Genomic DNA, 230686 nt, shown 5'->3' with positions numbered 1-230686 from the left:
CGTTGATAACCGGGACGGTCGCATATTCGGCCATATCCAGCAGCGTCTGCTCTTCAAAGGTCCGGATCATGATCAGATCGACATAGCGCGACAAGACGCGCGCTGTATCTGCAATCGTCTCACCATGGCCCAGCTGCATGTCCGCCCCTGACAACACCATCGTCTGGCCCCCCATCTGCCGGACGCCCACGTCAAACGACACACGCGTCCGGGTCGAGGGTTTCTCAAAAATCAGCGCGACCATATGGCTAAACCAAGGGCTGGTCTGCATCCGGCGCGCCTTTGGGCTGTCCGGCGCGTGCGGTTTTCATTGCCCGCGCATTGTCGACGATGTCTCGCAGAGCGTCTGTGGGCGTCGTATGAATATCAAGAAAATGGGTCATGCGTTTCGCTTTTTGTTGGGCCGTTGAGGGCCAGTCAATTCAGAAGTGTGTCATTACTTGAACAAGGCGCCCTTCGCTGGTGCTTGCCAAGCGGCGGTTCATGAAACCGGCTTGCCGGTAGATGCTGATCGTTCGGGTATCGGTGGTGCCGGGACCGACCGCAACCATGGGGTTTTTGACCCGCAAGTTGCGTGTGTGGGCTTGGATATACCCAACAGAGTGCCCCTGCCCCATAAAGTCATTCTCGCCCACGAAGGTCGCCATCACCCGCGCCCCATGTGGTAAATCCGCGTATTGCGGCATGCCAAAGGCGCGCGCATCATGGTCGTGGATATAGGCAAAAGGGTGGTTGATCAGGCTGACCACCTGCATGTTGATGTTGGGGTTATTCATGTCTTTTTCTATCAGCGCGATCTGCTTGTCTGCGTCCGGCCACCACACTTTGACATGCGCCGTGTCCAACCAGCGGCGCATCAAAGGCAAGTCATCCTCGTTCAGGGGGCGGAACGTGTAGTTACGCATTGGCCTCCTTTACATGGGACGCCGCAGCATCAAGTTTGTCAGCCGCAAGCCCGATGTCCTCATCAGGGATGTTCAATGCCGGAAGCAATCGCACGACGTTGTCGGCGGCCGGGACGGTCAAAAGACCTTGGGCAAAGCCCGCGCTCACGACATCGGTGTTTGCAGCCTTGCATTTCAGGCCCAGCATCAGGCCCGAGCCGCGCACAGCCTCAAACACTTCAGGATAGGCTGCGACCAAACCTTCCAGCTTTTGCCGCATCAAGCCTGCCTTGCGGTTCACCTCGGCAAGGAACGTATCGTCACCGACAATGTCCATCACCTTGGCCCCCACGGCGCAGGCCAGTGGATTGCCACCATAGGTCGACCCATGCGTGCCAGCGGTCATGCCGGACGCCGCGTTCTCGGTCGCAAGAACTGCACCCAGAGGGAAACCACCGCCAATGCCTTTGGCAACCATCATGATATCGGGCGTTACACCGGCCCATTCGTGGGCAAAGAGCTTGCCTGTCCGCCCCATGCCGCATTGCACCTCGTCAAGGATCATCAGTATGCCGTGTTCATCGCACAGGTCGCGCAAACCCTTCAGGCAGGCATCGGGCAATGGGCGAATGCCACCCTCGCCTTGCACGGGTTCGACCATGATGGCCGCTGTTTTGTCAGATACTGCTGCCCGCAAAGCGTCATGCTCACCAAAGTCGAGATGCGTGAACCCGGGCAAAAGCGGGCCAAACCCCTTGGTCATCTTCTCGGACCCCGCCGCAGCAATACCTGCGCTAGAGCGACCGTGGAACGAGCCTGAGAAAGTGATAATCTCAACCCGTTCAGGCTGATCCTTGTCATACCAGTATTTGCGCGCCATTTTCACAGCCAGTTCGCAGGCTTCTGTGCCGGAGTTGGTAAAGAAAACCGTATCGGCAAAGGTCTTTTCGACCAAAGCATCCGCCAACCGTTGTTGTGCAGGGATGTTATAGAGATTGGATACATGCCAAAGCGCATTTGCCTGCCCCGACAATGCTTCAACCAATGCCGGATGGGCATGGCCCAGCGCATTCACCGCGATCCCGGCACCCAGGTCGAGAAAGCGTCGCCCATCGGTTTCCGTCAACCATGACCCTTCGCCCGATACGAAGGTCAGAGGGGCCCGTGAATAGGTCGGCAGAATAGATGCAATCATAGCGATCTTCCTTAAACGTAAGCTCGATTGGTGCAGGACCAAAAGAGAGGTGTCAATAATGTAGGGGTTTACGATGGGCGTGGCAAAAGGACGGCGCTTATTGGCGTCGGCGTCGGTTTTCGAATGTTGCGCGTGTCATCATGCGAGACCTCTAGCGCAGTTATTGGCTTATGGAAAGACCCGCGCGATCACCATGAAGCGGCTTGTGGCTATTTTTGCGTAGTCGATTAACAAACCGGCGTTGTCGCTTCCGACTGGGGATAAGAAACGCCGTTGTGGCCGCCTCGTCAAACAGATCAGGAAACAGTGCGACAAGTTCTTCCAACGCATCACCCGACAAGGCGCGCAATGCTTCCTGCCCGGTGTGCAAGCTTTCACTGGGGGCATCATTGGCGAAAACGACCTGGTGGTCGTCAAAGAGCAGGTGGAAGTAAGTCAGTTCGTCTACATCTTCATCAATAAAGATGCCGGGCAGTTCCGTCAGGCGGATGGCAGATACCAGAACGTTTGCAGCACCAAACATGCGTTTTGCGACCGGAGAGTCTATCATCATCCGATGCTGACGAGAGACGAGCAGGTCAGCCGATGGCAAATCCCGCCCGAGCGCACCGGCCGTTATACGAACCGGCCGGAATCTATCGTTTTTGGCCAGATCAGATTGCACAAGGCGGCGGCGACCAATCCACCTCAAACGTTTTGGCCCCCGAAGCGTCTGAACCATGTCACCAACACGGAGATCTTGAACAAGGACGGGACCATCTGGCGTTTCGATCCGTGTGTCCTGGGCAAAACAAACGAGAATCTCGATGTTGTCAACGATCGCACCAAGGCTGTCGTCCGGCCCGACTTCCGTAAACCGCAAGGTATAGTCGCCCGCCGCAGGGAAACTTACAGGCAGCGAAAAGGGTTGAAACGAATTGGCAGTCGGCAAAATGGTCAATGATGCGATAGCCGTTCCGCTGCTATCCAGAACTTCGACAATGAAACCTTCGACGCCTGCATTCCCCAGCGATGCATTGCGCAAGGCGACATCTAGGGTCAGGCTGGTTGTGAGCGCATTGTCGATTGTGAAAGTCTGTTCCATGACCGTTGTGGCATTTCGATTGCCATCGGTTTCGGCCACACGATTGGAAGAACCATTGCCCAGATAAGCGCTTTCAGGAAAACTGGTCTCAAGGTCAGTACCGGACCAGTTAGCGCTCCCTGCATCAAATGTGCCATTGAGAATGATATTGATGGGTGGCATCCTGAAACCTGTCGAAGCACTGACTCTGCGTCACCGTGGTTACAGACTAGACACTGTTGTGTAAACAAGCAGTGAGCCAAAGCGCCTTTTCTCAGGCTAGGACCCTTGTACTAAAGGTACGTCCAGTCCAGAGATGGCCCATGACCTTACGTGCCGCAAATCCACCCGTTGCCGTAGCATTCATGCTGACCGCGACCGCATTTATTGCGGGGACAATGGTGATGGCAAAGTCGCTGGGTACGGACACGCTTGGTCCTCCGCTGCACCCGCTGCAGATCAGTCATGGGCGGTTTTTGTTTGCGTTCATTGCAATCGCCTCGGTCGCTGTGCTCATGCGGCCAAAGATCGCCCAACCGCACTTTGGTTTGCATATCGGACGCACGTTCTTTGGGTGGGGCGGTGTGACGTTGATGTTCGCCGCAGTGGCCTTCATCCCGCTATCGGATGCCACGGCGATCAGTTTTCTCAATCCCGTCTTTGGCATGTTGCTGGCGATCCCACTTCTGGGTGAACGCGTCGGGCGTTGGCGCTGGTTTGCCGCATTCATGGCCTTGCTTGGCGCACTGATCCTACTACGACCGGGGCCCGAAAGCTTCCAACTGGCGGGCCTGCTGGCATTGGGCGCGGCAGTAATCATGGGAATGGAATTGATCTTCATCAAGAAACTGGCCAACCGAGAACCATCGTTCCAGATCCTGCTGATTAACAACGCTCTGGGCTTATGCATTGCCACACTTGCAGTCTTGCCCGTGTGGGCGATGCCAACTGCGGCGCAATGGGGTGCTCTGGCAACTCTGGGTATGCTCATGGCTTCGGCGCAGGCCTGCTTTGTCAATGCCATGGCGCGGGCCGACGCCAGCTTTGTGACCCCGTTCAGCTACGTTACCCTGATCTTCGCAACAGTTTATGACCTGCTCATCTTTGACGTCTGGCCTGATTGGGTCAGCATTCTTGGCGCGATCACTATTCTAAGTGGTGCATCACTTCTTGCTTGGCGCGAAAGCCGCACAAGACCCGGCGCAAAGCAAGTAATTTCATGACTTATATGGTCAAATTGCAGCCACGTTTCTACTCTAGATAGAACGCATGAGTGACGTTTACGAGTACCGCCGCGCGCCTAACAAAGGCCCTGTATGGCTGGCCCTGATAGGTGCGATTATGCTGCTTGTCGGTGTGGTGCACTATGGTGCGACCCAATTTGAATGGCTGGCATGGGCGGCGGCGGCTGTAACCATCGCCTGGATGCTGTTGCCCCGGCCCGTCGCTGGCATTCGTATTGATAGCACTCACCTGGTGTTGGCGGCATGGCGCAATCCGCGTCCCGTTCCGCTGGATGATATTGCTCATTTACAAATCAGGGATACCGCGCTCGAGAACGAAGTCACAATCATTTATCGCAATGGCAGCGAAGAAGTCATTCTCTCCAATGATCTGCCGGACGCGGACACGTTGATTGCCGTTCTGGCAGAGCGGGGCATTCCCGTACGGGATGCCACTTAGGATTTCATCCGATACCCCGTATGCATCCAGCGCAAACAAATTCCAACTACAACGACGCAAGCGACACTGACAACCAAAAGACCGATCCACGGGCTACTGTCGCTTACACCGATCATCCCATAGCGCACGCCGTCAATGATGTAAAAGAACGGGTTAGCATGGCTCAGCGCCTGCATGAACGGCGGGAGCGCCTCAATTGAATAGAATGTGCCAGACAGAAACGCCAAGGGCGTGACCAGAAAATTCGAAATCGCAGAAAGCTGATCGAATTTATTGGCGTAGATGCCTGCAATCACCCCCAATCCGCCCATCAACACAGAGCCCAGAACAACAAAGGTGATCACCCAAATCGGTGCTTGCATGCCAATGCCCAGAAACAACGCGCTGCCAACTGCAATCACGACTGCAACCAAACCACCGCGCGCTACAGCACCCCCTATATAACCCGTCACAAGTTCGCTTAGCTGACAAGGGCGGCATCAGGGTATCCACGATGTTGCCCTGCACCTTAGCAGAAGCAAGACTGGATGACGTATTCGCAAAGGCATTCTGGATCACCGTCATGGTCAGAATGCCCGGGGCCAGAAACACCATGAATGGCACGCCCATCACCTCGCCGCGTTGCGATCCAATGGCAATTGTAAAGATCAGCAACAACAACCCAGCGTTGATCAATGGGGCCAACACAGTTTGCGACCAGACGTTCATGAACCGCGCAACCTCACGCCGTACAAGGGTCCAGGTCCCTAACCAGTTGACCCGGCCAAAGCGGCGCACACCCATTTCATTTGTCTCGGTCATTGCAGCCTTCCAATCAGTGCATCGGACATAGCGGATTGTACCAAAATGGCCAGCCCTCTGGATGGGGCGATGCTGGATTGGTAGGCTGGGACAAAACATGTTTTGGAGAGGACTATGCGCCTATGTGTAACGTTCGCTTTGTGCGTGCTGGCCAGCTTTGCATGGGCTGATGCGCCCGACCCACCCTTGCCTGCCCTTTACGCAGTCACCGGGGTTGCGGCAGACGACACACTCAATATCAGGGCGCAGCCAGATGGCAGTGCAGATATTCTGGGGACATTCGGCCATGATGCCCAAAAGATCGAAGTAACAGCGCTCAGCCTTGAAGGCCGATGGGCCCAGGTGAATGTTGTTGAACGAACGGGCTGGGTTGCGATGCGTTTTCTGCGTCCTGAAACCTTGGCCAGCAACGCACTTGGCCTGCCCAAGGGGTTACAGTGCTTCGGAACCGAGCCCTTTTGGGCCATCACTTTCGAAGACGGCCCCGAAATAACACTACGCACGCCAGAGAAGGAGGTACGCCATGATATCCTCGCAGCCTCTCAAGGCCCGCTCTCGGTGAACCTATCTGAGGGCATGTACCGCTTTTCTTGGCAAGACAACGGTATCACCGTCATAGCCCATATCCTGTCTGGGATATGCTTTGATGGTATGAGCGACCGCACCTACGGGCTGCACTACATCGACGATCATGGGCCGCGCATCGGCTGCTGCAGCCTAAATTGACGTGTTCGCGTTGCGACAGATCACCGGAAGATGCGTAAAACCCGCTTGTCTGCCTTCACATCACCGGTGGCAGTGATTAGTATGATGGAGACTTGAACAAGGTGACCCGATCTTTCACAAGCATGGATCCGGTCCGACAAACCAAAGGAATTCATATGTCCTGGACAGACGAGCGCGTTGAGACGCTCAAAAAGATGTGGGGCGAAGGCCAATCCGCAAGCCAGATCGCCAAGGAATTGGGCGGTGTGACCCGCAATGCGGTCATTGGTAAGGTACACCGTTTGGGACTGTCGAACCGTGCAGGCTCTGGCGGATCTGCAGCCAAACCGGCACCCAAGGAAAAAGCAGCGGCTCCGGCCAAGCCCGTCGTAAAGCCAGCGCCAAAGCCCAAAGCAGCTCCTGCCTCGACCCCACCGAAGGAAGAGCCAGAACTAGACGAGAACGGCATTCCGATTTCAGCCGCCCGCCGCGCGATCATTCCGGCAGGCCAGCCTTTGCCACCGCAGCCCTCGGCCAATGAGATCAGCCCGGAGGCTCTGGCCAAGGTCAGTGAGGTGGAAAAAACCGCGAAGCGGATCAGCCTGATGGAATTGACTGAGAAGACCTGCAAATGGCCTGTGGGTGATCCCGCGACAGATGATTTCTGGTTTTGCGGTCTGGCTGTGCAGCAAGGCAAACCCTATTGCGAGGCCCATGTCGGGGTGGCTTTCCAGCCAATGTCCTCGCGCCGTGACCGGCGGCGGTAACAGACAGTCCTGCGGGTAAGGTGGATCTTGATCCACCCCACGCTGTACAAAGGCCGCACGCCGTTGCGGCCTTTTTCTATTTGTCACGCGTTCAGTTTCCCTCAGGCAACGATGGCGACTTTTTATGTGCCGTCCTTATGTAACTGATGGACTTTCAAAGTGACCCCCAGAGCCTTTGCGCGCGCCTTTAACTTGGGCGTTACCTCAGCTTCGGTCAATAACACAGCGCTCACCTTTGCTGGCACCGGATACTCCTGCGCCCTGAGGATTGCCATGTATTTCAAACATTGATAGATTCCCCTCTGCCAGTCATCGGGACCAGAACGGCACGATTTCACCTCAATAGCCACGAAATCCTTTCCATCGGAAAACAGCACATCCACACGATCACCCGACAGCAACTTCGCTTCGGGTTGGGCCAGCATTGATGCAGCGATGCCCAGAACCGCCGGGTTTGCTGAGGCCCAAATCTTGAGGGCCTTGTGTTCGTCACTCTCGCCACCGCCCCGTCCCCCACCGGTTTCGGGCGTTTTGCCGTCTAGCTCGGCAAAGGACTTTAAGGGTTTCAGTTCAGACAGTGGCACTCCATATGCTTTTCGGAAAACATCGTCCCAATCAGGGTAGCGACGCACCGACGCTCTGATCTCCGCCAAGACACTGAGCCGCTCTTTGCGTGCCAATTGTTCCCATGTTCGATCCGTCACCTTTGTCCGGGCGGGGTTATAGAAACTACCAAAACCTTTGTCCGGCAACCCATCAGCGCGGGTTACAAGCGCATTGATCAGCGGTGCCTGCGGGTCGATGGCGTGTACATCAGACATCAGCTGTCCCGCGACAGCGCCAATGTGAATGGGAAAGATGATCGGTATCTTCAAAGGTGATTGAAGAAGGTCAACAATTTCCTTGTATGTCACAAAGGGCTCATCCCCTTCTGTGACCCGTTGAAGCAGCAAGCCAAGAGCGTATCGCGCTCCGTCCGAAGCCAGCTGATCAACAGAATAATCGTTCACCCAAATAGCCCTTGTTGCAAAATAACCCTGCGAGACGATGCAGACATCCGTATGACTTGTGTCGGCATGTTTTATCTTCGGCCAATGATGTCTCATAACATAGATGGGAATTGACCACGCACAACCCATTCCCTCCACACCCACACCACGCTATACGCCGCCTATGACCCAGAACCCACCATCCCTGCGCCCCGACCTCGCCCCTGCGGCGAAAATCACGGACACCGCCCGCGATGGCCAGCCCACCATTGGCATGGTCAGCCTTGGTTGCCCCAAAGCGCTGGTCGACAGCGAACGCATCCTGACCCGCCTGCGCGCCGAAGGTTACGCTATTAGCCCCGATTACGCGGGCGCCGAGGCGGTGATCGTCAACACCTGTGGCTTCCTCGATTCAGCGAAAGCCGAAAGCCTTGATGCTATCGGCGAAGCGTTGCAGGAAAACGGCAAGGTGATTGTCACGGGATGTCTGGGGGCCGAGCCTGATTACATCCGTGAACACCACCCGCAAATCCTCGCCGTGACGGGTCCGCACCAATACGAGCAAGTGCTGGATGCCGTACACGCCAACGTGCCCCCGGCCCCGGACCCGTTCATCGACCTGCTGCCCGCCAGCGGTGTCAGCCTGACACCCCGCCACTATAGCTATCTGAAAATCTCCGAGGGCTGTAACCACAAATGCAAGTTCTGTATCATCCCAGATATGCGCGGGCGGCTGGCATCGCGCCCGGCCCCTGCGGTGCTGCGCGAAGCCGAGAAGCTCGTGGACGCGGGCGTGAAGGAACTCTTGGTCATCAGCCAGGACACATCCGCCTACGGCCTTGACCGCAAATACGATCTGAACCCGTGGAAAGATGGTGAGGTGCGCAGCCACATCACCGATCTGACGCGCGAACTGGGGCAGTTGGGCGCGTGGGTGCGCCTGCATTACGTCTACCCCTACCCCCATGTGCGCGACCTGATCCCCATCATGGCGGACCCGGCGAACGGCGTGCTGCCCTACCTCGACATCCCATTCCAACACAGCCACCCCGACGTCCTGCGCCGCATGGCGCGCCCCGCCGCCGGGGCAAAAACGCTGGACGAAATCGCCGCATGGCGCGCCCAGTGCCCCGATATCACCCTGCGCTCGACCTTCATCGTCGGCTACCCGGGCGAGACCGAAGCCGAGTTCCAGCACCTGCTGGACTGGCTGGACAAAGCCCAATTGGACCGGGTCGGCTGCTTTCAATACGAGAACGTGGCCGGGGCACGCAGCAACGCCCTGCCCGATCACGTGCCGTCCAAGGTGAAACAAGACCGCTGGGACCGGTTCATGGCGAAAGCGCAGGCGATTTCCGAGGCAAAGCTGGCGGCCAAGGTGGGCCGAACGCTGGAAGTGATCGTGGACGATATTGATGAAGACGGGATCGCCACCTGCCGCACGTGGGCGGACGCGCCCGAGATCGACGGGAACCTGTTTATTGATGAAGGCGTTGAGGATTTGGCCGTGGGGGATGTTGTGACGGTCGTCGTTGACGAGGCTGGAGAGTATGATTTGTGGGGAAGCCAAATTGAGCAATAGCAGCTACGAGCTTTGCGATGTGCTAGGAGACGGTCTTTCCACCAAAATTGATGAGTTATCAGCCCATGAGTTAATGGAATCATACAAATTCTTGGTCTCAATGAACGAGATAGAAGAATTGTTCGCTCTGGTTTCAGCCTGTTATGCGGACTTTGAAAGCAACCTCTTTACCGTAGCACTAGAGCACCACGTTCACGGTGAGAACGCTTCATCAGAGCCCATCGAGTTATCTATCGGAAAGAAGAAAGACCGAATTCGGCAAACGGTCCTGTCATTGCTGACTGCCTACCGTGCGCTTTGTGATCAAGCGCCACAAAGACTGGACGGAATAACTGCGGGTAATTCGGCTCTAGATACTGAGTTCAAAAGACAGATAAGCGTGGCTTTCGATGCCAGTTTTGAATTCCGGCTTTTTGATGCTCTAAGAAACATAATGACCCACAAGGTCCTTCCGTTCAGTAACGCTGGCATTACTAGCAAGTTCCTTGTCGCCGATTGGGAAGATATCGAGAACTCCGAAGTAGTCAGTATATCAGTCCAAGAACTTCCGGTCCCCAAAGAGGTCTGGGTCGACTCGAATATCCGCAAAAAAACACGTACAGAAGTCGCAGCGCTCGATAGCGATCTAGTCGACATGAAAGCTGTTGTTAGGGGTTTCGTGTCGGCACTTTTCAAGATGCGAAAAGAGTTTCACGAAACTACTGAGGGACAGATGGCGCAATCAAAAGCTGCGTTTGAAAGCGCGTACGATGTCTTTCGAGAAAGGCACGGTGTTGCGGCAAGGTTTCTCGAGCTTTGGGGTGGATCCGAGGGCACATACAGTAAGATGTGCCCGATCAAGCGAACATTTGCAGAACTAGTTGATGAGCAGCGCCGCTACTCCTCAGGTCTACCAAATGTGGGTATGAGTTATCCAACGGTCGAGATCACAAAACGCCAAAACACTTATCAGGGAAACTTCGGTAAACTCTGGAAGCGTTAACGCTCGGCCAACGCTAGGCAGCGGTCGACCTCCCCCGGAGGCCGCTTTTGCAACGTCCCCCACATAAGCAGCGTTGGATGTGTGGCGCAGGCCCTGCCCAACAGGACCCATACCGCAGCGTCCTCGAGGTCGGCTTAGCGCCCCACCGTTGTGCTTTATCGCTATTGCGCACAAAAGGTTTAGTATTGCTAGACGCCCGCGCTCCGCACTTACCGCACGAACTTCTTGTGCTTCATCCGTTTTGGCTCCAATGCATCAGCCCCCAGCCTTGCCTTCTTGTCCTCTTCGTAATCCGTAAACGCGCCCTGGAACCATTCCACATGGGCATCCCCTTCAAAGGCGAGTATGTGCGTGCAGATACGATCGAGGAAAAAACGGTCGTGGCTGATCACGACGGCACAACCCGCAAAGCTGACCAATGCGTCTTCGAGCGCGCGTAGCGTTTCGACGTCCAAATCGTTGGTCGGTTCGTCCAGCAGCAGGACATTGCCGCCGGACTTCAGCAATTTCGCCATATGCACGCGGTTGCGTTCACCACCCGACAGCAGCCCTACTTTCTTTTGCTGATCGCCACCCTTGAAGTTGAAGGCAGAACAGTAGGCGCGCGAGTTCATGGAGGCGTCACCCAACTCGATGATTTCCGCGCCACCACTGATCTCTTCCCAGACGGTGGTGTCGGGGTTCAGCGCGTCACGAGATTGGTCGACGTAGGAAAGTTTCACAGTGTCGCCGTAAGTGACGGATCCTTCGTCAGGTTCGGCTTGCCCTGTCAGCATGGAAAACAGCGTTGATTTACCCGCGCCGTTTGGCCCGATCACGCCAACGATGCCGCCGGGGGCAAATCGAAGGACAGGTCCTCGATCAGGAGCTTATCGCCCATGGCCTTCTTCAGACCGTCCACTTCGATGACCTTGGAGCCCAAACGGGGGCCGTTTGGAATAATGATCTGAGCGCGGCCCATTTTTTCACGCTCGGACTGGTTGGCCATTTCGTTGTAGGCCGCGATCCGTGCCTTGGATTTGGCTTGCCGTGCCTTGGCCCCTTGCCGCATCCATTCGAGTTCGCGTGCCAATGTGCGCTGCTTGGATTTGTCGTCTTTGGCTTCGCGTTCCAGACGCTTTGCCTTGGCCTCCAGCCAGCTGGAATAGTTGCCCTCGTGCGGGATACCAGACCCACGATCCAGTTCCAAAATCCAACCGGTGATCGCATCCAGGAAGTAGCGGTCGTGGGTAACGATCAGGATTGTGCCTTTGTAATCAATCAGGTGCTGTTGCAGCCAAGCAATGGTTTCGGCGTCAAGGTGGTTGGTCGGTTCGTCCAAGAGCAGCATGTCAGGGGCATCCAGCAGCAGCTGGCATAGGGCCACACGGCGTTTTTCACCTCCGGATAAGGTCGTGACATCGGCATCGTCTGGTGGACATCGGAGCGCCTCCATCGAGATGTCGATCTGTGCGTCCAGGTCCCAGAGGTTCTGGCTGTCGATCTGGTCTTGCAGGGCCGCCATTTCATCTGCGGTTTCTTCGGAATAGTTCATCGCCACTTCGTTGTAGCGGTCCAAAATCGCCTTTTTGTCGGCCACGCCGAGCATGACATTTTCACGCACGGTCAGGTTTGGGTCGAGTTCCGGTTCTTGCGGCAGATAGCCGACGCGCGCCCCTTCGGCCGCCCATGCTTCGCCCGCGAAGTCCTTGTCTTGCCCGGCCATAATCCGCATCAGCGTCGATTTACCAGTGCCGTTCACGCCAACCACACCGATTTTCACGCCGGGCAGAAAGTTCAGCCGGATGTTTTCAAACACCTTTTTCCCGCCGGGATAGGTTTTGGACACGCCGTCCATGAAGTAGACGAATTGATTGGCAGCCATTGGGGGACGCTCCGCGCTGGAATTGAGTTTGGCCCTTGATAGCCGGGGTATCGGGCAGGGGCAATGCGTGCCGGATTGGTACGTCGGCCCTATGGTGGCGGCATCTCTTGCCAGAGTTCTATGGGATTGCCTTCTGGGTCCTCCAGCCGCGCAAATCGCCCGTTGGGGTAGCGTTCGGGCGCGACCTTGACGGCGATGCCCGCCACGTCCAGCGCAGCAACCGCGGCGTCCAGATCATCGACCCGGAAGTTAATCATCCATTGTTGCTTGGGGCGTCCGAAATAGGTGGTGTCCTTTTTGAACGGCGCGAAGACGGTTGTCCCGCCTTCTTGCGTCCAGACCGGGTCGTCGTAGCTGTCGGTGACCTTGGCGATGCCGAATGTCGTTTCGTACCAAAGGCTAAGTGCCTCGGGGTCCTTCGCCCGAAAAAAGATGCCGCCGATACCCAGAACGTTAACTATTGCTGCCTCCGCTGAAGCTGAACTGTATGTCGCTGTTAGAACGCGATCTTCATACCATCCTTACCAAAATGAAAGGGACCGGTCCAATGCCTGCGCACCTCGGTTTCCCAATGGTGATCGGTGAAGTCAGGGTCACCGTCGGGCACCATGTGGTTGAGCGCCAGTTGTCTTACATTTGCATCCTTCGCGATGCGGCCAACATCGACGGCATCGGTATGACTGCGCAAGATGTGGATGCGCAAGCGCTCATCACCGTTTGTCATAAGGGCGCAGAGCGCCTCGACCCCGTCGCGCAGCATGGCTTCATGGACCAACAGGTCGGCACCTTTGGCGAATGGGGCCATGTCATCCATGTAGGCGGTGTCGCCGGAGAGGACGACGGCTTTGCCGCCTGCCTCAAAGCGCAGTGCAAATGTGTCGATGATCGGTGGATGGAGGTTGCGCATTGTGCGCAGCGTGATGTCGCCAAAGGTCATCGTGTCCTGAATGATCTGGATGTCGGCAAGGCCATCGAAATCGCAGCGCCCTTCGTCGCGTATGCGCAGGTCAATGTCGAAACGCATGCTGTCTTGGAAGCCTGTCCAATAGGTATCCAGACCCTTTGGACCGATCACAGTGATTGTGCGATTAAGCCCGGCTGTCCACGCCGTGTGAAAGAAGGGCCCGAGTTCGAGGTAGTGATCAGAGTGCAGGTGTGTGATCACGATCAGGTCGATTTCGGTTAGTGCGACGCCTTGGTCGCAAATGCCACGTGTGACGCCCAGCCCGGCATCGACAAGAATGGTTTTCCCGGCAAGTTTCAACAGCATGGCCGTCGGCATGTTGGAACCCGGACGAATGGCCGGGCCGCCTTTGACACCCAAAAGAGCGAGACTATCAGACATAGAGGTGATCCTTTGCGGCATGTTTGGCGGGGCTTTGGTGTTTTAAGAAGAAGACGCGGGGTACCGTCAACCTGTGATATGGCGACCCAACACCGCAAAGTGCCGTGATTTCGGGTGCGGGCGATGACTTGATCTAGCGCAAGGTTTTTGTTTTTCCGGGCTGTTATGACAACGCCATCCGCAACCGGAGGCTTGGAAATGCAAACCCTAGGGGATATACGCGATCACTTTTGGCGGGTCATTAAGATGGCCAAGGCGTGTGATGTCGATCTGTCGACCGCATTGGATGAGGATAAAATCAACATCGCCGAATATGCCGATATGATTACCGGCTGTCGGGGATGCGAACAGGTGGAAAAATGCGATCGCTTGCTGGCTGAAACGGCACATGTTGATCAGGCGCCAGCCTACTGCGTGAACCGTGAGACTTTCGCTGAGCTGCGCCAAGCCTGATCTGCTAACCATCTTGCGCATCATCATTGATGTTGCGTGACGTCAGATAAAGCAACCCGGCGCCAAGGATCACAGCGCCCATCGCGCCGAAGGCCGTCCGGTATTGATCTGGCGTCGCAAAGCCCCATTTGGCCGTCACATCCAGAATGGCACCAAAGGCCAGTTGCATTGCCGGGATCGCTGCGACGGATATGAGCGACAGTAGCGTCGATGCCCGCCCCAGCAGATTGTCTTCGACACTCTTGCGCATGTGGGCGCTGAGGGGGATGTAGAATTGCTGGCTGAACACCATGATCACCAGCAATAAGATCGACAGTGCGACCGGTGGCTTGGCGAACGCCGCCAAGGCGAAGAGGCTGCCGCATGAGGCGGCGAATGCGGCGCAGATCAGCGCCCTTCGCGAGGCGACATACCGGTCCAGCGATCCAAAGACGTATCCCGCCGCGATGGTTGCCGCGAAAAGGAGCAGCAGCACAGCCCCCGATTGTCCGGCAGAGAGATTGGCCACGTCTTGCAGAAAGGGCCCGCCCCAAAGACCCGTGATCGTTGTGATTGGCGCATAGGTGACCGCGCCGAGGGTCAGAATTTTTAGAAATTCAGGTTGGCGCAGCAGTGTGAGATAGCCACCATGCACGCCCCCGGTCGGGTCTTGATGATCATCGGCGGCGGCAGGGCCGGGCCGTACAAGGTGAAAAACAGGCCACGCCAGCGCCAGCGTGATACAGGCCACACCGCCAAAGACCGTCGCCCAAGGCAGATACTCTAACGCGACAGCCAATGGATATGTACCCAAAAGCCCACCAACGCCGCCCAAGGTGACGACAAGGCCGCCGATATATCCAAAATCCTTGGCTGTGAAGTTTCGCGCAATGATCACATGGGTGGCGGCCCCCATTGCAGCCAACCCGATGCCGATCATGATCCGTGACAGCAGGGCCAGATCAAAGCTGGGCGCAATCGCGAATACACCAGTGCCAAGGGCAATGATCAGGACACATGTGCCCAGCACGACACGCGGCCCGATACGGTCCAAAGCCAGGCCAAAGGGCAGTTGCGCCGCAATCGTCGCAAAGAACATGGCCGAAACCAAGCCGCCAACCGTCGCCGTCGAAAGCGCGAAACGGTCCATCAGGATCGGCGTAAACACCCCGCCGGATGCACGATGAAACTGTCCAAGCGCAAAGATCGCTACACAGATGAAAAGGACGAAAACCTGCTGTCGTGTGAAAGACTGCCGTATGGCCATGCCCCGGTTTAAAGCTAAGTGGTATCAGGCCGCAAGCGGGGCAGCGCCTTTATACCTTCACCCGTCGCGTTTCAGGATGCAGTGCTGTGCCCAGAATGTGATCGGCCCGATGGATGACCTTCTTTGCGCTGCCTACAATCTCGGGCTGCGGCGGTTGGGCGATGGCGTAGTCCTTGCCGGGATAATCCAGCGTCGACAGGAAATGACGCATGCAGTTAAGCCGCGCGCGTTTCTTGTCATTGGATTTCACCACGGTCCAGGGGGCGTCAGCCGTATCGGTGTAAAAGAACATCGCCTCTTTGGCTTCGGTGTAGTCTTCCCATTTATCAAGGCTGGCCTTGTCAATCGGTGACAGCTTCCACTGTTTCAGAGGGTCAGTGGCGCGGGATTCAAAGCGGCGTTTCTGCTCATCCTGCGTCACCGAGAACCAGTATTTATAAAGGCGGATACCCGACCGCGTCAGCATCCGCTCGACCTCTGGTGTCTGGCGCATGAATTCGAGGTATTCCTCAGGCTCACAAAACCCCATGACGCGCTCAACACCGGCGCGGTTGTACCAGCTGCGGTCATAGAGAACCATTTCGCCCGATGTCGGCAGATGGTTGACATAGCGTTGGAAATACCATTGGCCGCGTTCTTCATCCGTTGGTTTGTTCAGGGCAACGACGCGGGCCGCACGGGGGTTAAGGTGCTCTGTGAAGCGCTTGATTGTACCGCCCTTGCTTAAGCCGCATCACGGCCTTCAAAGAGCAGGACAAAGCGCTGACCTGTCTCTTGCGCCCAAAGCTGCACCTTCAAAAGCTCGGCCTGCAACTCGGCTTTTTCAGCCTCATAGGGGCGTCGGGCGATCTTAGGCAGGCGCGCAGGTCGGCTGCGTTTGCGTGGCTTTGGTTTGGTCTCAACAGCGGTATCTTTCATGTCCCTCTCCTTCTTTTTGCATCGCGCGGCCATAGCAAAAATGCGGTTTGATTACCTTGATGTGGGTCAAGCAATGCAAAGATGCACAGGTTGAAAAATCGTGCGATTGGGCTACCGTTATTTAATTAGCTAACCGTAGGAGGACATGATGCGTCTCACAGTACTTGCCCTGGCCCTATTGCCAATGGCCGCATACGCCCAAGACACGACACTGCTTAGCCCCGACCGAACCGGTCGCCCAATCCCAAAGCTGCCCTGTGGGGATGGCGTGGGATGATACGGCAAGCGCCTGCGCCGCAGTGGCCGACGCCACATCACCCATGAAAGGCCTTAGCGGCCACAGCGGCTGCAACTATGGCGCTGCCCGCGAGGTCACATCCTGATCCGAGGGCGGTTCCCTGAAGGTTATCGAAAATGTCCTGAGCGACCGCGGTTCAAAATATGCGGTCGCAGGAGGGCCTGTGGGGTCAGCGGATGAGGCCAAGGCTTTTGTCAAATCGCTGTGCCGCCGCAAGAAGTTCGCCAAAGCGACGCATAACACATGGGCGGTTCTGCTGCCGGATGGGCCGTTGAAGAACGACGACGGCGAAAGCGGCGCAGGCATGGTGATCCTGCGGATGCTGGAACGCGAAGGGCTGGAAGGCCACATCATTGTGGTGACCCGGTGGTTCGGTGGGACGAAGCTGGGTGGAGACCGGTTCCGGCGGGTGCAGGATGCGGTGCGGGTTTACTTGGATGGAGTGTCGGGAGGGTGAAACCTATGCGGCGACCTGTCCAACACAAGGTCCAGATGGGCAGATCGCGCGTGTTGAGCCTGCTCCCCGACGCCTCACAGCAAGCCTCGCGTCTATACCCGGCGCGAGCTGGGCGGGATTATCTTCGTCAATCGCAATAGCTTATGCTGGCACGACGCGGCTGCGCCCATGGGCCACACAAAACCGCTCTAAAAACCGCAGGAATTGGCAAAGTGAAACAGCGTCGTTGCCCAGATGCGAGTAGGTCGGGCCACCGCGTACGGTGAGGAAAAGATCACAACGATTGATGCAACCTATGTGAACATCAACCAGTACCGCGGCAGGGGCGTGAACCTTTTAGCCCCCGCCCCCGCCGTCATCTATGTGGCTATGAGGCCTGAGCTCAACAACACAACACTGGTTAGCAGCTACTGATTTTTCTTTGGACCAAGCCCACCGCCCATCTTTTCGTCGCCACCATCATCGTCATCGTCATCGTCGCTGCTGGCCACAACACCGATCACAAGTGCCAAAATCGCCACAGGAATGACCCACCCAGGAACGCTGCTAGCAGGTGCTGCTGCAACAGGGTCTTCGACCGCGACGGGTGCTTCAACAATTTCATCAGCCAGACCGCCAGCAGATACGGCTGTGCCTGTCAAAGCAAGCGCAGCAATAGCTGAGACACCAGTTTTAATTCGTTTGATCATCGATAACTCCATCTTCCAACCAATCAAAAGTTGCGCCAAAACTAAGCCTAGGCTTAACTTCACACAACAAAAAGTTAACTTTGAACTGCTTTGGCCACGCTACGCCTAAGCGCTAAAGCAACGGCGCTTGCTAAGCGCTCAAATCGCAGACAAACTGATGCCCCCAAGGATGCCTAATACGTTGAAATAAATCATGTTTAACCTACCCAAAACAATGCAGATAACTTGCGTCAGATCTGGGCGGCATCGTGACAAAGACGCATTTCTAGATGCTATTGAAGCGCGCGCAGCCGCAATTCGAGATTGTCTAGCGGGCAAATCTTCTCGCGCGGTAATTGCGACGTCGGACCCCATCGATTGCCTTGTGAGTCTCTTTGCGGTCTGGAAATGCGGCGCCTGTGCGGTCATGGTAAACCCTGCCATCAAAGCAGGTGAGCGGCAAAACGTCATTGCCACGACTGGGGCTGCGCTCTGGTTGGACGATAACTCGATGAAAGAATTGCCGCCGCAAGCAGAGCACCTTTATGACATAGACGGTGCTGCGCTCATCTTGATGACATCTGGCACGACCGGCACGCCCAAAGGTGTCACGCATAGCATTGATGGTCTTCGCCAACGGCTTGCAGCCAACCTGACTGCAATCGGGCCGACCGTGATGAAAAACACACTCTGCACTTTGCCTCTTTTCTTCGGGCACGGTCTTATCGGGAATGCTTTGACCGCACTTTACGCCGGACAGCACCTTTGGCTTTTGCCTAAAATCGAAATCCCTCAGATGTCCAACTTTGGAGCGACGCTCGACCAGCATGAGATCACGTTCTTCAGTTCGGTGCCGTCGTTTTGGAAGATGATCCTTGCGACGTCTCCGCCTCCTCAGGGCGCGATGCAGCGGGTTCATGTCGGGTCGGCCCCCCTTTCCCTCGCTCTATGGGAAAGCATAGCGAACTGGTGTGGCACTAAGGCTGTTTTCAACTCCTATGGCATGACAGAAACCGCCAATTGGATTTCCGGCGGAGCATTCTCAGACGTTGGCCGTTCCGACGGCTACGTGGGCCAACCCTGGGGTGGCGAATTTCGGGTGTTGCGTGACAACGGCTTACATAGCCACGGCGAAGGGCAGGTAGCGGTCAAAAGCCCAGGGCAGATGCTGGGGTTCTGGCGCAATCCTGAAAAGACACGCGAAGTTATGCTGGGCGACTATATGTTGACCGGTGACCTCGGACACCTTGCCAAAGACCAGTCACTGACCCTGGTCGGACGAACCAAGAATGAAATCAACGTCGCTGGCATTAAAGTTCTGGCAGAGGAAGTGGACATGCTGCTTGAGGGACACGCTCACGTCGCAGAGGCCTGCAGCTTCGGCATTCCAGATCCAATCTCGGGTCAGAGAGTGGCGGCACTCGTGCGCCCCACGTCAAACACTCTCGACACAATGGAACTGATCGCATGGTGCCGTGAAAACGCGCGCACGGATGCGGTACCTTCCAAGATTGAGTTTGTGACTGAAATACCCAAGAATGATCGGGGTAAGATTGCACGGATTGAGGCCCAAAAACAGATGGTAGAGAAATGGTTCTGAGCAAATTGCGGCGCAAGCCACCTGATCCCTATTTGTCTCAACCGGTCATCACAGAGCGCTTCAATCTGGTGAATTGCAATCGAGCGGAGGCGATCAAGGTGACGGCACCTTGGCGGAATGATCCCGAGATATTGCAGAATCTCATGATGCCACGCACTGATTATTCGCCGTACAAGTGGGCGAAATTGATGGGGCGCGCTGATGGGCATTCGCGTTTTACTCATGCAATTGTCGCCAAAGAGATCAAAGGCACAATTGGTGTTCATAAGCTGAAAATTGATGACTCGGGCACAGCAAGCCTGACGATTGTCATCCATGCACGCAGTTGGTGGGGCAAAGATGTCTTCGAGGAAGTGCGTACAGCGATCCTTGATCATTTTTCCAGATCGGATCGCGTTGTGCGTTTTTATGGCCGCGTGTTAAGTAGGAATGTTAGCTCAATCTATAACTATAACAAGATGGGCTTTCGCATGATCGGCTATGATCGCAAGGTGTGGCTATCACCAGGCACAGGGGAACATCATGATAGCATCCACTACGAGATGTTGTCCGAGGATTGGTTGAAAAAACGCCAGATTGAGGCAGAAGCAAATGCAGAGTGAAACGTTCGCGTTAGTGGCGGAAGCGCTCAACTTATCCCCGGACGATGTGACACCAGACACCAGTCTGATGAACACCGCTGCATGGGACAGTCTGGCGCATTTTCGCATGGTTCTGGCAGTGGAAGAGCGTTTAGGCCGCCCCCTCGATCCTATTGAGATCACGACATTGGTCGATGTCACATCGGTTGCACGTATCATAGACGTTCACACGCCTGAAACACCGTAGATCTAAATCTGACTCAGACTGCGAGACCAACCAACACGCAGACCCAAGCAACCCCCACACCAACCGCCGTCACCGCTACGGCCGCTGATCCGCAGTCTTTCGCATGTTTTGCCGCCTCCCGCTGTTCAGTCCCGATATCGTCAACCACCCGCTCAATCGCCGTGTTCATGCATTCGGTGGCCAGTACGATGATACCGCCCATCAAAAGCATCCCACGCTCGCCAGAACTCAAGGGCAAAACAAGGGCAAGTGTCCCAAAAACTGCATTTGCAACCAGCCATTGCATTAAGGACCCTTCGGTTTTGCAGACATGGACAAACCCATGCCAAGACCAGATTGCCCGTTGCCGTACCCGCAGAATTTGTTGCCACATAGTTGTTAACCTTTCACGCTTTAAGATGAGTGTGGGCGATCAGGCCGCGGCTGCCAAGGACCCGCTTTGACCTAACGAAACGTTTGACGGTCTTTGTGATCCCGCTACCGTTTGGACAAACAACACAAGGACCGCGCCATGTATCCGATCTATGCCCGCTCAGAACGCATTGCCGATGGGACCATGCACGCTGTGGGAGTACTGGGTGCAATCACCGGGGCCGTTGTTTTGATTGTCTGGGCATCTGGTCATGCTACGGCAGCGCAAATCGCCGCGATTGCTGTCTATGGTGCAACCCTGATCGCAACCTTTGTGGCCTCGGCTTTTTATCATATGACGCCGTGGGAAGGGATCAGACCCATCTTGCGCCGCTTTGATCACGCTGCAATCTATCTGAAAATCGCCGGGACTTATACGCCACTTGTCGTGATGATCGGCAGTTGGTTTGCCTATACCGTTCTGGCCGTTGTCTGGGGCCTGGCGGTGGTTGGTATGGTGCTCAAACTGTTTTTCTGGCGCACGCCAGGACGGTTTGGCCCCGCGCTCTATCTGATCATGGGCTGGCTCAGCTTGGCATTGATCTGGTCACTTTGGCCGATCGTGCCGGTCTCATCAATGGTGCTGATTGCGATCGGCGGGCTGCTCTACACCGCTGGCGTCCCCTTCTATGCCAGTGAGACTCTGAAATTCTCTACCGCGATCTGGCATGGATTTGTTGTCGCCGCGTCAGCCTGCTTCTTTGCTGCCATCGCGATAGCGACTACGACGATGGTCTAGTCCAGAAACGTCCAAGTCTCTGCGCCATCAAAGTGGCGCACAGGGATTGCCGCAGCGACATCAGGATCGGCGAGCCGCAGATTGACGGCCATATAGGCGTCTGGTTCGGTCGGGTTAAGGTTCTCCCAATGGGTCGTACATCCGCAGATCCTGCAACTATGAAACGCTAGTGATTTTTCGCCCCGCGCGTGGCCAAAGGTTGGCCCATTGACCGTGATCAGCGGCAGCTTGGCATAAATCCACAAGGCCCCCAGCCGTCGGCATACCGAACAATTGCAGGAAGTTGCCCGCTTTGGCGTGTCGTCGAATACATAGCTGACCGCACCGCAATGGCAGGTTCCCGTGATCATCGATGCCCTCCTTTGCTGGTATGGAATGCCTGACCTGACAGGTTGGACAGCGTTCCCTAGGGTCAGCATATGGTGTCATTTCGCACCCTGTGAGGCAATTTCTGCCTGCGTTTGCAGATTTTTAGTGAGTTTTTAGCGTGATCAGTATTCTCAATTTCTATGGCCCAACGTTTTTCGATGCTATTGGTATCGCCGGTTTCGGGCTTTACGTGCTGAACTATACGATGCTGACGTTTCAGCGGGTAAAGTCCGAAAGCATTGCTTATTTTGCAATCAATGGATCGGCGGCCACGATGGTGCTGATCGGTCTGACCAATGCATTCAACCTCGCCGCAGCGATGATTCAGGTTTTCTTTATTTGCATCTCCGGCGTGGCGATTTTCATCCGCTTGCGCACACGGCACATGGCAAGGTCACAGCTGCAATACTAGAGCCCTGCTGCAACCCTTTGGACTGTGCGCAGTCGATCCGCATTCGGCGGATGTGTCCCCAAGAAGCGATCGCCCGGATCAGGAATCCGAAAAAAGAACTCTGCCCCCCGCAATGGATCAAACCCCGCAGCCGCCGCGATCTGCGTGCCCAACGCATCTGCCTCAAGTTCAAAATCCTTTGAGTAGGTCCTCGCCCCGACAGAGGCGCCAATCCGTTGCGCGCCTTCGATATCTGCGGCCCCCAAAGCCTGAGCCAGACTGCCAATCAATAGCCCACCCAGGGCCGCATTTTGCTGCTGCTGAGCAATATGTCCGCGAATGTGATGGGCGGCTTCGTGAGCCATCACGAATGCCAGCTCGTCACGGTTGCGTGCCTCGGAAATCAACCCAACTGTGAATCCAATCACAGGTCTGCCATTGCGATCCAGCGTCTGATAGGCGTTCACACCCTGATCTGGGCGGCTGTCGACCACAATCCGGAAGTCACAGTTTTCCTGCTGTGACCGCGTGCTGCATATCTGTTCAGCAACGGGTTCGACCCGGCGCACAACAAATTCAAAGTTGTTAACGGCCTCACGCTGTGACAACCGCGGCGGTATATCCTGCGGTGACTGCATGGTGGCGCTCGGTGCCGATCCTGATTGCTCAATAGCGACAGGTGTACAGGCTCCCAGACCAAGCATGAAAACAATCGCCAAAAGACGCATAGCTACCCCCACTTCGAAAGATATCAGGGGCAAACCTATCATTTTCACCCACCGCTTCCAGCCTTGATTGCGTGATTGGCAAACCATGGCTAGGGTCAGCCCATGTTTACAATCGAACACGACTATGATGCTACCGTTGTGACCTTGGTCGACGAAGGCAAAGCCCCGCTAAAAGAAGATGTGATCATTAACGCCTTTGATGATTGTGTCACCATTGCCCAGGTCGATCCACGCAGCGACGAAGTGGTGCGCATTACGCTATCCCTGACACAGTTGCGCGATCTGGAGGCCGCTCTGGATTTGCCCGAAGGCATATATCAATTGCGCAAAACCTGAGCAGGTTGGTGGGGAAGGAGCCTCCGGCGGGGGTATTTCAGAACATGAGAAGATGGGTGGAGCGCATGACGACGGGGTTTTTCTGGGATGAGCGGTGTTTTTGGCACGGCGGCGGCAATTATGCGGGCATGCTGCCAGTCGGCGGGCTCGTCCAGCCATTGGACGGCGGTTTACCGGAGAGCCCCGAGACAAAGCGTCGCCTCAAGAACCTTATCGAAGTGACCGGGCTGGCGCGCGCGCTTGCGATGCGTGGTGCAGACCCCGCCACACGCGAGGATTTGCTGCGCGTCCATCCTGCACACTATCTTGATGCGTTCAAAGCCCTGTCAGATGCTGGCGGCGGCGAGTTGGGTCGCCGCACTCCCTTTGGCCCCGGCGGATATGAGTTGGCTGCTCTTTCGGCGGGCTTGGCCAAGACCGCCCTTGCCGCAGTGTTGAACGGTGAGGTCACCAATGCGTATTCGCTGTCGCGCCCACCCGGACATCACTGCTTGCCGGATTATCCCAACGGGTTTTGCCTTTTCAACAATATCGGCATCGCAATTGAGGCAGCCAAAGCGGCGGGCCTTGCCCAGCGCTTTGCCGTGCTGGATTGGGACGTGCATCACGGCAACGGGACCGAGGCCGTATTCTATGACCGCGCGGATGTGCTGACCATCTCTTTGCATCAAGAGCGGAACTATCCCATGGATACTGGTGATTTTGCCGACCGTGGCGATGGTGGCGGTTTTGGTTTCAACCTCAACATCCCTCTGCCGCCGGGAACCGGCCACACAGGATATCTGGCCGCAATGGAACGGCTGGCGCTGCCCGCCATCCGGGACTTCGCACCAGATGTACTGATTGTCGCCTGTGGCTTTGATGCCGCGGCCAATGACCCCTTGGGCCGCATGCTGGCCACGGCCGAGACGTTCACCATGATGACCCGGCAAGTGATGGCCGTCGCGCAGCAGGTTTGCGCGGGCAAGCTCGTGATGGTGCATGAAGGCGGCTATTCGAAAACCTATGTCCCATTCTGCGGTCACAATGTGCTGCAGGAAATGGCGGGAAGTACGATCACAGCACCCGATCCCTTTGCCGAGGTGTTCCCCTTACGCCAACCCGACGCCCGTTTTGATGCCTTTGTGGATAGCTGGCTGGCCGAGATGACCGCTGCACTTTAGGCTCGGTTGTCTTTGGCCCAACCTGATCATATCTGCGAAGAAACCATAACAGGATCGCCAATGCCCAAACCCAACTCTGCTGCACTCGACTTTCTGATGACCCGCCGCTCGCGCCCAGCCAAGACGCTGACAACACCTGTGCCGGATCGCGAAATGCTCAAAAAACTGCTCACCGCCGCAGCCCGCACGCCCGATCACGGCAAGTTGGAGCCATGGCGCTTTATCGTCCTGAGCAAACCCGCATTGCAGCGTCTGGCAGATTTGGTGCCAAGACATGGTACAGCGCTGGGTATCGACCCGGACAAGATCACCAAAGCGCAAGACCAGTTCGGCAAGGCTGATCTAGCCGTTGCGGTGATTTGCAGCCCCAAACCGTCTGAAAAGATACCACAGATCGAACAGATCTATTCGGCGGGTGCGGTCTGTCTGGCCCTCGTCAATGCAGCACTTGCCGCGGGCTGGGGTGCAAACTGGCTGTCCGGCTGGGCCAGCCATGACCGCGCTTTCATCACCGAGGGCCTTGGCTTGGCAGCGCACGAAACCGTTGCAGGTTTCATCCATCTCGGGACCGAGACAAGCGCACCACCCGAGCGCCCGCGCCCCGACTTGGACACCATCACAACTTGGGTTGACGCATGATCATTGCGTCCTTTGCCAAAGCGGTCGCACAACTGCCGGACCACAGGTTTCGGAGTGTCTTGTGGCGTGGAATTGGCCTGACAATCGCACTCTTGGTGGGCATCTATGCCGCACTGCTCTGGTTAATCGAATGGTTGACGCAAGAACCCATCACCCTGCCCGGTGTGGGCGAGGTCACATGGGTGGGCGATCTGTTGGGTTGGGGGTCGCTCGGCCTCGTGATTGTGATGTCGATCTTTCTGATGGTGCCTGTGGCGTCTGCAATCACATCGCTGTTTCTGGACGAAGTTGCCCAGGCTGTTGAGGACAAGCATTTCCCCAGCCTGCCAGACGTGCCCCGCCTGACGTTCTGGGATGGGTTGCGTGATACGGTCAATTTCCTTGGGGTTCTGATCGCCGCAAACATCTTTGCCTTCATTCTCTACGCTATCTTCCCCTTCGCGGCGATCTTCATATTCTATGCGCTGAACGGGTATTTATTGGGACGGGAATACTTTCAACTGGCCGCCATGCGCCGGATTGGACGGGCTGCAGCAAAAGACCTGCGCAAACAGCATAGCTCGAAGGTCTGGCTTGCAGGCTGCCTGATGGCCGTCCCGCTGACGTTTCCATTGGTCAACCTGATCATACCGATCCTGGGTGCAGCGACCTTCACCCACCTTTATCACGCGATCAGTCGCGGCTGACCTCGGGTGTGGACATCCGCTCAAACCAATCGATGTCACGGACCGAGACGGCGCCAGTCAGCAGGACAACAGCGATCACTGCCCAGATTGGCACCGCGAAATAGGTGGTGATTTTGGCTTTGCGTTTGAAGCTGAAGTTCGCAGGCGATGACGCATGTGTACCCGGTACGATCTCACCTGCTTCACCCTGCGTTTCCAAGCGCAAAGGTAGCACGATAAAAAATACGACCGTCCAGATGACGGCAAGAAGGACGAGACCAGAAACAGGACCCAAAGCGATGTTCCTTATGTAAAGTGGCTGATCATCAGATACGCCGATTGTACGTCACGGCAAGGGGTTAGACCTGCTCCAATTCCACCAGACAGCCATTGAAATCTTTGGGATGCAAAAACAGCACCGGTTTGCCATGCGCCCCGATCTTTGGCTCACCACCACCCAATACGCGCGCGCCTTCGGCCAACAGATGATCACGGGCGGCGAGGATATCATCAACCTCATAGCAGACATGATGAATGCCCCCTGACGGGTTCTTATCAAGAAAGCCCTGGATCGGGGATCCCTCACCCAGCGGGTACAACAGCTCAATCTTGGTATTGGGCAGATTGATGAACACAACCGTGACGCCGTGATCAGGTTCATCCTGCGGCGCCCCGACATCAGCACCCAGCATGGTGCGGTACTGGTTGCTGGCCGCCTCCAGATCGGGAACGGCGATTGCGACGTGGTTGAGGCGGCCAATCATAAGCATTTCTCCTGTTTTGAACCTTATGCCGTCAGCACAGTGCAGGTGCAACGGATGATGCTGTTAACCTCCTCTTCACCTTGCGGTGCTTTCAATAGGGTTCGCTGCCATAAAGGGAAGAATCACGATGGAAACACTTGATGACCTGATGTTCACCCGTGCACCAACTGCACGCCGCCCGCTTTTGGGGGTTACTGTGCTGGTTGTCGAAGACAGCCGCTTTGCCAGTGAAGCGGTACGCCTGATGTGCCTGCGATCCGGCGCCCGGATCAGACGAGCCGACAGTTTGGAAAACGCACGGCGGCACCTTGCGATTTACCGGCCCACCGTTCTGTTGGTCGATGTGGGGCTACCTGACGGCTCTGGCCTGTCGCTGATCCGGTCAGTGTCAGAGGCTGCGACGCGTCTTGACGTCGTTCTTGGGATGAGCGGAGAAGATCATAGTGCCGATGTGCTGGCCGCGGGTGCGGATGGTTTTATCGCCAAACCAGTGCAAAGCCTGTTGAACTTTCAATCCGCAATTCTTGAGCATCTGCCAAAGGATAGGCAGCCCCCTGCGCCGCGCGGCGTAAACGATGAAACAATTTGCCCCGATCCAATCGCCTATCGCGATGACCTCAATCATATAGCGCAAGTCCTGGATGACACTGATGATGACGGTGCGTTGGACTATGTCACACAATTTCTCAGCGGCGTCGCACGCAGTGCACATGATCACGATCTTGATGCCGCGGTAGAAAACCTGAGCAAGCTAAGACGTTCAGGCAACAACCCCGATGCTGGTGTTGTCGCCCTGACGCAACTGGTGCAAACGCAGATCGCTGCAGGCGGGCCGCTTTAGCTTTCAGGCGGCAAGACGCGCAGGCGCAACTCACGTAGCTGTTCGTTTTGCGGCTCGCTGGGTGCGTCCATCATCAGATCTTCGGCGCGCTGGTTCATCGGGAACATGATAACCTCGCGGATGTTAGAGGCATCTGCCAGCAACATCACGATCCTGTCGATGCCTGCCGCACACCCGCCATGGGGCGGCGCGCCGTATTGGAACGCGTTGACCATCCCGCCAAAGCGCTTTTCGACCTCGTCCTTGCCGTAGCCAGCCAGTTCAAACGCCTTGAACATAATTTCAGGACGATGGTTCCGGATCGCGCCAGAGACCAATTCATACCCGTTACAGGCCAGATCATATTGGTAACCTAAAACCTTGAGCGGATCACCTTCCAGCGCGTCCATCCCACCCTGCGGCATGGAGAACGGGTTGTGTTCGAAATCAATCTTGCCGGTCTCGTCATCCTTTTCGTAGATCGGGAAATCCACAATCCAGGCAAAGGCAAAGCGGTTCTGATCAGTCAGCCCCAGTTCGTCGCCAATCACATTGCGCGCCTTGCCAGCGACACTTTCAAACGCTTTCGGTTTGCCGCCAAGGAAGAACGCGGCGTCACCCAGGCCAAGGCCCAACTGCTGGCGAATTGCCTCGGTGCGCTCCGGCCCAATGTTCTTGGCTAGAGGGCCCGCGGCTTCCATACCCCCTTCAACTTCACCGGACTTCAGCTTGGCTTGCGCCTCTTTCACCGAAATCCCCAGCTCTTGCGCCACGGCATCAGCCGTCTTTTCACGCCAGAAGATATAGCCCATCCCGGGCAAGCCTTCCTTCTGGGCAAAGACGTTCATGCGGTCACAGAACTTGCGGCTGCCACCGGTTGGTGCCGGTATGGCGCGCACCTCGGTGCCCTCCTGCTCCAACAGCTTTGCAAAGATCGCAAAACCAGAGCCCGCAAAATGCTCAGACACAACCTGCATCTTGATCGGGTTGCGCAGGTCGGGCTTGTCGCTGCCATACCAGAGAGCGGCATCTCGATAAGAAATCTGTTCCCACGTCTGGTCAACTTTGCGTCCACCGCCAAACTCTTCAAAAATCCCGGTGATGACGGGTTGGATCGTGTCGAACACGTCCTGCTGCTCAACAAAGGACATCTCCATATCCAACTGGTAGAAATCCGTTGGCGACCGATCCGCGCGTGGGTCTTCGTCGCGGAAACAGGGCGCGATCTGGAAATACTTGTCATAGCCCGACACCATGATCAGCTGCTTGAATTGCTGCGGAGCCTGCGGCAGGGCATAGAATTTGCCTGGGTGCAAGCGCGACGGCACCAGAAAATCGCGCGCGCCTTCCGGGGAGGAGGCCGTGATGATCGGCGTCTGATATTCGCGGAACCCAGTGTCCCACATCCGGCGGCGCATGGAGGCGACAACATCTGAGCGCAGCTTCATGTTTTCCTGCATCGCTTCGCGACGCAGGTCGAGATAGCGGTACTTCAGGCGCGTTTCTTCAGGGTATTCCTGATCGCCAAAGACCATCAGGGGAGTTCCTTGGCCGCACCCAGCACCTCAATCGCGCGGATAAATACCTCAACCTCACCAGTCGGCAGCTTGGGGTTCACCAACTCGGGATCACGCGCCTTCACCTCACCATCAATACGGATGCACCATTCCGAGCGCACTTTCTCTACATCCGCAAAGGCCGCCGAGTCCGGATCACACAGTACCTGCGTGATGCCGTAGTGATCGCGCAGGTCGATAAACAGGATACCACCGTGATCGCGCACCCGGTTCACCCAGCCCGACAGGCGGACGGTTTCGCCCACGTTGGCGGCGGTCAGATCGGCACAGGTGTGGCTGCGGTAAGCGTGCATCGGGCAATTCCTCAAGGCGATTGGTCGGCCCGATACACATCTTTGCAGGTGCGAAGTCAACCGCTCCCTTCATCTTGGCTGGAAAACACCCGCCAGAGATATAAAAACCTCAGCTCCTCTTGGTCCGTCGCAGCACAAACCGGCAGGCTGGCGCACCCATCGCGCAACAGGTTTCCTCGGTGCAACGCAGGTGTGGATCAACCAAAGTGCGAAACAAGGTCTCGAACACCGCGCAATGCCAATGACAAAGCGGCACATCACTGACCTCACCACGCACAATGGGATTATCCGCGATTTCAAACGTTAGCGGCCCTGCGATACGAAAGGTGCCAGAACCGGCAAAGGTCCATGCATGTTTCGCAATTGCTCTTGACAACAATGGCCCGGCCAAGGCCGCGGGCAATGACTTCAGCACGACTTGCGCCATTTGCGGAATACGGTAGGCCAAGATGTACTGCGCCGTCCGTTCCCCCGCCGCCCAAGCCAGCGATGGCGCCATTTCCGGCTCAATTGCTCGCAACGCCTGATGCATTCGCGCCGCTGGCGCCTCGGGCATCATGCCATCGTCACCGGGTGCCTCAAACACACCGGCTGCCGCCATCACCTGATCGCGGAAACGGACGCCACCGGCCCGTTCCAACACCGGCAGCAACTGCAAAACCGCATTGGGCCCGATCAGGCCTGTGGTGTGGTTTGCATCCCTAAGCATCCTCCATTTGCTCAGAACCGCCCCCACAGGCCTTGATCTCGGCCCCATTGGGCATCTTGAAATCCGCATTCCGCTCTACCGCACGCGCCTTGCCCTGCGCGCGGATCGCCTCCCGCCGTTCGGCCGCTTTGGCCGCCCGATCAGCGCTTGCCTCCCAATCATCCATCTGCGCTTCAGCGATGGTGCGCGTTTCGTCAAACTGGAAATCGAGGTTGTTCTTCGACTGCGGCCCAGTGTAGCCCACCTTGCCCAAGTCATAGAACGTGCGGGCAAACCCCGCTTTCATAAAGGCCTTCAAACAGCCCAAAAGATACCTTCGTCGAAATCCGGTCCCGCGCCACGGGTAGTGGAACAAAGCTTTTTCATATAGAAACGCCGATAGTTGTTCATCACACCATCCAGCAGTTCGCCCCGCTCCATCGCCTTGGGCTTCATGATGGGCGTCACAAAGTTGTAACGGCTAAAGTCGAACACCTCGACCTTGTCCTTGAGTTCCTGAAACAGTGGCGTGAACGGCCAAGGCGTATACATCGCCCAATTCGCCAGATCGGGCTGCCAGTCCCACGCCATCTTGTAAGTCTCGTTCAGGGTCTCGGGCGTCTCATTGTCCAGGCCCACGATAAACTGCGCCTCCACCAGAATATCCGCCTCGCGCAGCAGACGAATGGCCGTCTTGTTTTCTTCAACCTTCGTCTCTTTGTTAAACTGATCCAGCTTCATCTGCGCGGCAGCCTCGGTCCCAAGGCTCACATGCACCAATCCAGCCTCGCGATAGAACTTCAGCAATTCGCGGTCGCGGTAGATGTCCGTCACCCGCGTATTGATCCCCCACTTCACACGGTCCGGTAAACCGCGCGCTATTAGCTCCTCACAGAATTGAATGAACTTCTTGCGGTTAATCGTCGGCTCCTCGTCCGCCAGGATGAAGAACCCCACGCCTTGCTCTTTTACCAGCCGCTCGATTTCATCGACCACCTTCTTGGGGTCGCGCACCCGGTAGTCGCGCCAGAACTTCCATTGGCTGCAGAAAGAACAGGTAAAGGGGCAACCCCGCGCCATATTCGGAATCGCAACGCGCGTATTGAGCGGAATGTAGATGTACTTCTCCCACTCCAGAATGGTCCAATCAGGGTCAATCCCGTCCAGATCCTTGACCGTACTCGCCGCCGGGTTCGCCACGATCTCACCTTCATCAATGAACGCGAGGCCCTTGATCTGGCGCTTGTTTCCAGGCCAACCACCATCGCGGACCGCGCACATCAACTCGGTCAATATCTCTTCGCCTTCACCGCGCACGATGACGTCGACCCAAGGGGCCTCTGACAAAACCTGCTTGTACATAAAGGTCGCATGGACCCCCCAGCATACGCAGCGCTTGCGGGGCTTGTTCCTGCGCGATCCGCAAAACCTCTTCCGCCTTGTAGATCGACGGCGTAATCGCCGTCGTCCCAACAACATCTGGCTGCAAATCAGCAATCTTCTCTGCCAAAACCTCATCCGACAGATCATTCGTCATCGCATCAATGAAATGGATGTCTTCAAACCCAACCCGGCGCAGCGACCCTGTCAAATAGGCAACCCAAGCCGGGGGCCAACTGCCTGCAATCTCGGCCCCGCCGGAGCGGTAATTGGGATGAACAAAAAGAATGCGCATGGCTGACTCTCCTATGTGTCTAATTTACTTTACATATCAGGTGTCCATTTTTGTTGACATAGATCAAACCAGCCATATCTGGGGAATTCCCGCACAACGCATATCCCCCCTTGCACATGGCCGCGCCATCCCTATAACCCACGACAATTTGCATAATCTGGGGGCACTGCCATGCCAAAGCGTACCGACATCCAGTCGATCATGATCATCGGCGCGGGCCCCATTATTATCGGTCAGGCTTGCGAGTTCGACTATTCCGGCGCGCAGGCGTGTAAGGCACTGCGTGAGGAGGGTTACCGGGTCATCCTTGTCAACTCCAACCCCGCGACCATCATGACCGATCCGGGGCTGGCCGACGCGACCTATATTGAGCCGATCACCCCAGAAGTCGTCGCCAAGATCATCGAAAAGGAACGCCCCGACGCCCTGCTGCCCACCATGGGCGGACAGACGGGCCTGAACACCTCGCTGGCCCTTGCGGACATGGGTGTGTTGGAAAAATTCAACGTCGAAATGATTGGGGCCAAGCGCGAAGCCATTGAAATGGCCGAAGATCGCAAATTGTTCCGCGAGGCGATGGACCGGCTAGGTATCGAAAACCCCAAGGCAACCATCGTCACAGCCCCCGAAAAAGACGGCAAACAAGACCTGACTGCAGGCGTGGCCCTCGCGCTGGAAGCGCTCGAAGACATTGGCCTGCCTGCGATCATCCGCCCAGCCTTCACGCTTGGCGGCACCGGCGGTGGCGTGGCCTACAACCGCGAAGAATACGAACACTTCTGCCGGACGGGCATGGATGCCTCCCCCGTTGGCCAAATCCTCGTGGACGAGTCCCTACTGGGTTGGAAAGAGTTCGAGATGGAGGTCGTGCGCGACAAGGCCGACAACGCCATCATCGTCTGCGCCATCGAAAACGTGGACCCGATGGGCGTACACACCGGCGATTCCATAACCGTCGCCCCCGCCCTGACGCTTACGGACAAAGAATATCAGATCATGCGGACGCACAGCATCAACGTGCTGCGCGAAATCGGGGTTGAGACCGGCGGCTCCAACGTGCAATGGGCGGTGAACCCCGTCGACGGGCGCATGGTTGTTATCGAAATGAACCCACGCGTGTCCCGTTCCTCTGCACTGGCCTCAAAAGCGACGGGTTTCCCGATTGCCAAAATCGCCGCAAAACTCGCGGTAGGGTACACTTTGGACGAGCTCGACAACGACATCACAGGCGTGACACCGGCCTCGTTCGAGCCCACAATCGACTACGTCGTCACCAAAATCCCGCGCTTCGCGTTTGAAAAATTCGCGGGCTCCGAACCCTACCTGACCACAGCCATGAAATCCGTGGGTGAAGCCATGGCGATTGGTCGCACCTTCCACGAGTCGATGCAAAAGGCGCTGGCCTCGATGGAAACCGGCCTGACCGGCTTCGACGACATCGACATCCCGGGCGCACCAGAGGCCGCCGCGATCACCAAAGCGCTCGCCAAGCAAACGCCCGACCGCCTGCGGGTCATCGCACAAGCCATGCGTCACGGGCTGTCCGACGACGACATTTTCGCTGTCACCAAATTCGACCCTTGGTTCCTCGCCCGTATCCGCGAGATCATTGAGGCCGAGACCGACATCATCAAAAACGGCCTGCCTGTCACTGAAGACGGGTTGCGCGCCATCAAGATGCTCGGCTTCACCGACGCGCGCCTCGCCAAGCTCACTGGCCGCACCGAAGATCAAGTACGTCGCGCCCGCCACAACCTTGGTGTCACCGCCGTCTTCAAACGGATCGACACCTGCGGTGCCGAGTTCGAAGCGCAAACGCCCTACATGTACTCCACTTACGAAACCCCCGTGATGGGCGACGCGGAATGCGAGGCCCGGCCTTCAGACCGCAAAAAGGTTGTTATCCTCGGCGGCGGACCCAACCGCATCGGGCAGGGGATCGAGTTCGATTACTGCTGCTGTCACGCCTGTTTTGCCCTGACCGACCAAGGGTACGAGACGATCATGATCAACTGCAACCCCGAGACGGTCAGCACCGACTACGACACCTCCGACCGCCTTTATTTCGAACCGCTGACCTTTGAGCACGTCATGGAAATCCTGCGGGTTGAGCAGAACAATGGCACCCTGCACGGCGTCATCGTGCAATTCGGCGGGCAGACCCCGCTGAAACTCGCCAACGCGCTGAATGACGCGGGTATCCCGATCCTTGGCACCACGCCCGACAGTATCGACCTTGCCGAAGACCGCGAGCGTTTCCAGCAGCTTGTGCAGAAACTCGACCTCAAGCAGCCCCACAACGGCATCGCATCGACCGATGAAGAGGCGCTGAACATCGCCGAAGGCATCGGCTTCCCCCTCGTCATCCGCCCCTCCTTCGTCTTGGGCGGGCGCGCGATGGAAATCGTGCGTGATATGGACCAGCTGCGCCGCTATATCTCGGACGCCGTCGTCGTCTCGGGCGACAGCCCTGTCCTGCTCGACAGCTACCTCTCGGGCGCGGTCGAAGTTGACGTCGACTGCCTGTCCGACGGCAAAACCACCCACGTCGCCGGCATTATGCAGCACATCGAAGAAGCAGGCGTGCACTCCGGCGACAGCGCCTGTTCGCTGCCGCCATATTCGCTCTCTGACGCGATGATCGCGGAAATCCGCAGCCAGACCGAGAAACTGGCCAAGGCACTCAACGTCGTCGGCCTGATGAACATCCAGTTCGCGGTGAAGGACGAGGTCGTCTACCTGATCGAGGTGAACCCCCGTGCCTCCCGCACCGTGCCTTTCGTCGCGAAGGCCACCGACTCCGCTATCGCATCTATCGCCGCCCGGCTGATGGCGGGCGAGCCACTGTCAAACTTCCCCCTGCGCGATCCCTACCCAGCAGCCGCTGACCCGATGGAGGTTTTGCCGATGGGTGACGCCTTTACGCTGGCCGACCCAACGACCCCGTGGTTCAGCGTGAAAGAGGCCGTTCTGCCCTTCGCCCGCTTCCCCGGCGTCGATACGATCCTCGGCCCCGAAATGCGCTCGACCGGCGAGGTCATGGGGTGGGACCGGTCCTTCCCCCGCGCGTTCCTCAAGGCGCAAATGGGTGCAGGCGCCGAACTGCCAGAGGCGGGCACGGTCTTCATCTCAATCAAGGACGACGACAAGACGCCCATGATGCTGGAAGCAGGCCAAATGCTTTTGAAGCTCGGCTTTGATATCGTAGCCACACGCGGCACCGCCGCCTGGCTGACTGAAAACCAAATTGATTGCGAAGTGGTGAACAAAGTCTACGAAGGCGGGCTGACCATCGTCGACCGGTTGAAAGACGGGCACATCGCATTGGTCTTCAACACCACCGAAGGCGCGCAAGCCGTCGAAGACAGCCGCGACATCCGCGCCGTCGCCCTCTACGACAAAATCCCCTACTTCACGACAGCCGCAGCCGCACACGCCGCCGTGCTGGCCATGCAGGCACGGGTTGAGGGAGATGTTGGGGTGAGGTCTTTACAGGGGTAGACGTGATTGGCTGCCAAAAAATGACTTAGAAAGTTAAAGCCACTTCTTTCGTATGTTCCTTTCCGGAAGTATCCATCCAAACCAATGTAATCTCGGCCTTACGTTTTGACTGCAAATGAATCGCTGCGAGTAGGTCAACTGAGTGACCGCTTTCCAATGATCTTAGAGGTAATTTGTCATTCTTCTCGCTGTCAATAATGTAGCCCGTATTATCGGAAGCGATAGAAACATTTAGCGCGTTACCCGGCCCTCGGTTGTAAGTTCTTACCCGCCATTTATGACTTCCTAAACTGTATAGTCGAGCGGATACATCAGCGGAAACAACGCTCTTCTTTTTCTCGTGTTCATTCGCAATTTGTATCCGAACAAGTTCTATCTCGCGCAAGGTTAGTTCAGTTTGAACTTTAGAACTGCGAACTGAATGCACAAATGCTGCAATGGATACTAGCAAAGCCGCAGCAGAAACAATGACGGTAAGCATCTGGTCTATTTGAAACCCCTAAATGCCTTACTCAGCTGCTTCTTAAAATCTTTGACCACTTCATTCTTTATTTCGTCGGATGCGATTTGGACACGCTCACTATTCTCAGCGACAAGTACAGTATGTGCAGTAACCCTTCCGCAATCAACGCACTGATAATTCCGAGCATCTGGCTCAATATCTTCATCAAACTCAAATTGATCGCCTGCACAGGTAGGACATGCCAGAGCTACATTTCGCGAATAATCTTGCTTCATGATGTATCAATACCACAGCTGGAACATAAAGTGAACAATAAGCTTTGGCGATTTAGTAAGCAATCAAACGTTTTGCGAATTCCTTGGGCATTCTTGAAGTCGCAAGAGACTTGGTTGTCGTGTTGAAGTCTAATTCTGCGGCCCCTCACCTCCCCTTCTCCAACCGCGCCCGCCTCTCCTCAATCTCCGCCTCCATCTGCTGCACCCCGCCAAATGACGGCCGCGGCTCCCATCCGGTCTCCAACCGTTCCGGCGCCAGCACGTAATCTGTCGTGTCCGGCCCCTCCACAATCCCCGCCAGCCGGTAGTGCATGAACGTCCGCAACACCCGGTTCATCCGGGGTTGATACCCTTCCCCCATCGCCTTGAAGAATTTCACCACATCCGCATCCAGCCGGATTGTCACCCGCATCTTCTTGAGGTCGCGGCGGTCAAGGTCTTCCCAGATCTCGTCCCATTCGCGGGGCAGGCAGCGCAGTTTCATCGCGACGGAGTGCAGGTCGTATTCAATCATCCGCAGCGCATCGGTGGCATAGCTCCAGCGGATGAGCTGGGTCTTGGTCATATCTTTGGTGTCGGTCACGGAAGCCTCCTTGCCGATCGGACTGCCCCCAAAGTATAAACAGGCGGATGACGTTACGTACGCGCCGGGTGTGTACGGGTTGTGTACGCCATGTGTACGCCGTGTTCCGGTGGACAATCCTGCCCCTCTCGCCCTAGGGTAGCTGGATCAGCTTGAGGGGCCTTCATGCACAACGTTGCCATCACAGGAACCGGGGTTTTCACCCCGACCGAGACCATCACAAATGACGAATTGGTCGCCGCGTTCAACGCCTATGCCGATCTATGGAACGCCGAAAACGCCGCCGCAATTGCGGCCGGGACGGTTGAGGCCAAGACCCATTCGTCCAGTGATTTCATTGTGGCGGCGTCGGGTATTGAGCGGCGCTATGTACTTGACAAGGAAGGCGTTCTTGACCCGTCCCGCATGTTCCCGCGGTTTACCCCGCGCGCTGACGACCAGCCCGGTTTCATGGCCGAGATCGGGGTGGACGCCGCGCAAAAGGCGCTGGCGGCTGCGGGTATTGACGCGGCGGACGTCGATCTGGTGATTTGTGCCGCCTCTAACATGGAGCGGGCCTATCCTGCCATTGCCGTTGAAATTCAACAACTTCTGGGCGCGGTTGGCTTTGCTTTCGACATGAACGTCGCCTGTTCCAGTGCAACCTTCGGCATCCAGACGGCGGCGGATATGATCCGTTCCGGCTCGATCCGCCGGGCGCTGGTGATCAACCCCGAGATTTGCTCTGCCCATCTGGAATGGCGCGACCGCGACTGTCATTTCATCTTTGGCGATGTGGCAACGGCAACCCTGCTCGAGCGCGACGAAGACCTGAGCGCGCCGCATTTCAAAGTGCTCTCCACCCGCTGCGCGACCCAGTTCAGCAATAATATTCGGAACAATAACGGCTACTTACGCCGCACCACCGATGCCATGGAAGATCGCCGCGACATGCAATTCATGCAAAACGGGCGCAAGGTCTTCAAAGAGGTCCTCCCGCTGGTTAGCAAACACATCGCCAATCACATGTCCGAAGAAAACATCGAAGCTGCCGACTTGCGCCGCCTGTGGCTGCATCAGGCCAACAAAACCATGAACGACTACATCGGTAAAAAGGTCCTTGGCCGCACACCGGAAGAGGGCGAACAGCCCAATATTCTGCAGGACTATGCAAACACATCCTCGGCTGGGTCCATCATTGCTTTCTCCAAACATTCCAATGATATGGCGCCGGGTGACAAAGGTCTAATCTGCTCTTTCGGCGCCGGATATTCAGTGGGTTCTGTCATCGTCGAACGGGCCTAGCGGATCATGAAAATCATCGCGACCATCGCACTGCTTATGACACTTACCGCCTGCGGCGTCCCTTTCGTGCCGATAATCTAACCGCTGACCCGCTGGTGCACGTCTTCCAACGTCTCGACCCGTTCCGAGTAACGGTTGGTCAGCATCGCGCTGCGCGCCCGCGTCATGATCGTAAAGCGCGCCAATTCTTCCATGACATCCACGATCCGATTGTAGAGAGACGAGGGCTTCATCCGCCCGTTTTCAAACTCTTTCCAGGCCATCGGCACCGAGGATTGGTTGGGGATTGTGATCAACCGCATCCAGCGGCCCAGAATGCGTAACTGATTGACTGTGTTGAAGGATTGCGACCCACCGCTCACCTGCATCACAGCCAGTGTCTTCCCTTGCGTCGGCCGGATGCCCCCAATCGGCGACAGCGGCAGCCAGTCAATCTGCGTCTTCATAATACCGGTCATCGCGCCATGTCGTTCCGGGCTCGACCAGACCATGCCTTCCGACCAAAGCGTCAATTCGCGCAGCTCGGCCACTTTGGGGTGGTCTACATCTGCATCGTCGGGCAGCGGCAGGCCGGATGGGTCGAAGAACTTTGTCTCACACCCCAGCGCGCGCAGGATCCGCGCACCTTCCTCGGCACAAAGGCGCGAGTAGCTGGTTTCTCTTAGAGAGCCGTAAAGCAACAAGATGCGGGGTGGGTGCTGTGGGGCGTCCGGCCCCGCCAATGCGGTGATGTCGAGTGGCTGCAAGGCTTCGGCCACCAGATTGGGCATGTCGGACATCTCAATTTCCATTAGGCGGTTTCTTCGAGGTGCAGTTTCATATCAATCAGCACCTGTTGCAGAGAGGTCGTCTCACGCAGCATGCGCTTGGCTTCGTTGATCGTGATGACCCCATCGGCGATCGACTGATTGTACTCAGCCATCAGCATGGCGAAGCGCTGGCTAAGCTTAATCACATCGGTATTGATTTCACCGTCACTGTTTGCGCGGTCCGTGTCGTGGGACATGGTTACGCCTTTCAGCTCAGCCAAAGCAGAGGTGACATGCGGATAGGAAGCCGCTGCCTCTAACAGCGCCACGGCGTCCACCGGCATGAAACGGTCCGTATGCTCATCGCTGTCTGAGTAGTAACGCCCAAGCGTCGCCTTCGATTTACCCGTCAACGCACAAGCCGCTTCAATGCCGACGTCCTTGACCAAAGCCTCGGTGTGTTTCTTAAGATAACTACCTGGTCCCGCCATACGTGTGCTCCATCTTCGTGCTGCTGCCCCTACGGCAGGGGAAATTCGCGTCGTGTTTCCCATTTTATGCAAATGCACTGTATGGCAAAAATAATCCAGTCTCGTGTTCCTGAGACTGCGTTAACGAGTTGTCGTGCTGAGTGGTGCGATATGTTTCGGATCGCGATCCACCCCTTTGTTTCAGGGGCTCCCTTTGACGTCGCGGCGATGCCGATTTGTATCGCGCGACGGGCTTGCCAAATTGGTCATGCCAACGCTAATCACCCATTATGGCAAAACTCTATTTCAACTATTCCACGATGAACGCGGGCAAATCGACCGTGCTCTTGCAGGCGTCGCACAATTACATTGAGCGCGGGATGCAGACTTATCTGATGATCGCACGCTTTGATGACCGGGCTGGGGTCGGACGTATCGGCAGCCGGATTGGCATTGGTGCCGACGCAGATACATTTGGCGCCGAAGATAACCTTTTCGAGATGATTTCCGCGCGCCTGAATGAAGGACCCTGTGCCTGTGTGTTTCTGGATGAGGCGCATTTCATGACGCCTCAGCATGTCTGGCAGCTGGCTCGCGTGGTTGATGATCTGGGCGTTCCGGTCATGACCTATGGGTTGCGTGTCGATTTCCGCGGGCGGCTGTTTCCGGCCTCTGCATCGCTTCTGGCGCTGGCCGATGAAATGCGCGAGGTCCGAACCATATGCCATTGCGGCAAGAAGGCCACCATGGTTGTGCGCAAGGATGAAGATGGCAATGTCCTTGCCACGGGCGATCAGATTGTCGTCGGCGGCAACGAACGCTACGTGTCCCTTTGCCGACGCCATTGGCGCGAAGAAATGGGTGCCTACGGCGACCCCAATCTCGACTAAATCTTTATAATCTTCCCCATAAAACGCCAGTCAGAGGCTCCGCCGCGTCAGTAAAAACTCTGCGGATCAATATCGATTGCCATGCGCAGGTTCGTGGGCAAACGGAATTGCCCGGCCCATTTGGCCAAAGCCTGTTGCAGTGGGGCGGTCTTCTCTGCCTTCACCAGCAATCTGACCCGATGCCGCCCCCGGACCCGCGCAATCGGGGCCGGTGCGGGCCCAAAAACCTGCGCTCCGATCTGTCGCAAAGGCATATCCTTGCGCGCCATCTCTGCGCCCAGATCAAAGACGTCCTGCACATTCGGGCTGCTGAGGATGATCCCGGCCATACGGCCATAGGGCGGAACACCTGCGGCTTTGCGTTCTTCAGCCTCCGCCTTCCAGAAACTTTCCTCGTCCCCCGCCAGAATAGCCCGGATGACGGCATGTTCCGGCTGATACGTCTGTAACAGCGCCTCACCCGGGGTTTCCGCGCGCCCGGCCCGCCCGGCAACCTGCCGCATAAGTTGGAACGTACGCTCTGCAGCCCGCAGGTCAGACCCCTGCAAACCAAGATCAGCATCTATCACGCCCACAAGCGTCAGCAGAGGAAAGTTATGCCCCTTCGCGACCAACTGCGTGCCAATGATGATGTCGGTGCCACCCTCAGCGATCTCCTCAATATGCGCCTTCATTGCGCGGGCAGAGCCGTAGAGATCAGACGACAGCACCGCAATCCGCGCGTCCGGGAACAGCGCGGCCACTTCCTCGCCCATCCGTTCCACACCAGGGCCAACCGCACTCAGCCTGTCTTCCGCCCCGCAAGACGGACATTGGGTTGGCATCGGCTTGGTCTCACCGCATTGATGACACATCAGGCGTTTGAGGAAACGGTGTTCAACCATGCGCGCATCACAGTGATCGCAGCCAATCTGATGCCCGCAGGCACGACACAGGGTGATCGGCGCATAGCCGCGACGGTTCAGGAAGATCAGCGACTGCTCACCTTTCTCCAACCGCTTCTGAATCGCGCCCCGTAGGGTGGGTGACACCCACCGCCCGCCAGGCAAATCCGCGACCCGCATATCAATCGCAGCCATCTTTGGCATCACAGCCGCACCAAACCGAGACGTCAGTTCAAGCCGCTGATACTTGCCGGATTCCAAATTCGCCCAGCTTTCAAGGCTCGGCGTGGCCGAAGCCAGCACGACTTGCGCGCCGTTGATCGCGGCCCGCAGCACGGCCATGTCACGCGCGTTGTATAAAACGCCGTCCTCTTGCTTGTAGGAGGTATCATGCTCTTCATCGACAACGATCAGACCAAGGTTTTGATAAGGAAGAAACAGAGCCGACCGCGCACCCACCACAAGCTGTGCATCCCCCTGCCCGACCATCCGCCAGCAGCGGCGGCGCTCGGTCATCGTCACGCCGGAATGCCATTCGGCGGGTTTCATGCCAAAGCGCGCCTCAACCCGATTAAGGAACTCGCCAGAGAGCGCGATTTCAGGCAACAAGACCAAAGCCTGTCGCCCCATGCGCAGGCATTCGGCCACTGCTTCCAAGTAAACCTCGGTCTTGCCTGATCCGGTCACACCTTTCAGCAAAGTGGTTCCGTAGCCATCACTGCGCAACGCCGCGCGCAAGGCCTCAGCGCCTGCCGCCTGATCAGCACTCAGTTCCTTGCCACCATAGTCGGGATCAAGCCGCGGATAGGGCGTGTCACGGGGCGCTTCTTCTTCGGACACCGCCCCCAATTTGACGAGGCCTTTCACGACAGAGGTCCCAACGCCTGCCATCTCAGCAACTTCGCCCAAAGTGAAAGATAAGCCGCCATAGTCCCGCAACACGCCCAGCACTTTTTCGCGGGCGCCCGTCATGCGGTCCGGCGTGACGTCACCCAGCCGGTACACCTTGCGCATGGACTGCGCATCGCCCAACCCGGGCGCGCGTGTGCCAAGGCGCAGCATCGAGGGCATCGGGGTCAGCGTGTATTCGGCCGCACGTGTCAGAAAGCTGCGCATCTCTTCGCGCATCGGGGCCACATCGAGGACGCGGATGACCGAGCGTATCTTGGCGATATCATAGTCGCCCTTCCCCGGCCCCCACACAACACCCAACACCTTGCGCGGACCAAGCGGCACCTCGACAAAGGCCCCCAGATGACAACCGCCTTCGGGTGCTTTGTAATCCAACAGCCGATCAAGCGGTTGGGTCGTCAAAACCCCCACCAAATCGCCTTCATGGAAATAGCTGTCTGTCATATCCGCCTTAAAGGGTTTCCGCCGTGTTGCGGATCAGGTAAACGCTGAGCCAACAAACACCAACCCATGCGCGGAGTGAAGAGATGAAGTTTTTCGTAGACACAGCCGAAATTGACCAGATCAAAGAACTCAACGACCTTGGCATGGTTGATGGGGTTACAACGAACCCGTCGCTGATCGCCAAATCCGGGCGTGATATTCTGGAAGTGACGAAAGAGATTTGCTCAATTGTCTCCGGCCCCGTATCTGCCGAAGTCGTCGCACTCGAAGCTGACGACATGCTGGCCGAAGGCCGCAAGCTGGCCAAGATCGCCGACAACATCGCCGTGAAAGTGCCACTGACATGGGCGGGTCTCAAAACCTGCAAGACGCTGACGGATGAAGGTATAATGGTGAACGTGACCCTATGCTTCTCGGCCAACCAAGCGCTGCTGGCGGCCAAGGCAGGCGCAACCTTCATCAGCCCCTTCATCGGGCGCTTGGATGATCTGAATATGGATGGCCTGGAGCTGATCGAAGATATCCGCACGATCTATGACAACTACGGGTTCGAAACCAACATCCTCGCCGCCTCGATCCGGTCGGCCAATCACATGAGCGAATGCGCCAAGATCGGTGCGGATGTGGCCACGGCTCCACCCGGCGTGATCAAGGCAATGGCGAACCATGTACTGACGGACAAGGGTCTGGCCGCGTTTATGGCGGATGCTGAGAAGGCAGGCATCAAGATCGTTTAAACTTTTGGGTGCTCCACATGTTATGTGGGGCACCCTTTTTTATTTGGCATGTCCTAAAACGTGATCGCGAACTTCAAGCAAGTGGTCAAGGACGGCGATCTGCGGCTGCATCCGATTGTGACGAAACTGGTGGATGCGGAGACGTTGGAGAAGATGGGGGCATCCCGTGTGTCACCTAAAGAGCACGAGGATTGGTAGTATGCCTGTAGACCCAAATGCTGATGCCTATTACGTCAATATGGACATCCTGAGCAGTCCAGAGTTTGAATTTGAGAATTATGAGGGCTTCATGCCCTTTTACAGATTTGGCTGCAGCGCGAAATATTCTGATGTAAAGTATGCGCCCAAATCCGCGATCCAAATGGATAGGCGTAAAACATATAATGACATCATGGCTGTAAGCGGTGCCTTTGTCGTGAGCGACCGGTTTCGCGCAATCATCGAAGACACCGAACCGGGTGTGCATGATTTCTTTCCGATCGAGATGAAGAAGAAAGATGGATCGCCACTTGGAAAGAACTATTACTTGGTCAGCATCAGACAGTATTGCATTTGCATTTTGCCGCAATTGTCGGCCTGTAGCAAAGTAAAAAGAACAAGCTTTAGTAACCAACCCTATCAAACCTGTTCAGAACGAAAGCTGGTGTTAAGTCGTCCTGCTATCAAGGACATGCAGATATTCATCACTTCGGTGATTGCCGGTGGCTACCTAATCGTCAGTCAAGCGGTTGGTAGGCGATTGATTGAGGAAAAAATCAAGCGCCTAGATCTTTATCCGGTGACCTTGAGTGATGAGGTTTGGGATTTCGATACCCATGCCCCAGAAGCGGCTGAATGGTACCGTGAGAATCCGGAAGAATGGGAAAATCAACAGGCTAGGAATGTACCTCAGCCTTTATAAGCAACAGTTTTCTCGGCGATTTCCACAGTATTTCAGAAGCGATATAAACCATGGCATTCAGCACTGCGGCCCCATCTGGGTATCAAAATCAACACGTCCTTCCCATTCAAATTATGAGCAATCCCGCGCCGAACGCGCTACGCAATGCTGGGCTGTTCGCGCGCGATGATGAGGCCAATCGCATTGCGTTGCCCACCAAACTTGTGGCAAGGGAAGCCATAGCAAGCGTAGGATGGGTGCTCGCACCCATTACCTCACCAGCCCCTGCGCCAAATCTGCCACGCCTCACAGCCCCTCCCAAAAAATCATGAGACACGCCCCCTAACCCTCTGCTACCTTGCAAAAAAACGAAAAGTTGAGCAGGCAAATGAACCAAACAGTTATGGCCGATGACCTTCGTGAGAAGATCATCGCAAATCCGGACGTCCTTTTGGAAGATGCAGATGTCATGCGCGCCCTTGTGGGTGCGGATGCAGATCAGACGACGGGCAATATCGTCGATCTGCGCTCTGTCGCGATGGAGCGGTTAGAAGCGCGTTTTGATCGCCTTGAAGATACCCACCGCAATGTGATTGCCGCCGCCTATGACAATCTGGCTGGCACCAACCAAATCCACCGCGCGATCCTGCGGATGTTGGATGCCAGCACGTTCGAGCGTTTCCTGGCCGATCTCTCTGGCGAAGTCGCTGATATCCTGCGCGTCGATGCCGTGCGTCTGGTGCTGGAAAGCAATTTACAAGACTCGCACAAAGCCGCAGGCGAAGCCGTGGCCATCATGCCGGAAGGCTTTGTTGAGGGCTACATCACCCTTGGTCGCAACATGTCGCCCGTCAGATCACCTTGCGCGAAATGCAGAAGGTCGGTGGCAGTCTTTATGGTGCCCGCGCCGAATACATCAAATCCGAGGCTTGCCTGAAGGTCGACCTTGGTCCGGACCGCCTGCCCGCCATGTTGGTGATGGGCAGCGAAGACCCCCATCAGTTCACAGCGCAACAAGGCACCGATCTGCTGACATTCTTTGTTGGCGTGTTTGAGCGGGTCGTGCGCCGCTGGTTGGCGTAAAATGATTGCCCCTGCCCTGTCAGACGCCTTAGGCGCTTGGCTGGCAGGCCAACGCGCGCTTGCCGGTGCGGCTGAGAATACGCTGAAAGCCTATCAAACCGACGTTCTGGGTTTCTTAGCGTTCATGACCCAACATAACGGTGGCAGTCAGGGGTTGGTGCCCATTGCCCGTGTGACCGTGCGCGATATGCGCGCATGGATGGCGCATGAACGGGGGCGTGGTGTTGGTGCACGATCGCTGGCGCGATCGTTGTCGGCCGTAAAGTCATTTTATCGGTGGCTGGCCGAACGCGAAGGCTTTGAACCAACCGCCGTACTTTCAACCCGCGCACCCAAGTTTCAACGCAAACTGCCGCGTCCGCTGGAAGTCGGCGCAGCCTCTGCCATGATCGAAACGGTTGAGATGCAGGCAAGCGAACCATGGGTAGCGGCACGAGACGCCGCAGTCGTCACCTTGCTTTATGGTTGCGGCTTGCGCATATCGGAAGCGTTGGGACTAACCGGTGCTGATGTCCCACTACCCCAAGTGCTGCGCATTATTGGCAAGGGGAACAAGGAACGGATCGTGCCCGTTATCGACACGGCCCGCGATGCTGTCGATGCCTACATCCGTCTTTGCCCGTATCCGACCCAACAGAACGCGCCGGTTTTTCGCGCAATCCGGGGGGTGTTCTGTCGCCACGGGCCATTCAAAAAGTGATGGAACAGGCTCGTATGCAACTGGGCCTGCCGACGACCGCGACGCCCCACGCGATGCGCCATTCCTTTGCAACGCATCTTTTGGCCGCGGGTGGTGATTTGCGCGCAATCCAAGAACTCTTGGGCCATGCGTCGCTTTCAACCACTCAGGCTTACACGGCCGTCGATGCGGCACAGCTGATGTCTGTCTACGAAAAGGCACATCCAAAAGCCTGACAATCGGTTGCCCATTGCCCATTTTTCAACCATGACAGTCCAATGACACTTCGCGCCAAAGCCCTTCTTGTTCATTTGTTAACCGCCACAGGTGCTGTTTTTGCCATGCTGGCCATGCTGGCCGCCGTGCAAGAACAATGGAGCCTGATGTTTCTTTGGCTGGTTGTCGCGTTTTTCGTGGACGGGATTGATGGGCCGCTTGCTCGGAAATACGATGTAAAGACGAATGCGCCAGCGTTCGACGGCGTCTTGCTGGACCTGATCATCGACTATCTGACCTATGTCTTTGTGCCTGCTTACGCCCTTTTCAAATCGGGCCTTTTGCCAGGTTGGACGGGGTGGTTTGCGATTATCATTATCACCTTCACGTCCGCGATGTATTTTGCCGATACGCGCATGAAAACAAAAGATAACTCTTTTTCCGGCTTTCCGGGGTGCTGGAACATGCTGGTGCTTGTGATCTTCGCGCTACAGCCAAATTTTTGGGTATCTTTGATACTGGTCGGCAGCCTTGCGATCACCATGTTTGTGCCCCTGAAATTCGTACACCCGGTCCGAACCGAACGCTGGCGCACGGTCACGTTGCCAATGGCCCTGGGCTGGACCTTCTTTGCGGGCTGGGCTGCTTGGGTTGATTTCTATCCCAACAGTTGGGCGCATTGGGGGTTGGTTGTGACGTCGGTTTACCTGCTCTTTGCGGGGGTTGCACAGCAAGTCATACCCGAACGCAAACCCGCCTAGATCAGCAACCCGGCGGCACCTTCCAGGCGCAGCAGCGCGACCTTGGCCTCTACCCCGCCTGCCCCAGAGTATCCTCCCAACCCGTCTGCCGCCAAAACCCTGTGACAAGGGATAAGGATCGCAATGGGATTAGCCCCACAAGCCTGCCCAATCGCTTGCGCCGAGACATCCAGGTCTTTCGCCAAATCACCGTAGGTACGTGTCTGCCCATAAGGAATGGCGCAGAGCGCTGCGTAGAAGCGCTGCTGAAATGCGCTTCCGCGCGGGGCAAGCGGGATCTCAAACTGCTGCAACTCCCCCGCAAAGTAGGCGGCAAGCTCATTGGCGGTCTGATCGTATAAAGCCCCGGAGGTAAGTGTTCCATCACGTCCCCAATACAGGGCGGTAACAGCGCCATCGACCGCATCAACGCCCAGCCCACCAACCGGTGAGTTCTGGCACATCATGTTTTGAGCCCACGCACCGCCATCATTGTCGCCGTGATCGTGGCGATGACCGTCTCTTGAGGACCGTCCAGCGCAATCGCGCGGCCTTCGGTAAAGGTCAATGTACGACCGGATTTAAGAACGTCACCCTCAAAACGAAACGACTGACCACGCGCAGGCGCTAGAAAGCTGCATTTGAATTCCACGGTCAGCACTTCGCTTTCCGCATCCATCAATGTCAGTGCCGCAAATCCGCAGGCACTGTCCATGCCGGACGTGATTGTTCCGGCGTGGATGAAGCCATGATGTTGTGAGAAGGCCGGATTGAAGGGCATTTCCAAGATAACGCGCCCCGGCGTGATGTCTGAAACGGTGATCCCCATTGTTGACATCGCACCTTGGCGGTCAAAATCCGCCCGCATACGTTCAACAGATTGGGGATCACCATAGTCCATCAGCCCAGCGCCTCATTGCAACGACCACAAACACCCGCGTGCGCGTGCGTACCGACGTCAGGCAGGATCTTCCAGCAACGTTGGCATTTCGCGCCCTCGGCCTTGGCAAAGATCACCGCAACGTCAGCGACATCATCCAAACAGAACGCGCCGTCGGGGGCAGCATCAGTTGACACAACGATACTGGAAGTGATGCAGAGGTCATCAAAGCTGACGGTTTCCAACAACTTGGCGGTCTCTGCGCTGACATAGACGATTGGAGCCGCCTCTAACGACGCGCCGATCACCTTGGCGGTCCGTTCGACCTCCAGCGCGCCTGTCACAACACGACGCACCCTGCGTACTTCAGCCCATTTCGTGGCCAGCGCATCGTCGCGCCAGTCGGCTGGGGTTTCTGCGAAGTCTTCGAGGTGGATTGAGCTATCGTCCGCTCCGAACCGTTCCAACCAGACCTCTTCCATCGTGAAGGTCAGCATTGGCGCGAGCCATTTCGTCAGGCGGTGGAACAGGATGTCGAGTACCGTCCGCGCTGCGCGTCTGCGTGTCGTATCGCCGTCGCAATAGAGCGCGTCTTTGCGGATATCGAAGTAGAACGCAGACAGCTCGACGGTGGCAAAAGTAAAGACTGCCTGGAACACGCCTTGGAAGTCGTATTTGGCGTAACCAGCGCGCACCTGCTCATCCAACTCAGTCAGACGATGCAGGACCCAGCGTTCCAATTCGGGCATCTCGCTTCGCGCGATGCGGTCGGCTTCGGTGAAATCCGAAAGCGAGCCCAGCATGAATCGCACCGTATTGCGCAAGCGGCGATAACTGTCGGCCACGCCTTTGAGGATCTCATCCCCGATCCGGTGGTCGTGCTTATAGTCGGTCGTCGCCACCCAAAGCCGCAGGATGTCAGCGCCATATTGCTTGACCACCTGTTCGGGCACGATGGTATTGCCCAGTGACTTGGACATCTTTTCACCCTTCGCATCCAAGGTGAAAGCGTGCGTCACGACGGCACGGTAAGGGGCATGGCCCATTGTGCCACAGGCCTGCAACATCGACGAATGGAACCACCCGCGGTGCTGGTCGGTGCCCTCCAGATAGACGTCAGCCGTCCCATCCTCGGACCCATCTTCGCGGTCTCGCAAAACGAAGGCATGGGTTGATCCTGAATCGAACCAAACATCCAAGATATCAAACACCTGGTCATAAGCGTCATGATCGACGTCATTGCCCAGGAACCGCTCTTTCGCGCCTTCCTTGTACCACGCATCTGCGCCTTCTTCCTCGAAGGCTTGCAAGATACGCGCATTCACAGCCTCATTGCGCAGCAGATAATCCGGGTCGGTGGGCTGTGCGTCTTTCTTGACAAAACAGGTCAGTGGCACACCCCAAGCGCGCTGACGTGACAGCACCCAATCGGGACGCGCCTCGATCATGGAATAGAGACGGTTGCGGCCCGTTTGCGGTGTCCATGTCACCAACTCATCAATCGACCGCAGTGCACGCTCGCGGATCGTCGTGCCATAGTCGTCCTGCCCGTCGCCAACTGTTTTGTCGATGGCGGCAAACCATTGGGGACGGTTCAGACGAATAACCGGCGCTTTCGACCGCCAGCTATGCGCGTCAGAGATCGTGATGCGCTTGCGGCCCAGCAACGCGCCAACTTCGACCAGTTTGTCGATCACAACCCTGTTCGCCCCACCCGGTTTGCCGTTGGGTTTCAGGATACTTTCGCCTGCAAAAAACGGCAGATCGGCACGGTAAGAGCTGTCATCAAGAATGTTGTAGGTCATCGGCAAGCCATGCTTGACCCCGATGGCATAGTCATCGTCACCGTGGCTAGGCGCAGTATGCACAAAGCCTGTACCGGCATCATCGGTGACGTGATCGCCGGGCAGCATGGGGACACGAAAGTCCCACTCGCCATCCGCGCCCTCGGCCCCGCGTAACGGGTGCGCGAGAGTTAGCACCGACAACTCATCCGTTGCGACGTCGCGGATACGACGGATCATCTCGTCACCCACCAGGCGACCGGCGGCAAAGACCTCTTCGGCCAGCGCATCAGCGACGACTATCTTCTCACCGATAGTGGCCCAGCATTCTTCAGGACGCCCAATGATTTCGTAGAGGCCGTAATTGATATTCGGGCCAAAGCAGACCGCTCGGTTCTGTGGAATAGTCCAGGGGTTGTGGTCCAGATCAGCACCTGCGCGGTTTGCAGATCTGTGGCGATGTCAAACAACGCGTCAGAGAAATCAGTGACCTCATCCAAAAGCGCCAGTTCTTCGCTTGCCGGGACAACCGGGAACCGCACCCAGATCGCATCCGTCTGACGGTCGTGATACTCTACCTCAGCCTCAGCCAGCGCCGTTTTCTCTACCGGCGACCACATCACGGGTTTCGACCCTTGATAAAGCGTGCCGTTCATCAGGAATTTCTGGAATTCCTCAGCAATCACGCGCTCGGCGTGGAAGTTCATCGTCAGATACGGATCATCCCAATTGCCGGTGATGCCCAGACGCTTGAACTCGTCGCGCTGGATGTCGACCCAGCCTTCAGCGAACTTGCGGCATTCCTGGCGGAAATCCACGACATTCACATCGTCCTTGTCACGGCCCTTGGCGCGATACTTTTCCTCGATCTTCCATTCGATGGGTAGGCCGTGACAGTCCCAACCGGGGATGTAGCGCGCGTCGCGGCCCATCATCTGCTGGCTGCGCACAACCATGTCCTTGAGGATTTTGTTCAGTGCATGACCGATGTGCAGATGCCCGTTTGCATAGGGCGGGCCATCGTGCAGCGTAAAGGGCTTGCGCCCCTCAGCCTTGTCGCGCAGGCGTTCATAGACCCCGATCTTTTCCCAACGCGCCAGCCATCCAGGCTCGCGCTTAGGCAATCCGGCCCGCATCGGGAAATCGGTACGCGGCAGGTTCAGGGTCTGTTTATAGTCAGGTGTTTCGGCGCACATGGGTGGCGTCCTTCAAGCAGTCATTTGTAGGTATATCGTGAGAGATCGGTGCGCGCACGCAGACACCTTTTCCCGGCAGGCTTGATGGGTTTCAAACCGCCGGGCAAATAATGCTTATGATCATCTGCCGCAACATGGGTTGGCTTATAGGCTTAGCCCGCAGAAGGGTAAAGCCCGCAAAGGTCAGCCGGTACCGCGGACGTGTTCCCAGACTTTTGAGATCGTCACCGAGCCTTCGCCAACGGCGGATGCGACACGTTTGACTGACCCGGCGCGCACATCACCGACGGCAAAGATGCCCGGGTGCGATGTTTCATACGGCGTCGTTTTATCGACGTCAGCGCCGGTCAGTACAAACCCCTTGTCGTCGAGTTCCACCAGCCCTGACAGCCATCCAGTATTGGGCGCCGCGCCCACCATGATAAAGGCCGCTCTTGCCGGGATCTCCTGATCGCGTTTTTCCGCTTTGTTGTGAACCGTTACGCATTCCAGGTGTCTTTCACCCTGCAGGGCCGTGATTTCGGTCTGATAGTGGATGGTGATGGCCGGGTCAGCCTCAAGCCGCGACAGCAGATAATCTGACATCGACGCAGCAAGGCTCGGGCCCCGCACCAGCACATGCACATGGCTGGCCGTCCGCGACAGATACATCGCCGCCTGCCCGGCAGAGTTGCCGCCGCCCACAACAATCGCTTCTGTCTCACGGCAATAACGCGCCTCCACGTCCGTGGCGGCATAATAGATGCCAATCCCTTCGAAATCCTCCAGCCGTGGGATCGGGAGGCGGCGGTACTGCACGCCAGTGGCAACGACGACAGCCTTGGCGCAAACTTCTGTGCCGTCATCCATCACGGCGCAAAAGATGCCATCCTCATCCTGGCTGAGCGCCGACACCCGGCGCGGCACGGCGAATTGCGTGCCAAACTTCATTGCTTGGACCTCACCGCGCCAGACAAGATCTGCGCCGGAGATACCAGTTGGAAAGCCCATGTAGTTTTCGATCCGCGATGACGTTCCCGCCTGTCCGCCAATGGTCAGGTCTTCAACAACCAGCGCCTTTAGCCCTTCGGCGCCCGCATAAACACCTGCGGCCACGCCTGCAGGGCCTCCGCCAACGATCAACACATCAAAGACACGGTCTTCATGAACCGCCATGTCCAGACCGAGGATTGCGGCGATTTTGGCGGGCGTCGGATCATCGACGACAAGATGTTTGCCAAAAATCACCGCAGGTTTCGCCGCCCCGATGTTGCAGGAATGCGCGACGGCTTCAGCTTCATGTTCACCAAGCGTCAGGCTGCGAAATGGGATACGGTTACGTCCGGCAAAGGCCGCAATCTGGCGAATGGTGCGGTCTTCTTCGGCACCAATGAGGGTCAGGCTGGCTTCGCCGCTTTCCAAAAGACGCCGACGTCGCGCTGCAAAGACCGTGATAATGATATCCGACATCTCAGGAATGCGGCTCATCAAGGCAAGCATGTCGGCGCGATCAACCGACAGAATGGTGGACGCCTCCAAGCACCGTGCGCCCAGCATTGCCCTACCGCCGGACAGAAAACTGATTTCGCCGAAAAACTGGGTCGGACCCAAGTGACCGACGCCGTATTGCTTGCCCGTTCGGGGATCGATCGCCACAACTGCGCCGTCAATGACATAGTGAAACGCATTCAGATCGCTGCTTAGCTTTCAACGAGGGTGTCGCCTGCGTCAAAGGTCTTGATGGTCCCGATTTTGCGCATCTCATCCACGTGGCTGTCATGCAAGGGGGTGCGCACCATAGTGGCAAGGTCTTGGGCGAGCATTTCCATCGGTTTCTCCTGTTCTTTCGGTGTGATCTAGTGCTTTGGACGCTTTTGTTAAGCGACACCCTCACATGGCACCATTTCTGATCGGATTACTGCATTGCACACACAGGATATCACCTGCACAACGTGGCGATGACAAAGCGTATCTCCATCGGCATTGCGGGAGCCGGGATTGGTGGTCTGACGGCTGCCGCCCTGCTGGCTGACCGCGGCCATTCTGTTGAAGTTTTTGACCAGTTTGACACACCACAACCCGTTGGATCGGGTCTGGTGATTCAACCGGTTGGGCAGGCTGTTCTGGACCATATTGGCGCAGGAGATAGCGCACGCGCCTTCGGAAACCCGATTCAACGCATGCTGGGGCACGAGGCTGACAACAACCGCAAGGTTTTGAACGTCTGGTATGACAAGATCGCTGATGGCCAGTACGGCCTCGCCATTCATCGTGCCAGCCTCTTTGAGGCCATCTATCGTGCGGTTCAGGCCCGCGACGTGGTGGTCCATACGCAAAGCCGCATTGCAGCCGCAAGCGCCGCATGGTTCACCTCGACGATGGGGCGGCGCATGGCCCCTATGACCTGATTGTCGACGCAACCGGGGCGGGTTCGCCCATTTCTCCGTTGAAGTCGGTGCCGCTGCCCTACGGTGCCATCTGGGGCACGGTCGATTGGCCCCAGACGGACCTGCCCGCGCACCATCTGAGCCAATGCTACCGCCGTGCGGACCGGATGATTGGCGTTTTGCCGATAGGCAAAGTGCCGGGCGACCCGAAACCGAAAGCGGCGATCTTCTGGTCAATGCCCCGTGACAGTCACGCCGCATGGGTAAGCGGAGGTGTTCAAGCGTGGAAAGATGAGGCCATCGGTCTTTGGCCCGCCTTTGCGCCTTTTGCCGCTCAGATCCATGCGTCCGAGCAAATGACCATGGCGCGCTACGCCCACGGGACTCTGCGCCAGCCGTGGTCAACCGGGATTGTGCAGATCGGCGACGCCGCCCACAGGGCCAGCCCGCAATTGGGCCAAGGTGCGAACATGGCACTGCTTGACGCACTGGCGCTGGCACGTGCGCTTGATGCTGAAACCGGCGACGCCGCATTGGCGCTCTATGCCAAAGCGCGGCGCTGGCATGTGATGACCTATCAGGCGATGAGCGCGGCCTTTACCCCGCAATACCAATCGGACAGCCGCTGGCTACCGGTTTTGCGGGACAGGCTGCTTTACCCGTTGTCACAATTGCCACCCGGGCCGCGCATTCTGACAGCGATTGTTTGCGGCACAATGCTGCCACCATTGCGCGGATTGGGACGGGTCTAGCGGCAGAACGATCCACTGCGATACCGTGCCGTATCAAAATGGAAGTGATCGCGGTGAAAGCGGTTCGCCTCGGGGCCCAACACCGTTCCAAACGGCCCACAGGCGGCCCGCCACATCTGGCGCAGCTGTGGCCCGTCATCAGCCGAGTTCCAATCGGTCAGCAAGGTCATTTCCGTCCCATCACGCAGCCGAATACCCGCGATATCGATGGCACGACCAAAGGCGTGCTCGGACAGCCGACCACCAGGTTGGTTGTTACGGGTGCGGCAGGCATAATGTGAGACCACACGCAGAGACGACGCGCCGCCGCCCTCACTGCCCACAGCGGGCAGCACGCCGCGTTCCACCCAGGTTTTCAGGGCCCGCGCCGTGGGGCAATCAATGGTCGCGCGCGGGCTCAGCGTCACACCCGCAACAGATCGCAGTTTAACGGCATCATCGATACCACAAGCGCCTGCTCCATTGACGCGTCCAATCACACTCCCTTGAAGCAAGGGGTCGCCGCAGACCTGTCCCCGCAACCGCGCAGCCCGCCGCTCTTCTGCTGCGGCCTCAATTGATGCGGGTCGGATATTGGGCCGCAATGAACGCGCTATCGCATTTGGACTGAAGGCAAAGAGGTTCTGTTCGGCCCGAAACTGAGGCCGGGTTTGCGCGCCAAACGCCATGTCAGGTCGCTCAAACGGGCGCATCCGGGGTCTGATGTCTGCGGCCGACAACTCGACAGTCACAGAGCCGCGTGCAATAGGGCGCACACTGTCCGCCGAGGGCGTTTGCGGGACAACCGCTGCTGGTTCCGGCACAGCCGCTATCGGTCTGGGGATGGGCCGCACATCTTGCGCGCACAGTGGCCCCGCCAATACAAGAGCGACCAGAAGCGCCGCCCATCGCATCAAGTCTGGCGCGCTTTCATGCGGCCAAAGTCCGGCGCGTCAGTGTCCTGCCCGGCTTCGATGATCCCACGCCGGATCGACCTTGTGCGCGTGAAATAGTCGTGCAGATGATCACCGTCGCCCTGACGAATGGCCCGCTGCAGGGCAAAAAGCTCTTCGGTGAAACGACCCAGAATTTCGAGCGTTGCTTCTTTGTTGTTCAAAAACACATCGCGCCACATCACCGGATCCGAGGCCGCAATCCGTGTAAAATCCCGAAAACCGGCGGCAGAGTATTTAATGACTTCGCTATCTGTCACCCGGCGCAAATCATCCGCCACACCCACCATCGTGTAGGCTATCAGGTGCGGCGTATGGCTGGTAACGGCCAGCACAAGATCGTGGTGGTCGGGGTCCATCGTTTCCGTTAGTGCACCAAGACCTCTCCAAAAATGAGTAAGCCGTGCAACGGCCTGCGCATCGCTCCCCTCAACCGGGACAAGGATAGTGTAGCGGTTGTCAAACAATTCCGCAAAACCGGACCTTGGGCCCGAATGCTCTGTACCCGCCAATGGATGGGCGGGGATGAAATGCACACCTTCGGGCACGTATGGTCCCACAGCATCTATGACTGTACGCTTCACCGACCCAACATCGCTGATCGTTGCACCCGGTTTCAAAACCGGCCCAATCTCTTGCGCGACGCTTTCCATGGCCCCGACTGGTACGCAAAGGACAATCAGGTCCGCATCTTTCACAGCTTCGGCGGCGCTGTCACAAATCCGGTCACATAGCCCGATCTCACGCGCGATATCGCGCGTTTCGGCAGAACGGGCATAGCCCACGATCTCATTTGCGACTCTGGAGCGGCGCATCGCATGACACATCGAAGACGCAATCAGACCAAGGCCGATCAGGGCAACGCGATCATAAAACTGCGTCATTGTGCGGCCCCTTTAAACTGCGCGATCGCATGCGCCACCCTGCGACAAGCGCTTTCATCACCCACCGTGATCCGCAAGCAATGCGGCAGGCCATAACCCGCGACCCGCCGCACTATAATACCCTCGCTACGCAGGTGGTCGTCGCAGGCGTTGGCTTCGGTTTCATCTACAAAGCGGGCGAGGATGAAGTTCGCAGTCGATGTGTCCGATGGCACACCAAGCTCGGCCAAAGCATTCGCCAGCCAGTCGCGCCATTTGGCATTTTCAACACGGCATTTGTCGGTGTGTTCCGTATCGCGCACGGCAGCCTCGGCCGCGGCTAGTGCAGCAGCGGACAGGTTGAATGGCCCCCTGATGCGGTTGAGCACATCAATCACGGCCTGTGGGCCATATCCCCAGCCAACACGCATGCCGCCAAGCCCATAAATCTTAGAGAACGTCCGCGACATAAAGACATTGTTGCGTGCTTCCACCAAGGCCTTGCCCGCGTCAAACCCATCCACGAACTCGGCATATGCACCGTCCAGCACCAACATCGCCTGACGCGGCAAGCCGTCGGCCAGTCTGGCGACTTCTGCGTTGCCAATCATCGTACCGGTTGGATTGGCGGGGTTTGCAATGAACACCAGCCTAGTTTTGTCGGTGCAGGCCGCAAGGATCGCATCCACATCAACCACACGCTCGTTCTCGGGCACGACCACAGGGGTGGCACCGCAAGCATTGGCGTAGATCGGGTACATTGAGAACCCATGTTCGGTGAATACGACCTCATCACCGGGGCCTGCGTAAGCTTCTGCCAGCAATTTCAAAACATCGCCGGACCCCACACCGCAAAATACGCGCGCGGCGTCCACATCCCAAATCTCGGCAATTGCGGCACGCAAGTTAGCATGATCTGTCGATGGATAGCGGTGCAAATCATGCGTGGCGCGCACCACGGCCTCTTTCGCAGCATCACTGGGGCCAAGGGGATTCTCATTCGAGGATAGCTTGAGCACATTGCTTTGCCCGGCAAGTGTGGATGCACCGCCCTGATAAAGCGCGATGTCCAGAATACCCGGTTGTGGTTGAATGCCGTCAGCCATAAAACTGCGTTCCCCTCTCGTTTGGCCCGTTCTAGCGCCCTGCCCCTTGCAAGACCAGCGCGAAGAAACAACAAAGGCCGCCCCAATTTGGAGCGGCCTTTAAAATCATGCTCCGGCGTTGCGCCGGATAACAGCGAAGATTAGTTCTTCGCGTAGAATTCGACGACGAGGTTTGGTTCCATGGTCACTGGATATGGGACATCGCCCAGACCAGGTGTCCGTGTGAACGTGGCTGTCATCTTGTTGTGGTCGACTTCCATGTAGTCAGGCACGTCACGCTCTGGCAACTGGGATGCGACCAGAACCAGCTCAAGCTGCTTGGATTTCTGGCGGACCTCAACAACGTCGCCTTCTTTGACGCGGTAAGACGGGATGTTCACTTTCTTGCCGTTCACGGTGACGTGGCCGTGGTTTACGAACTGGCGCGCAGCGAACACGGTTGGAACGAATTTGGCGCGGTACACAACAGCGTCCAGACGACGCTCCAGCAGACCGATCAGGTTTTCACCGGTATCGCCCTTAACACGCTCGGCTTCGCCGTAGATGCGACGGAACTGCTTTTCTGTCAGATCACCATAGTATCCCTTCAGTTTTTGCTTTGCGCGCAACTGAGTACCGAAGTCGGACAGTTTGCCCTTACGGCGCTGACCGTGCTGGCCGGGGCCATATTCACGACGGTTGACGGGGGATTTCGGACGACCCCAGATGTTTTCGCCCATCCGGCGGTCAATTTTGTACTTGGCAGCGGTACGCTTTGTCATACGCTGATCTCCTTCTTTGTTTGCGAAGGGCGTTGTCCTTTCCCCGGATTTGGCCGGGGCGACAGGGTTCCGCTTGCGCGGTCCACCAACACCAATGAATGCGCGGCTTATAAAGGGGATTCGTGAGGTGTCAACGGCGAAGGACGCAAGGGACGGACAGCCAAGCAAAGCGTCTTACGAATGCGCCATTTACAACCAATTATCGTCAAATACATACGTTACAACGTAAAATGGGGCGGTAAAGAGGATTGAATGTGCCGGTTTTTGTGGTTTTCTTGTTAATCAGTTCGGCAATATTGTGGCTCATTGGTCATCTGATGGTGAAGCAACGCTTCGTATCATTGAATACCAACTTGTCCAAAATTTACGGATCCGTATCTGCCGCTCCACCCTCGCCAGAGACACAACCACAACTCATGGCTCTTTGTGTTGACCTGATGCGCAAACAGCATTGCAACGTTCCCTTTGATGACCTGACGCCCCAAGAACAGCGAATGGTTCTACACGCCCATGCGGTTGAGGTACTTCCAAAATGGATGTCGCGATATGCCGCGCTTTGGCTTTCTAAGGAAAACCGTAAGCTGATTAATCAGTTGCACCACATCAAGTCATCTCGTCCGGATCAGCAAAAACAGTATTTCGGTGCGATCCGCCGCCAACAGCAATTGCGTTCTGCCTCAAAAGGTTAGACACCTGCGGCTATGTCGCAACTCTCGCAACTCTCGCAACCCAGGCAACTTATCTATTTTGCCGCAGCCTTTGGTGCTGGCGGGCTTTTATCGCTTATGGTGCTGTTCAACGGGACTTTGGCGGCCTATGGCTCTTTGCTGTTTGCATCATGGGTGCCGCATTTGACCGGCACTGTTGCCGCGTTGCTGATCCTGATTTTTCTACGACCTAAGCGTGCCGAGACGGTGCGCCCGCCGCTTTGGGTGTATCTTGGCGGGGTTTCCGGAGCTGTGACGGTGATGCTGACGTCCGCAACGCTGAATAGCGCCTTGGCTTTGTCCGGAACCATTGCCCTTGGCCTTGCCGGACAAATGGTTTTCAGCCTTTTTGCCGATATGCGCGGCCTTTTCGGACTGCCGCAGCGCACGCCGGTCCGGCGGGATTATGCCGCCCTCACTCTGATAACTGCTGGCAGTCTGATCCTGATCTTCTTTGGGAGCGGATCATGATCTGGTTCGCAACCCTTGCTATCCTTGCCGGTGTCCTGGTGTCGCTCAGCCGCCAGATCAACGGGCGGTTGGCATTGTCGACATCCGCTTTGGAATCTTCGTTCTGGAACCACATCGTTGGGTTGGTTTTTATCTCGGCTGTTGCGCTGCTGGTTGGCGGGCTTTTCGCCGGAGAGCCAACCGCCTCACCTTGGTGGGCCTATCTGGGTGGCCCGGTCGGCGTGATTTTTATTGCCGCAGGCAGTTGGCTGATCGCACGTATTGGTGCGGCACAGACCGCGCTTCTGATCATCGCGGGCCAGATGATTTCCGGTGTCGTCCTCGATGTGACAATGGGCGCGCCCGGTGATTTATGGGCGCGCACCTTGGGGGTCGGTCTGATCCTGGCGGGCATGTGGGTCGCGCAAGGCAAGGGGAAAGCCTAGTCGTCTTCGCCCGCGTTCATTCTGGTGATACCGGCAACTCCCGAGTTACCCAGTTCGACCGTCGCAAATGGACCACCTATGCAAAGGTTTGCGAGATCTGAATTGTCCAACGGCGGTGTTTTGGCGAAGACCTCGTTTGCAAAGATTTCGGCATTATCCTTAGGCCGGTACCCAAGATGGCCTGCCTTGGCATTGTCCACCACAGCGCGGTCATTGTTAGAGATGCCGTATACAATCGAGAACCCAACGACAGGGCTGTCGATGGAGCGTTCCACCAGATGAATCAGATCGTCGTAGGACAGCCATGTACCAATGCTACGGGCATTGGTCGCAGGAGCGCAGGAGAAGATACGCAAACACACGGCCTCTATGCCACGTTTGTCCCAGTAGAGGCTGGCAAGATCTTCACTGAAGCATTTGGCAAGGCCATAGTAGGTGTCTGGGCGGTGCGGCACATCAAGACCTATCGTATCCGTTTTCTTGTGCATCCCAACAGCATGCACCGAACTGGCATAAACCACACGCTTTACACCATGCCGGTAGGCCGCTTCCCAGACATTGTAGGCCCCGATTATATTGGATTGCAGGATATCGTCCCAAGGGGCTTCATCGGCAATCGCCCCAAAATGCACGACCATATCGGCGCCCTCAATAACATCAAGCGCGGCGTCAAGACTGGACAGGTCCGCCTGCTTATAGACCTCTCCCTCCATTAACGTGCCGATATCACCCGCAATGTCAGTCGACACCAGCGTGTCGCACATCTTGGCCAGTGGTGCGCGCAGACGGGACCCAAGGGAGCCCGCAGCCCCAGTCAGAACGAGTTTTTTCATACGTTTTCCTTTCCAGTTGCTTTGCGCATCTGCGCCAGCAGGGCATCGGCCCCTTTGGCTAGCAAATTTGTATCGGTACCACAGGCCACGAAGGTGAAGCCTTCTGCAAGGAGTCTTGATGCGAAAGCCGGGTCCGTCACAAGCGTGCCGACAGGGATGCCTGCATCCATAAGCTTGCCTGCGGCGTGCAAGATCAAATCCCATACTTCGTCTGACATATGTGCGCCCAAAAGCCCCATATCCGCGGCTATGTCAGCGGGGCCAAAGAAGACGCCATCAACGCCGTCCACCTGCCCGATCTCCAGCGCTTGCGCGACAGCCGCCTGTGTCTCGACCTGCAAAATAACGGCCGTTTGCTTATCAGCGTTGGCATAATAGTCTACGACCCGCCCGAAGCTATTGGCACGGATCGACCCGGCAACCCCGCGCACGCCCTTGGGTGGATAGCGGCAGGCAGCAACGGCGGCCTGCGCCTCCTCGACAGATTGCACCATGGGAAACAACAAACCCGGCGCGCCTATATCCAATAGACGTTTGACCATCACGGTATCGTTCCATGGCGGACGCACAATGGCCGTCGATCCGTGCGGTGCTATTGCCTGCAACTGGCCCAGGACTGTGCTCATATCGCTCGGAGCGTGTTCCATATCGACCAATAGCCAGTCGTATCCCGCGCTCGCGACCACTTCGGCCGCATAGTTATTGGAAAGGCTGACCCACAACCCGATCTGCTGACGCCCCCCCGTATCGCAGCAAGGAAAGCGTTTGGCGGCATTTTCATATCACCGCCTTCTCAACGAACTTCTCGCCCTTCTCAATCCGGTCATAGTTGAACGGGGTCAGGTCAAGCGCACGGTATTCGCCATAGGTGATCAATTCGGCAGTTCCGCGGCCCATAGCCGGGGATTGTTGGAACCCATGCCCCGAGAACCCATTTACAAAGATGAAGTTTTCCACCTCCGTATGCGGCCCCAAGATCGCATTTTGATCGAAGGTGTTATAGGCGTAGTGCCCGGCCCAGGAATTGCGCAGCTTGATCGCTTCAAACTGTGGGATTCGAGTGGCGAGGATTGGCCAGACCTTGTTTTCCCAGATGCTGTGATCTTGGGTGAAGTCATCATAGTCCACGGCCGGGTCTTCGTCCGGGGGCAGCCCGCCAGATAATAGGTGCCGTCGGTACGCATGTGAACGCCCGAAGGGTCAATGGTCAGCGGCAGATCGCGGTCCAGCGGCTGTTCAGCCTCAAAAATGAAAGTGTAACGCTTGCGCGGCTCTACGGGAATTTCGATGCCAGCCATGCGGGCCGTCAGTACGGCACGCGGACCGGATGCGTTCACGACCGTACCACATTGGATCACTTCGCCAGATTTCAGGATCACGCTTTCCACCTTGGTGCCCGCCGCATTGCGATTCATCGCAATGACCTCATTGGTCAGGTACTCTACGCCACGTTCCTTGGCAGAGCGTTTCCACCAATCAAACAGCGTATTGCCATCGAAGTACCCTTCATCGACCAAGTTATGGTTCGCTGCGATAATGTCATCAAGGTTGTAGAATGGATAGGCCGCCGCGATCTCATCGCGCGTCATGTGTTTGGTGCCAGCCCCGTTGGCCGCTTGCACCATCTGGCTTTCGCGCAGTGTCGTGGCGAACTCTTCGTTATCGGCTAAATACATGTAGCCATAGCTTTGCAGTACCACGTCAGGCACGCGGGGATCCCCGCCCATGTAGTTGCGGAAATTCTTTACAAAATCGGCAGCGAACTGAGATACCTTCACGTTGATTGCTGCGCTGAACTGCTGCCGCATGCAGGAATTGGTGTGCGAGGTAGAGGTGAATTCATAGGTCGGGTCGCGTTCCACGACGAGGACCGAGCCGTTGAAATCAGGGTTGTCCGTCAGAAACCACGCGACCGACGATCCATACATCGCCCCGCCCACGATCACGACATCATAGCTGGTCTTGGCTGGCGTTTGCGTCATGCAGTTTCTCCCCTTGCGACCGCGGCAAGAACGGCCTCCACCGCCTCTGTGCGCATGCCATATTCCTCTCGCGCAGCTTCTGCAGAAATGTAACCGCGTGCAAGATCGCGTTTGACAAGTTCGGGGTCGCGCCGCGACGCGTTGCCGTAACCTGCGCCACCGGGGAAGGCGAGCATGACGCGCCTTCCCTCCGGCACATATTGCTTGCCTTTGCCTTGCATCGCTGTGCCATCATCCTGGGCAATGGTCGTGGGCGCACCGCCCTGCCCGCCTTGCCGCCCGCGCGCAGGATGATCGACCCGGTCGAACATGGCTGAAAAGTCGAATTCATGACCCTCTGTTGCGCCGACCTCCATGTATTGCCCCAAACCACCGCGATGTTCGCCAGCACCACCGCTGTCGGGGCGCAATTCCTTGCGCCAGATGATCACCGGGCCGGTGTGTTCCGTGGCCTCGATCGGCATGGTCATCACGCCCGAAGGAAAGGCGGTTGCATTCAATCCATCAACCGTCGGCCGCGCGCCTGCACCACCAGAGTTAAAGGTCAGCACTTCGGACCGCTGTCCTTGTTTCCCCGAAACCGGACGCAGTGAGACTTGAAAGTTGCACAAGCAGCCTGCCCCTTCGGCAGGTACGGCCGCAGGCAAGATTTTGTCCAGCGCGTCATAGACCGTGTCGGGGATCATATGACCAATCACATGGCGCAGTGCGACGGGTGCTGGGTGGACTGCGTTGACGATACTGTTGACCGGGGCTGACACCTCAAACGGTGCGAGCGAAGCCGCATTGTTGGGGATTTCGGGAGCAATTGCGCATTTGAGCGCGTAGCAGGCGTAGGCTTTCGTATAAACCAGAGGCACATTGATGCCCTTTTTATCAAGGCCCGATGTGCCTGTGAAATCGCAGTGGATGCGATCTTCTTCGATGCTCAGCTTCACTTTTAGATCGATCGGCGTCGCAAACCCGTCAATGCGCATTTCGCCGGTTGCAGTCTTTCGCGGCAAGGCCGCGATCCGTTCCAGCGTCGCACGACGTGCGTTCTCAAGGATGAAATCTCCGATGCCTTCCAGATCGGTGAGCGAAAATTCTTCCATCATCTCGACCAAGCGGCGGTGACCGATCTCGTTACAGGTCGCCAAGGCATACATGTCGCCGACCAGCTGGTCCGGTTCGCGGACATTGCCGCGCACGATGCGGATCAGGGTTTCGTCGACGGTGCCACCATCCACGAACTTCATGATCGGAATGTAGAGTCCCTCTTCATAGACACTCGCCGCATCCGCACCAAAGCCGCGCCCACCGATATCAACGACATGGGCGGTGCAGGCGAAGAAACCCACGTGCTGACCTTGATGAAATGACGGACTGACAACGGTGATGTCGTGCAGGTGACCTGTGCCTTCCCAAGGGTCGTTGGTAATGTAGACGTCGCCTTCGTTGATGTTCTCGTGTCCAATGCGGCGGATGAAATGGGCCACTGCATCTGCCATCGCATTGACATGGCCGGGTGTACCGGTGACCGCTTGGGCCAACATCAGGCCTTGGGCATTATACACCCCGGCAGAGAGATCGCCCGCTTCGCGCACAGAGGTCGAAAAAGCGGTGCGCATCAGCGCCTGCGCCTGTTCTTCGACGACCGAGATCAGGCGGTTCCACATGACCTGACAGGCAACGTTGCTCATGCCCGTTTCTCCGTGATGTCAATGGTGCCGTCCGGGCGCGCGATGGCGGTGCGGCTGTTGGGCACGACGATGGTGGTTTCGTCTTCGGTGATCAATGCGGGGCCCGCGACCGTATCGCCCGGGTTCAGTGCGCCGCGCAAAACGACTGATGCCTCGCTGGCCACACCTTGAACAGGATCAAAGAGCGCGCGCGTGGTTTCGACCGTACCCGGTGCATCGGCTAAGCGTTTCACCCAAAGCGTCTGCCTTGGCTGCCTCGGTTGTCGCATTGACGGCCCAGACCGTGATTTCGATGTCCATGCCCGCAACCGTGCGACCAAACAGTGTAGTGTAGTCTGCCTCAAACAGCGTTTGGAAAGTGTCGGCATCAGGGTTGGCTGCTTGCGCGGCAGTGAGCGCGATGGGGATTTCCCAGCCTTGGCCGGTATAGCGCATATAGACCTTGTACTCGGCAATGATCGGCGCCTTGGCGTCGCAGGTACGTACGAATCCGGTCGCCTCCGCCTCCAATTCGCCAAGCAGGGTTTTTACGGTGTCGGGCGCGAAATCGGACAGCTTCATATACACACTGCGTGTCGCTTCAAAGCTGAACGGCGCGCGCAGGAAACCAATCGCGGACCCCACACCCGCACCAGTCGGCACCAGCAACCGATCAACGCCCAGTTTCTCGCACAACCGTCCAGCATGCAGCGGGGCAGCACCGCCGAAGGCGATCATGGTGTAGTCGGCAAGGTCTTCGCCATTCTCAACCGCATGCACACGGGCGGCGTTGGCCATGTTTTCGTCCACCACTTCGGCCAAACCAAAGGCAGCTGTTTGCGCATCCATATCCAAAGGGTCGCCAAGGGCCGTGAGGGCTTTGGCAGATGCATCGCTGTGCAGTTGGATGAAGCCACCGGCAAAGCTGTCAGGGTCCAACTTACCCAAAATCAGGTCCGCATCGGTGACTGCCGGGCGGTCACCACCGCGCCCATAGCAGGCCGGGCCGGGTTCCGACCCGGCACTCTCTGGTCCGACGCGAATTTGGCGCATCGTGTCGACATGCGCGAGGCTGCCGCCCCCTGCCCCAATCTCGACCATATCGATGACAGGGATTGAGATTGGCATGCCAGATCCCTTTTTGAAACGGTAGGTGCGGGCCACCTCAAAGACACGCGCGGTTTTCGGAGTTTGGTTCTTGATCAGACAAATCTTGGCCGTTGTCCCACCCATATCGAACGACAGGACTTTGTTCAGACCGTAACGTGCCGCAATGTTAGCGGCGAAGACGGCCCCGCCAGCAGGACCGGATTCGACCAAACGCACAGGGAAGTCAGCGGCACTCTCCAGGCTGATGATCCCACCACCGGAGTGCATCAGGAAGATCGGGCATGCGGCTCCTTCATCTGCCAAACGTCCCTTAAGACGACCAAGATATGACTTCATCAACGGCTTGATATAGGCATTCGCCACGGTCGTATTGAACCGCTCATATTCACGCATCTGTGGCGAGACTTCGGACGAAAGCGAGATCATCACATCCGGTAATTTCTTGGCAAATACGTCGCGGATCATCTGTTCGTGACTGTCGTTCAGATAGGCGTGGATCAGGCCGACCGCGATGCTCTCAAACCCGTAAGAGGCCATCTGATCAGCCAGTGCTTCAATGTCGGCGCGCTGTAACGGAATCAGCACACTACCCTGTGCATCCATCCGTTCTTTCAGCGTGAACCGATGTTGACGTGGCAAAAGTGGTTCTGGCAATTGCAGGTTTAGATCGTACTGCTCAAACCGGCTTTCGGTACGCATCTCGATCACATCACGAAAGCCCTCTGTGGTGATCAGCGCCGTCTTCGCGCCGCGTCGCTCGATCAGGGCATTGGTGGCAAGCGTGGTGCCGTGAATGATTTGCTGGATCTGTGCTGGTGTGATCCCAGCCTTGGCACAGACTTGGTGCATTCCGTCAATGATAGCGTTTTCCGGAGCGGCATAAGTTGTCAGAACCTTGGTTGAGTATTGGCCCTGACCAACCTCGAGAACGACGTCCGTGAACGTACCCCCGATATCAACCCCCAACCGCGTATGGTTTTGCATCATCATCACCTTCTGCATCTACATGACGGTAACGCGCGCAATTGATCACTTCCAATTGTTTAATTTTATATAAACGATTGATTTTTGTGATCCTGTGCGATCTGCACAGCGGTGTTGGCTGCATCCGCAACGACGCGCGGCGCGCGTTCTGCATCAAACCGGGCAAAGAAATGAAGAGGTTCTGGCACCCAGTCATACTCAAGCTGCATCAGTGCACCAGATTTAAGCTCACTTTCTACCATCGCCAAAGGCAATGCGGCGACGCCCATGCCATCGATGGTCATGGTCTGGCAGGCGGCCAAATTTGTCGATGGAACAAGACAGGGCGCAAGGTCACGGCGTGACCCGAAGTGCGCTGCGATCTCTTCATAGAGGCGCGTGTCGCGGGCGTGAGTCAAAATTGGTTGCGCGGCGAGCGTTTCAATCGTCTGCGATGACGGCAAACCCAGATCAGGTGCAGCCACCCAGGCCATCTCATAAGCTCCGATTTCGATCTGACCGGTCGCAAGTCGGCTGAACGGCTCATTCTGCAGCGCAAGGTCAAGGCTGCGCTCGGCAAGACCCTTTTCCAGGTTAACCGAAAAGTCGACTGTCAGCTCCACAGAAAGCCGTGGATACACGTCTTTCAGGCGACGCAGGTAAGCACGCAGCCATGTGTGCACGATCATTTCGGTCACACCAAGACGTAAGGTGCCTTCAATCAACGCCTTCTGATCAGCTGCCACAATCAGTGCATCTGTAGCGTCCAAGACGCGCCGGGCGTGGGCGAGTAGGTCCTGCCCTTTGCCGGTAAGCCGTACTGACCCCGCATCCCGCGTCATCAACGTCGTGCCCAGCGCCTGTTCTAGCCCGGCAATCCGAGCCGAGATATTCGGTTGGGTGGTGTTCAGACGTTCTGCCGCACGCCGGAAACTTTGCAGGTCGGCGACCCAGACGAATGCTTCGAGTTGTTTGAGGTTCAGCCGCATAGAGGACTTTCCGAACAGTTCATAAAAGCGATAGGCCTACATCGCACTGGCCCGGGTTGCGTGTCCACGATTGTCTTTCTGGGCCAGCCCCCTGATCTAAAGACATCAAAGCTGACAGTGATAGGCTATCCGTTGGGAAAAATGCCTCGGCTTACGGTTTTGTCAGGCCCTATCTCCAAGCACGATTTTCGTGGCATTTTCCGTCTGTTCGACCTTAGCAATAGCGGCACCAAATAGGGGTGATCAAACTGAGCCCAAATGCCCAAATCAGCCGACAAATCGAACCGGGTGAGATCGATGAGGTCGATGCCCGAAACCGCGCTATTCGCTTCCATGCTCACGACGGCGTAACGGGTTTCGGCTAACAAAAAATGACCAGATTGCCATCGACAGTTTCGCTGCAATCCATGAGTGACGTTTCCCAACGAACATGTGCAAGAAAAGGGCCAGACTTGCCCAAGTTGAGCCGGTTTCGGGAACACGCCCGCCTTTTTGCCGCAAATCACCGACGTGCCGTTTACCTTGAATTTTTTTCGATCTAGGGATTCGTTGTAGGCAAATACATTTCAAAGGACCGTCGTGATGCAGGAATGGTGGCGCAGCGCAGTAATCTATCAGGTCTATCCCCGGTCCTATCAAGATACCACGGGTAACGGTGTCGGTGATCTTGCGGGCATCACGCGGCGGCTTGACCACATTGCGGCCCTTGGGGTGGATTGCATTTGGTTATCCCCGTTTTTTGCCTCGCCACAGGCGGATATGGGGTATGATATTTCAGACTACCTGTCGGTTGATCCGTTGTTTGGGGACATGGCGGATTTTGACGCTCTTATTGCAGGTGCCCATGAACACGGATTGAAAGTAATCGTTGATCAGGTCTTGTCACATACCTCTGATCAGCACGCATGGTTCAAGCAATCCCGCAGCAGCCGCACCAACGACAAGGCCGATTGGTATGTTTGGGCTGATCCGCAGCCTGATGGTTCACCACCAAACAACTGGCCCAGCAACTTTGGCGGTCCCGCTTGGGAATTTGATCCGCAACGCGGGCAATACTACCTGCAAAACTTCCTGGCCGCGCAGCCGGACTTGAATTTTCATAATCCGGACGTGGCGGATGCAATCCTTGAAACCTGCAAATTCTGGCTGGATCGCGGTCTTGATGGGTTCCGTCTTGATACGGTGAACTATTACTTCCACGACCAGCAGCTACGCTCGAACCCACCGTCGCAAACAAAACAAAAGGAAATACTGACCGAAGTCTACGGCATGCAGGAGCACGTTTATAATAAGACACGACCAGAAAATCTTGGTTTCCTTGCCCGTTTGCGTGCGCTCACCGATCAATATGACGACATCATGATGGTCGGGGAAGTCGGCGAGGAGGGCCGCCGTTCTATTGAGATCATGGGTGAGTATACAGCCGGGAGCGCGCGCCTGCATATGGCCTACAGCTTTGCGATGTTGAGCGATGACTTCAGCGCCGCTCATTTGCGCGATTGCATTGAGGGCTTTCAGACCGGCGCACCTGATGGCCATCCCTATTGGTCTTTCAGCAATCATGACGTTGTGCGCCACGTATCACGCTGGGGCGCGCATGCTGTATCTGAAGAGAGCATGGCCCGGTTGACCTGCGCGATGCTTATGTCATTTGAGGGAACAATCGGGATCTATCAGGGCGAGGAACTAGGGCAGACCGAAACCGAGCTGGTCTATGAAGAACTGACCGACCCGCCAGCGATCCGCTTTTGGCCTGGTGTCAAAGGTCGCGATGGATGCCGCACGCCGATGGTTTGGGAAAAACATGCGCCCAACGCCGGGTTCTCGACCAGTAAACCATGGTTGCCTGTCAAGGCACCCCAAGCAACCAGAGCTGTTGATCAGCAAGGGGCCGATGGCATCATGGCGCACTACAAAGAGATGATCGCCTATCGCAAAAGCAACCCCGCACTATCACGCGGCAAAACCACATTTATCACGCTGCCCGAGCCCCTGCTGGCCTTTACGCGGACCGCTGAGGAACAAACGCTCACCTGCATCTTCAATTTGTCAGCGGATCAACACATAGTGTCATTGAAAACAAAGGCCAAAGTTGCACTGGGAGAGGCCGTGTCGCTTGAGGATGACAAGCTGACACTGGCCGGGAACGGCTATGCTTACTTGTCACACGGTGCCGAGGTCCCGCTCTAGCTCAGGTTATCACATCAGGTGCTGTCCGGCCTATAATGGCTTCCAGATCAGAGAGGGTCAGTGCAGCGTCACGCACATTGGCCAGAACTTTCTGCGGGTCCTCTTGCAGGCGGCTATGATCGGTTTCCAACTGCTCAAGATAAAGCCGGATCGTCGCCCCTTGCGTTCCGGTGCCAGACAAGCGGAAGACAGCGCGCGCGCCATTCTCAAAGACCAACCGAATGCCTTGACCGTCAGATCGGGATCGGTCAACGGGATCAACGTAAGAAAACTCATCTGCCATCTGCACTTGAAGCCCACCAATGCGGGCCCCCGCCAGCATTGGAAGTTTTGGGCGTAAGCCGTCGATCACCTCAGTTGCCTTTGCACTGTCCACATCTTCGTAGTCAAAACGCGCGTAGTAGCAGCGCCCATGAGTTGCCCAAAGATCCATCATCAACTCTGCCACGGATCTTTGCGTTTCGGCCAGGATGTTTAGCCACAGCAAAACCGCCCAAAGCCCATCCTTTTCGCGCACATGATCCGATCCTGTACCCGCACTTTCCTCACCACACAGTGTGACCTTGCCTGCATCCAAAAGATTGCCAAAGAATTTCCAGCCCGTCGGCGTTTCGAAACATCCGATCCCAAGGCGCTCGGCCACCCGATCAACCGCCCGCGATGTTGGCATCGACCGTGCAACGCCCGCCACCCCGTCTTGGTAGCCGGGGGCTAGATTTGCATGTGCCGTCAGTAGAGCAAGGCTATCAGATGGTGTCACATAGACACCGCGCCCCAAGATCATATTGCGGTCGCCATCCCCATCAGAGGCAGCACCGAAATCTGGGGCATCGGTACTATGCATTATGTTCATCAACACCTTGGCCCAAGCCGGGTTCGGATCAGGGTGCCCCTTACCGAAATCCGTGCTGGGGATGCCGTTTATTACTGTTCCCTTCGGCGCGCCAAGCATGCCCTCCAAAATGGTATGGGCGTATGGGCCAGTGACCGCATGCATCGCGTCAAAACACATGGTGAAACCACCAGCGAACAAGGCGCGTATCTTGTCGAAATCGACGATCTTTTGCATCAGGGCGGCGTAATCTTCTACCGGGTCGATGATCTCTACGGTCATGTTGCCAAGCGTCTGCATGCCAACGATCGCCAGATCGATATCATCCGCAGCACAGGTCTTGTAGTGATCAATGACCTTGGTGCGTTCGTAAATCTTGTTTGTTACCGCCTCTGGCGCCGGTCCACCATTTGGGCCGTTGTATTTCAGCCCAAAGTCGGCGTCCGGCCCGCCGGGATTGTGGCTAGCGGACAGGATCAGCCCACCGCCATCCGCCTGTCGCAACCGAACAAGATGAGAGGCTGCTGGTGTCGACAAAAGACCATTCTGCCCCACAATGCATTTTGCTGCACCATTCGCTGCCGCCATCCGCAGGATGATCTGGATCGCAATATCATTGAAAAAGCGACCATCGCCGCCAACAACAAGAGTCTTTCCCAGAACACCTTCAATCCCATCGAAAATTGACTGAACATAGTTCTCCAAAAAGTGGCTGGCGCGAAAGACAGCGGTCTTCTTGCGAAGACCGCTGGTCCCTGGTTTTTGATCTGCAATGGGCGTTGTTTGCACAGTTTGCATCAGCATGAGTGGTCCTTTCTGACGCCGTGATCATCGACCGCTGCGTGACAGCTTTCCAGACCCTATTGCACTTCCAAAGGCTAAAGGCAGAAAGAGGCCGAAAATATGCGCGACCTAGTCATAAGCTGCATCAACAATGAACTCTACCTTCAACTCAGGCCTTGCCAGCTTGGCCTCGCCGCAGGCGCGCGCAGGCGCATGCCCCGCAGGAACCCAAGCATTCCAAACCTCGTTCAGACCGGCAAAATCCTTCATATCGGCCAGCCAGATCGTCACGCGTAGCATGTTTTTGCGTGAAGAGCCTGCCCGTTCCAGCAGCGCGTCAATCTTGTCCAAACAGAGGCGCACCTGTTCTTGAATGGTGTCACCTTCGGCTACTTGCCCAGTTAGATAAGCCACGCCATTATGTTTGACGATTTTCGATGATCTTTCGCCAGTTTCAATACGTTCGATCATGGATGTGCCCTTTCATTTTTCCCGGTGCTATCGCACTTGGAAACGTAATGGTCTTTCCACGCCCCCAGAGGCAACCCCAGATCAAACTTCTTTTTCTAAGCAGCTTGACAAAGTACTCCGACCCTTAGTGATGCAAAGCCGCGATGGTCTTGAGGGTCGAAAAGCCATAGAGCGCTTCGAACCCTTTCTCGCGTCCATGCCCGGACAGACCTGTGCCACCAAAGGGCAGTTCCACGCCGCCCCCGGCACCGTAATTGTTGATAAACACTTGCCCGGCGCGCAGCGCGCGTGCCATGCGCATTTGCCGCGCGCCGTTCGCGGACCAGCAAGACGCAACTAGTCCAAAGTCGGTACCGTTTGCGACTGCAATTGCTTCGGCCTCGTCCTGAAAAGGAATGATCGTCTGAACAGGGCCAAAGATTTCATCTTGAGCCAATGTGTGATCCGGCGGGACATCTGCAAAGAGTGTCGGCGCGACATATGCACCACCCGCGGGCGCATCTTGCGCGATCTGCCCTTGGGCGACGGTGTTCAGATCTCTGCCTTTTTCAAGAAACCCTTCAACAATGCCTTTCTGCCGGTGTGAGACCAAAGGCCCGACATCAAGATCAGACATCGCCGGACCGGTGCGGAGCTGACGGTAACCTATGGCCATCGCCTCGACCACCTGATCGTAGACCCCGCGTTGCACCAAGATCTGCGAAGACGCCGAACAGGTTTGGCTAAGCGTTCTGGATACCTGCGTTAACCAGAAATGGCAGGGCGGCGTCGATATTGGCATCGTCAAAAACAACCTGCGGGGACTTTCCCCCCAGTTCCAACGTCACCGGCACAACATTGGCACCCGCCGTTTGCTGGATCACTTTGCCTACACCGACAGAACCCGTGAAAGAGATGTGATGCACGCCTCGGTGAGCAGACAACGCGGCACCCGCCTCTGCCCCCAACCCAGGCACAACGTTCAGCGCACCGTCCGGCAGCCCGGCGTTTCTTGCAATCTCGGCAAATGCCAGCGCTGTCAGACACGCTTCCTCGGCCGGTTTCAGCACGCAGGCATTGCCCATTGCCAACGCGGCACCCACAGAGCGTCCGATAATCTGCATCGGATAGTTCCAAGGGATGATATGCCCGGTCACCCCATGCGGTTCGCGCAGGGTGTAAACGGTGTAGCCGTCAAGATAGGGGATGGTTTCGCCATGCACCTTATCTGCGGCACCGCCATAGAACTCCAGATAGCGGGCCAAAGCGAAGACATCGGCGCGCGCTTGTTTCAAAGGCTTACCAACGTCCATCGCTTCAAGCTTGGCCAATTCATCGACATGAGTCAGCACTTCGCGGCCAATCTTGGCCAGCACACGCCCTCGCTCGGCCGCTGTTGCCTTGCCCCAATTGCCGGAAAGCGCGGTTTCTGCCGCAGACACCGCCACATCAATATCATCGGCTCCACCACGTGCGATCTCACACAGGGTGGTGCCATCAGATGGATTGATCAGCGGAAGCGTGTCGCCCGTAACAGGCGCAACCCAAGCACCTGCAATGAAGCATTTGCTTGGGTCGATATTCAGCGGTCGTATCGCCATCTCTTTCGTCAGTTTCCGTAGGCCACCGAGGGCAGCCAGGTAACGAGCCATGGGAACTCAAACACGATGAAGAGACCCAGAAGTTGCAGCAGCACGAATGGAATGACCCCCTTGTAGATATCCCCAATCGTGACACCAGGCGGGCAAACGCCCTTCAGATAAAAGAGCGCAAAGCCCACCGGCGGGGTTAAAAACGAGGTTTGTAGCGTCACCGCCACAAGGATCGCAAACCAGGTGATCACCGGTGCCGCAACCTGACCGTAGTCCGGAATGTCACCTTCAATCCCGAGGCCCTGAATGATTGGCAACATCAAAGGCATGATGATGATCGTGATCTCGATCCAATCAAGCAGGAAGCCCAAGAGGAAGACGATGAACAGGATGAAGAGGATGATCATGTAAGGGTCATCAAAGACGGACAACACCAGTCCTTCAATAATCTCATCGCCACCGTAGCGCCGCAAGATGAAGGCAAAGAAGTTCGCCGCCAGGAAGATACCGACGATATAGCCTGACGTGTTCAGCGTGGATCGGCTGACTTCCCGCAGAACCTTCATGTTCAATCGACCATTCATAAAGGCCAGCATCGTAGCGCCCAACGCGCCCAGACCTGAGGCCTCGGTCGGCGTAGCGACACCTGCAAAGATTGACCCGAGCACCAGCAGAATCAGAATCATTGGTGGGATGACAGCCAACAAGACTTCCTTGATCACAGGCCAGCCAACCTCTTCAGTCTTTTCTGGCACTGGCATCGCGTCGGGTCTAATCAGGCCATAGATCACGATGAACGTGATATAAAGCGCGCCAAGGATCAAACCGGGGAACAACGCCCCCATAAACAGGTCACCAAGGCTGATCGCCAGTTGATCAGACATGATCACCAGCATAATCGACGGTGGGATCAGGATGCCCAAAGTCCCGGCAGAGGCGATTGTGCCCGTGGCAATCGGCTTGGAGTAGTTCTGCGCCATCATCGCAGGCAAAGCCATCACACCCAGCAGCGTCACGGATGCACCGATGACGCCTGTTGATGCCGCCAGGATAATCCCGATCAGCAGGACTGTCAGTGACAGACCACCGCGCAGACTGCCGAACAGCTTCTGCATTGATCGCATCATGCGTTGTGCCACACCGGATTGATCCAACATCAACCCCATGAAGATAAACATCGGCAAAGCGACAAGAACGGGGTTCTTGACCGTGCTGCCAAAAATACGTCCTGAAAGCGCGCCCAACCTTTGATAGTCGATGCCAGTCCGGTCAAACTCGATGATGTCGCGGAAATAGCTGCGATAGGGATCCAGAAAAACCTCGGCGATCACAACGAAAACAAGGCTCACACCCACCAGTGCCATCGCCACCGGAATGCCGCGGAACAGCATCCAGATGAACGTCAGGAACATGACGATGACCGCAATCTCGTTGAGGGTCAGGAATTGTCCGATAAAGGAAAGCATGTACTACGCCCCTGTCTTACGTGAGGAATCCATGGCGCGTAGGACAAGGATGAGAATTGGTGTGACGATCAAAGCCGCGATGACGGTGTAAGTGATCTCGTAGTTGCCGAACTCAAGCTCGCCAAATGCGGGGCCGCGCGCGATGTCGCGGCTGGTGGCGCCCTCTTCAGCAAGCAGGGACATGACGCCGTAGAGGCAATAATAGATCGTCAGATTGATCAGGAGGAACGTGGCGGGAAACGCCGACCACATCTGCCGCCAAAGCTTGGGCGGATGCAGGCGCGACACGTTCCGCACGATGGCAGACCAACACGCTATACCGATGAAGACAAATGCGAGGTTCATGAAAACCTTCAGTATCCAAAGATTGTGTAACCCGTTTGGACTATCTGATCCCTCATCCGCGCGCACGGAACTGAGCGCATAATCGTAGGTCACATCCCAGGACAGGATAATAAAAGGCAGGAACAGCCAGCCAATTGCAAAGATATTGACGCGTGTTTTCTTTTCGCGCGGAAAACCGTCATAGAGGATATCAACACGCACATGGCTGTCCGTCGTGACGGCATAGCCAACGCCCATCAAGACTGCCGCCCCGTATAGCCACCACTGAAGGTCATCCAGCCAAGCCTGGTTCATACCAGAGTTTCGCAGGATGACTTGCGCCGTAATCGCCAACATCAAGATCGGGAATAACCAAGCCGCAATGTTCGACAGTTGAACAACGAAGCGGTCGCCACGATTGTGTTCTTCGCTTCCCACCTCGCCGGGATCTGATACGGCGACGAGCTCTTCTGGTGATTCCATAACGCGGTGTCCCTCCTGATGCATGAGTGTCTTGCCATCAAAGGGGCGCACCCGAAGGCCGCCCCTTTGTTTCTCTAAATCAACTGATGATCAGTTGCGTGGACGAGGGAGATAGATGTTGTTGGACCACGTCTTGTAGCCAGCGCGGAACTCTTGCAGGTCGTCCCAAACCAGCTTGAAGTACTCGTCTTCGGCTGCAAGTTCACCGGCAACTTCATTCCATGTGGACTCAAAGGTCTCCAACATCTCGACAGGCCACTGACGGATGGTCACGCCATTCTCTTCCACATTGGCAACCATGGCAGCATAGTTCTTAGCTTCACCTTCGGCGTAGTTGGTTGTGATGTTCGCCAGGCAGGCGACCTCGATCTGGTTCTGAGAGAACTCGTCCAGATCTTCCCAACGATCCTTGTTGATCAGAAGCTCAAACATGGTCGCAGGCTGGTGCCAGCCCGGGAAGTAGTTGTTGGACGCAATGTTGTAGAAACCCAGACGCTGGTCGATCAGCGGCATCGAGAACTCTGTCGCATCAATCGCGCCGCGCTCAAGGGCCGGGAAGATGTCACCCGCAGCCAGCAAGGATGTAGAGACACCCAAACGCTGCATGACTTCGGCGCCTAGGCCGAAGAAGCGCATGTTCAAACCTTCAAGATCGGCAACGCTTTCGATAGGCTCCTTAAACCAGCCGGATGTCTCTGGCGCGATGATACCGCAAGGCATAACCTTCACGTTGTACCCGTTCTCATCATACATGCGCTGGAACAGTTCATGACCGTCATCATAGAGCATCCATGCAAGGAATTCGCCTGCTTCCGGGCCAAATGGCACCGCGGCAAAAAGTGATGCAGAGGTGATCTTGCCCTGCCAGTATCCAGCGGTTGTGTAAGCCGCGTCCACCGAACCGTTGGATACAGCATCCAATGCCTCCAGCGTCGGAACCAACTCGCCGGGGTCAAAGTGCTCAAACTCAACCTCTGTAGAGATGCTGTTGATCTTCTCTACAAAATCGACACCTGCAGTACCTAGGATTGGCAAGTTGCGTGAGAACGCAGATGTCATCTCCAGTACTTCTTGTGCCTGTGCAGTGCCACCTGTCGTCATCGCGGCGACAAGCCCCATAGCCATTACTTTTTTCATCGTTTTCCTCCCAGAATTTTGCCCTGGTCTGACAGGGCATTTGGTCCTTTTTTCAACGCAACGGAATGTGACCACCAAACCGTCAGGTGTTTTCCAAGCAATGGTGCCCAGAAATACGCGAAGGCGCACAGATTTTTCTTGACCTGCATCAAATGACTGAACGGCCAAGGTGCCTCCAAACACCATTCGACAGTTCAACCTCTTGACGTCACCCCTTCACAGTATGAACCCATACTATTGACGACTTTTTCCAATCTGTAAGCATGATTTCCGAGATTTTTGTTCAGAAAATCTTATTGCATGTTAAGAAAACATGAGATTATTCACATTCAGATCGAATTTGCGGAAGAGCCATTGCCAGACATCAACCTGAAACTACTTCAATCCTTTTTGCTGGTGGCAAAGCTAGGGAGTTTCCGGTTGGCGGCCGAATCTGCACGCCGCTCAACCGCTGCGATCAGTATGCAGATCAAAGAGTTGGAAGATCAGGTCGGCATGCGCCTGTTTGTACGCCGCACCAGCAGGGTCACACTCACGCCAAATGGACGTTTGCTTTTTGATAAAACCGCCCGGGCGATGCGCGACATTGATGATGGGTTCCGATCATTGTCGGACATTGCAGCAATGCGTCAATCCACCGTCACGATCGCTTGCGCGCCGACGTTGGCACCCAAACGTGTTGGTGGCGTCCTGACCACCTTCCGCCGTCGGTTTCCCGACAGCAGCGTGCGGCTGATCGAGGCACCACCGGCAGCGGCGCTCGAAATTCTCGAACGCCAGGCGGCGGAGTTCTATGTTGGGCCCTCTGTATCAAACCTCAAGACTTTTACCTTTGAGAAGCTCACCGATGAACCTCTGCATGCATGCATTCCGCCAGAGTTTGATCGGGGTCAGCAGACGGTTAGATTTGAAGACCTCAAGGCCTTCCCGATTATCCTGCTTGATCGCTCAACGGCCATTCGCACGCTGATTGATGACATCCTCCATCGCAAGTCCTTGTCGCTGAATGTGGCCTATGAATTGCAGAACGCCTTTACCGCTCTGAGTTTTGCCTCAGCGGGATTGGGCGTCGCGATGCTGCCATCCATCGCGATCGAGATAGCCGAGTTTGACGGCTACCGCGTTGTACCGTTCGGAGAACCAGAGGCCGCACGCTCGATCGAATCATTGCCGAGAAGGGCTATGTACAGCACAATTACTCAGAACAGCTGATGCGTTTGATCCGGGCGGCTTTTCCTTGAGTGGGGGTGTTTGCTGCGACGCTATTGGGGGCCGGTATCCTCGGCAACGTCCTACCGTCCCGCCGCAAGCTGTCAGCCGCCAGAGCTGCGTTTTGCGGTCACGCACTATTGACGATATCTGGCACTTCGTGAGGCTTGTAAGCGACAGCCCAAGTCCAAACGCCAAATCGGCCTTCTTCGTTTACAGCGGCAATCCATTCTTCCAGTGCAGCATGCTTAGCATCGTTCTGCGGGCTCTTCTGACCCTTGATCTCCAAAACCAAGTTCGTGCCATTGGTCATTCGCATCAGGAAATCTGGCACGTACCGCCGCTTTGACCCATTCCAGAGATAGTAAATCTCAAAGCCTAAATGGTCGTTTTTGACGTAGGAGGCGACTTTGTCTGATCCTTCGAAGAAGTTTGCCGCATACCCTTCCCAGCTTGCGTCGCCGACCACATGGCTAATGTGGGACTTGGTCGTCAGCATGTTGGGCTTGGTCGTGTACCAGGTGCGCATGTCGCCGGTTCGACCCACAGGTTCATCCTCATCATAAATCGCTTCAAGGGCTGTGCGGTTTTCCTGTCGGAGGTATTGGCTGACATGTTGAACAATCAAGTCGATATTTAGGCCAATCAAAATCCGCTTTCGGAGAGGCTCCTTGTGAAAGAGCGACGGCACCTCAAGCTGATCGGAAGCTATGAACGTTTCCACGTGCCGTATCAGTTGCTTCAAGAGCAGTTCTTCGCGCCCAACAAAGCTCCCAGCCATGTCACTGAAGCATTTGCGTGCTGCTTGGAAGGTCATCCGTTGTAGGCGGAAACCTTCAGGGATCTTCTCAAGATCAATAGGTGTTATCTGGCTCATGTCCGAAGCGCCGGTCATGGCGGGGGCCAGCTCAGCGGATACCACGCTAGCCGCAGGATCGAGTGTAAGGGCTGGCAAGTTGGCCCAGTCAACTTGCAGCGTGCGCCTAAGAACTTGATCAACCCGCAGGATATTTGGCCACTGCAACTCATGCTCTGCGCGTTCCGGCAGAACTTCGACCTGGAAGCTTTGCTTGGGTGGCTTTGGTGGCTCAGGGTCGTCGCTAGTGTCCTGGTAAATGGAGAGTGGCACGCCAAAAACGTTGACGTATTCAGTGACGAACAACCCGTCGCGCTCGCCGCCTTCTTCCTTGTCGTAAGTGACCCGACGCAAACCACGACCTATGACTTGCTCGCACAAAAGCTGTGAAGTGAAAGCTCTCAACCCCATAATATGGGTCACGTTCTTAGCGTCCCAGCCTTCGGACAACATGGCTACTGAGATCACTTTCTGAAGGGTTTGACCCGCGCCATTCCTTTTGCCAACGTTGTCAACAATCTCGCGCAGAAGTTCCTCTTTTTTTAGGTTCCGAAGTTCAGCCTTTCGGGTCTCCGGCAAGGGCAAGCCATCAACGATCTCATGCAGTCGTTCTTCATAGGGCTTATCGGCGGTAGCTTTCTCTCCGACCTCTGCCTTCTCAAGAACCTTGCTATCGACCCTGAGCGTTTTGTCCGGCGCTTGCAGCTCTGGCCAGTGCGCATCTCCGGCGTTGAAGTATTTTTCAATTCTCGCCGCTGTCTCGGTGCGGTTGCACACTGTCAAAAGAACCGGCGGTGCGGGCATCCCCTGTTTTTCCCAGGTCGCCTTCGTCTCACGCCAATCAGCCGCCAACAGAGTATAGGCCTGTTGAACAAGCTGGGGCAGCGCCTCGTGCGGCTCGGCCTTCCGGTTCAAATCCTCTGAAACCGAGCTGTCCTTGTAGAGATGATAGAGCTTTGGCCGAAGCGTCGCCGCATCTGGGATCGCATCGTCGCGGACCACAACTCGCGGCGTCTTAACGAGACCGGCTTCGATTGCGTCGTTCAAGCCAAAGTCAGAGATGATCCACGTAAACAGCGCGTGGTCCGAGCTGGCCATGCCTGAGGGCGAGAAAGGGGTTGCTGAAAGGTCGAAGCACCGGATGAGCCGACGCGTCTTGTGCAGTCTGTCCAGGCCCTCAATCCACCGTGTCGCTTCATCGACATCCAGGCCCATTTCCTTTGCCTTGTTCTTGCCGACCTTATCCTTCGGATTTTGGCGATAGGCGTGATGGGCTTCGTCGTTGATCACAACGATGTCTTTGAACTCGGCAAGCTTGCCCAACACTCGTCGGGTGTAGGCTTCGTCCGTTTCCGGTCCTTTTTTCACGACCGAACGTTCGGGTTCTTTCGCTGGCATCAACGTGTGCCAGTTCTCGATGCGGACTTCGGCCTGGTTCAACTTTTGCCGCATCGCGTTATCAGGGCAGATGTTGAACTCATCGTAGTAGCTGCCGTCGGTCGGCAGTAAGACCTGAAGCCGCCCTTTTACCGTGATCCCAGGCGCAACGATGAAGATTGCTCGACTGAACTCCTTATTCCGCTTGGGATAAGTCAGCGCGTTTAAGACCTGCCAGGCTATGATCATCGCCATCACAGTCGTCTTCCCGGACCCTGTGGCCATCTTATTGCAGAGGCGTTCCCATGGACCACCGTCACCAGGGATGGCAATCCCTTGCTTGTATTCAGCCGCCCCTTCGACCCACCAGATCAGCGTTTCTATGGCTTCGAGCTGACAGAAGTAGAACTGAAGTTCTCGCGCCGTCTCATCATGCCAATGCTCTAGTAACTTACGCGTGACAATCGTGATCCCAGGATAGCCAGCATCGCGCCACTCATCGACGCGACCGCGAATGACATTGACCAATTCGATCTCTTCGACACGCCGGGTCTGGTCGCGAGTATTGATGATCTCATAGGTTGCCGGACGCCGCTCATGCTTCAGCTCAAGCGTTCCATCATTCACCTTGTCCCAATACTTGCCTGGCCGCTCCGTCGGCTTGTTGATGATCAGGGACATATCAGGCGTCCAACTCGACGATCTTCAGGCTTTCGATGCCTCTGTCGTCTACGATCTTCACCGCAACTTTGTTGTGATCTCCGACCTCGAACGGCAGCGATACAGTTCCATGAAATTGGTCGAGTAAATCTTCTTCCAGCTCCGCTCGGATCGTCGCCTTTAGTCGGTTCCACCCATCTTTCGCCCCGGCCATCGGGAAGAAAACCTGATGCGGGAACAGCGAGCGCTCGTTGTAGTCCGTATCCAACGACCACATGGCGATCTTACTCTTGCCGCCGCTGTCAAGTTCACCGGTCTTGGTATTGAAGTAATCGAAACCGTTGACCTCGACCTCCCATTTCCCGTCGTCGCGCTTGCGCACATCGACATCGGGCTGGCCCATCAGCCAGAAGCTCTGGTTGCTAGACCGTTTCTTCTTCAGATCGTCGGTGAGCAGGTCAGTGTTCATCTGCGCTTTCAGCAGCGTCACACCCGGCCATTCCAACTCATCAATGTCCTTCGCGGCCTCCGGGTCGAAGGTGAATGCACAGAAGACGATGACCTTAGGCGCTGGGCGCAGCTTTTCCGCCTCTCGCAAGGCCATCTCGACCTGTCTCTGTTCTAGCGCGGCGTGTTCTGGGCCAAAGCTGACCACAACGCGATCTCCGCTTTCAGCGAGCGAGCCGCTTGCATGGAGGTTCTTTAAGCCGGGGATCACCTCAAGATCGGCAAACTCCATCATCTGCTTGTTTTTGCCGCGAATGCCGGTCTTCAATAGCTCGTCACGCCACATGGATTGGCGGGAGGTTGCGCCGGACCGGGCGAGGCTGTCATCGGGTTCGCCTACTGGTAGCGCATCGTCGTCCAGCCCCATGACTACTGGAGCGGGCACTGCCTCAACAGTGAACTTGCCGGTGACCCGCAACTTGGTTTTGTCGATTTGAGGTTGATCATAGAGCGTTTCTTGGTCGGCGTGATCTGCGATGGATTGGTCCATCCGGGCTTGCATGGCTCGCCGGGCAGAATGGAACGCGTCGAAAGCCTTGCGAGCACCCTCCGGCCAGTCCTCCGGCCAATCAAATGGCACCTCCCATTCATCCAAGGCTTCCCCGTCTTTGAAGTTAACCTTCTTGCCCTTGCGCACTCCTTGTTTTGGTTTCAGCGCGTTAGGAGGGCTCGCCATAAGAGCGGTATTCAAGTCATCCAGAGCCGCCACAACCCTGTGCTGATCTTCTTCGTAGATCGTGTCGATGTCCGGATTATTGGCAATGGACTTCAGCGTGATGTGTGGCACAGTTTTGTAGTTGAAACCGCCCTTCAACCCTTCATGTGGATACCGTAGATCGAAGTAGTCGAAGCTGGCCGTCATAAGCCTTTGCTTGGCGAGGGTGATCGCCACACGAGAAGTATCGCAGGTAACGGAGGTCGTTCTTTCAACCTCCAGCAGTACTGGAGGTGATGATGTTATTCGAGTCAAGCGTTTCGGACCCTGCGAGGCTGCCTATTGAAAACGGTCGTTTTCGATTGGCCTCAGTCTACGATGAAGGTTCCCTGAATCAGCAACGTCGCTCCCGTTGTATCATCGATGATGAAAACACCTCCGATTTCATCCGCTTCAGGCCCAAAAAAACCGCCAGATGTCTGAACTGTCTGTGTCCCACTGAGCGTCGAGGTAATTTCGGTACTAGCAAAGGTGGCTGTGCCGCCCGTGAAGACGCTTCCAGCTATCGATGCATCGTCGATTGTAATTGTTGCAACATCTGACACGGGTTGCGGTGCGGCTACACCTGTCGATCTCGTACCATTGAGATTCTCAAAAACCAGATCGACATCGTTGCTGTTGAAGACAACTTCTGCACTCACCGCCCCGGTCAGGTCATATACGGCAGAACCATCGATTATCTGGATGCTGCTTCCCGCCGAGTCGGCATAGAGTGTGACCGTGCCAGTTGTTGGCATGTCACCGGCGGCGGTCGGTATACCAATAACTCCGATTGATGGTATTCCCGCATTAGGTTGAGATGTGAACGTGGTGACATAAGCGGTTGATAACTCGTCGAGTGTGATGATGCCCCCGCCGTCGAGATCGATCTGTGTTCGAAGAGCATTGATGTCACCCGACAATGCACCAACTGTCGCGCGATCAGCGGATCGGTCCAGAGTTCCAGCCAACAGTCCCAGGGTTGTGCTTCCCGAGGGCAACTCATGCCCTGATAGTTCGCTGGTTTCGGTCGAGGTCGCATCGAAAATCTGGACATATGTTACTGGATCGCTGTCAGGGCTACCCTCATCACTGTCACCGCTGCCTCCATCACCACAAGCCGATAGGGCAATGACTGTTAAGGAAGAAAGATGTAGTTTCATGAATTTCATCACTGCAAACTCAAATGAACGCGAAGTCATCGGGCGAAAGATCATTGGTTGTAAGCTCATGAAATATCACCGTGGTACCCGAATACTCCCATGTGGCGTGACCATTGAGATCAATGACAAGGTCAAACGCCTCGTTGGCCGAAGAGAACCCGAAGCTGGTCACATCAATAGTATCAATACCTGATTGGAAGTCAGGTCCGACGATCTGGCTTGATCCAGGGTCGTCGTAATCGATTAGAACCTGTGCGATTGTGTCAGTGCCGTCATCGGGACGGAAAACGAACGTGTCGGCACCAAGCCCACCTTGTAGCAGATCGTTTCCAGTTCCACCGTCGAGCAGGTCGTTACCAAAGATGAAGTCACTGATATCACCAACGAGAACGTCGTTCTCCGCACCACCAGAGATATCATCGTCGCCGACGCCACCTATGAGAACGTCAACACCACTTTCGCCTTGCAGTGTGTTAGTACCTGACAGCGCCACGACCACGTCATCCTGCGTCCCACCGTTTAGCAGGTCATCACCGAACGGATCGATGATCTCGTCGTTGCCTGCCGCACCAAATGAATTATCGTTGCCGGTCCCTGCGTTCAGGAAATCGTTTCCGTCACCACCATTCAACTCATCGTCTCTGTCGCCCCCCAAAACGGAGTCATCAAGATCAGACCCTTCGTAGACCAGAATACCATCTGAGACGAAGCTTTCGGCGGAAACCGTATAGTTGTTCGACCGGTCGTCATCATCAACCACAGAGAACAAGTCGGCCAGTACCGCAACCCTGTATTCGCCTTCAGCCAAATAAGGGAGTTGGAGTTCGGAAATGGCAAACGTGAAGATGTCAGAACCATCGTCCACAAAGGATGATGGAATTTCAGGTAGGGCAAACGTGTTGATAAGCAGACTGTCAGCCCCGCCATCTTCTTGCACCAAATATACGGCCAGCGTCGCCCCTTCCGGGACTGCCTGGCCACCACTATTCTGAATTGATCCACTGATCGAAATCTTGTCGTCGCCTTCCACCGTGAATGTCGGGTTGTCCACTACCAGATCAATTGAGTCATACAGGCGCTTTTGTTCTTCTGTACCGATAAACACTCGAACGCTGTTGCTGTCATTATCTGCCAAACGATCACTGGGCTCAGACGCATCACTTCTGACACGAAAGAAGACATCGTAGTATCCTGGCAGGACCGCGCCGTCTGTGAAAGTGCTTGAACCCGTTACAAAGTAGTCCTCCCGACGCTTGTACTGCTCCTCAAAGTCCGAAAACGCGGCTCCGAGTATAGTCTCGGTGTTGTCTGTGACACTTCGGAATACAACGTCAGCGATCTTGTTGAAAAATGGGGTATCGATTGTTCCGTAGTTTCCTATGATGCCTGAAAACGCAAACCTGTCACCACCTTCAATTCTATCCGTCGAAATTGAGAAGTTGCTGGCGCGGTTGTCCGTGTATCCGATCCACTCTGCCTCTGTCTCTGCAACGGTCAGTCGTATCTCCAGCAGATTGTCCGACCTGTCCGACTCAAGTCCACGGACATCCTCGTCGATCAGCGCAAGTATGTAGAGGTTTGTCGGGTCAGTTGACCCCCTCAATTCTTGGACCATCGCGCTGGCAATTGTTAGCTGCTGGCTTTCGGAGTCCACCCTTCCTGGTGAAATCCCTTCCTGGACGCCGTTTCGGTTCCGGCCATAGAACTCGTTGGCCAACTGGATATCTACATCCTCATCAATCCGGCTGTTTGTGGACAGGTAGAATGTCACATCGGATCGGGCCGAGACTGCGCCCCCTATATTCTCAATCAGGTAGTCGATCTCAAAGCTTTCCCCGAAAACCAACTGTGTCTTCGTCGCAAAGGGCTGGATGAAACGCAGATTGGCTAGGTTGGACGGCGCAGAACCAATATCCAGAGTACCGATAGCTGTGTTGTTGGTTTCGTCATTTTCTGTCCAGCGCCCATTGTAGTCCGCAACCACGCCGACGTAGTAACTTCCAGAAAGGTTGCTTGGTAGCGTGTACTCCACTCGTCCCGCATCATCTTCACCAGGGGTCAATGTGCCAGGCTGATCGGTTCCAATCAGTATGTCGCTTGAGTCGAAGATTTGGTCACGGGACAAATACACCCCGGTTGTCGTCCCAAGCGCAGATTGCTGGCCGACATTGTTGACATCAAATCGGACTGTAAGAACGCTGCCAGGTAAGAACGCACCAGTGCTGGAACTGACTTCTTTCAGTGTTGGTACGAGGTCAGCCCTACCGCCAGTTGTCGGATCGGTATCAGGATTGTCCCCAACGCCCCCACCACCTGAACTCCCACCTCCGTTGCTGGGCGCAATGCTGGTGACCGTGGCACCAAGCCCGCTTGCAAAGGAGGGGCTAAAATCCCCGTCCGCCTGAATGATATTGAAGCCGATCTCATCAACAGCATCCTGCGACGCGGCTACAAATTCGTAGCGACCAATATTCGCGATGCTGTCTTCAAAGACCTGGCCCGACGCAATGATCTGCCCATCCTTCGTCAGGTAACCACCGCCAATCGTGCGATCCTGGATGGCGAAATAGGTGACATCATAGACCCCATCGTTGTCGGTCCATCCGCTTGTCGGGTAGATATCTATCAAGGGGACGGACTCGCCATAGACGATGGAGATGCTGTTCCGTTCGACGGACAGGCCGTAGTTGATAGTGCCTTGAGGTACGTCACCAGTTGGCGGAGGGTTTCCACCCGTGCCGCTACCACCCGCGTTCGGGTCATCATCGTCTTGGGGTGGATCGTTGGGAGGGGTGATAGGGTTGAGTTCCGTAATCCATTGATCAACAGTTTGAGTGCGGTCGCCGAAGGTTATTCGCTCAACATCGTTTGCGAGAGTGTCCATTCCTTCGTCCACCGATTGAACGACAACACCATCAGAGCTTCGAAAGATTGAAGTAATGCCATTTGTATCTGAGACGAAAACCGCGGTGTCTGTGTCAAGCCCGCCCCGCAATATGTCGTTACCTAGACCGCCGTACAACGTGTCTCGGCCGCCCCTACCATCCAAGATGTCATTGCCCGCCCCGCCGCTCAGCAGGTCATTCCCATTCAGGCCAATCAACGTGTCGTTTCCGCTAAGGCCCAGGATGTAGTCGGACAAGTCACTACCTAGAAGCGCCCTTGACCCTTCGTCATTGTCGTTATCAACGCCCGTCCCATCAGTGTATACCGTGAACAGATTGATTGCAGTTCCGTCGAGTTCAGTAGTTCTCGTGTAGTCTGCAACTCCCATGATCACATTTTGTGAAACGTGGAGTCTTTGAAGCGGGTCGTTTAAATACGCCTGAAAATTTGCCCAGTACAGATCAACGTTGTGTTCCGCTCCGAAAGTGGAGGAGCCTTGATCGTCTTCATTCAAAATATTGGGTAAGTTGATCTGCAGTTCACCAATGTCGTGCAGATTCAGCCTCAAGGCGTCATTTGCCCCTATTCCATCTTCGAGTGTGGGGTAGCGAACGCTATCTTCAGAGTGGGCCAAGTTGAAGTAATAGTCTGGGTAATTGACTGCTAAAATCTGTTCTCCCACCACAGGAAGAGTAGTTATTGAAGCATAGTTATTTAGACTAAGTTCACCGGCTAAACCTGGTGGAACTCCAGCAGAGCCAATAGAAACCGCTGTAATCTCAAGCCCATCTACTGCCTCGAATCTTTGGGCATCTGTCAACATAAAGATATCCACCATCGTGCCGCCTAAGCTCTGTCCTGACACAGTGAAATTCTCGATGTCGTTCGCGACTATGTACTGCAGTGCAGCATCCACGACGGGTTGCAGATTTGTGTAATAGCCTGCTGCTGAGCCGCCGAAGAATGTCTGTCCAGTCGCGGCATCTGCTCCATCGGAGCCTCTGAGCGATAGTGCCACAGTATCCTTACCGTCGATGGTCGTGCGGACAAGCAGAGCTTCTGCTCCATTCACTTCGAAGAGACCTAAACGGGAAACATAAAGCCCACCGGAAGTGAACTCTGCTGATCCATTATTCTCGAAGGCATTTCCCAGATTGTCGTCGGTGAGGACTACAACATCGCTATCGACGCTTTGAAGAAAGCCACGATAGTTGTCACCATACCGGAGATTGCCATCATCGGTTGGGTCCAGCCATTGGTCTGGATTAACTTCAGAGTCGGAGTCTCGAAGCCTCGACCCACCATAGGCGGCTCTTGCTAGAAGCACCCCAAATTCAACTTGCGCGTTGTTACTAATCATCCATTACCCATTCAACATTTACCCCACGCGAAACTGGTTTACGGTTTCTCCCACTACCACGTTTGGACTCGATACATGAACTTATTGGCGAGTCTGTGTCAACTCTTGCGGGTGTTTCAACTTCGCATAGTCGTTTTGAAAGTCACTTATCGAGCTAGCTGCTTTTCTGGGCATCACGCTTCGGTGGGGTCCGTCCTGTCAAGGATAATAATTTGCACAAACGGTTGTTTTCGAGCATCTCATTAGGTCTGCCCAACCGGCCTGGAATCCACAGGCGTTGAGTTTCTCAAAAACCACTATCCATACCGATGCTGCCAATCAGTAGATAGGCGATGAGTTTTGAGAAGGAGGCGGAATGAAGATCGGATAAGGTCAGCCCGTCCTGCGACGTGTCTTGCATAGGCTTCACGGCCCAAAGCAGTCTGCTGGTCAGGCGTGAGTTCGTGTAGTGTCCGCCGGATGTCGGATAGCCTTCGGAACACTGCTGCGATCTCTCGGCGCTTCTTTTGGGTTGCAAAAGTCGCGCGTTGAAGTGCCTCAGAACGATCAGAGGTTTTCAGTGAGACCCAGTATTCTTTACGTTTTAGTTTTGCCTGCATCGATTTGGGAACCTGCACACGCACGTACCAGCGATTGCCGCGAAGGAAGATTTTGGGTACGGACACACGTGGGTTCATCCCGTCACTGTAGCAGTCTATTGTAGCAAAGCAAGAACGTCAAAGCCATATTTTGCAGCATCATTCTGAAAAATATAGTTAATTTGGGTTGATGGCGGAGACGAAGGGATTCGAACCCTCGAGACAGTTTCCCGCCTACTCCCTTAGCAGGGGAGCGCCTTCGACCACTCGGCCACGTCTCCGTCGGCGGTTCTATGAGCTAACCCCTAGAGAAACAAGCGTTTTCTTCTGCAAATTTTGCAAAGCACGCAACTATTTGTTTTCATTGATTTTCGTGCACCCAGATTATCGGATTGGGGGCAGAAGGGACTGTGTTTCCGCTGATACGTACCGCTAAGGTGGTGGCATCCCTGCGCAATCTGCCACGTGGTACGGGGGGTGTTCGATCAATGGAGAAATTTCCCAGGCCAAAAAAATGGCTGCGGCAGTCATCCGACCAGTCCACGCTGCCATCGCATGGCTACTTTGCCAGCCCGCAAGACAATGCCGCCCGGGCCGCCAGCGCCATTTACTGCGATCATCACGCGATACGACGCAACTTGCCTGCAAACATGTTTGGTTTATTCGACTGATTGTGGGATATGCCGCGTACAGTATGAGACTAAGTGGTCAGAATAGGAATGCAGCGTGAAAGTTATCGTTATCGGGCTCGGGTACGTTGGTCTATCGAACGCCGTTCTGCTTGCGCAAAACAACACCGTGGTTGCCGTAGATCTGTCGGATGAAAGGGTCGGCATGGTCAATAGACGTGAAAGCCCGATCGAGGACACCGAACTGGAAGAATACCTGACAACGAAAGATCTTGATCTTGTTGCCACCACCGATCTGACTGACGCTATCGCCGATGCAGACTATGCCATCATTGCCACCCCTACCGACTATGACCCGATTGAGCACTACTTCGATACCTCCTCGGTCGAGGCAGTCGCCAAGACCGTGCTTGATGCGAACCCATCTGTCGTTGCCGTAATAAAGTCCACAATTCCGGTGGGGTTCGTCTCGCGCATGCGGGCCGAGCTTGGGACAGATCGTATCATGTTCTCACCAGAGTTTTTGCGCGAGGGTCGGGCGCTTTACGACAATTTGCACCCATCCCGTATTATCGTGGGAGATCGCGGAAACAGTGCCGAAGTCTTTGCGAACCTTCTGGTGCAGGGTGCGATATCGGATGCTCCGGCGGTATTGTTCACCGATCCCGATGAGGCCGAGGCCATCAAGCTTTTTGCGAACACCTATCTTGCAATGCGGGTCGCCTTCTTTAACGAGTTGGACAGCTACGCGATGGCCGGAAACATGGATCTCGCGCCAGATTATTGAAGGGGTCGGGCTCGATCCGCGCATAGGCACCCACTATAACAACCCCTCCTTCGGCTATGGCGGATACTGTCTGCCCAAGGACACAAAGCAGCTGTTAGCGAATTACTCGGAAGTACCGCAAAACCTGATCCGTGCCGTTGTTGATGCGAACCGGACGCGCAAGGATTTCTTGTCAGACCGGATTATTGCGGCTCAGCCGAAGGTCGTTGGCATCTATCGGTTGGTGATGAAAGCGGGGAGTGACAATTTCAGGCAATCCTCAATCCAGGGCATCATGAAACGAGTGAAAGCCAAAGGGCTGGAGGTCATCGTTTTTGAACCTGTGATGGAAGAAGATACATTCTTTGGTTCGCGCGTGATCCGTGATCTCGAAGCCTTTAAGCAAGAGGCGGACTTGATCGTCACCAATCGTGCGACACAGGAGTTGGATGATGTCAAAGACAAGGTTTTCACCCGCGACCTGTTTGGCGCAGACTAAGGAGAGCTTTTGATGCATACTGCTCTTGTCACCGGGGCGGCTGGTTTTATCGGTTCATTCGTGTGCCGCACGTTGCTGGAAGAAGGCTGGCGGGTGATCGGGCTGGATTGCCTGTCTGACTACTATGATGTCAGCCTGAAAGAACGACGCGAAGCGGGACTGATGGCCTATGATGACTATCGCTCGGTGCATGGAATGGTCGAAGACCCCGGTCTGTTGATGGCGCTGTTCACCGAGGAAAAACCCGATGTTGTCGTTCACCTCGCCGGGCAGGCGGGTGTGCGCTACTCCATTGAAAACCCAAGGGCCTATCTGGAAAGCAATATTGTGGGGACGTTTGAAATGTTGGAAGCGGCGCGCGCCTTTCCACCGCGACATATGCTGCTTGCGTCAACATCGTCGGCCTATGGTGCCAATGAAGACATGCCCTACACTGAAACAGATCGCGCCGATCACCAAATGTCGTTTTATGCCGCGACAAAGAAATCGATGGAAAGCATGGCCCACAGCTATGCTCATTTGTTTGATTTACCGATCACAATGTTTCGTTTCTTTACAGTCTACGGACCGTGGGGGCGACCTGACATGGCATTGTTTAAGTTTACAAAAGCCACCCTCGCCGGTGACCCCATCGACGTTTACAACAATGGCGACATGAAGCGCGATTTCACTTATGTCGAAGACTTGGTGCATGCGATCAGACTACTAATTGATGCGGTCCCTGTGCGGCCAGCAGGCGGTCAGGTCGATGAAGGCGACAGCCTGTCCCCCGTCGCGCCATTCCGCGTCGTCAACATTGGCAACAATGAAATGTTGCAGCTGACTGACTTCATCGCAGCGATCGAAAGTGCCCTTGGGAAAACCGCCATCCGGAACAATATGCCTATGCAGGCAGGGGATGTGCCCGCCACGTGGGCCAATGCTGATTTGCTAAATAAGCTCACGGGGTATGCACCCAAGACGTCGGTACAAGACGGGGTTGCAAGCTTTGTGCGGTGGTACCGACAGTACTACGATATCTGATGATGCGGATGGCGGCCAAGATCAAAGGCGGTCGTTTTCAGACGCTCTGTCTGATACTGGAATTGCCCGCGCCAACCCAATGCGTTGCACCCACTGCGTTTAATACCATGCGTTCACAATCTGAATGATTGTCCGAGGCCTTTGATTGCAAAATCTCACCAGATTGAACCTTCATGCCCTCGAAGAGCTTCTCACCAGCGCGGCCGTGGGCGGGTGTCCCCGAGTGGAAAGCTCCTGAACCAGATCACAGTGCCGCTGTCGGGGATGACCCAGATTCACGACATGTCGATCACCAAGAACTACGCCATTATTCTGGATCTTAGTGTTGTCTTTAGTGCTTGGGCGCTTTTGAAAACAACGCTTCCTATCAAGTGGGATGGCAAGAAAGATGCGCGGGTTGGAGTGATCCCTAAAGGCGGCAAAGCAGAAGACATCCGTTGGTTTGATGTTGCTCCGTGCTACGCCTACCACACGATGAACGCCTATGAGACCGAAGGCGGCGATGTCATTCTCGATGTCAGCCGCTACGAAAAGGCCAGTGCCAAGGATATGTATGGCCCACTGGGCGACACCGAACCGACAATTGAGCGATGGGTCCTTCCGATGTCAGGCTCCGCCAAAGAAGCGAAAGAAGAACGGATGTTTGCGCTTCCATTGGATTTCCCAAAAATCAGCGCAGCCGTCGAGGGACGCGCGTATCGCTATGGCTACACTGTCGAGGCTTCGCTTGATCCGTCATTTGATCGCGCTGTCAAACTCGATTTCGACACGGGCGAGGCGCAATACCAAGCCTTTGATGGCGGAATGTCGTCCGAGATGACCTTCGTGCCGCTTGGGCCGGGGGAAGACGAGGGTTGGCTCATGGGATTTGTTTTCCAAACCAAGTTGCAACGCTCACGTTTGGTGATATTGGATGCGGCGAATTTCGAAGAAGAACCAATTGCTAGCATCTGGATACCTGATCAATACGTTCCAATCGGCACGCACGGCGGTTGGCTCCCCGCACCCACCTGATCTTTGGACTTGAATTCCGCTAGCTGCCTGAGAAAACCGCTATACTCTCGATCAGTCGTCGATTGGGACACTTAAAAGCGCCTGACTGATGGAGGTGAGACCACCAATCCCATCGAGATGCGCATTCCATGCGCGTCTATGTGACATACATTCCATTGTTTTTTGGGGTCTTTCGATATCTCAATCCGTTCGAAGATCGTAGCGAAGACCATCTCCGGTGGTCAAAAACTGAGTGCCCTGTACTCCCACCAAGCGTTTGCCATCGACCAATTTAGGGGGGCCATCAAATGTCTGCAGAATTCATGCTGATCACGTTCCTCCTATTTTTGGCGGGCGCGATTGCTGTGCCGATTGCGTCCAGATTGGGTCTGGGGTCTGTGCTTGGTTACCTGATAGCGGGCATTGCTCTCGGTCCGGAGCTGCGGGGATGGTCCATTTGTTGTGGGCGAAACACGTGACATTCTGGGCAAACCCTGTGCGTTGCTACGGTTCGTTGAAGGCAGCGAGTTCGTCGCGGATCATGACTTCCTCTATGTTCGCGAGGATACACCAAACATGCTCTTCATGGGCGGCAAGCATGTGGATGGCACCGGGTTCTACTACCCTGAGAACCGACCCACTGTCGGCCTTCAGCAGCCATTGATCCGGGTGAACTGATGCGTCTGCGCTTGCCCTTCTGGTGGTACATCGCGCCAGCCTATCTCACGCTCTGGACGATCTGTTTCAGCCTTTGGAACTTTGTCGACGGCAACGGCATGATGATCGCTTTTGGCGTCGATACCGGTGGGGCAAGCGACTTCATCATGCTGAACTCTGCCGCGCGCTATATTGCGATTGGTGTGGCGATGATCTTGGGCATCTGGGTGTTCCGCACCTTTGCCTCGATCCTCACCGCGCTTGTGACCTGGCTTGTCATGGACCTGCTGGATCTGGTGGCAGGTCTTCAAACAGGCCTTATCACCGACGGTATCGGCGTCGCGCAGTCCTTCATCATGTTTCTGGGACCGAACCTCTTCGCCATCGCAACGCTGGTCATTCTGACCCGCAGGGCGAGACCGGCATGACCTCATCAGCAATAGATGACCCACAACATGAGGAAATGCCCAGAAGTCGGCAATTTATGTCGCTTGCTCCGACAGTACATCACACAACCTTCGGGCCGCTGGCGAAGGGAGGTTGTCACGCATCACTGTTCGAAGCGCGATACCTCCGAATGTCATTTCGGGGCATACTCTTACCAAGCGCCCCGTTTCCAAATCTTCCGCGACGGACAGTTCGGTAACAAGAACACATCCAAGGCCTTGTTTGGCAAAGGCGATGGCCGCCTCACGATTGGCGACCATCATGAGTTTATAGGGATGAAGTGTAATGGGACTGCTTAACCCATCCCTATACCCGGCGACAGAACCCGAACCCCCGGGGCCAACCATAAACGTAGAGTCGACAGCAAATTCCAAAGCGCTCTCGGTCTCACGGATATCCGGGACTTCCCGTGCGACAACCACAAGGTCCAACCAGCCAAACAACGCCTCATCCCTCGCGCTGTCGGAGGGTCGTTTTGGCGCGTAGTTGGTTCGTATGGCGATGTCGAACACGCTGTTGTCGAGATCCACCATGTGATCATTCGCATCGATGGCCAATTCAACTTCAGGATAAATCGCGCTGTAGGTAGACATGCGCTTTGGCAGCCAATGAAGGGCCAGTTCTGCCGGGAGCGTTACGCCCACAGTTCCGGTCAGCACTTGCTCGTCATCTGAATGAGACAGCGCCGATTGCGCCGCTTCTATCATCCGGCTTGCGTCGCGATAGACCTGTTCACCCGCATTGGTGAGTTCCATGCTTCGGGTTGAGCGCACAGCCAGAGTAACGTTGAGCTCATCTTCGAGCTCCGACAAGGCGGCCGATAAGACGGGCACCGAGAGACCAAGGCGTTGTGCCGCCCCACGGATGGACCCTGCCTGCGCGATCGCTTCAAAATAGGCAAGACGGCGGAGAGTTTGATGGGCAACGGTTCTTATCATTGTTCTTAATATCAGAATAGTGAATTTTATTATTCTGCACTACCGCAAGATTTATCACGGTGCAATCGTCCGAACCATTATCCTATTGGAGTTGGAGAAACCCTGATGAATACCACGATTTCACGACGTCGCTTTATTGCCACCACGGGCGTTGGCTCTGTCAGTGCTGCCGCGGCCATGGCTGGCGCATCAACCACGGCCAGCGCGCAAACCACCCGTCAACCCATTGAGCATGCAACACTGATCTCAATTCAGAAGGCTGCAGGCGCCACGCACACATTTGTCACCAACAATGATGGGCGCGTCACAATCCAGGTGATCGAAGGGCCAACGGGATCAATCCTGGTGGATTCCGGCGATGACCAAAAATACGCGGCCGAAGCACGCGCGTTTGCCGAAGCCCTTGGCAAACCTATTGACGCCGTCATGCTGAGCCATGATCACCCCGATCACACCAGCGGTATTCCATCTTATGCGGGTCTGCCGATCTTCACCAGCTCAGGCATTCTTGCAAACATCACAAATGGACCATTCGACAAACCGAGCAACCTCGCAGAAGTTCAGGCTTTTGACGACGCTGAAGCCAGTTTCGGCGGCCTCAATCTGCGCATTCACAACTACAAAAACGCCGAAGCGTTGGAACAGATCGTGATCGAATTCCCGGAGTTGGGCACTGCCGTTTTGCAGGACCTTGTCTACAACAACGCCTATTTCTTCCCCGGTATGGATCGTCCTGGCTGGATCAATGTCCTCGGTGATCTCCAGAGCAAGCTCGAAGTTGAATCGCTTTTGGTCGGCCATGGCTATCCAAGCTCACAAGGCGAGCTGACTGCTGCCATCGACTACTTGAGCGAATACAGTGAAATGGTCGCACAATCCGCTGGCCCGGAAGAACTCGTTGTGAAGATGAAAGAGCGTTGGCCCGATCGTATGGCGCAGGGCATTCTGGAGCTGCAGGGGTTCGCATTCCGATAATGGCCCCATTTTTGATTGGACTTCGATATGACGCATTCATGGAGACACACAGCGGCGATCCTTTTGGCGGCGTCCTGGCTGCCGACGCATGGACTGGCACAGGATTGCGGGTCTGCTGATGATCCGTGCACCGTGACCGGCGGCAGCTATCACATGGTGCTGCCGGAGACGGAGACCCCGACAGGTATTGTGATACATCTGCATGGCGGTGGCGGGACTGGCAAAGGTCAGATGAACTCCGGCCTCGCGGGTGAAGCCATCGCGCGAGGCTATGTCTTTGTCGCGCCAAACCCAAACGGTGAACATCCCGAAAACCGCTGGTCCAAAGACTGGTCCGTCAGGGCCGATAACATGAGCTTTGAACGCGATGACATCGCATTCCTAACTGATGTGCTTATTGACGCCCGGCAGCGGAGCGGCGCTTCAGAGGGCCCAGTGCTGCTGGCCGGGTTCTCGCGCGGAGGGTCAATGGTCTGGAACGTTGCGTGCTATCAGCCAGACTTTGGCACGGCATATGCGCCACTGGCCGGAGCATTTTGGGATACATTGCCGTCAGAGTGTGGGGCACCTGTGCGTCTTTTTTACACCCATGGCTGGGCGGACCGAAAGGTACCACTGGAGGGGCGTTCCTTTTCGGACGGCGCAGTCGTGCAAGGCGATGTCTGGGCGTCCCTCAAGGTCTTGCGTGAAACCAACGGATGCCCGCCGTTCACATTGAAACTGTAGTCAGGAAACAGCCTTTCGCCGGATTTACGAGTTTCGACAAAATCAAGTAAACCAAGCTCAATCAGCTTGCTGTGTAAGGGTACTTTACGCTTATCCGTACAGTTCTACGAGTTCCATCCTCGCAAGTTGGAAGTGGCCAACGAAAATAGAAGACCCCGTGCCGAGATATGGAAAGGTAGGATGATAACATCATTGGGTGTGTCTCCCTTTGTGTCACACCCGACAGCAAAAGAACTAACCCATTGATTTAGAAAGAAATGGAGGCGAGTACCGGAATCGAACCGGTCTACACGGATTTGCAATCCGCTGCATAACCTACCTGCCCACTCGCCTCTTGACATTGTCACCTAAGGATGACGCCAGATAAGGTCAAGCGTTTATCATATTGGGTCTATATCACATCGGCAATAACTGCGCGCCAACATTCCAAACTGCGTTTCCTTTCCCCGACCTTCACGATAACCTCATCACCAGCAGTGATCGGGTCGGCCGATAACGCGTTGATGTGGAAGACCTAGATGCCGCGCTCAGTTCTCTTTGTCACAGGTACCCGGGCCGACTTTGGCAAGTTGGAACCTTTGGCGATAGCAACGCGCAACGCCAGCTTCGAAGTGTCGTTTTTCACCACCGGAATGCATATGCTGGAACGCTACGGCCTGACCAAGCTGGAGGTCCATCGCACCCCGGGTGTGCAGGTACATGAGTTTCTCAATCAGCGCATTGGTGATCCACAGGACATGGTTCTGGCCAAGACGGTCACGGGTTTTTCTGACTTCGTAAAGGAATTCGCCCCCGACCTGGTTGTTATCCATGGTGACAGGGTCGAAGCATTGGCTTGCGCGCTTGTCTGCGCCACCAACTATATCCGCTGTGCCCATATCGAGGGCGGAGAGGTCTCCGGCACCATTGATGAGATTTACCGCCATTGTAACAGCAAACTGGCCAGCCAGCATTTTGTATCCTCTGACGATGCCGCCCGCCGTGTCATGGCCCTGGGTGAGCCCGCAGCGAACATCCACACCATCGGCTCGCCCGAGTTGGACTTTCATGCTAGCCCTTCAGGCGTGACCTTTGCACAAGTGCAGGCCCGCTATGATCTGCTTAAGGCAGAGGACTATGGCATCTGCGTCTTTCATCCCGTTACATCAGAAGCGGATACGATGGGTACGCAAGCCGATGCGTTGTTTGGTGCGTTGGCGCAGTCAGGCCGCAACTTCGTTGTCATCGCACCGAATAACGACCCCGGATCAGCGGCTATTTTCGATGCGATCGCGCAGATGCCTCAGGAGAGATTTCGCGCGCTCCCTTCGATGCGGTTCGCCCATTTCTCAGAACTGATGAAAAATGCGAAAGCCATGATTGGCAACTCATCGGCGGGTGTACGCGAGGCGCCCTTTCTTGGTCTGCCCTCGCTGGATATTGGCACGCGCCAGACCAATCGCGCCAAATCGCCATCAGTTTTTTCGCAGACGCCGCCGATACCGATAAGATTGCGCAGTTCCTCAAAACACAGTGGGGCAAGCCATATCCGCGTCATGACGCCTTTGGCGGCGGCAGCGCGTCAGAGCGGTTTGTCGCAATTTTGAATGACCCTGCGTTCTGGGAGATTTCCCTGCAAAAGACCTTTCATGACTTCCCCGGCTGACATGCGACGCGGACTCGCTTTGCGCAGCTATTTGGCAGCCACCCACCTGATACCGCTTGTCGCCAAACCCATCCTCACACGGCGCCAAAAGCGCGGCAAAGAGCATGCCAAGCGTTGGCGCGAGAAACTGGGGCTCGACTTGGCGCCCCGGCCAAGCGGTCCACTGATCTGGTTGCATGCCGTGGGGTTGGGCGAAGTGTTGTCCTTACGCGGATTGATCGAACGGCTAAGGGTGGCTCGCCCTGATCTGTCCTTCTTGGTCACATCAAGTACGTCGGCTTCTGCAACTGTCTTTGCCAAGAACGCCCCTGCTCGCACGATCCACCAGTTCCTGCCGTTGGACGCACCGGCCTATCGCAAACGGTTTCTTGACCACTTTGCACCCGACCTGTGCATCTGGGTCGAACAGGATCTGTGGCCCGGCATGGTCAGTGATTTGGCAGCCCGTGGCATACCGCAGTGCATGGTGGGGGCGCGCATGAACGCCAGATCGTTTCGCTCACACCAAAGGGCGGCTTCGCTTTATCGCGACATCTATGGCGCGATGACGATTATAACCGCTCAGGATCAGGCCACTGCCGATCATCTGAGTGCTTTGGGATCAAATGCCGAAGTCGGTGGGTCGCTCAAACCCGCTGCACCTGAGCTACAAATCGATCGGGATATGCTGGAGACTGTCCGCCAACATCTGGCGGAACGGTTTGTCTGGACAGTCGCCCCGGCACATACCGAGGATATAGCGATCGCCCGCGCGGCACACGATCAACTGCGCCAGACTGATCCAGATGCCCTTTTGATCATTGCTCCACGATTTCCTGACCACCCGTTGGGTGTTTCTGGCCCCAGGCGTAGCGCCGGTGAAATGCCTAGGCAGACTGATCCTGTTTGGGTATTCGATACCTTCGGTGAAATGGGGCTGGTTTACCGGCTTGTCCGCGCCGCGTTAATTGGCGGCACCTTCAGTGACATTGAAGGGCACAACCCCTGGGAGGCTGCCGCCTTGAATTGCGCCATCATGCATGGACCACGGACTGCGAATTTCGCTACCGACTATGCGCGCCTCACCGATGCTTCCGCGGCGATACCTATCCAGACCGCTGACGATATCGTTGCCGCACTCACATCGCCGAACCGCGAGGCGACAATCGAAAATGCAGCCCGCGTCCTCACAACGGCCAGTGCGCAGGTCGACACCCTGGCACAACGTCTTTTGCAGGTTTTAGAGGCATCGAATGGCAGATAGTTTTCCTGGGCTCAAACTGCGCGTCGCCTTGTTTTTCTACAACATCCTAATGTGGCTGCTGTTGCCGGTGATCCTGCTATATCTGCGCCGCCGCGGTCGTAAAGATCCGCTTTATGCGCAACATCTGTCAGAACGGTTCGGGCGCTACAGCAAATCATTGCAGCGTCCGGTATGGATTCACGCCGTCTCGCTGGGCGAGATGCGCTCAGCTACGCCGTTGGTCCGCGCACTGCTGGCGCAGGGTGAAACAGTCCTGACCACGCATTTCACACCTGCTGGCAGGCGCGAGGCCGAACGCGAGTTTGCTGCAGAGATTGCTGCTGGCACCGTGCAAACGATCTGGGTTCCTTTGGAGTACGGCTTTGCCTATCGCCGTTTCCTCAGTCATTTCGCCCCGAGATACGGGCTTGTGATGGAGATCGAGGTTTGGCCGCGTATGATCATGGCATGTCGCAAGAACGGCACGCCATTGTTCATGTGCAACGCACAGTATCCGGCCAAAAGCTTTGAGAAGGATCAAAACGGCCTGGGTCTGCGCGCAAAACTTGTCACGGGGTTTGCTGGCGGATTTGTGAAATCGGATGGGCAAAGTGCGCGGTTCGCTGCCGTTGGGATGCCAAACATCCATGTCACAGGCGAGTTACGCTTTGATCAACCCATTCCAGAGCATCATCTTGAGGCGGCCGCGGCTTGCCGTGAGGCGCTAACCCAAGGCAGGCCCAGCTTTACGCTGACCAGCGTGGTTGAGGGCGAAGATACGCTTTACATCCAGATGATCCGCCAAACCAAGGACATTTTCTTCACCTACGTACCACGCGCCCCGGAGCGGTTTGACGAAGTGGCGGAGATGCTTGACGCCGCTGGATTGAAATATGCGCGCCGCACCAAGATACTGGATGAAAACCTGTCTTTGATCCCTCCAACACCGCAGATTGACGTGCTTTTGGGCGACAGTATGGGCGAGATGTATTTCTACCTGGGACTTTGCGATCGTGCGATTGTGGGCGGTGGGTTTGTGACCAAAGGCGCACACAACGTGATCGAACCATTGGCGTTGAAAAAACCCGTCATTGTCGGCCCGCATATCTGGACCATCGAATACCCGGCAACAGAGGCGATAGCCGCTGGCGTTTGTGAAATGGTGCCGGACGAAGCTGCTTTGCTGGCTGAAGTGAATGCACCCACCCCTGTCACCGACGCCCAGATCACGGCCTTCTACCAAGATCACGCTGGTGGTGTGTCGCGCACATGCGCCGCCATTCCAAAGGCGCTCAAAGGCTAACCTCCGATATCCTCTGGTCCAACAGCCGTGGCTTTGATGATCGCATAGATCTGCTTGCCAACCGCCAGTTCCATGCGTTGCGCGCTGCGACGTGTGACCCGCGCGAGCAGATGATCGTCCCCAGCCTGCAAACCCACTGCTACGCCGGGACCACGTCCATATTCAATCTTGGTGATCGTGACCGGCAGGACGTTCAGCGCGCTGACGCCTGTGGGGGCGTCGTTGGCAAGGATCACATCCTGTGCAGGAATGCGGATGCGGATGGTCTGGCCCAAAACACCCAAGATTCCCGGCAACATCAACCGCCCACCCGAGAACGCCAATTCGGTCAGCCCGTCATCCAGCAAACGCCCCGCGACCTTTGTTGTGATCACCGCCCCTGCCGCACGCACGCCAAGAAGTGGTACCGCCTGAGGCTGCGACAGAACCTCGCCCACGGGGCCAGATGTGCTCACCCGCCCACCTTCGATCACAACCAATGTCGTCGCCAAGCGCGCCACTTCGGACACATCATGGCTGACATAAATCATTGGAACCTGCACCTCATCGCGCAACCGCTCAATGAAGGGTAAAATCTCAGCCTTGCGTGGCGCATCTAGGGCGGCCAATGGCTCGTCCATCAACAAAAGCTGGGGATTGCACATCAGCGCGCGGCCAAGGGCCACCCGCTGACGTTCGCCACCAGAAAGCTTTGCTGGCATGCGGTCCAGAAGCTGTGCCAGCCCAAGCACATCGATCACACGCTCTGCGTCATGGCTGCCACCGTAGCCAAGGTTGCGCATGACGGTCATGTGCGGAAACAGGCGCGCATCCTGAAAAACATAGCCAATGCGACGCTTCTGCGGTGGAAGGTCAGTCCTTGTCTCTGGATCAAAAAGCACGGCATCGCCAACCGCAATACGTCCGGCATCCGGGCGTAAAAGACCCGCAACCGCGTTCACCAAAGATGTCTTGCCAGACCCAGACCGCCCAAAGATAGCCGTCACACCCCGTGGCGCCTCAAACTGCACATCGAGCTGAAAATCACCCAGCCGTTTCTTGATATCAACTTTGATCATTTGCCGCCCAGCCTTTTGGACATGCGGCGTGCAAGCCATTCCGACATCAACAGCGCGCCCATCGCAAGGATCACCGAGACGATGACAAGACCCACTATTGCGGGTTCACTGCCAGGGACTTGTAGCAGGCCATAGATTGCGGTGGGGATGGTCTGTGTCTGGCCCGGAATTGCCGCCACAAAGGTAATCGTTGCGCCGAACTCGCCCAGCGCCTTGGCAAAACCCAAGATCGCACCAGCCAGAACGCCCGGCACCACCAAGGGCAACGTCACCGTACGCCATATCCGCCAGCGTGAGGCACCCAATGTGGCAGCGGCGTCCTCCAGACCTGGGTCAACCGCCTCGAACCCCAACCGGATCGCCCGCACCATCAAAGGGAATGCCATGATGGCTGCAGCCAGTGCCGCACCGGTCCAACGGAAGGCAAACGTAATCCCGAAGGTCTGATAAAGAAAACCACCAAGCGGCCCTTGCTGTCCGAAAAGAACAAGGAGCAGATAGCCTGTCACGACCGGCGGCATCACCAATGGCAAATGCACCAACCCGTTCAGCAATTGGCGCCCGGGGAACGTCTTGCGGGCAAGCACATAGGCGATCCAAACAGCAATTGGCAGAGCAGCTAAAGTCGCCACGCAAGCAACCCGCAATGACAGCAGAATTGCGGTCCATTCTGCCGGTCCCAACGCCTCTATCATTGTGCATTGCCCAGTGGCGGCAGGAAACCCGACGCCGCAAGAAAACTCTGTCCCTCGCCGCTTACCAGATACGCCAAAACTGCCTTCGCTGCATCATCCGCTCCATCGGTCAAAGCCCCGGTGTATCGGATTGGCGGGTGGCTTTCGCCGGGAAACACCGCAACTGTTGTGACCGCATCGCTGATCCCTGTATCGGTCTGGTAAACAACCCCCAATGGTGTCTGACCGCGCGCCACAAGTGCCAAGGCAGCACGCACGTTGTCGACCTCGGCCAATTTGTTTTTGGCGGTCGCCCAAAGCCCCAGATGCTGAAGGGCCGCCTTTGTATAAATACCTGCTGGCACCGCCTCTGTCAGCCCGACCGCCAACCGCCCCTCACCAAGCGCTGCACCCAAAGCATCTGACGTCAATGCAATGGGAGCCGCCCCCTGCGGCCCAACCAAAACAAGCCGATTGCTGGCGAAGTCTGCAGCAGTCTTGGGTTGCACATGCCCACCTTCAACCAGCACGTCCATCCAAGCGGTATTGGCCAGCAGGATAATATCCGCAGGTGCACCAAGCGTGACCTGACGCGCCAGCGTACCACTCCCACCATAAGAGACCACAACGTTGTCAAACCGGGCCGCAATCTGATCGAGTGGCTCTTTCAGACTGGCCGCCGCAAAGATCAAAACCTCTGCCCGCGCCACTGGCGCGGCCAGTGTGCAGATAAGACCCAAAAGAAGCGCGCGCAAAGTCATGACGCGACTATCAGCGCGTTTTCAAAGCCTTGCAAGGGTCAGCGCCAAGGCGCGCGGCGGGCCGCCAATTGCGCGACGTTGGCGCGTAGGCTGTCGCCGATTGCCCCGGGACGCGGGGTGTCGCGCAGGGTAGCGATCCAATGAGGCTCTGGGTGATATTGACGAAACGGACCGGTCCAAGTGAGCGCGCCCAGCACATCCTGTGCGGCTGCTGGCAGCACCTCAGGCACTTCAAGATCATTGAGTGTCGCCCAGACACCTGTCCAAAGTCTGCCGACGGACCAGGGATTGTAGCCACCACCGCCCAACACCAGATAGCGGGGTGCAAGTGGTTTGAGCGCTGCGACGACTGCCCAATGTACGTTGTTTGACAAAGTCAGCCGGGATTGCGGGTCTTCGGTCACGGCATCGGCCCCGCATTGCAGAACAATGGCATCCGGGCGGAAATCTGTGATCAACGGCAAGATCAGCTCATTCAGGATCAAGGTCATTTCGGTGTCATTCAAACTTGCAGCAACGGGTAGGTTAAAGACCTGCCCCTTGCCCCGATCACCAATCTTGCCGGTCCGGGGCCAGCGGTTTTCCTCGTGCACCGATATCTGCAGGGTGTCTGGGTCATCGCGAAAAGCATGCTCTACCCCATCCGGATGATGGGCGTCGATATCCACATAAGCAATCCGTTGCGCACCATTTCTGCGCAAGGACTGGATCCCCAGAACCGGATCATTGAGATAGCAGAACCCGTTTGCACGGTCGGGCAACCCATGATGGGTGCCCCCCGCAGGCGAATAAATGACCCCGCCCCGTTTGAGCAATTCACCCGCCAGAAGCGACGCGCCAGCAGACGTGGCCGGACGGCGATACATCTCTTTGAAAACCGGATTGGACGGGGTGCCCAGACCGTGCCGCGCGCGCACATCCTCTGCGACCTGCTGCGCGGCTTCTGCGGCTTGCAGCGCGGTAAGATATGCTGGCGTGTGATAACCCGTCAGCGCAGAGGGTTTGGCGCGTGGACTGGTGATGAACTGTTCTTTCGGCAACCAGCCCAAACTGCGCGCAAGGTCCATCACGGTAGATACGCGTGGCACCCGCAGCGGATGCCATGCGCCATAACTTGAGTGCCGATAAATCTCAGACCCGATAAATCGCGGTTGCGGGGTTGCCTGTGGATCAGATGCCTGCCTATCGTCTGCCATGGATACGGATGTAATGCTTTTTGCGGCGGAGAACATGGCGAAATCAGTCGCAAAACAGCTTCCTTTGAAACTGCGCACCGGACGCAAGACAGATGTACGCGCACAGTTTGCCGCACTATGCTGGCGTGTGAAGAATGACAAGCTGCAGGTATGCCTGATCACCAGCCGGACCCGGCAACGCTGGATCATTCCCAAAGGCTGGCCGATGCATAAGCAAACCCCGGCGAATGCGGCCGCGACGGAAGCTTATGAAGAGGCTTACTTAAGTGGGGAAGCGGTGGACTTCTGCCTTGGCGTCTATAGCTATCACAAACCTCAGAAGGTCGGAAACGCGCCAATCATCACGATGGTCTACCCGGTCCGCGTCACCCATGTGCACAGCAAATGGCCCGAGAAAAAGGAGCGGCGGCGCAAGTGGATGTCACCCGACAAAGCGGCCAAGAAACTGTCAGAACCCGAGTTGAAGCGCATCGTTGCAGCGTTCAAACCACATAAAATCCTGCGCTAGCAATTGCTTGCAGCGTCGGGCAAAAGGCCTATTTATCTTACAAGCTTAACAGACAGGCACATATGATCCGTTTCCACCTCAAATGCGACCAGAACCACGAATTCGAAAGTTGGTTCCAGTCTGGCGATGCTTTTGACAAGCTTGTTGCGGCAGGCATGGTCAGTTGTACGTTGTGTGGTTCGACCCAGATTAGCAAGTCAATCATGGCGCCCGCTGTCAGCACATCTTCGGAAATCACAGCACCCAAACCTGCCGAAAAGGCGATTGCGGAACTGCGCGACAAAGTCGAAGCAAACTCCGACTATGTTGGTAATGGCTTTGCCAAGGAAGCACGCGATATGCATGAGGGCACCGTGCCCGAACGACCCATTTATGGCGAGGCGAACCTCAAAGAGGCCAAAAAACTGGTTGATGACGGCATCCCTGTCGTCCCCCTGCCCTTTATGCCACGTAAGAAAGCCAACTGACTTTAGACCAGGGAACGCAAATGACTATCGTGATCACGGGGGCCAATCGCGGGATCGGCCGGGCATTGTTCGATAACTACAGCCAGCAAGGCAAGAGTGTTATCGGGACACACCGCGCAGCAGATACCGGAGTGCTGCGCCAGCTAGAGGTTACGGATCCCGCATCGCAGGCCGCCTTTGCAAAGGGTTTGAACGAAACGCCCGTCGATCTGCTGATCTGCAATGCGGGCATCTACCCCGACAAATACAGATCCCTGGCCGATGGATACCCGGCCGGAATGTGGGCGCAGGGGTTTGCGACCAACGTGACGGGAGTGTTCCTCAGCATTCAACATTTGTTGTCGAATCTGCAACTTAGCGAGGCAGGCAAGATCGCGATTATCTCATCGCAAATGGCATCCCATACCCGGGCACCCGGTGGCAGCTATATCTACCGCGCCAGCAAAGCCGCTGCACTGAACCTTGGGCGCAATCTCGCCACTGACCTCAAACCGCACGGCATTGCCGTGGGCATCTATCATCCGGGCTGGGTCAAGACCGATATGGGGACGCAAAGCGCTGAGATCAGCGTGGATCAGAGTGCGACGGGCTTGATGGACCGCTTCGCCGCCCTTGATCTGGCGACGACAGGTTGTTTTGAAACATGGGACGGTCAGGCGCACGCGTACTAACCGATTGCCCTTCGTGGCAACGGGCATTAAAGCAAGCGCTGATCAAAGTGACGTTTTTGAAAGACAGCCCATGCCAACGCTCGTGATGAAGTTCGGCGGTACATCCGTAGCCAACCTTGACCGGATTGCCCGCGCCGCCAAACGTGTCGCCGTTGAGGTTGCAAATGGCTACGACGTGATTGTGATTGTCTCGGCCATGTCGGGCAAAACCAACGAATTGGTCGGCTGGGTCAATGACACATCGCAGTTTTACGATGCGCGTGAATATGATGCGATCGTTTCGTCCGGTGAAAACGTCACCGCCGGGCTGATGGCACTGCGGTTACAGGAGATGGATATCCCGGCGCGCAGTTGGCAAGGCTGGCAGGTGCCGGTCATGACCACGTCGACCCATTCCAGCGCCCGGATTGAGGACATCCCGACCGAAAATATCAACGCTAAGTTCGGCGAGGGTATGAAGGTCGCGGTTGTTGCGGGCTTCCAGGGTCTCAGCCCCGAAGGCCGGATTACAACACTGGGACGCGGCGGCTCCGATACCACTGCGGTTGCCTTTGCCGCAGCTTTCGGGGCAGAGCGTTGCGATATCTACACCGATGTGGATGGCGTCTATACAACCGACCCACGCATCGCAAATAAGGCCCGCAAGCTCGATAAGATTGCGTTTGAGGAAATGCTGGAACTTGCGTCACTCGGTGCCAAAGTCCTGCAAACCCGTTCGGTCGAATTGGCCATGCGTTACAAGGTGCGCCTGCGGGTGCTGTCATCATTCGAAGAACCATCTGACAGCGCCGGAACGCTGGTCTGCGATGAGGAGGAAATCATGGAATCCAATGTTGTGGTAAGCGTGGCCTATTCCCGTGACGAAGCGAAAATGACCCTGATCTCGGTCGCTGACCGCCCCGGGATTGCAGCGGCGATCTTTGGCCCGCTCTCTGATGCGGGCGTGAACGTCGATATGATTGTGCAGAATATCTCGGAAGAAGGGCGGACAGACATGACGTTCTCTTGCCCGACCGATCAGGTGAAACGCGCGGAAAAGGCGATGCAGGCCGCCAAGGATAGCGGCGAGATCAATTACCATGATCTCGTCGCCGACGAAGGCGTTGCCAAGGTCAGCGTTGTCGGTATCGGGATGCGCAGCCACACGGGCGTCGCGGCCACGATGTTCCGTGTGCTATCTGCTGAAGGTGTAAACATTAAGGTCATTACAACCTCAGAGATAAAAATTTCGGTACTCATTGATAGAAAATACATGGAACTTGCGGTTCAGGCCCTGCATGATGCCTTTGAATTGGAAAAAGCAGGCTGACCTTTAGACTTGGTCACCTGTGGGGGCGGGAGATCTATGCCACATCGGCTTGAAACCGAAAGTCGCAAGTTACTCGGGCGCCTGCGCGAGGCACTTGCCGCCGACAACGAAGGTCAGGCCCGGCTGGATGCCGTCGTCGATCTGATTGCAGACTCGATGGGCACGGAAGTGTGTTCAATCTATCTTTTCCGCGATGCCGAGACGCTTGAGTTATGCGCAACCAAGGGCCTGCAGGCCGAGGCCGTTCACCAAACCCGCATGCGGCTGGGAGAAGGTCTGGTTGGACGCACCGCCAAAACCCGCAGTGTTGTAAATACCGCCGATGCCCCTGCATCAAAGGGGTTCCGCTACATGCCGGAAACCGGCGAAGAACGGTTTTCGTCTTTTTGTGGTGTCCCGATTCAACGGCTGGGCGAGGTGTTGGGTGTTTTGGTTGTGCAATCCAAAGATGCCCGCGAATACACCACCGATGAGGTTTATGCGCTGGAAATCGTGGCGATGGTGATCGCCGAAATGACAGAACTTGGCGCGTTTGTTGGCGAAGGTGCGGCCCTTTCAGCCCGCCATCAACAACCGGTGTTGCTGCGCGGCTCGATTGCGCAAGAAGGCGCGACCGAAGGGTTGGTCTATCTGCATGAACCCCGTGTGGTCATCACAAACCCAATATCGGATGACCCGGAAACCGAAAGTGCCCGCCTGCATGAGGCAATCGAACAGTTGCGCGCAGGGGTCGATGATATGCTGGTTGGTGCCAATACGGCAGACAACGACCAAAAACAGGTGCTTGAAGCCTATCGGATGTTTGCCAACTCAAGCAGTTGGCTAAGGCGCATGCAGGAAGACGTGCAAAACGGATTGTCCGCTGAGGCCGCGGTTGAAAAGGAACAGTCATTGGCGCGCGCGCGTATGTCCAGAGCGACTGACGCCTATTTGCGCGAGCGTTTGCACGATCTTGATGATTTGTCCAATAAGCTGCTGCGTCTTTTGACGGGCCAAGGCGCCGATGCCCGCGCTGATATGCCTGACAACCCGATCCTTGTTGCACGCAATATCGGACCAGGTGAGTTGCTGGAATACGGCAAGAAGATCAAGGGCATCGTATTGGAAGAGGGTTCGGTCGGCAGTCACGCGACAATTGTTGCACGTGCCTGGGCGATCCCGTTGATTATCAACGCCAAAGGCGTGACACGCGAAGCCTTGAATGGTGACCCGATCCTTGTCGACGGCGAACAGGGGATCGCGCATTTGCGCCCCGATGAAACCGTCCATGCCGCATTCCGTGACAAGATCGAGATGCAGACACGCGCGCAGGAACGCTATGCCTCAATCCGCGATCTGCCAGCGGAAACCAAATGCGGTGAGGTGATTTCATTGCAGATGAACGCGGGGCTGATTGCAGATCTGCCTTCGCTGGAAGGCTCCGGTGCCGAGGGCGTGGGCCTCTTTCGTACCGAGTTGCAGTTCCTGATCCGCAACCAGATGCCCCGCCGCGCAGAGCTTTCCGCGCTCTATTCGCGCGTCCTGAACGCCGCTGGGGGCAAACGCGTGGCTTTCCGTACCCTTGATATCGGGTCAGACAAGGTGCTGACCTATATGAAGCCCAACGATGAGCCTAACCCGGCGATGGGCTGGCGCGCGATCCGTGTTGGTCTCGACAAACCCGGCGTGCTGCGCATGCAGCTTCAGGCGCTGCTGCGTGCCGCCAATGGGCAGCCTTTGGCGGTGATGTTCCCCTTCATTACTCAAATCAGCGAGTTCCGCGCCGCGCGCGCGGAAATGGACAAAGCCATCGCACGCGAAACTAAACTGGGGCATGCATTGCCAGTAAGTTTGGAGGTCGGCGCGATGCTGGAGACTCCATCGCTGGCCTATGCCCCGGACGCTTTCTTTGAAGAAGTCGACTTTGTCTCGGTTGGCGGCAACGACCTGAAGCAGTTTTTCTTTGCCGCAGATCGCGAAAATGAGCGTGTGCGCAAGCGCTACGACACACTGGACTGCAGCTTTCTGTCATTCCTTAGTCATGTGATCAAGCGCTGCGAAACATCCGGGACACCGCTGTCGTTTTGCGGCGAAGATGCCGGTCGCCCTGTCGAAGCGCTTTGTCTGGCGGCCCTTGGTGTGCGCACGCTCTCGATGCGCCCTGCCTCAGTCGGGCCTGTCAAACACTTGTTGCGGCGTGTCGATCTGAACGAAGTGCGCAAGGTAATGGATGACGCAATTGCCGATGGCAATCAATCGGTGCGCCGCGCGGTTGCAGACTGGCTGGTCTATCAGGTCTGAGGCAGTTTGCCTGCTGCCAAGACGGCATGAAAGTGATCAGTGACGGCCGCATCACCATAGGTTCGCGCCAGTTTGCGCAAACCAAAGTGCACATGCGCCATGGAAACATAATAGTTCACAAAGGCATAGTTTGTTCCCGCACCGGCAGCTGCACCCAAAATCGGCACAGCTTGCGTCGCAAGCTTCTGCGAAAGGACGGCTGCAAAGCGTGGCGCCACCTTACTGATCAACCCGTTCACTGCTGCGCCAGAAATGCTGAGCCGCGCACCGATGAAGGCCGTATCTACGCCATCGTCGTCCGTGCTAGGGCCGCCTGCGCCAAAAACCGCAAGACATTCCATCTTGGTCTCTTCAGCGTGCGGGTCTTCACCATATTCGACAGCGACGTGATGCACCGCGCGGAAGATAACTGTGGTTGCAACGGGCAACTCGGCCAATGCAGTCGGCAAGCCGCCCACACCTCCAATTGCGCCTGATAGCGTGCCCAAAATCTTGTGAATGCGATCTGATCCAATTGTTTCGCCGCGCCCCGTGCGCGATTTGCTGGCGACATCAAAGCTCTGACGCAAGGCCACGCGCGCCAGATCATCAATCTGGTCGCGGGCTGAGGCAGGTAACAGTTTCAGCCCATCCTCCACTTGGCCGCCCACAAAGTTGATCGCAGACATCAGAACACCATTCGCTTTGCGTTGGCGCGCTGCAAGTTCGGCGATCTCAGCTTTAGCGGCCTCGGTCAGTGGCCTGGGCGGGTCGGCCGGGTTGATCTCTTTCATCGTGGTGTTTTGGTCATCCATGCCCCTCCAGATGGGGTACACATGCTGTGATTTCAATCACCTACGGAGGTAACTGCGCCACTGACGTTATCCCAAGCGTCTTCAATCAGGGCGACACCAAGCACACGATCAGGGTTCGTGGGGGGCGGCATTATCACCCCGGGCAAACGTTCAAACCCAAAACGGCTGTAGTAAGGTGCGTCACCCACAAGCATCAACCGCTTCCAGCCCAGATCCCGCGCATCACCCAAACAGCGCTGCATCAACAACGCCGCAACGCCTTCACCCTGACGGGTTGGATGCACCGCAATCGGCCCCAACAGCACCGTTTTTTGCCCACCGGCCAGCACCGGCCAATTGCGTACAGCGCCCGCCAGAATGCCATCTGCATCGCGTGCCGTCAGGCAAAGCGGCCCAATGGGATCAACCCCTTCGCGCAAGCGATAGGACGACAACGCAGAGCGGCCCGGCGCAAAGCAAAGGTCATAGAGCGCCTCAACCTCCCACCAATCTTCGGGCGTTTCAGTGGCCAATGTCAGTGCCGTCTGCTGCATCGTGTCTTTCATCTGGCCAAGGGTCGCGTGCCAAGCTAACCCTAGGATACGCAAACGAAAAGGCACTGCGATGTTCTACGAGCCCAAAAACGGCCACGGCCTGCCGCATAACCCGCTTAATGCCGTCGTGACGCCACGCCCCATCGGTTGGATCGCCACACGCGGAACAGACGGCCAGGACAATCTCGCGCCCTATTCGTTCTTCAATGCGGTCGCTTACGTGCCGCCACAGGTCATGTTTGCCTCAACCAGTGCCAAACCAGACCGGGATGGGACAAAAGATTCCGTGGCCAACATTCGCGACACCGGGGTATTTGCGGTCAATATCGTGGAATATACGGCGCGCGATATCATGAACCAGACTTCTGGTCCTTGGGGGCGGGAAACGGATGAATTCGCGCTTGCCGGGGTCGGGAAAACAGAATGCGAGACGATCAACTGCCCGCGCGTGTTGAACGCGCCAGCGACTTTGGAATGTAAACTGACGCAGATCATCCAACTGCCCGGAGAGGCAAATTTCGCCGTCTTTGGCGAAGTCACCGGTGTGCATCTGCGCGACAACTGTCTTGTTGACGGCAAATTCGACGTGACCACCTTCAACCCGCTCACCCGGTTGGGGTATCGCGACTATTCCGTCATCCGCGAAGTCTTTAGCCTGCAACGCCCCGACGATTAGTGACCGCCAATGATGCCTGTCCGGACGCTGTAATCAACCGCCAGTTCGTAGTCAGGATCGTCGTCACTATCGACCATTAAATGCCCTGCTTTTGACAGCAATTGGTGGCAATCGCGGCTGAGGTGGCGCAGCTGAATCTGCTTGCCCGCATCGATGTATTTCTGAGCCAAGGCTTCGATGGCCTGCAACGCCGACTGATCCGCGACCCGGCTATTGGCAAAATCGACAATGACCACATCCGGATCGGAGGTAATGTCAAAGATTTCCATGAATCCGTCAGCCGAGCCAAAGAACAGCGGCCCTTGGATTTCATACACCTGTGCTCCGGCCTCTGTGCGGCTTTCACGCTTGATCGCGTGAATGCGTGTGGCGTTGCTCCAAGCATAGGCAAGGGCGGAAACGATAACGCCAACGACAACGGCGGTTGCCAGATCGGTGGCCACGGTCACGATAGTCACAAGGATGGTCACGAAGGCATCGGTGCGCGGGACCTTGCGTAGGATGCGCAATGAATTCCAGGCGAATGTGCCGATCACGACCATGAACATCACGCCCACCAGTGCAGCGAGCGGGATCTGCTCAATCAGGCTGCTCGCAAACAAGATGAACGCCAACAGGAACAATGCGGCTGCAATACCCGCAATCCGCGTCCGCCCACCAGACTTCACGTTGATCATCGACTGCCCAATCATCGCGCAGCCGCCCATGCCGCCAAAGAAACCGGTGACGGTGTTGGCCGCCCCTTGCGCGAGGCATTCTTGGCTCGCACCGCCACGCTTGCCGGTCATTTCACCAACAAGGTTCAGCGTCAGCAAGCTCTCGATCAGACCAATCGCGGCAAGGATCAGCGCGAAGGGCAGAATGATCTCGAACGTTTCCCAATTCAGCGGGACCATGGGAATGTGGAATGGCGGCAAACCACCTTCGATGCTGGCCAGATCACCGACAAGTGGCACTTCGAGACCAAATCCAATGACAATTGCTGCGACAATACCAATGCCCGCCAACGGCGCTGGCACAGCATTCGTCACCTTGGGCATCACCCAGATGATCGCCATCGTCAAAGCCACAAGACCAAGCATCAGGTAAAGCGGCGCACCATGCAACCATTCGCCGTTGGCCATGCCATGCCCAGCGCTTTCCGCCGAACCGGGCACCTGAAATTGCCCCAACTGCGCAAGGAAAATCACAATCGCGAGCCCATTCACAAAGCCCAGCATGACCGGATGCGGCACAAGACGGATAAACTTGCCCCAGCGCATGATGCCAACGAAAATCTGGATCAGCCCCATCAGCACCACGGTTGCAAACAGGTATTCAACGCCATGAACAGCAACCAGGCTGACCATGACCACGGCCAGCGCACCGGTTGCCCCAGAAATCATGCCCGGACGCCCCCCAAAGACGGCGGTAATCAAACCGACGATAAAGGCCGCGTAGAGGCCGACCAAGGGTTCCACCCCTGCAACAAAGGCAAAAGCCACCGCTTCCGGCACCAAAGCCAAGGCCACCGTCAAACCTGACAATACCTCGATCCGCAACTGACCGGGGGTGAGCGGGGCATCGGGATCACGAAGTGAAAGATTGTCAGCGAAACTCGCCAAGAGTGCGCGGGCCATGGTACGTCCTGTCGGATGGGAAAAAACAATCACCGCCCCCTAAAGGAGCAAATAGGTCTTGTCACCCCTCGACCTTGCATGAATTTTTCATGTTGCCACTTTGGCACGGCACCTATGCCTTCCATTTCGTAGCGATCCGTTTCAATGTGCGATTGGGGATGACGACAAGGCAGACGATGCAGACAAAAATCGGAATCATTGGCGGCTCGGGTATCTACAACATGGACGGGCTTGAGGCTGCGGCTTGGGTGTCCGCAAACAGCCCTTGGGGCGCACCTTCAGACGATATTCTGACGGGATGTTTAGACGGCGTCGACATGGCCTTTCTGCCCCGTCATGGGCGTGGGCATGTCCATTCACCCACAACCGTGCCCTACCGGGCCAACATTGATGCGCTCAAACGGCTGGGCGTGACGGATATCATCAGCGTCAGCGCTTGTGGGTCTTTCCGTGAAGAGATGGCACCAGGTGATTTTGTGATTGTCGATCAGTTCATTGATCGCACATTCGCGCGGGAAAAGTCCTTCTTCGGGACCGGCTGCGTTGCGCATGTCAGCGTGGCCCACCCAACCTGCGCGCGCCTGTCCGACGCCTGCGAAACGGCGGGGCGAGACGCCGGTATCAATGTCCATCGTGGCGGCACATATCTGGCGATGGAAGGACCACAATTCTCTTCCATGGCCGAAAGCAAACTCTACCGCGAGTGGGGTTGCGATGTGATCGGGATGACGAATATGCCCGAAGCCAAACTCGCCCGTGAGGCCGAGATTTGTTACGCGTCCATCGCCATGGTCACCGACTACGACAGTTGGCACCCCGAACACGGCGCGGTCGATGTCAGCGACGTGATCAAAACGTTGCAAGGCAATGGCACCAAGGCGCAAGACCTGATCAGCCGCCTGCCTGGCCTACTCGGCCCAGATCGCGCGCCTTGCCCGCATGGCTGCGACCGGGCGCTGGAATACGCAGTGATGACCGCCCCGGATAAACGCGACCCCGCCCTGATTGCAAAACTCGACGCTGTCGCTGGCCGTGTCCTTTAGAAAGACCCAACATGAAAACTGTCCAAGACTACATCCGTACGATCCCTGATTTCCCCCATGAAGGGATCATGTTTCGTGATGTGACAACGCTCTTCAGCGACCCGCGCGGTTTCCGCATCGCGATCGACCAACTGCTGCACCCTTATGCCGGACAACCCATTGATAAGGTTGTTGGACTGGAGGCGCGCGGTTTCATCCTTGGCGGTGCTATCGCCCACCAGCTCTCGCTTGGCTTCGTACCGATCCGCAAAAAGGGTAAATTGCCCGGCAAGACCATCGAACAGGACTACGTGTTGGAATACGGCACGGCCACGATGGAAGTGCATGACGATGCGCTACAACCCGGCGAAAAAGTACTGTTGGTCGATGACCTCTTGGCCACCGGCGGCACGGCAGAAGCGGGCATCAAACTGATCGAGCGGATGGGGGCAGAGGTGATTGGTTGTGCCTTTGTGATCGACCTGCCCGATATCGGGGGGCGCAAGAAACTCGAGGCGCTGGGTATGAACGTTCACGCGCTTTGCCAATTCGAAGGCGACTAGCCACAATATCTTTGAGTCCCATCAGAATTCCTCCGCCACGAGCCATACCTACCCTTGGCGCAAAACTGCCCCGGGGTTCATGATACCCAGTGGGTCCAGCGCATCCTTGATCGCGCGCAGCATCGCCAGCTTGGCCGGATCACCATAGGTCTCAAGATCCTTCACCTTGAGCCGCCCAATCCCATGCTCAGCGCTCACTGATCCATCCATAGCATGAACCAGATCATGCACAACGCGCTTCACCTCGGGCCGCTCTGCCTCATAGTCCATGCGGCTTTTGCCCGGCATCGGGAAGACGTTGTAGTGCAAATTCCCGTCGCCCAGATGCCCAAAGCAATTGATACGGAACGCACCAACTTCGCCCAAGGCCTGCTTGCCCCTTTCAATAAAGGCCGGGATTGCACTCAGCGGGACCGAGATATCATGCGAGCTGACCGAACCGATCCTCCGGTTCGCCGCCGGGATGCTTTCTCGGATGTGCCAGAACGCATCACGCTGCGCGTTGCTTTGCGCGATGGTTCCATCGGTGACCAGCCCCGCCTCAAATGCGGTCTCAAAAAGCCCTTCAAGCGCTTCTGCGGGGCTCAAACCAGCGGGCAAGCCAACGTCAATCAAGACGCACCATTCGGGCACCTGATCGAAGGGCTGTTTTACGTCGGGGCCCACCTCAGCCAGAAAGTCAAAGCCTTGTCGATGCATGATTTCAAAGGCCGATACGCCTTCGCCAATCTGCTCGCCTGCCATCGCAAGCAACTCCAAAGCTGCGGCTGGGGATGGCACCGCCATCAGCGCGGCGCTCACGCCTACTGGCCGTGGTGCAAGTTTTAACGCCGCCGCCGTGATAATCCCCAGCGTGCCTTCGGCCCCGATCATCAGATTGCGCAGGTCATATCCGGTGTTGTCCTTACGCAGCCGCGTCAGCCCATGCCAGACCGACCCGTCAGGGCGCACGACTTCAAGCCCCAGACACTGCGCACGCGCATTGCCATAGCGCAGTACATTCACACCGCCTGCATTGGTTGCAAGCAGCCCGCCAATGCGCGCCGAGCCCTCCGAGGCGAGCGACAGCGGGAACAACCGGCCCACATCTTCTGCCGCTTTTTGCACATCAGCAAGGATCACCCCCGCATCACAGACCAGCACGTTCTCGGTCGGATAGACCGCGCGAATGCGGTTCATCCGTTCCAGTGACAATACGACCGGCGCAGGACCATCTTCCTGCAATTGCCCACCAACCAGACCGGTGCCGCCGCTATAGGGCACGATACCCACGCGAGCGGCAGCGCAGGCTTTAACCACGGCCGCGACTTCATCAGTGGATGCTTAAGCGCGACAACCCGTCCTTGTCCCGCCCAGCGCCCGCGTGGCTCTGTCAGATATGGCGCGCTGTCTTCTTTGAAGGCCGCAACCGGTAGCAGTCCGCGAAGCAAGTCTTCAAAGTCTGGTGTGACCGGATTGAGCATCTGAATATCCTCTGAGGCTAATCCGATACATGGCCCAATCCGCGCCGCTGTCCAACCGGATTTGTTAGGCGAGCGCCGCGCCCTCGGCCAATGCACCCAGTTTGGCATATGCGATTTCCGGGTCAACGGCACCAAAGCCTGCAAATGTCCCAAATCCACAGTCCGACCCGGCGATCACACGATCCGCCCCAACGATATCGACAAAACGCCCGATGCGTTCGGCAACCAAATGCGGATGCTCAACAAAATTGGTGGTTGTATCAACAACGCCGGGGACAAGAACCTTGTTATCAGGGATGTCTTTGGCCCGGTCGCGGAAGACGGACCATTCGTGACCATGACGCGGGTTTGAGGTTTCAAACAACACATATCGCGATTTCGTGGACATCAGCGTGTCGAACATCTTGGCCATCGGGATGTCACAGACATGCGGGCCTTCGTAGTTGCCCCAACAGATGTGCACCCGCACCTTCTCGGCGGGGACGTCGGACAGCGCGTGGTTCAACGCCTCAACATGGCTGGCGGCGATCTTGAGGAATTCATCATCCGACAAATCGTTGAACAACATGTGTCGCGATAGCGCGAGATCGGGGCAGTCCAGTTGCAGGTCGAGGCCCGAGGCAACGATTGTCTCGTATTCCGCCTTCATCGCGTCTGCCAAAGCGGCCAAATAGGCCTCACGCGTTTTGTAGTAATCATTCTGCAAAAACAAAGAGATCACACCGGGGGACGCAGCGTTCATGAAACCGCGTTCCGCCCCATGTGTGGCCATCGCGGCGTGCAGGTTAGCAATGTCCTTTTCCAATTCGCCCTGCCCTTTTGATTTCACCTCGCCCACGCACATGGGGCGTGCATATTGCGGGGTGCCGCCGTCATCGGCCAAACGTTTGAGAAAACTGGGGAATTGTTTGAGGTCCGCAGGTGCATTGCGCGGGCTGTCGCCGTCAAAGCCGGTGTAACGGTCTTTGACATAAGTGGCATAGCTGATTTTGGAGGTTTCGCCATCGCTGACGATATCAATCCCAGCATCCACTTGTTTGCGCACGGTTTCTGAAACGGCTGAGGTCATTGCAGCATCAAAGGCTTCCGCGTCATACGGATTGCCATGTTCGCGGGCAAAGATGAAATCAACGACCTCTTGAGAGCGGGGCAAAGAGCCCACATGGGTTGTTAAGATTTTCGACATTTCATCATCCTCACGTTGTTTGTTTTGCTTACACAGGCCATGCGGACCGCTGCCTTACGCTACGCCGTTAACCTTTCCACGTTGCTCCGGCAGGATCACCTGTTGCGACGATGTGATAAAGGCTGGCTTCACCTGTCATCGACGGCACAACGCTATGCGCGATGTTTTCCGGAACCGACATCGTGTCACCCGGCGCAAGCGTTGCCGATCCACTATCCCACGTGACCTTCCAATGCCCGCGCATGGGCATCAGGACCGACGGGTATGGGTGGCTGTGTTTGGCGTCAGTCGCAGAGCCGCGTGTGATGAAATCAATCTCGAACCCTGGTTTGTCGCGCAGGACGCCGTGTTCGCCCACAACCTTGGCGGGCTTTTTTCCGGCCAGCGCGTGAAGATCCCAATAACGGGCCACGTGGTTGGGCAGCACGTCAGCGGTTGTCGGCTCGGGTCGCTTCGCCAGTTCCGCATCCGACATCAGTGGCATCGGCCCAACGCCTTCGGGCAGCTTCTGCTGGCGCTTGGTATCATAGAGTTTGCCGTCCTCCCCCAGAATCAAACCGTGGTCTGCCGCATCCGCGATCACTTGGGGGGCCCACATCACACCGCCGCCTGCGTCGTCGCCACCAAGTACGGCCATGATCATGCCGTAGTCTGTGCCGATGTTTTCGAAGCCCCGGAAAATGCCTGTGGGAATGTTGAAGATATCACCCTCTTCCAACACCACCTCGCCCGCGTCGCCCCAGCGGCCCCAGAAGAACCGCCAGCGGCCTTTGAGTACGAAGAACACCTCAGCGGTATGATGATCGTGCAGCGAGTTGCGGCATTTAGGTGGCTGGCCCGCAGCGCCGATATTGAAGCCATGCGGGATGCCGATATGGACGTGCTGATCGGGGCTTTCAGACACGCCGCCGCCGATGATGGTGAAGTTTTCTTTTTGATCAGAGCCTGGCGTGTGTGCGTCGATAAAGGCGGTTCTGCAAGGGTGCAGATCGCCATAGCGGACAATGCGATGTTCCATTTCGGCGGGTGTCATCATTGGTCTCCTGCTTGCATCAAAATCTGCTTCCAGATTGCAATTTCGTCGTAAAGCGCGAATTCCCGGCGCAAGCCGATACCATCAGGGCCGTAAGGTCCGAACTCGGCATGGCACATCCCCATGACATGCACATCGGCGCCAGTGGGTTCGCCAAAACTGCCCCAGCCCTCGTGTTTGCCGTCCAGTGACCACCGGATTGCAGCGCGGGGCGACAGCATGTCAGCGTCCATGCCGATCTGGTGGTGGATTTTGAAGTTTGCGTGCGGGAAGGACGACCGCAGGCCGACCCAGAATTCGAGGATGCCGTCCCAGCCGACCGCCCGTTTTGCCCCTGCATATTCGCCAATGCAAGCGCGGTCATAGCTGTCGCGGATGTGGGTGAAGTCGTGGTTCATGATGCGGTTCAACGTGTCGGCGTAGCGCTGACCCCATGCATTGTCGTTTCCGATGCCGTGATAGCCGCCGTCAACATCCATAGCCGGGGTGAAGGGCTTGCTGGCTTTGTCGGGACCGCCTTCACGGGCGATGAGCTCAGCAGCATAGTTGCGCGGGTCCATCCCCAGTTGCCGGACGATGCCCCCGTAGTCGCGCACCAGCCATTCATCGTAGATGGTGTCTTCCTTCGCGGCACAATCGGCGATCACATAGACCTGCCAATGCTTGCCTGTGGCCGGTCCGAATTGTCCGTCGCGCGTGTGCGTGGCCTTGGTGTGCAAGCGATGTGAGGAGAGATAGCCGGTGTTTTCGTCTCCCGACCAGATCACATCTTCGCCCAGCAGCTCCCGATCCGGGAATTCGTTGATCGTGGCCATCGTGCCTGCAATGACACCTTGGTTGCCCTTGCTGATCCCCATGGGTGTGCGGACTGGGATATCAGGCGCGTAGTAATGGTTCAGCGCGCCGACGCCACGATCTTCCCAAATCTCTTTGGTGATCCCAATGATGTAATCGGGGAAGTCTTTCCAGCGGTTGGAAAAGCCTATCATGTTTTCGGTCCTTTGGTGGTGCCGCGTTGGATCAGCGGGCTGTCTATTTCGATACGTTGGGTTGGGGTCGATGGGTCTTCGATCCGGGTGAGAAGAGCGTCGATTGTCGCCTCGACCATGCGGTTCACCGGTTGGCGCATGGTCGAGAGGTTGTAGGCAGGCCATGCGGCAAGCGGCACGTCATCATAACCGATGACGGCCACATCATGCGGTACACTCAGACCCATTTCATGCCGCAGCGTATCAAGCACGGCAAAGGCCATGTGGTCGTTGCCCACGAAGATCGCATCGGGCGGTGCGGCACTTTCCATCATGGTTTGGGTCGCTATGGCGGCGGTCTCGCGGTCGAACATGCCGTCAACAATCTGCGGGCTGACACCGTGTTCTGCCAATGCTTCGGAAAAACCGGCCTGTCTGTCCCGCCCGGTGGAAGAGCCTGACCAACCACTGATGTGGCCAAAACTCTCGTGGCCGCAGGAAAGCAGAAATTCCGCCACAGCACGCCCGCCTTTGACATTTGCAGAGGTAACAGAGGAGACCGTCTCGCCCTCTTGACCGCGGTTAAACATGACCACTGGGATGCCCGCAGCTGCACAGCGTTGGGTCAGATCATTGGTCATCCCAACAGAGGCTGTGATGATCCCGTCGACTTGATAGTCGAGCAGCTCTTGCATGACTTCTTCGGCGGCGCCCTGACTGTTGGACGCCGTAAAGACAAGGATGTGATAACCCTTTTCCTGCAGGGCATTGGAGAGAAGCTGTAAGGCCAGCGGATAGAACTGATTGTCCAGATAGGCCACCACCAGCCCTATGATCCGGCTTTTGCCGGTAATCATCGCGCGCGCCATCATGTTGGGGCGATAGCCGAGTTCGACGGCCGCCTTGCGCACTTTCTCAACCGTTTTGGCGCTGGCAGATGCGCCGGGTGTGAAAACCCGGCTGACCGCCGATTGGCTGACGCCTGCGCGCTCTGCAACTTGGAGGGAGGTGATTTTGCTCATCAGTCCGCCGTCCAACCCCCGTCAATCAGCATATGCGTGCCGGTCATCAGCGCCGATGCGTCAGAGGCAAGATAGACCACAGGGCCCATCATGTCGGTCACTTCGCCGACGCGCCCCAGTTTGATTTTGTCCATAATCCAGGCGACGCGGTCGGGGTTGTTAAAGGTTTGTTCGGTCAGCGGCGTGCGGATGAAGGTGGGACAGATCGTGTTGACCCGGATACCTTGTTGGCCCCATTCGATGGCCATGGCTTTGGTGAAACCTTCAACCGCAAATTTTGTGCCGCAATAGACCGCGCGGTCGATCCCGCCGACATGCGCCATCTGGCTGGTGATGTTGATCAGGCTGCCAGATTTGCCAGCGGAAAGAAGCCCTTTTGCAACAGCCCGAGTAAGGAAATAGGCGCCTTTGAAGTTGATGTCAGAGACAGCATCGAAATCGGGTTCTGCCGTCTCAATAGCTGGGGAATGAATGGCGAGGCCAGCAGAATTCACAAGAATGTCGAACGGACCGTGTTCAGCGACAGTCGCTTCTGTCGCCGCCACGTCAGAGACGTCCATCGCGATTGCATGTGTTTCAAACCCCGCGTCGCGCATCTCTTTGACAACAACGTCCAGCCTGTCGGCATTCCGCGCGGAGATCGTGACCTCGGCCCCCGCCTCGGCCAATGCCACAGAACAGGCCAAACCGATGCCGGATGAACCGCCCGCAACGAGTGCGCGTTTGCCGTCCAGCCGGAAGGAAGGTGTTTGTGGAAGTGTCATTTATGCGTGCCCCGGATAGGTAATGCCCCGAAAGGGCGGAAAATCTGCGTAGCGCGCCATGCGTTCGGCATGGTCCTCTGGCGGCGGATGCCCGGCATGGACCAGCTTGCCGCGCGGCACCACGTAACTGGAAACCGTCCGCGCGGGTTCTTCTCGCCATGACAGGTTGAAGGCCGCAAGCTTGGGGAAGAAATACATCTCATGATAGGGCAGATGGTCATGCACCCAATAGGCCAGATCACGCCAGTCACGCCCTTGGTCATATTGATCTGCAAACCAAGGCACCACGACACTTGCACAGGCCCCCATCCGCCCCTGCCCATCGCGCTTATCCCAGATATGACCGGCATAATTCGCCTCATTGCGCGCGCAGCGCTGCGGTTTGGCTTCTGTGGCCCCAAAATGGTTGAGCGTTGGTGAACGATATGCCGAGCGCACAGCGATGGGTCCGAAGGTTTCAACCAGGGGGTCCAGAAGCTCCTGACAGAGTTTTTGACCGGTCGCGATTGCAAGGCTGGGGTCGTCGGGAATGTTGGCGATACCGAAGAAATTGCTGATCTCAGAGTAGAGGAAGTCCCGCATGAAGAAATGCTTTGAAAGCCGGACGCGCCCGAGGTCTTCGAGGCCGCTGTAGCTTTGGGGTTTGCGTCTCTTTGGAGGGGACATGGCCTTTTCCTGCTATTCCGCCGCCGTGCCATAGGCCACGTTCTTGCCACCGTAGCGGCGCACGCGGATATTGCATTGCTCAGCATGGCCGACGAACCCTTCCAACATACACAGGCGCGAGCCATATTCGCCAACGAGCGTTGCCGCGTCGTCCGTCAGAACCTTTTGATAACTGTGGGTTTTCAAGAACTTTCCGACCCAGAGACCGCCCGTGTAACGCCCAGCCTTTTTGGTGGGCAACGTGTGGTTGGTGCCAATGACCTTGTCACCGTTGGCCACGTTCGTGCGCGGCCCAAGGAACAACGCGCCATAGCAGGTCATATTTTCAAGGAACCAGTCATCGCGGTCCGTCATGACCTGCACATGCTCCGACGCGATGTCATCTGCGACGGCCAGCATTTCGTCGTAGGTATCGCAAAGAATGACCTCACCGTAGTCTTCCCATGAGGTGCGCGCAGTTTCCGCAGTCGGCAGGATGTCGAGGATGCGATCAATTTCAGCGAGTGTTTCTTTGGCCAGTTTTTCAGAGTTGGTGAGCAGAACCGCTGGGGAGTTGTAGCCGTGTTCGGCCTGCCCCAAGAGGTCGGTCGCACAGAGTTCAGCATCGACCGTGTCATCGGCAATGACCATGGTTTCGGTGGGCCCTGCAAAAAGGTCGATGCCCACACGCCCGAAGAGTTGTCGTTTTGCCTCGGCCACAAAGGCATTGCCGGGCCCTACAATCATATGTACGGGGTCGATCGTTTCCGTGCCCAGCGCCATCGCACCAACGGCCTGCATACCGCCCAGAACGTAGATTTCATGTGCGCCGCCCATATGCATCGCTGCCACGATAGCCGGGTGCGGTGCGCCGTTTTGCGGTGGGGCAGAGGCGACAATCCGAGGCACCTCTGCGACTGAAGCGGTGAGCACCGACATATGTGCAGATGCAACCATCGGAAACTTGCCGCCGGGGACGTAGCAGCCAACCGATTGGACGGGGATGTTTTTATGGCCCAAGATCACACCGGGGATCGTTTCGACTTCGATATCGGTCATCGAGGCACGCTGTGCCTGCGCAAAGTTACGGATCTGATCCTGGGCGAATGTGATGTCGTCCATATCGCGGGTCGAAACCTTGGACATGGCGGCCTCAATCTCGGACGGGCTGAGGCGGAAGTTCGGCGGTGAATACTTATCAAATTTCTCGGAGAGGTCGCGCACTGCCGCGTCGCCCCGCTTCTCGATATCGCCGAGTGTGGTTTCAACGATGCCGCGCACTTTGGCATCATCTTCCGCGCGCTCTGATTCGGGTTTGCCTGATTTGAGATAGGTGATGGCCATCGTTCAATACCCTTCCGGCTTTGGCGGTTCCGCATCGCCAGTGTCGTATTTCTCCCAACCTTCACCGCTAAAGACATCGACACCAAGCTGCATCATGACAGAGGCGAAATCGACGGAAACGGGGTTGTCGGCGATGCGGCCATCCTCGACCCGCCAGAAGTCCATATAGGGGATTTTGACGCGCTTGCCGGTGGCAGGGATGCCCATGAAGGTGCCCGAATGCGTGCCTTCGATATGGCCAAAACACGCCGCCCATTCGCCGTCCGCCATGAAGTGATCGGTCTTGTAATCGCGGTCTGTGAACGCGGCACGCAGCGGCCATTGCCAGTTGCGCTGGAACGCATGGACGCCGTTTTTGGTGCCGCAGCCCTGGTTGCCGCGCCATGTGAAGTCTTCGGTGAAATACTTCAGCATATCCATTTCGTTGTTGGCCAGCCCGTCCTCCATCGCCTTTACAGCGTCAAGGGAGGCTTGTGATTTTGCATCGCGCGTCATGCGGTATCCTCTATTGCTTTTGTCGCCGAGCAAGCCGCACTTGCGCTTAGCCATGATTGGCATTCGATCAGGTCATCTGATTGGGGCGAACGCTTCAGAGACACTCGCCCGTTTTTTGATCGAACAAGTGGCAGATATCTGCGGGGATATTTGCGTGAACCGGCTCGTCAATTTCGGCCCGATACTCTTTGCCGGACTTCACCGAGACGATTGTGTTACCAACCCGCATCGTGACCATCGTTGCTTCACCCAACAGCTCAAGCGAGTAGACAGTTGCGTTAATCTCGGCTGTGCCTTCGGCCACACTGGCGTCCTCAGCCCGAAAACCCAGCGTGACTGGCCCACTATGTGCGGTCGGCAGGCCGCTGATGGTGATGTTTTTTGCTGTGAAGGTGCCGTTGGCGACATCCCCGTCGACAAGGTTCATCGCAGGCGATCCGATAAAACCAGCCACAAAGGTATTGGCGGGATTGTCGTAAATCTCGGTGGGTGTGCCAACCTGTTGGACCACCCCTTTACTCATCACGACAACACGGTCCGCCAGTGTCATGGCCTCAATCTGATCATGGGTGACGTAGATTGTTGTCACCTTCAGTTCATGGCTGAGGTTTTTGATCTGGGCGCGGGTGGACACCCGCAGCTTGGCATCAAGGTTGGAGAGCGGTTCATCCATCAGGAAAACATTGGGTTCCCGCACAATGGCACGTGCCAAAGCCACGCGTTGACGCTGCCCGCCAGATAGTTCAGCCGGCCTGCGGTGCAGAAAGTCATCCAACTCGACCATGGCAGAGGCGCGCATCACCCGCTCTTCATGTTCCGCCTGGGGAACACCACGCACTTTCAATGGAAAGCGAATGTTGTCGTAGACGTTCAAGTTGGGGTAAAGCGCGTAGCTCTGGAACACCATCGCCACATCACGATCCTTAGGTTCCAGATCATTGATCCGCTTGCCATCGACTAGAATATCGCCGTCGGTCGCATCCTCTAACCCAGCGATCATACGCATTGTTGTGGTCTTACCGCAGCCCGATGGGCCCAGCAAAACAAGGAACTCCTGATCCGCAATCGTCAGATCAAAACTCTGGACGCCGACAAAAGACCCCCATCGTTTGGATACATTGCGTAGCTGAATTTCGGCCATGTTGCGCCCCTTGCATACGTTTGCAAAAACACTGGCGCGATTCCTGAAAACTGGCAAGCCCTAATCGGAGAAAATGCAAATTCTTCCATTTTCAGACGCAATGTACTTGCGCAATGTAGGTCTTTGCAGGTTAAATTGCAAACGTATGCAAAGTCGCCGCGATTCGCGTGTGGCCAATATTCAGCCGGGACACACCGGTACAAAGGAACAACTGGGAGGTTCTTAAAATGAAAATCTGGAAAACGACTATGTTGGGCACTGCGGTTGCAGCACTTGCGGCAACCGGCGCTCTGGCTTGCGAAGCTGATGGCCGTGTCAGCATCATCGGCAATGAGTTTCCTGCGATCCAAACTGTGGCTGCAAACGCGGGCGCATGCGCCGGTATCGAATTCACGTCGAACCTGACAGCCGATCACCAGACACTGAACGTCGCGGGCATGACCGGTAACCCGGCAGAGTACACAACAGCGATTGTTGCCAATTCATCCATTGTTGCCCTGATCAACGAAGATGTCATTCAACCCCTTGATGCTTTGGTTGCCGCGTATGGTCAGGACATCCCTGCCCAGCAGTTGATCACCGTTGATGGCAAGATCATGGCTGTCGCGTTCATGGCGAACGCCCAGCACCTGGTATACCGCGCCGATGTGCTTGAGCAGGTCGGCCTGGATATACCGACATCCTATGAAGAGGTCCTTGCCGCGGCCGAGGCCATCCGTGCCGCCGGCATCATGGAAAACCCTGTGGGTGGCGCCTATGCCGCTGGTTGGAACCTCGCACAGGAATTCACCAACATGTATATCGGGACAGGTGGCGAGTTCTTCACGCCCGGCACTGCTGAAGTGAGCATCAACAACGCCCAAGGCGTTGAGGCGCTGGAGATGATGAAAGCACTGACCGCCTACATGAACCCTGATTACCTGACCCACGACAGCAATGCGACATCGGCTGAGTGGGAAGCGGGCAACGTGGCGCTTATGAATATGTGGGGCAGCCGGACGGGTGTTCTGATGGACGACGAAGGCTCAGCACCGGAAGTCTATGAAAACACAATGGTATCTGGCCCATTGATGGTGGGCGACAGCGGCACGCCAGCAACCACATTGTGGTGGGATGGCTGGACCGTGGCGAAGAACATCAGCGATGAAGATGCAGCCGCAACCTTTCAGGCGATGGCCGCAGGCGTGTCACCGGCGATCTTGAACGAACAAACCATGAGTGAAGCCGTTTGGTTGATGGAAGGCTATCAGCCTGAAGCGGTTAACGAAGGCGTTCTGGCCTCAGTCGCTGCTGGGTCCACCCCTTACCCCATGCGCCCGTTCCAGGGCCTGCTGCACACAGCGCTGGGTGACAATATTGCCGACTTCCTGCAGGGCAACGAAAGCGCCGAGCAGACATTGGCAGATATCGAAGCGGCCTACACCGCTGCGGCGACCGAAAAAGGCTTCCTGCAGTAAGAAACCCCACGGAAAGGCGCTTCCCCGCGCCTTTCCTGACTAAATTCTGGGGCGTCGCAAATGAAGCATTCATCTTTTTTCTGGTTTGTCCTGCCGTCAGCACTGCTGATGCTCATCTTTATTGCTTTTCCGATCGTTTCGGTGGTCACACAGTCGCTGTACCAAGAACACGAGCAGGTCATCATCGAAGTTGAAAATTGCGGGCCGTTCGGCTGCACCAAGGCCGAAGCCGTCGATCTGGAAGCCACCCAAGCACTGCGCGATGCGCAACCTTTGGGGCAATGGGCTGGCCTGGACATCTACAAAGACCGCAATCACCTTGCTTTTGCAGAGGTGGGCGAAGCTTGGGCCAGTTCCGTCAGCATGCGCGATTTTGCGGGTTCACTGATGAACCTGCCCTTCTATGACGCGATTGCCTTTACGCTGACTTACACGGCCATTGTCACGCCGCTCACGATTATCTTTGGCTTCCTGATCGCTATTGGGGTCAATGCTGTGGCGCGGGCGATGCGAGGCCCGACGATCTTTCTTTCTCTTTTGCCCATGATCGTCACCCCTATCGTGGGCGCGCTCGTCCTCTTTTGGATGGTGGATGCGCGTGGTGTTCTGGGTACGGCCCTGCAATGGCTGGCAGATGACCCTGGTCTTTCGGTCAAGGCATCAACCCCGCTGATGTGGATCATGTTGATGGTCTACGGCATTTGGTCGTCCGCCCCCTTTGCTTTCATTGTTTACTATGCGGGCCTGCAAACCGTGAATACCGACACGCTTGAGGCGGCGATGATTGATGGCGCGACCCGCTGGCAGCGCATTCGTTATGTTGTCATTCCCCATCTGGTGCCCCTAACGACGTTTATCGCCCTGATCCAACTGATGGACAATTTCCGTGTCTTTGAACCCATCGTGAGCTTCAGCGCTCAGGCGCATGCAAGATCGCTATCCTTTGCGATCTTCAACGATCTGGGCGGCGAGACCCGGCTGCTGTCCTCAGCTGCGGCCACCTCGGTTCTGACAATCATCGGCGTTGCGATCCTGCTATCACCGGTTCTTGTGCGCACATGGCGCGACTTCGGAAAGGCGCGGTAGTCCAATGTCAAAAGCAACCCGACTTTCCCCAACGACCAAACTCTTGGCCTATGGATTTCTCGGCCTCTGGCTGGTCATGGCCGCCTTTCCCTTCATCTGGACGCTTTGGGGCTCATTCAAGGTTGAGGGCGATTTCTTTTCGAAAGCAGACTGGGCCAACTCAATCTTTGGTACGCTGACCCGGGTCGAGACCGGCGGCAGCTTTACCGGCGATGGCTACTACGGTGCCTGGATACAGGAAGAGTTCTGGCGCGCTGCCCTCAACACGTTGATTGTCTGTGTCTGTGTGGTCACCATCTCGCTGACCTGCGGCACTTTGGGCGGCTATGCCTTGTCCCGTTCCACCTATCGCTATGCCTTCTGGTTCCTGTTGTTCGCGCTGATGTTCCGCGCGATGCCGCCGCTGACGCTTGTGTCAGGCTACCTGCTGCCGTTTTTTGAATGGAACCTATGGGGACATTTGAGCACGACGATTATCGTGCTGGTAGCGATCAACCAGCCCTTTACGCTGTGGATGCTGCACGCATTCTTCAAAAACATCCCCAAAGATCTGGACGAAAGCGCGATGGTCGATGGCTGCACCCGCTTTCAGGCTTTCCGCCACGTGATCATCCCGGTGATGTGGCCGGGTGTGATTACCACGGGGCTGTTCAGCTTCCTCTTGGCCTATAACGATTTTGCGGTGACCACGATGCTGCTGAGCAAGGAAAACCAGACGATGGTGCCCAAGCTGGTCAGCTTCCTAGGCACGACCCAAACCAAGGGCAACGTCATGTTTGCTGTGGCAGCAGTTGTGTCAGTGACGGCGCCGCTCTTTGTGATGATCATCTTCTTCCAAAAGCAGATCGTCTCTGGTCTGACTGCCGGTGCTGTGAAAGGCTAAACCTATGTCATTTCAATCCGAAAAGGCGCTGGTGCGCGCCCATTATGATGCTTTGGCCAAAGCCACCCCTGAAACGGTTGCTGATGTGTTGGCAGAGCGCACGAGCGCGGATTGGCACTGGCGCGGGATGCATCCGTTTTACGAACAACATGGGGCAGCGGCGGTTGCCGAAAGCTTCTGGGCGCCCTTCCTGACGGCAATGACAAAAGTGCAGCGCAGGCAGGACATCTTCATTGCTTACTATAATGAGATCGATGATTTCCAATCCGTCTGGGTGATATCAATGGGGCACCTGATGGGCCTCTTTGATGCGCCGTTCCTGGGGATCAAACCGAACCGCCGCATCGCGATGTTGCGCTACGCAGAGTTCAACAAAGTCGTGGATGGTAAGATTGTTGAGACCGCGCTGTTCTGCGACCTAGTTCATCTGATGAACCAGGCAGGCCAATATCCCCTGCCCCCGCAGACGGGCATGCATTTGGTCCAGCCGGGGCCTGCGACGCATGACGGGGTGCTGTTTGACGACGCTGATCCGGCAGAAGGGCAAAAAACGCTCGCCACAATCAATGCGATGATTGGTGACATTAACACCCACCAGAAATACGCCACGCCGCAAGAGGAGCTGGCCCAATGTTGGCATGACGATATGATCTGGTGGGGACCAGATGGGATCGGCGCGACCTACACAATTGACCGCTATGTTGAACAACACCAAAGGCCGTTCCGCACACAAATCAAGGATCGTGTCTACAATGGCCATATCTGCCGTTTGGCCGAAGGCAGTTTTGGTGGTTTCTTTGGCTGGGCCAACCTGAGTGTGACGAACGCAGGCGGTTATCTCGGCATGCCTGAGGGCGCGCCTTCGGAAATGCGGGTGGTCGACATGTATCGCCGCGATGGTGATAAGTTAGCCGAAAACTGGATCTTTATCGACATTCTGCACTTCCTGCATTTGCAGGGGTTGGATGTGCTAGGGCGGATGAAAGCGCTTTAGCCAAACCGATGCGCCGAGATGTTGATATCGCCACAAGCGTGAAGCGGAATATCCTCGCCTGTTTTGGCATCAGCAACGGTCCACTCTGTGCCGGAAAACTGCAGCGTTTTGGGGTGAATGATCCGTGCTGATCTTTCGCTTGCATTAATCCTGACAATGCGCAGCCCGCGCACAGCATCGGCAAAGGCCGCAATGCGCGGATCGGGCCGTTGCTCTTCCGCGTGCACCGGGTACTGCCGCATGGCCCGTTGCGTTGTTTCGCGTACTTTGTCGGGGAAGCTTTCGATCAGTTTGGCGATGGCGCGCCGCGCCGCATCAGACATGCCAAGGACGCCCAGCGCGGGCTGCTCTGCGGCCAACAACACGCCAAGCGCTTCTGCTTCATCTTGGTCGAGGCCCGTCAATCTGGTGCGATAATTGAACCCCAGTTCAATCCCGCCCTGATTGCCTTGAAATACAATGATGGGCAAACCCGCTTCGGTCATCGCATCCACATCCCGCAAGATCGTGCGTGGCGTTACTTCTAACTCTGCAGCCAACTCGGCGGATGTCAGGCGCCCCCGGTTTTGGAGCAGCAGCAGAATTTGCAATAGACGAGAGGCGCGCATCTCAAGTTCTCAAATATGACATAAGATGTCATATTAGGGTTGCTAACTGGTATGGTGTCAAGTCAAGGAGTTCACATGACACCCCACTACGTCAGCCGCGATATTGCGGCGTCCCCTGCAGCCGTTTGGTCAATCCTGACCGACGCAACGCGCCTATCAGATGGTACCTTTAGTATAATCAGGATTGAGGGGCAGATTGCCCTAAACAAGTCGTTCAAACTGTGGTCCGAAGTGGACCCCAAACGGCCCTTTCCGATTAAAGTGGCCATCATGCAGCCCGAGAGACAAATGGAATGGCACGGTGGCATGCCGCTTGGCTTGTTCCTGGGCAATCGGCAATTCAGGCTGAATCCCACAGCAACAGGAACACGGTTTATGATGCAAGAGACATACGCAGGCCCGCTGAAGCGGCTGATCACACGGTTCATTCCTGATTTGCAGCCGAGCTTTGAAAAGTTCGCGGATGCGCTGAAAACAGCAGCGGAGGCTCAAGCATGAACCGCGTGACATATGGAATGGGGGTCGTTGGAGATCCTTGGATTCTAAAAACACCGTCACTGACCTCGGAGTTTGAAGTCTGGAAGGATGAGGCAACCAAACCACCCGCCTTAGTGGTGCGGGTGGGCAAGACGCAACTGTCATACCAACTGCGTGCACTGGAAGACGCGCATGCGATGCTCAAGATGCATGGTGATTGGATGCCGCTTGGCAACGCCGACGAGAGCAAACCGGTCAAGGAAGGCACGCTAGAGGCATGGGCGCGTAGCGCCGATAACCCGGTTGGGGGATACTATGGGCTGCGCAAAGGATATCGCGGTCGTTTTGCAAATTACGTCTCGCCGGTGTTGGAAATGCTGGGCTGGGCTGAACTGGAACACAACGCGCGAAACAACCGGATCAAAGCTATTTGAGGTATCTGAACCTTAAGATCAGCGGAACGATCGCCACGATCAGCAAAGTAGCCAACAGATAAGGCGCGCCCGGCAAGTATATACCGCCGCCATTGACAAAGCGTTCGAACACGCCTGTCAAAACCAGCGGAGCGGCTACAGCTGCGATGGAAGAAAGCGACGCGATCACGCCTTGGACAAGGCCCTGCTGGTCTTCTTCTGCACAGTTCGCGGCAAAAGCAGTCATCAGCGGCGGGGCCATGTCTGAGAGCGCAGCAAAAGGCAGGAAAACAGCAACGGCCCAAACGGCACCCGCGAAGCCAAAGCCAATCATGCCAATGATAGCCGCCGCTGTCGCTATGACGAGGGTTCTGAAATCACCAAAGCGCTTGGTCATTTGTGGCAGCACACCGGCCTGCACGATGGCGATCAGCACGCCATAGGCTGATAGTGTCAGCCCAATCGTAAAGCCATCCCAGCCAAAGACTTCACGTCCCCAAAAGGCCCAGAGCGTCGGGTAGACCATATTGGCGAACTCAAAGACAAAAATGCAGATCAACGGGATTGCCAGCCCGGGGATCAAAAAAGCCCGTTTAATCGTACCGAAAGGGTTCAGGTCGCGTCTGCCAAAGGGGCGGCGGTTTTCGTCCTTGAGCGATTCCGGCAGGATGAAGATACCAAAGGCCACATTCAGCGCCGACAACCCTGCAGCAATCCAAAACGGTGCTGTTATATGCCAGCCCGAAGCAACGCCGCCAAGCGCCGGACCCAATACAAAGCCAATCCCGAAGGCCGCCCCAATCATGCCAAAGGCAGCCCCACGTTCTTCGGGTTTGGCAATGTCGGCGATATAGGCGGTTGCGGTGATATAGGTGGCCCCGGCCATGCCAGCGATGATGCGTCCGACCAACAGAACCCAATAGGTCTGTGCCAATGCCATAATCACGTAATCGATTGTCAGCGTCAGCAAGGCAGCGATCAGAACAGGCTTAACGGCCATAGGCATCTGAAAGGCTGCCAATGATCGGGCCAAAGACAAACATTGCGGCGGCATAGGCCGACATCATCACGCCGCCCCAGAATGCGCCTTCTGCCGTCGAGCCTGCGCCAACACGATCCATCAGGTCAGGCATGATTGGGAAGACGATCCCGATACCAATCGCATCAATAAGAAGTGTTGCAAGAATAAAGAGAAAGGGACCGTTGAGCTTCATGCCGCCACACCACACTTGCCAGTCGCGGAACACAAGTGAAATCGGCACGTTTCCACAGGGCCTTAGTGGCGGTTAGAACCTTCCACATCATTGCTTTGCAATATGGGAAAAAACAAGGTCACGCGCGTACCATAACCGACCTTGCTTTCCAGACGAACACCGCCAGATGATTGTTCTGCAAACCCAATAACCATGGGCAATCCAAGGCCCGACCCTTTGCCCACCGGTTTCGTTGTGAAGAATGGGTCAAAGATGCTTTCTTGCAGGTTATCAGGGATACCGACACCATCATCGGCAACGCTGATCATCACATACGCGCCTGGCTGCAGATTGCCATCGCATTGACCAAGATCACAAGCGTCAAAGGCAATGGACTCTGCAGTGATGTCAATGCGGCCGCCGCCTGTGATTGCGTCCCGCGCATTTGTCGCAAGGTTGACAATCGCTGTTTCCAACTGATGCTTGTCAACAAAAATGGCAGGCAAGTCAGGCGCGATCGAAAACGCCAGGCGAATGTTCTCTGGCAGAACCCGCTGGAGCAAGGCCTTCATGCTGTCAAAGAAATGTACGATCTGAATGGGTTCGGGCGACAGAATGCTGCGGCGTCCAAAGGCCAGCAGTTGCCCCGCCAATGCCGCACCGCGGTCGCTTGCTTTCATAATCTCGTGGACCAGTTCATCCTGTGCTTCGTCGGCAGAGCCTGCCAACAACTCTGCGTTGCCACGGGTTACTGTCAGGATGTTGTTGAAATCATGTGCCACCCCCGCAACCAGATGCCCCAAAGCGTCCAACTTCTGCGTGTGATTGAAGGACTGCTGGATCATATCGTTCTTCGTCCATCGCTCTTGTGCAAATTTGAGCGCGAGCAGGAAGTACGGCAGGATGCAGAATGACGTTAGCAAGAACATGAACGGTTCCATGGCTAGGCCAAACTCGACGAATGCAAGGCCGGTGATAGCGAGGAATCCGAACCACAGCGGGACACAGGTAGCCACAATGATTTCATAGTACGTGGCATGAAACATAAATATGTTGATCGTCGCGGCAACGACAAGTGCGGCAGTCGCAAACTTGTAGACGTCGCCCTCCAAACTCCACACATACACGAAGAGCACACAGTAGGTGATCGCTCGTGCGAAAAGCAGCCCCAGTACCAGCCAATAAGATGACGCGCGCGCCGCTTCCACGGCACGTTTGGCCAGCCATTTTTCCAACGTGAACAAGCCAATATAGATCGCAACGATCACAACAGGCCACCAAAGCCCGAAAACCGCTGCGCCAGCGATACTCGCCAAACTTAGGAGACCAACATTGGCGATGTACTCCAAACTGCCGATAGTCTCTGCTTCAGCAATCGAGGATAGCTGACCTAAGCGGTTGCTTGCCGTCCTTTTGGGGAATGACCATTTTAGAAGGTTGGGTGGCATGAACTCTTTACCGTGCACGTTCTTGGGGATGATAAGCCAACACCCTGCACAGGTCTAATCCTTTAGGCGAACTACACATCGAAGTACCCGTTATGATTGAGTACCGAAATGCGATACATTGCGAAGGAGAACCAGTCACCCATGAATACAATGCAACATTTCCCGACAAAAGAGCGGGGTTAACCGATGTCAGTTTTACCACGCCTGTCGTTGCGCAGGTTGGCGTAGAGAACGTGATTGCGCCAACGCCCGTTGATTTGGAGATAGCTTTGGGCGACACCTTCATATTTGTATCCGCACTGCTCAAGCAACCTGCGGGAGGCGTCATTTTCCGGCAAACACCCTGCCTCGATCCGGCTGAGGTCCAGTGCTGTAAACGCGTGATGCACCACGGCTTGTATCGCTTCACGCATATAGCCCTGCCGCGCGAAAGGTTCGCCAATCCAATAGCCTGTGATACCCGATTGCGAGGGGCCGCGTTTGATGTGGTCTAACGTGATTGCCCCAAGAAGGCCATTGTCCGCACGGCGCACCAGAAACAGCGGCATAGCTGTACCATTTGAGATCGACCGCTGCGCCCAGTATACCCGGTTCGTGAAGGCTTTGCGGGTGAGATGGTCTGACGCCCAGGTCGGCTCCCATGGCTTGAGAAAGTCTTCGCTATCGCGCCGCAGCGTCGCCCATGCGCGGAAGTCACTGTGGATCGGCGGGCGCAATGTCAGCCGTTCAGTTTCAATCCGGACCTTTTTCTTGGTCCCAAGCATTATGCAGCTAACCGTGCTTTCAAAGTGTCGAGCGAGGGTGCGGCATCGGCCGGACCATAAAGCGCCAATGCGGTTCCAGCCTGACCTGCCATTTGCCCAGCGAAGTCTTTCACGTCGCCGGTGGTTACATCGTCAATGTGGGCGATGGTTTCGTCGATGCTTGGAATGCGTCCCCAGATCGACAAAAGCCGTGCTAGGCGTTCGGCCCGATTGGATGGGCTTTCGAGCCCCATAAGCAGACCTGCTTTCATTTGCGCACGGGCGCGGGCGACCTCAGCCGCGCTCATATCATCGGCGGCGCGCTTCATTTCATCAATCGTGATGTTGGCCAATTCACTGATCTGCTCCGCGCTTGTCCCTGCGTAGATCGTGGTCAGACCCGTGTCTTCATAGGCCCCGGCTTGCGCGAAGATCGTATAGCAGAGGCCGCGGTGCTCGCGCACCTCTTGGAATAAGCGCGAAGACATACCGCCGCCCATGGCGTTCGCGTAGATCTGCGCAGTGTAAATCGCAGGGTCAAGGTAGGTTGGACCTTCGAGTGCCAGTGCAAAGTGAACCTGTTCAAGGTCTTTGTTCTCGCGCCGCTCGCCACCACCAAAGGCCATGGCTGCATCTGGCCCGGTGCACGCGCGACCGCAGGCAGATCACCGAACAGCGCTTCGGCCTGTGCCACGATGGCGTCATGGTCGACGGCCCCGGCTGCTGACAAGATCATCTGGTTCGGGCCATAATGCTCGCCCACGAACCCTTGCAGATCATCGCGGCTAAAACCGCTGACCCGTTCGGATGGTCCGAGAATCGTGCGCCCCAAGGCCTGATCAGGGTAGGCGACCTCTTGCAGCCAATCGAAGATGATGTCGTCAGGCGTATCCAGCGCTTGTCCGATTTCCTGCAAGATCACGCCACGCTCAATTTCAATCTCGCTCGGGTCAAAAACCGGATTCAAAAGAATGTCTGAAATCACATCAAGGCCAAGGGCCACGTCATCCTGCAGCACACGTGCGTAATAAGCTGTCATTTCGCGGCTGGTGTAGGCGTTGATATAGCCGCCCACGTCTTCGATGCTTTCGGCAATTTGCAAGGCACTACGCGTCTTGGTTCCCTTGAACGCCATGTGCTCAAGGAAATGCGCAATCCCGTTCTGCTCGATCCGTTCGTGGCGTCCGCCCGCCTGAACCCAAATCCCGATTGAGGCTGACTTCAGCCCCGGCATATCCTCGGTGACGATACGAAAGCCATTGGACAGCGTGTGCAGTTGGATGGTCAATTCTGAATTCGCTCCCTGATGACCGCTTGGATCGCGGCCAGATCGTTGCCGACGCGTGTCACGCGTTCCGGTCGGTCATACAGGTCCGCCATGCGGGGGGAAGGGGTGCCGCGACGCCTGACGCAGCTTTCACCGCATCCGGGAACTTCGCCGGGTGTGCGGTGGCGAGGGTGATCATGGGTGTGGTGCCGAGGTGCGGTTCGGCCACGTGGACGCCGACCGCTGTATGCGGGCAGAGCAGTTCACCGTGATTGGCGAGGTAAGTTTTGATCGCCGTGTGGGTTTCGTCTTCGGATGCGCGACCTGATTTGAAGGTGTCCTTCAGCATCTGATAAGCGCCTTGGCTGATCTGGAAGCCCCCTGCTTTCAGATCTTCCATTTGGCCTGCCACTGCGGCCCCGTCCCGGTTGTAGGCATCAAAAAGCGCGCGTTCGAAGTTGGAACTGACCTGAATATCCATAGAGGGGCTGATAGTGGGCTCGACCCCCTCTTTGGTGTAGGCCCCCGTTTGCAATGTACGGTGCAAAATGTCGTTGCGGTTGGTCGCAACGATCAGGTCGGCGATGGGCAAGCCCATCTTCTTGGCGATATAGCCCGCAAAGATATCGCCGAAGTTGCCGGTGGGCACGGTGAAGCTGACTTCGCGATGTGGTGCACCAAGGGACACGGCGGCGGTGAAGTAGTAGACCACTTGCGCCAGAACCCGGCCCCAGTTGATGGAGTTCACACCCGCCAGTTTCACCTCTTCGCGGAAGGCGAAATCGTTGAACATGTCTTTGACCGCCGCCTGACAGTCGTCAAAGTCACCGTCGACAGCCAGCGCATGCACATTGCTTTCTGTCGGCGTGGTCATCTGGCGACGCTGCACCTCGGAAACCCTGCCATGTGGATACATGATGAAGACGTCGACCGCCTTGAGGCCGCGAAACGCCTCAATCGCTGCCGATCCGGTGTCACCTGAAGTAGCCCCAACAATCGTCACTCGGTCGCCTGAGCGTGTGAGAGCGGCCTGAAACATCTGGCCAATAAGCTGCATCGCAAAATCTTTGAACGCGAGCGTTGGGCCGTGGAACAGCTCAAGCAAGTAGTGGTTGCTGTCCAGTTGCACCAAAGGCGCGCGTGCGGCGTGGCCGAAACCGGCGTAGGCCTGTTTGATCAGACCGCGAAGTTCATCTTCAGTAAACGTATCCCCGATGAAGGGGCGCATCACGTCGTAAGCAACCTCTTCATAAGACTTGCCCGCCATTGCCGCGATCTGTGCGTGGGTTAGCGTTGGCACGTCTTCGGGCACATACAAACCGCCGTCGCGGGCGAGGCCGGTGAGCATGGCTTCTTCGAAACTCAACATGGGCGCGGAGCCGCGGGTCGAGATGTAACGCATTAGTCTTGGGCGTCCTTTTGGCGCAGGGTACGACGTATCAGGTACAGGCTCATAATCGCCCAGACTGCGGCCAGCAAGAACCATGTCACCGCATATTCGAAATGATCGTTCTTTATGCTGGCAGTGTTCACCGGCAAAGGCGTCAAACGCGGGTCTGGGGGCGACGCTTGGGTGACCACGATCATGAAAGGCAGGGTGCCAAGTGCGGCCGACATGGTTTCGACGTTGCGGGCAAACCAGATGTTTGCGTCAAGGTCAGGCGCGGGCGTGCTGCTGTTTTGGTCGTCGGGCCATAGCAAAGTACCGGTGATGTTCGTTGTGACGGTCAACGGAGCCGCATTTTTGTTGTCGAGGGCCAATAGGCCTTGGTCAACAAGGATGGCACCCACATCCGTTTCAAACTTTGAGATAACCCGGTAACCTGTACCGGCTTCGGTCCCTGAAACGAGGACGTGCAGTTCTTCGCCCGTGGGCGCGCCATTGACAAGCACGCGGGTGTACTCATCTGCCATCTCTGTTGCGAATCTGGAGAACGGAGAAGGTGCAGCCCCAAGCCGCGCGTTGATATCTGCGAGGATTTCCTCCTTCCAGGCCAGGCGTTCGACCTGCCAGTTGCCAAGGCTAATCAGCACTCCACAACCGGCGACACCAAGAATCAACGGAAAGAGAATTTTACGCAGCATCTTGCGCCCTTGAATGTTGAAAACGCGCGAGATTGCCCTCGCGCGTTTGATACTCAGTTTGGTGGATCAAGATCCACCTTACGTGAACGGCGCTTAGATGCCCCAGATATAAACCGCGAAGAACAAAAACAGCCACACCACGTCAACAAAGTGCCAGTACCAAGCTGCCGCCTCAAAGCCAACGTGCTTTTCTGGCGTGAAGTGCCCTGCCCGCGCCCGCATATAACAGACAAACAAGAAAATTGTCCCGATGATCACATGGAAGCCATGGAAGCCTGTGGCCATGAAGAAGTTCGAGAAGAACTTGTCGCCACCAAAGTCCAGTCCTGCTGTACCAGCAGGTACCAGTATTCATAGGCCTGCAAACCGGTGAAAAGGATGCCAAGAACAACAGCCAGCAACAAACCATGCTCAAGGTCTTTGCGGTTGTTTTCATGCACCAGCGCGTGGTGCGCCCAAGTCACCGCCATGCCAGAACAAAGTAGCACAAGCGTGTTGATCAGCGGCAGGTGGAACGCATCAACCTGATAGAACTCTGGCGACACATAGGTGGTGCCAACATAGGTGTCCATCGGATAGATCGTGTGTTTGAAGAACGACCAGAACCAGGCCGCAAAGAACATCACTTCGGACATGATGAACATGATGAAACCGTAGCGCAGGCCGATCCGCACAACCGGTGTGTGATCACCCACATTGCTTTCGGCCACAACGTCTGCCCACCATGCGAACATGACGTAGAGCACAGCTGCCAGACCCATCAGGAAGATGTAGGGACCCGAGCCATGCATCCAGAGCGTCGCCCCAAAGAGCATGACAAAGCCGCCGACACCGCCCAGGAATGGCCAGATTGACGGTGGCAGAATGTGATAATCGTGGTTCTTAGCGTGCGCCATGTGGTGCGTTTCCTATCGGCTGGTCTTTAGTAGGTTTGTATGGCGTCTTGTGGCGCCGGTGTCAAAGCTTGTGGTGCCAGAGAGGCCTGCATCTCCTCTTCAGGCAAATCAATCTGGTAGAATGTGTAGCTGAGCGTGATGGTGTGCACGAATTTCCCCTCACGGTCATCCACGATCGCCGGGTCTACAAAGAAGCTGACTGGCATCATCACGGTCTCACCCGGCATCAGCACCTGCTCTGTGAAGCAAAAACACTCAATTTTGTCGAAAAACGCCCCGGCCTCGTAAGGTGTGACATTATAGGCGGCCTGTCCGGCGATAGGCACATCAAGCGGGTTGTGCGCCTCATAAAAGGCCAGTCCGGTTTCGCCGATCCGGATTTCCATCTCGCGCACTTCGGGTTTGAAGGTCCATGGCATATCCCGCTCCAGCGAGGCGTCGAAACGGACCTTGATTGTCTCATCCAAAATCACATCGCTGCCGGATTCGGCCACATTGGTCGCCCCGCCAAAGCCGGTCACCCGGCAGAACCAGTCATAAAAGGGAACCGAGGCCCAGGCGAGCCCGCCCATGAGGATCACAACAGATACTGTTTGTGCCAATGTCCGTTGCGGACCTTGAAGGTTTGGAAAAAGTTTCATTCGCCTGCCCCCTCTTCAGGAATGATCTGTGGACGGGCCACATGGTCAAATCGTTCAAACTGGGCTGCATCGCCAAGCTGCAAGACCTTCACGACCGTCAAGCCAAAGATGATCGCGATGAAACAAGCAAGGATCAGCCCAAGCCCATAGTTGCGCCCTTTACGCCGTTCATGGAGCTCATGTTCGACTTGCAATGGCATTACCAGCCTCCCAGGCCATATAGCCGCAAAGCCGCTTCAATCAAGAGCGCCCCGAAATGCGCAAAGACGTAGTAGAGCGAGACTTTGAAGACTTTGATTTCAACACGGTGCTTGTCCGCTTCGCAGTCGGCGTCTGTCCGGCGCCAGATGTCATAAGCGCCCTTCAGGAACCAACCATTCATCCAGATCGCCACAGCCAGATAGACCGGACCGCCAATCGAGGTGAACCCCAGCCCCAGTGCAACGGGCACCAGCAGCAGTGTATAGATGATGACATGCTTACGTGTCGCATCCCGCCCATGGGTTTCCGTCAACATGGGTACACCGGCATTGCCGTAGTCCGACTTCACAAACAGCGCCAGCGCCCAGAAGTGCGGCGGAGTCCACATGAAAATCAGCGCGAACATCAGCACGCTTTCAATGCTGACCCCACCTGTGGCCACGGCCCAGCCGATCATCGGAGGGAAGGCACCCGCAGCACCGCCAATCACGATGTTTTGCGGTGTCGCCCGTTTCAGCCACATTGAATAGATGACGGCGTAAAAGAAGATGGTGAAGGCCAGCAGGAGAGCGGCAAGGAAGTTTGTGGCCAGCGCCAAAAGCACAATCGCAAAGCCGGAAAGTGCCAGACCAATGCCCAGCGCCTCACCCGGTTCAACCCGGCCAGAGGGGATGGGGCGTCCGGCTGTCCGTTTCATGCGGGCGTCGATATCCGCATCCCACCACATATTCAGCGCGCCAGAGGCCCCGGCGCCGACAGCGATACACAAGATAGCGACAAAACCAATGAACGGGTGAACAGGTACCGGAGACACCAAAAGCCCCACGAGTGCGGTAAACACGACCAGTGACATCACACGCGGTTTCAACAGGGCAAAGTAGTCGCCCATGTTTGCTTCGTAGCTTTGATCTGATGCGCTGATATCGCTCATTGCGGACCTTCAAAGTGGGTAGGGCAAGACCTGCCTGATGTGATCGAACCGTCGTTGATGCAAGGTGGGCGTCGACCCACCTTACCCTTTAAGATGTGCCGGTCGCCTCGGCGAGCCATGCGTCATATGTTTCCTGGCTCACCACTTTGACAGTGATTGGCATATAGGCGTGGTCTTTGCCGCAAAGCTCGGAACACTGACCAAAGTAAATGCCTTCACGCTCGGCGGCGAACCACAGTTCTGCCAAACGCCCGGGAACTGCATCTTGCTTTACGCCAAACGCGGGGATGGTCCAAGAGTGGATCACATCCGCAGCGGTCACCTGCATCACAACGGTCGCGCCGATTGGCACGATAACCGCAGTGTCAGTCGCAAGCAGATATTCGTCCTGGCCGTAGCCGTACTCTTCCAGCTCCTCACGGGCCAGCATGTAGCTGTCAAACTCAACGCCGTGATCGACATATTCATAGCCCCAATACCACTGATAGCCTGTCACTTTGATGGTGATGTCGGCCTCGGGGATTTCTTGCTGTTTGAACAACACAGGCAGTGAGAATGCGCCAATAAAGACCAGGATCACAACGGGTACGACCGTCCAGGCCACCTCAAGTGGTGAGTTGTGCGTGAATGTTGCAGGTTCTGGGTTTCTGGTTTGGTTATAGCGGATTGCCACCCATGCCATAAGCCCAGTGACAAAAAGCGTGATCACCGTAATGATTACCAACAGCATGTTGTCCAACCACACAACATCGCGCGCCAGTTCCGTCGCTGAGGGTTGGAAACCCATACCCCGATCCACCGGACGCCCGACAATTTCAAGCTCCTGGTCAATCTGCTGTGCTGTTGCGGCGGACCCTGCCATGATCAGACCGGCTGTGGTCCAAAGTGATGCGGCGATGCTGTTCAAACGCATATCGTACCCTATCTTCAATGCACCCGCGTTGGGCGCGTCTCCCAGGCGATTCTGTTCAGGCGTTGAACGGAATCCCATTGTATTCGCAGGACCGTGTCCCATATCCTGATGCACAACTCAAGAACTGCAATTGCGTCAAACAGACGCTTTCGCAACAAAATGCGCTCTCAGCCAAGGAAAACCGCATGTCAGCAGATCCGTTTCGCCCGTTTGAGACCAATCTCGATCAGGACACAGCCCTTTCGCTGCTGCGTGAGGCAACGGCAGGTGCAGACGATGGGGAACTGTTTTTGGAGCGCCGCAAGTCTGAAGTGATCTCGTTCGATGATGGCCGTATCAAGACCGCCAGTTTCGACGCCTCTGAGGGGTTTGGCTTGCGTGCGGTACGTGGCGAAACCGCAGGCTATGCCCATTCCACAACAATTGACGAACACGCATTGAAGCGTGCCGTTTCAACAGCGCGTCTGGCTGTGGGCGATGGTGGCGGCACGATGGCCGACGCCCCTGCTGGCACCAATCGCAAACTATACTCGGACGATGACCCGATGTTGCAGGCCACCTTCCCGGCCAAAATTGATCTACTACGCGAAATTGATGCATTCGCGCGCGCACTCGACCCGCGTGTCGTGCAGGTGTCTGCAACCGTTGCGGCCTCGCATCAGGAGGTTTTGATCTTGCGCCCTGAAGGCACGTTGGTCACGGACGCCCGCCCAATGTCGCGACTGAACATCAGCGTGATTGTTGAAGAGAACGGCAAACGTGAAAGCGGCGGTATGGGCGGCGGTGGCCGTGCGGGCTTGATCGGTTTGATTGGACGCGATCATTGGGAACCGGTCGCACGCGAGGCCTTGCGCATTGCCTTGGTGAACCTTGACGCTGAACCTGCCCCGGCTGGCGTGATGGATGTGGTGCTTGGCCCCGGCTGGCCCGGCATATTGCTGCATGAAGCGATTGGTCACGGGCTTGAGGGCGATTTCAATCGCAAGGGTTCAAGCGCATTTGCGGGTCTGATGGGCCAGCAGATTGCGGCCAAGGGCGTGACTGTGCTGGACGATGGCACGATCCCTGATCGGCGCGGATCCATCACAGTGGATGATGAAGGCACACCGAGCGCAAAGAACACCCTGATCGAAGATGGTGTTCTGGTGGGCTACATGCAGGATCGCCAGAACGCGCGATTGATGGGCGTAGAACCCACGGGCAATGGGCGGCGCGAAAGCTTTGCGCATGCGCCAATGCCGCGCATGACGAACACCTATATGCTGGCGGGAAATACAGCCCCCGAAGCGCTGGTCGCTGATCTCAAGGATGGCATTTACGCGGTCGGATTTGGCGGCGGACAGGTGGACATTACGAATGGCAAGTTCGTCTTTAGCTGCACCGAGGCCTACCGGGTCAAAGATGGGGTGGTTGGTGCACCCGTGAAGGGTGCGACACTGATTGGTGACGGGGCTACAGCGCTGAAGCAGATTCGTGGGATCGGCAACGACCTGGCCCTTGATCCCGGGATCGGCAACTGCGGTAAGGCAGGACAGTGGGTGCCCGTGGGTGTCGGTCAGCCCACCCTGATGATTGGAGGGCTAACTGTGGGCGGAGCAGCAGCTTAAGGTGATTCTCGCTTTGTGAAGGCGCTGCCGCACTGAGGCGGCACCACGATGAATGCATCTCGGTCAATGCGGGTGTATTAAACAAGAAATTCCGTATTATCTCTAAATTCAAATCAGATTGATTCAGAACTCGTTAACTTCCGCAACGCTACACTGATCGGGCAATATGACGGAGCTTACGGGATGACCGGAACACATCTATCTTCCAATCACCCCCCACTCCTACCCACCACGGAAGACGATCTGGTTGCCCGGCTCCGTCTATTGCGTTCGCGTCGGGTTGGCGTTGCAACATATCGTCGGCTGCTGGCAGAACACGGCAGCGCGGCTGATGCACTCGCCGCGCTGCCGGATATTGCCAAGGCAGCCGGTGTTGCAGATTATGCAATCTGTCCGGAAGGTGTTGTAATGGCCGAGCTGAAGGCTAAGCAAAGCCGCAGGCGCGCGTTTGTTGATAGATGGAACACCGGATTATCCGCAGGCCTTGCAAGACGTCGAAAATGCCCCGCCGCTCTTGTGGGCGCTTGGCAGCGCCTCCATTTTGCAAAAACCGATGATTGCACTTGTCGGCGCGCGAAATGCATCATCTTTGGGGACCCGCATGGCCAAACGGCTGGGTGAAGATCTGGCGAACGCCGGATTTGCGGTCGTGTCCGGCCTGGCACGAGGGATTGACGCGGCAGCCCATCACGGGGCGCTGGCCGGTTGCACCGTCGCGGTAATGGCCGGTGGGGTTGATATCATCTATCCGGCTGAAAACACGCAGCTGGCCCATGATATCGCCAAAAGCGGGGTACGTGTATCCGAAATGCCGATGGGTTTGCAGCCGCAGGCACGCCACTTTCCGGCGCGCAACCGCATTATTTCTGGGCTGGCACGCGCCGTTGTCGTTGTTGAAGCTGCAGGAAAATCGGGCAGCTTGATCACCGCACGCAACGCCCTTGATCAGGGACGCGACGTTCTGGCCGTCCCCGGTCACCCGTTTGATGCACGCGCCTGGGGATCAAACATGCTGATCCGCGATGGCGCAACTTTGGTGCGCAATGCGCAGGACGTGATTGATGCGGTCACACCAGTCGCATCATCCGAACCAGAACTTGAGTTGCCTAAACCCGCTCCTAAAACACGCAGCCTACGTGATGTCGCGGCGCTACACTCTGAAATCCTGTCTCGGTTGGGCGCCGCCCCCATTGCCGAGGATCAGCTTTTGCGCGACATCAAGGCCAAAGCAACCGACGTAGCCCCCATTCTTATTGACCTTGAGCTTGAGGGTAAAATCGCCCGGCAATCAGGTGGGCTGCTGGCACGGGTTGTCTGAGCCTACAGGCAATTCTTCGCAAAGATTTTTCCCCTCATTGACATTCTGCAAACAGACGCCACATCTTGCCCGACCTAAGGAAGCGCATTCTCTGTAAAGGATTCTCATGCCTGTTGTTGTTGTCGAGTCCCCTGCTAAGGCAAAGAAAATAAACGGATATCTGGGCAACGACTATACCGTTCTGGCCTCGTACGGACACGTCCGCGATCTGCCGCCAAAGGACGGCTCTGTCCTGCCTGACGACGATTTCGACATGAAATGGGAGATCGCTTCGGACAGCAAGAAGCACATCAAAGCGATCGTTGATGCACTCAAAGACGACAACGAACTGATCCTTGCAACCGACCCCGACCGTGAGGGTGAGGCGATTTCCTGGCATCTGACGGAAGCACTGACGGCCAAGAAAGCGATCAAGAAAGATACGCCCGTTAGTCGCGTCGTTTTCAACGCGATCACCAAGACGGCCGTCACCGACGCGATGGCAAATCCGCGCCAAGTCGATGAGCCATTGGTCGAGGCCTATCTGGCCCGCCGCGCTTTGGATTACCTTGTTGGTTTTAACCTCTCCCCGGTACTGTGGCGCAAACTGCCCGGCGCAAAATCAGCTGGTCGCGTACAATCCGTTTGTCTGCGCATCATCGTTGAGCGCGAGATGGAAATCGAAGCATTCCGCAATCGGGAATACTGGACGGTTAAGGCGCTTTTGCAATCCGCGCGCGGCCAGACATTCGAAGCGCGGCTGACCACTCTGGCAGGCAAAAAGCTGGACAAGTTCGACCTTGAAAACGCAACACAGGCCGAAATGGCGGTGCAAGCGATCAACTCGCGCGATTTGGTGATCAAGTCGGTTGAGGCCAAGCCTGCGACCCGCAATCCCTCTCCTCCCTTCATGACCTCGACTTTGCAGCAAGAGGCCAGCCGCAAATTCGGCATGGGGGCCAAGCAGACGATGGGTGTCGCCCAGCGCCTCTATGAGGCGGGCCTGATTACCTACATGCGGACCGATGGCATTGATATGGCGCCCGAGGCGGTGACGGGTGCGCGCGATGCGATCAAGGCAAAATTTGGCGACGCATACCTGCCCGACCAGCCACGCATGTATAAAAACAAAGCCAAGAATGCGCAGGAAGCCCACGAATGCATTCGCCCGACCGAAATGTCGGTCAGCACCGAAGACGCCAAAATCGCTGATGCCGATCAGCGAAAACTGTATGATCTGATCTATAAGCGCACGATGGCCAGCCAGATGGCAGCCGCCAAGCTGGAACGCACCGTGGTTGATATCACCAGCGCCGACGAACAGGTCGTGTTGCGCGCCAACGGGCAGGTCATGGTTTTTGATGGCTTCATCGCGATTTATGAAGAAGGCAAGGACGACAGCGTTGTCGATGATGACGACAAGCGTCTGCCACAACTGGCCCAGGGCGAGACCGCTGAGAAGAAATCGGTCGACCCCGAACAGCATTTCACCCAACCACCCCCGCTACACCGAGGCGACCTTGGTCAAGCGTATGGAAGAACTGGGAATCGGTCGCCCTTCGACTTACGCTTCAATCGTGACGACAATTCAGGACCGTGGTTATGTTGAGAAAGACAAAAACCGCCTGATCCCGCAGGACAAGGGCCGTTTGGTGACGGCTTTCCTGACCAACTATTTCCGCAAATATATTGGGTATGACTTTACGGCCGATCTGGAAAACCAGTTGGATGAGGTCAGTGCAGGGGACGCTGACTATAAAAAGGTGCTTGGTCAGTTTTGGCGCGATTTCTCGGCCGCCATTGCTGAAACCGCGGATCTGCGCATCACCGAGGTATTGGAAAAAATCAACGAGGTGTTAGAGCCGCATCTGTTCCCGCCAACCGAGGATGGCAGCGATCCACGCCTGTGTCCCAACTGCGGGGCGGGCCGTTTGTCGATGCGCACCGCCCGGTCTGGTGGTGCGTTTATCGGATGTTCAAACTATCCGGAATGCCGCTATACGCGGCCTTTCGGACCACCCAATCCAGAGGCAGAGGCCTCGGCCATTCCGCCTGAAGGCAAGTTACTGGGCACAGACAACGGCGACGAAATCCGTATCTTCAAGGGCCGCTTTGGGCCCTATGCTCAGCGCGGTGAAGTGACCGAAGACAACAAAAAACCACCCCGCCAAGGTGTGCCGGAAGGTTGGGAACCGGAAGAGGTGACGCTTGATCAGGCTTTGATGCTGCTGACACTACCGCGCGAATTGGGTCCACACCCCGAAGACGGCGTGACTGTTTGGGCCAACCTCGGCCGCTATGGCCCCTACCTGAAACATGCGGAAAGCACGTCTCACCGGGGCGGGACCAATGCCAATCTGGACAGCATTGATGAGGTGTGGACCGTCGGCATGAACCGCGCCGTACAATTGCTGGCTGAGAAGGTGGCGTCGCGCGGTCAACGTGGCAAGGCGGCTGTCCCGGTGCGTGAATTGGGCGAGCATCCAGAGGCCGGTGGTCCGGTCAACATCTTCGACGGCAAATATGGACCATATGTAAAGTGGGAGAAGATCAACGCGACAATCCCCGATACGATAGAGCCGTCTGAGCTGACAATGGCGCAGGCCGTGCATCTGATTGATGAACGTGCCGAGAAAGCGGGGAAGAAAAAACCTGCCCGCAAGAAAGCGCCCGCAAAGAAAAGAACGACGGCCAAGAAAACGCCCGCGAAGAAGAAGGCCAGTTGACCGCATTTCTGCATCGCGGCAATTCATTGACTCTGTGTTTCCCTAGCGGCACAACATCCTGAAAACATGCCGGAGAGTTTGCTGATGAAGAAGATTTACCCTAACGCGACCGCTGCCCTCGATGGTCTTTTGCATGATGGCATGTTTATCGCCGCCGGTGGTTTTGGCCTATGCGGCATTCCCGAACTGCTGCTGGATGCGATCAAGGATGCGGGCACAAAGGATCTGACATTTGCGTCGAACAACGCGGGCGTTGATGACTTTGGTATCGGCATTCTGCTACAGACCCGTCAGGTCAAAAAGATGATCAGCTCTTACGTCGGTGAGAATGCTGAGTTTATGCGTCAGTACCTGTCCGGCGAGTTGGAGCTGGAATTTAACCCACAGGGCACGTTGGCCGAGCGTATGCGCGCTGGCGGCTGCGGCATTCCCGGCTTTTACACCAAGACCGGCGTGGGCACTGTGATCGCTGAGGGTAAAGAGCATAAAGACTTCAACGGCGAGACCTATATTATGGAAGAGGGTATTTTTGCTGACCTCTCCATAGTGAAGGCGTGGAAAGCGGATGAGACCGGGAACCTCGTGTTCCGCAAGACGGCCCGCAACTTTAACCCACCTGCCGCCATGTGCGGCAAGGTCTGTGTCGTGGAGGTCGAAGAGATTGTGCCAACTGGGACGCTTGATCCTGACAGCATTCACCTGCCGGGTATCTATGTGCATCGATTGATCCAAGGCGAACATGAAAAACGCATTGAACAACGCACAACCCGCCCGGCCGCTTAAGGGGGATACCGATGTCAAATGTTTTGCCCGAAGACGAAAAAGACACCATCCGCGATTTTCATCATTGGATCGTGGTGGCCCGCCGCATCGTGCATGACAGCTTTACCGGCGACGACAAAGAACTGCAGCGTATGACCCTGCAAACCGCAGAAGGCCTTATGCTCGACCACCGCCTTGGCGCGATCGAAGACCATTTGGCCGAGATCAAAACCGCATTGAACGACAAAGAGTAGGATCAGCTTATGCCTTGGGATCGCAATCAGATGGCTGCCCGTGCCGCACAGGAACTGCAAGATGGCTGGTATGTGAACCTTGGGATCGGCATTCCGACCCTGGTGTCGAACTATATTCCTGATGGGATTGAAGTGACCTTGCAGTCTGAGAACGGCATGCTGGGCATGGGCCCCTTCCCCATTGAGGGTGAAGAAGATGCCGACCTGATCAACGCAGGCAAGCAGACCATCACGGAATTGTCGCAGACGGCCTACTTTGACAGCGCGCAGTCCTTTGGCATGATCCGCGGCGGCAAGATTGCGATGGCGATCCTCGGTGCGATGGAAGTGGCCGAGAACGGTGATCTGGCAAACTGGATGATCCCCGGCAAGCTGGTGAAAGGGATGGGCGGTGCGATGGATCTGGTCGCAGGTGTTGGCCGGGTCGTTGTCGTGATGGATCACACCAACAAACACGGCGTCAGCAAGGTGCTGAAGGAATGCACCCTTCCGCTGACTGGCAAAGGCGTTGTAGATCGGATCATCACCAATCTTGGGGTTCTGGATGTTGTTGAAGGCGGTCTGCAGATCGTCGAAACCGCCGAGGGCGTCACGGAAGATGAATTGCGCGCTGCAACGGAAGCGGCCATTGTCTGATCTTTCCGTCATGCACGAAGAGAGCGACAAGAAGGGTCGTTACTATATAGTGCATGCCTCGGGTGAAAGTGAGCTGACCTATTCGGTTATGTCCGCAAAGCTGGTGATCGCCGACCATACGCAGGTCGCCAGCGGCCATGAAGGCGAAGGTATCGGCTTGATGATGCTGCGTGAGATGATCGCAGATGCGCGCAGCAAGGGCTTTCAGATCGTCCCCCTTTGCCCCTTTGTGAATGCGCAACGGCGCAAGCATCCTGAATGGGCGGATGCCTTCTCGGTTTAGATACCGTTCACATTAAAGACGCAGGCATCTGTGATAAGCTCGGGCGGCGTTTGACATAGTCCTTTGGCAACCTGCCAGGCGGCAAGCACCTTGGGCACATAGGCGCGTGTTTCGCGAAATGGTGGCACACCTTCATGGCGTGCCACATTACCTTCCCCGGCATTGTATCCAGCAAGCGCCAGTACCGGATCATCGCCAAAGTGATCCAACAGCCATTCCAGATAGGCGACACCGCCTTTGATGTTCTGCGCCGGATCTTTGCTATCTGTCACGCCAAACCGTGTCGCCGTCGCGGGCATCAACTGCATCAGACCTTCTGCCCCTGCCGAGCTCACCGCATCAATACGCCCCGCACTTTCAACGGAAATGACGGCAAGAACCAAAGCCGGAGAAACAGATGTTCCCACAGTTTCCACCAGGATACTGCGCCCATGCGTGTTTGCGATTTCCTGCAACGCTTGCAAGCGCGGAGCAGGCACAACCTGTCCTGCGGGCGGATTATTCAGTTGTGCCATCGCCATTTGAAAACGTACGGGCCCTTGCTCGGACAGTTTGGCTGGCACCGTCGTCCAAAACCAATCTAGCGCCGATGGTCGCGGCACAGCGACAGGACCCACCGATACGGGTTCGGGCTCTGGATCGGCGTAAACTGGCCCCAAACGCGGGGCATTCGGATCAATCTGCACGGTGATACGATTGCCATTATTGCCCGAAGGCACTGTTACACGTTTAAAAGTGAAGTCCGGCTGGAGCCGTTCAACCTCTGCTATCAGCGGCGATACACATAGAATCGCACCTGCTGTAAGTATGCCCGTTAATCTACGACTCATTTCTCGCCTGCTCGTGGCTTGTTTGTTCATCATAAGATGGCAGAAAACGGTCCAAATGCCAGTTCTCAAAGAACAATTCCTATGATTCTGTTGGGATTGAGAGCATTTCAGCAACGGACACAGCAAAAGATGAACCAGAGATGAATATTTCTTTCATTTAAAAACAGTGACTTATGCCCAAAATTGTCCGATTCGATGTTTGAGGCGAAAAAAAATGTTTGATGCCAAACTCCCGCCCCATTCAAATGGCTATATGTCAGCATCCAAGACGGCGTTCGCGTTAGCGTAACTAGTGAATTAGATGCTTAAGCGCGGAACGAAACAAAACCTGCAATACCCTGAGGAGGGAACACAATGCTTAAATTTATCGAAAACTTCCGTAATGACGAAGACGGTGCTGTCACAGTTGACTTCGTTGTTCTGACAGCTGCGATCGTTGTACTCGGCCTGGCCGTTGGTACAGCTGTCAGCAACGGTGCCAGCACACTTGCAAACGACATCGAGCAGGATCTGCTTGACCAGTGTTCCGGCGAGTCTTGCAGCTAATAGCTTAAACACTCTTAACAGTGTTGTAAGTAGCGCTGCTTAGTTGTGGCGCTACTTTTTTAATAAGTATCCTGTTTAGTGACCACGTGTATTTTGACCGGCAACCTTTTGGTCAGAATAGCGCAGACGGCCATCTGACGAGACATCTACATTTATGGGCCGTTGTTGAGACAAGATAGGACCGACCATGAAAAAGCTGCTAGCCACATTTGTTACTCAAGACGATGGTGCCGTGACAGTTGATTTTGTGGGCCTCACAGCTGCGATTTGTTTGCTCGGGGCAATTTGCGTCAATGCGTTTGCTTTACGAACCTGTCCGCATGGCAAATAATATGTCCGACTTTATGGAAGATCAGTGTTCTGGCGGCGTCTGCGACTAACAGTGCCGGACGCAAGCCGTCTTTTACGGAACTGACACCGCGTTCACTTTTACATCACGTAAGAATCTGTTTATTTTTTATGTTGTAATGTATCCCTTCGGCTACATACTCTAAACATGCTGTACGGCGGCTTGAAAAGTGTGGCAAGCAGCGGCAGACAGGGTGGACACGGCCATTCTTAGCGATGGCCCAACAGCTAGAGGCAAAAAATGCGGGCAGTTTTTGGATTGGTACTATTGGTCGGTATGGGCCTTGCGGGCTTTGCTGTGTACATGGTGAACCAGTACATGGACACGCAAGCTTCCGCGTTGGAACGTGAACGCCAGCGTGCGTCCACCGCTATTCGCACTGTGGACATCTATGCACCGTCACGAGACCTCACTTATGGTGAACTTTTGACCGCTGACGATGTGCAGATTATCAAATACGCACGCGACCACTTGCCTGAAGGTGTTTTCGCTACCGAAGAAGAGCTTTTTCCACAAGGATTGAATACGCCCCGTGTTGTACGTTTGCCGATGCAGGTAAACGAACCCATTCTCACCAACAAGGTAACAGAAGCGGGTGCGCGTCAGGGCATCGCGGCACTCTTGGATCCAGGCATGCGGGCATTTCCTTTACCTGAATCCATGACGCAGGCGTTCTCAGGCGAGCTGCGCACATCTGACCTGATTGATCTCTACTGGGTCGGTCGCGTGGACAACGGCACCAACATCTCTCGTTTGGTAAAGAGCCTTACTGGAAATCATCTCAATGGATCCGCGTGTCGTCATCCAAGTCTCACAAGAAGATTTTGCGGATCTCCAGGTTCTTCGGTCAGCGGGCGCACTTTCGTTAACACCTGTTGGTCGCGATGATTTGGAAGCTGGTGATTTGACGATCGAGACAAACATCAATGATGTTCTTGGTATTGTTGCCCCCGTGGAAGAGGTAGAGGAAGTGGTAGAAGCCCCCGAGAAGTGTTTTGTGACACAGAACCGGGGTACAGAACGCATCCAAGTCGAGATTGAATGCGCCGACTAATCCGCGCGACATATTGAAGTCCCACATCTTTCTTGCGCCACGCTAAATCTTGTGTGTGGCGCAGTGCCCGCCACACAGACTTGCGAGTGTTGCGCTTTATCCACATTCGCTCTGTCCTGCAAAGCCTTGATTCTTGCAATAAATCTGGAACTGCCTCATGGTCGCAGCATCATGGGCGGGAAGACCCGTTAAAACGAGGCGTGATCGGAGAGGCAGGTCACTTATGAAATATGACAGATTTTTGAAGGCAGCTATTGCTGGCTTGACGTTGTCGCTTACGGCGGCAGCACCCAGTATTGCACCGGCCGAAACACTGCGCGTCTTGCGCGGTGCGGCGTCTAGTGCACTCAGCGTCCCGATGAGCCGGGCCGTTGTCGTGGAGAGCGATGTGCCCTTCACAGAACTATCCATTGCGAACCCCGGCATCGCAGACATTTCGTCTTTGTCGGACCGGACAATCTACGTGTTGGGTAAAGAGCCGGGTCGCACGACGCTTACCTTGCTTGGTGAAAACGGACGCTTGATCACAAACGTGGAAATTCACGTCTCCCCTGACATGGCAGAGTTCAAAGAGCGCCTGACACAGATCTTGCCAGGCGAAAACATTGAAGTCCGTACCGCCAACAATGGTATTGTGCTGTCCGGTACAGTCAGCTCAATCGCGCGACTGGATCGTGCACTTGATCTGGCCCAGCGTTATGCGCCAGACCGTGTGTCCAATCTGATGACCGTTGGCGGCACACAGCAGGTCATGCTGAAAGTTCGCTTTGCAGAGATGCAGCGATCCGTCAGCAAGGCGCTGTCAACATCTGTTGCATTGAGTGGTCTTGGATTTAACGACCGAGCCAACATCACTGGTGGTACCAACCGAACAGTGGGGCAGACTGCGATATCTGGCGCACTTTCCGGTGCAGTCCCAGCGACCAATGCAAACAATGGCGCCGTCCTGTTTGGGTTTGGCGCAGGCGGCCTTGAAGTTGGCATCCTGCTGGAAGCCCTTGAAACACGTGGGGTTGTCCGATCTTTGGCAGAGCCGAACTTGACAGCGCTGAGCGGTCAGGAAGCCACATTTCTTGCAGGTGGTGAGTATCCGGTGCCAACGGCCAACGATGGTGGTAACATCACCGTCGAGTTCAGGCCATTTGGTGTTGAGTTGAGCTTTGTCCCGCGCGTTGTTGACCAAGATATCATCAATCTTGAGCTTTCGGCGGCCGTATCGGCAATTGACCCTTCAAATGGTTTCCAGGCCAACGGCTTCTCTGTCGATGCGTTCACACGTCGCGAAACATCAACAACAGTAGAAATGCGTGATGGTGAAAGCTTTGCGATTGCGGGCCTGTTGTCTGATGACTTTTCTGACCTGAACGGCCAACTGCCTTGGGTAGGTGATATCCCTGTTCTGGGCGCCCTGTTCCGCAGTGCGGAATATGAACGTCGTCAGACAGAGCTCGTGATTATCGTCACACCTCATCTTGTGTCACCAACACGTGGTGAGGCTTTGGCGTTGCCAACTGATCGCGTGCGCCCACCAACCGAGCAAGGCTTGTTCCTGTTTGGCCAAGTGGCCAATGAAGGCGGACCATCAAGCGGTGGTGCGGGCGAAGTGGCACGTCAGGACTTTAGCGGGTCCTATGGCTATGTCCTTGACGAATGATTGGAGCATAAGTCGATGAAATATGTAATCACAGCGGCCATTGCAGCCGTAACACTTAGCGCCTGTTCGTCAGCGGACAGGCAGATTGGCGCAGCTTCATTCTTTACCGAAGCTGGCTCCGCTCTCGATTCGGGTGATTTTGGCGAAGCCACAATGAACAACCGTCTCGTACAAACCGGTGCGCAGGACTACACAATCAACTTGGCGCGTCGTTTTGCAGCAGAAGTGAACACAACGGTCAACTTTGCGTTCAACTCAACCGTATTGGATGCTGATGCACGGAATACGTTGATGAAGCAGGCCGATTGGATCCGTCAGTTCCCCGAAGTACGTTTCAAGGTCTATGGTCACACCGACCTTGTCGGCAGTCAAAGCTACAACCGCTCGCTAGGTTTGCGCCGCGCACAAGCCGCTGTATCGTTCTTGTCCTCGCAGGGCATTGATCGCAGCCGTCTTGAGGCCGTCGTCTCATTTGGTGAAACACAGCCACTCGTTGTGACCGAAGGTCGCGAGCGTCGCAACCGCCGCACTGTCACAGAAGTTACTGGGTTCGTTGAGAACGACCCTCTGGTGCTAAACGGCAAGTATGCCGCGATCATCTTCCGCGACTACGTTGCAAGCGCACAGCAAGAGACCTCGACCGAGGCTGCGGCAACAGGCGGCTAACTCTGCCCTCTTGACGCCGGGTCCGCAGACCCGGCGTCAACTTTCGACCAAAGAATTGCAAATCGTATCAAGTTTCTGCACAGTAGCTCTGATTTGGTCCTATTATCGACAAGATTCCCAGTAGTGTTTGGATCATACGAGTAACTTGCTGCAGAGATGTGGGCAAACCAGTGTGTTATGCTAGGCTTGCCTCTATCTGTGGCATACATTGACAGTTAATTACGTGATGGGGACATCAAAGACATGAATACAAGCCCGGTCGTCCAAAGCGATCCTCCACAGATTGTTGCCTGTACGATCAGCCGAGACGTGCAGAATTTCGACCTTCTGATCGAAGATATGGAAGCCGCCTTGGGTGATGCCTGGGGCGATTTGGGTTTTGACGATGCGGCGGCATTTCTGGGCCAACCCGACGCAAAGAGCTTGCAATTTGTGACGATCGCAATGGATGCGGAAGATGAGGACAACCTCTCTGGCATTTCAGAAGTCATCAGTGCAGCAAAAGAAGCGCAGATCAAAGTCATCCTGATCGCCGAAGACGTTAGTCCAACGGCACTGCACCAGCTTTTACGTGAAGGCGGCGATGAGTTTGTCCCCTACCCCTTGCCCGAAAATGAACTTGCCCGCGCAATTGAGCGTGTTCTTACCAAAGAGGAACCGCAGGTCCCGCAAAGCGGCGACAAGAATTTCAAGGCTACCGGTGATCGATCCGGTGTTGTGATACCAGTTCATGGGCTTGCCGGTGGCACAGGCGCCTCGATGATGGCGGTTAATCTTGCTTGGGAACTGGCGAATATCGACGGCGATGAACCACCCAAGGTCTGCTTGCTTGATCTGGATTTTCAATTCGGCTCCGCCTCAACATATCTCGACCTTCCACGCCGCGAAGCGGTTCTAGAATTATTGACCGACACCGCTGCGATGGATGGTGAATCATTCATGCAGGCCATGCTGACATTTGGCGACAAACTGCATGTGTTGACGGCGCCGATGGACATGATTCCATTGGACATGATCACACCAGAGGACATTGGTCGGGTGATTGAGATGGCAAGCAGCCATTTTGACTACGTGATCATTGATATGCCATCGACCATGGTGGAATGGTCACAGACGGTCCTTGAAATGGCGCATGTCTATTTCGCCATGATTGAGCTGGATATGCGCTCAGCACAGAATACGTTGCGCCTCAAACGCGCGCTGCAATCGGAAGACCTACCCTTTGAAAAGATCCGGTTCGTTTTGAACCGCGCACCCGGCTTTACCGACATGAATGGGAAAAGCCGGGTCAAACGGTTGTCCGACAATCTGGGCATCTCTATCGAGGTTCAACTGCCCGATGGTGGGAAACCAGTCATGCAAGCTACGGACCATGGCGCGCCGTTGTCTGAGACGATTGCCAAAAATGCCCTTCGCAAAGAAATCCTGAAGCTTGCGAAATCTATTCATGAAGTGAATGAAGCTGATGCAACAGAAGCAAGAGCTTAAGAGGTACCGCTATGTTTTCAAAGTATAAAAAACCAACTCTTCCGAAAGATGCAGCCAACCCTGCACCAGCCGCATCATCAAAAATTGATGCAGCCGTATTGGCAGCAGCCAAGCCAGAGGAAACGCGTCAGCCTCTTATTAAGACTGCGCTAAGCCCGCCGTCCGGGTGATGCGGCCCCGATGGACAAGGAAAAACGCCGCAAAGAGCGATTGGGCGAGATCAAGCTAGAATTGCACAAGGCGCTTTTGGACAATCTTAACCTGGCCGCACTTGATAGCGCCTCTGAACAAGAGCTGCGCACAGAGATCAACGCGATTGCCAACGAAACCCTTGAAGACATGGGGATCGTCCTAAACCGCGACGAGCGGCAAACTCTGAGCCAGGACTTGTTTTTCGAAGTTACTGGTCTGGGCCCACTCGAAACTCTTCTCAAAGACGAGACAGTTAACGATATCCTGGTGAACGGCCCGCAGCAGATTTTTGTGGAACGCGACGGGAACCTAGAACTGACGGACATCACATTCAAAGATGAACGTCACCTGCTGCGCATTATTGATAAGATCGTGTCAGCTGTGGGTCGCCGCGTAGATGAATCGAACCCCTACGTTGACGCCCGTCTGGCTGATGGTTCGCGTTTTAACGCCATGGTACCGCCAATTGCGGTTGATGGATCACTCGTGTCCATTCGTAAATTTAAGAAAGACAAGCTGGGCATTGAAGAACTGGTCAAATTTGGCGCCTTCACCGAGGAAATGGCCGCCTATTTGCAAGCGGCTGTTTCAACCCGTCTCAACGTGATCGTATCCGGTGGTACGGGCTCTGGTAAAACAACCACGCTGAACGCTCTGTCGGGCTTCATTGATGATGATGAACGTATCCTGACAATCGAGGATACGGCCGAACTTCAACTGCAACAAACACACGTTGGCCGGATGGAAAGCCAGCCGCCAAACGTGGAAGGCCGGGGCGGTGTTTCGCAGCGCGATTGTTTGAAGAACGCACTACGTATGCGTCCAGACCGCATCATCGTGGGTGAGACGCGTGGCGAGGAAGTGATCGACATGTTGCAGGCCATGAACACAGGTCATGACGGGTCCATGACCACAATTCACGCAAACAGCGCACGCGATGGCGTGTCGCGTCTGGAGAACATGATCGCGATGGCCGGGATTGAGATGCCCATCAAAGCGATGCGCAGTCAAATCTCATCAGCTGTGAACCTGATTGTGCAGGCCTCACGATTGCAGGATGGTTCGCGGCGCATGACCTCCATCACCGAAATTACCGGTATGGAGGGTGACGTTATCTCGATGCAGGAAATCTTCCGTTACCAGCGCGTTGGTTTGACACCTGACAACAAGATCATTGGCCACTTCACTGCGACGGGCGTACGCAGCCACTACTCCGAGCGGTTCAAACTTTGGGGTTATGATCTGCCATCTGCGATCTTTGAACCGATGGTTGCGGAGTAAGCGACATGATTTCAGTCGAACCACTCATCTACATTCTGATCTTTGTCGCCGTTCTGGCACTCGTTCAGGGTGCCTACCTTGTCATCTTTGGCAAGTCGATCAGCATGGACGGTAAAGTGAACCGCCGCCTTGATATGCTTGATAAGGGTGGCAGCCGCGAACAGGTGCTTGACCAACTCCGCAAGGAGATGACGCAGCACATGAAGTCGCAAAGCATCCCGATTTATGCGTTGCTAGCGGATCGGGCGCAGAAGGCGAATATCGCATTTACACCTATACAGCTGATTATCATGATGTTTGTTGTCAGTGGCGTGTCATTCATGTTGCTGACCATGCTAACGGGCGTGGGTGTGCCAATTCGCAGTCTCGTCGCCGTATTGATGGGTGTTGGCGGTATCTTTGTGTGGGTAAGCAACAAGGCCAAAAAGCGCATGAATATGCTGGCCGAACAATTGCCCGAAGCCGTCGAACTAATGGTCCGGTCGCTACGCGTAGGACATCCGTTTTCATCCGCCATTGCGATTGTCGCCCGCGAAATTGCCGACCCATTGGGCACCGAAATGGGTATGATCTCTGACGAAGCCGCTTATGGGCGTGACATGGGCGAAACGCTGAAATCCATGGCGGAGCGCTTGGATAATCAGGACATGCGGTTCTTGGCTGTAGCTGTGACGATTCAACAGACGTCGGGTGGTAACCTGGCTGAGATCCTTGATGGGTTGGCGAAGGTAATCCGCGCCCGCTTCCGTTTGTTCCGTCGCGTCGCGGCAATTACAGCCGAAGCAAAGTGGTCAGGCAATCTGCTGTCAGCGTTCCCTATTCTTGCACTGATGGCTATCAATTTGGTAAAACCAGACTACTTTGACGACGTCATGGAAAGCCCGCTGTTCATTCCTGCTGTTCTGATCGTTGTGGCATTCCTTGTCGTGAACCTGCTGGTAATGCGCGCCTTGGTGAACATCAAGGTATAGGGGGCGAAATGGAAAACATTCAAACAATGATTACCGATGTGCTGGGGCCATTTGGGCCACTGATGATTGTCGGTTTGCTTGGCGTCTTTTTGATCCTGATCACGCTTCCGGTACTGCTCAAAAGGAAGTCGACCCGCTTGATAAGATCAAGGTGGCTGGCAATGCGACAAAGTCTGACAAAGCGAATGACAAACGACTGCGTTCTGCGGCAAGCAAAGACAAGCTTGAAAAATACTCAAACTTCCTCGAACCGCAAAACGCGGAGGAGTACTCTGCTGTTAAACTGAAGTTGATGCAGGCGGGCTACCGCAGCAACAACGCGGTCCGCATCTATAACTTTTTGCAGTTTGCTTTGGGCATTTTTGGACTTCTGTGTGGCGGCGCTTACTCGCTTGTGCAGATGTCGGGCACCGCAGAGGTGACGACACAGCAATTGGTGATGTGGATCATGATCCCTGGCGGTGCCGGATATCTGCTGCCGAAGTACTGGGTCACGCGACGTCAGCAGATGCGCCAAGAAGCGATTGAGAATGCGTTTCCAGACAGCCTTGACATGATGCTGGTATGTGTTGAAGCCGGTCAGTCGCTTGATCAATCTATCATCCGCGTTGCCCGCGAGATGAAATCGGGTTTTCCTGAACTCGCTGAAGAGTTCGAAATTGTCAGCCAGGAAGCCAAAGCCGGTAAAGACAAGAACACTGTTCTCAGGGATATGTCCGACCGCTGTGGCGTGCCGGACATCACAAGCTTTGTCACAGTTCTTGTTCAGTCAGCGCAATTTGGTACGTCCATCGCAGACGCGCTGCGCGTGTACTCCGCAGAGATGCGCGACAAGCGGGTTATGCGTGCAGAAGAAAAGGCAAATAAACTACCCACGAAGATGACGCTGGCCACAATGATGTTGACCGTACCACCGCTGATGGCGATGCTGATTGGTCCTTCCATCTACGCGATTGTACAAAGCTTGGGTTGATGATGATCAGGCCCGTTTTCTTTGGCCTTATTCTGCTGTCTCTGGCCGCCTGTACATCAGGCGGCCTTAATCGTTCGTCCGATGGTGTCTTTGCGCCCGGGGTCGCCCGCGGCGAAAGCGCGGATGGGCTGATTGTGGGGCATCGTCTGATGGCAGCGGGTGAGTATGAACTTGCTCTTAAGGCCTATAACCGCGCCGCTGCTGCGCAAGGCCTGAACGTCGATACGATGTCAGCTATCGGGTCTGCCAACCTCAACCTTGGTCGGCTGGGTCAGGCGGAACGGTGGTTGCGGCGTGCCGTAGAAGAAGATCCCACTTTCCCGCCTGCCTGGAACAATCTGGGTGTCATCCTGATGGAACGCGGCGAAATCGGCGAAGCGAGTGAAGTTTTTCGACGTGCTTTTGCCGCAGATAGCGGAAATTCCGATGAAATCCGCGACAATTTGCGCTTAGCGCTCGCAAAATTGGAAAATCCGGGCAATAATGCGATACAAGAAAATCAGAACTTTAATCTGATCCGGCGCGGTGCAGGCGACTTTGTATTGATGTCGGACCTATAGGCAAGAGCAGCAAAAGGACGCAGAAACATGCGCCACCCCATTTTACTGACGCTTTGCGCGGCAACCATTGGGTTGTCTGCGTGTGAAAAATCCGGCGAAGCAGAGGTCGAACGCGCCTTGGCCGATATCAACGTCGTCGATGAAACCAATCTCAATGACGTAATGTTGACGGTTGGCGACCCTGACGAAGCCGTTCGTTACTTTGCGAACGCGAACGCAAGCGATCCTGGACGCATTGATTTGCAGCGTGGTTTGGCCAAATCACTGGTCCGCGCAAAACGCGCCAATGACGCGATCGAGGCCTGGCAAGTGGTCGTCGCCAACGAAGAAGCCACTAACACAGACCGCGTCGATCTAGCCGACGCGTTTGTTCGTGCGAACCAATGGGATGACGCCGCAGCAACGCTGAATACGGTGCCCCCGACGTATGAAACCTTCAAACGCTATCGGTTGGAAGCCATGGTTGCCGACAGCCGCCAGCAGTGGGAAAAGGCCGACAGCTTTTATGAAACAGCGGTTGGGCTGACGACGCGCCCTGCCACAGTTTACAACAACTGGGGTTTCTCGAAACTCACCCGCGGTGAATACGGCGAGGCAGAGCGGCTATTTACCGACGCGCTACGCTTCAACAGCAATATGTTCACAGCGAAGAATAATCTCGTTCTGGCCCGTGGTGCGCAACGCAACTACACCATCCCGGTGGTCCCGATGACGCAAGTCGAACGCGCACAACTGATGCACACAATGGCCCTTGCCGCGATCAAGCAAAACGATGTTACAATCGGAAAATCGCTGTTGAACGACGCGATCAACACCCATCCGCGCTATTTTGAGGAAGCCGTACGCGCCTTGGAAGCTCTCGAAAACAACGTGGTGAACTAAACCAGATGGGTATCACAGCAGAGGCCGCTTACTGGTTCCTGCCAGCCATCATCCCGATTGCGTTGTTCATTTCATGGAACGATATGCGCAGTATGAAAATCACCAACAAGTCGGTGATTGTCGTGATGATCGCTTACGGTGTGCTGGGCCCCTTCGCCTTTGGATGGGAAATGTACTTCTGGCAATGGCTGCATTTCCCCATTGCATTGGTCGTCTGTATGGCGCTTTGGGCGTTGCGGTTCATGGGCGGCGGTGATGCCAAACTGATCGCCGCCATAGCACCCTTTTTCGTGATGGCAGATATCGAGTTTATTCTTCGGATCTTCGCCGCAAGTCTGATCGCGGCGTTGGCCGTGCACACCCTCTTCCGTCTCACGCCGTTGAAACGGCCCGTGGCCGAATGGAAAAGCTGGAACGCGGGCTGGTACTTCCCAAAGGGCTTCCCCCTCAGCATGACTTTGCTACTATATCTAGTAGCTGCTGCGATTTACCTCTGAGCAATCGGTCAATGCCTTGGACAGGCACATCTTTATTCACTATTTTGACATAGTTCCTGTTAATCTTTAACGGAAACGGGGCCCGAGTCTGCGGCCATTGTTATTTGCGAAGGCGGGACCTGATATGAACGTGCAAACCTCCAGTGTAATGGCGCCACCCGCGCCGCGTAGCATCGAAGGCATGCTTTTGCCGCTCGCGATGATGCGCGACATTCTGATCAAGACCATGTTCCGTATGAATCTGGATTTGGTCTCGAAGATCAGCCGCGCAATCTGTTTGCCGATCCCGGTGACACAAGAACTGGTGGATATGGCGCGTGGGCAACTTCTGTTGGAAGCTACAGGTACGCTGAACGCCAACAGTGGCAATGAAATGGGCTATCAGCTGACCGATGCGGGCCGTGCCCGTGCATTGGATGCTCTGGGTCAATCTGAATACTACGGTGCGATGCCTGTCCCACTGGATATCTATCGTCAGCAAATCCAGCGCCAATCGATCCGCAACATCCAGCTAACACGCGACCAGCTGGAAACGGCGATGGGCCACCTGATTCTGCCCGAGGATCTGTTGGGCAACCTTGGCCCGGCCGTCAGTGCGGGTCGTTCAATTCTGATGTATGGCCCGCCCGGCAACGGTAAATCATCCATATCTAACGGCATCCGCGATGCTTTGGGCGACAAGATTTATGTGCCCCGCGCGATCGAATATTCTGGTCAGGTGATCACCGTCTATGACCCGATTGTGCACAGCGCCGCAGAAGATGACGTTGACGACCCCAACAGTCTGCGCCGCACATCCGGCCGTTTCGACACACGCTATGTACGCTGCGAGCGTCCTACTGTGATCACCGGTGGTGAATTGTCGCTCTCGATGCTTGACCTTGTCTATAACCCAACCGCCCGGACCTATCAGGCGCCGTTGCAGTTGAAATCGACCGGCGGCATCTTCATCGTGGACGACCTTGGCCGTCAGCAGGAACCACCGCAGACCCTTGTGAACCGCTGGATTGTTCCATTGGAAGAAAACAAGGATATCCTGGCCCTGCAATCGGGTGAGAAATTCGAGGTGCCCTTCGATACACTTGTCGTCTTCTCGACCAACTTCCACCCCAACGCGATCTTCGATAAAGCGGCCCTGCGCCGTATCTTCTACAAGATCAAGATCGATGGCCCAAACCAGGAAGACTACCTCAAGATTTTCGCGATGGTGGCCCGTAAGCGCAAAATGCCGCTTGATGAGGATACGCTCGTTCACTTGCTGAATGTCCGCTACCCCGAGATCGACAACGTCTATGCGAACTATCAGCCGATCTTCCTGATCGACCAGATGATTTCGATCTGCGAGTTTGAGGGTATCCCCTACCAGATGTCGCCAGACCTGATTGACCGCGCATGGGCCAACATGTTCGTGAAAGAAGAAGAGATCATTCACTAGCGTCTTTCGGCGTTTCCAATGCAAAGGCTTCCCTCTACCTTGGGGGAAGCCTTTTGCGTTGGAGGGGATAGATGGCTGATATCGTTGGCGTCGCAGGATGCGGTCGGATGGGCATGGGCATGTTGCGGAAACTGCAGCAGGCGGGTTTTGACGCACGTGGTTTCGATGTGCGCCCGCTGGGTGGCGTCACTCTTGACTTGTCTGAATTCGTCGATGGGCTGACGACGCTGATCACTGTGGTGCGCGATACCGCTGAAACCGATGCTTTGCTTTTTGACGATCAGGCCGTTGTGGCTAGGGCGGACAGCCTCGAACGCATCATCATCAGCTCCACCCTTTCTCCCAAATATGTCAAGGCGTTACGCGCCCGTATCCCTGATCACATCACACTGATTGACGCGCCGATGTCAGGTGGCCAGGTCAAGGCTGACGCCGGCAGCCTGACCTTCATGACAGGCGGTCCTGCCGATCAGATCGCACCCTTGCTAAAGGCGATGGGCGACCACGTGCATCACATGGGCGCCTTCGGCGCGGGCATGACGGCCAAGGTTCTCAACAACCTTTTGGCGGCCTCGAATACCGCCATGACCCGCCTTGTGCTGGACTGGGCTGATGCCGAGGGCGTTGATGAAGGCAGGTTACTGGCGTTGATCAAAACCGCCTCCGGCCAAAACTGGCTCGCCTCAGGCTTTGATGAAATCGAGTTCGCGCGTGATGGGTACACCCCTGAAAACACCATCGGCATCCTTGAGAAAGACGTGGCCGCCGCCCTTGATATCGCGCCGGATGACAACATCACCCTGCCTCTTGCGGTTCAAACCAGCATTCGCAATCTGCCACCACGGCGCAAACCGTAAGGTGCGTCTTGACGCACCCACCGTTAGGGTCACTTTACGCCCATGACCGCCCTAACGCCTCAGTTTGAAACTTGGTTCACAAAACGCGGCTGGGCTATTCATCCGCACCAACAACAGATGCTGGATCAAGCGGACAAACCTGCACTGATGCTGATTGCACCCACCGGCGGCGGCAAGACACTCGCTGGCTTTCTCCCATCCCTCATCGCACTCGCTGACGGACTGCACAATGGGCTGCATACGCTCTACGTTTCGCCGCTGAAAGCACTGGCTGCCGATATCAAACGCAACCTGCGCACCCCTGTCGCTGAGATGGATCTGCCGATCCGTATCGAAGACCGCACAGGCGATACCTCCTACACGCAAAAGCGCCGCCAACGCGCGGACCCACCGCACATCTTGCTGACCACGCCTGAGTCGCTTGCACTTTTGACCAGTTACGAAGATGCCCCCCGCATCTTTAAGGGCCTGCAACGGATCATCGTCGACGAAATCCATGCCTTGGCCGAAAGCAAACGTGGCGATCAACTGATGCTGGCCCTCAGCCGTCTACAGACGCTCGTCCCTGATCTGCGGCGTGTCGGGCTGTCCGCGACTGTCGAGGACCCCGACGCCATCGCGGCTGAACTTGCTTGCCATCCCGATCCCTGCGCGATCATTAACGCCGATCCTGGCCCTGATCCTGATATTTCAATGCTGATCACGCGGGAGAAACCACCCTGGACCGGGGGTGGCGCAAAATACGCGATCCCTGCAGTGCTGGACGAAGTCAAGAAGCACAAAACCACGCTGATCTTTCACAACACGCGCGCGCAGGCCGAGATTTTCTTTCACAATCTCTGGCTCGCCAACACCGACGATCTTCCCATCGGCATCCACCACGGCAGCCTTGACCGCGAACAGCGGCAAAAGGTCGAGGCCGCCATGGTGTCGGGCGATCTGCGCGCCATTGTCTGTACAGGCTCACTCGATCTTGGGATTGACTGGGGTGACGTTGATCTGGTGGTGCAGGTCGGTGCGCCCAAGAACGTCAAACGCTTGGTCCAGCGCATAGGGCGCGCGAACCATCGTTACAATGCGCCGTCCAAGGCCTTGCTGGTCCCCGCCAACCGCTTCGAAGTTGTCGAATGTGTCGCCGCGCTTGAAGCCGTTAAAGAAAACGATCTTGACGGCGACCCCAAGGGCCCCGGCCCGCGCGATGTGCTTTGCCAGCACATCATGATCACCGCCTGCGCCGGTCCATTCGACGCGAACCAACTGTATCAAGAAGTTAAGACCGTTGGTGCCTACCGCACCCTCTCCCGCGCGGCATTTGACGACTGTCTCGATTTCTGCGCCACCGGTGGCTATGCGCTGCGCGCCTATGACAAATGGAAACGGCTTCTGCAAACCGCCGATGGGCTTTGGCAGCTGCGCGACCCACGGGCGGCACAGCGCATTCGGATGAACATCGGAACCATTCAGGATACTGATACGCTCAAGGTGCGGATGAAGGGCAATTTCAAACCATTGGGCGAGGTAGAAGAAGCCTTCGCCGCCACACTCACCCCCGGCGATACGTTCCTGATTGGCGGGCAGGTTGTGCGCTACGAAAGCCTCAAAGAAATGACGGTTGAGGTGTCGCGCCGCGCGGACAAAACGCCCAAGATCGCAACCTTTATGGGGACGAAATTTGCAAACTCTACCCAGCTATCCCAACGCATCCTGCGCATGTTCGACCAACCTGATTGGCCCGAGTTGCCCAGCCACACCGCCGAATGGCTGGGCCTGCAACGCCAGTATTCCAAATTGCCCGAAGCAGATCGCATCCTCGTCGAAAGCTTCCCGCATGAGGGCCGCCAGCATATCTGTGTCTACGGCTTTGCCGGGCGCAACGCGATGCAGACATTGGGCATGCTGGTCACACAGCGCATGGAAGAGTTCAACCTGCACCCCATGGGGTTTGTGGCCACCGACTATGCCACGCTGATCTGGGGGTTGGACCCGGTCGAGGACCCCGCCCCGCTTTTCAAGCCTGACAACATGCGCGCTGATTTTGAAACGTGGTTGTCAGGCAATGCCGTGATGAAGAAAACCTTTCGCGGTGCCGCCACTATCGCGGGCCTGATCGAACGTAACCTGCCGCAGGCCCGTAAAAGCGGGCGACAAGCCACGTTCTCCTCTGACATCCTTTACGACACACTGTCCAAATACGACCCCGACCACCTGATGATGCGGATCACACGCGAAGAAGCGCTGCGCGGTTTGGTCGATTTCGGACGGATCGAGGAAATGCTGACGCGCACGGCAGGCCGGATCGACCACCAGAAGTTGGATCGCGTTACACCGCTTTCCCTCCCCATGTTCCTAGAACAAGGTCGCATAGCGGTCGCGGGTGCTGGTCAAGACCGTCTCTTGGAGGAAGAAGCGGCACGCCTGATGCAGGAAGCAGGCGTCAGCTCACTTTGATCCTTGATCTACCAGCCCGGATACCCCAAGAACAGAGCATGAACGCCTACAGTTTTGTCTTTTGCGAAACCCATTGCACTGCCCTGCCCTCTGGTGCGCTGCATTTGCCAGAGCACGATGGGCTTTGCGTGTCTGACCTGCACTTGGGTAAATCCGAACGGATCGCGCGACGCAGCGGCGTCATGCTGCCGCCTTATGAGGTCGCCGAGACCCTGCAAAAACTGGAAGCGGACATCGCCGCAACCAATCCAAATCGGATCATCTGCCTTGGCGATAGCTTTGATGATCTTGACGCGGCCACCGGCCTTGATGAAGACATGCGGCTTTGGTTGGCCCGCCTGCAAGCTGGCAAAACATGGGTTTGGATCGAAGGAAACCACGACCCAGGCCCCATTGATATGGGCGGCACACATAGGGCAGATGTCACGGTCGGCAGCTTGACGTTCAGGCATATCGCCAGCGCGGAAACTGCCGAGGTGTCAGGCCATTACCATCCCAAACATCGTGTTACCGGGCGCAGCAGGCTTACCTTTTTGTACGATAGTCGACGACTTATCATGCCAGCCTATGGCGCTTATACTGGCGGTCTGGCCAGCCATGCGCCAGAGCTGCGTAAACTCTTCAGCGAAAAGGCAATTGCCATCCTGACAGGACACAGGGCAATCCCCGTGCCAATCGCTTAAGCGGTGAGCCCCTCAGGCTCGGCGAGCCCATTTGCACGGCAACAGGCTGTCAGCGTATTGGCCAGGAGGCAGGCGATGGTCATCGGACCAACGCCACCCGGAACGGGCGTGATCGCCCCAGCAACTTCAGCGCAGCTATCATAGTCACAGTCGCCCACCAAACGCGTGCCACCTTCCGGCTTTTCGATCCGGTTAATACCCACATCAATCACCGTGGCACCCGGCTTGATCCAATCACCCGGCACCATCTGCGGGCGCCCGACCGCCGCAACAACAATATCGGCCTGACGCACAACACTGGCCAGATCCTTCGTCCGACTGTGTGCAATCGTCACTGTGCAACTATCGCCGAGCAACAGCTGCGCCATCGGTTTACCAACGATATTCGACCGGCCGATGACCACAGCATTCATGCCTGACAATGACCCGTGATGGTCACGCAGCATCATCAAACTGCCCAATGGGGTACAGGGCACCATGCTCTTCTGACCCGTCCCCAGCAAGCCAACGTTGGAGATATGGAACCCATCCACATCCTTGGCGGGATCAATGCTGTTGATCACCAGATCGCTATCCAGATGATCCGGCAGCGGCAGTTGTACCAAAATGCCATGCACTGCAGGATCACTGTTCAACTGATCAATCAGCGCCAAAAGGTCGGCCTCAGAGGTCGCGACATCCAGTTTATGCTCAATCGAAGTCATGCCAACCTCGACAGTCATCTTGCCCTTGGACCGCACATAGACCTGACTGGCTGGATCTTCACCCACCAAGACAACAGCCAGACCCGGTGTGATCCCTTGCTCTTCTTTCAGCTTGGCCACACCTTCGGCAACCTGTCCGCGCACCTTTGCAGCAAAGGCTTTTCCGTCAATCACTGTCGCTGTCATCACGTCTTCTCATGTTCAAAAATGCCTCCGCCGGAGGCTGATGGGAGGGTGGGCGGGGCGATGACGCAGTCAAGCGTCGCCCCGCCCGATCAACTTAAAACAGGCCTTCGATCTCGCCTGCATCATTCAGCATGATCTGCTCAGCCGATGGCACGCGCGGCAGACCCGGCATGGTCATGATCTCACCGCAGATCGCAACAATGAAACCTGCACCGGCGCTCAAGCGTACTTCGCGGATTGGCACGGCATGACCTGTCGGCGCGCCTCGCAAAGTCGGATCGGTTGAGAAGCTGTATTGCGTCTTGGCCATGCAGACAGGCAGGTCGCCATAACCCTGCTCTTCCCACTTCTTCAGCTGATCGCGATCTTGCTATCCGCAATCACCTCGTCTGCGCGGTAGATGCGTTTGGCAATTGTGTCGATCTTGTCAAACAGGCTCATATCATCGGGGTAGATCGGCGCAAAATTCGCCTCTCCCGCATCGGCAATCTGTGCCACACGTGTAGCCAACTCAATTGTCCCTTCAGAGCCCAGTGCCCAGTGTTTGCACAAGATCGCCTCAGATCCTTGCGTCTCCACATAGGCTTTAACAGCGGCGACTTCGGTATCGGTGTCGGTGATGAAGTGGTTGATGGCAACAACAACAGGCACACCAAATGATTTCACGTTCTCGATGTGGCGGCCCAAGTTTGCGCAACCCGCGTTGACAGCATCAACATTCTCGGCGCCCAGGTCCGCCTTGGCCACGCCACCGTTCATCTTCATCGCACGCACCGTCGCCACAACGACAACGCAGGATGGCGCAAGGCCCGCCTTGCGACACTTGATGTTCATGAACTTCTCAGCACCAAGGTCGGCACCAAAGCCCGCCTCGGTCACAACGTAATCTGCCAACTTGAGGGCCGTTGTGGTTGCTGTCACAGAGTTACAGCCATGCGCGATGTTTGCAAACGGGCCGCCGTGTACGAACGCCGGGTTATTCTCAAGCGTCTGCACAAGGTTCGGCTGCATCGCGTCCTTCAACAGAACGGTCATCGCGCCATCAGCCTTGATGTCACGGCAGTAAACAGGGCTGCGGTCACGGCGGTAGGCCACAATGATATCACCAAGGCGCTTTTGCAGATCATCCAGGTTCCGGGCCAGACACAAGATCGCCATAACCTCGGATGCCACAGTGATGTCAAAGCCAGCTTCGCGTGGGAAACCATTGGCCACACCACCCAAAGACGCTGTGATCTGACGCAGCGCACGGTCGTTCATGTCCAACACACGGCGCCAAGCCACGCGGCGGATATCAATCTCCAACGCGTTACCCCAGTAAATATGGTTGTCAATCATCGCCGACAACAGGTTGTGTGCCGAAGTGATCGCATGGAAATCGCCTGTGAAATGCAGGTTCATATCTTCCATCGGAACGACCTGAGCATAGCCACCTCCGGCAGCGCCGCCCTTCATGCCGAAGCAGGGGCCAAGCGACGCTTCGCGGATACAAATCGCTGCATTCTTACCAATCGCGTTCAGGCCATCGCCCAGACCGACCGTCGTTGTCGTCTTACCTTCGCCCGCAGGTGTCGGGTTGATCGCAGTCACAAGGATCAGCTTGCCGTCTTCGCGGTCCTGCACGCTGTCGATCAGGCGCTGGCTGACCTTTGCTTTATCGTGGCCGTATGGCAGCAAATCATCACTGTCGATGTTAAGCTTTGCACCAATTTCCTGAATTGGACGCTTTTGAGCGCCGCGTGCGATCTCGATATCTGACTTGTATTCCATGAGAGACTTCCCTGAGCGTTGGCAAATGCCATTCTTGTTCATCATCGCTTCTAGCGGGTGGATACCGCCGTATGCACCGTGATTGCGACATTTTCACCGCCGGAATCGTCGGCGCGCGTTAAAGCTGTGTCGGATGGGAAACTAAGGGGCCCATGCACGTTGGTCGGGGATATGCAGGCGCACCGGATCACCGACGCGGACCAGGCCTTCACGTTCAACCCAAGCCGTCACGCCACGCTTGCCTCTGGCAGCAAGTTTGAACCTGTCACCAGCGCCGGGATGTTCGGCGTTGATCGGTTTGGCCGGTAGGTGGCATGGCCGGTTTTCCATATCGATCACCAAGGTCGCGCCATCGGGCAGTTGCAGTCGGGAAGATGGCGGCAGATGCGTGAAATCGGGAATGCCCATTACAACCATTGACGCTCCAACCAGTGAAGGATTCAAGGCATCCACACCACAGTCCGCAGCAATTTCGGCCAATTCCTCAGCCGATACAATCGAGAGCTGCCGTACATTCCGAATCTCTGTTTCGCGTGGATGCTGGCTAACTACACGGCTACATGAGCGCCGCGTCAGTCCGCCATGTGCTTCGCCCGGAATGCCTGCATAGGTCAGCGGCGCCTCTGTCGCGGACTGCGATTGCAAAGATGCGTCCCGGTCAGGCACATGGCCGATCCAGACAACTTCCCCGGTGATTTCTGTGGGCTTCAGTGCAGGCATATCGCGCTCCTTGTCGGTGTTGCGATATGGTTAGGTCAGCGGCGCAGCAGCTTCAATGCTCCAAAGAAAAACGCCGCCCTTTTCAGAGCGGCGTTTTGATTTGATCAGGTTGATGGTTCCGGTTCCATCCCGCCATCATCTGAGGCGCGGGGTTTTTTCGGCTTGGTCTTTGGGATCGCTGTCACCGAAGGTGTCCCACCGGAGGGCGGCGTATCATCCGCATCATCACTCGCATGCGGCGGCTCGCCTGCCATTACGCGTTTGATTTCGTCGCCTGTCAGTGTCTCATACTCAAGCAACCCTTGGGCCAAACGCTCAAACTCTTCGTTCTTTTCGGTGATAATCTTGAACGCGCGATCATAGCCTTGCTGGATAAAGCTCCGGACCTCTTCTTCGATCAACTCTTTCGTATGCGCTGAGACCGACAAGCCAGCGGTGTTGCCAGAATAGCCTTCATGCGCTTCCGAATAGTCGATGTTGCCGACCTTGTCCGACATCCCCCAGCGCAGGATCATCGCCCGCGCCAGTTGGCTGGCTTGCTGAATGTCACCGGCCGGGCCATTGCTGACCTGATCTTCACCGTATTTGATGATTTCGGCCGCTTTACCTGCCATGGTCATGGCCAAACGCTGGTGGCATTCGTCCTTGAACATGTTCAGACGGTCCATTTCTGGCAGGCTCATCACCATGCCCAGCGCACCACCGCGCGGGATAATCGTAGCCTTATAGACCGGATCACATTTAGGTAGCGTAATACCCACAATGGCATGACCAGCTTCGTGATAGGCCGTCATTTCCTTTTGTTCAGCGGTCATGACCATCGAACGACGCTCAGCGCCCATCATCACCTTATCTTTCGCCGATTCAAAATCGATCATCGTGACAAACCGGCGGCCCACCCGCGCGGCCATCAACGCAGCCTCATTTACAAGGTTCGCCAAATCAGCACCCGAGAAACCCGGAGAGCCGCGTGCGATGATCCGCAGATCAACGTCAGGGCCTAGCGGGATTTTCCGCGCGTGTACGCCCAAAATCTTCTCGCGCCCTTTGATGTCTGGGTTTGGTACTGTGACCTGACGGTCAAAACGGCCCGGACGCAACAAAGCAGGATCAAGTACATCACGACGGTTTGTGGCCGCCACGATGATCACGCCTTCATTGGCTTCAAAACCATCCATCTCAACCAGCAATTGGTTCAGTGTTTGCTCGCGCTCATCATTGCCCCCACCGATGCCGACGCCACGAGATCGACCCACGGCGTCAATTTCATCAATGAACACGATACATGGGGCGTTCTTTTTCGCCTGCTCAAACATGTCACGGACGCGGGACGCGCCCACACCGACAAACATTTCGACAAAATCAGAGCCCGAAATAGTGAAGAACGGCACACCAGCTTCGCCTGCAATTGCCCGCGCAAGCAGCGTTTTACCGGTGCCGGGAGGGCCCACAAGCAGTGCGCCTTTCGGAATCTTGCCCCCGAGTCGCGAGAATTTTTGCGGATTGCGCAGGAATTCAACGATCTCTTCCAGCTCTTCTTTGGCCTCATCAATACCGGCTACATCGTCAAATGTGACGCGCCCATGCTTTTCGGTCAGCAGCTTGGCGCGCGACTTGCCAAAGCCCATCGCTCCGCCTTTGCCGCCCCCCTGCATACGGTTCATGAAATAGATCCAGACACCGATCAAAAGCAGGAAGGGCAGCAAGCTCAACAAGAACGACTGGAAGGCCGATGTTTCCTGGCTGCGTGCTTCAACTGGGACATCTGCATCAATCAAAAGCTGTGTAATTTCAGCATCTTGCGGCATAATAGTGGAATAGGTTCGCCCGCCTTCGGCAAAGCGTACATTTTCACCGTCTATGACCACATCCGTGACGCGCCCACCCTCTACCGCTTCGACAAATTCAGAGTAACTGCGCGCCTCGCTGCTCGTCGTGCCCGGTGGGCTGCTGAACAGGTTAAAGAGCGCCAGGACCATCAAAAACAGGACGACCCAAAAGACCATATTACGCGCGTTGCCCAAGGGGAAAACTCCTTTGAAATGGGGAAGTGGAACGACAGAGTCGCGTCACAAGCGTTTCACCTAAAATAGAGGCGAATGATTAATCTTCAATGGCAAACGCAGATGTGTGGAAATCCGCGACAATCCGCGCCGACCAACCATTGGACAAACCCGCTAATGGTGCGGCAACCAAAGCGCCGCTTTGCCACACCGCAGGCGAGGCCAGAAGTGACACCCGCGGCATCCCACTGGCCCGCCAGTCGGGGCATTGGGTGATCCCTTCGCCCAGTGCCTTGTAAACCATATCGCCCTCCAATGGCCCTTCCAGGAACCAGCGGGAATCCCAGAATACGCCTTTGGTGTCGGGTATGCCTGCATCGCGCTGAACAGCTTTGGTTGCGGCCGCTTCACGCATCAGACGCACCACGCCTCCATCTGCGGGCGTCATAATGCAGCCGCCTAGTGTGACAGTTGCCCCCTGGCGTGCCTGCTCCACGGTTGCCTGCAACTGCTCAAATCGGGGACGGTATGTCCGGTTGCCAACCCAAGCAAAGCCGGCAGCCATCACGCGGCGCGGTGCGTCTGCTTTTTCGAGATCCAACGCTTCTGGTGCAAACAGTAGATCACCCGCATCCTGACGCACATGTCGTTTTGCAAAGGCCTGCGCCGCCGTTTGCAAGGAGATATGGGCAGCTTGCATATGGTCAATCGTTTGCAACAACCGCTTGCGCGTCAGGCCCAACGCTTCAAGCTGAGAGAACATCTGCCGGGCACGTACGCGATCAAAGCGCGGGTCTTCGTTGCTGGGATCATCACACCATCCGATTTTGTTGTCCGCCAGCCATGCACGCAGATCAGCACGTGCACAGCCCAACAGTGGGCGCAGGATATGCAGGCCGTCGCGGGTGCTGTGTGGATACATGGCACGCAACCCGTCAATGCCAGATCCACGGGCCAGACGCATCAGCACGGTTTCAACTTGATCATCTTCGGTATGACCCAGCCAAACCTCGCGCAGGTTATGCGCCAGTGCCCATGCGCGTAGCGCCGCCCATCGCCCATCACGGGCTGCGGCCTGCAGGTTTCCCGTCCCGTCCCATTCCCAATCAACCACCGTATGCGGGATGCCAAGTTGGCCTGCTTGTACCGATACCAGCGCGATCTCTTCCCGCGCCTCTGGTCGCAGCCCGTGATTGACGGTGATGGCTCGTAGTTTGTGAGGGTCGCGTACCTGTGCGGCCAAATGCATCAGCGCAATGGAATCGCCACCGCCGGATACAGCAAGTCCAAGCGTATCTTGATGTGAGAAAGATGCGTCATGTAACGCCCTTTGAAACGTCGCGGCAACGTCAGCCGATGCCGTCTTTACTGACATCCCAACGCTTGCATTTCCGCCTGTGCATCAACCACTGCCGGATTTCCGGGGAACCTGACGTTCACCTCTGCCAATGTCAAACAAGCGTCCTGTGTTTGCCCGATCCGGCCCAGCGACGATCCCAGTTTGAACAAAGCGTCAGGCGCTTTCGGGCCAGCTGGATCACCAGAAAATGCATCCAGATAGGCGCGTGCAGCGTCTGTGATTTCGCCCAAACCTTCTAAGGCCTCGCCGCGCAGATAGTTCGCGTCGGTTGTCAGCGGACTACCCGGATAGGTCGCGACAAAGGTCGTAAGCTGGTCAACGGCGCCGCGAAAGTCACCAGAGGCGAGCGCCCCCTGCGCCCGCTCGATATCACTTTGTTCGCCGATGGCGAGCGCTGGACCATTGTCTGGTGCGACAGGATCAGCGCCCCCAGCGATGGGGCCCGGATCGATACCGCCAAGTGGCGTGTCATCAAGTGTGCCGATGTCACAACCCTCTTCAAGTTCACAAAGGCGGAAGTTCAGATCTCCAATTCGGTTACCAGCATCAACAGTGATACTGTTGATCCGAAACTCCAGCTGTTCGGATTTGGATGTTAGTCGCTGCAGCTCTGCCTCGATCGCATTCAAACGGTCCAGGGGCGTATTGCCCACGACACCAGCGTTCAACCCACCCGTCGTTGACAACTCCCGCTTGAGCCGTTGCACATCAACGAAAAGCACTGTCAGTTGTTGTCGAATGTCTGCCAAAGTCTCTCCCTGCGCCACGGCAGGGAATGGCGACAACAGCAAAGCGCAGACAACAGCGATACGGTGCAACATAAGGTAAGTTCTCCGGTTCGGCTCAGCTGGTAACGGCCGAGAATGAAAGAACGGTAACCGCGCGGCGGTTTTGTGCGTAGCAGCTTTCCTCGGAACAAACAGCAATCGGCCGTTCTTTGCCAAAGCTGGTCACCTGCAAGCGCGTTGTTGGCACTCCGCGGGACACCAAGTATTCACGCACCGCATTGGCGCGGCGTTGGCCAAGTGCGAGGTTGTATTCACGGGTACCCTGCTCATCCGCATGACCTTCAATGACTGCGCGATAGTCGGCATTTGTCAGCAGCCATTGCGCCTGACCATCAAGGATTGTTTGACCTGTGGGGGTGATGGTAGATGTATCCACCGCAAAGAGCACACGATCGCCGATCGTCTGATTGAAGAAAAGTGGGCTTGCGGGGTCACTGGCAGATCCAGCCGTACCACCGTTCAGACCGGCACCATCAGCGCCGCCCGCACCTGCGCCACCACCAAAACGATCCGGGTTCGTACAGGCCGCTGTGACCAGTACTAGTGCCACAACCGCCACTTTCTTAAAAACTGTCATAAGGTTTCATCCTGTCTATCTGACTGCTCTGTTTTTCTTTTCACCATAACACGGCTTTCCCGATTAGGGAATCACACATCGTTACGGTTGCAACGGTCCCCATGAGGGGTCAGAAGACCCGCCCTGCAATGGCACAGCCTTCAGGTTCCGGCCTGAGATATCGACGGAGTACATGGACGACGTGCCACCTGCCCCTTGGGTTTCACGGCTAAACATGATGACACGGCCATTGGGCGACCATGTTGGACCTTCGTCAAGGAAGGATGAGGTTAACAACCGCTCTTCGGAGCCATCAATACGCATCACACCAATGTGGAAGCGGCCCGCATTTTGCTTGGTGAAGGCCACCAGGTCACCACGCGGCGACCAAACCGGCGTACCATAACGGCCCTGTCCAAAGGAAATCCGGCGTGCCTCGCCGCCATTGGCCGACATGATATAGAGTTGCTGACTGCCGGATCGGTCGCTTTCAAACACAATCTGACTGCCGTCAGGGGACAGGCTGGGTGCTGTTTCGATAGACGGTGCAGAGGTCAAACGTACATGCTGCCCTGTGCCAAGATCCGTGCGGTAGATATCGGTATTGCCACCGTTGGACAGACTGTAGATCACCTGACGCCCATCGCGCGAAAAGCGTGGGCTAAACGCCATCTCCCCCGGGGCAGTCTGCAACTGCTGACGCCCGACATTGGCGACGTTCAATACGTTGATACGGGCAAAGCCGCTTTCAAAGCTGGTGTAGAGTACACGGTCGCCATTAGGTGAAAACCGCGGTGCAAGGACGATGCTGCTGCTGTCCGTCAGGAATTGCACGTTTGATCCATCAAAATCCATGATTGCGAGGCGCTTCTGACGGGCATCCTTTGGGCCGCTTTCGGAGACAAACACAACGCGGCTGTCAAAATAGCCACCCTCGCCCGTGATTCGGCTATAGACGGCATCGGCCACCTTATGCCCCATACGGCGCCAGCCATCTGTGGTGCCTGCAAACTGCAGGCCCTGCCCCAGCTCTTGGCCCGAGAACACATCATAGAGGCGGAATTTCACAGTCAACTGATTGCTGCTCACATTCACAGCACCCACGATCAGGGCCTGCGCATTGATTGCTCGCCAGTCTGGAAAAGCGACGGGCTGCACAAAGGAGCTAACCTGAGAGATGAACGCATTGGCAGGGACTTCCCGGAAGAGCCCTGTCCCAGCAAGGTCTTGTACGACCAGACGTGAGATATCAGATGCGGCTTGTTGGGCCGCGGGGGTTTCAGCCTCAAAGCTGGGAACGGCGAATGTGATCGGTTCGATCACGCCGTCCGTGATCGTCAGTCGCAGTGGCCCGCTTTGTGCAAATACCGGGCCCGCCAACAACAGCGCTACCAATAGGGTCAAAAGTCGTTTTATCATCCTTGCCTCACTCCGCCTGTCCGGGTTCGTGCCCGAAGCTTGCTCTTTCTTGTTTCATCATAGCAGGGGGAAAAATCCTTTTCACCTCACCTGCGCGTGTCTTCGCCTATCTTAATCGCATGCCACTGGGATCAAAGGTGATCACAACGTCACGCCATTGGTCATACTTATCGGCGGGCAACTGATACCCCCCGACTGACAACGCAGGATCGCGCGACGCGCGGCCTCAAACGCTGTATTGGTTGCACTTTGGTCGCCATCTGATGACATCAGGCGAACTTCATTGCCCTGCACGCGACCCTCGCGATCAAGGCTGAAGCCGACCTCTACTGTGACGCGCGCGGCGACTGATCCGGGATCAACATTCCAGCACCGGTTCACCGCAACACGGAAACTGTCACGCTCAGCACCTGTCATTGGCGGTCCAGCGGGTACGGCCGGTGCGCCCAAAGCGGCCTCCAAAGCTGCTGCCACATCCTCTTCGCTCGTTTCCGGCTGTTCCGGTGCAGCGTCTTCTTGGCTCGGCTCTTCCTCCACGCGCGCTGTCTCAACCGGTGGCGTTGGGCGGCTGGGCCGCGCCGACGGGCGCACCGACCTTGTCGGTGCTAAATCCTCAATCACAATCGCCGTTGTTGTTTCTTCTGGCGCGGTGGCGTCTTGCTCTTCTTGGACAACATTGGCTTCGGCACTTTCGTCCGACACAACCTCTTCGCGGACGACATCGTCCACATTCGCATCCGGCGGTGGAGGCGCGGTAATTGTCGAGGCCACAGTGGGCGCTTGCGGTGGTGTCGGCGTCTCGCTCACCTCAACATCAGGGGTTGGCGGCGGCGCAACGGGTGGCGCTTACCAGCGGGTGGTGCATCTGTCACCTCAGCGTCTGGCGGCGGTGGCGGCGGTGGCGGCGGTGGCGCCTCGCTCTCAGGCGGCTCAACTGGCTCCGGCGGGGGGCTACTTCAGCGGGTTCTTCTTCTGACGGCGGCGGCGGGGGTGTCTCATCAACCAAGGGCGGCACCGGGGCCGCCGGGTCGGCATCGCCAGGGTCAGGGGTCGTGCGCGCGCGCATCTGCTCAAACTCTTCGCCAGACACGACCGAAACATCCATCGTCTGAATCTCTAACGGTTCAGACGTCAGCCCCCAGCCGATAATCAGCCAGCCGATCAGCCCAACATGACCGACCCCTGAAATGATGGTGCCCGGCGTCGCCATGATCTACCCGTCAGCGCCGCCTGCCGTGGGCGGAGCAATATCCGTGACAAGCCCGATATCAGAGAACCCGCCAGCGTTGAGCAATCCCATGATCTCGGCCACACGATTCCAATCGTTGCGGCCATCCGCACGTAGGAAAATCTTGTCACTGGTGCGTTCGGCGGCGATGGCGGTCAGGCGCGCGACAAGCTCGGTCTCTGTCGTGTCGGTCTCTTGGATCATCACCCGCCCATCGTTTGTGATGGTCACGGTCAGCGGTTCTTCATCATCACCTGGCAGTGCCGTGGCCGAGGTGTCCGGCAGTTCCACGGGCACGCCAACCACCGACAGGGGAGCCGCCACCATGAAGATAATCAAAAGCACCATCATGACATCCACGAAGGGTGTCACGTTAATCTCTGACATTGGCTTGCCACGGCGCGATTTACGGCGGCGACGTCTGCCCCCATCATCGCCAGAATTCATAACACCTGCACCCATGATCAGCTATCCAACTGGCGGCTGAGGATCGTCGCAAATTCATCAGCGAAGGCCTCATACCCGCTGACAATCTGCTCACTGTCGGCGGTGAACTTGTTATAGTAGATCACCGCAGGGATCGCGGCGAGCAAGCCAAGACCCGTCGCCAGCAGCGCCTCGGCGATGCCGGGGGCCACCACAGCAAGGTTTGTTGTCTGCGCCTCTGCAATCTCGATGAAAGCATTCATAATGCCCCAGACGGTGCCAAACAGCCCAACAAAGGGGGCGATAGACCCGGTGGTTGCCAGAATCGGCAATCCCTTTTGCAGCCGGGACGCCTCTTTAGCGATGGCCACATCCATAGACCGATCAATCCGGGCGGTCGCCCCAGCAATCAACCCACCATCCTGCCTGTGCGACCTACGCCATTCCATCATGCCAGCCGCGAATATCTTCTCTGATGGCCCATCTGGATCAGCGCCGATCTGATCGAATAACCCGTCCAGCGGTTCACCCGACCAGAAAGACCGATCAAAGATATCCGCCTCAGCCCGCGCTTTGCGATACTGGATCGTCTTGTCAATGATGACGGCCCAGCACCAGACGGAGGCTGCGACCAGCATGATCATAACGATTTTTACGGTAATTGTGGCGCGCGCGAATAGCGCCCACATGGTGAATTCCTGTGCTGCTTCCATATGCCTGCTCTGCCTATAGGCCCGATTTTGGGCTCTGATTGGGAAAAGCGTATCGCATCAATGCGCAGAAATCCAACCAATCCCGCATCACAACTGCGAAAACGAGAGGTTTTTACGGGGCAGACTGGCGGATCACCGCCGGAAGACGGGCCACCGCACCCTCTGCGGTCATACAAATGATGGTGACGATGGCAGAAAAGAGAACCTCTTCACCGCGGATGACATCCTGTTTGACGACCAACCGCACACCTGACCCCGGTTCCATCACTGTCTGCACGACCAGTTCATCATCATACTTGGCTTAAGATCAGATAATCCGCCTCGACCCGACGTACGGCAAAGACCAGCCCTTCGGCCTTCATCTGGACCTGATCAATCCCAAGTTCACGCACCCATTCGCTGCGCGCGCGCTCGATGAATTTCAGATAATTGGCGTAGTAGACGATACCCGCCAGATCGGTGTCTTCATAATAAACACGAATGGGAAAGCGATGCGTCATGAAGGTGGCCTTAGTCTTGCAGCCAATCGCAAAGCGTGGCTGGCATCCTGTGCCATGGCGGGCATCACCGGATCATAGGCCGCGCGGATGACATCAGCGATTTCGGGGCGCAGCACGGCTTTGTCTTCGATCAGGGCCAAAGGCGGCTTTTCACCAAACGCGGTATCCGACCACAGCAGGATTGTCTGCACAGCTTGGCTTAGCGCCAGGGTATCAGCGGCAACCGCCGCCATATGTGCGTCCATACGCAAAAACACAAAGGCGGCACGGATCGCGCCGTCCTCATCAAAACGGAAAATCCGATATTGATTGGCATCAGCCTGCTTAAGCTTGCCGACAAGCGGCACCAGGTCAGGCACCAGTTGGTCCAAATGCGGCACCTCCGTCAGTTCGTCCCACTGCTGGCAGAAAAAATCATCAGGTTTGCGCCCAGCTCCGGGTCTGTCTCTGCCATCTGATGTGAAGCGAGGCTCACAACAGCCTCAATCGCACCTTTGAACACGGCAAGCGAAGCTTCATCGACGCCAAAGACCACGGGCACAATTGGTCGGCCCCAGCGCGCAAAAACATAGGCCCCATCGGCGCGGGTAAAGAGCTGCTCGATTTTTTGATATTCTGTGTCCATTTAGACTTCCACCGGAGGCATGAGCTCCATCACCCAAACAAATCCGTCTGCGACTTCGGCGCATCCAGCCCCAAATGCGCCCAGGCCGCCCGCGCCAGCATGCGGCCACGTGGGGTGCGCTGGATCAGGCCCTTCTGCAAAAGATAGGGCTCAATCACATCTTCCAAACTATCGCGACTTTCTGACAAGGCCGCCGAGAGTGTTTCCACCCCAACCGGCCCGCCACCATAGCTTTCCGCAATCAAACGTAAATACCGGCGATCCGCGTTATCCAGCCCCAGATGATCCACGCCCAATCGGGTCAGCGCGCGGTCAGCGATCTCTTGGGTCACGGTCCCGTCACCTTCGACAATCGCAAAATCCACAACACGGCGCAGCAAACGGCCCGCAATCCGTGGAGTCCCACGGGCGCGCTTTGCAATCTCGCGTGCGCCATCAGGCGATGCCGCGCGCCCAGTAGCCGCGCACCGCGGGTCACGATCTCGTGCAATTCATCCTCAGTATAAAATTCCAAACGGGTCGGAATGCCGAAACGATCACGCAGCGGTGTTGTGAGCAGCCCCATGCGGGTCGTGGCACCCACAAGGGTAAACGGCTGCAACTCAATCCGCACCGTCCGCGCGGCGGGGCCTTCGCCAATCACCAGATCAAGCTCGAAATCCTCAAGTGCTGGATAAAGCACTTCTTCCACTGCCGGGTTCAGTCGGTGGATTTCGTCGATGAACAAGACATCGCGCGCTTCCAGGTTCGTCAGGATCGCGGCCAAGTCACCGGCCTTAGCCAGCACCGGGCCAGAGGTCATCCGGAAATTCACCCCCAGCTCACGCGCCATGATTTGCGCCAGTGTCGTCTTGCCCAAACCCGGTGGACCATGAAACAGCGTATGGTCCATCGCCTCGCCCCGCCGGCGTGCGCTTTCGATAAAGACAGACAGGTTCGCCCGTGCCGCCTGCTGCCCGATAAACGCATCCAGAGTCTGCGGACGCAGCGCGCGGTCGGCATCTTCGGGCTGCGGGTCCGGGCGCAAGGTGGGGTCAGGCTGGTCCATGACGCACCCCTACCCCTTTGGTGCCAGCAACTTCAAGGCAGCGCGGATCAGCGCCGAGGTGTCCGCATCAGGTGCGGCACCTGCGGCTTCGGCCACCGCGCTGGCGGCTTCTCCCGGCGCATACCCAAGGTTGCCCAAAGCAGAAAGCGCTTCCGCAGATGCTGCATTTGCTTTTGGGGCGACAGTTGGTTGAACCGAAGCGGACGGTTCGACCTCAATGACCGCATCCCCCTGTGCCTCTGCCACAGAACCGCCCATTGCCATCACACTTGGCGCTTTGTCTTTCAATTCAATTGTCACACGCTGCGCCGTCTTGGGGCCGACCCCCTTGGCCTTGGCCAGTGCATTCCAGTCCCCCAACGCAATGGCCCGGCTCACGCCATCGGCACCCAACGTGCCCAAAATCGCCATAGACGCTTTCGCGCCGATCCCTTGGACTGACATCAACAGGCGATGCCATTCCTTTTCCACAAGAGTTGTGAAGCCAAAGAGCTGCAAATTGTCTTCACGCACCAGCAGATCCGTAAAGAGCGCGACAGCTTCACCATTGCCCGGCAACCCAGCCATCACGCGTTCGGATATATAGACAACATAGCCCACACCACGCACATCAATAAGCACATGATCGGTACTGCGGTATTCCAACCGCCCTGCGATCTTGCCGATCATGCCGAGGCCTTTGCGAGCGCCGCAGCAAGGCTGCCTGACGTTTGCGCATGGAAGGAATGGCAAATCGCAATCGCAAGCGCATCGGCGGCGTCGGGACCGGCAAGCTGAACGCCCGGTAACTGTACCTTGACCATATGGGCGATCTGCGCCTTATCGGCATGGCCCACACCAACCACGGCTTTTTTTACGGCGTTGGGCGCGTATTCCCCAACGACCAAACCCGCTTGTGCGGGCACCAACATGGCAATCCCACGTGCTTGCCCAAGTTTCAGCGTGCCTGCACCGTCCTTGTTCACGAAGGTCTGTTCTACGGCTGCCGCCTCGGGCCGGTGCTGCGCGACCACATCAGTCAACTGTTGATGCAGCGACAAAAGACGTGCAGCAAGGTCATCACCTTCTGACTTGCAAATCCCGTTGGCCACGTGGCTGATCCGCGATCCGACTGCTTCGATCACACCCCAGCCCATGTTTCGCAGGCCCGGGTCGATGCCTAAAACACGCATAGCTCGCCTCTTTTTCTTGTTCTCCGGATATCGCTAGCACAAACCGCGAACAAAGACCAAGAGTGTTGGTTGACAAAGCGTGATGTGCTCAGCGCCGGGAATGGTCAAAATACGCCATTTGCACGCCAAAATACGACTCCGTTAAGCCCTTTTAAATTAAGGGTTTGCTGCAAACCGTGCACAAAAATGAGGCATGCTGAAAACGCATATGACCCATGCCAAAATGGCACTAGTCAATGGGCCTTTTCCCTCCTAAATGCGCCTTATCGGATTAACGCTGCAAAATGCAGCACAACACGAAGGAACATGGCCATGGCCTCTTTTGACACCAACCGTACCGCTGCTGGCCTCTCCGCTGGCAAAACCTCTTTCTTCGCAAACATGATTGCTGCTGTTGCGGCATGGAATGATGCGCGCATTACGCGCAACTCATTGTCCAAGCTGACAGCACGTGAACTGGACGATATCGGCCTGTCCTACGGCGACATCGAAAAGGTCGCGACACGCGTACGCTAAAACAAGCGTATATAGAAAAACGAAAGGCCGCGTTCATACTGAACGCGGCCTTTTCGTTTATCTGACGTGCTAACTTAGTTTTGTGGCAGTACCATTGCGATGCCATCAGCAGCCATAATCGTGACCGGATCAGGTTGCATGACCCATGCACCGGCCTGCTCAAGCGCGCTACCGGTTTGCAGAGCACCAACACGCTCAACATATTCGGCCTCGCCAAGGTAGGCGAACAGGAACCCTTTGAACAAAAATCCAAGGAAAAGGACGGCAAGAAGCCCCTTAAGCGGAAAGCGCGGGCGATAGAGCCGCGGCTTTGCGACGATCAACCCATCGGAGTTCACGCTTTTGACCACGCCATTGGACATCTTGTCATGGCGGCGCACAATACGCTTTAGTCGTTTATCAAATGGGACTTGGGCTTGCACCTGTTCATCCTCCGAAAAAATTACATACCATTTATACTCGCAACTTCGCCAATTGTTACATGCCAAACAAGTCATAGCTCAATGACAAGGACACAATTAGTCAAAATTGGGCCTGTTTTTGCGCAAAATAAGCGTCGTCCAATCAACAATAACCCGTTTTTGGATAAGATTGAAGCCATTTTGTTGATAAACAGAGATAACGTCGTTCGCCTGTTCGTTCAGGATGCCAGAGAGAATCGCATAACCATCATCCGCAATATGCACGCCCATATCGGGTGCAAGTCCAATCAACGGAGCCTTGAGAATATTGGCAAAGACCATATCGTAGGGCCCGTTTTCGCTCAGCACGGGCGCGTCAAACCCGGCCGCCACAACGCAGTTCACGCGGTTTTGCAGGTCATTTCCGATCACATTGGCTTGCGCAACCTCAACGGCGACCGGATCAATGTCACTGGCCAATACCGGATGCGGCAACATTTTGGCCGCAGCCATTGCCAGAACGGCGGTGCCGCAGCCCACGTCAAGAATACGTTGACCGGCAAAGCCGTCGGACAATAGCGTATCAAAGGCCTCAAGACATCCCTTGGTGGTGCCGTGGTGACCGGTGCCAAAGGCCATCGCCGCATCAATCAGAAGCGGGACTTTATCATCCGGCACCTTGTCCGCATCATGGCTACCATACACAAAGAAACGTCCGGCAAGCACCGGTGCCAGTTCGCGCTGCACTTTCGACACCCAGTCCTGTTCGGGAATGTCAGAGATGTTAAAGGGTTTGGCCAGATGCAAGGCGGACAACACCGCCAGGCCACCAGCATCCGGGGGATTGGTGAAGTAAGCCGCAACTTCCCACAAACCCGAACCATCTTCGATCTCAAACACCCCAACCCCGGTCGGTTCCGGGGTCAGCGTTTCAAGATCCTCTGCCAACCGACTCGCTGCATCCTCGCCCTTAATTGTGGTCAGCGCTGAATAGCTTGTCATGGTCTTACCTTTGCTTTGGGTCGCCTGTCGGTTAGGGCGCGCCCTTGGCGACGTCAAGCAGATCAGGACTGGTGCGCACGATCTGGGCCACCTCATCCGCCCAACGGGCATAGACCGTGGGCCCGGGATGAAATCCATCTTCGGACATGTTGGCGGCATTCAGCCCCATGTTAAATTGCAATGCGACACAGTCTGAACGCGCTGCGGCAAGCGCATGAAGATGTCGGTCAAAGCGTGCGGCCTGCCGCCCTAGGACCCACCGCAACGGATGTGGCAAAAGCGGGAACTGTCCGATAGGCGGCAGGCCTGATATGATGATCTTAGGACTATCAAACCGCGATGACAGCTGGTCAATAAGCGATGCTTGTTGTTGCAGCCACCTGCGCAGCGACACGCCTTTGGTCACGTCATTGACCCCCAAGGCCGTTACGATCACGTCGTACTTGGGACCGGGCAGTTCGTCGATCCAACCCAGCACATCAGCAGTCTTGGCGCCCGTCTTGGCCACAAGATCGTAGGTAACTGTAGCGTGCGCCTGCAGCCGTTCGGTCAACTGCCCCAAAAGCGCGTCAGCCTGCGTTGTGACGCCAATTCCGAGCGCAGAGCTGTCCCCGATCACCAAAAGCCGCAGCGGCGGGCCACTTCCAACCGTACCGCTGCGGGCGCCAATCGGTTCAGGCAACTCGACATAGCGCGTGCGCACATGAACCGCCTGCCCCAGCAGGACCGGCATCAGCAGCATGCGCGCTGCAATATCCAGATAGTCGCGCGTTGGTTTAGGCCCCGACACCGATTGGACAGGTCACACCTGTGCCACCAATCCCGCAATATCCATTGGGGTTCTTCGCCAGATATTGCTGATGATAGTCCTCAGCAAAATAGAACGTGGGTGCATCAACGATCTCTGTGGTGATCACCCCATACCCCGCCTTTGACAGCCTTGGTGCGAATGCCACTTTGGACGCCTCTGCTGCAGCCTTTTGTGCCGCAGAATAGGTGTAGATACCTGAGCGGTATTGCGTGCCTGCGTCATTGCCCTGCCGCATCCCTTGCGTTGGATCATGCCCTTCCCAGAAGACCTGCAACAGTTGATCATACGAGATGACAGACGGGTCATAAATCACCCGCACTACCTCATTATGGCCGGTCTTGCCTGAGCACACCTCTTCATAGGTTGCGTTGGGCGTGTACCCACCAGCGTAGCCGACCATGGTCGACTGCACGCCATCCAACTTCCAGAACATTCGCTCAACACCCCAGAAGCAGCCCATGCCGAACATAGCCTCTTCCATGCCCACCGGCACGTCGCCGGTCAGCGGGTTGTTGAAAACGAAATGTGTGCTTGCGGTCGGGATCGCGGTCGGGCGACCGGGCAATGCAGACGCTTGATCAATCATTTCAGTTTTTGCGCGAGACATGAAAAACATCAGCGTGCTCCTTTTTCTAGACCTTGAGATAGGGCGTTCCGATCACATTACCAAGGCCGCAATTTGCCACGTCTTTGTGAGTGTTTCCTACAAAAACCTTGAAAATCACCATGATCATACCCAATTGTATACTTATGCATACAGAATTACTGATATCAGCCGCATTGCCGGTTCGCCCCGCGCTGACAGCATGCAGGGGCGAGATGTCGTATGTGTCGGCGGGCCGTAAACTCTAACCCCGCAAAACCCTAAGAAAAGCAAAACAACAGGGGCGCGCCCGCGCGACCCCTCTCAACAGGAGTGCGTATCCATATGACTGGTGCAATTATTGTCGTGGCTTTTACCTACTACATTCTGACTTTCTTGATCGGCGGGACCTTACAAACCGATCCCGTAGTAACACTGGGGGTTCCAGTCATAATCCCTCCGCTTATCGCGGGCCTTCTGGGCGGCATGCAATACGCCCGCACCGAAAGGCGCGGCATGCGGATACCGCGCTGAGCTATCCTGTGCGTTCAAAAGCTGCTTGGCGATTGTCCTCGCACCCTTGCTGATCTTAATGGTCCTCTTCTTGGTGTATGTGGTCGCCGGGGGCTTCAGCTTCCTGCCAGCGGTACCAGGCATCGCCTCATTCCTGACCGTGGCCGGATTGATCAGCATGGCCATTTTCTCGCTCTATGAGTTGCCCGCGATCTTCATCGGCCTGACGGCAGGGCAATGGCTGCAGTTTAAATGGATGACGCGGTAACGTTACTCTGCCGCCGCGAGCAACCGGCCTTGAAACACGGTCTCATGACCCGGGGCGGGATGCCGCGGGATCAATAGGGACAACAAGAGCGAGATGATTGCCATGGCAGCGGCCATCAGGAACACCAGGCCCGGGGATTGCAACCAGACATATCCCAGCAGCGCGGGCAGAAAGACTGCAGCGATATGGTTGATCGTAAAGGCCACCGCCGCAGTGGGTGCGATATCCTGCGGATCAGCGATCTTCTGAAAATACGTCTTGATCGCCAAGGCGAGGCTGAAGAACAAGTGGTTGATGATGTAAAGCGCCGTTGCCAACACCACGCCCCAACCAAAATAGTAAATGCCGCCGTAGGCGAAGAAGACGAGGCACAGACCAATGTATTCGAACACCAGCGCACGTCGTTCGCCAAAGATCTGTACCAGTTTGCCCAAAAGCGGCGCGACCAACATGTTGATCAACAAGGTTACCATGAACAACTTGGTGATATCGTCGACGGCAAAGCCAAACTGCTCGACCATCATGAAGCCCGCAAACACGACAAAGATTTGCCGCCGGGCACCCGACATAAACTGCAGCGCGTAGTAGAGCCAATAGCGCCTGCGCAGGATCATCTTTTTGACCTGCGGGTGAGGTGTTTCGAACTGAGGGTAGGCCAACAGGCAGATTGTTGCGACCACTGCGGTGAAACCACCCGAGAGCCAGTAGACGATGCTGTAGGTCAGTCCAAAACGTTCCCAACTGATAACAATGAGCAAATAGACAACAAGCGTCGCTGCAGACCCGGCTGACAATATCCAACCCAGTGTTTGCGGTGCCTTCTTCTTGTCAATCCACTGCAATTGCAGCGACTGGTTGACCGTCTCATAGTAATGAAAGCCAATTGAGGACAGCATCGTCACCGCAAGAATGCCGCCCATCTGGGGGAATTGCGCGGTCACTGCCGTTGCGGCCCCCAGCATGATCAGGGCAACCAGGCCCAGAACCTGCTCGCGGATGAACATGATCAGGGCAATGACCCCGATCGCAAAGAACCCCGGTATCTCGCGCACAGTATGCAGCCAGCCAATGTCCGCGCCGTCAAAGCCCGCCACCTCGATCACAAAGTTGTTGAGAAGCGCAGACCATGTGGCAAAAGCAATCGGCATCGCCATTGCCATGACAAACAACAGCGACGTGGGCCTGCGCCACAGCGGCAAGGATTTAGCATCTTCGAGGCGGATAAGGTTCATGTGTGACGCATACGCCCGTTAGATCGCAAAAGCGAGCGCCAAGAGGGTGGATGCACGCACAATGTGATCCATTTTTCTCCACATTGATAAGGTCTGGATCGTAAGGATCGGTTCTCACCCTTACCTGCCAGACATACTAAGTTGCGATGCTTCCCTGTTCTGCCTACGTTCCACACTGGACATCGCAGAAAAGGGGCCGGACGCAATATGACACCTGCTTTGAGGGCGAAGGCCATCGCGATTTGCAACGAGAAGATTGCCAAGAAAGGTGATAGTGTCGGTCTTTCGTTCTACGCGTTCTTTGCCAATAAAAACGATGATCCTGAGTTGCTCATGGGAGCAGCAGAATGGTGGATAAGAACGCACAAACTGGATCATTTCGAGAAAGCCGTCCGAATTCGCGACACGATGGCGTCGGGCCTTTGATGGGCGACTGCTTTGTCCGCGCAGCAAGCCCATCGCTTGTAGCCCAACCTGCGACACCCCACCGCAGCCCAGACGCATTACATCCTTGATCCACATCAAAGATATACCCGGCCCATCCCTTAAAACCGATCCTGCGAACAGAACTCTAGCCTTGCAGGTCACGAATGTCTTCAACAGAAAATCAACCGCTCTATGCTGCGCGCGAACCGATCTTTCCGCGGCGCGTCAAAGGGTTTTATCGCAACCTCAAATGGTGGGTGATGGCTGTCACCTTGGGTATCTACTACCTCACCCCTTGGATCTCGCTGGGACCGTGGCCCTAACCTGCCCGATCAGGCCGTTCTGATCGACATGGCGCACCGCCGTTTCTATTTCTTCTGGATCGAAATCTGGCCGCATGAATTCTATTTTGTTGCAGGCCTTCTGATTATGGCGGGCCTTGGTCTGTTCCTGTTTACCTCGGCCTTGGGGCGCGTCTGGTGCGGCTACACCTGCCCACAGACCGTTTGGACCGATCTTTTCATTCTTGTCGAACGCTGGATTGAAGGCGACCGCAATGCGCGTGTACGTCTGTGGAATGCCGACTGGTCATTGCGCAAGACCCGTCTTCGCCTTACAAAATGGACGGTCTGGCTGCTAATCTCTGTGGCAACGGGTGGCGCATGGGTTTTCTACTTTGCCGACGCTCCAACGCTCGCCGTCAGTCTCGCCACGTTCAGCGCACCTCCGATTGCTTGGGCAACCATCGGTGTATTGACCGCTACAACTTTTATCTTCGGCGGCTTCATGCGCGAACAGGTCTGCAACTACATGTGCCCTTGGCCGCGTATTCAAGCCGCGATGATGGACCCTGAAACGCTCACTGTTGCCTATCGAGATTGGCGTGGCGAGCCACGCGGCAAAAAGCATGAAAACACAACCGGTGACTGCATTGATTGTATGGCCTGCGTCAACGTCTGCCCTGCGGGTATCGATATTCGCGACGGGCAGCAGATGGAGTGTATCACCTGCGCCCTGTGTATTGATGCCTGCGACGAGGTGATGGATAAGATCGGTAAGCCACGGGGGCTGATTGACTATCTTGCGCTTTCCGACCAAGAAGAAGAGGCGAAGGGCAAACCTGCCAAGAAGCTATGGCAGCACGTCTTCCGCTTCCGCACAATGCTTTACACAACGATGTGGGCTGCCATTGGCATTGGGCTGGTTTTCGCTCTCTTTATCCGGGCCGACATCGAGATGACAGTTGCGGCAGTGCGCAACCCGACCTTTGTGACCCTTTCGGACGGCACGGTCCGCAACATTTACGATATCCGCCTGCTCAACAAACATGGTGAAGATCGTGAATTCCACCTCTCGCTAACCTCGGACGACGTGCTGCGCATTGAGCTTGAGGGTACAGACCAGCGCAGCATTACCGTTCCGGCGAACGAAACATATCTTCAACGTGTTTACGTTTCTGCCCGCCCGGTTGATGCTGCTTCAACAACTGATCGCGTCGATCTGCGGTTCTGGGTCGAAGACCTGGTATCCGGCGAACGTGCGCACAAGGACGCAATCTTTAACGGGAGAGCCCAACAATGACACGTGAATTCACAGGATGGCATATGCTGGGCCTTATGGTTGGTGGTTTCGGGATCATTATCGCGGTCAATCTGACAATGGCATGGAACGCCATTGCAACATTCCCGGGGGTGGAAGCCCGCAACTCCTATGTGGTCAGCCAGACGTTTCAGGCAGATCGCGCCGCACAAAACGCCCTGCAATGGGATGTGAGCGCTGATATCACAGACCGTGTGCTTACTGTTGCGATCCTCGATCACCGGGGCGACCCGGTGCAGGCCGAGGTTACACGCGCCATTCTGGGCCAAGCGACAAACGTCAACATGGATAGCGTGCCGGATTTCACCTGGACAGGCACCACATACACAGCTCCGGTCACCATGACAGAGGGCTATTGGAATCTGCGCCTTGAACTGATTGCCCCGAACGGCACCAAGTTCCGCTTACGCTTCCCCATCACTGCAAAATGAGCGACACCGCAATCTGTCCGGCCTGTGTGGGCTTGCCTGAGGGGCAGCTTGAAAAAGCCGCCTCAAACGGAACGGCGCAGATCGTCTTGTCGTTGCCTGGCATACACTGCGTTGCCTGCATCAATGGTGTTGAGCGTACGTTGCGTGACCTCGACGGGGTAGCCAACGCCCGCGTGAACCTGAGCATGAAACGGGTCACCGTTGGCACGGATCAGCCAATTTCGCCGGAAGAACTGATCGACACGCTAGAGTTGGCCGGATTTGAGGCCCGTGTGCTTGATACCAGCCTGCTTGGGGCAGAAACTGATGCTCACGGACGCGGCTTGATGACGCGACTTGCCGTGTCAGGTTTTGCCAACATGAACATCATGTTGCTGTCGGTCGCAGTCTGGTCCGGTGCCATTGGTGCCACCATGCATATGTTCCACTGGATCACGGCGATGATTGCAATCCCTGCCCTGATCTATTCCGCCCAGCCGTTCTTTAGCAGCGGATGGCGATCACTCCGGGTTGGCCGCCTGAACATGGACGTCCCTATATCGCTGGCCATTCTGCTTGCGTCGGGCATCTCACTCTATGAAACACTCTACGGCGGGCGCCATTCCTATTTTGACGCCGCCGTGACGCTCACGTTTTTCTTGCTGATTGGCCGCTATCTGGATCATCGCAGCCGCAAAGCCGCGGCTTCTGCCGCAGCGCAACTGTCCGCGCTTGAGGTGCCACGGGTCATGCGCGTCCGTGACGGCGTCCGCCAGATGGTCGATTTTGCCGAGCTGTCGACGGGCGATCTGGTACAGGTGCTACCAGGCGGGCGTATCCCGGTGGATGGGATCATCAGCGAGGGCGAAAGCCAGATTGACCGATCCTTGCTCACTGGCGAAAGCCAGCTGAGTGATGCCAGCACAGGCACAGCCGTGACCGCAGGTGAGGTCAATATGACCGGGCCTTTGATGATCCGTGCCACAACAGTTGGCGCGGATACCACCTTACGGAAAATGGTGACGATGGTGGATGAGGCCGAGGCCACCCGCAATCGCTACACGGCGGTCGCTGACAAAGCAGCTGCACTCTATGCCCCGGTTGTTCATCTTCTGGCGCTTGTGGCATTCGTTGGATGGATGCTTTACTCAGGCGACTTGCGTCTGTCGCTCAACATTGCCGTGGCCGTTTTGATCATCACCTGCCCTTGTGCGATGGGATTGGCCGTGCCTGCGGTTTCGACAACGGCAGCCGGGCGCCTGTTTCGGGCTGGACTATTGGTCAAAGATGGCACGGCGCTGGAACGTCTGGCCGAGGTCGATACTGTTGTATTCGATAAAACCGGCACGCTAACAATGCCCGCCGCAGCGCGTGATGCGATGGATGCGGAAACCCAAAGCGTTGCCTTGGCCCTGACCCAGAACGCAACCCACCCCGTTTCACAGGCGATTGCCGCATCGCTGCACCATGTGAAACCAGCGGTTCTAACCAATCAAAAGGAACATGCGGGCAAGGGCCTAAGCGCGGTCTATCAGGGCCAGAAGGTCCGATTGGGATCTGGCGCTTGGCTGGGTGCCGGCAATGGCACTTACATCCAGATCGGCGACAGACCGGTACAAAAGATCGCGCTGCGTTCTGACCTTCGCGAGGGCGCGGCAGCGCTTGTTCGGGGCTGGCAAGAAGCTGGGCTGGACCTGCATCTGGTGTCGGGTGACGATACAAACGAAACCGCAAAAATCGCCGGAGCGTTGGGCATTGAAAGTTGGCAGGCGGAAACAAAGCCCGCCGACAAGATCGCCTACATTAACAACCTCACTGCACGTGGCGCGAAGGTGCTGATGGTCGGCGACGGCCTGAATGATACCGGTGCGTTGGCGGCGGCATATGCATCTGTCTCGCCTGCGACTGCGGCGGATGCATCGCGTGCGGCTTCGGATATTGTGCTGCTGAATGACAGCCTTGCACCCTTGATCGAGCTTCCACTTCTGGCCCGGGCCGCGCGCGCGCATCAAAGAGAACTTCACGATATCGACCATCTATAACGTCATTGCCGTGCCGATCGCTCTGGTAAGCTTTGCAACGCCGCTTATCGCCTCTATTGCGATGTCGGCGTCTTCAATTACTGTTTTGCTGAATGCACTGCGATTGAAAGGAAAATTATGAACGTTCTTGTTTTCTTGATCCCAGTATCTCTGGTTTTAGGCAGCCTGGGGCTCGCCGCATTTCTGTGGAGCCTGCGCAATGATCAATATGAAGATCTGGAAGGCGACGCCTGGCGGGTCTTATCCGAGGATGACGACGCACCGCGCGATTCTTGATCAAGCGGGAAACCTTGCTTTTCGAAAGCCAAAAAATGTACTCGAAGGACTGTTGACTCACCCATTCGTGATCCTTACCTACGCTGCGTTATCACTCGATACTGGTGAGTGCTAACATGGGAGAAACACGAACTGGAGAAGTTCTGAAATGGCATTTAAACCACTTCACGACCGTGTACTGGTCCGTCGCATTGAAAGCGACGAAAAGACAGCAGGCGGTCTCATCATTCCTGAGAACGCAAAAGAAAAGCCAGCCGAAGGCGAAATCGTCAGCGTTGGTGAAGGTGCACGCAAGGACAGCGGTGAGCTGATCGCGATGGCCGTCAAAGCAGGCGACAAGGTGCTGTTTGGCAAATGGTCAGGCACAGAGGTCAAGATTGACGGCGAAGAGCTGCTGATCATGAAAGAAAGCGACATCCTCGGCATCATGTAAGCCGATCCATCGCCCTCACTTATTATCTAATTCAAGGAGCACATGAAAATGGCTGCTAAGGACGTCAAATTCGACACAGATGCACGCAACCGCATGCTGACTGGTGTCAACACCCTCGCCAACGCGGTGAAGGTTACCCTGGGCCCCAAGGGTCGTAACGTAGTACTGGACAAAGCGTTCGGTGCCCCACGCATCACCAAAGACGGTGTATCTGTTGCCAAAGAGATCGAGCTAGAGGACAAGTTCGAAAACATGGGCGCGCAGATGGTCAAGGAAGTTGCATCGCGCACCAACGACGAAGCTGGTGACGGGACAACAACTGCAACCGTTCTGGCCCAAGCGATTGTTCGCGAAGGCATGAAGTCTGTTGCCGCTGGCATGAACCCAATGGACCTCAAGCGTGGCATCGACCTTGCAACAACAGCTGTTGTTGAATCGATCAAATCCGCATCCCGCCCTGTGTCCGACAGCGACGAAGTTGCGCAAGTTGGTACGATCTCTGCAAACGGCGAAGAAGAAATCGGCCGTCAGATCGCGGACGCGATGCAGAAAGTTGGCAACGAAGGCGTCATCACAGTTGAAGAGAACAAGGGTCTTGAGACGGAAACAGACGTTGTGGAAGGCATGCAGTTTGACCGCGGCTACCTGTCCCCATATTTTGTCACGAACCCTGACAAGATGACAACCGAGCTGGAAGACCCAATCATCCTGCTGCACGAGAAAAAGCTGTCTTCCCTGCAGCCAATGGTTCCACTGCTCGAGTCCGTGATCCAGTCTGGCAAGCCCCTTTTGATCATCGCTGAAGATGTTGAAGGTGAAGCACTGGCCACACTCGTTGTGAACAAGCTGCGTGGCGGTCTGAAAATCGCTGCTGTGAAAGCTCCTGGCTTTGGTGACCGTCGTAAAGCCATGCTGCAGGACATCGCGATTCTGACCGGTGGTCAGGTCATCTCTGACGATCTGGGCATGAAGCTTGAGAACGTCACAATCGACATGCTGGGCACTGCCAAGCGCGTCTCTATCACCAAGGACGAGACAACCATCGTTGACGGTGCTGGCGACAAAGCAGAAATCGAAGCACGCGTTGGCCAGATCCGTGGTCAGATCGAAGAGACATCTTCCGACTATGACCGTGAAAAACTGCAAGAGCGTGTGGCCAAGCTGGCTGGCGGTGTTGCTGTCATCCGTGTCGGCGGTATGTCCGAAGTGGAAGTCAAAGAGCGCAAAGACCGCGTTGATGATGCCCTGAACGCGACACGTGCCGCTGTTCAGGAAGGTGTTGTCGTCGGCGGTGGCGTTGCCCTGATCCAGGGCGGCAAGGCACTCGACGACCTCGAAGGCGCAAACTCTGACCAGAACGTCGGTATTCAGATCGTGCGCAAAGCAATCAGATCCCCACTGCGTCAGATCGCCGAGAACTCTGGTGTCGACGGCTCGGTTGTGGCTGGCAAAATCCGTGAAAGCGGCGATGCGGCGTTTGGCTTCAACGCACAGACAGAAGAATATGGCGACATGTTCAAGTTCGGCGTCATCGACCCGGCCAAGGTTGTACGTACAGCGCTGCAGGACGCAGCCTCTGTCGCGGGTCTTCTGATCACAACCGAAGCAATGGTTGCTGACAAGCCTGCCAAAGAAGGCGCACCAGTGAAGCGGCGGCATGCCCGACATGGGCGGCATGGGCGGCATGATGTAAACGCCACCTGATTGCTGAGAAGCAATGAAGGGCGGCTCCTGACGGAGCCGCCCTTTTCATTTGCCTCACACTAACACTGGCGTTGCCCTTGGATCCGTTTGAAAGAGCCGATCCGACAGGCTAGCATAGCGAACAATTAAGCGCTGGGACCAAAGCACCGGCTGCATCTCCCTGACCTCATCATGGTGATTAATGATATGGACCTGGTCCTTTTTCTCGCATTTCTCACGACAACCCTCATGTTTGTTGCGGTTCCAGGACCATCTGTTGCTTTCGCGACGGCACAGGCCCTGCGCTTTGGCCCACGGGCGGCCTATATCGCCGTCGCTGGCGATGCGCTTGGCACGATGGTGCATATCGCGGTGGCCGTCGGTGGTTTGACATTTCTCATCAGCCTGTCTGAGCAGGTATTGCCCATTCTGCAGATTGCCGGAGGATGCTTTATCCTTTTCATGGCGCATCAGAGCTTCAGACAAGTGACGCACTCGACCGGCGCCGTTGCCCTACGGTCAGACGCCAGCACCTTCTGGGTAGAGCTTCTTTGCCTGCGTGACAAACCCCAAAGCCATCGTCTTCTTCGTAGCCCTCTTTCCCGCATTCATTTCGACCCAACACAGTGTTCTATTGCAGGGGGTGATCTATGGGGCGGTCTTCATCGTGCTGGATGCGATTTCGATCCTTGCCTACGCGTTGTTGACACGGGCTGCTGTGCGACGCACGGCAGCCCGTTGGTTGAACGTCGATTTCCTGAGCGGCCTTGGCCTTTTGGGGGTCGGGATTGCAATGATTGCCAAGGGATACCGTGCGCTGCCGCCAAACTAGTGTGACCGGACGTGCAGTAGCACTTTCCATTTTGATCTTTCCGGTATCAACTCGCATTCATTGAGAAGGAGAGATGCGAATGGAGCGTATTGGCGTCCTGGGATTACGCCGTATGGGCAGCGCGATTGCCCGACGCATGCAGGCGCAAGGCCATCATGTCCTGGGCTGGACACGCAGCGGGCGGGCGGTTGATGGCGTCGCTATGGTATCGGATCTGGCTAAGGTGATCGCGCAGAGCGATACGCTGATCCTCAGTCTTCTGGATGACAACGCGGTCGCGGATGTGTTGGACGCCTGTCTCGCCTTTGATCTGTCTGGTAAACAGATCATCGAAACCAGCACGGTTGTGCCAACGATCCTGCAAGAGCGGATCGCGCGCATTGAAGACAAAGCTGCGACAGCAGTCGATGCCCCGATCTCAGGCGGGCCCGATCTTGTCGCGGCCGGGGCTTGCGGCGTCTTCATTGGTGGTGATGATACGGCGGCGACCCGCGCCAAAGAAACCTTGTCAGCCATTGCAGGGCGCATTTTTCATATCGGTCCGCTTGGCACCGGGCTTGCGATGAAAACAATCAACAACAGCATGCTGCAATGCTATTTCAGCGGGTTGGACGATATGATGCCTTTGGCCAAACGTGCAGGCATTCCGCTTGAAACCGCAATGACTATTCTGTCTGGTGGACCTGCAGGTGTCCCCATGATTGCCAATAGAATCCCTAAAGTCCTGGGACATGACACGACCGTGGGCTTTACCATCGCTGCCGTTCATAAGGACAATGACGTGTTCCAAAGGGTGGTGCAGGCCTACGGCTTGACCTTGCCAATGCTTGCGGCAGCTGGGGAAAGACAGAAATCCGCCCTTGCGAAGGAGATGGGCGGGGATGATCCAGCAGCACTTATTTCATGGGCCTACGCACGTGACTAGAGCGGTGATTGGACGATTGTTGTGAGGCTGTTCGCGCTTGTGGCACTCATCATGTGTGCCTTTGCAGCCAACTCGGTCCTGAACAGGATTGGTGTTGCGTTGCAGGGTATGGACCCGATGGATTTTGCGACGGTAAGGACCGGCGCGGGCGCATTGATGCTATGGATTCTGGTGCTCATGCGAAGCGCCCCGCGCCCCGCGGTTTTGTCGACCAAGCGATTTGCCGGTGCGGCAGCTTTGGCCGTTTACATGATCGGCTTCTCCTGGGCCTATATCACGTTGGACGCAGGTCTTGGGGCGCTGATCCTCTTTGGCGTTCTGCAGATTGTTGTCTTCGGGTGGGCCGTCATCGAAGGCGGCAAAATCCCACTCATGCGCTGGACCGGCGCTGGTATTGCCCTGACCGGGCTTTGCGTTTTGCTTTGGCCGAGCGGGACAACAGCGGTGCCCTTGGGCGGATCTATAGCGATGACAATCGCTGGGGCGGCTTGGGCAGCCTACACCCTTCTGGGCCGGGCAGAGGCAGACCCTTTGGGCGCCACAGCCAGCAATTTCCTGCTGTGTCTGCCGCTTGTCGCCGTCGCGATGCTTTGGGCCGGTGTCGGCACAATGCCAGTTCCCGGGGTGGTCACAGCAGTTATCGCGGGCGCTATCACATCCGGCTTGGGCTATGCGCTTTGGTATCGCGCCCTGCCCGCCTTGCCCACCACGGTCGCCGGTATTGCGCAACTGAGCGTTCCCGTGATTGCTGTGGCTGCGGGCGTCTTGTTCCTGAGCGAGCCTCTGACATTGCGATTGATCATCGCTGGCGGGCTTGTCCTAGGTGGAATCGCGGTTTCGCTTGCGGCGCGACGTTAGGTTTCTTGATGTCAGGGGGTTTTGCACGAGCAAGTCGATGCTACTTTGTGGGTATGCGACTTCTGTGGGCGTCCCTTTTACCATTTTTGCTTCCTCTGCTGCCGCGGCACAGGAATGTGTAGTCATGCTCCACGGGTTGGCCCGAACCGAGATTTCTTTCACCCCACTTCAATTGGTGCTGGAGGACGAAGGCTATCTCGTGATCAATCGCGGTTATCCGTCCACGACTGCCGACATTCAAACCTTGGTTGAAGAACATCTGGCCGAGGATGTCGCCGCTTGTGGCGACCGGCGCGTCAACTTTGTCACCCATTCGATGGGCGGTATCCTTGTGCGCGCTTGGCTGACAAACAACCGCCCGGAACGCATGGGGCGTGTTGTGATGCTGGGGCCACCCAACAGTGGATCAGAACTGGTCGATATCTTCGGCGACTTTGAGCCCTTTCAATGGGTCAACGGGCCTGCCGGGCTTCAGTTGGGAACAGAAGAAAGCAGCCTGCCGAACAGGCTTGATAATCTGCCTTATGAAATTGGGATCATCGCGGGCAACCGCACACTGAACCCCGTTTATTCCGCGCTGATCGAGGGGCCGGATGATGGTAAAGTTTCTGTTGCATCGACCCGGTTGGAAGGGATGCAAGACCACCTTGTGTTGCCGGTGACACATACCTTTATGATGAACAATCCGCTTGTGATTGAAGAAGTGCTGGTCTTTCTGGATGATGGCTTCTTTGATCGTAGCCTCAGCCTGACCGGCATTATCTTCGGAACCGACTGACCAAACCGCCTCGGACGCGAAAGCTAGGACGCAGACCGCATGACCCGGTTGACGTGCCCCATTTTACGCCCCGCCTTAATCTCGGCCTTGCCATAAAGGTGGATCGCGGCATCGGTTTTAGCCAGCTCGGGAACACGGTCCATATCGTCACCAATCAGATTTTCCATCACAACATCTGAATGGCGCGTCCCTGCGCCCAGTGGCCAGCCCGCCACTGCGCGGATATGCTGTTCGAATTGGCAAATCGAACACCCATTCTGGGTCCAATGGCCAGAGTTATGCACGCGCGGCGCGATTTCGTTCACGATCAGGCCGCTGCGCGTCACGAAAAGCTCCACCCCCATGACCCCAACATAGTCGAGCGCGTTGAGGATGCGCGCCGCTATCAGAACAGCATCCGTCCTTTGGCCCGGCGTCAGCTTCGCAGGCACTGTTGTGGTGCGCAGTATCCCGGCCTCATGCACATTTTCGCCCGGGTCATAGCAGGCCACATCCCCCGATGGATTCCTTGCGCCGATCACGGAAACCTCGTGGGTGAAGTCGATAAACCCTTCCAGAATCGTAAGCGCCTTCGCCATATCAGCCAATGCCTGATCGGCATCGGTCGGTGACATGATCCGCGCCTGCCCTTTGCCGTCATAACCGAACCGGCGGGTTTTCAAGATCGCAGGCGTGCCAATCGTCGCGAGTGCCGCATCCAGATCGGTCTCCGTCGCGACATCCGCAAAAGGGGCCGTCTGCAGGCCAAGGTCTTGCAGAAAGACCTTCTCCGTCAGCCGATCCTGACTGGTCGCAAGCGCCTGCCTGCCGGGATGAATGGGTGTCAGCGTTTCAAGCAGATCAAGCGCGCTGGTCGGGATGTTTTCGAACTCATAGGTGATCACATCGACAGACTGTCCAAAACCCGTCAGCGCGGCGTGATCATCGTAACGCGCCGTGGTCACCGCATGTGCCACGTCGCCTGCAGGAGCAAGCGCGCCCGGTTCAAAGATATGTGTTCGCAACCCAAGTCGGGCTGCCGCCACGGACAACATACGCCCCAATTGCCCCCCACCAAGGATGCCAATGGTTGATCCAACGGGAAGCGGGTTACTCATCATGCGGCTCATCGGGGATAGATGCGCTCAGATCGCTGCGCCATTGATCAAGCCGCGTAGCCAGTGCTGGGTCTTGCAGTGCGAGGATACCCGCAGCCATCAGCCCGGCATTTTTTGCGCCTGCGGCACCAATTGCCATCGTAGCAACAGGATAACCACGCGGCATTTGCAAGATCGAATAAAGGCTATCAACACCAGACAAAGCGTTGGTTTGGACAGGAACACCCACGACAGGGAGACGTGTTTTCGACGCCATCATGCCGGGCAGGTGTGCCGCCCCGCCTGCACCCGCAATGATCACCTGCAATCCGCGATCCACGGCTGTCTTACCATACGTCCACAGCCGATCAGGCGTGCGATGGGCCGATACGATCTTGGTCTCATAAGGGACACCTAACTCATCCAGCACATCAGCGGCCTCGCGCATGGTCGACCAGTCCGATTGGCTGCCCATAATGATGCCGATAAGGGGTTTGGTCATGATGCAGTCCCACTTTCCAAAGGAAGCGGCACTATAGCCAAGGCCAGCCGCGCGGCAATGCTATCATGCGATAATATCGGGTAAAATCCGGTCTTCCAGCTGCGCTATCTGATCTTTCAACGCCAGTTTTTGTTTCTTGAGCCGTTTAATTGTCAGCATATCAGATGATCCACGCTCATGGAGCGCCTCAATCGCTTCATCCAGATCGCGATGTTCGACCCGCAATACTTCGAGTTTGACGCGAAGAACTTCGTTTTGTTCCATTTTCGCAGATGTGTTCATCGACATGTGATCCAGAAGCAATGTGTTACGGTAATCTACACCGCTTAGTCGTTAACAAGCTAATACTTCCTCTTGATCAATACATCCCGGCACCCCATATTTTTGGCAATGGTCGCCGCAGTCGGGGCCAATACCTGACAGTCGCTTAAGCAAAGGGCATGTCTTATGACAAAATTGGCTTTGGGAACGCATCCGTTCCTTTTGGGTTTCGAACAGCTTGAACGGCTGGTCGAACGCACCGCAAAAAGCGGGAACGAGGGCTACCCGCCCTACAATATTGAACAGACATCTGAGAATTCCTACCGGATTACGCTCGCCGTGGCCGGTTTCGCCGAGGCGGATCTAGCAATCACAGTTGAAGATAGCGCCCTTGTGATCCGCGGCCGTCAAACGGATGATAGCGAAGACCGCGTGTTCCTGCACCGCGGGATCGCAGCGCGCCAGTTCCAGCGTTCATTCGTGCTTGCCGACGGTGTTGATGTGGGCGAAGCCGTCATGGAGAACGGCCTGCTGCACGTCGACCTGACCCGCGCCGTACCCGAGCGCATTGTCCAAACCATCAACATCAAGAAAGGATAAGCTATGGACACCAAATTCGACTTCGCGACATTCGGACAAGGCATCGTCTATGTGAAGCCTATCCTTGCAACCGATCTACCTGACGAAATGCGCGCAAAGGTTGGTGACCTGGAAGAACTGTTTTCGGTGCACAATGCCGACGGCGAGCAACTGGCGCTGGTTGCGGATCGCAAGCTGGCGTTCCACCTTGCGCGCGAAAACAACATGGAACCGGTAACGGTACATTGAGGAGGTAAGGTGGATCTTGATCCACCTTACGCCTTAATCAAGCCTAAGCTTTCTAGCTTCAAGATCACCTGATGCGCGCAGTTATCAACGGGTACGCTTTCGGTTTCCAGCCGAAGTTCCGGATCTTCAGGCATATCATATGGGTCAGATATTCCCGTAAACTCTTTGATCTTGCCAGCCCGCGCAAGCTTGTACAGGCCCTTGCGGTCGCGCCGCTCACACTCTTCAATTGACGTAGCGACGTGTACCTCAACGAAGGCGCCAAACTGTTCCACGTCTTCGCGCACCGCCCGCCGGGTCGTGGCGTAGGGTGCGATCGGCGCGCAAATCGCGATGCCGCCGTTTTTTGTGATTTCAGAGGCAACATAGCCGATGCGACGGATATTCAGGTCGCGGTGCTCTTTGCTGAACCCCAGCTCTGACGACAGGTTCTTGCGGACGATATCGCCATCCAACAGCGTGACGGGGCGCCCCCCATCTCCATCAGTTTGACCATCAACGCGTTGGCAACGGTTGATTTGCCGGAACCTGAAAATCCGGTGAAGAAGACGGTGAAGCCCTGTTCCGCACGCGGTGGACGGGTCTTGCGCAACTCTTCGACCACGGCAGGGAACGAGAACCATTCAGGGATTTCCAAGCCTTCAGCCAATCGGCGGCGCAATTCAGTGCCCGAGATATTCAGGATCGTCACATCATCCTTGTCCTTGATCTCATCCGCTTAGCTCATACTGGGCGCGGTCTTGCACATAGACCATGTGCTTAAAGTCGACCATTTCGATGCCCATCTCATCCTGATGCGCGCGGAACAGGTCCTGCGCATCATAGGGGCCGTAGAAATCCTCACCGGCACTGTTCTTGCCGGGCCCTGCATGATCACGCCCAACGATAAAATGGGTGCATCCATGGTTTTTCCGGATCAGACCGTGCCATACCGCTTCGCGTGGGCCCGCCATGCGCATGGCGAGGTTGAGCAAAGACATGGTTGTGGTCGCCGACGGGTATTGGTCCAACACCGCCTCATAGCAGCGCACGCGGGTAAAGTGATCGATATCACCCGGTTTGGTCATACCGACGACAGGATGGATCAGCAGGTTGGCCTGCGCTTCTTTTGCGGCACGGAAGGTCAACTCCTGATGGGCACGGTGCAGCGGGTTACGGGTTTGGAAGGCCACGACCTTGCGCCAACCCAGCTTGCGGAAATAAGCGCGTAATTCGTTGGGTGTGTCACGACGCCCACGAAAATCATAGTGAACCGGCTGCTGAATGCCCGTGATGGGCCCACCCAGATACACCGATCCCGCAGTATTGTGCAGGTAGTTCACTGCCGGATGGGCCACGTCATCCGCACCAAAGACCTTCTCAGCCTCATGCGCCTTATTCGGCACCCATTTGTCGGTGACTGTCATCGTAGCCAGAATGACACCTTCCCGATCACGCAGCGCAATGTCCTGACCCATTTCGACTGTCTCTGCAAAGCTCTCAGAAACATCCAGAGTAATCGGCATCGGCCACAACGTGCCATCGGCAAGACGCATCGAGTCCACGACGCTTTCGTAATCTGCCTGCGACAGAAAGCCTTTTAGCGGGTTGAAACCGCCGTTCATCAACAACTCCAGATCACAAATCTGGCGCGGTGTCAGATCATGACTGGTCAGCTCTGCTGCTTCCAGCTTCATCTTTTGTGCGCTTTCGTATGAAACATAAAGTTCGGGGATCGGCGTCAAATCTTGCGACATTTTTTTCTCGAGTATGACTGACTTCAGATAGCACGGGCATAGCCCTGTCACGGCGGCAATGTCCAGCAAGCAAGGGGAATAAGTCTGCTGTCCCTGTCAGCCAGCAAATGCAGAACCACGGCCTGCATCGCCATTGATTTGCGTGACCGCAACCTATTGCTTTGGGGACCAGCGGGTCGGTGTTCCATCTATGTCAAGAACGGCCCCGTTCCCGATGTTCCAAGAGAAAAGAACAACATGCCAACGATCAGGTGTACGACGTGATGCGTAGAGCATGCCATCAGCGCCCGCAGCACGTGCTGCATCCGACGCTCGCCAACTTGTGGCTGGCCTACCCGCCGCCCTCTCATCTGACCACGGCACCGTCGACCATGCCGGATCAATGCCGAGAACCTTACAGGTATCTATGTCGCGCAAATCAACCATACGCGCATTACGTAACGACAACGGCACCAGCACGCGCGGTGGGTCATCCGGCTTGAGATATATCTGGATGGCGATCGCCGCCGTATCAGGCGATGGCGAAGCATATAGCGCGGGCTGATCCGCATGATGAAACCGGCCTTCAGGATGGATTGCGCCTTCAAGCACAGTGTTTGCGAATTCCGCGAAAACAATCCGATAAAGCGTCGTGTTCAGCGTGGTGAACACTTACTCCGCCGCTGCGACCGCCACAGTATCTTCCATTTCGGCAATGAATTTTTCCGCGTCCAGTGCAGCCATGCACCCCATACCAGCCGATGTCACGGCCTGACGATACACATGGTCTGTCAGATCACCGGCCGCAAACACCCCAGGAATTTCGGTCTTCGTCGTGCCAGGGGCGACCTTGACGTATCCGCCGTTGTGCGTCTCCAACTGATCCTTGATCAACTCATTCGCCGGTGCATGGCCGATGGCGATGAAAACACCTTTGGCGGCGATTTCGGTCAACTCACCTGTCTTGGTATGTTTGACCCGCACGCCTTCGACACCCAGCGGGCTGTCAGCACCGTAGACTTCATCAATCTCGTGGAACCAAAGCGTTTCGATCTTGGGGTTGTTGAACAGACGGTTTTGCAGAATCTTTTCGGCCCGCAGCTCATCCCGGCGGTGCACCAGCGTCACCTTCGAGGCAAAATTTGTCAGGAACAGCGCCTCTTCCACGGCTGTATTCCCACCGCCAACCACGACAATTTCTTGGCCACGATAGAAGAACCCATCACAGGTTGCACAGGCGCTGACCCCAAAGCCTTTGAACTTCTCTTCCGAGGGCAGACCCAGCCATTTTGCGCGTGCACCAGTGCAAAGGATGACAGCATCCGCAGTATAAACCGCACCACTATCGCAGATCGCCGTGAACGGACGCTTTTGCAGATCCAGCGACGTGACGATATCGCCCACAATCTCGCAGCCCATCGCGCGCGCGTGCGCTTCCATCCGCACCATCAGATCAGGTCCTTGTACTTCCGTATCACCGGGCCAGTTTTCAACCTCGGTCGTCGTGGTCAACTGGCCACCCGGTTCAATTCCTTGGATCAGCACAGGCTCCAACATCGCGCGGGCTGCGTAGACGCCTGCCGTATAGCCCGCCGGGCCAGATCCGATGATCAGAACTTTGATATGTCGCGTGTCGGTCATGGCAGCCTCATTTGATTGGGTGATCCCGATATAGCCCCGCAAAGGCGATGATAAAAGACCAACAAGCGCGACCCTGAGCAGGTTATTTTCTTGCTATATATTGAAATAATCTTGCGCCTATACCTACATCAACGTAGTATTTGCAAAAATATCGGGAACCAATGGATGCCAGGCACCAAGTTAGACGAAATTGACCGGATGATTCTGGCTGAACTGCAGGCCGATGGCCGTATGACAAATGTCGAACTGGCAAAGCGCGTGGGAATCTCTGCCCCGCCTTGCCTGCGCCGCGTGCGCACGTTGGAGGAGCAAGGGTTCATCCAAGGTTATCATGCCGACGTCAATTCGCGCGAGTTGGGGTTCGAAGTGCAGGTCTTTGCCATGGTCGGATTGGTCAGTCAGGCAGAAGCAGACCTCAGCGCATTCGAGGCGCTTTGCCAGGGCTGGCCACTCGTCCGCGAATGCCACATGCTCAATGGCGAAGTGGACTTTATCCTCAAATGCGTCGCCCCCGATCTGCGGACCTTCCAGCGTTTTCTGACCGAAGAATTGACCAGCGCTGAAAACGTGGCCTCGGTGAAAACCTCGCTGGTCATCCGCGGCGCGAAGGATGAGCCGGGAGTGCCGTTTGATGTGCTTGAAGCACGTCTCGCGCAAGAAGCTTAATCCGACTCTCTGAGCGCATTCGAAAAGGTCAGACAATGCACCATACTCCGCTTCTCGTCATATGTGCGTTCATCATTTTTGCCGGTTGCAGCAGTGTTGGCAGCAATCGCACGGTCGTCGAACGCACCGGACCAGAACAATTGCTGAAGTTGCGATCAGGCCCCGGACTTGGCTTTAACATCATTATGGGCCTGCCTGACGGCACCGAACTCAATCTGCGCGATTGCGTCACCGAAGTTGGTCAGCGGTGGTGCCAAGTTTCACTTGCTGACGCACCGCAAGTCACCGGCTACGTCTCTGCCGACTACCTTTCGGGGCAGTAAGACCTACACGCCGCAGGCCATCTGTTCATATCACACAGAAAAGGACGCCCGCTGCGGCGGACGCCCTTCCCTTCACTTAACCTCAAATCAATGCGCGAACAGACGATCCGAGGTCGGTGATGCTTACTCGCCGCCGCCCAGTTGGTGCACATAGGCAGTGACGGCTTTGATCTCGGCTTCCGTCAGGCGTTCGCCCCATGGGGGCATCACACCAAAGCGGGCGTAACGGACGGTCTCTTCTAGACTTTCCAGATCACCGCCATAAAGCCAAATTGCGTCCGTCAGGTTTGGCGCGCCAAGGTCGCGGCTGCCGGTCCCATTGTCCGCGTGACAGGCCGCGCAGTTGTCTAGGAACAGCGCTTCACCACCTGCCGCCAAAGCCGGATCATGCTCTTGGTTCGAAATCAGCCGCACGTAATGAACAACCTGATCGACTTCCTCGTTCGTGAATATCTCATCATAGGCTGTCATCTCTGACCAACGTGCGTCCCAGTCCTCTTCATTCCGAATACCGTGGCGAACGGTGTATTCGATGTTCTCGAAATCACCGCCCCAAAGCCAGTCATCGTCCAGCAGATTGGGATACCCAACAGCACCCGCAGCACCAGAACCATGGCATTGTGAACAATTGTTGCGGAACACCGCGCCGCCTGCCGACGTCGCAAAGCGTGCAAGCACCTCATCCTCGGCCAACGCATTCAAGTCAGCCGAGGCCAGCTGTGCAGAGATGTCCGCGTTGGCCTCTTCGAACCGAGCAATATCCTGGGCAACTTCACCGCGGGTCGAATACCCCAGCAGCCCGGAGGTGGCACTACTGACCAACGGCCACGCGGGGTAGGCAATGGTATAGGCAACACCCCAGATGATGGTGAGATAGAAGCACCAGAGCCACCAGCGCGGCAAAGGATTATTGAGTTCCTTGATTCCGTCCCAAGTGTGGCCGGTTGTGTCGGTCCCTGTGACTTCATCAATATCTTTTTGATCGTTGCTGCTCATGATTCCAGCTCCTCAATCTCGGACGAACCTGGATGGTCCTCATTACGGAAGGGAATGCTGGCGGTTTCGTTATGAACATCACGGCTGCCGGGGCGCAGGGCCCAAAGAATGGCCCCCACAAACAGCGTGAACATCGCCAGAAGCATCCAGTTATCTGCCATTTGGCTTAGCAAAGACGTATTTTCCATTGCTCAAACCCTCCTTAGCGGCTTGCGTCTGGGGTGAAGGTCGAAAAGTCGACAGTCGTGCCTAGCATTTGCAGATACGCGATCAAGGCATCCATCTCGGACACGCCCGGTTGACCATCAAAGTTGCGAATTTGCGCACCCGGATACCGCTCCAGCAGATCATCATATGCGTCAGTATCGGGATCGGCTTGCGCCAACGTATCAGCTGCCGCCACTTCGATCATTTCTTCCGTGTATGGCACTCCGATGAAGCTATGTGTCGCCACAAGATCAGCAGTATACTCTGCGTTTACTTTTGTATCGAGCAGATAGGCATAACCCGGCATGATCGATTCAGGCACCACCGAGCGCGGCGCGATCAGGTGATCAAGGTGCCATGCATCCGAATACTTACCACCAACCCGAGCTAAGTCTGGCCCGGTCCGCTTGGATCCCCATTGGTGTGGGTGATCATACATAGATTCCGCCGCCAGTGAGTAGTGACCATAACGCTCAACCTCATCCCGCATTGGGCGGATCATCTGGCTGTGGCAAACATAACACCCTTCACGGATGTAGATATCCCGCCCCGCCAGTTCCAGCGGGGAATAGGGCCGCACCCCTTCAACCTCTTCGATCGTATTCTCAAGATAGAAGAGAGGTGCGATTTCCACGATCCCGCCCACGGATACCACCAACAAGGAGGAAACAAGGAGCAACGTTGGGCTGCGCTCCAGGATCGCGTGTTTTGCTAGGAAGCCTTTGGCTGGTCCGTCGTTTGGAGTTGTATCAGACATGTCTCAGCCCTCCTTATTCTGCTGGCACGCCAACCGGTGCGGCAACTTTCGCGCCACCACGGATGGTCATGTACATGTTCCACACCATGATCAGTGCGCCGCTGAGGTAGAGAACCCCACCCAGGCCACGGACCACATACATTGGGAACTTCGCGGAAACGGTGTCGGCAAAGCTGTTCACAAGGAACCCGTTTGCGTCGACTTCACGCCACATCAGGCCTTCCATGATCCCGGTGACCCACATTGAGGCCGCGTAGAGAATGATCCCGATTGTGGCCAACCAGAAGTGCCAGTTGATCGCCGACATCGAATACATGCTCGCCCGGCCCCACAGTTTTGGTGTGAGGAAGTAGAGGGCAGAGAATGTGATCATCCCGTTCCAGCCCAGCGCACCAGAGTGCACGTGACCGATGGTCCAGTCTGTATAGTGTGACAGGCTGTTGACCGCCCGGATCGACATCATTGGACCTTCAAAGGTAGACATGCCGTAGAAGGCTAGGCTGATCACCATCATCCGGATGATCGGATCGGTACGCAGCTTGTCCCATGCGCCTTGCAGCGTCATCAGGCCGTTGATCATACCACCCCAGCTTGGCATCCACAGAATGATCGAGAAGACCATACCAAGGGTCGATGCCCAGTCAGGCAGCGCTGTGTAGTGCAAGTGGTGCGGACCCGCCCAGATATACAGGAAGATCAGCGCCCAGAAGTGGATGATGGACAGCTTATACGAGAACACAGGGCGCCCGGCCTGCTTGGGCACGAAGTAGTACATCATGCCAAGGAAACCCGCCGTCAGGAAGAAGCCCACCGCGTTGTGGCCGTACCACCACTGGGTCATCGCGTCCTGCACACCGCTGAAGATCTGCACAGACTTGCTGCCCCAGATGCTGACGGGAATGCTGATGTTGTTGACGATATGCAGCATCGCAACGGTGATAATGAAGCTCAGCAGGAACCAGTTCGCAACATAGATGTGCTTTTCGGTCCGCTTGAAGATCGTACCAAGATAGACAGCAAGAAAAGCAACCCAAACAACGGTCAGCCAGAGATCGACGTACCATTCAGGTTCAGCATATTCTTTGGATTGGGTCGCACCCAGCAGGTAGCCCGTGGCTGCCAGCACGATAAAGAGGTTGTAACCCCAGAAAACAAACCAGGCGAGGTTGCCACCCCAAAGCCGCGCGCCACAGGTGCGCTGTACGATATAGAACGACGACATGATCAGGGCGTTGCCCCCAAACGCAAAAATCACCGCACTTGTGTGCAGTGGGCGCAGCCGTCCGAAGTTGCCATATGGCTGAAGAACCTCAAAATTGAGCTGTGGAAATGCCAGTTGGAAGGCAATGACCACCCCAACCAGAAATCCAACAACACCCCAGAAACCTGTCGCGATGACGCCTAAGCACGGACGACATCGTCCATGTAGCCATCTGGTGTGGCATAGGCTGGCCCATCAATCTGGCGCAGCACGCGCACAAACAAAAAGGCACCGACAACCATAATGATCATGGCGTGCACGATATAGGCGACATCACGCCCCCAGTTTGCAGCGATAGCCGCAAAGAGCGTGACACACCCCAGCGCTATCAACTTTATATAGTTCCCCATAAGAGATCCCCTTCCTTGGCCGGATCGCAAACGGGTCCGACGGCTATTTGGTAACTCTGCTTATGAAGCGGCAAGCCAAGGCTTACCTTGATGTGGATCAATGGTCGATTTGATGTGGATCAAAGCGCCTGACTTGTGACACCGGCAAGGTGGCTTTGAGGAGCGGTTTTGCGCGAACGATCGCCCCCCTACGCGAACCGATATGGGGAAGGCCGGACCAATGTCATACAAGATTATTGCCACGATTCTAACAGATACCGACCAGTCCACCGAAGGGTTGGACGCTGCAATTACGCTCTCTGATCGGATGGGTGCACATCTTGACATCTATGTGGTGACCATCAGCCACACAGAAACCAATACATATTTCATGGGTGCCGAGGCATTGATGATCGCCGAACAGACACGCGATGCAATGGCGCAACGCGACAGAATCAAGGATTGGCTGGCCGATCGCATGCATGGCGAGATGGTGCGCTGGTCCATGCAGGCCGCTACGGTTCAAGGGCCTGCTCTGACCGGATATCTTGCCCGCAAGTTACGTTTTTCTGATTTGGTTGTTCTCCCTAAACCTTATCAGGACAATCCGGAGGCTGCGACCTTGGTCGAGGCGTGCCTTTTCACCGCCGAGCGTCCGGTTTTGATGATCCCCAAAGGCTGCAAAGCCCCTGATTCCGGGTGGCCACGTGCTGATGGGATGGAACGACGGAGCCGAGGCGCTGGCCGCCGCACGCGCGGCACTGCCGTTGCTGGAACAGGCAGATGTTGCGGATATCTGTATCATTGATCCGCCTGCCCACGCGGCTGACCGATCCGACCCTGGCGGGGCAATGGCGCAGTATCTGATGCGGCACGGCACCAAGTCCGAAGTTGCCGTCCTGGCCAAGACCGAGCCGCATGTCGGTGACATCCTGCTGCGCCGCGCCAAAGAGGTTGGCGCACAGATGATCGTCAGCGGCGCATACGGCCATTCGCGGCTGCGCGAAGCTGTCTTTGGCGGCGCAACACGCTGCCTGCTGGAAACGGCGGACCTGCCAATCCTGATGTCGCGGTGAAATAGTCCGCTTTTCGAGCCGTGAAGCACGCCGTTAACCGGAGATCAATGAGCCCTTAAAGCAGGTTACCACTGCTGTGGTCTCAAATGGAGCCTGCTGCAGCCTTCAACGCGAATACCGGCGCAAACCTGGTCTCGAAATCATCTTGAGTCATTGCCTGCTCCTCAAAAAAAATCGGTGTTGGACATCAGCTTATATGTTTACCAATTATCCCTGCTTTTCTGGCCCTGAAGCAGCCGCCGTTGGAACTCCAACATAGCAGACTGCCATCCAAACAATTCCCCCAATTCACAGTATATTTCATAGACGAAATCGTAAAGACCCGAGAAGCCGATTGTATGGAAGCGCAATCGGATAAGTTACTCAGTTCATTTGCATTTGTGGTACGCAGACGCCGAACTGAGCTTGGTCTAACTCAAGAGGAACTGGCACATCGGGCTGGTGTTTCAATGCGTTACATCTCTCTTCTGGAGACCCAAAAGCACCAACCGACGCTTGATACGATAATGGGCCTCAGCGAAGGCCTCGAGACCACGATGACTGCGCTTGTCTCCGAGATCGAAGACCTACTTCGCTAAGGCTAGTCCATTGAATTAAAAATACTTTATTGACTCGCGGGGACAAATGAGGTTTGAACTATAGGCCGTTTGATGACCCAAATGGCCATGTCGGATGACGCGTTTCATTTACATGAACTGTAGATTGCCCCATAGAATTGCCATTTCACTTTTGTAAGCCTTTGAATTCATTCAATCCGAATTTCGGCATTGTAAGACACTTTGCCATTCATGACCCCATAAAACTGCCATTCAAGGGCAAAATCTGAAATTTTAGTCACTTCCGTGTTCTCGCCGGGTGTCCCTGCTCTTGAAGCGTACCAATCGCCTTCAGGATTGTTTCGAGTTCTGCTCTAACCACTTCCAGGCTGGCAAACACATGCGCTTCACTGCGTCCCGCGAGAGAAAGCACTGCTAAGAACACCGCATCAGAGTTTCTCATCAGTTCGACCAGATGTTCTCCTGCGGGCGCATGGGTGCCAGAAATCCAGTTTCTCGCGGTCCGTTCGCTTACGCCTGTCCACCGCATTGCCGTCTTGGTCGCCTGATGTGTGCCTCCCAACTCACTCGTCAGTGCCCTCCAAACCGCGTCACGGTATTCTATCTGCCCGTTCTCTTTTGCGCCTCCATTTTGAAAAGTGTTGCCTGTCTTCGGAAACATCTTGCCGCCCTTCCCATGCTAAAAATGGAACAAGGAATCGCAAACGAACTGCGCGAATTTAAGAATTTGAAATATGGAGGGCAGCAACATTGAGCTGGCCAGATGATGATCGAGAACAGGACAAACGCCGCAAAGCAGCACAGTACGTCCGCATGTCGACCGAGCATCAACGCTACTCGACCGAGAACCAAGCGGATGCGATCCAGCGATATGCCGATGATCGCGGCTATCAGATCATCAAGACCTATTCAGATGCGGGAAAAAGTGGTCTGCGGATTCAGGGCCGCGCTGGCCTCACGCAGTTGATCGACGATATCGAGAGCGGTCACGCCGACTTCAAAACAGTTTTGGTCTACGACGTCAGCCGCTGGGGTCGTTTCCAAGACGCCGACGAAAGCGCCTACTACGAGTATGCCTGCAAACGCGCGGGCATTTCAGTCGAATACTGCGCCGAGCAATTCGAGAACGACGGCAGTACGATGTCAACTGTCGTCAAAGGCCTGAAGCGGGCAATGGCTGGTGAATACAGCCGCGAGCTGTCGCAAAAGGTTTTTGCGGGCCAATCGCGCCTGATTGAATTGGGTTACCGTCAAGGTGGTGCGCCGGGATTTGGCTTGAGGCGCATGCTGATTGATGAAGTAGGCAATGCAAAAGGCATTCTTGCGCGCGGCGAGCACAAGAGCATTCAAACCGATCGCGTCACCTTGGTACCGGGGCCTGATGATGAGATTGCAGTTGTAAACCAGATCTTCGAGAGTTTTGTCCGCAACGGTCAAGCCGAGGCGGAAATCGCCGCGGACCTCAATGCGCGCGGGATCAAAACAGATCTGGATCGGAGCTGGACGCCAACCGTCGTGCGGCAAATCCTGACCAACGAAAAGTACATCGGCAACAACATCTGGAACCGGAACTCGTTCAAACTGAAGAAGCGCCATGTCCGCAATGATCCCAGCAATTGGGTCCGCGCAGTTGGTGCCTTTGAAGCCATCGTCAGTACAGACCTTTTCGAGGCTGCGGGTGCAATTATCGGTGCCCGGTCTCAACGAATGTCTGACGAGGAAATGCTGGAAGGTCTGAAAGAGACGCTGGAACAACACGGATTTCTCTCTGGTTTTGTGATAAACGAAGCCGCTGGCCTGCCGTCAAGCGGCGCGTATCAAAGCCGGTTCGGCAGCCTGCTGCGAGCCTATAGTCTTGTCGGTTTCAAACCAGACCGAGATTATCGCTACATTGAAATCAACAAACGCCTGCGTGGCGTGCATGCTGATATCATTCGTGATGTTCTCGCCGGTGTCGACGCGGTTGGTGGACTGGCTGATCGCGATCCACAGACCGACATCCTCACGATCAATGACGAGTTCACGGTGTCCATCGTCATTGCGCGTTGCATGCAGACCGGCGCTGGTGCGTTTCGATGGAACATTCGCCTCGATACCGGGCACTTGCCCGATATGACGATCATCGTCCGGATGGGACAGATGAACGAGCTGCCACTGGACTACTATTTGCTGCCGACCTTCGACATGACGCAAGCCAAGTTGCGTCTTTCGGAGAACAATGGTCTGTCGCTTGATGCCTTCCGCTTCGATGACCTGTCACATTTCTTTGCGATGGCGGCACGCGCACCGCTTCTGGAGGTGGCTTGATGAACGAGACTGATCTCAAACAGACGGTGCTTGTTCCGATCGATGCGATCACCGTCGTGAATCCGAGGGTCCGCAATCAAAAAGTTTTCGAAGAGATCAAAGCCAATATCGCTGAACTTGGGCTCAAGCGACCGATCACAGTTGCGGTACGCGAAACCAAGGATGGAGACGAGCCAAACTATGAGTTGGTGTGTGGTCAGGGGCGCATGGAGGCGTTTAAAGCGCTCGGCAAATCCGAGATTCCAGCGATTGTGATCAACGTAAGCAGCGAAGACTGCCTGGTGATGAGCCTCGTGGAAAACCTTGCGCGCCGCCACCACCATTCGCTTGATTTACTGAGAGACATTCGGCGGCTCAAGGAAGATGGTAACTCGGACCGGGAGATCGCGGCCAAAACACAGCTTTCTACCAAATACGTGCGCGGCGTCATCAAGCTTTTGGAAAGCCATGAACATCGTCTGTTACGTGCAGTCGAAAGTGGAAAGGTCCCGGTAAGTGTTGCAGTCGATATCGCTGATGCGGACGACGTCGGCGTGCAGAAGGTTCTCAGGCAGGCCTATGAGAAAAAGCTTCTGCGCGGCGGAAGCCTGTTGAGGGCCAAGCGCCTTGTCGAGGCGCGCCAAATGCACGGGAAAGGGCGGGCAACATCCGATGGCCGTTCACGGAAAAGCATGTCGGTTGAGAGTCTACTCAAGACCTATGAGAACGATGTTGAAAAGAAGAAGATGCTCTTGCGGAAGGCGCATGCAACACGCAGCGAAATGCTCTTTCTCCTGCAATCGCTCAAAACACTGATGGCCGACGAGAACTTCGTCACGCTGCTGCGTGCGGAGGGATTGGCAAGCCTGCCGAAGACGATTGCTGATCGGCTATCGACTGCGGAAGGTGCCATGACATGACCACAGGCTCATTGGAAAAAGAGGTCGTCGCCGCCTTTGAGCGAGAGTTACTGGCGGTTCGCTTTAATCAGATCGCCTCACTTTACATTGTCACGCCGCAAAAGAAGGAGAGCACCAAGTACAAACAGATCGCCGCATCCGTTCACGAGATCGGTCTTGTTGAACCCATCGTGGTGGTGCCGGACAAACATGAGCAGAACCAATATACTTTGTTGGATGGCCACCTGCGCCTGGAGGTGCTGAAAGATCATGGTCATTCCGAAACGCAATGCTTGATCTCAACCGACGATGAAGCCTTCACATACAACAAACGGATCAATCGTCTTGCGACCATTCAGGAGCATAAGATGATCTTGCGGGCGCTGTCCTTGGGCGTCCCCGAGGAGCGCCTGGCCAGTGCGCTGAACGTCAATATCAAAACGATCAAAGAAAAACGGCGACTGCTCGACGGTATCTGCGGCGAAGCAGCAGAGCTTCTGAAAGACAAGCAGGTTGCCCTGACCAGCTTTCAAATTCTCAAGAAGATGAAGCCCATGCGTCAGATCGAGGCGGCACAGCTGATGGTCGCCATGAACAAATTCACCATCAACTACGCCCGGTCTCTTTTGGCAGCGACACCAGAAAACCTGCTGTTGTCGGCAGCAACGCCGAAGAAGATCAAAGGGATTTCGCGTGAACAGCTTGAATTAATGGAACGCGAGTCCGCCAACCTGGAACGAGAGGTTCGGCTCGTCGAAGACAGTTACGGTGCGGACCATCTCGATCTCGTTCTGGCACGCGGATACATATCAAAGCTGATGAGCAGTGATCGGGTCGCGCGATATCTGTCTCTGCATCATGAAGAGTTCTTGCCTGCATTCGAAAAGATCACTGAAACGGAGGCCTTCGCGTCCTGACGGCCTTATTGGGCCATGTCGATTAGGGGACCCGGACCCATGAAGCGCGGGGACCGCAGGAGACGCCGCACTCCGGGGCGGATCAAGTGCGGTGATGGGGATGGCGGCGGACCCGTCGGAGCCCATCACGTCGGGCCACATGCCCGGCCAATTCTGTTCCAACCCGTCTGCGCGTGCTCATCATTTTGCGGGTACGCGCGGACAACCCCTGGCAGAAACCATGTGTCGTAACGAACCGTGAACGTCGCTGAACGGGTGTTATGTTAACCGCCCTAGAGTTGAGTACAGCGGTCACGGACCTTCATGCCAGCAGAACGGTATGATTTGGCTTCATAGCTCTTCAATGTTAATACTTGCAGGCTGCTCATTTGCGCGTGCTTGAGAAACTTCAACAAGATCAAGGTCGTCCAACCGATCCAGCATCGCCTCAAAAGTCGCTGCTGGCACGAAGTAGGCCATCACCCGATTGCGGTTCAATATTGCGACGGCGTTACCCTTAGCGTCATCTATGATCGCAGTGGGGCTTTTCTTGAGTTCCGATACGCTCACCGCGATGCTTGCGTCTATCTTTTGCACCTTAAACTCCCTTGGCCATTTTTAGGCAAACCCATAAATTAAGACCGGCGGCCATCTGCTGTCATCGTAATAAATAGTCAATAAGCACAACAAGCGTTCACTTCTGCGGATGTGCAGCATTGCCCTGCTAAAGCCTCACCTCGAGTGCGAACGTCCAATCATGGATAGCCAAACACACCAAAACCCGCTAAGAGATCCGAATGATGAAAACGCGCAAACATAAAACCCCCACTTAGCGCCCCAATTTATAGCGGGCGGCTTCGCGCTGTTCGCCTATGATGATCATCATCTTCGCATCCGTCCGTAGCTGTCCACGCCACCAACGCGCGACGGAGAACATACATGACCAACTGGTATACTGCCGACACCCATTTCGGGCATGAGAATGTCATTGGCTTTTGCAATCGACCCTTTCGCAGCGCAGGTCAGATGGATGCCATTATGATCGAAAATCTGTGGGCAAAGATAAACCCTGACGATGATCTCTGGATTGTCGGTGACTTTGCTTTTGGTGCCAAAGCCAAAGCGTCATCGTATTTGGTCGAGATTTTCGGCCAGTTGCCGGGTGCCCGTAAGCACCTGATCGTCGGCAACCATGATCTGAAGCCGACGCTGGCCTTGCCTTGGGATAGCATCTCACACCTCGCCGAGGTCCGGGATGGGCCAAAGAACCAGGCGCAGACGCTCTGTCACTACCCAATGATCACATGGAACCACGCCCGCAGAGAAGCGCTTCAACTCTTCGGTCACGTCCATAACAATTGGAAAGGCTCAAGCAACAGCGTGAATGTCGGAGTCGATGTCTGGGATTTCATGCCAGTGCGGTTTGAAGACGTCGCCCGCCGTGCCCGATCTCTGCCCGTCAACAAGCACTGGGCAGACGTCGAGCACAACGCAAAGGAGTTGGAATGATCCTGACTGCTAGGCCAACATTTCTGGCAGGAGCTTCCTGATTTCATAGATCGTGCCCACGCACCCATCAGGCATCTCGAGCGGTGCGATCCCGAGCTTTCTCATCCTGGCCATGACTGATCTGGGCGTGGTGCCATGCATTTCAGCAAGACGCTTTGCGGGGATAAATTGGTTCAGGAACAATGCGTAGTCTTTTGGTAAAACAACGGCCGCCGCTTTGCGTGTCACTGGATTGCGTGAAGCCGTGGCGCTTAAGTACCCGGCTTCGATCAGATACTTCACGGCCGGATCGTTGATGCTCAACAACTGTTTGAGCTTCGCCTTTGTATAGCCCTCCACACCGACGCCAGCCAGCTTGCCAGCGAGTTCCGAAACACTCAACCGTACTGCCAAGTAACCTTCGGCCCTCTTGTCCTGTCCGATAACATCTAATTGGTTACGTACGATCAGCTCCACGATCTCTGCCGCACCGCATACCAGTTTGCGGCAAGCGGTCTGAATGTCGACGAGGTCAGTTGGTAGATCACCGATGCATCGTTCTTGGGTCAGCTTTTCCAAGAGCAATATGACATCTGATCTGGCATAGTATGGTGTGATTTCGCCGAGCCCTGGCATCGGCTGCAAAATACGTCCTGAAAGAAGCGCATCAAATTGCGCACGCGGAATGTTCAGCTGTTTGATGGCCATCCGACGCGTGATGCCGCCGTTCAACTTATCAAGCACCGGCTGTGATGCTTGCGCACAAAAGACCTGACTGATGGGATTGTCACTCGTTGCAGTTGATGACCTCAAGAACCCGGCCGCAACAAGAGCTTGTCGAGAAAGCTTCGTGGATGCGCGGCAATCCCGCGCAAACGTCGATAGATTATGGACGCGGCGTTGTTCGACTATTTGCCCAAAGACGGCTTCCCCGGGGCCAACAGGAAAAGTCTCAACGATGTAGTCACGGATTAGGTCTTTGAGGGGGGCGTATTGCACATCCAGGGCTGAACGGCTGAGCCACTGATACAGGCTGCCCAAATGTGCTTGAGCTTCGATTTCACCCTGGGACGAGGCAACCCTCTAAGAGCTTCTACGACGTCCTTGGTGCCGCCAGAGGTTATTCGGTATCCAATATCACCAACCTGCGTCCGTTCGTCATTTGACAAGGCGCTGATACCTGCATCGGCTCCCGATCCACCAGCAATCCAAGAAGTTCACAGAAGTATGCGGCTGCATTGCATTCAAGCGTATCGATCCAACGGGTCAAAGGAGCTCCCATTGCTCGTGCCTCAATATAACTTGAAAGCCCAGATGGCGCACAGACGGTTGCATCCTCAGCGGCGCGCATAATGTCCCATCTCTGCTCGAGGCACCTCTTTGTAAAATCGTGAACTGAGCCTGCATACCCAACGCGCTCAAAGCTCCTGAGAAGTACCCCGTGCTGCGGACATTGGCGCATGAACGGAATGTGCCAAGTCGCTTGACCGACGATCCCCTCGTCGAATGGATGCTGTGTCTGCGCCACGCAGCAAGGACAAAGACGCAGAGAAGCCCGTACGATCCAACGCCTCTCGATGAGCTGGTTAGCGATACGATACTGCGTGTTCTTCAGTTTTTTGATTGACCAGCGAAATATCTCATCGGATGTCAGCCCTCCGAGGTGGCCGAGTTTCTGAAGCATCCAAGGGTTACCGTCAGCAATACCTTGCATGTCGAGGTCTTGATCGACGCAAAATTCGTGCGCTCCAGGCAGGCCATTTTCACATGCGAGGCGGGACACATAGGATGCCGGCTGTCTCAAGGCGTGCCAGCGTGGTGCGAATTGGTAATGGCCCTCTCATTTGCCCACCTTCTTCCAGCGTGAGACCGCGCGTTGAATGGTCGTGCCATGCGCATCAGGGCCGAGCGCGGGCAACAAGCGCTGGACGTCCAAATCGTCAAACTTGGGTGCGAGGAACGGGTTTAAACCATCTGGTGCTCCGTTGCGCTTCCCGTAATAGGCCGCGAAATGCGCAACTGTTAAGTGCGTGTCACGTCGGTAGAGACAAACACGAATGGCCTTCTTCACGAACTCAAAGACCAGCCCTTGTTCATACGCGGCAGCATGGAAAAGCCGCATCACAAAATCTGAGGTCTGAACCTCCTCAGATGAGCCCAGAGAGACAACGCCCGCGAGATGCTCAAGCACCATGGGAACACCACCACCTTCTGTGGCGAATGAAACTTTCGGAATTTCAATTGGCTCAACGCGACGTACCAGTTGATTGTCCAAATTGACGAGCTCAACCAGTTCGTGTGTCCCTGTCATGACCACATTAACCGGCCATGTCAGGTTGTTCATCAAGGACTTCATCGCACTCAATGCAAGGCGGATTTCTCGACCATTTTGATTGAAAATCAGATCCTGGCATTCATCCAAGCAAACAAATTTGATCTCCCGTTTGCGAAGTTGTTTCGCCACAACCTCCCAGACTTCATCCGATTTTCCGCTTTTGCGTTTGCCATATCCGACATCTTCTAAGATGCGTTGACCAATCTCCATCACAGTGGTCGTCCCGGGCACGCGCACCAATATGATGTCTAGCTGACGGTCAGCGGTGTTTCGGCGAATGTCTGGAAGTGACTTAACAACATTTTTCAACAACCAGGTCTTTCCGCCACCTGGTGCTCCCGCGAGCAATATGCCCTCGGTTTCTGTGTCCAAATCTGCCTGCGCTTCTGCGCGGCGCTTATACAGCAGCTCTTGGAATTGCGTCTTAAATTGCGAATAGGTTCGGGTCTTAACGAATATCTTTTCCAACCGCGCACATTGCGCGGCAACCCATTTATGGTGATCCTCGGAAATCTCATTCATCACCGATACTCCAGGAAGTGCCTGGCAAGCCGTCATCTAAAGACACCTGGACTTCTTGACCAGTTTCGCCCGATGGCTCGACTGCTTCGGGATCCTTATTATCGGGACCAATCAATTCGCCAAACAAGCCATCTGGATCATCGACGACCGGGTCGAACTCAACCGAAACACCCAGATTGGTTTTCTGCTCTTCCCACGCGATCTGCGCTTGAGTGATATTGTGCTCGGTCAAACTTTGGCGGATGTTTGCCTTGCGATCAATCGTTGTGATTTTCAATAATGAGTTGCCGACTATGCTCTGCACCATGAGTGCTTCACTCCGAAATTTGGTTCGGAAAGCTGTAAGCTGGGCCTGCCAGTCCTGCCACGCCACTCCTTCAAAACCTCGCTTCACACATTTGGCGGGATACCATCTGTCGCCAACCTCGATTGACACGTAACCGATATCCAACGGATCAACTCGAACGCGAAATTCACGGTCCCAGCTGTGTTTGACGTATTCTCGAAGTTCGTCACAGACGTAGTCTAGACAGGCAAACCTAACCCCTCGGTTGCCAAGCTTGCAGTTGATTTCCAGTCCAAAAATGGCCCGTCGGGTTATTTGATCCACCGGCACCGCAGTGCGGGTTTCAGACAACCGTTTCCAGCAGTTTGCAGGTGTTTCTCCATGCAATCCACCGTGCTCTCGGTTATGATAAACGTCCACGATAAACAGGACTAATATTTGGGTCAGCTCATCATCGGTTAGAGCGGCATGCTTCCCCGGGTCAAAGCCACCTTTCTCCGCGATCGATCCAAAAGTGCGCGCGGTCAGAAGCGGCATTAACTCTGTACCAAACGTGCGGAAAATGCGTTCAACGCGACTGCGCAACCTTGCAACGCCAGCTGGAGTAGTCGTATTTTCCGCACCTAGATCATTCGTCACTCGCCGCACATCCGGCGCAATTAGTGCATTGCCATTATCGTGTACAATCTCGTGCGGATTGCCTCCCATAGGCCAGGCACATGCACAGCCGAACGCTTCTGCGATATCCGTCTTGTCACGCGTCAGCTGTTCGATCACCTGAACGACGCTACCCGCTTGCGGCTCCGCACTTATTTTTACGCCAACGACACACCGCGTCGCGCAGTCCAGAGCCAAAGTCAGCCAGCGACGTCCCTTAGGAATTTTCTTACGAAGATCGTCATCCATCATCTCCACGACAGCTGTGGTTTCAAAAAGCGTTGAAACATCAATTTTCCATTCGTCGATTTCGATGCGTTGCATTTGAAACTCGGCACGCACACCGTCATCGGCAAGGGAAAAGTAATTATTTGCAGCATCGAGTCCAAACCGTCGAGCATAGGCAGCAAACGGATCAATACGTTTGATTGCATTCTCAACGGCCTTGCGGCCAGGAACACGCAAAGGGCGTTGGCCTTCAGCCTTTCGCAACCTGTTCTGTTCTCGAAACATCCTTTTGGCATGATTGGCTTTGGCTGGATTGGACAGGGCTGCCGCTGTTGAAGGCAACAGTTATCGGTGTCCTGGCAATGATACTGAGTGTCATGCTGGCGTGGAGTGCCGCGCAATTCGCAGTGACCCGTTTTGCCACAGGTCTACCATTTCGCCGAAAACCTCGCATTGGAAGCAGAGCGAAAGAGGCAACCTAGTTTTCAACTTGATTGAGCACCGTCTCGGATCGTCTGTAACCGGCCATTCGTCGTCTCTGCAGCATCGGTCAAAACGGGCTCCTCGCTGCCGTTGGAGCAGGTGCAGCATCAATATAATCGAAGATTGTTGCTACCATCGTGGACGGCCCAAAGCCGACATCCATCGGCTTGTCTAAATGCTGCAGTCGCAGCCCAATTAGCCGTCATTCGCCGCAAGCGCGAAACCTGCCGTCGGGCCAACTCACGGTCTGCGGGACAAAGCAGACTTGTGCAGACGCGGCTATTGCCAACGCGGCATTTACGTGCGTGTGCAGTATCATGCATGCTGCAAGCGGCGGACGTCGCCGTACCCGCCATTCACCGAAGTCGGGCTGACCAAAATCAGGACAGTCCACGCGCAACAGTCTTCAAGACCAGTTCACAAACGGTCCGTTCAAAAGGCGTTTTGGCCATTCGAAGGCAACGATTGAGAAATGATGTAACATATATTCATCCGCCATCGCCGAAGATGTGCATCCCTAATCCGGCCTGTCTCCTCATGTTAGCATCTGATGCGGAGCGGCAATCTTTTTGTTGTCGTTGACGTGGATTTACCAACGACCAGGTTACTTATTCGATTGAATGAAATAGTCATGATGCAAATTCAATAGGTTGCGGTGATGTTGAGGAATGCGCCCTTATCGTCGAAAGTCAGATCGGTCAGGTCATCTGAGAAAGACCCGAAATTATAACCAACGCCTACCTTGAAGTGCTTGCCGAGATCGCGACTGATGACACCTAGAAAACCCGTTTCGCTAAGTCCGGCATCAATGGCCTCAAACCGCCGCATCTCGGCCAGGATATCCCAGTTCTGCGTCACGTCATACCGCACGTTCAAAACGCCTAGGATCGCGTCATTGCTTTCCAAATCCATCGTACCGTCCTCGGCGCTGTCACTGTACCGGCCACCGATTTTGGCGCCGAGCGTCCAGTTGCGAGTCAAGTCATAACTGCCCTCGACGCTGAAGACGTGGCTTTCCTGCACGGGCCCGGTTTCGACCGTGCCATCGATATCCTGTCCATACATATCGTAAAGGTAGCGGTAGCGGGTCAAAAGGTTGAGACGTTCGTTCAAGATCGGGCGATAGGCATAGCCAAGGCTGACATCGACAAGCGATCCGTTCAAAAGAGAGTCTTCATTGGTTTCCGTGTCCGCGGCATCAAGGCTGAATAACAGGCGTTGTTCGTCGCTTATCAGATACCGCGCGTCGGCAGACAGCAGAACGGTATCCGCGTCAGGGCGGGACGCTGCCTCGTCTGCAGTTTCAACCCGATACTCCACGCGTCCACGCGCTGTGAGGCTTCTGTCTTCGTATCTCAGACCAAAAGATACTGCGATCCGGTCAAAATCCCCATTGTCACTATCTTCGACCTGCGCAAATTCAATTGCCGTATCGTAGGTCAGAAAGTCTGAGGCGATATATTCGACGCCATACGTGCTGGTCAGTTTATTGGCCGTGTCGAAGATGTCGTAGGTGTTCTCGCCGAACATCGCTGTGCGGTCACTGATCTGCGTGCGCCCGCCGAGGATATATTTCCCGCCGTTGTCGTTTGGTGAGATGCCAGCATCAATCGCCCTGCCTGGGTCGAGCTCGTAGCCAAAGTAGGCGCTTAAGCATTATTGTCGCGACTGCGCTCGGCCAGGATGCGCCCGCCGATACCACCCGTGCCCTCTGACAGCTCTGCCGTTATGGCCCATCCATTGGTGAACTTGCGCTCTGCCCCAATACCAATGCGATTATATTCACCAAGGCCGGAATTATCGACGGTGCTTTGCCCAAATAATTGATATGACAGGGTATCAGAGGCGGCATAGTCAAGCTCTGCTCCGACAGTGATGCGTTGTCCGCTTGCCTCAGGTGTCGTCTGATCAAGCGTTTCAGCCGCAAATGCTAGACTGACGCTTTCGCTGAGGCGCCCGTTTACCTCGGCCCCGATTTCCGTCTTTTGGGTGCCATCATCGGAGTCTCTTCGGTCACCATAGATCGTCCAGCCCAGCCGCTCATCCGCTTCCACAACGACACGCGCACCGTAGAGGATTTCATCCTCTGTGACAGCGTAATCCAGTGTGTTGAAACCGGCGGTGCGATCCTCGTAGTAACCAGAGATGACGCCTGTGCGGCCAAAGTCGAGATCGGCAAGGTCGGCCTGACCTTTGATGCGCGCGGCGCGCCCCGTACCCGCGGTTGCTGCCTGTTCATCAATGAACAGGCCACCATCGGTCGAGAATGACACATCAAAGCCTGGGCCATCCGTTTCGGCGTAATCCAGTTGTACAAAGCTATTGTCGCCGAAATGATAGCGTAGATCGACCCCTACGGCGGTTTGATCCGTGGTACCGGTGGTGTCGCTCTGCCCTGTGATACCGACCCGAACATCATCAGTGACCCAGCCTTCAACACGACCGCCATACGCATAGCCGTCCACATCCAAAGCCGTTGGTGTATATTCATATTGCGCGATGAGATTGGCGTTCAAATCGCCGCCGGGGTTTGTCTGGATGAGGTTGGTGTTGCCACCGCTGCTCAGCGGCGTTGTGAGCGTGATGTATCCTTGCACATAGTTGATCGTATAGTCGCGTCCGGCCACTAAGCTCTGTCGTTCAACGACGCGACCGGTATCGCTGTCGCGCAACTCGACCGTCAGTGTTTCTGTCCCAACCGTGATATCCTGACGCCGCAGAAAGTAGACGGACCCGCCCGTGCCACGGAAGACCTCGCGGCCTACGAGTTGGTCGGGTTGTGCCGCATAGAGCGAGATCGAAGCACGCGGCTCGCCCTCTTCTGTGCTGGCAGGTGCGTTGTATTCAGCCTGCGCCCCATAGAGCGTGCGTTCGTTGCGCAGATAGGTGGATCCCGTCAGCGCTGCCCGATAATCCCCCCAGACAAAGAAATCGTCGTCACGTTCGACACGCAGGTAAATCTTGCCGGATGTCGGTGTGTTATCGGTGCTGCTGCTGTCATCACCGAAGGTCGGAAAGGTGTCTTCGGTGTCAAGCCTCCCTAGAACTGAGCGCGGGTCTTTCTCATCAAGGCGCCGGAAAAGCTGATCCAACTCATCTTCGCCGGTGTCCAGCGATGAGGTGATCTGAACGCCGCCATCGGTTTGACCATCAACGTAGTAGCGCAGACGGCCCGTTTTTCGTATTTCAGTTTCACCCGACTGCCCATCTTCGAAACGACCGATTGTCACATCGGCCAGGCCAAACAAGAACCAATCCGCGCGTGGTATATCGATATCACGGGTCAGCTCCACGGCGCGTGTGCCAGCCCCAGTGATCGCCACATCGATACCGTATGCACCAGCAGGCAAAATGCGCTGGATTACCAGCTTGCCCTCGCGGTCCGGGCGAACCCGTTCCCCAAGGGTCGACATGATGGCATCGGGAGAGACCTGTGTCGCAGCCACGGTCACGGCCCCACCCCGGATCGGGATGTTGCGGACGGCGGTGAAATCAACACCTTCTTCAATGCTCGCCGTTAGACCACGATCATCGGGGCGACTGATAGGAAGTGGCTCGGTTTCATCATAGCGACCGCGGCTGTCAATCACGCGGTGAACGATCACGATATCCTGACCGTCCGGCACCGTCACAGCGGCCGTACCGTTCAGCGCGATTGGGACAACGCCCAGTAGGCGTGGCCCACCAGCCGCGCCGCGATCAATTATCCGCATCTCGCCGCGAGTGACGAGGGCCGGGTAGTTCATTTCGCTCTTCAGAACCAGCCTATCCCCTGCACGATAGGCACGCGGGGCGCCAACGGTTTCTACGTTCAATCTTGCAATCGGGTTCAGCTCGTCAAAACTCACTTGTACATTCGCCTGCGCGAGCGCGATATCTGTCCGGCGGATCTGGTTGGTGATCCGTGGGTCCGCATTCACAGCAACACCGTCAATAGACAATGAGAACCCCGAATTGTTGACACTCGGCGCAACCCGGTCCTCGGTATTGGGCGGGACGGGTCCCGTCATCACCACCCCAGCATTTAGCTGCGCGCAACCGGCCCGCAGCTGGCCGTCGTCTAGAGTGGCACAATCATCCTCTTGCGCCAGGCCGAACGTGGGAAGCGACAGTGCTGTTGCACCGAGAAGAATGGCGATTTTCGAAGTCATGGCTTGCTTGTTCATTGTCTCGCCCTCCTCACTGCATCTGTTTCGTTGTGCGTTCGATGATCAGGCGGTACTGCCCCCCATCCGCCCATTGCCCGCGGATCAGCGCCTCCACCGCATCCAGGCGCGCTTGCGTCGTTTGCTGGCTTTCGCCATTGGCAAAATAGGAAAGTCGGATCACTGACGGGGTATTGACGATTTGCCTCAACAGCCCGTCGATCCCTTGCGACAACTGCTCGACAGGCTGTGCAGAGCCACCAACGAACGCCGCATTTGTCAGGTCGATGTCGACAACCCGTCCGAGGGCGGCGCCAAAGTTCATCTCCGCAAAAATGCCGCGTGTGAGGCGCATCACCAACGGGTTCTCTGTTGTGACGCGGTAACCGGTGGGCAATGAACGCTCATCCAGTTTCAGGGCAAAGTTTGATCCGATCGCGGCTGGCAGTTCGGCGCATGGGACGCTGAACCGGCCAAATTCATCAGTTGTGATGATAGTTCCGGTCGGCGTGAGCAGGCGCACATTAGGCAGACCGGGTTCGCCAAAAGGGTCCTGCTCCACGATGGTATCGCTAAGTTTGTCAAGCGCGCCATCGAATGCCGTGATTGGCCCTCTGGAGCTGAGCGTGTTGCTTGGCAAACGCCCGAAGGCGCCTTGATGGCCATCCATATTTCGGTCATCAAACACTTTGCCGATCACGTCAGAGCAGTCAAAGACAGCCTCTAGAGTGCGCCGGACCGTCGCCGTTCCGGTATTCGAAATCACTGCTTCATTCGTCGGATCACGTACATCGGCAGTATTGACCAGATCGCCGTAACCTGTATCTCCGGTCATCCGCGCCGAGAGCGTCACCGACAAGGTCGCGCCCGATACCAGATTGATATTGGTAAATGTCAGCGACTGTCCTGCCACATCCGGTTCAACTGACACTCCGTCGACACGGCCAGAGCCGGGCAGATAAACCAGACCTGCTGGCAGCTGATCGCGGACCAAAACAGGTGCAACACTGTCGGTACCGTTGTTTTGAATCGTAATCTCGTACGGGACGACCTCGCCAACCAGGAAAGCGTCCCGGCCACCGCGCACGACTTTCGTAACGAAGATATCAAGGTCTGACGGTGACAATGTGGTAGAAACAGGATCGATAGGAATGTGGTTGTTGACGACATCAGGATCGCCAGCCTCCAGCGCAAAACTGAGGAAGTAGGGTGTTGCGGCGAGTGGATTAGGTGGTTGATCTGATGCCGAAAGCTGACAGCTGCCTCCTGGTACAGCATCGCGGTTGGCACCGTTCGGAGCCGTGCAGGTCGTGCCCTGCAATGCCCCATCTTGGGCGGGAATGACCGACGAGACCTCAAGGAGGAAATCGGCAGGCACGGCTACGATACTAATCTGATACGTCGTTTCGCCAGCAGCTGGGCAGGCAGCCGCGTCGCCACCAGGGACAACATCGAAGGCATAAAAGCCATCAGCCGCCGTCGTTTGTGGTTGTTGGCCCGACAGGAAGCATGCCGTCGGGAATGCTGAACCTGTCCCATCGACCATCTCTAGCGTAACGCCCGCAACAGGATCGCCAGTTGCAGAGTTATACACCGTACCTTGCGGATCAATCGGCTGATTGACGTCCGTTACATCGGCGTTGCTTGCGTCGATGATGACAGGGGCTGACATACCGACCCCAACGCGTTCGGGAGTGAGAAAGAGCACCGAGTACTCTCCACTCGGGAACCCCGCAAACTCATAGAATCCGCTGCCATCGGCGATAGTCTCATCGACAACGCTGCCGTCACCATTTATGAGCTGTACAACGTACCCGTCCCCTGCGGATCGATCATCTTGTGCTCCGAGTACACCGTCACCGTTATCCAGAAACACGGTGCCGGAAAGTGAAAGGTTCGAAGCCAAGAATGGCAGCAACACTTCTGTCGGCTCATCACGATCATCGCCTGCGATACCATTTGTGTCGGTCCCAGCAGGGTCAGGCACGATCACAACACGACCCTCGGCGTCTGGTGCTGGTTCCGTTCCGGTGTCGGAGATATCTGAAATGGGTCCGAACGAAACGCCAACACCACTCAACAAAGGCGCATCTGTATCGGGTTCTGGAACACCGGCCGCACTCAGTGTTGTGGCTACGGCTGTCCCGGAAACCGTGGCGGAACTAACGACGCGAAGCACCGCGACATCATCATCGTCGACAACGTATTCTGCCGTGAAAGCAGCCTCTTCACCCGGCAAAAGACCTTGCGGCACCATTGGGGCCAGATCTGTGTCCGTCAAAGGATCGGACACGGTGAGGTTGGCCAGTGCGACGTTGCCCGTGTTTATCGCGCGATACTCATAGGTGATCACATCTCCGGCTGTCCCGACGACGAGGTCCCCGTTGGTATCTGCGAAGTCAATGATCGAATTGATCAGCGTAATCGTCGGCATCTGTTCCGGCAGCAGCACCACTGTTGGCTCGTCCGCATCATTGCCAGCGACCCCATCGCTATCAGTCGTACCTGGAGTGCCCACGTCTTGCAGCGATCCCGCATCACCAATGTCCGGATCGCTTCCTGTGTCGGAAAGGTCGGTCACAGGATCCAAGCCGATAAGTGCGGTGTCCGGGTCAGGGCTGCCGTCCAAAAGGCTCGCCACGGCTGTCGAAGTGACCGTCGCAGATGCTTGCAGCTCACCAGTGGCTACATCGGTTGGCGTGATAACGTAGCTCATGCTCGCAACTGCGACGGGCCCCTCCGCGATCGCTAGATCACCGTCGAAGGCTGGTGCCGGTGAGAGGATGCCACCTGGTAGTCCGGTATCTGAGATCACCACATCCGCAAGCGCTGTATTGCCGGTGTTTTCGGCTGTGAAGACGTAGTTTGCGGTATCCCCTGCGTCACCGAAGATGCCGCTCCCATTGGTGTCCTGGACCTCGTCCGCCGCAAGAACCAGTGTCACCTGTGGCGCAACGAAAAGGGGCGTAATAGTTGGATCGTCCGGGTTCCCATTGCCGTCCGGATCGACGTTGGTCAGGTCATCAAGGTCGTCCGAGATCTCGGTGACTGACGCTCCATCTGGCGCAAGACCCACTACTGTCGAAACATTGATGACTTCACCGCTGTCAATATCTGGCTGCGAAACAGCATAAGTGACTTGATAGGTTGCGGTCTCACCAAACTCCAAAGTCCCTTCGGAGGAGCCCTGATCGGCGCCTTGGAACTCAATATCCGCTGAAATGTCGCTACTGCCGCCTGCCGCATTCGTTACAATATTAGTCAATGTCACATCGGTCAGTGTGACATTCCCGGTGTTTTGGACGGTGATGTCATAAACGATCACTTCGCCGACAACCGTCGGATCAGAAATCGCGACTGCATCACCTGTCTGGACAATGTCGATGCCGGGTTCCTGCGTAAATGCCGTGCGGGTTGGATCATCAGTTGTCGAAATCGGAGAGTTTGGATCATCAGAGATATCGCTGACTTCGACATTGCGTGTATCGGTCCCCATCGCAAGAACGCTATTGTCGACTGCACCGCTATCGATATCGCCAGCGGTTATGGCATAAGTGAGCGTGTAAGTTGCCGTTTCCAAAGGTTGCAATGTGCCTTCTGAAGAAGGCCCATTTGAACGCAGATAGGCTACATCGCCGCTTAGGTCAGACACGTTGCTGTCGTCATTTGTAAGCGTGTCGGTCAGGGCAACCCCTGAGAGCGGTAGATTCCCGATGTTCTGTACAGTAATGATGTAGACAATCTCTTGTGTTGGGAGCGGTGGCGTCGTCAGGCCATTTGTATCACTCGCCTTGGTCACCTCGATCGCGGGCGTCGCTGCAAGCTGTGTAGTGACCGGATCGTCAGGATTGCTATCCGCGTTAAGATCAACATTTTCGGTATCATCACTGTCGTCGGAGATATCGGCGACCTGCGTTGTACCATCGGGCGCCGTACCACGAGCCGAGATCGTATGCTCGATCTCTTCGCTCAGAATGTCATCAAGCGTAACCTCATAGCTTGCCTGATAAGTGGCGGTTTCGCCTGCATTGAGCGTGCCCTCAGGGGAGCCACCATCAGCGGGGACGAAGTCAGGTGCTTGGGTCAACATTAGCGCGGTTCCGTCCGCGTTTTCCAAGATCTGATCAAAGAATGTGATGTTGCTGAGGGGTAAAGCACCGGTGTTTTCGACCGCAATCGCATACCTGATTGTGTCACCAGCCTGAACGGGGTTAGCAAAGTCATCTGTATCCCCGGTCATCACAACATTGATGCCTGGCGCGCCAAGCAATGGAGTCGTTACCGGGTCATCAGGGTTGCCATCGTTATCTGGGTCAACATCTTCACTATCATCGGTGTCATCCGAAACATCAGAGACTTGCGTCACCCCATCGGGTGCGGTGCCCCGCGCAGAGATCGTATGTTCGATTTCCTGACTGACGATATCGGCGAAGGTAACGTCATAGCTCGCCGTGTATCTGGCGGTCTCCCTGGGTTGTAGTGTCCCTTCGGCAGACCCGCTGCTCGAGATGGCAAAGTCGACATCCTCGGTGAGCATGAGTGTTACGCCGTCAGCGTTGTCCAATGTCTGGTCGACCAGGGTAACAGTAGTCAAAGGAACAGCCCCGGTGTTTTCAACAATGATAGTGTAGTCGATTGTATCGCCTGCCTCATTTGGTGTGTTGAAGGCGGATGTATCCCCGGTCATCACAACATTGATGCCTGGCGCGCCAAGCAATGGAGTCGTTACCGGGTCATCAGGGTTGCCATCGTTATCTGGGTCAACATCTTCACTATCATCGGTGTCATCCGAAACATCAGAGACTTGCGTCACCCCATCGGGTGCGGTGCCCCGCGCAGAGATCGTATGTTCGATTTCCTGACTGACGATATCGGCGAAGGTAACGTCATAGCTCGCCGTGTATCTGGCGGTCTCCCTGGGTTGTAGTGTCCCTTCGGCAGACCCGCCGCTCGAGATGACAAAATCAACCGCTTCGGTTAGCATCAGTGTTGCGCCATCGGCATTTGTCAGCGAGGCATCAAAGAAGGATACTGACGTTAGCGCGACATCGCCCGTGTTTTGCACCGTAATCGTGTAATTCACGGTATCGCCAGGTTCATTTGGTGAGTTAAATCCGGATGTGTCGCCGGTCATAATGACGTTGATGCTGGGTGCATCGGCATCCAAAACAACCGGTGTCGGTGTGTTCTCGTCCGCGTCCGATCCGTCGCCGTCATCATTCTCATCCGGGTCGACACCGTTGTTTGACAGATCGCTGACCATGTCGCCGAAGGACGTGCCTGCGGCGGTCGCATTGTTTTGATAATTGCCGGTGCCAAATCCTTGATCGGTGACGGTGGTGACGCGCACTGCTACCTGTACAATCGCAAATTCACCCGGTGCTAGCGTGCTCGTGGGTTCAATGAGACCCGTCTCCGCACCAGTTCCGGAGAAATCAGGGTTAACGGAAACCCCGCCGCTGACATCTGCGGTCTGCAGTGTTGGTGCTGTCTCAATCCCGTAGTTTCCAGCGCCAAACAAGCTGTCGAGATTGTCTGTCAACTGCACGTTCGTCAGTGGAAAATCGGCTGTTGGGTTTTCGATCCGATAATTGAAGGTCACGACATTGCCGGTCACATCGGCGTTTTCCTTAGCAGCCATGATGACCGGTGTTTCGTTCACCACCGTTTGAACCACTGGTGTCGAAGCCGGGAGGCTCAGTGTATCTGCTATCCCGCGTGCAGCGTTTCGGTAAATGTCGCCGCCTTCGTTACCCGTGGTGGCAATTCTAAAGTCGATGGAACGTAGACCAAGAACGCCAAGCTGCTCTGTATCGATCAGGCGAATGGCTGTGACCTCTGTTCCATCCGCTGGGCAGAGGCTCGAAGATCCTCCGGCGGCTGGTGTCGCGGTTGGGTTGACGGCAAATCCGGCCGTACCCTGGCACCAATTGGTGCTGCCCGTCGTCAGGCTGTTAGATGCATCTGTCGGATCTCCGTCAACGGCGGAGGACCCATCTTTAGTGAAGTACATGACGGCGCTAGTGGATTGCGGCGTGGCCGACGTGTACGCAATATCACCTGTGAAATTTGACCCCCGTCCGTCGCCCACAAAGGGTAGCACATCAATGATGTCGATCTCGTTGAACGGGTTCTGCGTCGCGTTGAAGTATTCCAGCGTGTAGTCAATGCTCTCCTCTGGATCGATGCTATCCTGAGCAACACGTTTGGTGATCAACATGGCGTCGGGCGAGTTTACTGTCACACGCCGAAGATCGCTCCGCTGCTCCGCAGAACTGGCATCAATTGCCGCATCGATACGCGCGACATTGTCGAGTTGCGTATTGTTCGCGGTCGTCAGTGGGACATCGATATCAAAGCTAATGGATTCAATCGGCACATTTGTCGTGAGTGTTCCCAAATCCCACGTGAGAATTTGGCCGGTCACCGATGTGCCAGTTACCGTTGGTGCAAGGTTTGTACTGCCTTGTACCGATGTGCCTTCGATGTAAGTGACACCAGCAGGGAGTTGATCCACGATCGTGACCGTATCCTGAATTGCACCAGGCGCCGTAAAGGTCGGGTTGAGTGCATAGGATATCTGTTGTCCCGCATCGACCGTGTTGACGCTGTCCGAGGGCAAGGTCTGTTTGTCAATCCGCGCCAGTGCATTGGTAAAGAACAACCGGTCCCCACACGCCCGGCGATTGTGATTGATGGTATCCCATTCGCCTGGGACATAGCGACAGTTCCGGCTCCCAAGATCTGAGGAGAATGTGCCCCAGGTCTTAAATAGCGTGCCGATATCCACACCGGTCAGCGCAGATGCCTCATACGCGCGAAGCTGCACCTGAAGGACAGCGCTGTCGCCAGACTCCAGCGGATTCACTTTGCGCAATCGTACTTTTGTGACCGCCCCTGCGGCTTCAGCGTCTGAAAGAGTGCCGAACCAACCTGTTGCAGCTGTACATTCTGCGGGAATCGCGCTGTTGGGCGTCGGGGACGCATCGAGAAATGCTGTCGAGATATACCCAACACCGTATTCGACAAAGTAGTCGACACCTTCCGTTTCACCACCACAATTGGTGCACCGGGCTGGGTCAGAACCCGTGTTTGCATCCGCGAAAGGCGCGTAGTAGCGGCTGTCGAATACCGCGCAGACACTGCCATTGGCGATTGACGAAAATGAGTTGTTCGTAAAGCTCGTCTGCGTTGAAAACACCTCACCCGGTAAAACGGGCCCATCGCCAGATCCCCGCGACGTAGCAGTTGTCGGTGGGTCAGTCGGGGCGCTGCAGTCGCCCTGATCGCCAAACGGTGCCGCACATCTATAAAAGTGATTGAATAGCCCGCTACCTTCCTCAACCGTGAATGCGACTGTGTTGTCAGCATCGTTTTCGCCGCCATTGGCGTCTTGGGGCGCACCATTAAAGTTCGCTTGACCAGACGCGCTTGTTGGCGAGAAGTTTTCGAGCACGTTTACAGTGCCGAGCGAGCCTCCAGCGGCAGAGATATCCGTCAGCGGAAAAAATACGGTCAGCTGCCCAAAACTTGCGATCCGATTATCTGCGGAAATAGCCGTTCCATTCGATGTTTCCGTCGGGAAATGGCTGAGCGAAAGATCTGCGCCAGTAATTGTGACAGCGGCATTATTTGTATCCAGCCCCGTGCAGGAAACCGTACCCGCGTTAATGACGCTGCTCTCAGCATTTGCTGGACTGAACACGGGCAAAAGAGTCTGCCCCACTTGAATGTTACTACATGCGGTAACAATCGCATTGGGTGATACTGAGCTTGCATCTTCTAAGAAGGAAATATCCCCAACGACAATCTCATTACCAAAGTAAGGATCAGGGTCGTCGCTTGCGTTTCCATTTGTGTTCGCGCGCAAGGTTTCGACAAAGAAAAAGTAATTGATACTGTAACCGCTGACCCCGCTATATGTTGCGGGCGCAGCATTTCGGACTTCTTTTCTCAAGTTGTAGTGGGGCTTTGCTGTTATCTCGACATCATCAACGTCTGAGATGTCGTCCACAAGCGGCGCGCCCAGCGTCGTTGCAGAAAGCTCCGCAGATGCGAGGCCCGACGTTGTTCCATTCAGTGCATCGCTCATCGCACCCGCAACAAAGGTGATTACTGAACTGAAACCACCGTTGTTGCCACGCAACCCCAAATCACAAGAGACTGTTGAAGGATCGGCTAAAGTGCCCGAACCGGTGATTGCAGACGTCCCGCTCAGGCAAGTGCCAGGGAGTTGATCCCAAACCAGGCCTGGTTCCAGGACCGCCCGGATGGCGATTTCGTCACCATTCGGGTCAACGCTAACGGCGAACTCGTAAGCCACCCCATCATTTGTGCGGACCAGATCGTCGGCTCTTGAAAAGTCGCAACCGTTTACCGCGGCGGTTGGACAGAGGTCATCACCAACCGTGTTCAGTGTCCCGATAACACCTCCGGTGTCACCACGCTGCACGTCAAAAGCAAAGATCCCCGTACTCGTTGGTGACTGGGCTTCCGCCGCCGTGGACGCTAATTGGATAGATGCGACAGCGAGAAAGAGGAGTTTCGCTATCACTTGATACCAGGATTTTGTGCTTTGGGGCATAATACTCTTTCCAAAATTCCAACTTTGTCGACGTCGACATTCGTTTTGTTTGCTCGCTTCAGGCCGGAGTTCGCACCTAAGAAACAGGTTTCAATTGCGCGGTTTGCTGTAGAACGGATAACGCCTTAATAGGCATCGTTGGTGCCTCTATCAGAAGCGCCTAACTCCAATTCTGAACGGCTAAAATCGCTGGGCGATGTGGCGCACTAGATGCAATAACGCCAATTGCCTCTCCCGGCTCGAGATGACAAATCTGCCGGCATCGCGGAGCTGATTGTTGCGGACGAAGTAGTCCGTCGCATCACCAAAGAGGTTTACAAAACCATAGTATCTGGTGTCGTCATACCATTTGACCCGTACTGGCCGGTACTCGCGATTATCAGGTTCCGAGCATCGTCTAGCGGACGATTGAGGTGCGTTTTGCACAGCGTCAAGTGCAATCACTTCGACAACTCGCAGCCCGCGTGGCCCTTTGCTAACAAATGCTTCGATACGACTTCCCTCTGCAACCGAGCTCTGGCCAAACTCTGTGAGCGTGTATTTTTGTAGAAGGATGTCGTCGGCTGTCTCTACACTCTCCACAAAGCCATAACCTTTGCTCGGAGCAAACCACTTCACATTGCCTTTTATGAGGCAGACTCGTTTTTCGTCGTATAATCCAGATCTCATCATTGTCCTTATCACTCTTTAAATCTTGGTTCTTTTCCGAGCGGCTTTACGTTTCAACATCTGTCAAACGGGCGACCGCGGTTCGCTTGGATTTGCCCTAAAGGACATGTCTTTTCAGCAATGGAAGATGAGTTTAAAAACTGACTACAATTTGACCGTGTATGGTAAATTTGGCTGTTTTTCTTTGCTGTTCGCGATTGATGCAAACAACGCCATCTTGCTGAATGCGTTGCCAATTCTTCAAGAAACCGAAAGTAACAACACAAATGCGCCCAATTTAAAGCCTGAAAATGTCACAATCCTTAATAGATTGTTAACGGA

201 protein-coding genes, 2 tRNA genes and 32 pseudogenes (1 of these 235 running past the window's edge) are annotated in these 230686 nt (G+C 56.0%); 108 read left to right on the top strand and 127 right to left on the bottom strand.

Going from position 1 to position 230686, the window contains the following annotated elements; translation table 11 throughout:
* The 4 genes and pseudogenes from argF to QTO30_RS19835 all read right to left on the bottom strand — a co-directional run.
* A pseudogene (argF, locus tag QTO30_RS19850) lies at positions 1-383 on the bottom strand (ornithine carbamoyltransferase); it reaches 524 nt to the left of the window's first position.
* A gap of 39 nt (positions 384-422) precedes the next feature.
* Complete coding sequence (locus tag QTO30_RS19845) at positions 423-905, bottom strand: GNAT family N-acetyltransferase (RefSeq protein ID WP_340425755.1); 483 nt, start codon at positions 903-905, stop codon at positions 423-425.
* Positions 898-2079 carry an aspartate aminotransferase family protein gene (locus tag QTO30_RS19840; RefSeq protein WP_340425754.1) on the bottom strand — a complete coding sequence of 394 codons (1182 nt, stop codon included), beginning with the start codon at positions 2077-2079 and terminating at the stop codon, positions 898-900. Before QTO30_RS19840 ends, QTO30_RS19845 begins: the two co-directional genes overlap by 8 nt.
* A gap of 160 nt (positions 2080-2239) precedes the next feature.
* Positions 2240-3325 (bottom strand): Hint domain-containing protein, encoded by a 1086-nt coding sequence (locus tag QTO30_RS19835; protein WP_340425753.1) that lies wholly within the window; start codon positions 3323-3325, stop codon positions 2240-2242.
* Positions 3326-3465: 140 nt separating this feature from the next.
* Between QTO30_RS19835 and QTO30_RS19830 the strand changes: the two genes are divergently transcribed.
* Both QTO30_RS19830 and QTO30_RS19825 read left to right on the top strand, forming a co-directional pair.
* Positions 3466-4365 carry a DMT family transporter gene (locus QTO30_RS19830; protein ID WP_340425752.1) on the top strand — a complete coding sequence of 300 codons (900 nt, stop codon included), beginning with the start codon at positions 3466-3468 and terminating at the stop codon, positions 4363-4365.
* Positions 4366-4411: 46 nt separating this feature from the next.
* Positions 4412-4825, top strand: coding sequence for a hypothetical protein (locus tag QTO30_RS19825; RefSeq protein WP_340425751.1), 414 nt, complete (start codon positions 4412-4414; stop codon positions 4823-4825).
* Here QTO30_RS19825 and QTO30_RS19820 read toward each other — a convergent pair.
* Positions 4822-5626, bottom strand: a pseudogene (locus QTO30_RS19820) (ABC transporter permease). The gene QTO30_RS19825 and the pseudogene QTO30_RS19820 sit on opposite strands and share 4 nt — an antisense overlap.
* Positions 5627-5740: 114 nt before the next feature.
* Between QTO30_RS19820 and QTO30_RS19815 the strand changes: the two are divergent.
* Positions 5741-6352 (top strand): SH3 domain-containing protein, encoded by a 612-nt coding sequence (locus QTO30_RS19815; RefSeq protein ID WP_340425750.1) that lies wholly within the window; start codon positions 5741-5743, stop codon positions 6350-6352.
* Between the two features lie 155 nt (positions 6353-6507).
* Positions 6508-7098: a GcrA family cell cycle regulator gene (locus QTO30_RS19810; protein WP_340425749.1), complete on the top strand. Its 591-nt coding sequence runs from the start codon at positions 6508-6510 to the stop codon at positions 7096-7098.
* Between the two features lie 122 nt (positions 7099-7220).
* Here QTO30_RS19810 and QTO30_RS19805 read toward each other — a convergent pair whose 3' ends face one another.
* Positions 7221-8108 carry a hypothetical protein gene (locus QTO30_RS19805; RefSeq protein WP_340425748.1) on the bottom strand — a complete coding sequence of 296 codons (888 nt, stop codon included), beginning with the start codon at positions 8106-8108 and terminating at the stop codon, positions 7221-7223.
* 163 nt (positions 8109-8271) lie between these two features.
* Between QTO30_RS19805 and rimO the strand changes: the two genes are divergently transcribed.
* Complete coding sequence (gene rimO / locus QTO30_RS19800; RefSeq protein WP_340425984.1) at positions 8272-9669, top strand: 30S ribosomal protein S12 methylthiotransferase RimO; 1398 nt, start codon at positions 8272-8274, stop codon at positions 9667-9669.
* Entirely contained in the window at positions 9659-10651 is a 993-nt protein-coding gene (locus tag QTO30_RS19795; RefSeq protein WP_340425747.1) for a hypothetical protein, read from the top strand. The genes rimO and QTO30_RS19795 overlap by 11 nt, the downstream gene beginning before the upstream one ends.
* Before the next feature lie 209 nt (positions 10652-10860).
* Here the strand turns inward: QTO30_RS19795 and ettA are convergent.
* The 3 genes and pseudogenes from ettA to QTO30_RS19780 all read right to left on the bottom strand — a co-directional run bounded on the left by ettA (position 10861) and on the right by QTO30_RS19780 (position 13860).
* A pseudogene (gene ettA / locus QTO30_RS19790) lies at positions 10861-12515 on the bottom strand (energy-dependent translational throttle protein EttA).
* 89 nt (positions 12516-12604) lie between these two features.
* A complete protein-coding gene (locus tag QTO30_RS19785; RefSeq protein ID WP_340425983.1) occupies positions 12605-12949 on the bottom strand; it encodes a VOC family protein in 345 nt (114 codons plus the stop codon).
* A gap of 62 nt (positions 12950-13011) precedes the next feature.
* A complete protein-coding gene (locus QTO30_RS19780) occupies positions 13012-13860 on the bottom strand; it encodes an MBL fold metallo-hydrolase (RefSeq protein WP_340425746.1) in 849 nt (282 codons plus the stop codon).
* Between the two features lie 165 nt (positions 13861-14025).
* Between QTO30_RS19780 and QTO30_RS19775 the strand changes: the two genes are divergently transcribed.
* Positions 14026-14313 (top strand): DUF6455 family protein, encoded by a 288-nt coding sequence (locus QTO30_RS19775; protein WP_340425745.1) that lies wholly within the window; start codon positions 14026-14028, stop codon positions 14311-14313.
* Between the two features lie 4 nt (positions 14314-14317).
* Here the strand turns inward: QTO30_RS19775 and QTO30_RS19770 are convergent, their stop codons facing one another.
* Positions 14318-15559 carry an MFS transporter gene (locus tag QTO30_RS19770; protein WP_340425743.1) on the bottom strand — a complete coding sequence of 414 codons (1242 nt, stop codon included), beginning with the start codon at positions 15557-15559 and terminating at the stop codon, positions 14318-14320.
* Positions 15560-15608: 49 nt separating this feature from the next.
* Positions 15609-16477 (bottom strand): annotated as a pseudogene (gene ppk2 / locus QTO30_RS19765) (polyphosphate kinase 2).
* Between the two features lie 145 nt (positions 16478-16622).
* Between ppk2 and QTO30_RS19760 the strand changes: the two are divergent.
* A complete protein-coding gene (locus QTO30_RS19760) occupies positions 16623-16754 on the top strand; it encodes a hypothetical protein (protein WP_340425742.1) in 132 nt (43 codons plus the stop codon).
* Positions 16755-16875: 121 nt separating this feature from the next.
* Entirely contained in the window at positions 16876-17232 is a 357-nt protein-coding gene (locus tag QTO30_RS19755) for a YigZ family protein (RefSeq protein ID WP_340425982.1), read from the top strand.
* A 407-nt stretch (positions 17233-17639) separates the two neighbouring features.
* On the opposite strand, the gene QTO30_RS19750 is transcribed toward QTO30_RS19755, so the two are convergent.
* A complete protein-coding gene (locus tag QTO30_RS19750) occupies positions 17640-17921 on the bottom strand; it encodes a hypothetical protein (protein ID WP_340425741.1) in 282 nt (93 codons plus the stop codon).
* 364 nt (positions 17922-18285) lie between these two features.
* Between QTO30_RS19750 and QTO30_RS19745 the strand changes: the two genes are divergently transcribed.
* The 3 genes from QTO30_RS19745 to QTO30_RS19735 are packed head-to-tail and all read left to right on the top strand — an operon-like array spanning position 18286 to position 20328.
* Entirely contained in the window at positions 18286-19500 is a 1215-nt protein-coding gene (locus tag QTO30_RS19745) for a class I adenylate-forming enzyme family protein (RefSeq protein ID WP_340425740.1), read from the top strand.
* Complete coding sequence (locus tag QTO30_RS19740; RefSeq protein WP_340425739.1) at positions 19491-20102, top strand: GNAT family N-acetyltransferase; 612 nt, start codon at positions 19491-19493, stop codon at positions 20100-20102. The genes QTO30_RS19745 and QTO30_RS19740 overlap by 10 nt, the downstream gene beginning before the upstream one ends.
* Complete coding sequence (locus tag QTO30_RS19735; RefSeq protein ID WP_340425737.1) at positions 20092-20328, top strand: acyl carrier protein; 237 nt, start codon at positions 20092-20094, stop codon at positions 20326-20328. The genes QTO30_RS19740 and QTO30_RS19735 overlap by 11 nt, the downstream gene beginning before the upstream one ends.
* Before the next feature lie 13 nt (positions 20329-20341).
* On the opposite strand, the gene QTO30_RS19730 is transcribed toward QTO30_RS19735, so the two are convergent.
* Positions 20342-20701 (bottom strand): diacylglycerol kinase, encoded by a 360-nt coding sequence (locus QTO30_RS19730; RefSeq protein ID WP_340425736.1) that lies wholly within the window; start codon positions 20699-20701, stop codon positions 20342-20344.
* 138 nt (positions 20702-20839) lie between these two features.
* Here QTO30_RS19730 and trhA point away from each other — a divergent pair, with 138 nt between their 5' ends.
* Positions 20840-21478 carry a PAQR family membrane homeostasis protein TrhA gene (gene trhA / locus QTO30_RS19725; protein WP_340425734.1) on the top strand — a complete coding sequence of 213 codons (639 nt, stop codon included), beginning with the start codon at positions 20840-20842 and terminating at the stop codon, positions 21476-21478.
* Here trhA and QTO30_RS19720 read toward each other — a convergent pair.
* The gene (locus tag QTO30_RS19720; RefSeq protein WP_340425733.1) at positions 21475-21828 is read right to left on the bottom strand and encodes a GFA family protein; all 354 of its coding nucleotides are present in this window, start codon (positions 21826-21828) and stop codon (positions 21475-21477) included. The genes trhA and QTO30_RS19720 overlap by 4 nt on opposite strands.
* A gap of 137 nt (positions 21829-21965) precedes the next feature.
* Here QTO30_RS19720 and QTO30_RS19715 point away from each other — a divergent pair, with 137 nt between their 5' ends.
* Entirely contained in the window at positions 21966-22259 is a 294-nt protein-coding gene (locus tag QTO30_RS19715; RefSeq protein WP_340425732.1) for a CBU_0592 family membrane protein, read from the top strand.
* Here QTO30_RS19715 and QTO30_RS19710 read toward each other — a convergent pair.
* Positions 22256-22966, bottom strand: a complete 711-nt coding sequence (locus tag QTO30_RS19710; protein WP_340425731.1) for a M48 family metallopeptidase — start codon at positions 22964-22966, stop codon at positions 22256-22258. The genes QTO30_RS19715 and QTO30_RS19710 overlap by 4 nt on opposite strands.
* A 102-nt stretch (positions 22967-23068) precedes the next feature.
* Between QTO30_RS19710 and QTO30_RS19705 the strand changes: the two genes are divergently transcribed.
* From QTO30_RS19705 to QTO30_RS19690, 4 genes are all read left to right on the top strand, one after another.
* The gene (locus QTO30_RS19705) at positions 23069-23302 is read left to right on the top strand and encodes a hypothetical protein (RefSeq protein ID WP_340425730.1); all 234 of its coding nucleotides are present in this window, start codon (positions 23069-23071) and stop codon (positions 23300-23302) included.
* 65 nt (positions 23303-23367) lie between these two features.
* Positions 23368-24465: a class II histone deacetylase gene (locus tag QTO30_RS19700; RefSeq protein ID WP_340425729.1), complete on the top strand. Its 1098-nt coding sequence runs from the start codon at positions 23368-23370 to the stop codon at positions 24463-24465.
* Positions 24466-24525: 60 nt separating this feature from the next.
* Positions 24526-25104, top strand: coding sequence for a nitroreductase family protein (locus QTO30_RS19695; protein WP_340425728.1), 579 nt, complete (start codon positions 24526-24528; stop codon positions 25102-25104).
* Positions 25101-25790, top strand: a complete 690-nt coding sequence (locus QTO30_RS19690) for an EI24 domain-containing protein (RefSeq protein ID WP_340425727.1) — start codon at positions 25101-25103, stop codon at positions 25788-25790. Before QTO30_RS19695 ends, QTO30_RS19690 begins: the two co-directional genes overlap by 4 nt.
* On the opposite strand, the gene QTO30_RS19685 is transcribed toward QTO30_RS19690, so the two are convergent.
* Positions 25777-26064, bottom strand: a complete 288-nt coding sequence (locus QTO30_RS19685) for a DUF1467 family protein (protein ID WP_340425726.1) — start codon at positions 26062-26064, stop codon at positions 25777-25779. The genes QTO30_RS19690 and QTO30_RS19685 overlap by 14 nt on opposite strands.
* 64 nt (positions 26065-26128) lie before the next feature.
* The gene (gene mce, locus QTO30_RS19680; protein WP_340425725.1) at positions 26129-26533 is read right to left on the bottom strand and encodes a methylmalonyl-CoA epimerase; all 405 of its coding nucleotides are present in this window, start codon (positions 26531-26533) and stop codon (positions 26129-26131) included.
* A 127-nt stretch (positions 26534-26660) separates the two neighbouring features.
* On the opposite strand from mce, the gene QTO30_RS19675 reads away from it, so the two are divergent.
* The gene (locus QTO30_RS19675) at positions 26661-27374 is read left to right on the top strand and encodes a response regulator (protein ID WP_340425724.1); all 714 of its coding nucleotides are present in this window, start codon (positions 26661-26663) and stop codon (positions 27372-27374) included.
* On the opposite strand, the pseudogene aspS reads toward QTO30_RS19675, so the two are convergent.
* From aspS to bchE, 3 genes and pseudogenes are all read right to left on the bottom strand, one after another.
* Positions 27371-29223: pseudogene (gene aspS / locus QTO30_RS19670) on the bottom strand (aspartate--tRNA ligase). The gene QTO30_RS19675 and the pseudogene aspS sit on opposite strands and share 4 nt — an antisense overlap.
* Before the next feature lie 109 nt (positions 29224-29332).
* The gene (gene bchJ / locus QTO30_RS19665) at positions 29333-29932 is read right to left on the bottom strand and encodes a bacteriochlorophyll 4-vinyl reductase (RefSeq protein ID WP_340425723.1); all 600 of its coding nucleotides are present in this window, start codon (positions 29930-29932) and stop codon (positions 29333-29335) included.
* Positions 29925-31586: pseudogene (gene bchE / locus QTO30_RS19660) on the bottom strand (magnesium-protoporphyrin IX monomethyl ester anaerobic oxidative cyclase). Before bchE ends, bchJ begins: the two are co-directional and overlap by 8 nt.
* Before the next feature lie 171 nt (positions 31587-31757).
* On the opposite strand from bchE, the gene carB reads away from it, so the two are divergent.
* Positions 31758-35087: a carbamoyl-phosphate synthase large subunit gene (gene carB / locus QTO30_RS19655; protein ID WP_340425722.1), complete on the top strand. Its 3330-nt coding sequence runs from the start codon at positions 31758-31760 to the stop codon at positions 35085-35087.
* A gap of 25 nt (positions 35088-35112) precedes the next feature.
* Here carB and QTO30_RS19650 read toward each other — a convergent pair whose 3' ends face one another.
* The 3 genes from QTO30_RS19650 to QTO30_RS22160 form a co-directional block, all read right to left on the bottom strand.
* Positions 35113-35568: a hypothetical protein gene (locus QTO30_RS19650; protein ID WP_340425721.1), complete on the bottom strand. Its 456-nt coding sequence runs from the start codon at positions 35566-35568 to the stop codon at positions 35113-35115.
* A 5-nt stretch (positions 35569-35573) separates the two neighbouring features.
* Entirely contained in the window at positions 35574-35825 is a 252-nt protein-coding gene (locus tag QTO30_RS19645) for an ECs_2282 family putative zinc-binding protein (protein WP_340425720.1), read from the bottom strand.
* A 145-nt stretch (positions 35826-35970) separates the two neighbouring features.
* The gene (locus QTO30_RS22160) at positions 35971-36408 is read right to left on the bottom strand and encodes a BrnA antitoxin family protein (RefSeq protein ID WP_445327167.1); all 438 of its coding nucleotides are present in this window, start codon (positions 36406-36408) and stop codon (positions 35971-35973) included.
* Between the two features lie 165 nt (positions 36409-36573).
* Between QTO30_RS22160 and QTO30_RS19635 the strand changes: the two genes are divergently transcribed.
* On the top strand, positions 36574-37692 hold the full coding sequence (locus QTO30_RS19635; RefSeq protein WP_340425719.1) for a beta-ketoacyl-ACP synthase III: 1119 nt from the start codon (positions 36574-36576) through the stop codon (positions 37690-37692).
* Positions 37693-37769: 77 nt separating this feature from the next.
* Here the strand turns inward: QTO30_RS19635 and arsH are convergent, their stop codons facing one another.
* Both arsH and QTO30_RS19625 read right to left on the bottom strand, forming a co-directional pair.
* Positions 37770-38462 carry an arsenical resistance protein ArsH gene (gene arsH, locus QTO30_RS19630; protein WP_445327197.1) on the bottom strand — a complete coding sequence of 231 codons (693 nt, stop codon included), beginning with the start codon at positions 38460-38462 and terminating at the stop codon, positions 37770-37772.
* Positions 38463-38482: 20 nt separating this feature from the next.
* Positions 38483-38932, bottom strand: a complete 450-nt coding sequence (locus QTO30_RS19625; RefSeq protein WP_340425717.1) for a phage regulatory CII family protein — start codon at positions 38930-38932, stop codon at positions 38483-38485.
* A 269-nt stretch (positions 38933-39201) separates the two neighbouring features.
* Between QTO30_RS19625 and QTO30_RS19620 the strand changes: the two genes are divergently transcribed.
* Complete coding sequence (locus tag QTO30_RS19620; RefSeq protein WP_340425716.1) at positions 39202-39801, top strand: thymidine kinase; 600 nt, start codon at positions 39202-39204, stop codon at positions 39799-39801.
* A gap of 47 nt (positions 39802-39848) precedes the next feature.
* Here QTO30_RS19620 and QTO30_RS19615 read toward each other — a convergent pair whose 3' ends face one another.
* Complete coding sequence (locus QTO30_RS19615) at positions 39849-42041, bottom strand: primosomal protein N' (RefSeq protein WP_340425715.1); 2193 nt, start codon at positions 42039-42041, stop codon at positions 39849-39851.
* Positions 42042-42124: 83 nt separating this feature from the next.
* On the opposite strand from QTO30_RS19615, the gene fsa reads away from it, so the two are divergent.
* The 6 genes and pseudogenes from fsa to QTO30_RS19585 all read left to right on the top strand — a co-directional run bounded on the left by fsa (position 42125) and on the right by QTO30_RS19585 (position 46397).
* Positions 42125-42778: a fructose-6-phosphate aldolase gene (gene fsa, locus QTO30_RS19610; protein WP_340425714.1), complete on the top strand. Its 654-nt coding sequence runs from the start codon at positions 42125-42127 to the stop codon at positions 42776-42778.
* Between the two features lie 60 nt (positions 42779-42838).
* Complete coding sequence (locus tag QTO30_RS19605; RefSeq protein WP_340425713.1) at positions 42839-42976, top strand: hypothetical protein; 138 nt, start codon at positions 42839-42841, stop codon at positions 42974-42976.
* A 1-nt stretch (position 42977) separates the two neighbouring features.
* Entirely contained in the window at positions 42978-43679 is a 702-nt protein-coding gene (locus QTO30_RS19600; protein WP_340425712.1) for an imm11 family protein, read from the top strand.
* A 367-nt stretch (positions 43680-44046) separates the two neighbouring features.
* Positions 44047-44741 (top strand): annotated as a pseudogene (locus tag QTO30_RS19595) (DUF484 family protein).
* 1 nt (position 44742) lies between these two features.
* Positions 44743-45656, top strand: a pseudogene (locus QTO30_RS19590) (tyrosine recombinase XerC).
* Between the two features lie 42 nt (positions 45657-45698).
* Positions 45699-46397 (top strand): CDP-alcohol phosphatidyltransferase family protein, encoded by a 699-nt coding sequence (locus tag QTO30_RS19585; RefSeq protein ID WP_340425711.1) that lies wholly within the window; start codon positions 45699-45701, stop codon positions 46395-46397.
* Here the strand turns inward: QTO30_RS19585 and QTO30_RS19580 are convergent.
* The 5 genes and pseudogenes from QTO30_RS19580 to QTO30_RS19560 form a co-directional block, all read right to left on the bottom strand.
* Positions 46394-46843: a methylated-DNA--[protein]-cysteine S-methyltransferase gene (locus QTO30_RS19580; protein WP_340425709.1), complete on the bottom strand. Its 450-nt coding sequence runs from the start codon at positions 46841-46843 to the stop codon at positions 46394-46396. The two genes, QTO30_RS19585 and QTO30_RS19580, sit on opposite strands and share 4 nt — an antisense overlap.
* The gene (locus QTO30_RS19575) at positions 46840-47277 is read right to left on the bottom strand and encodes a PaaI family thioesterase (RefSeq protein WP_340425708.1); all 438 of its coding nucleotides are present in this window, start codon (positions 47275-47277) and stop codon (positions 46840-46842) included. The genes QTO30_RS19580 and QTO30_RS19575 overlap by 4 nt, the downstream gene beginning before the upstream one ends.
* Positions 47277-50236 (bottom strand): annotated as a pseudogene (gene ileS / locus QTO30_RS19570) (isoleucine--tRNA ligase). Before ileS ends, QTO30_RS19575 begins: the two are co-directional and overlap by 1 nt.
* Before the next feature lie 183 nt (positions 50237-50419).
* Positions 50420-51871, bottom strand: a complete 1452-nt coding sequence (locus QTO30_RS19565; protein WP_340425706.1) for an FAD-dependent oxidoreductase — start codon at positions 51869-51871, stop codon at positions 50420-50422.
* Between the two features lie 44 nt (positions 51872-51915).
* Complete coding sequence (locus tag QTO30_RS19560) at positions 51916-52044, bottom strand: hypothetical protein (RefSeq protein ID WP_340425705.1); 129 nt, start codon at positions 52042-52044, stop codon at positions 51916-51918.
* Between the two features lie 129 nt (positions 52045-52173).
* Between QTO30_RS19560 and QTO30_RS19555 the strand changes: the two genes are divergently transcribed.
* Positions 52174-52623, top strand: coding sequence for an FAD-dependent oxidoreductase (locus tag QTO30_RS19555; RefSeq protein ID WP_340425704.1), 450 nt, complete (start codon positions 52174-52176; stop codon positions 52621-52623).
* Complete coding sequence (locus QTO30_RS19550) at positions 52578-53354, top strand: FAD-dependent monooxygenase (protein ID WP_340425703.1); 777 nt, start codon at positions 52578-52580, stop codon at positions 53352-53354. Before QTO30_RS19555 ends, QTO30_RS19550 begins: the two co-directional genes overlap by 46 nt.
* Here the strand turns inward: QTO30_RS19550 and QTO30_RS19545 are convergent.
* The 4 genes from QTO30_RS19545 to rpsD all read right to left on the bottom strand — a co-directional run bounded on the left by QTO30_RS19545 (position 53351) and on the right by rpsD (position 57016).
* The gene (locus QTO30_RS19545; RefSeq protein ID WP_340425981.1) at positions 53351-54247 is read right to left on the bottom strand and encodes an extensin-like domain-containing protein; all 897 of its coding nucleotides are present in this window, start codon (positions 54245-54247) and stop codon (positions 53351-53353) included. The two genes, QTO30_RS19550 and QTO30_RS19545, sit on opposite strands and share 4 nt — an antisense overlap.
* The gene (locus QTO30_RS19540) at positions 54247-55170 is read right to left on the bottom strand and encodes a prephenate/arogenate dehydrogenase family protein (protein WP_340425702.1); all 924 of its coding nucleotides are present in this window, start codon (positions 55168-55170) and stop codon (positions 54247-54249) included. The genes QTO30_RS19545 and QTO30_RS19540 overlap by 1 nt, the downstream gene beginning before the upstream one ends.
* Positions 55167-56255: a histidinol-phosphate transaminase gene (gene hisC, locus QTO30_RS19535; RefSeq protein ID WP_340425701.1), complete on the bottom strand. Its 1089-nt coding sequence runs from the start codon at positions 56253-56255 to the stop codon at positions 55167-55169. Before hisC ends, QTO30_RS19540 begins: the two co-directional genes overlap by 4 nt.
* A 140-nt stretch (positions 56256-56395) precedes the next feature.
* Positions 56396-57016 (bottom strand): 30S ribosomal protein S4, encoded by a 621-nt coding sequence (gene rpsD / locus QTO30_RS19530; RefSeq protein ID WP_340425700.1) that lies wholly within the window; start codon positions 57014-57016, stop codon positions 56396-56398.
* A gap of 254 nt (positions 57017-57270) precedes the next feature.
* Between rpsD and QTO30_RS19525 the strand changes: the two genes are divergently transcribed.
* From QTO30_RS19525 to QTO30_RS19515, 3 genes are read left to right on the top strand one after another with little or no spacing between them, the layout of a single operon-like run.
* Positions 57271-57705 carry a hypothetical protein gene (locus tag QTO30_RS19525; RefSeq protein WP_340425699.1) on the top strand — a complete coding sequence of 145 codons (435 nt, stop codon included), beginning with the start codon at positions 57271-57273 and terminating at the stop codon, positions 57703-57705.
* A gap of 12 nt (positions 57706-57717) precedes the next feature.
* The gene (locus tag QTO30_RS19520; RefSeq protein WP_340425698.1) at positions 57718-58194 is read left to right on the top strand and encodes a DMT family transporter; all 477 of its coding nucleotides are present in this window, start codon (positions 57718-57720) and stop codon (positions 58192-58194) included.
* Positions 58191-58619 carry a DMT family transporter gene (locus QTO30_RS19515; RefSeq protein ID WP_340425697.1) on the top strand — a complete coding sequence of 143 codons (429 nt, stop codon included), beginning with the start codon at positions 58191-58193 and terminating at the stop codon, positions 58617-58619. Before QTO30_RS19520 ends, QTO30_RS19515 begins: the two co-directional genes overlap by 4 nt.
* On the opposite strand, the gene QTO30_RS19510 is transcribed toward QTO30_RS19515, so the two are convergent.
* From QTO30_RS19510 to QTO30_RS19480, 6 genes and pseudogenes are all read right to left on the bottom strand, one after another.
* Positions 58616-59452, bottom strand: a complete 837-nt coding sequence (locus QTO30_RS19510; RefSeq protein ID WP_340425696.1) for an NAD-dependent epimerase/dehydratase family protein — start codon at positions 59450-59452, stop codon at positions 58616-58618. The genes QTO30_RS19515 and QTO30_RS19510 overlap by 4 nt on opposite strands.
* Positions 59449-60174 (bottom strand): HpcH/HpaI aldolase family protein, encoded by a 726-nt coding sequence (locus tag QTO30_RS19505; RefSeq protein ID WP_340425695.1) that lies wholly within the window; start codon positions 60172-60174, stop codon positions 59449-59451. The genes QTO30_RS19510 and QTO30_RS19505 overlap by 4 nt, the downstream gene beginning before the upstream one ends.
* Before the next feature lie 55 nt (positions 60175-60229).
* Positions 60230-61434 (bottom strand): annotated as a pseudogene (locus QTO30_RS19500) (NAD(P)/FAD-dependent oxidoreductase).
* Complete coding sequence (locus QTO30_RS19495) at positions 61431-63116, bottom strand: hydantoinase B/oxoprolinase family protein (RefSeq protein WP_340425693.1); 1686 nt, start codon at positions 63114-63116, stop codon at positions 61431-61433. Before QTO30_RS19495 ends, QTO30_RS19500 begins: the two are co-directional and overlap by 4 nt.
* A pseudogene (locus tag QTO30_RS19485) lies at positions 63113-65192 on the bottom strand (hydantoinase/oxoprolinase family protein). The gene QTO30_RS19495 and the pseudogene QTO30_RS19485 overlap by 4 nt, the downstream one beginning before the upstream one ends.
* 62 nt (positions 65193-65254) lie before the next feature.
* The gene (locus QTO30_RS19480; protein WP_340425690.1) at positions 65255-66157 is read right to left on the bottom strand and encodes a LysR family transcriptional regulator; all 903 of its coding nucleotides are present in this window, start codon (positions 66155-66157) and stop codon (positions 65255-65257) included.
* Positions 66158-66739: 582 nt separating this feature from the next.
* Between QTO30_RS19480 and QTO30_RS19475 the strand changes: the two genes are divergently transcribed.
* Positions 66740-68347 (top strand): alpha-glucosidase, encoded by a 1608-nt coding sequence (locus tag QTO30_RS19475; protein ID WP_340425689.1) that lies wholly within the window; start codon positions 66740-66742, stop codon positions 68345-68347.
* Position 68348: 1 nt separating this feature from the next.
* On the opposite strand, the gene QTO30_RS19470 is transcribed toward QTO30_RS19475, so the two are convergent.
* The 6 genes and pseudogenes from QTO30_RS19470 to QTO30_RS19445 form a co-directional block, all read right to left on the bottom strand.
* Positions 68349-69983, bottom strand: coding sequence for an alpha-D-glucose phosphate-specific phosphoglucomutase (locus QTO30_RS19470; protein ID WP_340425688.1), 1635 nt, complete (start codon positions 69981-69983; stop codon positions 68349-68351).
* 108 nt (positions 69984-70091) lie between these two features.
* Positions 70092-70433 carry a RidA family protein gene (locus tag QTO30_RS19465; RefSeq protein ID WP_340425687.1) on the bottom strand — a complete coding sequence of 114 codons (342 nt, stop codon included), beginning with the start codon at positions 70431-70433 and terminating at the stop codon, positions 70092-70094.
* 124 nt (positions 70434-70557) lie between these two features.
* Positions 70558-72013 (bottom strand): annotated as a pseudogene (locus QTO30_RS19460) (aldehyde dehydrogenase family protein).
* A gap of 8 nt (positions 72014-72021) precedes the next feature.
* Positions 72022-73470 (bottom strand): TRAP transporter large permease, encoded by a 1449-nt coding sequence (locus tag QTO30_RS19455; protein WP_340425686.1) that lies wholly within the window; start codon positions 73468-73470, stop codon positions 72022-72024.
* A 3-nt stretch (positions 73471-73473) separates the two neighbouring features.
* Positions 73474-74277: a TRAP transporter small permease subunit gene (locus QTO30_RS19450; protein ID WP_340425685.1), complete on the bottom strand. Its 804-nt coding sequence runs from the start codon at positions 74275-74277 to the stop codon at positions 73474-73476.
* A gap of 90 nt (positions 74278-74367) precedes the next feature.
* Positions 74368-75414 (bottom strand): TRAP transporter substrate-binding protein, encoded by a 1047-nt coding sequence (locus tag QTO30_RS19445; protein WP_340425684.1) that lies wholly within the window; start codon positions 75412-75414, stop codon positions 74368-74370.
* Positions 75415-75714: 300 nt separating this feature from the next.
* On the opposite strand from QTO30_RS19445, the gene QTO30_RS19440 reads away from it, so the two are divergent.
* On the top strand, positions 75715-76626 hold the full coding sequence (locus tag QTO30_RS19440) for a LysR family transcriptional regulator (protein WP_340425682.1): 912 nt from the start codon (positions 75715-75717) through the stop codon (positions 76624-76626).
* A 127-nt stretch (positions 76627-76753) separates the two neighbouring features.
* Here the strand turns inward: QTO30_RS19440 and QTO30_RS19435 are convergent, their stop codons facing one another.
* The 6 genes from QTO30_RS19435 to QTO30_RS19415 all read right to left on the bottom strand — a co-directional run bounded on the left by QTO30_RS19435 (position 76754) and on the right by QTO30_RS19415 (position 86985).
* Complete coding sequence (locus tag QTO30_RS19435; protein ID WP_340425681.1) at positions 76754-79537, bottom strand: BPTD_3080 family restriction endonuclease; 2784 nt, start codon at positions 79535-79537, stop codon at positions 76754-76756.
* 1 nt (position 79538) lies between these two features.
* On the bottom strand, positions 79539-80885 hold the full coding sequence (locus tag QTO30_RS19430; RefSeq protein WP_340425680.1) for a hypothetical protein: 1347 nt from the start codon (positions 80883-80885) through the stop codon (positions 79539-79541).
* Positions 80886-81046: 161 nt separating this feature from the next.
* The gene (locus QTO30_RS19425) at positions 81047-81880 is read right to left on the bottom strand and encodes a transferrin-binding protein-like solute binding protein (protein ID WP_340425679.1); all 834 of its coding nucleotides are present in this window, start codon (positions 81878-81880) and stop codon (positions 81047-81049) included.
* 19 nt (positions 81881-81899) lie between these two features.
* The gene (locus QTO30_RS19420; RefSeq protein ID WP_340425678.1) at positions 81900-86126 is read right to left on the bottom strand and encodes a CARDB domain-containing protein; all 4227 of its coding nucleotides are present in this window, start codon (positions 86124-86126) and stop codon (positions 81900-81902) included.
* A gap of 296 nt (positions 86127-86422) precedes the next feature.
* Entirely contained in the window at positions 86423-86803 is a 381-nt protein-coding gene (locus QTO30_RS22155) for a DUF6538 domain-containing protein (RefSeq protein WP_445327166.1), read from the bottom strand.
* Between the two features lie 92 nt (positions 86804-86895).
* A tRNA-Ser gene (locus QTO30_RS19415) sits at positions 86896-86985 on the bottom strand.
* Positions 86986-87430: 445 nt separating this feature from the next.
* Between QTO30_RS19415 and QTO30_RS19410 the strand changes: the two are divergent.
* The 5 genes and pseudogenes from QTO30_RS19410 (at position 87431) to QTO30_RS19390 (ending at position 91699) form a co-directional block, all read left to right on the top strand.
* A pseudogene (locus QTO30_RS19410) lies at positions 87431-88598 on the top strand (nucleotide sugar dehydrogenase).
* A 12-nt stretch (positions 88599-88610) separates the two neighbouring features.
* Entirely contained in the window at positions 88611-89621 is a 1011-nt protein-coding gene (locus QTO30_RS19405; RefSeq protein ID WP_340425677.1) for an NAD-dependent epimerase/dehydratase family protein, read from the top strand.
* A gap of 213 nt (positions 89622-89834) precedes the next feature.
* The gene (locus tag QTO30_RS19400) at positions 89835-90635 is read left to right on the top strand and encodes a carotenoid oxygenase family protein (protein ID WP_340425676.1); all 801 of its coding nucleotides are present in this window, start codon (positions 89835-89837) and stop codon (positions 90633-90635) included.
* 441 nt (positions 90636-91076) lie between these two features.
* Positions 91077-91292, top strand: a complete 216-nt coding sequence (locus QTO30_RS19395) for a hypothetical protein (protein ID WP_340425674.1) — start codon at positions 91077-91079, stop codon at positions 91290-91292.
* Complete coding sequence (locus QTO30_RS19390; protein WP_340425673.1) at positions 91292-91699, top strand: hypothetical protein; 408 nt, start codon at positions 91292-91294, stop codon at positions 91697-91699. Before QTO30_RS19395 ends, QTO30_RS19390 begins: the two co-directional genes overlap by 1 nt.
* A 54-nt stretch (positions 91700-91753) precedes the next feature.
* Here the strand turns inward: QTO30_RS19390 and QTO30_RS19385 are convergent, their stop codons facing one another.
* The gene (locus tag QTO30_RS19385) at positions 91754-92656 is read right to left on the bottom strand and encodes a LysR family transcriptional regulator (RefSeq protein ID WP_340425672.1); all 903 of its coding nucleotides are present in this window, start codon (positions 92654-92656) and stop codon (positions 91754-91756) included.
* Positions 92657-92761: 105 nt separating this feature from the next.
* Between QTO30_RS19385 and QTO30_RS19380 the strand changes: the two genes are divergently transcribed.
* Together QTO30_RS19380 and QTO30_RS19375 are read left to right on the top strand one after the other, a co-directional pair.
* Complete coding sequence (locus tag QTO30_RS19380; RefSeq protein ID WP_340425671.1) at positions 92762-93631, top strand: MBL fold metallo-hydrolase; 870 nt, start codon at positions 92762-92764, stop codon at positions 93629-93631.
* Positions 93632-93658: 27 nt separating this feature from the next.
* Entirely contained in the window at positions 93659-94357 is a 699-nt protein-coding gene (locus QTO30_RS19375) for an alpha/beta hydrolase family esterase (protein ID WP_340425669.1), read from the top strand.
* A gap of 258 nt (positions 94358-94615) precedes the next feature.
* Here QTO30_RS19375 and QTO30_RS19370 read toward each other — a convergent pair.
* Positions 94616-94689, bottom strand: a tRNA-Cys gene (locus QTO30_RS19370).
* A gap of 186 nt (positions 94690-94875) precedes the next feature.
* Between QTO30_RS19370 and neuC the strand changes: the two genes are divergently transcribed.
* The 3 genes from neuC to QTO30_RS19355 are packed head-to-tail and all read left to right on the top strand — an operon-like array spanning position 94876 to position 98527.
* Positions 94876-95943 (top strand): UDP-N-acetylglucosamine 2-epimerase, encoded by a 1068-nt coding sequence (neuC, locus tag QTO30_RS19365; RefSeq protein ID WP_340425668.1) that lies wholly within the window; start codon positions 94876-94878, stop codon positions 95941-95943.
* 42 nt (positions 95944-95985) lie between these two features.
* The gene (locus tag QTO30_RS19360) at positions 95986-97245 is read left to right on the top strand and encodes a 3-deoxy-D-manno-octulosonic acid transferase (protein WP_340425667.1); all 1260 of its coding nucleotides are present in this window, start codon (positions 95986-95988) and stop codon (positions 97243-97245) included.
* Positions 97235-98527 carry a 3-deoxy-D-manno-octulosonic acid transferase gene (locus QTO30_RS19355; RefSeq protein ID WP_340425666.1) on the top strand — a complete coding sequence of 431 codons (1293 nt, stop codon included), beginning with the start codon at positions 97235-97237 and terminating at the stop codon, positions 98525-98527. The genes QTO30_RS19360 and QTO30_RS19355 overlap by 11 nt, the downstream gene beginning before the upstream one ends.
* Here QTO30_RS19355 and modC read toward each other — a convergent pair.
* From modC to QTO30_RS19335, 4 genes are read right to left on the bottom strand one after another with little or no spacing between them, the layout of a single operon-like run.
* Positions 98524-99585, bottom strand: coding sequence for a molybdenum ABC transporter ATP-binding protein (modC, locus tag QTO30_RS19350; protein ID WP_340425665.1), 1062 nt, complete (start codon positions 99583-99585; stop codon positions 98524-98526). The two genes, QTO30_RS19355 and modC, sit on opposite strands and share 4 nt — an antisense overlap.
* Positions 99582-100280: a molybdate ABC transporter permease subunit gene (gene modB / locus QTO30_RS19345; RefSeq protein WP_340425664.1), complete on the bottom strand. Its 699-nt coding sequence runs from the start codon at positions 100278-100280 to the stop codon at positions 99582-99584. The genes modC and modB overlap by 4 nt, the downstream gene beginning before the upstream one ends.
* Positions 100277-101020, bottom strand: a complete 744-nt coding sequence (modA, locus tag QTO30_RS19340; RefSeq protein ID WP_340425663.1) for a molybdate ABC transporter substrate-binding protein — start codon at positions 101018-101020, stop codon at positions 100277-100279. The genes modB and modA overlap by 4 nt, the downstream gene beginning before the upstream one ends.
* A gap of 38 nt (positions 101021-101058) precedes the next feature.
* Positions 101059-102216 (bottom strand): acetoin utilization protein AcuC, encoded by a 1158-nt coding sequence (locus tag QTO30_RS19335; RefSeq protein ID WP_340425662.1) that lies wholly within the window; start codon positions 102214-102216, stop codon positions 101059-101061.
* 34 nt (positions 102217-102250) lie between these two features.
* On the opposite strand from QTO30_RS19335, the gene QTO30_RS19330 reads away from it, so the two are divergent.
* The 5 genes from QTO30_RS19330 to ptsP all read left to right on the top strand — a co-directional run bounded on the left by QTO30_RS19330 (position 102251) and on the right by ptsP (position 107451).
* Positions 102251-102724, top strand: coding sequence for an NUDIX hydrolase (locus QTO30_RS19330; RefSeq protein ID WP_340425980.1), 474 nt, complete (start codon positions 102251-102253; stop codon positions 102722-102724).
* A gap of 62 nt (positions 102725-102786) precedes the next feature.
* Positions 102787-103191, top strand: a complete 405-nt coding sequence (locus tag QTO30_RS19325) for a DUF1178 family protein (protein ID WP_340425661.1) — start codon at positions 102787-102789, stop codon at positions 103189-103191.
* A 20-nt stretch (positions 103192-103211) separates the two neighbouring features.
* On the top strand, positions 103212-103862 hold the full coding sequence (locus QTO30_RS19320; RefSeq protein WP_340425660.1) for an SDR family NAD(P)-dependent oxidoreductase: 651 nt from the start codon (positions 103212-103214) through the stop codon (positions 103860-103862).
* Between the two features lie 70 nt (positions 103863-103932).
* Complete coding sequence (locus QTO30_RS19315; RefSeq protein ID WP_340425659.1) at positions 103933-105171, top strand: aspartate kinase; 1239 nt, start codon at positions 103933-103935, stop codon at positions 105169-105171.
* Between the two features lie 36 nt (positions 105172-105207).
* Entirely contained in the window at positions 105208-107451 is a 2244-nt protein-coding gene (gene ptsP, locus QTO30_RS19310; RefSeq protein ID WP_340425658.1) for a phosphoenolpyruvate--protein phosphotransferase, read from the top strand.
* Here ptsP and QTO30_RS19305 read toward each other — a convergent pair.
* Both QTO30_RS19305 and QTO30_RS19300 read right to left on the bottom strand, forming a co-directional pair.
* Positions 107442-108245, bottom strand: coding sequence for an EcsC family protein (locus QTO30_RS19305; protein WP_340425657.1), 804 nt, complete (start codon positions 108243-108245; stop codon positions 107442-107444). The two genes, ptsP and QTO30_RS19305, sit on opposite strands and share 10 nt — an antisense overlap.
* A 32-nt stretch (positions 108246-108277) precedes the next feature.
* Positions 108278-108778, bottom strand: a complete 501-nt coding sequence (locus QTO30_RS19300) for a GNAT family N-acetyltransferase (protein WP_340425656.1) — start codon at positions 108776-108778, stop codon at positions 108278-108280.
* A 70-nt stretch (positions 108779-108848) separates the two neighbouring features.
* Between QTO30_RS19300 and QTO30_RS19295 the strand changes: the two genes are divergently transcribed.
* Positions 108849-109454, top strand: coding sequence for a flavin reductase family protein (locus tag QTO30_RS19295; RefSeq protein ID WP_340425655.1), 606 nt, complete (start codon positions 108849-108851; stop codon positions 109452-109454).
* Here the strand turns inward: QTO30_RS19295 and QTO30_RS19290 are convergent.
* Entirely contained in the window at positions 109451-111073 is a 1623-nt protein-coding gene (locus tag QTO30_RS19290) for a SulP family inorganic anion transporter (protein WP_340425654.1), read from the bottom strand. The two genes, QTO30_RS19295 and QTO30_RS19290, sit on opposite strands and share 4 nt — an antisense overlap.
* Positions 111074-111249: 176 nt before the next feature.
* Here QTO30_RS19290 and QTO30_RS19285 point away from each other — a divergent pair, with 176 nt between their 5' ends.
* Both QTO30_RS19285 and QTO30_RS19280 read left to right on the top strand, forming a co-directional pair.
* Complete coding sequence (locus QTO30_RS19285; protein ID WP_340425979.1) at positions 111250-112116, top strand: S-methyl-5'-thioadenosine phosphorylase; 867 nt, start codon at positions 111250-111252, stop codon at positions 112114-112116.
* A gap of 11 nt (positions 112117-112127) precedes the next feature.
* Positions 112128-112658 (top strand): adenine phosphoribosyltransferase, encoded by a 531-nt coding sequence (locus QTO30_RS19280; protein WP_340425653.1) that lies wholly within the window; start codon positions 112128-112130, stop codon positions 112656-112658.
* Between the two features lie 48 nt (positions 112659-112706).
* Here the strand turns inward: QTO30_RS19280 and QTO30_RS19275 are convergent.
* The 10 genes and pseudogenes from QTO30_RS19275 to QTO30_RS19230 all read right to left on the bottom strand — a co-directional run bounded on the left by QTO30_RS19275 (position 112707) and on the right by QTO30_RS19230 (position 122719).
* Positions 112707-114121: pseudogene (locus tag QTO30_RS19275) on the bottom strand (FAD-binding oxidoreductase).
* Between the two features lie 64 nt (positions 114122-114185).
* Positions 114186-115307: a cobalamin-independent methionine synthase II family protein gene (locus tag QTO30_RS19270; RefSeq protein WP_340425652.1), complete on the bottom strand. Its 1122-nt coding sequence runs from the start codon at positions 115305-115307 to the stop codon at positions 114186-114188.
* Between the two features lie 67 nt (positions 115308-115374).
* Positions 115375-116340 carry a cupin domain-containing protein gene (locus tag QTO30_RS19265; protein ID WP_340425978.1) on the bottom strand — a complete coding sequence of 322 codons (966 nt, stop codon included), beginning with the start codon at positions 116338-116340 and terminating at the stop codon, positions 115375-115377.
* A complete protein-coding gene (locus QTO30_RS19260; RefSeq protein WP_340425651.1) occupies positions 116340-117329 on the bottom strand; it encodes a nuclear transport factor 2 family protein in 990 nt (329 codons plus the stop codon). The genes QTO30_RS19265 and QTO30_RS19260 overlap by 1 nt, the downstream gene beginning before the upstream one ends.
* A complete protein-coding gene (locus QTO30_RS19255) occupies positions 117326-118330 on the bottom strand; it encodes a LacI family DNA-binding transcriptional regulator (protein WP_340425650.1) in 1005 nt (334 codons plus the stop codon). Before QTO30_RS19255 ends, QTO30_RS19260 begins: the two co-directional genes overlap by 4 nt.
* Positions 118330-119094, bottom strand: coding sequence for an SDR family NAD(P)-dependent oxidoreductase (locus QTO30_RS19250; RefSeq protein WP_340425649.1), 765 nt, complete (start codon positions 119092-119094; stop codon positions 118330-118332). Before QTO30_RS19250 ends, QTO30_RS19255 begins: the two co-directional genes overlap by 1 nt.
* Positions 119095-119760, bottom strand: coding sequence for a hypothetical protein (locus tag QTO30_RS19245; protein ID WP_340425648.1), 666 nt, complete (start codon positions 119758-119760; stop codon positions 119095-119097).
* 12 nt (positions 119761-119772) lie between these two features.
* The gene (gene hisD, locus QTO30_RS19240; RefSeq protein WP_340425647.1) at positions 119773-121083 is read right to left on the bottom strand and encodes a histidinol dehydrogenase; all 1311 of its coding nucleotides are present in this window, start codon (positions 121081-121083) and stop codon (positions 119773-119775) included.
* Positions 121084-121086: 3 nt separating this feature from the next.
* Positions 121087-121578, bottom strand: coding sequence for an ester cyclase (locus QTO30_RS19235; protein ID WP_340425646.1), 492 nt, complete (start codon positions 121576-121578; stop codon positions 121087-121089).
* A 94-nt stretch (positions 121579-121672) separates the two neighbouring features.
* Complete coding sequence (locus tag QTO30_RS19230; RefSeq protein ID WP_340425645.1) at positions 121673-122719, bottom strand: ABC transporter ATP-binding protein; 1047 nt, start codon at positions 122717-122719, stop codon at positions 121673-121675.
* 227 nt (positions 122720-122946) lie between these two features.
* Here QTO30_RS19230 and QTO30_RS19225 point away from each other — a divergent pair, with 227 nt between their 5' ends.
* The 4 genes from QTO30_RS19225 to QTO30_RS19210 are packed head-to-tail and all read left to right on the top strand — an operon-like array spanning position 122947 to position 127139.
* Positions 122947-124176 carry an ABC transporter substrate-binding protein gene (locus tag QTO30_RS19225; RefSeq protein ID WP_340425644.1) on the top strand — a complete coding sequence of 410 codons (1230 nt, stop codon included), beginning with the start codon at positions 122947-122949 and terminating at the stop codon, positions 124174-124176.
* A 60-nt stretch (positions 124177-124236) separates the two neighbouring features.
* Positions 124237-125262: a carbohydrate ABC transporter permease gene (locus tag QTO30_RS19220; RefSeq protein ID WP_340425643.1), complete on the top strand. Its 1026-nt coding sequence runs from the start codon at positions 124237-124239 to the stop codon at positions 125260-125262.
* Positions 125263-125266: 4 nt separating this feature from the next.
* Positions 125267-126145, top strand: coding sequence for a carbohydrate ABC transporter permease (locus QTO30_RS19215; RefSeq protein ID WP_340425642.1), 879 nt, complete (start codon positions 125267-125269; stop codon positions 126143-126145).
* Positions 126146-126149: 4 nt separating this feature from the next.
* Positions 126150-127139, top strand: coding sequence for a nuclear transport factor 2 family protein (locus QTO30_RS19210; protein ID WP_340425641.1), 990 nt, complete (start codon positions 126150-126152; stop codon positions 127137-127139).
* Here QTO30_RS19210 and QTO30_RS19205 read toward each other — a convergent pair.
* Positions 127136-127747, bottom strand: coding sequence for a helix-turn-helix transcriptional regulator (locus QTO30_RS19205; protein WP_340425640.1), 612 nt, complete (start codon positions 127745-127747; stop codon positions 127136-127138). The two genes, QTO30_RS19210 and QTO30_RS19205, sit on opposite strands and share 4 nt — an antisense overlap.
* 75 nt (positions 127748-127822) lie before the next feature.
* Between QTO30_RS19205 and QTO30_RS19200 the strand changes: the two genes are divergently transcribed.
* On the top strand, positions 127823-128245 hold the full coding sequence (locus tag QTO30_RS19200) for an SRPBCC domain-containing protein (protein ID WP_340425639.1): 423 nt from the start codon (positions 127823-127825) through the stop codon (positions 128243-128245).
* Complete coding sequence (locus tag QTO30_RS19195; protein WP_340425638.1) at positions 128242-128658, top strand: DUF6855 family protein; 417 nt, start codon at positions 128242-128244, stop codon at positions 128656-128658. The genes QTO30_RS19200 and QTO30_RS19195 overlap by 4 nt, the downstream gene beginning before the upstream one ends.
* Here QTO30_RS19195 and QTO30_RS19190 read toward each other — a convergent pair.
* The 11 genes and pseudogenes from QTO30_RS19190 to coxB all read right to left on the bottom strand — a co-directional run bounded on the left by QTO30_RS19190 (position 128651) and on the right by coxB (position 138955).
* Positions 128651-129851 (bottom strand): annotated as a pseudogene (locus QTO30_RS19190) (MFS transporter). The gene QTO30_RS19195 and the pseudogene QTO30_RS19190 sit on opposite strands and share 8 nt — an antisense overlap.
* Before the next feature lie 62 nt (positions 129852-129913).
* On the bottom strand, positions 129914-131278 hold the full coding sequence (locus QTO30_RS19185) for a sensor histidine kinase (protein ID WP_340425637.1): 1365 nt from the start codon (positions 131276-131278) through the stop codon (positions 129914-129916).
* Positions 131279-131457: 179 nt separating this feature from the next.
* Positions 131458-132042, bottom strand: coding sequence for a GNAT family N-acetyltransferase (locus QTO30_RS19180; RefSeq protein ID WP_340425636.1), 585 nt, complete (start codon positions 132040-132042; stop codon positions 131458-131460).
* Positions 132042-133309: pseudogene (locus tag QTO30_RS19175) on the bottom strand (M16 family metallopeptidase). The gene QTO30_RS19180 and the pseudogene QTO30_RS19175 overlap by 1 nt, the downstream one beginning before the upstream one ends.
* A pseudogene (gene thrC, locus QTO30_RS19170) lies at positions 133306-134690 on the bottom strand (threonine synthase). Before thrC ends, QTO30_RS19175 begins: the two co-directional pseudogenes overlap by 4 nt.
* Entirely contained in the window at positions 134690-135373 is a 684-nt protein-coding gene (locus QTO30_RS19165; protein ID WP_340425635.1) for an SURF1 family protein, read from the bottom strand. The pseudogene thrC and the gene QTO30_RS19165 overlap by 1 nt, the downstream one beginning before the upstream one ends.
* Before the next feature lie 93 nt (positions 135374-135466).
* A pseudogene (locus QTO30_RS19160) lies at positions 135467-136269 on the bottom strand (cytochrome c oxidase subunit 3).
* Positions 136270-136295: 26 nt separating this feature from the next.
* Positions 136296-136910 carry a cytochrome c oxidase assembly protein gene (locus QTO30_RS19155; RefSeq protein WP_340425634.1) on the bottom strand — a complete coding sequence of 205 codons (615 nt, stop codon included), beginning with the start codon at positions 136908-136910 and terminating at the stop codon, positions 136296-136298.
* The gene (locus QTO30_RS19150) at positions 136907-137110 is read right to left on the bottom strand and encodes a hypothetical protein (protein WP_340425633.1); all 204 of its coding nucleotides are present in this window, start codon (positions 137108-137110) and stop codon (positions 136907-136909) included. Before QTO30_RS19150 ends, QTO30_RS19155 begins: the two co-directional genes overlap by 4 nt.
* Positions 137110-138042 (bottom strand): heme o synthase, encoded by a 933-nt coding sequence (gene cyoE / locus QTO30_RS19145; protein ID WP_340425632.1) that lies wholly within the window; start codon positions 138040-138042, stop codon positions 137110-137112. Before cyoE ends, QTO30_RS19150 begins: the two co-directional genes overlap by 1 nt.
* Before the next feature lie 88 nt (positions 138043-138130).
* Positions 138131-138955 (bottom strand): cytochrome c oxidase subunit II, encoded by an 825-nt coding sequence (gene coxB, locus QTO30_RS19140; protein WP_340425631.1) that lies wholly within the window; start codon positions 138953-138955, stop codon positions 138131-138133.
* A 185-nt stretch (positions 138956-139140) separates the two neighbouring features.
* Between coxB and tldD the strand changes: the two genes are divergently transcribed.
* The 7 genes and pseudogenes from tldD to QTO30_RS19105 all read left to right on the top strand — a co-directional run bounded on the left by tldD (position 139141) and on the right by QTO30_RS19105 (position 146520).
* On the top strand, positions 139141-140562 hold the full coding sequence (gene tldD, locus QTO30_RS19135) for a metalloprotease TldD (RefSeq protein WP_340425630.1): 1422 nt from the start codon (positions 139141-139143) through the stop codon (positions 140560-140562).
* 183 nt (positions 140563-140745) lie between these two features.
* Positions 140746-141880: pseudogene (dprA, locus tag QTO30_RS19130) on the top strand (DNA-processing protein DprA).
* Positions 141881-141986: 106 nt separating this feature from the next.
* Positions 141987-144585: pseudogene (topA, locus tag QTO30_RS19125) on the top strand (type I DNA topoisomerase).
* A gap of 84 nt (positions 144586-144669) precedes the next feature.
* The gene (locus QTO30_RS19120) at positions 144670-145368 is read left to right on the top strand and encodes a CoA transferase subunit A (protein ID WP_340425629.1); all 699 of its coding nucleotides are present in this window, start codon (positions 144670-144672) and stop codon (positions 145366-145368) included.
* A gap of 11 nt (positions 145369-145379) precedes the next feature.
* Positions 145380-145601 (top strand): hypothetical protein, encoded by a 222-nt coding sequence (locus QTO30_RS19115; RefSeq protein WP_340425628.1) that lies wholly within the window; start codon positions 145380-145382, stop codon positions 145599-145601.
* Between the two features lie 9 nt (positions 145602-145610).
* Positions 145611-146237, top strand: coding sequence for a 3-oxoacid CoA-transferase subunit B (locus QTO30_RS19110; RefSeq protein WP_340425627.1), 627 nt, complete (start codon positions 145611-145613; stop codon positions 146235-146237).
* A complete protein-coding gene (locus QTO30_RS19105; protein WP_340425626.1) occupies positions 146230-146520 on the top strand; it encodes a GNAT family N-acetyltransferase in 291 nt (96 codons plus the stop codon). The genes QTO30_RS19110 and QTO30_RS19105 overlap by 8 nt, the downstream gene beginning before the upstream one ends.
* On the opposite strand, the gene QTO30_RS19100 is transcribed toward QTO30_RS19105, so the two are convergent.
* Positions 146517-147350: a lytic transglycosylase domain-containing protein gene (locus QTO30_RS19100; RefSeq protein WP_340425625.1), complete on the bottom strand. Its 834-nt coding sequence runs from the start codon at positions 147348-147350 to the stop codon at positions 146517-146519. The genes QTO30_RS19105 and QTO30_RS19100 overlap by 4 nt on opposite strands.
* 354 nt (positions 147351-147704) lie before the next feature.
* Here QTO30_RS19100 and QTO30_RS19095 point away from each other — a divergent pair, with 354 nt between their 5' ends.
* The 16 genes and pseudogenes from QTO30_RS19095 to pdeM all read left to right on the top strand — a co-directional run bounded on the left by QTO30_RS19095 (position 147705) and on the right by pdeM (position 163886).
* Positions 147705-147896 (top strand): Flp family type IVb pilin, encoded by a 192-nt coding sequence (locus QTO30_RS19095; protein ID WP_340425624.1) that lies wholly within the window; start codon positions 147705-147707, stop codon positions 147894-147896.
* A 589-nt stretch (positions 147897-148485) separates the two neighbouring features.
* Positions 148486-149133 (top strand): Flp pilus assembly protein CpaB, encoded by a 648-nt coding sequence (cpaB, locus tag QTO30_RS19090; protein ID WP_340425622.1) that lies wholly within the window; start codon positions 148486-148488, stop codon positions 149131-149133.
* A gap of 16 nt (positions 149134-149149) precedes the next feature.
* Positions 149150-149299, top strand: a complete 150-nt coding sequence (locus QTO30_RS19085; RefSeq protein WP_340425621.1) for a hypothetical protein — start codon at positions 149150-149152, stop codon at positions 149297-149299.
* A gap of 223 nt (positions 149300-149522) precedes the next feature.
* Positions 149523-150953: a type II and III secretion system protein family protein gene (locus QTO30_RS19080; RefSeq protein WP_340425620.1), complete on the top strand. Its 1431-nt coding sequence runs from the start codon at positions 149523-149525 to the stop codon at positions 150951-150953.
* A 15-nt stretch (positions 150954-150968) separates the two neighbouring features.
* A complete protein-coding gene (locus QTO30_RS19075) occupies positions 150969-151619 on the top strand; it encodes an OmpA family protein (RefSeq protein ID WP_340425619.1) in 651 nt (216 codons plus the stop codon).
* Between the two features lie 243 nt (positions 151620-151862).
* Positions 151863-153107, top strand: a complete 1245-nt coding sequence (locus QTO30_RS19070) for an AAA family ATPase (RefSeq protein WP_340425618.1) — start codon at positions 151863-151865, stop codon at positions 153105-153107.
* An 11-nt stretch (positions 153108-153118) separates the two neighbouring features.
* Positions 153119-154580, top strand: a pseudogene (locus tag QTO30_RS19065) (CpaF family protein).
* A 5-nt stretch (positions 154581-154585) separates the two neighbouring features.
* Positions 154586-155551: a type II secretion system F family protein gene (locus tag QTO30_RS19060; RefSeq protein WP_340425617.1), complete on the top strand. Its 966-nt coding sequence runs from the start codon at positions 154586-154588 to the stop codon at positions 155549-155551.
* Between the two features lie 8 nt (positions 155552-155559).
* A pseudogene (locus QTO30_RS19055) lies at positions 155560-156524 on the top strand (type II secretion system F family protein).
* On the top strand, positions 156524-157084 hold the full coding sequence (locus QTO30_RS19050) for a tetratricopeptide repeat protein (RefSeq protein ID WP_340425615.1): 561 nt from the start codon (positions 156524-156526) through the stop codon (positions 157082-157084). The pseudogene QTO30_RS19055 and the gene QTO30_RS19050 overlap by 1 nt, the downstream one beginning before the upstream one ends.
* Before the next feature lie 27 nt (positions 157085-157111).
* On the top strand, positions 157112-157966 hold the full coding sequence (locus tag QTO30_RS19045; protein ID WP_340425614.1) for a tetratricopeptide repeat protein: 855 nt from the start codon (positions 157112-157114) through the stop codon (positions 157964-157966).
* A gap of 5 nt (positions 157967-157971) precedes the next feature.
* A complete protein-coding gene (locus tag QTO30_RS19040) occupies positions 157972-158463 on the top strand; it encodes a prepilin peptidase (protein WP_340425613.1) in 492 nt (163 codons plus the stop codon).
* Between the two features lie 124 nt (positions 158464-158587).
* Positions 158588-159898, top strand: coding sequence for an ATPase (locus QTO30_RS19035; protein WP_340425612.1), 1311 nt, complete (start codon positions 158588-158590; stop codon positions 159896-159898).
* A gap of 71 nt (positions 159899-159969) precedes the next feature.
* The gene (locus tag QTO30_RS19030; protein ID WP_340425611.1) at positions 159970-160755 is read left to right on the top strand and encodes an NAD(P)-dependent oxidoreductase; all 786 of its coding nucleotides are present in this window, start codon (positions 159970-159972) and stop codon (positions 160753-160755) included.
* A 42-nt stretch (positions 160756-160797) separates the two neighbouring features.
* A complete protein-coding gene (locus QTO30_RS19025; protein WP_340425610.1) occupies positions 160798-163203 on the top strand; it encodes a ligase-associated DNA damage response DEXH box helicase in 2406 nt (801 codons plus the stop codon).
* A gap of 38 nt (positions 163204-163241) precedes the next feature.
* Positions 163242-163886: a ligase-associated DNA damage response endonuclease PdeM gene (gene pdeM / locus QTO30_RS19020; RefSeq protein ID WP_340425609.1), complete on the top strand. Its 645-nt coding sequence runs from the start codon at positions 163242-163244 to the stop codon at positions 163884-163886.
* Here the strand turns inward: pdeM and folD are convergent.
* The 17 genes and pseudogenes from folD to ruvC form a co-directional block, all read right to left on the bottom strand.
* The gene (gene folD, locus QTO30_RS19015; protein WP_340425608.1) at positions 163883-164776 is read right to left on the bottom strand and encodes a bifunctional methylenetetrahydrofolate dehydrogenase/methenyltetrahydrofolate cyclohydrolase FolD; all 894 of its coding nucleotides are present in this window, start codon (positions 164774-164776) and stop codon (positions 163883-163885) included. The two genes, pdeM and folD, sit on opposite strands and share 4 nt — an antisense overlap.
* Positions 164777-164870: 94 nt before the next feature.
* Positions 164871-166546 (bottom strand): annotated as a pseudogene (locus QTO30_RS19010) (formate--tetrahydrofolate ligase).
* A 141-nt stretch (positions 166547-166687) separates the two neighbouring features.
* Complete coding sequence (locus QTO30_RS19005; RefSeq protein ID WP_340425607.1) at positions 166688-167266, bottom strand: MOSC domain-containing protein; 579 nt, start codon at positions 167264-167266, stop codon at positions 166688-166690.
* A gap of 104 nt (positions 167267-167370) precedes the next feature.
* Complete coding sequence (gene ftsH / locus QTO30_RS19000; RefSeq protein ID WP_445327165.1) at positions 167371-169290, bottom strand: ATP-dependent zinc metalloprotease FtsH; 1920 nt, start codon at positions 169288-169290, stop codon at positions 167371-167373.
* Between the two features lie 79 nt (positions 169291-169369).
* The gene (gene tilS / locus QTO30_RS18995; RefSeq protein ID WP_340425606.1) at positions 169370-170644 is read right to left on the bottom strand and encodes a tRNA lysidine(34) synthetase TilS; all 1275 of its coding nucleotides are present in this window, start codon (positions 170642-170644) and stop codon (positions 169370-169372) included.
* Complete coding sequence (ybgF, locus tag QTO30_RS18990) at positions 170635-171450, bottom strand: tol-pal system protein YbgF (protein WP_340425605.1); 816 nt, start codon at positions 171448-171450, stop codon at positions 170635-170637. Before ybgF ends, tilS begins: the two co-directional genes overlap by 10 nt.
* Positions 171451-171472: 22 nt before the next feature.
* Positions 171473-171994 (bottom strand): peptidoglycan-associated lipoprotein Pal, encoded by a 522-nt coding sequence (pal, locus tag QTO30_RS18985; protein WP_340425604.1) that lies wholly within the window; start codon positions 171992-171994, stop codon positions 171473-171475.
* Positions 171995-172075: 81 nt separating this feature from the next.
* Positions 172076-173392: a Tol-Pal system beta propeller repeat protein TolB gene (tolB, locus tag QTO30_RS18980; protein WP_340425603.1), complete on the bottom strand. Its 1317-nt coding sequence runs from the start codon at positions 173390-173392 to the stop codon at positions 172076-172078.
* A gap of 141 nt (positions 173393-173533) precedes the next feature.
* Positions 173534-174199, bottom strand: coding sequence for a hypothetical protein (locus QTO30_RS18975; RefSeq protein WP_340425602.1), 666 nt, complete (start codon positions 174197-174199; stop codon positions 173534-173536).
* Between the two features lie 61 nt (positions 174200-174260).
* Positions 174261-174602: a hypothetical protein gene (locus tag QTO30_RS18970; RefSeq protein WP_340425601.1), complete on the bottom strand. Its 342-nt coding sequence runs from the start codon at positions 174600-174602 to the stop codon at positions 174261-174263.
* A 3-nt stretch (positions 174603-174605) separates the two neighbouring features.
* Positions 174606-175082 carry an ExbD/TolR family protein gene (locus QTO30_RS18965; RefSeq protein WP_340425600.1) on the bottom strand — a complete coding sequence of 159 codons (477 nt, stop codon included), beginning with the start codon at positions 175080-175082 and terminating at the stop codon, positions 174606-174608.
* Positions 175083-175084: 2 nt separating this feature from the next.
* Positions 175085-175759: a protein TolQ gene (tolQ, locus tag QTO30_RS18960; protein WP_340425599.1), complete on the bottom strand. Its 675-nt coding sequence runs from the start codon at positions 175757-175759 to the stop codon at positions 175085-175087.
* Positions 175760-175871: 112 nt separating this feature from the next.
* Positions 175872-176259, bottom strand: a pseudogene (locus QTO30_RS18955) (YbgC/FadM family acyl-CoA thioesterase).
* A pseudogene (locus QTO30_RS18950) lies at positions 176256-176884 on the bottom strand (hypothetical protein). Before QTO30_RS18950 ends, QTO30_RS18955 begins: the two co-directional pseudogenes overlap by 4 nt.
* A 29-nt stretch (positions 176885-176913) precedes the next feature.
* A pseudogene (ruvB, locus tag QTO30_RS18945) lies at positions 176914-177932 on the bottom strand (Holliday junction branch migration DNA helicase RuvB).
* A 9-nt stretch (positions 177933-177941) separates the two neighbouring features.
* Complete coding sequence (gene ruvA, locus QTO30_RS18940) at positions 177942-178601, bottom strand: Holliday junction branch migration protein RuvA (RefSeq protein WP_340425598.1); 660 nt, start codon at positions 178599-178601, stop codon at positions 177942-177944.
* Positions 178598-179104, bottom strand: a complete 507-nt coding sequence (ruvC, locus tag QTO30_RS18935) for a crossover junction endodeoxyribonuclease RuvC (RefSeq protein WP_340425597.1) — start codon at positions 179102-179104, stop codon at positions 178598-178600. Before ruvC ends, ruvA begins: the two co-directional genes overlap by 4 nt.
* 306 nt (positions 179105-179410) lie before the next feature.
* On the opposite strand from ruvC, the gene QTO30_RS18930 reads away from it, so the two are divergent.
* Complete coding sequence (locus QTO30_RS18930) at positions 179411-179620, top strand: DUF1127 domain-containing protein (protein WP_340425596.1); 210 nt, start codon at positions 179411-179413, stop codon at positions 179618-179620.
* Between the two features lie 74 nt (positions 179621-179694).
* On the opposite strand, the gene QTO30_RS18925 is transcribed toward QTO30_RS18930, so the two are convergent.
* From QTO30_RS18925 to msrA, 4 genes are all read right to left on the bottom strand, one after another.
* Positions 179695-180042 (bottom strand): hypothetical protein, encoded by a 348-nt coding sequence (locus tag QTO30_RS18925; protein ID WP_340425595.1) that lies wholly within the window; start codon positions 180040-180042, stop codon positions 179695-179697.
* A 96-nt stretch (positions 180043-180138) separates the two neighbouring features.
* Complete coding sequence (locus QTO30_RS18920; protein ID WP_340425594.1) at positions 180139-181023, bottom strand: 50S ribosomal protein L11 methyltransferase; 885 nt, start codon at positions 181021-181023, stop codon at positions 180139-180141.
* A 31-nt stretch (positions 181024-181054) separates the two neighbouring features.
* Positions 181055-181813, bottom strand: a complete 759-nt coding sequence (locus tag QTO30_RS18915) for an SGNH/GDSL hydrolase family protein (RefSeq protein ID WP_340425593.1) — start codon at positions 181811-181813, stop codon at positions 181055-181057.
* Entirely contained in the window at positions 181800-182450 is a 651-nt protein-coding gene (gene msrA / locus QTO30_RS18910) for a peptide-methionine (S)-S-oxide reductase MsrA (RefSeq protein ID WP_340425592.1), read from the bottom strand. Before msrA ends, QTO30_RS18915 begins: the two co-directional genes overlap by 14 nt.
* 312 nt (positions 182451-182762) lie before the next feature.
* Between msrA and QTO30_RS18905 the strand changes: the two genes are divergently transcribed.
* Together QTO30_RS18905 and QTO30_RS18900 are read left to right on the top strand one after the other, a co-directional pair.
* Positions 182763-182951 (top strand): hypothetical protein, encoded by a 189-nt coding sequence (locus tag QTO30_RS18905; RefSeq protein WP_340425590.1) that lies wholly within the window; start codon positions 182763-182765, stop codon positions 182949-182951.
* A 58-nt stretch (positions 182952-183009) separates the two neighbouring features.
* On the top strand, positions 183010-183198 hold the full coding sequence (locus QTO30_RS18900; protein ID WP_340425589.1) for a hypothetical protein: 189 nt from the start codon (positions 183010-183012) through the stop codon (positions 183196-183198).
* A 2-nt stretch (positions 183199-183200) separates the two neighbouring features.
* Here the strand turns inward: QTO30_RS18900 and QTO30_RS18895 are convergent, their stop codons facing one another.
* Positions 183201-184430: an MFS transporter gene (locus QTO30_RS18895; RefSeq protein ID WP_340425587.1), complete on the bottom strand. Its 1230-nt coding sequence runs from the start codon at positions 184428-184430 to the stop codon at positions 183201-183203.
* A 207-nt stretch (positions 184431-184637) separates the two neighbouring features.
* Here QTO30_RS18895 and QTO30_RS18890 point away from each other — a divergent pair, with 207 nt between their 5' ends.
* The 12 genes and pseudogenes from QTO30_RS18890 (at position 184638) to QTO30_RS18835 (ending at position 194692) form a co-directional block, all read left to right on the top strand.
* Positions 184638-184856, top strand: coding sequence for a DUF6500 family protein (locus QTO30_RS18890; RefSeq protein ID WP_340425586.1), 219 nt, complete (start codon positions 184638-184640; stop codon positions 184854-184856).
* A 164-nt stretch (positions 184857-185020) separates the two neighbouring features.
* A pseudogene (ccoG, locus tag QTO30_RS18885) lies at positions 185021-186437 on the top strand (cytochrome c oxidase accessory protein CcoG).
* On the top strand, positions 186434-186886 hold the full coding sequence (locus QTO30_RS18880; RefSeq protein ID WP_340425585.1) for a FixH family protein: 453 nt from the start codon (positions 186434-186436) through the stop codon (positions 186884-186886). Before ccoG ends, QTO30_RS18880 begins: the two are co-directional and overlap by 4 nt.
* A pseudogene (locus QTO30_RS18875) lies at positions 186883-189028 on the top strand (heavy metal translocating P-type ATPase). The gene QTO30_RS18880 and the pseudogene QTO30_RS18875 overlap by 4 nt, the downstream one beginning before the upstream one ends.
* Positions 189025-189183 (top strand): cbb3-type cytochrome oxidase assembly protein CcoS, encoded by a 159-nt coding sequence (gene ccoS / locus QTO30_RS18870; protein ID WP_340425583.1) that lies wholly within the window; start codon positions 189025-189027, stop codon positions 189181-189183. The pseudogene QTO30_RS18875 and the gene ccoS overlap by 4 nt, the downstream one beginning before the upstream one ends.
* A 148-nt stretch (positions 189184-189331) precedes the next feature.
* Positions 189332-189616, top strand: a complete 285-nt coding sequence (gene groES, locus QTO30_RS18865) for a co-chaperone GroES (protein WP_100367593.1) — start codon at positions 189332-189334, stop codon at positions 189614-189616.
* 48 nt (positions 189617-189664) lie between these two features.
* Positions 189665-191309, top strand: a pseudogene (gene groL, locus QTO30_RS18860) (chaperonin GroEL).
* Positions 191310-191491: 182 nt separating this feature from the next.
* Positions 191492-191752, top strand: a pseudogene (locus QTO30_RS18855) (LysE family translocator); the annotation flags it as partial.
* Between the two features lie 106 nt (positions 191753-191858).
* Positions 191859-192131 carry a LysE family transporter gene (locus tag QTO30_RS18850; RefSeq protein ID WP_340425582.1) on the top strand — a complete coding sequence of 91 codons (273 nt, stop codon included), beginning with the start codon at positions 191859-191861 and terminating at the stop codon, positions 192129-192131.
* A 79-nt stretch (positions 192132-192210) separates the two neighbouring features.
* The gene (locus QTO30_RS18845; protein WP_340425581.1) at positions 192211-193056 is read left to right on the top strand and encodes an NAD(P)-dependent oxidoreductase; all 846 of its coding nucleotides are present in this window, start codon (positions 192211-192213) and stop codon (positions 193054-193056) included.
* A 51-nt stretch (positions 193057-193107) separates the two neighbouring features.
* The gene (locus tag QTO30_RS18840) at positions 193108-193914 is read left to right on the top strand and encodes a DMT family transporter (RefSeq protein WP_340425580.1); all 807 of its coding nucleotides are present in this window, start codon (positions 193108-193110) and stop codon (positions 193912-193914) included.
* Positions 193915-193951: 37 nt separating this feature from the next.
* The gene (locus QTO30_RS18835) at positions 193952-194692 is read left to right on the top strand and encodes an esterase/lipase family protein (protein WP_340425579.1); all 741 of its coding nucleotides are present in this window, start codon (positions 193952-193954) and stop codon (positions 194690-194692) included.
* A gap of 23 nt (positions 194693-194715) precedes the next feature.
* On the opposite strand, the gene QTO30_RS18830 is transcribed toward QTO30_RS18835, so the two are convergent.
* The 3 genes from QTO30_RS18830 to QTO30_RS18820 form a co-directional block, all read right to left on the bottom strand.
* Positions 194716-195789, bottom strand: a complete 1074-nt coding sequence (locus QTO30_RS18830; RefSeq protein WP_340425976.1) for a 5-(carboxyamino)imidazole ribonucleotide synthase — start codon at positions 195787-195789, stop codon at positions 194716-194718.
* Entirely contained in the window at positions 195782-196270 is a 489-nt protein-coding gene (purE, locus tag QTO30_RS18825) for a 5-(carboxyamino)imidazole ribonucleotide mutase (protein WP_340425578.1), read from the bottom strand. The genes QTO30_RS18830 and purE overlap by 8 nt, the downstream gene beginning before the upstream one ends.
* 63 nt (positions 196271-196333) lie before the next feature.
* Entirely contained in the window at positions 196334-196552 is a 219-nt protein-coding gene (locus QTO30_RS18820) for a YdcH family protein (RefSeq protein WP_340425576.1), read from the bottom strand.
* Between the two features lie 165 nt (positions 196553-196717).
* On the opposite strand from QTO30_RS18820, the gene QTO30_RS18815 reads away from it, so the two are divergent.
* Both QTO30_RS18815 and QTO30_RS18810 read left to right on the top strand, forming a co-directional pair.
* Positions 196718-197131 carry an Hsp20 family protein gene (locus QTO30_RS18815; RefSeq protein WP_340425575.1) on the top strand — a complete coding sequence of 138 codons (414 nt, stop codon included), beginning with the start codon at positions 196718-196720 and terminating at the stop codon, positions 197129-197131.
* A gap of 3 nt (positions 197132-197134) precedes the next feature.
* On the top strand, positions 197135-197359 hold the full coding sequence (locus tag QTO30_RS18810; protein WP_340425574.1) for a DUF1150 family protein: 225 nt from the start codon (positions 197135-197137) through the stop codon (positions 197357-197359).
* A 26-nt stretch (positions 197360-197385) separates the two neighbouring features.
* Here the strand turns inward: QTO30_RS18810 and QTO30_RS18805 are convergent.
* From QTO30_RS18805 to trxB, 3 genes and pseudogenes are all read right to left on the bottom strand, one after another.
* Positions 197386-199095: pseudogene (locus QTO30_RS18805) on the bottom strand (bifunctional sulfate adenylyltransferase/adenylylsulfate kinase).
* Between the two features lie 153 nt (positions 199096-199248).
* Positions 199249-199746, bottom strand: coding sequence for an RES family NAD+ phosphorylase (locus QTO30_RS18800; protein WP_340425572.1), 498 nt, complete (start codon positions 199744-199746; stop codon positions 199249-199251).
* Positions 199747-200715 (bottom strand): thioredoxin-disulfide reductase, encoded by a 969-nt coding sequence (trxB, locus tag QTO30_RS18795; protein WP_340425571.1) that lies wholly within the window; start codon positions 200713-200715, stop codon positions 199747-199749.
* Positions 200716-200880: 165 nt separating this feature from the next.
* Here trxB and QTO30_RS18790 point away from each other — a divergent pair, with 165 nt between their 5' ends.
* On the top strand, positions 200881-201381 hold the full coding sequence (locus QTO30_RS18790) for an Lrp/AsnC family transcriptional regulator (RefSeq protein WP_340425570.1): 501 nt from the start codon (positions 200881-200883) through the stop codon (positions 201379-201381).
* A gap of 35 nt (positions 201382-201416) precedes the next feature.
* Positions 201417-201704 carry an SH3 domain-containing protein gene (locus tag QTO30_RS18785; RefSeq protein WP_340425569.1) on the top strand — a complete coding sequence of 96 codons (288 nt, stop codon included), beginning with the start codon at positions 201417-201419 and terminating at the stop codon, positions 201702-201704.
* A gap of 123 nt (positions 201705-201827) precedes the next feature.
* On the opposite strand, the gene ccoP is transcribed toward QTO30_RS18785, so the two are convergent.
* The 4 genes and pseudogenes from ccoP to ccoN form a co-directional block, all read right to left on the bottom strand.
* On the bottom strand, positions 201828-202700 hold the full coding sequence (gene ccoP / locus QTO30_RS18780; RefSeq protein ID WP_340425568.1) for a cytochrome-c oxidase, cbb3-type subunit III: 873 nt from the start codon (positions 202698-202700) through the stop codon (positions 201828-201830).
* A complete protein-coding gene (locus QTO30_RS18775; protein WP_340425567.1) occupies positions 202697-202888 on the bottom strand; it encodes a cbb3-type cytochrome c oxidase subunit 3 in 192 nt (63 codons plus the stop codon). The genes ccoP and QTO30_RS18775 overlap by 4 nt, the downstream gene beginning before the upstream one ends.
* Before the next feature lie 14 nt (positions 202889-202902).
* Complete coding sequence (gene ccoO / locus QTO30_RS18770; RefSeq protein WP_340425566.1) at positions 202903-203664, bottom strand: cytochrome-c oxidase, cbb3-type subunit II; 762 nt, start codon at positions 203662-203664, stop codon at positions 202903-202905.
* Positions 203665-203677: 13 nt separating this feature from the next.
* Positions 203678-205275 (bottom strand): annotated as a pseudogene (ccoN, locus tag QTO30_RS18765) (cytochrome-c oxidase, cbb3-type subunit I).
* 220 nt (positions 205276-205495) lie between these two features.
* Between ccoN and QTO30_RS18760 the strand changes: the two are divergent.
* From QTO30_RS18760 to QTO30_RS18750, 3 genes are all read left to right on the top strand, one after another.
* Complete coding sequence (locus QTO30_RS18760) at positions 205496-206062, top strand: hypothetical protein (protein ID WP_340425564.1); 567 nt, start codon at positions 205496-205498, stop codon at positions 206060-206062.
* Positions 206022-206330: a universal stress protein gene (locus tag QTO30_RS18755; RefSeq protein ID WP_340425563.1), complete on the top strand. Its 309-nt coding sequence runs from the start codon at positions 206022-206024 to the stop codon at positions 206328-206330. Before QTO30_RS18760 ends, QTO30_RS18755 begins: the two co-directional genes overlap by 41 nt.
* A 338-nt stretch (positions 206331-206668) precedes the next feature.
* Entirely contained in the window at positions 206669-206908 is a 240-nt protein-coding gene (locus QTO30_RS18750) for a helix-turn-helix domain-containing protein (RefSeq protein WP_340425562.1), read from the top strand.
* 256 nt (positions 206909-207164) lie between these two features.
* On the opposite strand, the gene QTO30_RS18745 is transcribed toward QTO30_RS18750, so the two are convergent.
* Entirely contained in the window at positions 207165-207548 is a 384-nt protein-coding gene (locus QTO30_RS18745; protein WP_340425561.1) for a hypothetical protein, read from the bottom strand.
* Positions 207549-207637: 89 nt separating this feature from the next.
* On the opposite strand from QTO30_RS18745, the gene QTO30_RS18740 reads away from it, so the two are divergent.
* Genes QTO30_RS18740 through QTO30_RS18730 form a run of 3 tightly spaced genes read left to right on the top strand, consistent with a single transcriptional unit; the run spans position 207638 to position 210989 of the window.
* A complete protein-coding gene (locus QTO30_RS18740) occupies positions 207638-209194 on the top strand; it encodes a recombinase family protein (RefSeq protein ID WP_340425560.1) in 1557 nt (518 codons plus the stop codon).
* Positions 209194-210093: a plasmid partitioning protein RepB C-terminal domain-containing protein gene (locus QTO30_RS18735; protein WP_340425559.1), complete on the top strand. Its 900-nt coding sequence runs from the start codon at positions 209194-209196 to the stop codon at positions 210091-210093. Before QTO30_RS18740 ends, QTO30_RS18735 begins: the two co-directional genes overlap by 1 nt.
* Positions 210090-210989 carry a plasmid partitioning protein RepB C-terminal domain-containing protein gene (locus tag QTO30_RS18730; RefSeq protein WP_340425558.1) on the top strand — a complete coding sequence of 300 codons (900 nt, stop codon included), beginning with the start codon at positions 210090-210092 and terminating at the stop codon, positions 210987-210989. Before QTO30_RS18735 ends, QTO30_RS18730 begins: the two co-directional genes overlap by 4 nt.
* A gap of 330 nt (positions 210990-211319) precedes the next feature.
* On the opposite strand, the gene QTO30_RS18725 is transcribed toward QTO30_RS18730, so the two are convergent.
* On the bottom strand, positions 211320-211565 hold the full coding sequence (locus QTO30_RS18725; RefSeq protein WP_340425556.1) for a type II toxin-antitoxin system Phd/YefM family antitoxin: 246 nt from the start codon (positions 211563-211565) through the stop codon (positions 211320-211322).
* 342 nt (positions 211566-211907) lie between these two features.
* Between QTO30_RS18725 and QTO30_RS18720 the strand changes: the two genes are divergently transcribed.
* Positions 211908-212477, top strand: a complete 570-nt coding sequence (locus tag QTO30_RS18720; protein WP_340425555.1) for a metallophosphoesterase — start codon at positions 211908-211910, stop codon at positions 212475-212477.
* Positions 212478-212486: 9 nt separating this feature from the next.
* Here the strand turns inward: QTO30_RS18720 and QTO30_RS18715 are convergent, their stop codons facing one another.
* The 8 genes from QTO30_RS18715 to QTO30_RS18680 form a co-directional block, all read right to left on the bottom strand.
* Positions 212487-213200 (bottom strand): hypothetical protein, encoded by a 714-nt coding sequence (locus tag QTO30_RS18715; protein WP_340425554.1) that lies wholly within the window; start codon positions 213198-213200, stop codon positions 212487-212489.
* A gap of 376 nt (positions 213201-213576) precedes the next feature.
* Complete coding sequence (locus tag QTO30_RS18710; RefSeq protein ID WP_340425553.1) at positions 213577-214239, bottom strand: TniQ family protein; 663 nt, start codon at positions 214237-214239, stop codon at positions 213577-213579.
* Between the two features lie 57 nt (positions 214240-214296).
* Entirely contained in the window at positions 214297-215313 is a 1017-nt protein-coding gene (locus QTO30_RS18705; protein WP_340425552.1) for a TniB family NTP-binding protein, read from the bottom strand.
* Positions 215306-216826, bottom strand: a complete 1521-nt coding sequence (locus tag QTO30_RS18700; RefSeq protein WP_340425551.1) for a Mu transposase C-terminal domain-containing protein — start codon at positions 216824-216826, stop codon at positions 215306-215308. Before QTO30_RS18700 ends, QTO30_RS18705 begins: the two co-directional genes overlap by 8 nt.
* Before the next feature lie 783 nt (positions 216827-217609).
* Complete coding sequence (locus QTO30_RS18695; protein WP_340425550.1) at positions 217610-218497, bottom strand: hypothetical protein; 888 nt, start codon at positions 218495-218497, stop codon at positions 217610-217612.
* Positions 218498-218616: 119 nt separating this feature from the next.
* Positions 218617-221133 carry a hypothetical protein gene (locus QTO30_RS18690; protein WP_340425549.1) on the bottom strand — a complete coding sequence of 839 codons (2517 nt, stop codon included), beginning with the start codon at positions 221131-221133 and terminating at the stop codon, positions 218617-218619.
* A 13-nt stretch (positions 221134-221146) separates the two neighbouring features.
* A complete protein-coding gene (locus tag QTO30_RS18685) occupies positions 221147-229696 on the bottom strand; it encodes a DUF7507 domain-containing protein (protein WP_340425548.1) in 8550 nt (2849 codons plus the stop codon).
* 180 nt (positions 229697-229876) lie between these two features.
* A complete protein-coding gene (locus QTO30_RS18680) occupies positions 229877-230368 on the bottom strand; it encodes a cold shock domain-containing protein (RefSeq protein WP_340425547.1) in 492 nt (163 codons plus the stop codon).
* Between the last annotated feature and the right edge of the window lie 318 nt (positions 230369-230686).

The sequence above is a fragment of the Yoonia sp. GPGPB17 genome (genome assembly GCF_037892195.1).
GTDB lineage: Bacteria > Pseudomonadota > Alphaproteobacteria > Rhodobacterales > Rhodobacteraceae > Yoonia.
The sequence above is the reverse complement of the archived record's forward strand: the minus strand, read 5'-3'. Positions and strand labels throughout refer to the sequence as shown.

Coding starts and splice junctions, on each gene's coding strand:
- tilS (WP_340425606.1), bottom strand. CDS start 170,644: ATGTCAGTAAAGACGGCATCGGCTGACGTTGCCGCGACGTTTCAAAGG.
- QTO30_RS19245 (WP_340425648.1), bottom strand. CDS start 119,760: ATGTCCCCTCCAAAGAGACGCAAACCCCAAAGCTACAGCGGCCTCGAA.
- QTO30_RS18750 (WP_340425562.1), top strand. CDS start 206,669: ATGGAAGCGCAATCGGATAAGTTACTCAGTTCATTTGCATTTGTGGTA.
- QTO30_RS19205 (WP_340425640.1), bottom strand. CDS start 127,747: ATGCGCGCCTCTCGTCTATTGCAAATTCTGCTGCTGCTCCAAAACCGG.
- QTO30_RS19115 (WP_340425628.1), top strand. CDS start 145,380: ATGTCAAATGTTTTGCCCGAAGACGAAAAAGACACCATCCGCGATTTT.
- QTO30_RS19435 (WP_340425681.1), bottom strand. CDS start 79,537: ATGTCCCTGATCATCAACAAGCCGACGGAGCGGCCAGGCAAGTATTGG.
- QTO30_RS19330 (WP_340425980.1), top strand. CDS start 102,251: ATGGCGAAATCAGTCGCAAAACAGCTTCCTTTGAAACTGCGCACCGGA.
- msrA (WP_340425592.1), bottom strand. CDS start 182,450: ATGTTTTTCATGTCTCGCGCAAAAACTGAAATGATTGATCAAGCGTCT.
- QTO30_RS18890 (WP_340425586.1), top strand. CDS start 184,638: ATGACACCTGCTTTGAGGGCGAAGGCCATCGCGATTTGCAACGAGAAG.
- QTO30_RS19720 (WP_340425733.1), bottom strand. CDS start 21,828: ATGATCACGGGAACCTGCCATTGCGGTGCGGTCAGCTATGTATTCGAC.
- QTO30_RS18760 (WP_340425564.1), top strand. CDS start 205,496: ATGTCATACAAGATTATTGCCACGATTCTAACAGATACCGACCAGTCC.
- tldD (WP_340425630.1), top strand. CDS start 139,141: ATGTCAGCAGATCCGTTTCGCCCGTTTGAGACCAATCTCGATCAGGAC.
- QTO30_RS19165 (WP_340425635.1), bottom strand. CDS start 135,373: ATGCTGCGTAAAATTCTCTTTCCGTTGATTCTTGGTGTCGCCGGTTGT.
- QTO30_RS18775 (WP_340425567.1), bottom strand. CDS start 202,888: ATGGAAAATACGTCTTTGCTAAGCCAAATGGCAGATAACTGGATGCTT.
- QTO30_RS19060 (WP_340425617.1), top strand. CDS start 154,586: ATGATTTCAGTCGAACCACTCATCTACATTCTGATCTTTGTCGCCGTT.
- QTO30_RS19040 (WP_340425613.1), top strand. CDS start 157,972: ATGGGTATCACAGCAGAGGCCGCTTACTGGTTCCTGCCAGCCATCATC.
- QTO30_RS19305 (WP_340425657.1), bottom strand. CDS start 108,245: ATGGATGACCAAAACACCACGATGAAAGAGATCAACCCGGCCGACCCG.
- trxB (WP_340425571.1), bottom strand. CDS start 200,715: ATGACCGACACGCGACATATCAAAGTTCTGATCATCGGATCTGGCCCG.
- QTO30_RS18895 (WP_340425587.1), bottom strand. CDS start 184,430: ATGAACCTTATCCGCCTCGAAGATGCTAAATCCTTGCCGCTGTGGCGC.
- QTO30_RS19335 (WP_340425662.1), bottom strand. CDS start 102,216: ATGGCAGACGATAGGCAGGCATCTGATCCACAGGCAACCCCGCAACCG.
- bchJ (WP_340425723.1), bottom strand. CDS start 29,932: ATGCTTAGGGATGCAAACCACACCACAGGCCTGATCGGGCCCAATGCG.
- QTO30_RS19830 (WP_340425752.1), top strand. CDS start 3,466: ATGACCTTACGTGCCGCAAATCCACCCGTTGCCGTAGCATTCATGCTG.
- QTO30_RS18810 (WP_340425574.1), top strand. CDS start 197,135: ATGGACACCAAATTCGACTTCGCGACATTCGGACAAGGCATCGTCTAT.
- ccoP (WP_340425568.1), bottom strand. CDS start 202,700: ATGAGCAGCAACGATCAAAAAGATATTGATGAAGTCACAGGGACCGAC.
- QTO30_RS19675 (WP_340425724.1), top strand. CDS start 26,661: ATGGAAACACTTGATGACCTGATGTTCACCCGTGCACCAACTGCACGC.
- QTO30_RS19230 (WP_340425645.1), bottom strand. CDS start 122,719: ATGGCCGAAATTCAGCTACGCAATGTATCCAAACGATGGGGGTCTTTT.
- QTO30_RS19585 (WP_340425711.1), top strand. CDS start 45,699: ATGACACTTCGCGCCAAAGCCCTTCTTGTTCATTTGTTAACCGCCACA.
- QTO30_RS19770 (WP_340425743.1), bottom strand. CDS start 15,559: ATGGCCATACGGCAGTCTTTCACACGACAGCAGGTTTTCGTCCTTTTC.
- QTO30_RS18970 (WP_340425601.1), bottom strand. CDS start 174,602: ATGGCGACGCCGGGCACCATCATTTCAGGGGTCGGTCATGTTGGGCTG.
- modA (WP_340425663.1), bottom strand. CDS start 101,020: ATGACTTTGCGCGCGCTTCTTTTGGGTCTTATCTGCACACTGGCCGCG.
- ccoO (WP_340425566.1), bottom strand. CDS start 203,664: ATGTCTGATACAACTCCAAACGACGGACCAGCCAAAGGCTTCCTAGCA.
- mce (WP_340425725.1), bottom strand. CDS start 26,533: ATGATTGGCCGCCTCAACCACGTCGCAATCGCCGTTCCCGATCTGGAG.
- QTO30_RS19220 (WP_340425643.1), top strand. CDS start 124,237: ATGAAGCATTCATCTTTTTTCTGGTTTGTCCTGCCGTCAGCACTGCTG.
- groES (WP_100367593.1), top strand. CDS start 189,332: ATGGCATTTAAACCACTTCACGACCGTGTACTGGTCCGTCGCATTGAA.
- ruvC (WP_340425597.1), bottom strand. CDS start 179,104: ATGCGTGTTTTAGGCATCGACCCGGGCCTGCGAAACATGGGCTGGGGT.
- QTO30_RS19550 (WP_340425703.1), top strand. CDS start 52,578: ATGGTTCACCTCGACGATGGGGCGGCGCATGGCCCCTATGACCTGATT.
- QTO30_RS19095 (WP_340425624.1), top strand. CDS start 147,705: ATGCTTAAATTTATCGAAAACTTCCGTAATGACGAAGACGGTGCTGTC.
- QTO30_RS19515 (WP_340425697.1), top strand. CDS start 58,191: ATGATCTGGTTCGCAACCCTTGCTATCCTTGCCGGTGTCCTGGTGTCG.
- QTO30_RS19480 (WP_340425690.1), bottom strand. CDS start 66,157: ATGCGGCTGAACCTCAAACAACTCGAAGCATTCGTCTGGGTCGCCGAC.
- QTO30_RS19825 (WP_340425751.1), top strand. CDS start 4,412: ATGAGTGACGTTTACGAGTACCGCCGCGCGCCTAACAAAGGCCCTGTA.
- arsH (WP_445327197.1), bottom strand. CDS start 38,462: ATGCCCAATCTGGTGGCCGAAGCCTTGCAGCCACTCGACATCACCGCA.
- hisC (WP_340425701.1), bottom strand. CDS start 56,255: ATGGCTGACGGCATTCAACCACAACCGGGTATTCTGGACATCGCGCTT.
- QTO30_RS19270 (WP_340425652.1), bottom strand. CDS start 115,307: ATGTCGAAAATCTTAACAACCCATGTGGGCTCTTTGCCCCGCTCTCAA.
- QTO30_RS19815 (WP_340425750.1), top strand. CDS start 5,741: ATGCGCCTATGTGTAACGTTCGCTTTGTGCGTGCTGGCCAGCTTTGCA.
- QTO30_RS18730 (WP_340425558.1), top strand. CDS start 210,090: ATGACCACAGGCTCATTGGAAAAAGAGGTCGTCGCCGCCTTTGAGCGA.
- QTO30_RS19120 (WP_340425629.1), top strand. CDS start 144,670: ATGAAGAAGATTTACCCTAACGCGACCGCTGCCCTCGATGGTCTTTTG.
- cyoE (WP_340425632.1), bottom strand. CDS start 138,042: ATGAGCGATATCAGCGCATCAGATCAAAGCTACGAAGCAAACATGGGC.
- modB (WP_340425664.1), bottom strand. CDS start 100,280: ATGATAGAGGCGTTGGGACCGGCAGAATGGACCGCAATTCTGCTGTCA.
- ccoS (WP_340425583.1), top strand. CDS start 189,025: ATGAACGTTCTTGTTTTCTTGATCCCAGTATCTCTGGTTTTAGGCAGC.
- QTO30_RS18900 (WP_340425589.1), top strand. CDS start 183,010: ATGGTCCTCTTCTTGGTGTATGTGGTCGCCGGGGGCTTCAGCTTCCTG.
- QTO30_RS19645 (WP_340425720.1), bottom strand. CDS start 35,825: ATGAAGCAAGATTATTCGCGAAATGTAGCTCTGGCATGTCCTACCTGT.
- hisD (WP_340425647.1), bottom strand. CDS start 121,083: ATGGCCATCACCTATCTCAAATCAGGCAAACCCGAATCAGAGCGCGCG.
- QTO30_RS19155 (WP_340425634.1), bottom strand. CDS start 136,910: ATGAAACTTTTTCCAAACCTTCAAGGTCCGCAACGGACATTGGCACAA.
- QTO30_RS19390 (WP_340425673.1), top strand. CDS start 91,292: ATGCGTCTGCGCTTGCCCTTCTGGTGGTACATCGCGCCAGCCTATCTC.
- tolQ (WP_340425599.1), bottom strand. CDS start 175,759: ATGGAAGCAGCACAGGAATTCACCATGTGGGCGCTATTCGCGCGCGCC.
- QTO30_RS19260 (WP_340425651.1), bottom strand. CDS start 117,329: ATGATAGGCTTTTCCAACCGCTGGAAAGACTTCCCCGATTACATCATT.
- QTO30_RS19355 (WP_340425666.1), top strand. CDS start 97,235: ATGGCAGATAGTTTTCCTGGGCTCAAACTGCGCGTCGCCTTGTTTTTC.
- QTO30_RS19740 (WP_340425739.1), top strand. CDS start 19,491: ATGGTTCTGAGCAAATTGCGGCGCAAGCCACCTGATCCCTATTTGTCT.
- QTO30_RS19555 (WP_340425704.1), top strand. CDS start 52,174: ATGACAAAGCGTATCTCCATCGGCATTGCGGGAGCCGGGATTGGTGGT.
- QTO30_RS19495 (WP_340425693.1), bottom strand. CDS start 63,116: ATGAGCAACGTTGCCTGTCAGGTCATGTGGAACCGCCTGATCTCGGTC.
- QTO30_RS18920 (WP_340425594.1), bottom strand. CDS start 181,023: ATGACAAGCTATTCAGCGCTGACCACAATTAAGGGCGAGGATGCAGCG.
- QTO30_RS18785 (WP_340425569.1), top strand. CDS start 201,417: ATGCACCATACTCCGCTTCTCGTCATATGTGCGTTCATCATTTTTGCC.
- QTO30_RS18720 (WP_340425555.1), top strand. CDS start 211,908: ATGACCAACTGGTATACTGCCGACACCCATTTCGGGCATGAGAATGTC.
- QTO30_RS19560 (WP_340425705.1), bottom strand. CDS start 52,044: ATGGAAATGCTCGCCCAAGACCTTGCCACTATGGTGCGCACCCCCTTG.
- QTO30_RS18905 (WP_340425590.1), top strand. CDS start 182,763: ATGACTGGTGCAATTATTGTCGTGGCTTTTACCTACTACATTCTGACT.
- QTO30_RS19045 (WP_340425614.1), top strand. CDS start 157,112: ATGCGCCACCCCATTTTACTGACGCTTTGCGCGGCAACCATTGGGTTG.
- QTO30_RS19445 (WP_340425684.1), bottom strand. CDS start 75,414: ATGAAAAAAGTAATGGCTATGGGGCTTGTCGCCGCGATGACGACAGGT.
- tolB (WP_340425603.1), bottom strand. CDS start 173,392: ATGATAAAACGACTTTTGACCCTATTGGTAGCGCTGTTGTTGGCGGGC.
- folD (WP_340425608.1), bottom strand. CDS start 164,776: ATGACAGCGACAGTGATTGACGGAAAAGCCTTTGCTGCAAAGGTGCGC.
- QTO30_RS19700 (WP_340425729.1), top strand. CDS start 23,368: ATGACGACGGGGTTTTTCTGGGATGAGCGGTGTTTTTGGCACGGCGGC.
- QTO30_RS19575 (WP_340425708.1), bottom strand. CDS start 47,277: ATGGACTATGGTGATCCCCAATCTGTTGAACGTATGCGGGCGGATTTT.
- QTO30_RS19180 (WP_340425636.1), bottom strand. CDS start 132,042: ATGCTTGGGACCAAGAAAAAGGTCCGGATTGAAACTGAACGGCTGACA.
- QTO30_RS19225 (WP_340425644.1), top strand. CDS start 122,947: ATGAAAATCTGGAAAACGACTATGTTGGGCACTGCGGTTGCAGCACTT.
- QTO30_RS19150 (WP_340425633.1), bottom strand. CDS start 137,110: ATGCCATTGCAAGTCGAACATGAGCTCCATGAACGGCGTAAAGGGCGC.
- QTO30_RS18815 (WP_340425575.1), top strand. CDS start 196,718: ATGACAAAATTGGCTTTGGGAACGCATCCGTTCCTTTTGGGTTTCGAA.
- QTO30_RS19520 (WP_340425698.1), top strand. CDS start 57,718: ATGTCGCAACTCTCGCAACTCTCGCAACCCAGGCAACTTATCTATTTT.
- QTO30_RS19215 (WP_340425642.1), top strand. CDS start 125,267: ATGTCAAAAGCAACCCGACTTTCCCCAACGACCAAACTCTTGGCCTAT.
- QTO30_RS18845 (WP_340425581.1), top strand. CDS start 192,211: ATGGAGCGTATTGGCGTCCTGGGATTACGCCGTATGGGCAGCGCGATT.
- QTO30_RS18690 (WP_340425549.1), bottom strand. CDS start 221,133: ATGAACAAGCAAGCCATGACTTCGAAAATCGCCATTCTTCTCGGTGCA.
- QTO30_RS19290 (WP_340425654.1), bottom strand. CDS start 111,073: ATGGCCCGCGCACTCTTGGCGAGTTTCGCTGACAATCTTTCACTTCGT.
- QTO30_RS19475 (WP_340425689.1), top strand. CDS start 66,740: ATGCAGGAATGGTGGCGCAGCGCAGTAATCTATCAGGTCTATCCCCGG.
- QTO30_RS18735 (WP_340425559.1), top strand. CDS start 209,194: ATGAACGAGACTGATCTCAAACAGACGGTGCTTGTTCCGATCGATGCG.
- QTO30_RS18835 (WP_340425579.1), top strand. CDS start 193,952: ATGCTACTTTGTGGGTATGCGACTTCTGTGGGCGTCCCTTTTACCATT.
- QTO30_RS19265 (WP_340425978.1), bottom strand. CDS start 116,340: ATGACACCCGCCGAAATGGAACATCGCATTGTCCGCTATGGCGATCTG.
- QTO30_RS19315 (WP_340425659.1), top strand. CDS start 103,933: ATGCCAACGCTCGTGATGAAGTTCGGCGGTACATCCGTAGCCAACCTT.
- QTO30_RS19620 (WP_340425716.1), top strand. CDS start 39,202: ATGGCAAAACTCTATTTCAACTATTCCACGATGAACGCGGGCAAATCG.
- QTO30_RS19320 (WP_340425660.1), top strand. CDS start 103,212: ATGACTATCGTGATCACGGGGGCCAATCGCGGGATCGGCCGGGCATTG.
- QTO30_RS18965 (WP_340425600.1), bottom strand. CDS start 175,082: ATGGGTGCAGGTGTTATGAATTCTGGCGATGATGGGGGCAGACGTCGC.
- QTO30_RS19380 (WP_340425671.1), top strand. CDS start 92,762: ATGAATACCACGATTTCACGACGTCGCTTTATTGCCACCACGGGCGTT.
- QTO30_RS19455 (WP_340425686.1), bottom strand. CDS start 73,470: ATGCTTTCCTTTATCGGACAATTCCTGACCCTCAACGAGATTGCGGTC.
- QTO30_RS18820 (WP_340425576.1), bottom strand. CDS start 196,552: ATGAACACATCTGCGAAAATGGAACAAAACGAAGTTCTTCGCGTCAAA.
- QTO30_RS19760 (WP_340425742.1), top strand. CDS start 16,623: ATGATGCGTCTCACAGTACTTGCCCTGGCCCTATTGCCAATGGCCGCA.
- QTO30_RS19210 (WP_340425641.1), top strand. CDS start 126,150: ATGTCATTTCAATCCGAAAAGGCGCTGGTGCGCGCCCATTATGATGCT.
- QTO30_RS19840 (WP_340425754.1), bottom strand. CDS start 2,079: ATGATTGCATCTATTCTGCCGACCTATTCACGGGCCCCTCTGACCTTC.
- QTO30_RS19845 (WP_340425755.1), bottom strand. CDS start 905: ATGCGTAACTACACGTTCCGCCCCCTGAACGAGGATGACTTGCCTTTG.
- QTO30_RS19100 (WP_340425625.1), bottom strand. CDS start 147,350: ATGAGTCGTAGATTAACGGGCATACTTACAGCAGGTGCGATTCTATGT.
- QTO30_RS19470 (WP_340425688.1), bottom strand. CDS start 69,983: ATGCTGATGCAAACTGTGCAAACAACGCCCATTGCAGATCAAAAACCA.
- QTO30_RS19280 (WP_340425653.1), top strand. CDS start 112,128: ATGAAAACTGTCCAAGACTACATCCGTACGATCCCTGATTTCCCCCAT.
- QTO30_RS19385 (WP_340425672.1), bottom strand. CDS start 92,656: ATGATAAGAACCGTTGCCCATCAAACTCTCCGCCGTCTTGCCTATTTT.
- QTO30_RS18695 (WP_340425550.1), bottom strand. CDS start 218,497: ATGTTCGGCGAGAACACCTACGACATCTTCGACACGGCCAATAAACTG.
- QTO30_RS19710 (WP_340425731.1), bottom strand. CDS start 22,966: ATGCGTCTTTTGGCGATTGTTTTCATGCTTGGTCTGGGAGCCTGTACA.
- QTO30_RS18705 (WP_340425552.1), bottom strand. CDS start 215,313: ATGAATGAGATTTCCGAGGATCACCATAAATGGGTTGCCGCGCAATGT.
- QTO30_RS18685 (WP_340425548.1), bottom strand. CDS start 229,696: ATGCCCCAAAGCACAAAATCCTGGTATCAAGTGATAGCGAAACTCCTC.
- QTO30_RS19070 (WP_340425618.1), top strand. CDS start 151,863: ATGAATACAAGCCCGGTCGTCCAAAGCGATCCTCCACAGATTGTTGCC.
- QTO30_RS19690 (WP_340425727.1), top strand. CDS start 25,101: ATGATCATTGCGTCCTTTGCCAAAGCGGTCGCACAACTGCCGGACCAC.
- QTO30_RS19030 (WP_340425611.1), top strand. CDS start 159,970: ATGGCTGATATCGTTGGCGTCGCAGGATGCGGTCGGATGGGCATGGGC.
- trhA (WP_340425734.1), top strand. CDS start 20,840: ATGTATCCGATCTATGCCCGCTCAGAACGCATTGCCGATGGGACCATG.
- QTO30_RS19375 (WP_340425669.1), top strand. CDS start 93,659: ATGACGCATTCATGGAGACACACAGCGGCGATCCTTTTGGCGGCGTCC.
- QTO30_RS19650 (WP_340425721.1), bottom strand. CDS start 35,568: ATGCTTACCGTCATTGTTTCTGCTGCGGCTTTGCTAGTATCCATTGCA.
- purE (WP_340425578.1), bottom strand. CDS start 196,270: ATGACCAAACCCCTTATCGGCATCATTATGGGCAGCCAATCGGACTGG.
- QTO30_RS19195 (WP_340425638.1), top strand. CDS start 128,242: ATGAACCGCGTGACATATGGAATGGGGGTCGTTGGAGATCCTTGGATT.
- QTO30_RS19250 (WP_340425649.1), bottom strand. CDS start 119,094: ATGACACTTCCACAAACACCTTCCTTCCGGCTGGACGGCAAACGCGCA.
- QTO30_RS19110 (WP_340425627.1), top strand. CDS start 145,611: ATGCCTTGGGATCGCAATCAGATGGCTGCCCGTGCCGCACAGGAACTG.
- ruvA (WP_340425598.1), bottom strand. CDS start 178,601: ATGATCGGCAAGATCGCAGGGCGGTTGGAATACCGCAGTACCGATCAT.
- QTO30_RS19285 (WP_340425979.1), top strand. CDS start 111,250: ATGCAGACAAAAATCGGAATCATTGGCGGCTCGGGTATCTACAACATG.
- QTO30_RS18930 (WP_340425596.1), top strand. CDS start 179,411: ATGGCCATGGCCTCTTTTGACACCAACCGTACCGCTGCTGGCCTCTCC.
- QTO30_RS19075 (WP_340425619.1), top strand. CDS start 150,969: ATGAAATATGTAATCACAGCGGCCATTGCAGCCGTAACACTTAGCGCC.
- QTO30_RS19835 (WP_340425753.1), bottom strand. CDS start 3,325: ATGCCACCCATCAATATCATTCTCAATGGCACATTTGATGCAGGGAGC.
- QTO30_RS19615 (WP_340425715.1), bottom strand. CDS start 42,041: ATGACAGACAGCTATTTCCATGAAGGCGATTTGGTGGGGGTTTTGACG.
- QTO30_RS19580 (WP_340425709.1), bottom strand. CDS start 46,843: ATGATGTGCCAGAACTCACCGGTTGGTGGGCTGGGCGTTGATGCGGTC.
- QTO30_RS19735 (WP_340425737.1), top strand. CDS start 20,092: ATGCAGAGTGAAACGTTCGCGTTAGTGGCGGAAGCGCTCAACTTATCC.
- QTO30_RS19300 (WP_340425656.1), bottom strand. CDS start 108,778: ATGCAGCAGACGGCACTGACATTGGCCACTGAAACGCCCGAAGATTGG.
- QTO30_RS22155 (WP_445327166.1), bottom strand. CDS start 86,803: ATGAACCCACGTGTGTCCGTACCCAAAATCTTCCTTCGCGGCAATCGC.
- QTO30_RS18680 (WP_340425547.1), bottom strand. CDS start 230,368: ATGATGAGATCTGGATTATACGACGAAAAACGAGTCTGCCTCATAAAA.
- QTO30_RS19235 (WP_340425646.1), bottom strand. CDS start 121,578: ATGACGCGCGATGCAAAATCACAAGCCTCCCTTGACGCTGTAAAGGCG.
- QTO30_RS18790 (WP_340425570.1), top strand. CDS start 200,881: ATGCCAGGCACCAAGTTAGACGAAATTGACCGGATGATTCTGGCTGAA.
- QTO30_RS19035 (WP_340425612.1), top strand. CDS start 158,588: ATGAACGTGCAAACCTCCAGTGTAATGGCGCCACCCGCGCCGCGTAGC.
- neuC (WP_340425668.1), top strand. CDS start 94,876: ATGCCGCGCTCAGTTCTCTTTGTCACAGGTACCCGGGCCGACTTTGGC.
- cpaB (WP_340425622.1), top strand. CDS start 148,486: ATGCGGGCAGTTTTTGGATTGGTACTATTGGTCGGTATGGGCCTTGCG.
- QTO30_RS19750 (WP_340425741.1), bottom strand. CDS start 17,921: ATGATCAAACGAATTAAAACTGGTGTCTCAGCTATTGCTGCGCTTGCT.
- QTO30_RS19325 (WP_340425661.1), top strand. CDS start 102,787: ATGATCCGTTTCCACCTCAAATGCGACCAGAACCACGAATTCGAAAGT.
- QTO30_RS19440 (WP_340425682.1), top strand. CDS start 75,715: ATGTTAAGAAAACATGAGATTATTCACATTCAGATCGAATTTGCGGAA.
- QTO30_RS19600 (WP_340425712.1), top strand. CDS start 42,978: ATGCCTGTAGACCCAAATGCTGATGCCTATTACGTCAATATGGACATC.
- QTO30_RS19025 (WP_340425610.1), top strand. CDS start 160,798: ATGACCGCCCTAACGCCTCAGTTTGAAACTTGGTTCACAAAACGCGGC.
- pdeM (WP_340425609.1), top strand. CDS start 163,242: ATGAACGCCTACAGTTTTGTCTTTTGCGAAACCCATTGCACTGCCCTG.
- QTO30_RS18840 (WP_340425580.1), top strand. CDS start 193,108: ATGTGTGCCTTTGCAGCCAACTCGGTCCTGAACAGGATTGGTGTTGCG.
- QTO30_RS19080 (WP_340425620.1), top strand. CDS start 149,523: ATGAAATATGACAGATTTTTGAAGGCAGCTATTGCTGGCTTGACGTTG.
- QTO30_RS19810 (WP_340425749.1), top strand. CDS start 6,508: ATGTCCTGGACAGACGAGCGCGTTGAGACGCTCAAAAAGATGTGGGGC.
- QTO30_RS18745 (WP_340425561.1), bottom strand. CDS start 207,548: ATGTTTCCGAAGACAGGCAACACTTTTCAAAATGGAGGCGCAAAAGAG.
- fsa (WP_340425714.1), top strand. CDS start 42,125: ATGAAGTTTTTCGTAGACACAGCCGAAATTGACCAGATCAAAGAACTC.
- QTO30_RS19425 (WP_340425679.1), bottom strand. CDS start 81,880: ATGAAACTACATCTTTCTTCCTTAACAGTCATTGCCCTATCGGCTTGT.
- QTO30_RS19545 (WP_340425981.1), bottom strand. CDS start 54,247: ATGCGATGGGCGGCGCTTCTGGTCGCTCTTGTATTGGCGGGGCCACTG.
- coxB (WP_340425631.1), bottom strand. CDS start 138,955: ATGCGTTTGAACAGCATCGCCGCATCACTTTGGACCACAGCCGGTCTG.
- QTO30_RS19705 (WP_340425730.1), top strand. CDS start 23,069: ATGTTTACAATCGAACACGACTATGATGCTACCGTTGTGACCTTGGTC.
- ybgF (WP_340425605.1), bottom strand. CDS start 171,450: ATGTTGCACCGTATCGCTGTTGTCTGCGCTTTGCTGTTGTCGCCATTC.
- QTO30_RS19465 (WP_340425687.1), bottom strand. CDS start 70,433: ATGATCGAACGTATTGAAACTGGCGAAAGATCATCGAAAATCGTCAAA.
- QTO30_RS19420 (WP_340425678.1), bottom strand. CDS start 86,126: ATGATTAGTAACAACGCGCAAGTTGAATTTGGGGTGCTTCTAGCAAGA.
- modC (WP_340425665.1), bottom strand. CDS start 99,585: ATGATCAAAGTTGATATCAAGAAACGGCTGGGTGATTTTCAGCTCGAT.
- QTO30_RS19780 (WP_340425746.1), bottom strand. CDS start 13,860: ATGTCTGATAGTCTCGCTCTTTTGGGTGTCAAAGGCGGCCCGGCCATT.
- QTO30_RS19255 (WP_340425650.1), bottom strand. CDS start 118,330: ATGAGCAAAATCACCTCCCTCCAAGTTGCAGAGCGCGCAGGCGTCAGC.
- QTO30_RS19730 (WP_340425736.1), bottom strand. CDS start 20,701: ATGTGGCAACAAATTCTGCGGGTACGGCAACGGGCAATCTGGTCTTGG.
- QTO30_RS18830 (WP_340425976.1), bottom strand. CDS start 195,789: ATGAGTAACCCGCTTCCCGTTGGATCAACCATTGGCATCCTTGGTGGG.
- pal (WP_340425604.1), bottom strand. CDS start 171,994: ATGACAGTTTTTAAGAAAGTGGCGGTTGTGGCACTAGTACTGGTCACA.
- QTO30_RS19005 (WP_340425607.1), bottom strand. CDS start 167,266: ATGCCTGCACTGAAGCCCACAGAAATCACCGGGGAAGTTGTCTGGATC.
- QTO30_RS19510 (WP_340425696.1), bottom strand. CDS start 59,452: ATGAAAAAACTCGTTCTGACTGGGGCTGCGGGCTCCCTTGGGTCCCGT.
- QTO30_RS19775 (WP_340425745.1), top strand. CDS start 14,026: ATGACAACGCCATCCGCAACCGGAGGCTTGGAAATGCAAACCCTAGGG.
- rimO (WP_340425984.1), top strand. CDS start 8,272: ATGACCCAGAACCCACCATCCCTGCGCCCCGACCTCGCCCCTGCGGCG.
- carB (WP_340425722.1), top strand. CDS start 31,758: ATGCCAAAGCGTACCGACATCCAGTCGATCATGATCATCGGCGCGGGC.
- QTO30_RS19450 (WP_340425685.1), bottom strand. CDS start 74,277: ATGGAATCACCAGAAGAGCTCGTCGCCGTATCAGATCCCGGCGAGGTG.
- rpsD (WP_340425700.1), bottom strand. CDS start 57,016: ATGACAAAGCGTACCGCTGCCAAGTACAAAATTGACCGCCGGATGGGC.
- QTO30_RS19360 (WP_340425667.1), top strand. CDS start 95,986: ATGACTTCCCCGGCTGACATGCGACGCGGACTCGCTTTGCGCAGCTAT.
- QTO30_RS19695 (WP_340425728.1), top strand. CDS start 24,526: ATGCCCAAACCCAACTCTGCTGCACTCGACTTTCTGATGACCCGCCGC.
- QTO30_RS19430 (WP_340425680.1), bottom strand. CDS start 80,885: ATGACGGCCAGCTTCGACTACTTCGATCTACGGTATCCACATGAAGGG.
- QTO30_RS19540 (WP_340425702.1), bottom strand. CDS start 55,170: ATGACGCAGTTTTATGATCGCGTTGCCCTGATCGGCCTTGGTCTGATT.
- QTO30_RS19050 (WP_340425615.1), top strand. CDS start 156,524: ATGATGATCAGGCCCGTTTTCTTTGGCCTTATTCTGCTGTCTCTGGCC.
- QTO30_RS19295 (WP_340425655.1), top strand. CDS start 108,849: ATGTTCTACGAGCCCAAAAACGGCCACGGCCTGCCGCATAACCCGCTT.
- QTO30_RS18880 (WP_340425585.1), top strand. CDS start 186,434: ATGACACGTGAATTCACAGGATGGCATATGCTGGGCCTTATGGTTGGT.
- QTO30_RS19635 (WP_340425719.1), top strand. CDS start 36,574: ATGCACAACGTTGCCATCACAGGAACCGGGGTTTTCACCCCGACCGAG.
- ptsP (WP_340425658.1), top strand. CDS start 105,208: ATGCCACATCGGCTTGAAACCGAAAGTCGCAAGTTACTCGGGCGCCTG.
- QTO30_RS19405 (WP_340425677.1), top strand. CDS start 88,611: ATGCATACTGCTCTTGTCACCGGGGCGGCTGGTTTTATCGGTTCATTC.
- QTO30_RS19185 (WP_340425637.1), bottom strand. CDS start 131,278: ATGCCACCCAACCTTCTAAAATGGTCATTCCCCAAAAGGACGGCAAGC.
- QTO30_RS19200 (WP_340425639.1), top strand. CDS start 127,823: ATGACACCCCACTACGTCAGCCGCGATATTGCGGCGTCCCCTGCAGCC.
- QTO30_RS19625 (WP_340425717.1), bottom strand. CDS start 38,932: ATGGCGGGACCAGGTAGTTATCTTAAGAAACACACCGAGGCTTTGGTC.